The organism is Williamsia sp. M5A3_1d, assembly GCF_053345315.1.
Window position 1 is genome coordinate 115,343 of record NZ_JBKEZX010000003.1, and the last position, 230,686, is coordinate 346,028.

Annotated in this window: 162 protein-coding genes and 2 pseudogenes (2 of these 164 cut by a window edge); 100 read left to right on the forward strand and 64 right to left on the reverse strand. The window is 69.6% G+C overall.

Annotation, left to right across the window (positions count from 1 at the left end):
• The 6 genes from ACLBW1_RS12990 to ACLBW1_RS13015 all read left to right on the forward strand — a co-directional run.
• Nucleotides 1-976, forward strand: the 3' portion of a protein-coding gene (locus ACLBW1_RS12990) for an MCE family protein (protein ID WP_447812958.1). Its footprint begins 293 nt before the window's first position; 976 of the gene's 1,269 nt are visible here — the last part of the coding sequence; its start codon lies beyond the left edge, outside the window; it ends in the stop codon at nucleotides 974-976.
• The gene (locus ACLBW1_RS12995; RefSeq protein ID WP_447812264.1) at nucleotides 973-2,214 is read left to right on the forward strand and encodes an MCE family protein; all 1,242 of its coding nucleotides are present in this window, start codon (nucleotides 973-975) and stop codon (nucleotides 2,212-2,214) included. Before ACLBW1_RS12990 ends, ACLBW1_RS12995 begins: the two co-directional genes overlap by 4 nt.
• A 68-nt stretch (nucleotides 2,215-2,282) precedes the next feature.
• The gene (locus tag ACLBW1_RS13000; RefSeq protein ID WP_447812265.1) at nucleotides 2,283-2,990 is read left to right on the forward strand and encodes a hypothetical protein; all 708 of its coding nucleotides are present in this window, start codon (nucleotides 2,283-2,285) and stop codon (nucleotides 2,988-2,990) included.
• On the forward strand, nucleotides 2,990-3,964 hold the full coding sequence (locus ACLBW1_RS13005) for a hypothetical protein (protein WP_447812266.1): 975 nt from the start codon (nucleotides 2,990-2,992) through the stop codon (nucleotides 3,962-3,964). The genes ACLBW1_RS13000 and ACLBW1_RS13005 overlap by 1 nt, the downstream gene beginning before the upstream one ends.
• Nucleotides 3,965-4,318: 354 nt before the next feature.
• On the forward strand, nucleotides 4,319-7,825 hold the full coding sequence (gene rpoB, locus ACLBW1_RS13010; protein ID WP_434214467.1) for a DNA-directed RNA polymerase subunit beta: 3,507 nt from the start codon (nucleotides 4,319-4,321) through the stop codon (nucleotides 7,823-7,825).
• A gap of 31 nt (nucleotides 7,826-7,856) precedes the next feature.
• A complete protein-coding gene (locus tag ACLBW1_RS13015) occupies nucleotides 7,857-11,813 on the forward strand; it encodes a DNA-directed RNA polymerase subunit beta' (protein WP_447812267.1) in 3,957 nt (1,318 codons plus the stop codon).
• 232 nt (nucleotides 11,814-12,045) lie between these two features.
• Here the strand turns inward: ACLBW1_RS13015 and ACLBW1_RS13020 are convergent, their stop codons facing one another.
• From ACLBW1_RS13020 to ACLBW1_RS13040, 5 genes are all read right to left on the reverse strand, one after another.
• Nucleotides 12,046-12,870, reverse strand: a complete 825-nt coding sequence (locus ACLBW1_RS13020; RefSeq protein ID WP_447812268.1) for a hypothetical protein — start codon at nucleotides 12,868-12,870, stop codon at nucleotides 12,046-12,048.
• Nucleotides 12,871-13,078: 208 nt separating this feature from the next.
• The gene (locus ACLBW1_RS13025) at nucleotides 13,079-14,200 is read right to left on the reverse strand and encodes an amidohydrolase family protein (protein ID WP_447812269.1); all 1,122 of its coding nucleotides are present in this window, start codon (nucleotides 14,198-14,200) and stop codon (nucleotides 13,079-13,081) included.
• Nucleotides 14,200-15,561 (reverse strand): glutamine synthetase family protein, encoded by a 1,362-nt coding sequence (locus ACLBW1_RS13030; protein ID WP_447812270.1) that lies wholly within the window; start codon nucleotides 15,559-15,561, stop codon nucleotides 14,200-14,202. The genes ACLBW1_RS13025 and ACLBW1_RS13030 overlap by 1 nt, the downstream gene beginning before the upstream one ends.
• A gap of 18 nt (nucleotides 15,562-15,579) precedes the next feature.
• Nucleotides 15,580-16,026 (reverse strand): VOC family protein, encoded by a 447-nt coding sequence (locus tag ACLBW1_RS13035; protein ID WP_447812271.1) that lies wholly within the window; start codon nucleotides 16,024-16,026, stop codon nucleotides 15,580-15,582.
• A gap of 100 nt (nucleotides 16,027-16,126) precedes the next feature.
• Nucleotides 16,127-17,095, reverse strand: a complete 969-nt coding sequence (locus ACLBW1_RS13040; RefSeq protein WP_447812959.1) for an alpha/beta hydrolase — start codon at nucleotides 17,093-17,095, stop codon at nucleotides 16,127-16,129.
• Between the two features lie 145 nt (nucleotides 17,096-17,240).
• On the opposite strand from ACLBW1_RS13040, the gene ACLBW1_RS13045 reads away from it, so the two are divergent.
• From ACLBW1_RS13045 to ACLBW1_RS13070, 6 genes are all read left to right on the forward strand, one after another.
• Entirely contained in the window at nucleotides 17,241-18,356 is a 1,116-nt protein-coding gene (locus ACLBW1_RS13045) for a DNA polymerase IV (protein ID WP_447812272.1), read from the forward strand.
• A gap of 69 nt (nucleotides 18,357-18,425) precedes the next feature.
• Nucleotides 18,426-19,328 carry an undecaprenyl-diphosphate phosphatase gene (locus tag ACLBW1_RS13050; protein WP_447812273.1) on the forward strand — a complete coding sequence of 301 codons (903 nt, stop codon included), beginning with the start codon at nucleotides 18,426-18,428 and terminating at the stop codon, nucleotides 19,326-19,328.
• 50 nt (nucleotides 19,329-19,378) lie between these two features.
• A complete protein-coding gene (locus tag ACLBW1_RS13055; RefSeq protein WP_447812274.1) occupies nucleotides 19,379-20,371 on the forward strand; it encodes an ABC transporter permease in 993 nt (330 codons plus the stop codon).
• Nucleotides 20,368-21,219: an ABC transporter permease gene (locus ACLBW1_RS13060; RefSeq protein WP_447812275.1), complete on the forward strand. Its 852-nt coding sequence runs from the start codon at nucleotides 20,368-20,370 to the stop codon at nucleotides 21,217-21,219. The genes ACLBW1_RS13055 and ACLBW1_RS13060 overlap by 4 nt, the downstream gene beginning before the upstream one ends.
• Nucleotides 21,212-22,825, forward strand: coding sequence for an ATP-binding cassette domain-containing protein (locus ACLBW1_RS13065; RefSeq protein ID WP_447812276.1), 1,614 nt, complete (start codon nucleotides 21,212-21,214; stop codon nucleotides 22,823-22,825). The genes ACLBW1_RS13060 and ACLBW1_RS13065 overlap by 8 nt, the downstream gene beginning before the upstream one ends.
• Nucleotides 22,826-22,851: 26 nt before the next feature.
• A complete protein-coding gene (locus ACLBW1_RS13070; RefSeq protein ID WP_447812277.1) occupies nucleotides 22,852-24,402 on the forward strand; it encodes an ABC transporter substrate-binding protein in 1,551 nt (516 codons plus the stop codon).
• A gap of 11 nt (nucleotides 24,403-24,413) precedes the next feature.
• Here ACLBW1_RS13070 and ACLBW1_RS13075 read toward each other — a convergent pair whose 3' ends face one another.
• Together ACLBW1_RS13075 and ACLBW1_RS13080 are read right to left on the reverse strand one after the other, a co-directional pair.
• Nucleotides 24,414-25,094, reverse strand: a complete 681-nt coding sequence (locus ACLBW1_RS13075) for a type 1 glutamine amidotransferase (protein WP_447812278.1) — start codon at nucleotides 25,092-25,094, stop codon at nucleotides 24,414-24,416.
• 69 nt (nucleotides 25,095-25,163) lie between these two features.
• The gene (locus ACLBW1_RS13080; protein ID WP_447812279.1) at nucleotides 25,164-25,604 is read right to left on the reverse strand and encodes a hypothetical protein; all 441 of its coding nucleotides are present in this window, start codon (nucleotides 25,602-25,604) and stop codon (nucleotides 25,164-25,166) included.
• Nucleotides 25,605-25,656: 52 nt separating this feature from the next.
• On the opposite strand from ACLBW1_RS13080, the gene ACLBW1_RS13085 reads away from it, so the two are divergent.
• Nucleotides 25,657-26,550: an alpha/beta hydrolase family protein gene (locus ACLBW1_RS13085; protein ID WP_447812280.1), complete on the forward strand. Its 894-nt coding sequence runs from the start codon at nucleotides 25,657-25,659 to the stop codon at nucleotides 26,548-26,550.
• A gap of 4 nt (nucleotides 26,551-26,554) precedes the next feature.
• Entirely contained in the window at nucleotides 26,555-27,499 is a 945-nt protein-coding gene (locus tag ACLBW1_RS13090) for an NAD(P)/FAD-dependent oxidoreductase (protein WP_447812281.1), read from the forward strand.
• A gap of 10 nt (nucleotides 27,500-27,509) precedes the next feature.
• Here ACLBW1_RS13090 and ACLBW1_RS13095 read toward each other — a convergent pair whose 3' ends face one another.
• The gene (locus ACLBW1_RS13095) at nucleotides 27,510-27,992 is read right to left on the reverse strand and encodes a SixA phosphatase family protein (protein WP_447812282.1); all 483 of its coding nucleotides are present in this window, start codon (nucleotides 27,990-27,992) and stop codon (nucleotides 27,510-27,512) included.
• Entirely contained in the window at nucleotides 27,989-28,282 is a 294-nt protein-coding gene (locus ACLBW1_RS13100; protein ID WP_447812283.1) for a hypothetical protein, read from the reverse strand. The genes ACLBW1_RS13095 and ACLBW1_RS13100 overlap by 4 nt, the downstream gene beginning before the upstream one ends.
• A 113-nt stretch (nucleotides 28,283-28,395) precedes the next feature.
• Between ACLBW1_RS13100 and ACLBW1_RS13105 the strand changes: the two genes are divergently transcribed.
• From ACLBW1_RS13105 to ACLBW1_RS13120, 4 genes are all read left to right on the forward strand, one after another.
• A complete protein-coding gene (locus ACLBW1_RS13105; protein WP_447812284.1) occupies nucleotides 28,396-29,352 on the forward strand; it encodes an esterase/lipase family protein in 957 nt (318 codons plus the stop codon).
• Between the two features lie 106 nt (nucleotides 29,353-29,458).
• On the forward strand, nucleotides 29,459-30,352 hold the full coding sequence (locus ACLBW1_RS13110; RefSeq protein ID WP_447812285.1) for a DMT family transporter: 894 nt from the start codon (nucleotides 29,459-29,461) through the stop codon (nucleotides 30,350-30,352).
• 10 nt (nucleotides 30,353-30,362) lie between these two features.
• Nucleotides 30,363-31,223: a DMT family transporter gene (locus ACLBW1_RS13115; protein ID WP_447812286.1), complete on the forward strand. Its 861-nt coding sequence runs from the start codon at nucleotides 30,363-30,365 to the stop codon at nucleotides 31,221-31,223.
• Nucleotides 31,224-31,235: 12 nt separating this feature from the next.
• Nucleotides 31,236-32,636 (forward strand): dihydrolipoyl dehydrogenase family protein, encoded by a 1,401-nt coding sequence (locus tag ACLBW1_RS13120; RefSeq protein WP_447812287.1) that lies wholly within the window; start codon nucleotides 31,236-31,238, stop codon nucleotides 32,634-32,636.
• 6 nt (nucleotides 32,637-32,642) lie between these two features.
• Here the strand turns inward: ACLBW1_RS13120 and ACLBW1_RS13125 are convergent, their stop codons facing one another.
• Nucleotides 32,643-34,013: an FAD-binding oxidoreductase gene (locus ACLBW1_RS13125; RefSeq protein WP_447812288.1), complete on the reverse strand. Its 1,371-nt coding sequence runs from the start codon at nucleotides 34,011-34,013 to the stop codon at nucleotides 32,643-32,645.
• Nucleotides 34,010-35,755, reverse strand: a complete 1,746-nt coding sequence (locus tag ACLBW1_RS13130) for an AMP-binding protein (RefSeq protein ID WP_447812289.1) — start codon at nucleotides 35,753-35,755, stop codon at nucleotides 34,010-34,012. The genes ACLBW1_RS13125 and ACLBW1_RS13130 overlap by 4 nt, the downstream gene beginning before the upstream one ends.
• Nucleotides 35,756-35,881: 126 nt before the next feature.
• Here ACLBW1_RS13130 and ACLBW1_RS13135 point away from each other — a divergent pair, with 126 nt between their 5' ends.
• From ACLBW1_RS13135 to mmsB, 3 genes are read left to right on the forward strand one after another with little or no spacing between them, the layout of a single operon-like run.
• Nucleotides 35,882-37,402, forward strand: coding sequence for a CoA-acylating methylmalonate-semialdehyde dehydrogenase (locus tag ACLBW1_RS13135; protein WP_447812290.1), 1,521 nt, complete (start codon nucleotides 35,882-35,884; stop codon nucleotides 37,400-37,402).
• Nucleotides 37,399-38,562: an acyl-CoA dehydrogenase family protein gene (locus ACLBW1_RS13140; RefSeq protein WP_447812291.1), complete on the forward strand. Its 1,164-nt coding sequence runs from the start codon at nucleotides 37,399-37,401 to the stop codon at nucleotides 38,560-38,562. Before ACLBW1_RS13135 ends, ACLBW1_RS13140 begins: the two co-directional genes overlap by 4 nt.
• Nucleotides 38,559-39,428: a 3-hydroxyisobutyrate dehydrogenase gene (gene mmsB / locus ACLBW1_RS13145; protein ID WP_447812292.1), complete on the forward strand. Its 870-nt coding sequence runs from the start codon at nucleotides 38,559-38,561 to the stop codon at nucleotides 39,426-39,428. The genes ACLBW1_RS13140 and mmsB overlap by 4 nt, the downstream gene beginning before the upstream one ends.
• A gap of 96 nt (nucleotides 39,429-39,524) precedes the next feature.
• On the opposite strand, the gene ACLBW1_RS13150 is transcribed toward mmsB, so the two are convergent.
• From ACLBW1_RS13150 to ACLBW1_RS13170, 5 genes are all read right to left on the reverse strand, one after another.
• Nucleotides 39,525-40,799, reverse strand: coding sequence for a DUF222 domain-containing protein (locus tag ACLBW1_RS13150; protein WP_447812293.1), 1,275 nt, complete (start codon nucleotides 40,797-40,799; stop codon nucleotides 39,525-39,527).
• A 244-nt stretch (nucleotides 40,800-41,043) separates the two neighbouring features.
• Nucleotides 41,044-41,547: a MarR family winged helix-turn-helix transcriptional regulator gene (locus ACLBW1_RS13155; RefSeq protein ID WP_447812294.1), complete on the reverse strand. Its 504-nt coding sequence runs from the start codon at nucleotides 41,545-41,547 to the stop codon at nucleotides 41,044-41,046.
• Between the two features lie 35 nt (nucleotides 41,548-41,582).
• Entirely contained in the window at nucleotides 41,583-42,284 is a 702-nt protein-coding gene (locus tag ACLBW1_RS13160) for a uracil-DNA glycosylase (RefSeq protein ID WP_447812960.1), read from the reverse strand.
• 80 nt (nucleotides 42,285-42,364) lie between these two features.
• Nucleotides 42,365-43,027, reverse strand: coding sequence for an HAD family hydrolase (locus tag ACLBW1_RS13165; protein WP_447812295.1), 663 nt, complete (start codon nucleotides 43,025-43,027; stop codon nucleotides 42,365-42,367).
• Between the two features lie 22 nt (nucleotides 43,028-43,049).
• Entirely contained in the window at nucleotides 43,050-44,195 is a 1,146-nt protein-coding gene (locus ACLBW1_RS13170) for a citrate/2-methylcitrate synthase (protein WP_447812296.1), read from the reverse strand.
• A 107-nt stretch (nucleotides 44,196-44,302) separates the two neighbouring features.
• On the opposite strand from ACLBW1_RS13170, the gene ACLBW1_RS13175 reads away from it, so the two are divergent.
• The 3 genes from ACLBW1_RS13175 (at nucleotide 44,303) to ACLBW1_RS13185 (ending at nucleotide 47,508) form a co-directional block, all read left to right on the forward strand.
• Nucleotides 44,303-45,529 carry a citrate/2-methylcitrate synthase gene (locus ACLBW1_RS13175; RefSeq protein ID WP_447812297.1) on the forward strand — a complete coding sequence of 409 codons (1,227 nt, stop codon included), beginning with the start codon at nucleotides 44,303-44,305 and terminating at the stop codon, nucleotides 45,527-45,529.
• A 30-nt stretch (nucleotides 45,530-45,559) separates the two neighbouring features.
• Nucleotides 45,560-46,945, forward strand: a complete 1,386-nt coding sequence (locus ACLBW1_RS13180) for an amino acid permease (RefSeq protein WP_447812298.1) — start codon at nucleotides 45,560-45,562, stop codon at nucleotides 46,943-46,945.
• A gap of 71 nt (nucleotides 46,946-47,016) precedes the next feature.
• Nucleotides 47,017-47,508 carry a hypothetical protein gene (locus ACLBW1_RS13185; protein ID WP_447812299.1) on the forward strand — a complete coding sequence of 164 codons (492 nt, stop codon included), beginning with the start codon at nucleotides 47,017-47,019 and terminating at the stop codon, nucleotides 47,506-47,508.
• Between the two features lie 16 nt (nucleotides 47,509-47,524).
• On the opposite strand, the gene ACLBW1_RS13190 is transcribed toward ACLBW1_RS13185, so the two are convergent.
• Nucleotides 47,525-48,040 (reverse strand): hypothetical protein, encoded by a 516-nt coding sequence (locus ACLBW1_RS13190; RefSeq protein ID WP_447812300.1) that lies wholly within the window; start codon nucleotides 48,038-48,040, stop codon nucleotides 47,525-47,527.
• Nucleotides 48,041-48,118: 78 nt separating this feature from the next.
• Here ACLBW1_RS13190 and ACLBW1_RS13195 point away from each other — a divergent pair, with 78 nt between their 5' ends.
• The gene (locus ACLBW1_RS13195; RefSeq protein WP_447812301.1) at nucleotides 48,119-48,367 is read left to right on the forward strand and encodes an AbrB/MazE/SpoVT family DNA-binding domain-containing protein; all 249 of its coding nucleotides are present in this window, start codon (nucleotides 48,119-48,121) and stop codon (nucleotides 48,365-48,367) included.
• Nucleotides 48,364-48,744, forward strand: a complete 381-nt coding sequence (locus tag ACLBW1_RS13200; protein ID WP_447812302.1) for a type II toxin-antitoxin system VapC family toxin — start codon at nucleotides 48,364-48,366, stop codon at nucleotides 48,742-48,744. The genes ACLBW1_RS13195 and ACLBW1_RS13200 overlap by 4 nt, the downstream gene beginning before the upstream one ends.
• A gap of 8 nt (nucleotides 48,745-48,752) precedes the next feature.
• On the opposite strand, the gene ACLBW1_RS13205 is transcribed toward ACLBW1_RS13200, so the two are convergent.
• Genes ACLBW1_RS13205 through ACLBW1_RS13230 form a run of 6 tightly spaced genes read right to left on the reverse strand, consistent with a single transcriptional unit; the run spans nucleotide 48,753 to nucleotide 56,361 of the window.
• Entirely contained in the window at nucleotides 48,753-49,943 is a 1,191-nt protein-coding gene (locus ACLBW1_RS13205; protein ID WP_447812303.1) for an endonuclease/exonuclease/phosphatase family protein, read from the reverse strand.
• A gap of 35 nt (nucleotides 49,944-49,978) precedes the next feature.
• Nucleotides 49,979-51,991 carry a neutral/alkaline ceramidase gene (locus ACLBW1_RS13210; RefSeq protein WP_447812304.1) on the reverse strand — a complete coding sequence of 671 codons (2,013 nt, stop codon included), beginning with the start codon at nucleotides 51,989-51,991 and terminating at the stop codon, nucleotides 49,979-49,981.
• The gene (locus ACLBW1_RS13215; protein ID WP_447812305.1) at nucleotides 51,988-53,295 is read right to left on the reverse strand and encodes a D-arabinono-1,4-lactone oxidase; all 1,308 of its coding nucleotides are present in this window, start codon (nucleotides 53,293-53,295) and stop codon (nucleotides 51,988-51,990) included. The genes ACLBW1_RS13210 and ACLBW1_RS13215 overlap by 4 nt, the downstream gene beginning before the upstream one ends.
• Nucleotides 53,292-54,515: an alanine racemase gene (locus tag ACLBW1_RS13220; protein ID WP_447812306.1), complete on the reverse strand. Its 1,224-nt coding sequence runs from the start codon at nucleotides 54,513-54,515 to the stop codon at nucleotides 53,292-53,294. Before ACLBW1_RS13220 ends, ACLBW1_RS13215 begins: the two co-directional genes overlap by 4 nt.
• Complete coding sequence (locus ACLBW1_RS13225; protein WP_447812307.1) at nucleotides 54,512-55,774, reverse strand: MFS transporter; 1,263 nt, start codon at nucleotides 55,772-55,774, stop codon at nucleotides 54,512-54,514. The genes ACLBW1_RS13220 and ACLBW1_RS13225 overlap by 4 nt, the downstream gene beginning before the upstream one ends.
• Nucleotides 55,771-56,361 (reverse strand): TetR/AcrR family transcriptional regulator, encoded by a 591-nt coding sequence (locus tag ACLBW1_RS13230; RefSeq protein WP_447812308.1) that lies wholly within the window; start codon nucleotides 56,359-56,361, stop codon nucleotides 55,771-55,773. Before ACLBW1_RS13230 ends, ACLBW1_RS13225 begins: the two co-directional genes overlap by 4 nt.
• A gap of 135 nt (nucleotides 56,362-56,496) precedes the next feature.
• Here ACLBW1_RS13230 and ACLBW1_RS13235 point away from each other — a divergent pair, with 135 nt between their 5' ends.
• Genes ACLBW1_RS13235 through ACLBW1_RS13245 form a run of 3 tightly spaced genes read left to right on the forward strand, consistent with a single transcriptional unit; the run spans nucleotide 56,497 to nucleotide 58,069 of the window.
• Nucleotides 56,497-56,898 carry an RNA-binding S4 domain-containing protein gene (locus ACLBW1_RS13235; protein WP_447812309.1) on the forward strand — a complete coding sequence of 134 codons (402 nt, stop codon included), beginning with the start codon at nucleotides 56,497-56,499 and terminating at the stop codon, nucleotides 56,896-56,898.
• A 53-nt stretch (nucleotides 56,899-56,951) separates the two neighbouring features.
• Complete coding sequence (locus ACLBW1_RS13240) at nucleotides 56,952-57,515, forward strand: DUF3558 domain-containing protein (RefSeq protein ID WP_447812310.1); 564 nt, start codon at nucleotides 56,952-56,954, stop codon at nucleotides 57,513-57,515.
• 47 nt (nucleotides 57,516-57,562) lie between these two features.
• The gene (locus ACLBW1_RS13245; protein ID WP_447812961.1) at nucleotides 57,563-58,069 is read left to right on the forward strand and encodes a DUF3558 domain-containing protein; all 507 of its coding nucleotides are present in this window, start codon (nucleotides 57,563-57,565) and stop codon (nucleotides 58,067-58,069) included.
• Nucleotides 58,070-58,082: 13 nt separating this feature from the next.
• On the opposite strand, the gene ACLBW1_RS13250 is transcribed toward ACLBW1_RS13245, so the two are convergent.
• Nucleotides 58,083-58,880, reverse strand: a complete 798-nt coding sequence (locus ACLBW1_RS13250) for an acyl-[acyl-carrier-protein] thioesterase (protein WP_447812311.1) — start codon at nucleotides 58,878-58,880, stop codon at nucleotides 58,083-58,085.
• A 180-nt stretch (nucleotides 58,881-59,060) separates the two neighbouring features.
• Here ACLBW1_RS13250 and ACLBW1_RS13255 point away from each other — a divergent pair, with 180 nt between their 5' ends.
• The 5 genes from ACLBW1_RS13255 to ACLBW1_RS13275 are packed head-to-tail and all read left to right on the forward strand — an operon-like array spanning nucleotide 59,061 to nucleotide 64,775.
• Entirely contained in the window at nucleotides 59,061-60,746 is a 1,686-nt protein-coding gene (locus ACLBW1_RS13255; RefSeq protein ID WP_447812312.1) for an FAD-dependent oxidoreductase, read from the forward strand.
• Nucleotides 60,747-60,793: 47 nt separating this feature from the next.
• Nucleotides 60,794-62,059, forward strand: coding sequence for a glycosyltransferase family 4 protein (locus tag ACLBW1_RS13260; protein WP_447812313.1), 1,266 nt, complete (start codon nucleotides 60,794-60,796; stop codon nucleotides 62,057-62,059).
• Complete coding sequence (locus ACLBW1_RS13265) at nucleotides 62,046-62,759, forward strand: class I SAM-dependent methyltransferase (RefSeq protein WP_447812314.1); 714 nt, start codon at nucleotides 62,046-62,048, stop codon at nucleotides 62,757-62,759. Before ACLBW1_RS13260 ends, ACLBW1_RS13265 begins: the two co-directional genes overlap by 14 nt.
• 3 nt (nucleotides 62,760-62,762) lie before the next feature.
• Nucleotides 62,763-63,875 carry a prenyltransferase gene (locus ACLBW1_RS13270; protein WP_447812315.1) on the forward strand — a complete coding sequence of 371 codons (1,113 nt, stop codon included), beginning with the start codon at nucleotides 62,763-62,765 and terminating at the stop codon, nucleotides 63,873-63,875.
• A 51-nt stretch (nucleotides 63,876-63,926) separates the two neighbouring features.
• On the forward strand, nucleotides 63,927-64,775 hold the full coding sequence (locus tag ACLBW1_RS13275; RefSeq protein WP_447812316.1) for an LLM class F420-dependent oxidoreductase: 849 nt from the start codon (nucleotides 63,927-63,929) through the stop codon (nucleotides 64,773-64,775).
• 84 nt (nucleotides 64,776-64,859) lie between these two features.
• Here ACLBW1_RS13275 and ACLBW1_RS13280 read toward each other — a convergent pair whose 3' ends face one another.
• A complete protein-coding gene (locus ACLBW1_RS13280) occupies nucleotides 64,860-65,525 on the reverse strand; it encodes a class I SAM-dependent methyltransferase (protein ID WP_447812317.1) in 666 nt (221 codons plus the stop codon).
• Between the two features lie 40 nt (nucleotides 65,526-65,565).
• Here ACLBW1_RS13280 and ACLBW1_RS13285 point away from each other — a divergent pair, with 40 nt between their 5' ends.
• Together ACLBW1_RS13285 and ACLBW1_RS13290 are read left to right on the forward strand one after the other, a co-directional pair.
• Nucleotides 65,566-66,537, forward strand: coding sequence for an NADPH:quinone oxidoreductase family protein (locus tag ACLBW1_RS13285; RefSeq protein ID WP_447812318.1), 972 nt, complete (start codon nucleotides 65,566-65,568; stop codon nucleotides 66,535-66,537).
• A gap of 34 nt (nucleotides 66,538-66,571) precedes the next feature.
• The gene (locus ACLBW1_RS13290) at nucleotides 66,572-66,859 is read left to right on the forward strand and encodes a DUF2277 domain-containing protein (RefSeq protein ID WP_447812319.1); all 288 of its coding nucleotides are present in this window, start codon (nucleotides 66,572-66,574) and stop codon (nucleotides 66,857-66,859) included.
• Here the strand turns inward: ACLBW1_RS13290 and ACLBW1_RS13295 are convergent.
• From ACLBW1_RS13295 to ACLBW1_RS13315, 5 genes are read right to left on the reverse strand one after another with little or no spacing between them, the layout of a single operon-like run.
• Entirely contained in the window at nucleotides 66,847-68,091 is a 1,245-nt protein-coding gene (locus ACLBW1_RS13295; RefSeq protein ID WP_447812320.1) for a cytochrome P450, read from the reverse strand. The genes ACLBW1_RS13290 and ACLBW1_RS13295 overlap by 13 nt on opposite strands.
• Nucleotides 68,088-68,498, reverse strand: a complete 411-nt coding sequence (locus ACLBW1_RS13300) for a carboxymuconolactone decarboxylase family protein (RefSeq protein ID WP_447812321.1) — start codon at nucleotides 68,496-68,498, stop codon at nucleotides 68,088-68,090. The genes ACLBW1_RS13295 and ACLBW1_RS13300 overlap by 4 nt, the downstream gene beginning before the upstream one ends.
• A complete protein-coding gene (locus tag ACLBW1_RS13305) occupies nucleotides 68,495-69,403 on the reverse strand; it encodes an NAD(P)-dependent oxidoreductase (protein WP_447812322.1) in 909 nt (302 codons plus the stop codon). The genes ACLBW1_RS13300 and ACLBW1_RS13305 overlap by 4 nt, the downstream gene beginning before the upstream one ends.
• A complete protein-coding gene (locus tag ACLBW1_RS13310) occupies nucleotides 69,400-70,128 on the reverse strand; it encodes an SDR family oxidoreductase (RefSeq protein WP_447812323.1) in 729 nt (242 codons plus the stop codon). The genes ACLBW1_RS13305 and ACLBW1_RS13310 overlap by 4 nt, the downstream gene beginning before the upstream one ends.
• A 42-nt stretch (nucleotides 70,129-70,170) precedes the next feature.
• On the reverse strand, nucleotides 70,171-71,661 hold the full coding sequence (locus tag ACLBW1_RS13315; protein ID WP_447812324.1) for an aldehyde dehydrogenase: 1,491 nt from the start codon (nucleotides 71,659-71,661) through the stop codon (nucleotides 70,171-70,173).
• A gap of 64 nt (nucleotides 71,662-71,725) precedes the next feature.
• Between ACLBW1_RS13315 and ACLBW1_RS13320 the strand changes: the two genes are divergently transcribed.
• The 8 genes from ACLBW1_RS13320 to ACLBW1_RS13355 are packed head-to-tail and all read left to right on the forward strand — an operon-like array spanning nucleotide 71,726 to nucleotide 79,400.
• The gene (locus ACLBW1_RS13320) at nucleotides 71,726-72,334 is read left to right on the forward strand and encodes a TetR/AcrR family transcriptional regulator (RefSeq protein ID WP_447812325.1); all 609 of its coding nucleotides are present in this window, start codon (nucleotides 71,726-71,728) and stop codon (nucleotides 72,332-72,334) included.
• An 8-nt stretch (nucleotides 72,335-72,342) separates the two neighbouring features.
• Nucleotides 72,343-73,569, forward strand: coding sequence for a cytochrome P450 (locus ACLBW1_RS13325; RefSeq protein WP_447812962.1), 1,227 nt, complete (start codon nucleotides 72,343-72,345; stop codon nucleotides 73,567-73,569).
• The gene (locus tag ACLBW1_RS13330) at nucleotides 73,570-74,385 is read left to right on the forward strand and encodes an SDR family oxidoreductase (protein ID WP_447812326.1); all 816 of its coding nucleotides are present in this window, start codon (nucleotides 73,570-73,572) and stop codon (nucleotides 74,383-74,385) included.
• Nucleotides 74,382-75,728, forward strand: coding sequence for a cytochrome P450 (locus ACLBW1_RS13335; RefSeq protein WP_447812327.1), 1,347 nt, complete (start codon nucleotides 74,382-74,384; stop codon nucleotides 75,726-75,728). The genes ACLBW1_RS13330 and ACLBW1_RS13335 overlap by 4 nt, the downstream gene beginning before the upstream one ends.
• Nucleotides 75,725-75,925, forward strand: coding sequence for a ferredoxin (locus ACLBW1_RS13340; protein ID WP_447812328.1), 201 nt, complete (start codon nucleotides 75,725-75,727; stop codon nucleotides 75,923-75,925). The genes ACLBW1_RS13335 and ACLBW1_RS13340 overlap by 4 nt, the downstream gene beginning before the upstream one ends.
• Nucleotides 75,926-75,931: 6 nt before the next feature.
• A complete protein-coding gene (locus ACLBW1_RS13345) occupies nucleotides 75,932-76,483 on the forward strand; it encodes a nuclear transport factor 2 family protein (RefSeq protein ID WP_447812329.1) in 552 nt (183 codons plus the stop codon).
• Nucleotides 76,484-76,495: 12 nt separating this feature from the next.
• On the forward strand, nucleotides 76,496-77,755 hold the full coding sequence (locus ACLBW1_RS13350; RefSeq protein WP_447812330.1) for a hypothetical protein: 1,260 nt from the start codon (nucleotides 76,496-76,498) through the stop codon (nucleotides 77,753-77,755).
• A 10-nt stretch (nucleotides 77,756-77,765) separates the two neighbouring features.
• Nucleotides 77,766-79,400, forward strand: a complete 1,635-nt coding sequence (locus ACLBW1_RS13355) for an acyl-CoA synthetase (RefSeq protein WP_447812331.1) — start codon at nucleotides 77,766-77,768, stop codon at nucleotides 79,398-79,400.
• 29 nt (nucleotides 79,401-79,429) lie between these two features.
• On the opposite strand, the gene ACLBW1_RS13360 is transcribed toward ACLBW1_RS13355, so the two are convergent.
• From ACLBW1_RS13360 to ACLBW1_RS13375, 4 genes are all read right to left on the reverse strand, one after another.
• Entirely contained in the window at nucleotides 79,430-79,951 is a 522-nt protein-coding gene (locus ACLBW1_RS13360; RefSeq protein ID WP_447812332.1) for a hypothetical protein, read from the reverse strand.
• Between the two features lie 74 nt (nucleotides 79,952-80,025).
• Nucleotides 80,026-81,195 (reverse strand): DUF6297 family protein, encoded by a 1,170-nt coding sequence (locus tag ACLBW1_RS13365; RefSeq protein ID WP_447812333.1) that lies wholly within the window; start codon nucleotides 81,193-81,195, stop codon nucleotides 80,026-80,028.
• A complete protein-coding gene (locus ACLBW1_RS13370) occupies nucleotides 81,192-81,821 on the reverse strand; it encodes an ABC transporter ATP-binding protein (RefSeq protein ID WP_447812334.1) in 630 nt (209 codons plus the stop codon). The genes ACLBW1_RS13365 and ACLBW1_RS13370 overlap by 4 nt, the downstream gene beginning before the upstream one ends.
• Before the next feature lie 65 nt (nucleotides 81,822-81,886).
• Nucleotides 81,887-82,258 carry a hypothetical protein gene (locus ACLBW1_RS13375; RefSeq protein WP_447812335.1) on the reverse strand — a complete coding sequence of 124 codons (372 nt, stop codon included), beginning with the start codon at nucleotides 82,256-82,258 and terminating at the stop codon, nucleotides 81,887-81,889.
• 52 nt (nucleotides 82,259-82,310) lie between these two features.
• Here ACLBW1_RS13375 and ACLBW1_RS13380 point away from each other — a divergent pair, with 52 nt between their 5' ends.
• The 9 genes from ACLBW1_RS13380 (at nucleotide 82,311) to ACLBW1_RS13420 (ending at nucleotide 93,269) form a co-directional block, all read left to right on the forward strand.
• Nucleotides 82,311-83,234: a PaaI family thioesterase gene (locus ACLBW1_RS13380; protein WP_447812336.1), complete on the forward strand. Its 924-nt coding sequence runs from the start codon at nucleotides 82,311-82,313 to the stop codon at nucleotides 83,232-83,234.
• A gap of 70 nt (nucleotides 83,235-83,304) precedes the next feature.
• Nucleotides 83,305-84,114 (forward strand): TIGR03084 family metal-binding protein, encoded by an 810-nt coding sequence (locus ACLBW1_RS13385; protein WP_447812337.1) that lies wholly within the window; start codon nucleotides 83,305-83,307, stop codon nucleotides 84,112-84,114.
• Nucleotides 84,114-85,832 carry an acyclic terpene utilization AtuA family protein gene (locus ACLBW1_RS13390; protein ID WP_447812338.1) on the forward strand — a complete coding sequence of 573 codons (1,719 nt, stop codon included), beginning with the start codon at nucleotides 84,114-84,116 and terminating at the stop codon, nucleotides 85,830-85,832. Before ACLBW1_RS13385 ends, ACLBW1_RS13390 begins: the two co-directional genes overlap by 1 nt.
• Complete coding sequence (locus ACLBW1_RS13395; protein WP_447812339.1) at nucleotides 85,833-86,993, forward strand: acyl-CoA dehydrogenase family protein; 1,161 nt, start codon at nucleotides 85,833-85,835, stop codon at nucleotides 86,991-86,993.
• Between the two features lie 13 nt (nucleotides 86,994-87,006).
• Nucleotides 87,007-88,605 (forward strand): acyl-CoA carboxylase subunit beta, encoded by a 1,599-nt coding sequence (locus ACLBW1_RS13400; RefSeq protein WP_447812340.1) that lies wholly within the window; start codon nucleotides 87,007-87,009, stop codon nucleotides 88,603-88,605.
• 8 nt (nucleotides 88,606-88,613) lie between these two features.
• Entirely contained in the window at nucleotides 88,614-90,677 is a 2,064-nt protein-coding gene (locus ACLBW1_RS13405; protein WP_447812341.1) for an ATP-binding protein, read from the forward strand.
• Complete coding sequence (locus tag ACLBW1_RS13410; RefSeq protein WP_447812342.1) at nucleotides 90,674-91,873, forward strand: acyl-CoA dehydrogenase family protein; 1,200 nt, start codon at nucleotides 90,674-90,676, stop codon at nucleotides 91,871-91,873. Before ACLBW1_RS13405 ends, ACLBW1_RS13410 begins: the two co-directional genes overlap by 4 nt.
• A 5-nt stretch (nucleotides 91,874-91,878) precedes the next feature.
• Nucleotides 91,879-92,667, forward strand: coding sequence for an enoyl-CoA hydratase family protein (locus ACLBW1_RS13415; RefSeq protein WP_447812343.1), 789 nt, complete (start codon nucleotides 91,879-91,881; stop codon nucleotides 92,665-92,667).
• Nucleotides 92,664-93,269: a TetR/AcrR family transcriptional regulator gene (locus ACLBW1_RS13420; RefSeq protein ID WP_447812344.1), complete on the forward strand. Its 606-nt coding sequence runs from the start codon at nucleotides 92,664-92,666 to the stop codon at nucleotides 93,267-93,269. Before ACLBW1_RS13415 ends, ACLBW1_RS13420 begins: the two co-directional genes overlap by 4 nt.
• Here the strand turns inward: ACLBW1_RS13420 and ACLBW1_RS13425 are convergent.
• The 4 genes and pseudogenes from ACLBW1_RS13425 to ACLBW1_RS13440 form a co-directional block, all read right to left on the reverse strand.
• Nucleotides 93,232-94,443: a glycosyltransferase gene (locus tag ACLBW1_RS13425; protein ID WP_447812345.1), complete on the reverse strand. Its 1,212-nt coding sequence runs from the start codon at nucleotides 94,441-94,443 to the stop codon at nucleotides 93,232-93,234. The genes ACLBW1_RS13420 and ACLBW1_RS13425 overlap by 38 nt on opposite strands.
• A pseudogene (nadE, locus tag ACLBW1_RS13430) lies at nucleotides 94,434-95,257 on the reverse strand (ammonia-dependent NAD(+) synthetase). Before nadE ends, ACLBW1_RS13425 begins: the two are co-directional and overlap by 10 nt.
• On the reverse strand, nucleotides 95,254-95,784 hold the full coding sequence (locus ACLBW1_RS13435) for a CinA family protein (protein WP_447812346.1): 531 nt from the start codon (nucleotides 95,782-95,784) through the stop codon (nucleotides 95,254-95,256). Before ACLBW1_RS13435 ends, nadE begins: the two are co-directional and overlap by 4 nt.
• Nucleotides 95,785-95,793: 9 nt before the next feature.
• Complete coding sequence (locus ACLBW1_RS13440; RefSeq protein WP_447812347.1) at nucleotides 95,794-96,579, reverse strand: phytanoyl-CoA dioxygenase family protein; 786 nt, start codon at nucleotides 96,577-96,579, stop codon at nucleotides 95,794-95,796.
• A 67-nt stretch (nucleotides 96,580-96,646) separates the two neighbouring features.
• Between ACLBW1_RS13440 and ACLBW1_RS13445 the strand changes: the two genes are divergently transcribed.
• Nucleotides 96,647-98,026 (forward strand): outer membrane protein assembly factor BamB family protein, encoded by a 1,380-nt coding sequence (locus tag ACLBW1_RS13445; protein ID WP_447812348.1) that lies wholly within the window; start codon nucleotides 96,647-96,649, stop codon nucleotides 98,024-98,026.
• Between the two features lie 18 nt (nucleotides 98,027-98,044).
• Here the strand turns inward: ACLBW1_RS13445 and ACLBW1_RS13450 are convergent, their stop codons facing one another.
• The 4 genes from ACLBW1_RS13450 to ACLBW1_RS13465 all read right to left on the reverse strand — a co-directional run bounded on the left by ACLBW1_RS13450 (nucleotide 98,045) and on the right by ACLBW1_RS13465 (nucleotide 101,735).
• The gene (locus tag ACLBW1_RS13450; protein WP_447812349.1) at nucleotides 98,045-99,010 is read right to left on the reverse strand and encodes a DMT family transporter; all 966 of its coding nucleotides are present in this window, start codon (nucleotides 99,008-99,010) and stop codon (nucleotides 98,045-98,047) included.
• Nucleotides 99,007-99,312 (reverse strand): DUF427 domain-containing protein, encoded by a 306-nt coding sequence (locus ACLBW1_RS13455; RefSeq protein WP_447812350.1) that lies wholly within the window; start codon nucleotides 99,310-99,312, stop codon nucleotides 99,007-99,009. Before ACLBW1_RS13455 ends, ACLBW1_RS13450 begins: the two co-directional genes overlap by 4 nt.
• A gap of 175 nt (nucleotides 99,313-99,487) precedes the next feature.
• The gene (locus ACLBW1_RS13460) at nucleotides 99,488-100,600 is read right to left on the reverse strand and encodes an NDMA-dependent alcohol dehydrogenase (RefSeq protein ID WP_447812351.1); all 1,113 of its coding nucleotides are present in this window, start codon (nucleotides 100,598-100,600) and stop codon (nucleotides 99,488-99,490) included.
• A 127-nt stretch (nucleotides 100,601-100,727) separates the two neighbouring features.
• On the reverse strand, nucleotides 100,728-101,735 hold the full coding sequence (locus tag ACLBW1_RS13465) for a helix-turn-helix domain-containing protein (RefSeq protein WP_447812352.1): 1,008 nt from the start codon (nucleotides 101,733-101,735) through the stop codon (nucleotides 100,728-100,730).
• A gap of 375 nt (nucleotides 101,736-102,110) precedes the next feature.
• Between ACLBW1_RS13465 and rpsL the strand changes: the two genes are divergently transcribed.
• The 6 genes from rpsL (at nucleotide 102,111) to ACLBW1_RS13495 (ending at nucleotide 108,555) form a co-directional block, all read left to right on the forward strand.
• Entirely contained in the window at nucleotides 102,111-102,485 is a 375-nt protein-coding gene (gene rpsL / locus ACLBW1_RS13470) for a 30S ribosomal protein S12 (RefSeq protein ID WP_045823748.1), read from the forward strand.
• Complete coding sequence (rpsG, locus tag ACLBW1_RS13475; RefSeq protein WP_188489241.1) at nucleotides 102,485-102,955, forward strand: 30S ribosomal protein S7; 471 nt, start codon at nucleotides 102,485-102,487, stop codon at nucleotides 102,953-102,955. The genes rpsL and rpsG overlap by 1 nt, the downstream gene beginning before the upstream one ends.
• 44 nt (nucleotides 102,956-102,999) lie before the next feature.
• Entirely contained in the window at nucleotides 103,000-105,105 is a 2,106-nt protein-coding gene (gene fusA / locus ACLBW1_RS13480) for an elongation factor G (protein ID WP_447812353.1), read from the forward strand.
• Nucleotides 105,106-105,205: 100 nt separating this feature from the next.
• Nucleotides 105,206-106,396, forward strand: a complete 1,191-nt coding sequence (gene tuf / locus ACLBW1_RS13485; RefSeq protein WP_434214383.1) for an elongation factor Tu — start codon at nucleotides 105,206-105,208, stop codon at nucleotides 106,394-106,396.
• A 142-nt stretch (nucleotides 106,397-106,538) separates the two neighbouring features.
• Nucleotides 106,539-107,681: a HoxN/HupN/NixA family nickel/cobalt transporter gene (locus ACLBW1_RS13490; protein ID WP_447812354.1), complete on the forward strand. Its 1,143-nt coding sequence runs from the start codon at nucleotides 106,539-106,541 to the stop codon at nucleotides 107,679-107,681.
• A gap of 28 nt (nucleotides 107,682-107,709) precedes the next feature.
• Entirely contained in the window at nucleotides 107,710-108,555 is an 846-nt protein-coding gene (locus ACLBW1_RS13495; protein WP_447812355.1) for an SHOCT domain-containing protein, read from the forward strand.
• Between the two features lie 46 nt (nucleotides 108,556-108,601).
• Here the strand turns inward: ACLBW1_RS13495 and ACLBW1_RS13500 are convergent, their stop codons facing one another.
• Nucleotides 108,602-108,898, reverse strand: a complete 297-nt coding sequence (locus ACLBW1_RS13500; RefSeq protein ID WP_447812356.1) for an antibiotic biosynthesis monooxygenase family protein — start codon at nucleotides 108,896-108,898, stop codon at nucleotides 108,602-108,604.
• Between the two features lie 45 nt (nucleotides 108,899-108,943).
• Between ACLBW1_RS13500 and ACLBW1_RS13505 the strand changes: the two genes are divergently transcribed.
• The gene (locus tag ACLBW1_RS13505; protein ID WP_447812963.1) at nucleotides 108,944-110,449 is read left to right on the forward strand and encodes a carboxylesterase/lipase family protein; all 1,506 of its coding nucleotides are present in this window, start codon (nucleotides 108,944-108,946) and stop codon (nucleotides 110,447-110,449) included.
• Nucleotides 110,450-110,674: 225 nt separating this feature from the next.
• On the opposite strand, the gene ACLBW1_RS13510 is transcribed toward ACLBW1_RS13505, so the two are convergent.
• The gene (locus ACLBW1_RS13510) at nucleotides 110,675-111,619 is read right to left on the reverse strand and encodes an oxygenase MpaB family protein (RefSeq protein ID WP_447812357.1); all 945 of its coding nucleotides are present in this window, start codon (nucleotides 111,617-111,619) and stop codon (nucleotides 110,675-110,677) included.
• Between the two features lie 104 nt (nucleotides 111,620-111,723).
• On the opposite strand from ACLBW1_RS13510, the gene ACLBW1_RS13515 reads away from it, so the two are divergent.
• From ACLBW1_RS13515 to ACLBW1_RS13530, 4 genes are all read left to right on the forward strand, one after another.
• Nucleotides 111,724-112,701, forward strand: coding sequence for an o-succinylbenzoate synthase (locus ACLBW1_RS13515; RefSeq protein ID WP_447812964.1), 978 nt, complete (start codon nucleotides 111,724-111,726; stop codon nucleotides 112,699-112,701).
• Nucleotides 112,702-112,773: 72 nt separating this feature from the next.
• Nucleotides 112,774-114,111, forward strand: coding sequence for a cytochrome P450 (locus tag ACLBW1_RS13520; RefSeq protein ID WP_447812358.1), 1,338 nt, complete (start codon nucleotides 112,774-112,776; stop codon nucleotides 114,109-114,111).
• Nucleotides 114,108-114,716, forward strand: a complete 609-nt coding sequence (locus ACLBW1_RS13525) for a TetR/AcrR family transcriptional regulator (protein ID WP_447812359.1) — start codon at nucleotides 114,108-114,110, stop codon at nucleotides 114,714-114,716. Before ACLBW1_RS13520 ends, ACLBW1_RS13525 begins: the two co-directional genes overlap by 4 nt.
• Before the next feature lie 100 nt (nucleotides 114,717-114,816).
• Complete coding sequence (locus tag ACLBW1_RS13530; RefSeq protein ID WP_447812360.1) at nucleotides 114,817-115,674, forward strand: SDR family oxidoreductase; 858 nt, start codon at nucleotides 114,817-114,819, stop codon at nucleotides 115,672-115,674.
• A 104-nt stretch (nucleotides 115,675-115,778) separates the two neighbouring features.
• Here the strand turns inward: ACLBW1_RS13530 and ACLBW1_RS13535 are convergent, their stop codons facing one another.
• Nucleotides 115,779-116,096, reverse strand: coding sequence for a LuxR C-terminal-related transcriptional regulator (locus tag ACLBW1_RS13535; protein ID WP_447812361.1), 318 nt, complete (start codon nucleotides 116,094-116,096; stop codon nucleotides 115,779-115,781).
• A gap of 161 nt (nucleotides 116,097-116,257) precedes the next feature.
• On the opposite strand from ACLBW1_RS13535, the gene ACLBW1_RS13540 reads away from it, so the two are divergent.
• Entirely contained in the window at nucleotides 116,258-120,139 is a 3,882-nt protein-coding gene (locus tag ACLBW1_RS13540) for an nSTAND1 domain-containing NTPase (RefSeq protein WP_447812362.1), read from the forward strand.
• Nucleotides 120,140-120,148: 9 nt separating this feature from the next.
• Here ACLBW1_RS13540 and ACLBW1_RS13545 read toward each other — a convergent pair whose 3' ends face one another.
• Both ACLBW1_RS13545 and ACLBW1_RS13550 read right to left on the reverse strand, forming a co-directional pair.
• On the reverse strand, nucleotides 120,149-121,030 hold the full coding sequence (locus ACLBW1_RS13545) for a universal stress protein (RefSeq protein ID WP_447812363.1): 882 nt from the start codon (nucleotides 121,028-121,030) through the stop codon (nucleotides 120,149-120,151).
• A complete protein-coding gene (locus ACLBW1_RS13550) occupies nucleotides 121,027-122,487 on the reverse strand; it encodes an amino acid permease (protein ID WP_447812364.1) in 1,461 nt (486 codons plus the stop codon). Before ACLBW1_RS13550 ends, ACLBW1_RS13545 begins: the two co-directional genes overlap by 4 nt.
• A gap of 127 nt (nucleotides 122,488-122,614) precedes the next feature.
• Here ACLBW1_RS13550 and ACLBW1_RS13555 point away from each other — a divergent pair, with 127 nt between their 5' ends.
• The 7 genes from ACLBW1_RS13555 to ACLBW1_RS13585 all read left to right on the forward strand — a co-directional run bounded on the left by ACLBW1_RS13555 (nucleotide 122,615) and on the right by ACLBW1_RS13585 (nucleotide 127,882).
• Nucleotides 122,615-123,229 (forward strand): hypothetical protein, encoded by a 615-nt coding sequence (locus ACLBW1_RS13555; RefSeq protein ID WP_447812365.1) that lies wholly within the window; start codon nucleotides 122,615-122,617, stop codon nucleotides 123,227-123,229.
• Between the two features lie 5 nt (nucleotides 123,230-123,234).
• A complete protein-coding gene (locus tag ACLBW1_RS13560; protein WP_447812366.1) occupies nucleotides 123,235-123,861 on the forward strand; it encodes a hypothetical protein in 627 nt (208 codons plus the stop codon).
• The gene (locus tag ACLBW1_RS13565; RefSeq protein WP_447812367.1) at nucleotides 123,858-124,472 is read left to right on the forward strand and encodes a hypothetical protein; all 615 of its coding nucleotides are present in this window, start codon (nucleotides 123,858-123,860) and stop codon (nucleotides 124,470-124,472) included. Before ACLBW1_RS13560 ends, ACLBW1_RS13565 begins: the two co-directional genes overlap by 4 nt.
• Nucleotides 124,469-125,167 carry a hypothetical protein gene (locus ACLBW1_RS13570; protein ID WP_447812368.1) on the forward strand — a complete coding sequence of 233 codons (699 nt, stop codon included), beginning with the start codon at nucleotides 124,469-124,471 and terminating at the stop codon, nucleotides 125,165-125,167. The genes ACLBW1_RS13565 and ACLBW1_RS13570 overlap by 4 nt, the downstream gene beginning before the upstream one ends.
• Before the next feature lie 34 nt (nucleotides 125,168-125,201).
• Nucleotides 125,202-126,395 carry an NAD(P)/FAD-dependent oxidoreductase gene (locus ACLBW1_RS13575; protein WP_447812369.1) on the forward strand — a complete coding sequence of 398 codons (1,194 nt, stop codon included), beginning with the start codon at nucleotides 125,202-125,204 and terminating at the stop codon, nucleotides 126,393-126,395.
• 39 nt (nucleotides 126,396-126,434) lie between these two features.
• Complete coding sequence (locus ACLBW1_RS13580; RefSeq protein ID WP_447812965.1) at nucleotides 126,435-127,109, forward strand: DNA alkylation repair protein; 675 nt, start codon at nucleotides 126,435-126,437, stop codon at nucleotides 127,107-127,109.
• A gap of 125 nt (nucleotides 127,110-127,234) precedes the next feature.
• The gene (locus ACLBW1_RS13585) at nucleotides 127,235-127,882 is read left to right on the forward strand and encodes a hypothetical protein (RefSeq protein ID WP_447812370.1); all 648 of its coding nucleotides are present in this window, start codon (nucleotides 127,235-127,237) and stop codon (nucleotides 127,880-127,882) included.
• 62 nt (nucleotides 127,883-127,944) lie between these two features.
• Here the strand turns inward: ACLBW1_RS13585 and ACLBW1_RS13590 are convergent, their stop codons facing one another.
• Entirely contained in the window at nucleotides 127,945-128,997 is a 1,053-nt protein-coding gene (locus ACLBW1_RS13590) for a 2Fe-2S iron-sulfur cluster-binding protein (RefSeq protein ID WP_447812371.1), read from the reverse strand.
• 95 nt (nucleotides 128,998-129,092) lie between these two features.
• On the reverse strand, nucleotides 129,093-129,677 hold the full coding sequence (gene mftR / locus ACLBW1_RS13595; protein ID WP_447812966.1) for a mycofactocin system transcriptional regulator: 585 nt from the start codon (nucleotides 129,675-129,677) through the stop codon (nucleotides 129,093-129,095).
• A 117-nt stretch (nucleotides 129,678-129,794) separates the two neighbouring features.
• On the opposite strand from mftR, the gene mftA reads away from it, so the two are divergent.
• From mftA to ACLBW1_RS13620, 5 genes are read left to right on the forward strand one after another with little or no spacing between them, the layout of a single operon-like run.
• A complete protein-coding gene (gene mftA / locus ACLBW1_RS13600; RefSeq protein ID WP_447812372.1) occupies nucleotides 129,795-129,917 on the forward strand; it encodes a mycofactocin precursor MftA in 123 nt (40 codons plus the stop codon).
• Nucleotide 129,918: 1 nt separating this feature from the next.
• Nucleotides 129,919-130,224 (forward strand): mycofactocin biosynthesis chaperone MftB, encoded by a 306-nt coding sequence (mftB, locus tag ACLBW1_RS13605; protein WP_447812373.1) that lies wholly within the window; start codon nucleotides 129,919-129,921, stop codon nucleotides 130,222-130,224.
• Nucleotides 130,221-131,504, forward strand: a complete 1,284-nt coding sequence (gene mftC, locus ACLBW1_RS13610; RefSeq protein WP_447812374.1) for a mycofactocin radical SAM maturase — start codon at nucleotides 130,221-130,223, stop codon at nucleotides 131,502-131,504. Before mftB ends, mftC begins: the two co-directional genes overlap by 4 nt.
• Nucleotides 131,505-131,534: 30 nt before the next feature.
• A complete protein-coding gene (gene mftD / locus ACLBW1_RS13615; RefSeq protein ID WP_447812375.1) occupies nucleotides 131,535-132,755 on the forward strand; it encodes a pre-mycofactocin synthase MftD in 1,221 nt (406 codons plus the stop codon).
• Between the two features lie 31 nt (nucleotides 132,756-132,786).
• Nucleotides 132,787-133,599, forward strand: coding sequence for a mycofactocin-coupled SDR family oxidoreductase (locus ACLBW1_RS13620; RefSeq protein ID WP_447812376.1), 813 nt, complete (start codon nucleotides 132,787-132,789; stop codon nucleotides 133,597-133,599).
• Nucleotides 133,600-133,627: 28 nt separating this feature from the next.
• Here ACLBW1_RS13620 and ACLBW1_RS13625 read toward each other — a convergent pair whose 3' ends face one another.
• Nucleotides 133,628-134,746 (reverse strand): CaiB/BaiF CoA transferase family protein, encoded by a 1,119-nt coding sequence (locus ACLBW1_RS13625; RefSeq protein WP_447812377.1) that lies wholly within the window; start codon nucleotides 134,744-134,746, stop codon nucleotides 133,628-133,630.
• 203 nt (nucleotides 134,747-134,949) lie between these two features.
• Here ACLBW1_RS13625 and mftE point away from each other — a divergent pair, with 203 nt between their 5' ends.
• The 4 genes from mftE to ACLBW1_RS13645 are packed head-to-tail and all read left to right on the forward strand — an operon-like array spanning nucleotide 134,950 to nucleotide 139,059.
• Nucleotides 134,950-135,663 carry a mycofactocin biosynthesis peptidyl-dipeptidase MftE gene (gene mftE, locus ACLBW1_RS13630; protein ID WP_447812378.1) on the forward strand — a complete coding sequence of 238 codons (714 nt, stop codon included), beginning with the start codon at nucleotides 134,950-134,952 and terminating at the stop codon, nucleotides 135,661-135,663.
• Nucleotides 135,660-137,264, forward strand: coding sequence for a mycofactocin biosynthesis glycosyltransferase MftF (gene mftF / locus ACLBW1_RS13635; RefSeq protein ID WP_447812379.1), 1,605 nt, complete (start codon nucleotides 135,660-135,662; stop codon nucleotides 137,262-137,264). The genes mftE and mftF overlap by 4 nt, the downstream gene beginning before the upstream one ends.
• Nucleotides 137,261-138,610 (forward strand): mycofactocin system GMC family oxidoreductase MftG, encoded by a 1,350-nt coding sequence (gene mftG, locus ACLBW1_RS13640; RefSeq protein WP_447812380.1) that lies wholly within the window; start codon nucleotides 137,261-137,263, stop codon nucleotides 138,608-138,610. Before mftF ends, mftG begins: the two co-directional genes overlap by 4 nt.
• Nucleotides 138,607-139,059 carry a PPOX class F420-dependent oxidoreductase gene (locus ACLBW1_RS13645; protein ID WP_447812381.1) on the forward strand — a complete coding sequence of 151 codons (453 nt, stop codon included), beginning with the start codon at nucleotides 138,607-138,609 and terminating at the stop codon, nucleotides 139,057-139,059. Before mftG ends, ACLBW1_RS13645 begins: the two co-directional genes overlap by 4 nt.
• 42 nt (nucleotides 139,060-139,101) lie before the next feature.
• Here the strand turns inward: ACLBW1_RS13645 and ACLBW1_RS13650 are convergent, their stop codons facing one another.
• From ACLBW1_RS13650 to ACLBW1_RS13665, 4 genes are read right to left on the reverse strand one after another with little or no spacing between them, the layout of a single operon-like run.
• Entirely contained in the window at nucleotides 139,102-139,965 is an 864-nt protein-coding gene (locus tag ACLBW1_RS13650) for a glycosyltransferase (protein ID WP_447812382.1), read from the reverse strand.
• Nucleotides 139,966-140,005: 40 nt separating this feature from the next.
• Nucleotides 140,006-141,235: an ABC transporter permease gene (locus tag ACLBW1_RS13655; protein WP_447812383.1), complete on the reverse strand. Its 1,230-nt coding sequence runs from the start codon at nucleotides 141,233-141,235 to the stop codon at nucleotides 140,006-140,008.
• Entirely contained in the window at nucleotides 141,232-142,047 is an 816-nt protein-coding gene (locus ACLBW1_RS13660) for an ABC transporter permease (RefSeq protein ID WP_447812384.1), read from the reverse strand. The genes ACLBW1_RS13655 and ACLBW1_RS13660 overlap by 4 nt, the downstream gene beginning before the upstream one ends.
• Entirely contained in the window at nucleotides 142,044-143,093 is a 1,050-nt protein-coding gene (locus ACLBW1_RS13665; RefSeq protein WP_447812385.1) for an ATP-binding cassette domain-containing protein, read from the reverse strand. The genes ACLBW1_RS13660 and ACLBW1_RS13665 overlap by 4 nt, the downstream gene beginning before the upstream one ends.
• A gap of 199 nt (nucleotides 143,094-143,292) precedes the next feature.
• On the opposite strand from ACLBW1_RS13665, the gene ACLBW1_RS13670 reads away from it, so the two are divergent.
• The 4 genes from ACLBW1_RS13670 to ACLBW1_RS13685 all read left to right on the forward strand — a co-directional run bounded on the left by ACLBW1_RS13670 (nucleotide 143,293) and on the right by ACLBW1_RS13685 (nucleotide 179,203).
• Entirely contained in the window at nucleotides 143,293-143,760 is a 468-nt protein-coding gene (locus ACLBW1_RS13670) for a hypothetical protein (RefSeq protein WP_447812386.1), read from the forward strand.
• A 96-nt stretch (nucleotides 143,761-143,856) separates the two neighbouring features.
• The gene (locus ACLBW1_RS13675) at nucleotides 143,857-144,078 is read left to right on the forward strand and encodes an MbtH family protein (RefSeq protein ID WP_045823710.1); all 222 of its coding nucleotides are present in this window, start codon (nucleotides 143,857-143,859) and stop codon (nucleotides 144,076-144,078) included.
• A 264-nt stretch (nucleotides 144,079-144,342) separates the two neighbouring features.
• The gene (locus tag ACLBW1_RS13680) at nucleotides 144,343-144,783 is read left to right on the forward strand and encodes a hypothetical protein (protein WP_447812387.1); all 441 of its coding nucleotides are present in this window, start codon (nucleotides 144,343-144,345) and stop codon (nucleotides 144,781-144,783) included.
• Nucleotides 144,784-145,063: 280 nt separating this feature from the next.
• On the forward strand, nucleotides 145,064-179,203 hold the full coding sequence (locus tag ACLBW1_RS13685) for a non-ribosomal peptide synthase/polyketide synthase (RefSeq protein WP_447812388.1): 34,140 nt from the start codon (nucleotides 145,064-145,066) through the stop codon (nucleotides 179,201-179,203).
• 48 nt (nucleotides 179,204-179,251) lie between these two features.
• Here ACLBW1_RS13685 and ACLBW1_RS13690 read toward each other — a convergent pair whose 3' ends face one another.
• The 9 genes from ACLBW1_RS13690 to ACLBW1_RS13730 all read right to left on the reverse strand — a co-directional run bounded on the left by ACLBW1_RS13690 (nucleotide 179,252) and on the right by ACLBW1_RS13730 (nucleotide 188,493).
• A complete protein-coding gene (locus ACLBW1_RS13690; protein ID WP_447812389.1) occupies nucleotides 179,252-180,190 on the reverse strand; it encodes an esterase/lipase family protein in 939 nt (312 codons plus the stop codon).
• A 191-nt stretch (nucleotides 180,191-180,381) separates the two neighbouring features.
• Complete coding sequence (locus tag ACLBW1_RS13695; protein WP_447812390.1) at nucleotides 180,382-181,179, reverse strand: glycosyltransferase family 2 protein; 798 nt, start codon at nucleotides 181,177-181,179, stop codon at nucleotides 180,382-180,384.
• A 101-nt stretch (nucleotides 181,180-181,280) separates the two neighbouring features.
• Entirely contained in the window at nucleotides 181,281-182,021 is a 741-nt protein-coding gene (locus tag ACLBW1_RS13700) for an aspartate/glutamate racemase family protein (RefSeq protein ID WP_447812391.1), read from the reverse strand.
• Nucleotides 182,022-182,038: 17 nt separating this feature from the next.
• Nucleotides 182,039-183,604: an NCS1 family nucleobase:cation symporter-1 gene (locus ACLBW1_RS13705; protein ID WP_447812392.1), complete on the reverse strand. Its 1,566-nt coding sequence runs from the start codon at nucleotides 183,602-183,604 to the stop codon at nucleotides 182,039-182,041.
• Between the two features lie 99 nt (nucleotides 183,605-183,703).
• Complete coding sequence (locus ACLBW1_RS13710) at nucleotides 183,704-184,417, reverse strand: GntR family transcriptional regulator (RefSeq protein ID WP_447812393.1); 714 nt, start codon at nucleotides 184,415-184,417, stop codon at nucleotides 183,704-183,706.
• A gap of 170 nt (nucleotides 184,418-184,587) precedes the next feature.
• Complete coding sequence (locus tag ACLBW1_RS13715; protein WP_447812394.1) at nucleotides 184,588-185,094, reverse strand: hotdog fold domain-containing protein; 507 nt, start codon at nucleotides 185,092-185,094, stop codon at nucleotides 184,588-184,590.
• 17 nt (nucleotides 185,095-185,111) lie between these two features.
• On the reverse strand, nucleotides 185,112-186,656 hold the full coding sequence (locus ACLBW1_RS13720) for a DUF4153 domain-containing protein (protein WP_447812395.1): 1,545 nt from the start codon (nucleotides 186,654-186,656) through the stop codon (nucleotides 185,112-185,114).
• A gap of 71 nt (nucleotides 186,657-186,727) precedes the next feature.
• Nucleotides 186,728-187,705, reverse strand: coding sequence for a HAMP domain-containing sensor histidine kinase (locus ACLBW1_RS13725; protein WP_447812967.1), 978 nt, complete (start codon nucleotides 187,703-187,705; stop codon nucleotides 186,728-186,730).
• A 29-nt stretch (nucleotides 187,706-187,734) separates the two neighbouring features.
• A complete protein-coding gene (locus ACLBW1_RS13730; RefSeq protein WP_447812396.1) occupies nucleotides 187,735-188,493 on the reverse strand; it encodes a response regulator transcription factor in 759 nt (252 codons plus the stop codon).
• Nucleotides 188,494-189,072: 579 nt separating this feature from the next.
• Between ACLBW1_RS13730 and rpsJ the strand changes: the two genes are divergently transcribed.
• The 11 genes and pseudogenes from rpsJ to rpsQ all read left to right on the forward strand — a co-directional run.
• Nucleotides 189,073-189,378 carry a 30S ribosomal protein S10 gene (gene rpsJ, locus ACLBW1_RS13735; RefSeq protein ID WP_003938093.1) on the forward strand — a complete coding sequence of 102 codons (306 nt, stop codon included), beginning with the start codon at nucleotides 189,073-189,075 and terminating at the stop codon, nucleotides 189,376-189,378.
• A 35-nt stretch (nucleotides 189,379-189,413) separates the two neighbouring features.
• Nucleotides 189,414-190,070 carry a 50S ribosomal protein L3 gene (gene rplC / locus ACLBW1_RS13740; protein ID WP_447812398.1) on the forward strand — a complete coding sequence of 219 codons (657 nt, stop codon included), beginning with the start codon at nucleotides 189,414-189,416 and terminating at the stop codon, nucleotides 190,068-190,070.
• Nucleotides 190,067-190,756: a 50S ribosomal protein L4 gene (rplD, locus tag ACLBW1_RS13745; RefSeq protein WP_447812399.1), complete on the forward strand. Its 690-nt coding sequence runs from the start codon at nucleotides 190,067-190,069 to the stop codon at nucleotides 190,754-190,756. Before rplC ends, rplD begins: the two co-directional genes overlap by 4 nt.
• 1 nt (nucleotide 190,757) lies before the next feature.
• Nucleotides 190,758-191,063 (forward strand): 50S ribosomal protein L23, encoded by a 306-nt coding sequence (gene rplW, locus ACLBW1_RS13750; RefSeq protein ID WP_045823703.1) that lies wholly within the window; start codon nucleotides 190,758-190,760, stop codon nucleotides 191,061-191,063.
• A gap of 43 nt (nucleotides 191,064-191,106) precedes the next feature.
• Complete coding sequence (rplB, locus tag ACLBW1_RS13755; protein ID WP_045823702.1) at nucleotides 191,107-191,943, forward strand: 50S ribosomal protein L2; 837 nt, start codon at nucleotides 191,107-191,109, stop codon at nucleotides 191,941-191,943.
• Between the two features lie 17 nt (nucleotides 191,944-191,960).
• A complete protein-coding gene (gene rpsS, locus ACLBW1_RS13760) occupies nucleotides 191,961-192,242 on the forward strand; it encodes a 30S ribosomal protein S19 (RefSeq protein WP_045823701.1) in 282 nt (93 codons plus the stop codon).
• The gene (gene rplV, locus ACLBW1_RS13765) at nucleotides 192,239-192,697 is read left to right on the forward strand and encodes a 50S ribosomal protein L22 (RefSeq protein WP_328858608.1); all 459 of its coding nucleotides are present in this window, start codon (nucleotides 192,239-192,241) and stop codon (nucleotides 192,695-192,697) included. The genes rpsS and rplV overlap by 4 nt, the downstream gene beginning before the upstream one ends.
• Nucleotides 192,697-193,551, forward strand: a complete 855-nt coding sequence (gene rpsC / locus ACLBW1_RS13770; RefSeq protein ID WP_447812400.1) for a 30S ribosomal protein S3 — start codon at nucleotides 192,697-192,699, stop codon at nucleotides 193,549-193,551. The genes rplV and rpsC overlap by 1 nt, the downstream gene beginning before the upstream one ends.
• A 3-nt stretch (nucleotides 193,552-193,554) precedes the next feature.
• The gene (gene rplP / locus ACLBW1_RS13775) at nucleotides 193,555-193,971 is read left to right on the forward strand and encodes a 50S ribosomal protein L16 (RefSeq protein ID WP_045823698.1); all 417 of its coding nucleotides are present in this window, start codon (nucleotides 193,555-193,557) and stop codon (nucleotides 193,969-193,971) included.
• Nucleotides 193,971-194,219, forward strand: a complete 249-nt coding sequence (gene rpmC, locus ACLBW1_RS13780) for a 50S ribosomal protein L29 (RefSeq protein ID WP_045823697.1) — start codon at nucleotides 193,971-193,973, stop codon at nucleotides 194,217-194,219. Before rplP ends, rpmC begins: the two co-directional genes overlap by 1 nt.
• Before the next feature lie 23 nt (nucleotides 194,220-194,242).
• Nucleotides 194,243-194,509, forward strand: a pseudogene (gene rpsQ / locus ACLBW1_RS13785) (30S ribosomal protein S17); the annotation flags it as partial.
• 114 nt (nucleotides 194,510-194,623) lie between these two features.
• Here the strand turns inward: rpsQ and ACLBW1_RS13790 are convergent.
• Nucleotides 194,624-195,214 (reverse strand): DUF4190 domain-containing protein, encoded by a 591-nt coding sequence (locus ACLBW1_RS13790; protein ID WP_447812401.1) that lies wholly within the window; start codon nucleotides 195,212-195,214, stop codon nucleotides 194,624-194,626.
• Nucleotides 195,215-195,320: 106 nt separating this feature from the next.
• Between ACLBW1_RS13790 and ACLBW1_RS13795 the strand changes: the two genes are divergently transcribed.
• The 3 genes from ACLBW1_RS13795 to ACLBW1_RS13805 form a co-directional block, all read left to right on the forward strand.
• On the forward strand, nucleotides 195,321-196,706 hold the full coding sequence (locus ACLBW1_RS13795) for a condensation domain-containing protein (protein WP_447812402.1): 1,386 nt from the start codon (nucleotides 195,321-195,323) through the stop codon (nucleotides 196,704-196,706).
• A 334-nt stretch (nucleotides 196,707-197,040) separates the two neighbouring features.
• Nucleotides 197,041-205,212 carry an amino acid adenylation domain-containing protein gene (locus tag ACLBW1_RS13800; protein WP_447812403.1) on the forward strand — a complete coding sequence of 2,724 codons (8,172 nt, stop codon included), beginning with the start codon at nucleotides 197,041-197,043 and terminating at the stop codon, nucleotides 205,210-205,212.
• Between the two features lie 56 nt (nucleotides 205,213-205,268).
• On the forward strand, nucleotides 205,269-230,686 hold the 5' portion of the coding sequence (locus tag ACLBW1_RS13805; protein WP_447812404.1) for a non-ribosomal peptide synthase/polyketide synthase. It continues 14,575 nt past the right edge of the window; only the first 25,418 of its 39,993 coding nucleotides appear in the window; its start codon is at nucleotides 205,269-205,271; its stop codon lies off the right edge, out of view.

Here is a 230,686-nt window from a genome sequence, read left to right on the forward strand (position 1 = left end):
GGCCGAGGCCAACGTCGCGCAGACCAACCTGCTGGGCGAGAAGTTCATCTCGTTGGTCGATCCGAAGGACAACGCCTCGGCGCCGCGGCAACCTGCGCAGCAGGCCATCCCGGTGGCCCGCACCCGCACCGCCACCGACATCGAGCAGGTCCTCGGCGCGTTGTCGATGCTGCTCAACGGCGGTGGCATCGCGCAGATCAAGCCGATCGTCGACGAGCTGAACAACGCGTTCGACGGTCGAACCTCCACGGTGAAGTCGCTGCTCAACCAGACGTCGCGGTTGATCAAGACCCTCGACGATCAGAAGAACAACATCACCCGGGCGATCGACGGGTTGGCGACGTTGTCGACGCGGACCGAGGCGCAGACCGCGCAGATCAACCGCATCCTCGACCAGTTGCCCGCGGGCGTGAAGGTGCTCGAGGACCAGCGTCCGCAGTTCGTGAACCTGCTGCAGAAGCTCGACGGTCTCGGCCAGGTCGGTGTCGACATCCTCGGGCGGGCACGGCAGGAGATCATCACCGATCTCCGGTCGCTGCGGCCGACCCTGTCTGCGCTTGCCTCGGCGGCGCCCGACATCATCACCGCTCTGCCGCTGCTGCCGACGTACCCGTTCCCGGACGATCTCCTGCCCGGTGTGCGCGGCAACTCGACCAACCTGTTCCTCAGCGTCGACCTGCGGCTGCTCAACCAGCTCGAGGCCCTCGGCGTGGGACAGCCCGAACCGAAGTACACCCCGGTGCGATCGGGCCCGCAGCCGCGGATCGATCCGCGTAACCCGTACTACAACGGCAACGGCGCACGGTTGGGCTTCCCGACCATCACGCTGCTCCCGCTGTTGAACTCCCGGCCGGGACCGAACACGCCGCCGTCAGGTGGCCAGTACGCCCTGCTGCCCTCGCCGAAGCAGGGGCAGACGGCACTGACCGGACCCATGGCGATGCTGCAGGGTGCGAACGGGGGGACCGGCCGATGATGTCCAGGCTCGTCAGATGGCAGTTGATCGTCTTCACGCTCGTCGGCGTGCTGGCCATCATCTACGTCGGCGCCACCTACGCCCGTCTCGACAAGCTCGTCGGGGTGGGGCTGTACACGGTGCACGCGGATTTCAGGGACTCCGGTGGCATCTTCACCAACGCCGAGGTGACCTATCAGGGTGTCCCGGTCGGTCGTGTCGGATCACTGCAGCTGCGTCCCGACGGCGTCCGGGTGAACCTGGAACTCGACTCGGGTGGACCGAAGGTGCCGGCGACGGCGCAGGCGGTGGTGGCCAACCGGTCGGCGATCGGTGAGCAGTACGTCGATCTGCGTCCGTCGAGTGTGGGCTCGCCGTACCTGAAGGACGGCTCGGTCATCTCGAACACGACGATCCCGACCCCGGTGCAGGATGTGATCGCCTCGGCGGTCGACTTCACCGAGTCGGTCCCGCTGGGCGATCTGAACACGGTCATCACCGAGCTGGGCAAGGCGTTCAACGGCAACGGCGAGAACCTGCGGGTGCTGGTGGACTCGTTGGCGAACCTGTCGAAGTCGGGCAACGACAACCTGCCGCAGACGATCTCGCTGATCCGCAACAGCGACACCGTGCTGACCACACAGGCCGATCAGTCCGACGCGATCCTCGACTGGTCGAAGAACCTCGGCCTGGTGACCGCGCAGCTCGCCTCCAGCGATCCCGACCTCCGGCGTCTGCTGACCACGGGTCAGACCAGTGCCACGCAGATCTCCGCGCTCCTCGAACGCAGCGGCGGCGACCTCACCTCGGTCGTGCGCAACCTCGCGCTCGACGTCCGCAACGTGAAGGGCACCTATCAGGGTGTCGGTCCCGGGCTCGCGATGCTCTCGGCCCTGTCGAGCGGCAGCTACACCCCGGCGCCCGGCGACGGCACCATCCACTTCGGTGCGGTGCTCGAGACGAACAACCCGGCGTCGTGCACGGTCGGCTACGAGAGCACCGACGCGATCATCGCCGAGGAGAAGCGCAAGAACCCGGACTTCGACATCAACTACGACGACTTCCCGTTCAACAAGGACGCGAAGTGTGCCGTGGCACAGGGCAACCCGACCGCGGTGCGTGGTGCGGAGAACGCGAAGTACGCCGACCCGTACTACACGCAGCCCTGGGATCGGAATCCGAAGAAGGATCCCGACAAGCTCAACCTGAACCCGTTGGCCACGCAGCTGTCCTACCTGCTCGGCGTCGTCCCGCGCTGAGACGTCACCATCACCCGCGCACCCGCGGGTGATGGTGCACACAGGTTGACTGACTACAGTGGCGCCCGATGAAGTCGAAGAAGCGCGTGAACTCTCCTGAACCGAACGAGCCGGAAGCTGCCACGGAATCGGTGCGCCGCCGCCGCCTCGCCAGTGTGGGACTGCCGGTGGCCGGCGTGGTCGCCGTGGCCGCTCTCATCGCCGCCGTGGTGTTCACCGGGATCTTCGGATACCGCTGGTACGACGACGCGGTGAACAAGCAGCCGGTGCAGTCCGCCCGCGACGACGCCCTCGGCGGCGCCGAGCAGGCCATGCTCAACGTCCTCAACATCGACCTGAAGGACAGCAAGGCCTACCAGGCCCGGTTGCAGGACTCGGTCACCGGCAACGCCCGCACCCAGTTGCTCGGCAGCACCGGTCTCACCGAGCTGCAGAAGCAGGCCGGTGACCCGTCGAAGGCGGCGACGCTGAGTGCGAAGCTTCTGCGGAGTTCGGTCGTGGAGCTCAACACCGACGACAACAGCGCGAAGACCCTCGTGTTCATCGCGGTGACCTCGTCGCGTCCGAACGAGGCGTCCTCGAGCCAGACCATGGGATTCCAGGTGGAGGTGACCAAGGAGGGCGGTATCTGGAAGGCCAGCAACATCCAGCCGCTCGACGCCGTCGCCATCGACAGCACCGACCCCGCCGCCGGCGGTGCCGCTCCGGCTGCGTCGGGAGCCCCCGCGGCCCCGGCCGCGTCCGCACCCGCGACCCCCGCTCCCGGAGGAAACTGATGACCACCCCTCGTCCGCCACGTCGCGGAACCACCGGAAAACGCGTCCCCAAGGTCGCAGGCCACACCCCGGCGAAGTCCGTCCCCGAGAAGGCTCAGCCCATTCGGCCCGAATCGACGAAGCCCGAGCCGACGAAGCCCGAGCCGAAGAAGCCCGAACGCACGAAGCCCGAGCCGGTCGCGAAGACGACCGCGCCGCCCACGCCGGATGCGGCCACGGACGCGGAGCCCACCGTCGAGGCGACCGGGGCGGCGGAGTGGACATCGGCCGACGATGCGGGCACGACCCCGGCCGAGACCGCACCAGAATCGACCGACGCCGAGGCCGCGACGAGTCCGCGTGGCAAACGAGCCCCCGCGGCGAAGGTCTCGACCATCAAGCCGCAGCGCGCGGGCGCGTCGTCCGCCACCCGCCCTGCCGCGTCTACCGAGACCTCGCAGACGTCGGCGCGACGGATCCGGATCCGCATCGCAGCACCGGGTTGGCGCGCGGTGTCGATCGTCGCCGCACTCGCGGTGGTGTTCGGCATCATCGCCGCGGTGTCGGCGGCCAAGCCGGGCGTCTCGTTGAGCTCGAACCAGGCGTTCGTCGACTCGGGGATCACCAGCGAGGTCACCTCGCAGGCCAAGTCGCGCATCTGCTCGGTGTTCGCCGTCAACTACGCGAAGATGGACGAGTGGCAGGCGACCGCCGCGGCCAACGTGACCGGCGAGGCCGCCCAGCGTTTCTCGCAGTACAACACCGCGGTACGCGACGCGCTGGCGCAGACGGGTCTCACCGCGGGCGGTGTCGACTGCCGCGTCGACTCGGTCGGGGTGAAGTCGATCGAGAACGGCAACGCGCTGCTGATCGTGAACCTGATCATCAGCCAGACCCAGGACCAGCAGGCGGCGGGCAGCGGCACCAAGCGCTACCAGGTGTCGATGAAGCAGGTCAACGGTCGTTGGTTGATCAGCAATTTCTCCGACTTCTGAGCGCCTTTACGCAATTCGTCCACACCGACCTGCGCGTTCCTCTTGACTCACACGCGCCGTGGTTGCACGCTTGTCTGCAGCGACGGAGCACCGGCAGCCACTGGTAGAGCCGCAGAGCACGAGGTCATCTGACGACCTCCCCGCAGCTTGACATGCGGGCTTGTTTTTCTGATACAGTTGGACGTTGCGCTGGCTGCCTCCTGTCCACATCACGATTTCCTTTCTCGGCCACATCTGTGTGCTGCGTCCGGTGATCGCCGATGCCGACCAAGGTCGTTTCCGGCGCCGCCACCAACGCCCGCAGGCGCATTCCGCGTCGTACGGCACACAGAAGCTCGGCACCTAAAAGATTTCGTGTTGGAAGGACGCATCTTGGCAGTCTCCCGCCAGTCCACATCAACCATTCCCGGCGCTCCGCGCCGTGCATCGTTCGCAAAGCTCAGCGAGCCCCTCGAAGTTCCCGGTCTGCTCGACGTGCAGCTCGAGTCGTTCCAGTGGCTCGTCGGATCTCCGGAGTGGCACGCCCGCGCACTCGCGCGCGGCGAAGAGAACCCCAGTGGAGGCCTCGACGACATCCTCGCCGAGCTCTCCCCGATCGAGGACTTCTCCGGCTCCATGTCGCTGTCGTTCTCCGATCCCCGCTTCGACGAGGTCAAGGCCTCGGTCGAGGAGTGCAAAGACAAGGACATGACGTACGCGGCGCCGCTGTTCGTCACCGCCGAGTTCATCAACAACAACACCGGTGAGATCAAGTCGCAGACCGTCTTCATGGGCGACTTCCCGATCATGACCGACAAGGGCAGCTTCATCATCAACGGCACCGAGCGTGTCGTGGTGAGCCAGCTGGTCCGCAGCCCCGGCGTGTACTTCGACGCCAACATCGACAAGGCCACCGAGAAGACGCTGCACAGCGTCAAGGTGATCCCGGGTCGCGGCGCATGGCTCGAGTTCGACATCGACAAGCGCGACACCGTCGGCGTCCGCATCGACCGCAAGCGCCGCCAGTCGGTCACCGTGCTGCTCAAGGCGCTCGGCTGGACCACCGAGCAGATCACCGAGCGCTTCGGCTTCTCCGAGATCATGATGTCGACGCTGGAGAAGGACAACACCGCCGGCACCGACGAGGCGCTCCTCGAGGTCTACCGCAAGCTGCGTCCGGGCGAGCCGCCCACGAAGGAGTCGGCGCAGACCCTGCTGGAGAACCTGTTCTTCAAGGAGAAGCGCTACGACCTCGCCCGCGTGGGTCGCTACAAGTTCAACAAAAAGCTCGGCCTCACCGACAACCCGATGGTCGGGTCGTCGGTGTTGACCGAGGAGGACATCGTCGCGACGGTCGAGTACCTCGTCCGCCTGCACGAGTCCGAGCCAAACGTGCCCGCGATGATGACCGTCCCCGGCGGCGTCGAGGTGCCCGTCGAGGTCGACGACATCGACCACTTCGGCAACCGTCGTCTGCGCACCGTGGGTGAGCTGATCCAGAACCAGATCCGCGTGGGCCTGTCCCGCATGGAGCGTGTGGTCCGCGAGCGGATGACCACCCAGGACGTCGAGGCCATCACGCCGCAGACCCTGATCAACATCCGTCCCGTCGTGGCCGCGATCAAGGAGTTCTTCGGGACCTCCCAGCTGTCGCAGTTCATGGACCAGAACAACCCGCTGTCGGGTCTGACCCACAAGCGCCGCCTGTCGGCGCTGGGCCCCGGTGGTCTGTCGCGTGAGCGCGCCGGCCTCGAGGTCCGTGACGTCCACCCGTCGCACTACGGCCGCATGTGTCCGATCGAGACCCCCGAGGGCCCGAACATCGGCCTGATCGGGTCGCTGTCGGTATACGCGCGGGTCAACCCGTTCGGCTTCATCGAGACGCCGTACCGCAAGGTCGTCGACGGACAGGTGACCGACCAGATCGACTACCTGACCGCCGACGAGGAGGACCGGTACGTCAAGGCCCAGGCCAACGCCGTCCTCGACAACGACAACCGCTTCACCGAGTCGCGGATCCTCGTGCGCAAGAAGGGTGGCGACGTCGAGTTCGTCGGACCCGACGGCGTCGACTACATGGACGTCTCGCCGCGCCAGATGGTGTCGGTGGCCACGGCCATGATCCCGTTCCTCGAGCACGACGACGCCAACCGTGCCCTGATGGGTGCGAACATGCAGCGTCAGGCGGTGCCGCTGGTGCGCAGCGAGTCGCCGCTGGTCGGTACCGGCATGGAGTTGCGTGCCGCGATCGACGCCGGCGACGTCATCACCACCGAGAAGGCCGGCGTGATCGAGGAGGTCTCCGCCGACTACATCACCGTGATGGCCGACGACGGCACCCGCGACACGTTCCGGATGCGCAAGTTCGCGCGCTCGAACCACGGCACCTGCGCCAACCAGCGTCCGATCGTGGACGAGGGCCAGCGTGTCGAGGTCGGGCAGGTCCTGGCCGACGGCCCCTGCACCGACGACGGTGAGATGGCCCTGGGCAAGAACCTGCTCGTGGCGATCATGCCGTGGGAGGGCCACAACTACGAGGACGCGATCATCCTGTCGCAGCGCCTCGTGGAGGAGGACGTCCTCACCTCGATCCACATCGAGGAGCACGAGATCGACGCCCGCGACACCAAGCTCGGTGCCGAGGAGATCACCCGGGACATCCCGAACGTCTCCGACGAGGTGCTCGCCGATCTCGACGAGCGCGGCATCATCCGCATCGGTGCCGAGGTCCGTGACGGCGACGTGCTGGTCGGCAAGGTCACGCCGAAGGGCGAGACCGAGCTGACCCCCGAGGAGCGCCTGCTGCGCGCCATCTTCGGTGAGAAGGCGCGCGAGGTGCGCGACACCTCGCTCAAGGTGCCCCACGGTGAGACCGGCAAGGTCATCGGCATCCGCGTGTTCTCGCGCGATGACGACGACGATCTGCCCCCCGGTGTCAACGAGCTCGTCCGCGTGTACGTGGCGCAGAAGCGCAAGATCCAGGACGGCGACAAGCTCGCCGGCCGTCACGGCAACAAGGGCGTCATCGGCAAGATCCTGCCCGCCGAAGACATGCCCTTCCTACCCGACGGCACCCCGGTCGACATCATCCTCAACACCCACGGTGTGCCGCGTCGTATGAACATCGGTCAGATCCTCGAGACCCACCTGGGGTGGATCTCGAAGACCGGCTGGAACATCGACGTCGCACAGGGGACACCGGAATGGGCGCAGGGACTCCCCGAGGACATGCTGTCCAACGGCCCCGACACCCGCACCGCCACCCCGGTGTTCGACGGTGCTCGCGACGAGGAGCTGACCGGACTGCTGTCCTCGACGCTGCCCAACCGCGACGGTGAGGTGATGGTCAACGGCGACGGCAAGGCGACGCTGTTCGACGGTCGTTCCGGCGAACCGTTCCCGTTCCCGGTGGCCGTGGGCTACATGTACATCATCAAGCTGCACCACCTGGTCGACGACAAGATCCACGCCCGTTCGACCGGTCCGTACTCGATGATCACCCAGCAGCCCCTCGGCGGTAAGGCCCAGTTCGGTGGCCAGCGCTTCGGCGAGATGGAGTGTTGGGCCATGCAGGCCTACGGCGCGGCGTACACGCTGCAGGAACTGCTGACCATCAAGTCCGACGACGTGGTGGGCCGCGTGAAGGTCTACGAGGCGATCGTCAAGGGCGAGAACATCCCCGAGCCGGGTATCCCGGAGTCGTTCAAGGTGCTTCTCAAGGAGCTGCAGTCGCTGTGTCTGAACGTCGAGGTGCTGTCCTCGGACGGTGCCGCGATCGAGATGCGTGACGGAGACGACGAGGACCTGGAGCGTGCAGCGGCCAACCTCGGCATCAACCTGTCCCGCAACGAGTCCGCCACAGTCGACGATCTCGCCAACTGATTTCCCTGATAAGAGCTAGGAAGGTTACAACTTGCTCGACGTCAACTTTTTCGACGAACTGAAGATCGGTCTGGCCACCGCGGACGACATCCACAAGTGGTCATTCGGCGAGGTCAAGAAGCCCGAGACGATCAACTACCGCACGCTCAAGCCCGAGAAGGACGGCCTGTTCTGCGAGAAGATCTTCGGACCCACTCGCGACTGGGAGTGCTACTGCGGCAAGTACAAGCGTGTGCGCTTCAAGGGCATCATCTGCGAGCGCTGCGGCGTCGAGGTCACTCGCGCCAAGGTGCGTCGTGAGCGCATGGGCCACATCGAGCTCGCCGCGCCGGTCACCCACATCTGGTACTTCAAGGGTGTCCCGTCGCGTCTGGGCTACCTGCTCGACCTGGCGCCGAAGGATCTCGAGAAGATCATCTACTTCGCCGCCTACGTCATCACCGCGGTCGACGACGAGCTCCGTCACAACGAGCTGTCGACGCTGCAGGCCGAGATGGAGGTCGAGAAGAAGGGTGTCGCCGACACCCGTGACTCCGATCTCGAGGAGCGCGCCAAGAAGCTCGAAGAGGATCTGGCCGAGCTCGAGCGCGAGGGCGCGAAGGCCGATGCCCGCCGCAAGGTGAAGGACGGCGGCGAGCGCGAGATGCGCAAGATCCGCGACACCGCGCAGCGTGCCCTCGACGACCTCGAGGAGATCTGGGACAAGTTCACCAAGCTCGCTCCCAAGGACATGATCATCGACGAGCGGCTCTACCGTGAGCTGCAGGATCGCTACGGTGAGTACTTCACCGGCGCGATGGGTGCCGAGGCGATCAAGAAGCTCCTCGAGACCTTCGACATCGAGGCCGAGGGCGAGATCCTCCGCGACACCATCCGCAACGGCAAGGGCCAGAAGAAGCTGCGCGCGCTCAAGCGACTCAAGGTCGTCGCGGCGTTCCAGCAGTCGGGCAACTCGCCGCTGGGCATGGTCCTCGACGCGGTGCCGGTGATCCCCCCGGAGCTGCGCCCGATGGTGCAGCTCGACGGTGGTCGTTTCGCGACCTCGGATCTCAACGACCTGTACCGCCGCGTCATCAACCGTAACAACCGCCTCAAGCGACTGATCGACCTCGGCGCGCCCGAGATCATCGTCAACAACGAGAAGCGGATGCTGCAGGAGTCGGTCGACGCCCTGTTCGACAACGGTCGTCGTGGCCGGCCCGTCACCGGGCCGGGCAACCGCCCGCTCAAGTCGTTGAGCGATCTGCTCAAGGGCAAGCAGGGTCGTTTCCGTCAGAATCTCCTCGGCAAGCGCGTCGACTACTCGGGCCGTTCGGTCATCGTCGTCGGCCCGCAGCTCAAGCTGCACCAGTGCGGTCTGCCGAAGCTGATGGCGCTCGAGCTGTTCAAGCCGTTCGTGATGAAGCGACTGGTCGATCTCAACCAGGCGCAGAACATCAAGTCGGCCAAGCGGATGGTCGAGCGTCAGCGCCCGGCCGTGTGGGACGTCCTCGAAGAGGTCATCGCCGAGCACCCGGTTCTGCTGAACCGTGCGCCGACGCTGCACCGCCTCGGTATCCAGGCGTTCGAGCCGCAGCTCGTGGAGGGCAAGGCCATCCAGCTGCACCCGCTCGTCTGTGAGGCGTTCAACGCCGACTTCGACGGTGACCAGATGGCGGTGCACCTGCCGCTGTCGGCCGAGGCGCAGGCCGAGGCCCGCATCCTGATGCTGTCCTCGAACAACATCCTGTCGCCGGCATCGGGTCGTCCGCTGGCCATGCCGCGTCTGGACATGGTCACGGGTCTGTACTTCCTGACCGCGCTCAAGGACGACAAGGTGGGCGCGTACACGGCGTCGTCGAACGACGATGTCGAGCGCGGTGTCTACTCGACCCCGGCCGAGGCCATCATGGCGATGGATCGCGGCGCGCTCAGCGTGCAGGCTCCGATCAAGGTCCGTCTGACCGATCAGCGCCCGCCCGCCGACATCGAGGCCGAGCAGTTCCCCGACGGCTGGAAGTTCGGTCAGCCGTGGACGATCGCGACCACGCTGGGCCGTGTGCTCTTCAACGAGCTGCTCCCGGTCCAGTACCCGTTCGTCAACGAGCAGATGCCGAAGAAGCGTCAGGCCGTGATCATCAACGATCTCGCCGAGCGTTACCCGATGATCGTGGTCGCCCAGACCGTCGACAAGCTCAAGGACGTCGGCTTCTACTGGGCCACCCGTTCGGGTGTCACCGTCTCGATGGCCGACGTGCTGGTGCCCCCGACCAAGGGCGCGATCCTCGACAAGTACGAGGAGCGGGCCGACGGTCTGGAGCGCAAGTTCCAGCGTGGTGCGCTCACGCCGGAAGAGCGTCGTGACGCCCTCGTCGAGGTCTGGAAGCAGGCCACCGAAGAGGTCGGTGCCGCGATGGAGGCGTACTACCCCGAGGACAACCCGATCGCGATGATCCCGAAGTCGGGTGCGACGGGCAACATGACCCAGGTTCGTAACCTGTCGGGCATGAAGGGTCTGGTGACGAACCCGAAGGGTGAGTTCATCCCGCGCCCGATCAAGTCCTCGTTCCGTGAGGGTCTGACCGTCGCGGAGTACTTCATCAACACGCACGGCGCCCGTAAGGGTCTGGCCGACACGGCGCTTCGTACCGCCGACTCGGGCTACCTGACCCGTCGACTCGTCGACGTCAGCCAGGACGTCATCGTGCGCGAGACCGACTGTGGCACCGAGCGCGGCATCATCACCACGCTCGCCGAGAAGCAGGCCGACGGCACGCTGATCCGGGACGCCCACGTCGAGACCTCGTCGTATGCGCGCACCCTGGCGACCGACGCGGTCGACGCGAACGGCACCGTCGTGGTCGAGCGTGGCCAGGATCTCGGTGACCCCGCGATCGAGGCCCTGCTGGCCGCCGGCATCACCGAGGTGAAGGTCCGCTCCGTGCTGACCTGCACCACCGGTACCGGTGTCTGCGCGTCCTGCTACGGCCGCTCGATGGCCACCGGCAAGCTCGTCGACATCGGCGAGGCGGTCGGCATCATCGCCGCCCAGTCGATCGGTGAGCCCGGTACCCAGCTGACCATGCGTACGTTCCACCAGGGTGGTGTCGGCGACGACATCACCGGTGGTCTGCCGCGTGTCCAGGAGCTGTTCGAGGCCCGTGTCCCCAAGGGCAAGGCCCCGATCGCCGAGGTCACCGGACGTATCCGCCTCGAGGACGACGATCGTTTCTACAAGATCACCATCGTTCCCGACGACGGTTCGGAGGAGGTCGTCTACGACAAGATCTCCAAGCGTCAGCGTCTGCGTGTGTTCAAGCACGAGGACGGCAGCGAGCGTCTGCTGACCGACGGCGACCACGTGGAGGTGGGACAGCAGCTCATGGAAGGTGCTGCCGACCCGCACGAGGTGCTGCGGATCATGGGTCCCCGTCAGGTGCAGGTGCACCTGGTCAACGAGGTCCAGGAGGTCTACCGGAGCCAGGGTGTGTCGATCCACGACAAGCACATCGAGACGATCGTCCGTCAGATGCTGCGTCGCGTGACGATCATCGACTCCGGTGCCACCGAGTTCCTGCCCGGATCGCTCACCGAGCGCGCCGAGTTCGAGGCGGCCAACCGTCGCGTCGTGTCCGAGGGCAACGAGCCCGCGGCGGGACGTCCGGTGCTCATGGGCATCACGAAGGCGTCGCTGGCCACCGAGTCGTGGCTGTCGGCGGCGTCGTTCCAGGAGACCACCCGCGTGCTGACCGATGCGGCCATCAACAGCCGCAGCGACAAGCTGGTGGGCCTCAAGGAGAACGTGATCATCGGCAAGCTGATCCCGGCCGGTACCGGTATCAACCGCTACCGCAACATCACGGTGCAGCCGACCGAGGAAGCGCGTGCCGCGGCCTACGCGGTGCCGTCGTACGACGACACCTACTACAGCCCGGACGGCACCTTCGGTGCTCCGGCCGGCGCTGCGGTGCCGCTCGACGACTACGGTTTCTCGAGTGACTACCGCTAGTCGGTAGAGATCTGACCAGAACGGCCCCCACCTACGGGTGGGGGTCGTTCTGCATTCCCCGACCGTGCCAAAGCTCCCCGCCGAGCGTGCGGAAGCTCCCCGCCGAGCGTGCGGAAGCTCCCCGCCGAGCGTGCGGAAGCTCCCCGCCGAGCGTGCCGAAGCTCCCCGCCGAGCGTGCCGAAGCTCCCCGCCGACCGTGCCGAAACTCGCCGCCGACCGTGCCGATGTCGCGTCACCTGCGGCGGGGTGCACGTTCGGCGAGCAATCGGTCGAGTCGGGTGAGGAATCCGATCGGGTCGAGCGAGAGTTGTGCGCTGTTGCGCCGCATCGTGACCCAGCCCAACCGAGCCGTCTCTGCGTCCCGCGCCGCGTCGGCGACCCGTTGTTCGTCGCTGTAGTGGTGGTCGAAGCCGTCGAACTCGACGCCGATCTTCTCCTCGCGATAGGCATGATCGAACCTCGCGACCTTGAACCCGTGCTCGTTGCGCACGACGACCTGCGTCTCCGGACGAGGCAGACCGTCGGCGAGGATGAGGTGTCGCATCCAACTCTCACCCGAGGATTCGGCGCCGGTGTCGACCCAGGGGATCAGGCCGCGAATCTGTCGGATGCCCCGCATCGCCGGATGATCGACGATGTAGCGCCATAACTCGCCGAGATCGAGATCGGTCGCCGCGGTCAGATCGTCGAGGAATGCCAGGCCGAGCCAGGCGGGCCCGCGACGGCCGAGATCGAACGCGGTACGGACCGCCGAGGTGACCGGCATGCCGTCGATGTGCACGACGTCGGCGGGATCGACATCAGCACGCACCACACGCACGTGACGTGTCCGGCGCCCCTGCCCTGTCGGGTGGCGGAGCAGTTCGACGTGGTCGCGATAGTCGAAGAATTGCGCACCGTGGAGAACCGACGCGCTCACGCCACCCACCACGGCCCCGGGGCCCGATCGCAGCCAACCCGCCCGGATCGTCTCGACGGGACCGAGATCGACTGCGGGATCGGCGTAGACACCCCGATGCACACGTCGGAAGTCTCGGGCGATGTCGCGTGGACTCATCGACGGCGGTAAGCCGGTGTCAGATATGTGGAAGGGGCGGTTCGCGTCGATGGTCATGGTCATTGGACGCGGAGCGGCCTCGCGTGGATCCATCGGGAATCAACGGCACGTTCGGCGAAAAGTTTTGGCACGGTCGACGGGCACTAACGGCACGGTCGGCGTGGAACTTCGGCACGGTCGGCGGAGAGTTGTGGCACGGTCGGCGGGGTCAGAGGCGGTAGACGCGCCGCGCGTTCTCGTGGGCGATCATGTCGATCACGCGTATCGCGTCGGCGGTCGACCATTCTCCGGCGTCGACGAAACCCTGTACGGCGCGGGAGATCCCGGACCGCCAGAGCGTGGCACCGAGGTGGTGGAACTCGGCCGGGCCGCAGCCGTCGGAGGAGTACAGCAGTTTCGAGAACGGCGCCATCTCGAACAGGCGCGCGATGAACGCACCCGACCGCGCACCGAGATGATGGATCGCGAGGCCGCCGTCGAGGAAGACGTTGCCGAACGCCTGCGCCAGGTACCCCGCCTCGCGTTCGAACGGGTAGCAGTGCAGCAGCATGATCGGGGTGTCGCCGCTGCCGCGCAGGAAGTCGGTCAGCAGCAACGGATTCGAGGTGGCGAGATCGGCGTCGCGGTCACCGAAACCGACGTGGAACTGTAGCGGTACACCGAGTTCGAGCGCGCGATGCAGCCCGAAACGCAGCAGGATCCGGTCGGTGAGGCGCACACCGCCGGCGTCACGCCAGCGCTGTGCGGCCAACTCCACCAGCGCCGACGGAGGGTCGGACAGGTCGCCGCCGAACCCGCCGCGGTAGGCGAGGATGGACTTCAGCGCCACGGCACCCGCTGCCCGCCGGGTCAGCGCCTCGACGAAGGCGTCGGCGTATGCGCCGGGCGCGGCGGCGGCCTCCTCGGCGACCTGCTCGATCCGCACCACCTCGTGGGCGACACCGCCACCCACCCGCGCCAGGTCGTCGACACCGACGAGGCCTGCGTCGAAACCGCTGTCCACCAACCATTCCGACACCCCCGCCGCGGGCAGCAACTCCCGCGCGACACCCTCTTCGCCCAGCTCCCGGCGGCGGCGCAGGTAGTCGGCGGGGCTGCAATGACGCTCGAGCCCCAGCAATGGCGCACAGTGTGCGCGCACGGCGAAACCGGCCTGGGTGTCGAACCCGGCGTCGAGTGACCGCGCCGGCGTGGTGTCGGCTTCGAGAAGGGCGGAGGCGAACCGGGTGTCGGTGGCCCGGGGATCACCGGGTGCGTCGGCGGCGAAGAAGCCGTGCACGTGGTGGTCGATCAACGACACCGCTGAGGCGTGTTCGGCGATCGCACCCATCAGACGCTCCAGGTCATCCGGAACGTCTCGGCGATCTCCGTGGGCTGCAGGTGCCCGAAGTTCGCGGCCTCGTAGCGCCGTACCGCGACCGTGGCGTCGACGACGTCGTCGCCGAGCACCGCCCGTGCCACACCCGAGGCGTCGAGGGCGTCGATGATGGCGCCCTGATCGACCGGCAGCAGCACCGTGCCGGCCGCGTCGCGTTGCGTGTCGGTCTGCGACGCCGGGTCGGCGAGGGTCTCCGGCGGCAGGGCGACCTCGCGATCGATGCCGTCGAGCGCCGTCCCGAGGATCGCCGCCGACGCGAGGTACGGGTTGGCCGAGGGGTCGACGATCTTCACCTCGACGTTCGCGCCGTGAGGGTTCGCGGGGCGGGCCTCGACGAAACGTACGGCGGCCTCACGGTTCTCGGTGCCCCAACACGCATACGCCCCGGCCCAGTAGCCGGGCAGCATCCGCAACACCGAGACGATGGACCCGCACAGGACGGCCTGGATGTCGGGCAGCCCGGCCACGACACCGCCGATCGCTGCGGCGCCGCGGCCGGTGAGACCGTGCGGGCCGTCACCGCCGGAGAACAGCGGACCCTCGGCGCCGGTCAACGAGAAGTGTTGGTGTGCACCGTTGCCGACACCGTCGGCGACCGGCTTGGGCGAGAAGCACGCCCGCAGTCCGTGACGTCGGGCGACGCGACCGATGACGAGGCGCGCAGCCACGAGCTGATCGGCCGCGGCGACCGGCGGCAGCGGACCGAGCGACACCTCGAATTGGTTACCGCCGTATTCGGGGTGCAGTTGCGCGATGTCGATGTCGGCGTCACGGGCCGCGGCGAGCACATCGCGCACGAATCCCTCGTGTTCGAGGACCCCGGCCAACCCGTACTGCGCCCACAGGGTCGCGGGAATCGGCTCGGCGTCGGCACCGAACAACGCGAACTCGAGTTCGTGACCCACCAGTGCCGTCAGCCCTCGCTCGGCGAGGCGCTCTTCGATCCGCCGCAGCGTGGTCCGCGAGCAGGCCGCCACCGGCTCGAGGTCCTGATCCACGAAATCGGCCGGTGCCCAGGCCATCCCGTCGCCGATCACGCGTGCGGCGTCGAGATCGACGCGGATGCGTTCGTCGCCGACGGCGCCGAAACGCTCGGTGTAGGCGATACCGACGCGGTCGATGGTGAACACGTGCCACACCGGGCTCACCCCGAGACCGGTCTCGGCGAAACCCGCGGCGCGGTCGATGTCCACGGTCTTGGCGTGGATGAGTCCGGCCGGGTTCACCACCGTCCCGACGAGGAACTGCGTTCCCGCGCTACGCAGTCCGTCGATGGGGAGTCGGCCCGGGGCGTCGTTCGAGGTGGATGCCATGGACCACAGTCTGCCCGGTCAGCCGTGGCGGTAGGGGAGATACTGCACCGACCACGCGTTGCCGTCGGGATCGGCGAAGTAGACGAAGTGGCCCCACGGCTCGATCGCGACCTCACTGACGTCGATGCCGGCGCCGAGGAGGTGGGAGCGGACGGCCTCGATGTCGGTCACGCACAGCATCAGGCCCTTGACCGATCCCGGCTCGCCCTCGACGAGACCGACGCCGAACGTGATCGAGCAGCCCGAGCCGGGCGGCGTCATCTGCACGAAGCGGATGTCGGTGTCGCCGGGGTTGCCGGGCGAGCCCGCGGGCACCACATGATCGTGGTCGGCGGTGAAGCCGACACGCGTGTAGAAGTCCTTGGTGCGGTCGACGTCGGACACCGGGAGGGTGATCACCTCGAGCGTCCAGGGACCACCCGGGACGGTCACGGCATCGCCGGTGCTGTCAGCAACTGTGGTCATGGTCGAATCCTGTCGTCGATGAACTGGTGTGGGACCAGTCTCTCGAGCATCGAGGACGAGTACGGTCCTCGATCATTGTCGATCAGGAAACGATGTCGGCTCAGCCGTTGCGGAACCAGCCGGCGCGCTCGATGCGGCCGATCTCGGTCTGCCAGAACTGCCAGGCGTGGATGCCCACGGGCCAGAAGCTGCTGCGCACGTTCGCGCCGGCAGCGCGTGCGGCGACGGAGAAGGTCTGCGACTGCTCCATCGAGACCACCTCGAGCGCCGACCCCGACAGGCCGGTGCCGAAGGTGGCGACGCTGGTGGGCGGCCCGTTCCACACGCCGGCGGCGGCGTAGACCCACAGGTGCTTGCCGCGCATCGCGCCCACGTTGAGGAGCGGGTCGTTCTGGAAGGCGCGCACGTTGGGGAAGATGCCCCACATGTTGTTCAGGTCGAAGTTGCCCGAGTCGATCGCGGCTGCGCGCAGCATCGTCTGCATGCCCGGCGCGGTGAGGTGCGGGAACCCGGAGATCGACGCCGCGCGGGTGTAGAGGTCGGGGCGGGTGGTGGCCAGCATGATCGCCGGGCTCGCGGCCATCGACAGCCCCACCAGTGTGCGGTTGCGCGAGAAGCCCAGCGAGTTCAGGTACGCGGGCAGGCTGCCGGTGAGCACGCTGTTCCAGCGGTACGGGCGGGTCTGGCCCGCGCTGGGGCTCGGGTTGTCCCAGTCGGCGTAGAAGCTGGACTGGCCGCCGACGGGCATGACGACGTTGTAGCCGCGCTGGCTCAGGAAGGCGACGTTGGTCTCCTTCTCCCAGCCGTTCACGTCGTTCCGGGCGCGCAGTCCGTCGAGGAAGATGATGGTGGGCGCCGCCGACGGCTTCGTGGTGGTCGAGGCCCAGGTGCGGATGACCGGGTCGCCCATGCCGTAGCCGTTGATCTTCGCGGCGCGAAAGGTGGGGGCGGGGTTGGGGCCCCACGCCGAGGCGGTACCCGTCCCGACGACCAGCATGCCGACGGCCAGCAGCAGCGACACGATCACGCCGACGAGCGGCCGCGTTCGGGAGGTCGCACCGGTTCGCATCGTCACCAGGTCACCGTCTGACGTCTTCACACACACCACTCCTCATCGATTCGGGGGCCTATTTTTCCACGACTCATCGGGCTTCGTGCACCCCCGCCCGGTCGGACTCCCCCGGGAAGGGTCGCACACGGGGGACAATCGGGTGGTGCAGGTATCCGATGTCACAGGTGCTGAGTCGCCTCCCGCCGCGGTCGAGTCGCCGCGTCACCGGTGGATCCTGCACGTCGATCTCGACCAGTTCCAGGTGTCGGTGGAACGCATCCGCGACCCCGATCTCGTCGGTGTCGCGGTGATCGTGGGCGGCTCGGGCGATCCGGAACAGCCCCGCACGGTGGTGACATGCGCGTCGTACGAGGCCCGTGAGCAGGGGGTGCGGGCGGGGATGCCGATGCGTGCGGCGCTGCGGAAGTCGCCCGACGCGGTGTTCCTGCCGACCGACCACGCCACCTACGACGCCGCGTCGGCGAGGGTGATGGACGCGATCGCGTCCCTCGGGCACCCGGTGGAGGTGTGGGGATGGGATGAGGCCTACGTCGGTGTCGACGCCGACGATCCCGTGCCGGTGGCCGAACAGGTGCGGGAGACGGTCGCCGCGGTCACCGGTCTGCGCAGCGCCGTCGGCATCAGCGACAACAAGCAGCGCGCGAAGATGGCCACCAACATCGCGAAGACGCGGCCCGCCGACGGCGATCCCTCGGCGCGGGTGTTCGTGTTGACCGACGACAACTGGATGACCGAGATGGGCCCTCGTCCCACCCGCGATCTCCACAGCGTCGGACCGAAGACCGCGGCCAAGCTCGCCGCCGCGGGGGTGGAGACCGTCGGCGACCTCGTCGCCACACCACGGCAGGAACTCGTCGACATGTTCGGTCCGCACCAGGGCACCTGGCTGTACGTGCTGGCCCGCGGTGGCGGTGACGCGACGATCGCCGCCGAACCGGCACTCGCGCGGTCGCACTCGAAGGTGCAGACCTTCCCGACCGATCTGACCGATGTCGCGCAGATGCACGACCGACTCGCCGAGCTCACCGACGCCCTGCTCGCCCAGATCGTCGGCGAGGGCCGTGTCGTGTCCCGGGTCGCGGTCACGGTGCGCACCACGACCTTCTTCACCCGCACGAAGTCACGCAAGCTGCCCGCACCGACGACGTCGCTCGCCGACATCGAGCCCGCCGTCCACGTCCTGCTCGACAAGTTCGACCTCGACCGTCCCGTCCGATTGCTCGGTGTCCGACTCGAACTGACCGAACCGGACACCTGATCGCGACCTTCGCGACAAGTCGCCCGCGCGACATGACATCGGCGCGCGAGCACGGCCACGATGGCTGCCGTGAGCACGCTGACCTACACCCAGTCCGTCGTCATGGGCCTGCTGCAGGGCGTCACCGAGTTGTTCCCGGTGTCGAGCCTGGGGCATTCGCTGATCGTCCCGGCCTGGATCGGGGGCAGCTGGGAGAAGCTGGTCACCGAGTCGAACAGCCCGGGCCACACGCCGTTCCTCGCGTTCCTCGTCGCGCTGCACGTCGCGACCGCCCTGGCGCTGATCGTGTTCTACCGCCGCGACTGGGTGGCCATCATCGGCGGGCTCGTCGGATCGGTGCGCACCCGATCGGTGCAGACCGCCGAGGCGAAGCTCGGCTGGCTGATCGTGATCGCGACCATCCCCGTGGGGATCGTGGGTCTCGTCGCCGAGAAGCCGTTGCGCGAGGCGTTCGCGACGCCGCTGGTGGCCGCGGTGTTCCTCTTCCTCAACGGGCTGGTGCTGCTGGCCGCCGAGCAACTGCGGCGTCGCTCCTCGGATGCGGGCGGGAGGCACGCGGCGGCCGATGCGGGTGGGTCCGTCGACAAGGGCGACGTGACCGACCTGACGTACACCGACGGCGCGCTGATCGGCGCGTTCCAGATCCTCGCGCTGCTGCCCGGGATCTCGCGGTCGGGCGCCACCATCTCCGGCGGCATCCTGCGCGGACTCGACCACGAGAACGCCGCGCGCTTCGCCTTCCTGCTCGCGACGCCGGTCATCCTCGCCGCCGGTGTCCTGAAGGTCCCGGAGCTGTTCGGGCCGGCCGGTGACGGCATCGGTGGGCAGGTGATCGTCGGATCGGTGTGCGCGTTCGTCGCCGCCCTCGCCGCGGTCGCATTCCTCGACCGTTTCTTCCGCACCCGCACGCTCTACCCGTTCGTCGCCTACTGCCTCGTCGCCGGAGGGATCAGCATCGGGTTGTTCGCCTAGGGGTGGGCACAACCGTTGTGCCGCCTGCGCCCATCTGATCTCATGCACCGATGGTCACGACAGCGCAGGTGGTGCGTCCCGCCTCGCCGTTGGTGCGCAGGGTGGTCCCGCGCATCGTCATCGCGCTGATCACGTTGCTGATCGCATCGATGCTGATCTTCGGCGTGCTGCGCCTGATCCCCGGCGATCCGGCGGGTGTGTTGGCCGGCGCCGACGCCGACGACTCGGTCCGACAGGCGATCCGGCAGCAACTGGGGCTCGACCGGCCCGCGGTCGTCGACTACTTCCACTGGCTCGGCGGGATCCTGACCGGAGACCTCGGACGGTCGTATGTGATCGGCGGTGGCGTCGGCGATCTCGTCGCCTCGGCGGCCGGGAACACCCTCGTCCTCGCGACCACGGCGACCGTGCTCGCCGTGGTCATCGCGCTGGTGCTGTCGCTCGCGGCGGTGCTCACCACCCACCGCGTCGTCGGCGCGGTGGTGACCGGGGTCGGCGCGCTGTCGATCGCGGTCCCGACCTTCGTCACCGGTGTGGTGCTCGTGCAGGTGTTCGCCGTCGTGATCCCGGTGCTGCCGGCCGGCGGCACACCGCGCGACGGGTTGCTGTCCGACCCGTGGGTGTCGCTGCAGTTCCTGTTCCTGCCCGCGCTGTGTCTCGCGCTGCCGGTCTCGTCGGCGCTGAGCCGGTTCCTGGTCGAGAGTCTCCGGACCGAGTTGGCCAAGCCGTACACGCTGGCCGCCCGCGCCGCGGGTGTCGGGCTGACCCGGGCGGTCGTGTTCGGCGCGCTGCGCAACGCCCTGCCCGACACGGTCGCCGTGCTGGGCATCCAGGTCGGCCAGCTGATCGGGTCATCGATCCTCGTCGAGGCGATCTTCGCCTGGCCGGGCCTCGGGCAGCTGCTGGCCCAGGGGATCAGCGCGCGCGACTACCCCGTGGTGCAGGCGGCCCTGCTGGTGTCCGTCGCGGCGTTCATCCTCGCCCAGACCCTCGCCGAGATCGTCCGACTGCTGCTCGACCCGACCCTCCGGAACCGTTCATGACCGCCACGACCGGCCCCGACTCGCCCGCCATGCAGGTGACCACCACGCGCCGGCGCCCGATCCCGGCGACGCTGATCGCGGGCGCGCTCATCGTCGGGGTCATCGCGGCCGCTGGGCTGCTGGCCCCGCTCATCGCTCCGTTCGATCCGCAGCAGCAGATCGCCGGCGCCCACCTGGTGGGTCCGAGCGGATCGCACCTCCTGGGGACCGACGAACTCAACCGCGACGTGTTCTCCCGGGTGCTGTACGGCATCCGGACGAGCCTCGTCGTGATGGCGGTCGCGGTGCCGATCGGCGGTGCCATCGGTGTGGCCCTGGCGATGGTCGCGACGGCCGGACGGTTCGCCGACACCGTGGTGCAGCGCGCCTTCGACGTCCTGCTCGCGTTCCCCGCCATCGTGCTGGCCATCACCGTCACCGCGATCCGGGGTCCCGGGCTGGCGACGGTGATCATCGCCGTCGTCTTCGCCGAACTGCCCGTCTTCGGCCGGATCGCGACGGGTGCGGCGCAGAAGATCCTGGCCGGACCGTTCGTCGAGAGCGCGCGCCTCTCGGGTGCGTCGCACCGATGGATCGTGACCCGCCACGTGCTGCCGAACATCGCTCCGCAGTTGGTGGTCCAGCTGTCACTGGCCCTGTCGCTGGCGGTGTTCGTGGAGAGCGGTATGAGTTTCATCGGTGCCGGTGTGCGTCCACCGGCGCCGTCGCTCGGGTCGATCCTGTCCGAGGCGAGCTACAACTGGGACGTCAACGTCGGCTATGCGATCGGGCCTCTCGTCGCGGTCTCCGCGCTGTCGATCGGCCTGCTGCTCGTCGCGCAGGGCTACGGACGGCGAGCGCGTGTCTGACCCGACCGCGGCGCTGGAGATCCGCGACCTGACCATCGACGCCGGCGGAGTCGTCCTCGTCGGCACCGGCGGTGCGGGGATCGATCTGTCGGTACGACGCGGCGAGACACTCGCGCTGGTCGGGGAGTCGGGGTCGGGCAAGTCGCTGACCGCGACGGCCACGCTCGGTCTGCTGCCGCCGGGACTGACCGCCCGCGGCTCGATCGTCGTCGACGGCGAGGAGATCATCGGCCGGCCCGAACGGGAGCTGTCGCGGCTGCGGGGTCGCTCGGTGTCGTCGGTGTTCCAGGACCCGCTGACCGCGCTGAACCCGTCGCGGGTCATCTGGCGGCAGTTCCGGGAGGTGCTGCGCGCGCAGGGATCGACGTCGAGGACGGTGGCCCGGGCCCGGGCGGTGGAGCTCCTCGAGTCGGTCGGCATCGACGAGCCGACCGAACGCATCGGCTGGTATCCACACCAGTTCTCCGGTGGTCAGCGCCAACGCATCGTGATCGCCCTGGCGCTCGCGGGCAAACCTCGACTGCTCGTCGCCGACGAACCGACGACCGCGCTCGACGTCACCGTGCAGGCGGCGATCCTCGACCTGCTGCGCGGGTTGGTGCGGTCCCGCGACATGGCGCTGCTGATCATCACCCACGACATGGGTGTCGCGGCCGATCTCGCGGACCACATCGTGGTGCTGCGCGACGGTGCGGTGGTCGAGTCCGGCGACATCGTCGAGGTGTTCGCCGCACCGCAGGCCGACTACACGCGGCACCTGCTCGCGGCCGTCCCGAGGATCGACGCCGACCGCGAAACCCACAGCGACACGACCGACAGCGACACGACCGACAGCGACGACCCCGACTCGCCGCGACACCGGATCGCGGCGAGTCTGGACGCGGTGTCGGTGACCCATCCCGGTGCTCAGGCGCCGGCGTTGACGGGCGTCGACCTCGAGGTCCGTGCGGGTGAGGTGCTCGCCGTGGTCGGCGAATCCGGTTCGGGCAAGACCACTCTCGGCCGAACGCTGCTCGGGCTGACGTCGATCACCGCCGGGACCCGTCGGGTCGAGGGCGCCCGGCTCGCCGCCATCCCGCAGGACCCGTTCTCCTCCCTCGACCCACGGTGGACCATCGGCCGGAGCATCGCCGAACCGATCGACCTACGCCGCGAGGGTCGCCTGAGCCGCGCGCAGCGCTCCGAGCGGATCGCCGAACTCCTCGAGGCGGTACGTCTGCCCGCCGACCTCGCCACCCGACGACCCGCGGCGCTGTCGGGCGGTCAACGCCAGCGCGTGGCCATCGCGCGGGCGCTGGCCGCCGAGCCTGACGTCATCGTCGCCGACGAGCCGACCAGCGCCCTGGACGTGTCGGTGCAGGCCGACGTCCTCGCGACGATCGAACGTCTCCAGCGGGAGCGGGGGTTCGCCATGGTCCTGATCACCCACGACCTCGCCGTCGTGGGCGAGATCGCCGACCGCGTCGTCGTGGTGCACCGCGGCCGCGTGGTCGAGACCGGCGATGTCGCGACGGTGCTGACCGATCCGCAGCACCCGCACACCCGAGCCCTCGTCGACGCGGTTCTCGTCGCCGACCCGGCACTCGCCCGGGAGCGTCGCCGGTGACCGGGACAGGGGTGACGGGGACAGGGATGACCGGGGCCGTGTCACGACGGCAGCTGCTCGCGGGTGCCGCGGGGTTGGCGGGTGTCGCACTGCTCGGGGCGTGCACCGCGCGCGACTCCGAACGCGCCTCGGCCACTGGTCGCCCCGGTGGGCGGCTGGTGTTCGGTTCGCTCAGCGACATCGACCCCAAGGCCCTGTTCTCGCAGTCGATCTCGACGATGGCGATCGGACTGCTCGTCTTCGACACCCTCATCCGCTACGACGAGAACCTGACCCCGCAACCGTCCGTGGCGACGGAGTGGGACACCTCGCCCGACGGGTTGACGGTGCGCCTGCGCCTGCGCGACGACGTGTATTTCCACACCGGTCGGCGACTGGACTCGATCGACGTCGCCTACGCGATCGAGACGTACGCGGCGACGGCGTCGGCCTCGCAGCTGCAGTCGACCGCCGCCACGGTGACCGCCGTCGACACCACCGACCCGAGGGTGGCGGTACTGCGGCTGGCCCACCCGCTGGTGAACCTGTTCGACCTGTTCGAGTTCATGCTGCTCGTCGACCGCGAGACGGCTGACGGTCTGCGGGCGGGGACGACGTTCGTGGGGACGGGACCGTTCCGATTCGACGGCCGTGAGATCGGGGTGCGGGCCGAACTGTCACGCGCGCCGCGGTACTGGGCCGGGCCGGCGGCGCTCGACGGGATCACCTTCCGGGTGGTGCGCGATTCCGGTGCGCTGTTGACGTCGGTGCGGGTGGGGCAGACCGACCTCGTGGTCGACGCCGCGCCGAGTCAGTTGCGGCGATTCTCCGACCGCGACCGGTTCTCCGTCGTCTCCGAGGACGTCTACGACGTCGCGTACTACGTCGGGGCGAACGTCGCCGACCCGGCGCTGTCGGATCCACGGGTGCGGCAGGCGATCTCGTACGCGGTCGACCGGGACCGCATCGTCGACGAGGTCCTCGAGGGGCGCGGCTACGCGTCGTCGATCCCGTGGTCGCAGGGCTCGCCCGCCTACGACGAGGACGCCGCGCGGCGCTACTCCCGCGACCTCGACGCCGCGCGCCGGCTGCTGCGCGAGGCCGGGGGAGTGCCGTCACGACCACTGCTGCTCAGCTACGGCACCGGACTCGCAGCGGCGCCGCTGATCGCGGGGATCGTAGAGAACAACCTCGCCGAGATCGGCCTACGGGTGCAGCTCGACCCACGCGAACAGGCCTCGTTCTCCCCGTTCCTGGCGAGCGGCGAGCACCAGTTGTGGATCAACCCCCACGGGTTCGGCCAGTCGAGCCCGGCCACCCTCGCGAAGGGTGCCGCACCGTTCAAACCGGCGAAGAACCTGTCGCAGTTCACCTCCGCGGAGTACAGCGATGTCGTCTCGCGGTTCGACGGGTTGAGCGATCCCCGAGGGGCCGCGGCGCGCGACCTGTACCGGCGTTACACCGACATCCTGCTCGACGAGCAGTTCGTCATCGAGCTGGCCATCACGACGTCGACCAATGTGTCCACCGCGGCACTGCGCGGGCTCACCTGGAACCGCTACAAGTACCTCGACGCCCACCGGGCCACCATCAACTGACGCGGTCGTCCCTACAGCGCGAGGAAACCGTCGAGGAGACGGCCGCAGCGGGTGCTCAGATCCGCCGCGTCGCGGGCGATGCGGTCGGCGAGGTCGTCGACGTCGATGCCGAAGTCGCGGCCCACCTCGAGTTCGGAGTCACGGGTCCAGCCGAGCCGCCACGCGGCGAACGACGCCGCGGAGATCTCGGGGTGGAACTGCAGGCCCAGGTTGCGGCCGGCGACGAACGCCTGTGCGCCGGAACGGTTGTGGGCGATCAGCTCGGCCCCGGGTGGGACGGTGAAGTGATCGAAGTGCCACTGCATCCACGGGCCGGAGTCGATGAAGTCGCGCGTCGATTCCACCGACACGAACCCGACCTCCGGGTGCGGGGAGCGGGTCACGACCCCGCCGAGCACGCGGCTGAGCAGCTGGCCTCCGAAACACACCCCGAGCACCGGGGTGCCTGCGTCGAGGACGGCGGCCACGTAGGCGCGTTCGGGCGCCAGCCACGGCAGCGTGTCGTCGTCGGCGGCGTGGGCCGACCCGAGCACCGTCACGAAGTCGACGCTCGTCGGGTCGGGCAGCGCGTCGCCGGGCTGGGCCACGACGACGTCGAACCCGCGGGCACGGGTGTTCTCGGCGAGCGACCCGGCCTCGACGCGCCCGCGTTCCCGGTCGTCTTCGTGGGCGAGGAACAGTGCGGTGGTCACCGCACCATCCTCGCAGCACCGCGCCCGGCGGGCAGGGGTCGGCCGTGGCAGGGGTCGGTCGCGGGAGGGTCAGTCCTCGAGCACCAGCAGCGTGTAGATCCCGAGTGCGGCGTAACCGAGGGCGACGGTGGTGGTGAGCAGGCGCGTCGTCAGCGGCACACCCTTGGTGACCGCGAACGACACCGCGTCGACGGTGTCGAGCGCGACGCCGGCCTCGATGGTGGAGGTGAGAGCAGCCGGGCTCGCCGACCTCGCCGCCAGCACGCCACCACCGACGAAGACCTCGCGCGCCGCGAAGAGGCGGGTGGTCACCTTCATCATCGGCAGTTTCGCGTCGGCACCGGCGAGCAGTGCGTTGGTCTTGGCCGGGGCCAGCAGCAGCGACAGGCCCAGCGCGATGCGACCACCGCCGAGGACGAGTGGGAGCGCGGTCTTGGCGCGGTCGGTGGAGCGGGGTTTCCGGGACAGCTTCTTCGTCACGGTGTCGATCGCGGAGGGGGTGATGGTCATGCCGCGATCCTAGGGAGCCGGGGGTGACATCGGCCGCGGATACGCTGAATCGGTGAGCGGCGTCCCCATCGAGATCACCTGCGCCGACGGGTTCGTGGTGCGCGGTCATCACTGGCCCGCATCCGACACCGACGGGGCACACCCGGGGGTCGCGATCATCACCGCCGCGACGGGGGTGCTCGCTCGCTACTACCACCGGTACGCGGCGTTCCTCGCCGACAACGGGTTCGAGGTCATCACGTTCGACTACCGCGGCATCGGCGATTCCCGGCCGACGCGGTTGCGCGGCATGCGATGTCGCTGGCAGGACTGGGGCCGCAGAGACCTCGACGCGGTGCTCGGCGACGCCCGGCGCCGGTGGCCCGATGCGCCGATCTCCGTCGTCGGGCACAGCGTCGGTGGCGTGGTCCCGCTGTGGGCTCGGCGCAACACCGAGATCGCGCGGGTGCTCAGCGTCGGTGGCCAATACGCGTGGCGCGGCGATTTCGCGCCGTGGGCCCGGCGACGGCTGATCTGGCGCTGGCGGGTGGTGGGCCCGGTGCTCACCACCGTGTGCGGGTACTTCCCGGCCCGGCGCCTCGGGTGGATGGAGGACCTCCCGCGGGGCGTGGCGATGGAGTGCGCGCGCCGTCGCCCACGGATGGAGGACAACTACCCCCGCGCCGAACGCGCCGACGTCGTGGCCGTCGCCGCGGCGATGACCGCATCGGTCCTCGCCGTCGCGACCACCGACGACGAGTACGCGACGCCCGCTGCCGTACGACGGGTGCTGGGCTACCTGCCCGACGCGCCCCGCGAGTTCGTCCTGCTGCCACCGGATGCGCTCGGCTACAGCACCATCGGGCATTTCGGGCTGTTCCACAGCCGCCACCGTGACGACTTCTGGGCCGATTCGTTGCGGTGGCTGGTCGAGGGGGAGAACCCGTGGCCCCGACACGTACGGTGAATCGATGAGCACCGAACACACCGTGGGCACGCCGGTGACCGTCGTCGGGGCGGGCATGTCGGGGGCGGCGTGTGCTGCCGCGCTGGTCGCCGCGGGGGTGCAGGTCCGGGTGCTCGATCGCGGACGCGCCCCCGGGGGCCGGATGGCCTCGCCTGAGCTGCACGGCCGCCGCGTCGACGTCGGGGCCGGGTACTTCACGGTGCGCGACAACGGTTTCGAGACCGTGGTCGACGGCTGGCGCGACCGCGGTCTGGCGCGCGAGTGGACCGACACCTTCGGCGTGCTCGCGCGCGGTGGGGACGCGTCGACCTCGACCGGCCCGATGCGCTGGGCCACGCCCGGCGGCCTGCGGTCACTCGTGCGCGACATCCTCGGCGACATCGAGGTCACCTCCGTCGACCTCGACGCGCTGCCCGACGGCGCCGTCGTGATCGCCATGCCCGACCCGCAGGCCGCACGGCTGATCGAGATCGACGAGCCGGTCGGGTACGAGCCGGTGATCGCGGTAGCCATCGGGTTCGAGCCAGAATCGGTGCGCGACCTGCCGTTCACCCACGCCGCGTTCGTGAACGACCACCCGTCGATCTCGTTCCTCGCCGACGACGGCTCCCGCCGTGGTGACGGTGCCGCGGTTCTCGTCGCCCACACCACGCCTGATCTGGCCGGCGCGCATCTCGACGATCCGGCCGAGGTGATCGGTGAGGTCGAGGCATCGGTCACCGAGCTGCTCGGGATCGACCGGTCGGCGATCGACTGGACCCACGCACACCGCTGGACCTTCGCCAAACCGACCGGCAGTCACCCGGCGAGTCACTCCCTGCGCGAGATGGACGGTCGGCTCGTCGGATTCGCCGGTGACCAGTGGTGCCCGGAGGGGTCGCCGCGCGTGGAGAGTGCGTGGCGGTCGGGTATCGACCTGGCCGCCGCGATCGTCGACGCGCGGCGATAGCGCCGAGGCGTCAGCGCGGGATGTTCATCGACACCAGCGTCGCGGTGTCGGCGTCGAGGCCGATCCGCTCCCACGGGGCCGAGATCCGCAGCACCGCGTAGGCCGACGTCGGGAACCCGTCGATGTCGGCCGACGGGTCGAGGGCCACGGCGGTGGCGGGCATCCCGGGTTCGTGGCCCACCACCAACACCGTCTCGGCGTCGGCGGGCACGTGATCGCGGATCGCGGCGAGAACGTGCTCGGGCATGCCGCCGTAGACGTCGTCGACGAAATCGACCGAGGCGGCGTCGACCCCGGTGCACTGCAGGGTCTGCCGCGTGCGGGTCGCGGTCGAGCAGACGACGGCGTCGACGTGCAGCCCGTCGCGGGAGAACCATTCACCGGCCAGCGTCGCCTGCGCGATGCCCCGCTCGGCCAACGGACGTTCGTGGTCGCCGACGCCCTCGGGGTATCCCGACTTGCCGTGCCGCATGAGGATCAGGGTGCGCGTCATGCGGTGCGCGATCGCGAGGGCCGGGCGACGACAGGTGCCTCGCGCAGCAGCCGCGCGGTGTGGCGCCACGCCGACGCCTCCTGCTCACACGCCCGGGCGTGCTCCTCGTCGCCGCGATCGTGCGCGGCCGCTGCGGCCTCGCGCAGTTCCAGGTCCTCGTCGAGGCTGAGTTCGACCAGCTCCTCGCGGGCGCGGGCGTCGGTGCACGCCCGCTCGATCTGCGCACGCGACAGTGTCAGGAGCTGTTCCAGCTCGCGTTCGATGTCGCTCGTCGTCTCCGGTGATGACACCACTCGACGGTAGATCCGATGACCGACATCGACGCGGCACCGGAGGCGGCGTGGCGCGAAGAAGTACCGACGAAGACGGTGATGCGCTGGTGGCGAGGTGTTACGTTCCGCAAATGAGAACACGTTCTAGCTCAGTTGTCGTGCGCATCGTCGTCGGCCTGATGGTCGCGGCCGGAGTGCTGGCCACCACGGCGGCGCCGGCCGCCGCCGCACCACTGCCCGTGTCGTACAACTTCTTCTCCGGCATCCCCTACGCGCTGACCGATCCCGGGGGTTCGCTACCCGGGTCGAACGACTTCCGGTGCCGCCCGACCGCCGACCACCCGAACCCGGTGGTGCTCGTCCACGGGACGGGTGGCGGCAGCATGACCAACTGGGGCACCTATGTCCCGCTGCTGCGCAACGAGGGCTACTGCGTGTTCGCCCTCACCTACGGCGCCGTCACGTCGATCCCACCCTTCGACCAGGTCGGCGGGATGGGACGGATCGAGACCAGCGCCGCGCAACTGCGCACCTTCGTCGACCGTGTGCGACAGGCCACTGGGGCGGCCAAGGTCGACCTCGTCGGACACTCCCAGGGCACCCTCATGCCGACCTGGTTCGTGAAGTACCTCGGCGGTGCATCGTCGGTGGCCCGCTACGTCTCGATCGCGCCGCTGTGGAACGGGACGGGCGGATCGGCGGCCGCACAATCGGGTGCCTTCATGCGCCGTCTGGGCCTCACCGAGACCGGCTTGCCGGTGTGCGCCGCATGCGGTCAGATGCAGTCCGGCTCGCCGCTGCTCGGGAAGATCGACGCCGGCGGCGGACCCTACGTGCCGGGTATCGCCTACACGAACATCTCCACGAGATACGACGAGGCCGTCATCCCCTACACCTCCGGACAGGTCGCCGGCCGGCCCGGTGACGACGTCACCAACATCGTTGTGCAGAACGGTTGTTCGATCGATCACAGCGACCATGTCGCGGTCGCCGCGTCGCGTCGGGCGGCGACCTACGTGCTCAACGCACTCGATCCCGCACACCCGAGACCGGTGCCGTGCCTGCCCGTCGCGCCCATCGTCGGGTGATCGGCAACACACCCGTCGAGGGCGCTCGATAAGACTTCGTTGAGAATCCGCGCCCGGGGCGCCGAGGAGGCCGCGGCAACCCGTAGCGGCCAGTAGCGTGGGCGCGATGCACCTGTTCCTGCCCGCGACGCTCGCCGTGTTGTCGGCGCTGCTGGTCGCGTCGGGAACCCTGGTGCGGCAGCGGTCGTCGACACCGACCGGCGGCATCACCCGACGCTGGTGGCTGGGCGTGGTGATCGCCGCGGGCGGGTTCGCGCTGCAGGCCGTCGCCCTGGGACTGGGGACGCTGCTCCTGGTACAGCCGCTCATCGTGTTGTCGGTGCTGTTCGCGCTGCCGATGGAGGCCTACCTCGACCACCGGCGGCTCACCTTCCAGGAGTGGAAGTGGGGCATCGTCCTCACCCTCTGCATCGCCGCGTTCGTGTTGATCGCGATGCCCACCCCGTCGGAGTCCTCACCCGGCCCGTGGGTGTTCGTCGGCACCGTCGTGGCGGTCCTCGTCGTGCTCGCCGGGCTGGTGGTGGGCGCGAAATTCGTGTCGCTGCACTACCGGGCGTTGCTGTTCGGATCGGCGTCGGGTCTGCTCACCGGTGTGCAGTCGTTCCTCGTCAAGGGTGTGGTGACCCAGATGGGCGACGGGCTCCTCACCATCTTCGCCCACCCCGAGCTGTACCTGATCATCGTCGTCGCAGGCGGCTCGGTGTGGGCGCAGCAGCTGGCCTTCGCCGCTCACGACCTGCAGACCTCGTTCCCCGCGATGACCGTGATGGAACCCGCGGTGGCGATGGCGCTCGGCGTCCTGCTGCTCGGGGAGCGCGCCGATGTCGACGTCGTCGAGGGCGTCTTCGCCGGTGGTGTGTTGATCCTCATGTTCTATGCGGTGGTGGTGCTGGCCAAGCACGCCGCAGCTCGGGAAACGGAGTTCGAATCGCCTCCGGAACTGGTGTCCGCGGGTCCCACCGGCGTTTCCCTGGGTGGCACATCCCGGGCCGGCCACTAACCTCGAAGACGTGCACACCTGGCTCCCGGCGCTGCTGGCGGTCGGCGCGGCAGCGCTGATCGCGGCGGGAACCGTGCTGCGCCAGCGCGCCTCGTGTGAGGGTGGCGCCATCTCCGTCCTGTGGTGTCTGGGCGCGGGCATCGCGCTCGGCGGGTTCGCCCTGCAGGCGGCGGCGCTGGGCCTCGGATCGATCCTGCTGGTGCAGCCGCTCGTGGTCCTCGCGGTGCTGTTCGCGCTACCCCTCGAGGCGTGGCTCGACCACCGGCATCCCAGCCGCTACGAGTGGGCGTGGGGTGGCGTGCTCGTCGCGTGCGTCGGCATCTTCCTGCTCGTCGCCGACCCCCGCGAGGTCGACCGCCGGCCCGACCACGCGCTCATCGTCGCCACGATCGCCGCCATCATCGCGCTGCTGATCGTGCTGGTCGTGGTGGCCGAGCGGTCCAGCGACCACAATCGTGCGCTGTGCTACGGCCTCGTCGCCGGCGCCCTGTTCGGCATCGGCGCCCTGCTCATCAAGACCGTCGTCTACGTGGCGCTGCACGACCCGCTCAACCTCTATGCGCGCCCCGAGGTCTACCTCTTCGTCGTCGTCGCGATCGGCGGTGTCGTCGCCCAGCAGCGCAGCTTCGTCGCGGGTGAACTGCAGACCTCGTTCCCGGCGATGACGGTGATGGAGCCCGCGGTCTCGATGGCGCTGGGCGTCACGCTCCTCGGCGAGGCCGTGGCCGTCGGCTGGTGGCAGACCACCGTTATGGTCCTCGTGCTCGCGATCATGGTCCGCGCGGTCATCACCCTCGCCACCCTCTCGGCGGTCCGCGGTGTCGACACGCCCGCGCCGACGACCCCCCGTGACAGCGAGCTCATCGCGTAGCAGGCTGGGTCGATGACCGACACCTACGACGTCATCGTCATCGGCGGCGGACCCGCCGGTGAGGTGGCCGCCCAGTTCGCCATCGCCGGATCCGACCGCACCGCCGCCATCGTGGAGGCCGACCTCCTCGGCGGCGAGTGCTCCTACTGGGCGTGCATGCCGAGCAAGGCACTGCTGCGGCCCGTCGAGGTGACCACCGCCGGCCGGCACCTCGACGGCGTCACGGTCGGCGAACTCGACACCGCCGCGCTGCTCGCCCGCCGAGACACCTGGGTGAGCGGCTACGACGACTCCGGGCAGCGGTCCTGGGCGCAGGGCATCGGCATCGACGTCATCTCCGGTCGCGGCGCGCTGGCCGGTGACCGCACCGTGCGGGTCACGACCGCCGACGGCGAACGCACCCTCACCGCACGCCAGGCCGTGGTGCTGGCGACGGGGAGCACCGCGAGCATCCCCGGCGTGTTCGCCGACCTGCACCCCTGGACCTCGAGGGACGCGACAGGCGTCCGCGAGGTGCCCGAGTCGCTGATCGTGATCGGCGGCGGTGTCGTGGCCTGCGAGGCGGCGACGTGGATGAACGCGCTGGGCACCTCGGTGACGATGCTTGTGCGCGGACAGGTGCTCGGCGCCCTCGACGACGTCGTCGGTGAGGCGGTGATCGAGGGTCTGCGCGCGGCGGGTGTCGAGGTGCGTGCCGGTGTCGCGATCTCCGATCCGCGTCGCGACGGCGTGACCCCCGACGCCGGGGTGGGGGTGTCCCATGGCGGTCCGGTCACCGTCGCCGTCGACGGTGAGGATCTCACCGCCGCGGAGATCCTCGTCGCCGCGGGTCGGCGGCCCGCCACCGTCGGACTCGGCCTCGACTCCGTCGGCATCGACGACCCGTCGGTCCTGTCCGGGGTCCATCCCGGTGGACACGACTGGCTGTACGCGGTCGGTGACGTGTCGTTCGGACCGATGCTGACCCACTGGGGCAAGTACCAGGCCCGGGTCGTCGGTGCGCGCATCGCCGCCCGCGCGGAGGGCCGCACGCCACCGCCGGTCCGCGACGACGTGCCGGTGCCGCAGGCGGTTTTCACCGATCCGCAGGTCGGCAGCACCGGGCTCACCGCCCGCGACGCGCGCGAGCGTGGACGGTCGGTGACCGTGGTGGGTCAGCCCATCACGGCGGCGTCGGGCATCGGGTTGATGCGCGACGACGCGACCGGTATCGCGCAGATCGTCGTCGACGACGAGACCCGCACGCTCGTGGGCGCCACCTTCGTGGGTCCCGAGGCCGGTGAGCTCATCCACGCGGCGACGGTGGCCATCGTCGGCAAGGTGACCGTCGACGATCTCTGGCACGCCGTCCCGTCGTATCCGACGGGCAGCGAGATCTGGCTTCGACTGTTGGAGAAGTACTTCGGGTTTTAGGGCCCGTCAGAACATGGTGCCCGGGTTCATGAGGTGGTCGGGGTCGAGGGCGTCCTTGATGCGGCGGCTGATGTCCATCACGTCGTCGCCGACCTGATCGGGCAACCACGGCTTCTTCAACCGGCCGACGCCGTGCTCGCCGGTGATGGTGCCGCCGAGCCCGATCGCGAGGTCCATGACCTCCCCGAAGGCGACCTGCGCGCGGGCGGCCTGGTCGGTGTCGGCGGGGTCGAACACGATGAGCGGGTGGGTGTTCCCGTCGCCGGCGTGGGCGATCACCGAGATCATCACCTCACGTTGCTCGGCGATGGCCGCGATGCCGTCGACGAGGTCGGGCAGCTTCGGTAGCGGCACGCCGACGTCCTCGAGCAGAAGTGATCCGAGTTTCTCCACCGCGGGGATGGCCATCCGCCGGGCCACGGTGAACGCCTCACCCTCCTCGGCGTCATCGGTCGCGAACACCTCAGAGGCGTTGTTGGCCTCGAATGCTGCTGTGATGACCGCGATCTCCTCGGCGGCCGCGGCGCCGGGGGAGTCGCTCTGGGCGACGAGCATCGCGCCCGCCGACCGGTCGAGACCCATCTTGAGGTGGTCTTCCACGGCGTTGATGGCGACCGAGTCCATGAACTCGAGCATCGCCGGACGGATCCGGTCGGTGATCGCCAGCACCGCCTCGGTCGCGTCGTGGACGCTGGCGAAGCTGCCGACCACCGTCGAGGCCGCCGGTTGTGGCGGCAGCAGTCGCAGGGTGACCTCGGTGATGATGCCGAGGGTGCCCTCGCTGCCGACGAACAGCTTCGTCAACGACAGGCCCGCAGAGTCCTTGAGGCGTGGGCCGCCGAGCCGTACGGCACGGCCGTCGGCCAGGACCACCTGCATGCCGAGCACGTAGTCGGTCGTGACGCCGTACTTCACGCAGCACAGCCCGCCGGCGTTCGTGGCCGCGTTGCCGCCGATCGAGCAGATCTCGAACGACGACGGATCCGGCGGATACCACAGTCCGTGTTGTGCGGCAGCGGCTTTGACCTCGGCGTTGAGGAGTCCGGGCTGCACCACGGCCACCCGCATCACGGGGTCGATCTCGATGGCGCGCATCCGTTCGGTGGAGATCGTGATCGCTCCGTTGACACCGCCCGACCCGCCCGACAACCCGGTCCCCGCGCCGCGCGGCACGATGGCGACACGATTCGCCGCGCACCAGCGCACCGCCGCGACGACGTGGTCGGTCGACTCCGCGCGCACCACTGCCAGCGGGATCGAGGCGTCGGGGTCGAGCGCGCGGTCCTGCCGGTACCCGCCGCAGATGTCGGGATCGGTGACGACCATCCCGTCGGGGAGCTCCGCGATGAGGTCGTCGAGGGCGAGTGTGCGCGTCATGAGCCCACGCTATCGACCCGCGAGGACGCGGGTTCGCGGAATTCGACGAGCGATCCGTCGCCGCCCCCGCTCGATTCGAGCCCCCCGCTCTCGAGCTTTCGCAGTTCCACGCGACGGATCTTGCCGCTGATGGTCTTCGGCAGATCGGCGAAGGTGATGCGGCGAATCCGCTTGTAGCCGGCGAGCTGGGCACGGCTGTGGTCGAAGATCGCGTTGGCCGTCTCCTCGGTCGGTTCGTGGCCCGGTGCCAGCACGATGTAGGCCTTCGGCACCGACAGGCGTAGCTCGTCGGGGGCGGGGACCACCGCGGCCTCGGCGACGGCATCGTGTTCGAGCAGAACCGATTCCAGCTCGAACGGGCTGATCCGGTAGTCGCTGGACTTGAAGACGTCGTCGGTGCGGCCGACGTAGGTGATGTAGCCGTCGGAGTCGCGGCTCCCGACGTCGCCGGAGTGGTAGTAGCCGCCGGCCATCGCCGTGGCGGTGCGTTCCGGGTCGCCGTGGTAGCCGACCATGAGACCGAGCGGCCGGTGTGCGAGGTCGATGCAGATCTCGCCCTCGTCGACGTCCGGTGTCCCGGTCGCGGGGTCGACGAGGGTGATGCGGTAGCCCGGACAGGGTCGACCCATCGACCCGTCCTTGAGTGGCTGTCCCGGCGAGTTCGCGATCTGCACCGTGGTCTCGGTCTGCCCGAAGCCGTCGCGGATCGTGACTCCCCACGCGCGGCGCACACGGTCGATGACCTCGGGGTTGAGCGGTTCGCCGGCGCCGACCGCCACGCGCGGCGGGGTGGTGAGGTGTGCGAGATCGGACTGGATCAGCATGCGCCACACCGTCGGCGGCGCGCAGAAACTCGTGACCGCGCAGCGCTGCATCTGATCCATCAGCGCTTTCGCGTCGAATCGCGCGTAGTTGTAGATGAACACGCACGCCTGGGCGTTCCAGGGCGCGAACACGTTCGACCATGCATGCTTCGCCCAGCCGGGGGAACTGACGTTGAGGTGGATGTCGCCGGGGCGCAGACCGATCCAGTACATCGTCGACAGGTGGCCCACCGGATACGAGACGTGGGTGTGCTCCACCAGCTTCGGCTTCGAGGTGGTGCCGGAGGTGAAGTAGAGCAGCAGTGTGTCGTCGGCGTGGGTGGTGTGGCTCGGCGTGAACTCGGCGGGCGCGTCGGCGGCGTCGGCGTAGGAGATCCAGCCGTCGACGGGGTCACCGACCGCGATCCGGGTGTGCCGTGCGCCGACGGCGTCGAAGGTGGCGGCCAGTTCGCTGCGCGCGATCACGTGGGCGACGCCGCCCCGGTCGATGCGGTCGGCGATGTCGGACTCGGAGAGCAACGTGGTCGCGGGGATCACGACGGCGCCGATCTTCATCGCCGCCAGCATCACCTCCCACAGCTCGACCTGGTTGGCCAGCATCAGCAGGATGCGGTCGCCGGCCGCGACGCCGAGACCATCGAGCCATCCCGCCACCCGTGTTGATCGGGTGCTCATGTCGGCGAAGCTGTGGATCGACTCGCTGCCGTCCTCCTCGACGATCCACAGCGCCGGCGCCTCGTTCGGCGACCCGTCGGCGTTCCGGGCGATCGCGTCGAACCAGTCGATCGCCCAGTTCCATTCGTCGAACTGCGGCCACCGGAATTCCGCGACCGCGGTCTCGTAGTCGTCGGCGTGGCGCACCAAAAGGTCGCGCGCGGATCGGAACGTCTCGGTTCTGGACTCCTGCGGACGGGACACGGGCCACCTCTCAGCCGGACTCCCCGCCGGGTTGGACACCTGGCGGGCAAACACTAGGATATGCAAGTATACCGTGATCGGGGACACACCCCGGGCACTCTCACCACATCGAGTCGGAGACACACCATGACCTCAGAGATCCCGCACTTCGTCGACGGTGCGCGCCGACCGGGCACGTCCGGCCGGAGTGCCGATGTGATGAACCCGTCGACCGGTGCCGTGCAGGCCACGGTCCCGCTCGCCTCGGTCGACGAGGTGAACGAGGTCGTCGCGTCGTCGGTGGCCGCGCAGCGGGTGTGGGCGGCGTGGAACCCGCAGAAGCGCGCGCGGGTCATGATGCGTTTCGTCGACCTGGTGAACCAGAACGCCGACGAGCTCGCCGAGCTGCTGTCGATCGAGCATGGCAAGACCATCGCCGATGCGCACGGTGACATCCAGCGTGGTGTCGAGGTCATCGAGTTCGCCATCGGCATCCCGCATCTGCTCAAGGGCGAGTTCACCGAGGGTGCGGGCACCGGCATCGACGTGCACTCGGTGCGCCAGCCGCTCGGTGTCGTCGCGGGCATCACGCCGTTCAACTTCCCGGCGATGATCCCGCTGTGGAAGGCCGGCCCGGCGCTCGCGTGCGGCAACGCGTTCATCCTCAAGCCGAGCGAACGTGACCCCTCGGTGCCGCTGCGGCTGGCCGAGTTGTTCCTCGAAGCGGGTCTCCCGGCCGGCGTGTTCCAGGTGGTGCACGGTGACAAGGTCGCGGTGGATGCACTGCTCACTCACCCGGATGTCCAGGCGCTGGGCTTCGTCGGATCGTCGGACATCGCGCAGTACATCTACTCCACCGCCGCGGCGAACGGTAAGCGGTCGCAGTGCTTCGGTGGCGCCAAGAACCACATGATCATCCTTCCCGACGCCGACCTCGACCAGGCTGTCGACGCGTTGATCGGCGCCGGTTACGGCAGCGCGGGCGAGCGCTGCATGGCGATCAGCGTCGCGGTCCCGGTCGGCGAGGAGACCGCGAACCGTCTGCGGGACAGGCTCGTCGAGCGTGTGACGGCCCTGCGCGTCGGACACAGCCATGACCCCAAGGCCGACTACGGACCACTGGTGAGTGCCGCGGCGCTCGAGCGGGTGCGCGACTACATCGGTCAGGGTGTCGATGCCGGCGCCGACCTCGTCGTCGACGGCCGTGATCGCGCCAGCGACGATCTCACCTACGGTGATGCGGCGCTCGAGGGCGGCTACTTCATCGGACCCACCCTGTTCGACCACGTGTCGAAGGAGATGTCGATCTACACCGACGAGATCTTCGGCCCGGTGCTCTGCATCGTTCGCGCGGGCGACTACGAGGAGGCGCTGGCGTTGGCGTCGGATCACCAATACGGCAACGGTGTTGCGATCTTCACCCAGGACGGCGACGCCGCGCGGGACTTCTGTGCGCGGGTCCAGGTCGGCATGGTCGGTGTGAACGTGCCGATCCCGGTTCCCGTGGCCTACCACACCTTCGGAGGCTGGAAGCGATCCGGTTTCGGTGACCTCAACCAGCACGGGCCCGCGGCGATCCAGTTCTACACCAAGGTGAAGACGATCACGACGCGGTGGCCGTCGGGTATCAAGGACGGGGCCGAGTTCGTCATCCCCACGATGCAGTGAGTGTCCTCGACTCGGCGCTGTCGGCCGACGACCGCGTCATCACCGACACCGCCGCGGCCTTCGCCGCCAAACGGATCGCCCCGCACGCACTCGACTGGGACACCGAGAAGCACTTCCCGGCAGACGAACTGCGTGAGGCAGCGGCGTTGGGGATGGCGGCGATCTACTGTTCCGAGGAGTTCGGCGGCAGCGGGCTCACCCGCCTCGACGGAGTGCGCATCTTCACCGAGCTCGCCGCCGCCGACCCGACGACCGCAGCGTTCCTGTCGATCCACAACATGGCGACCTGGATGGTCGACAGTTACGGGACGGCCGAGCAGCGGGCGCACTGGGTTCCGCGGATGGCGAGCATGGAGGCCATCGCGAGCTACTGCCTCACCGAGCCCTCCGCGGGGTCCGATGCGGCGGCGCTGCGGACCCGTGCCGACCGTGACGGCGACGACTTCGTGCTCAACGGGGTCAAGCAGTTCATCTCCGGCGCCGGCACATCCGATGTGTACATCGTGATGGCGCGTACCGGAGGCGACGGGCCGAAAGGCATCTCCACCTTCCTCGTCGAGAACGGCACGCCCGGGCTGTCGTTCGGCGCGCAGGAGAAGAAAATGGGGTGGCACGCCCAGCCGACCGCCGCGGTCGTGTTCGACGATGTCCGTATCCCCGCGACGAACATGGTCGGTGGCGAGGCCGGTGAGGGAACGGGCTTCGGTATCGCGATGAACGGACTCAACGGCGGGCGCATCAACATCGCGGCCTGCTCGCTCGGCGGAGCACAGGATGCGATGGCCCGCACGCGGCGGTACCTGCGGGAGCGGGAGGCCTTCGGTGGCAGTCTCATCGACGAACCCACCATCCGTTTCGCCCTGGCCGACATGGCGATCGACCTCGAGGCGTCGCGACTGATGCTGTGGAACGCGGCGGCCGCCCTCGACGCCGATCACCCCGACAAGGTGACGATCTGCGCGATGGCCAAGCGTTTCGTCACCGAACGGTGTTTCGCCGTCGCCGACCAGGCCCTGCAGCTACACGGCGGGTACGGGTACCTGCACGACTACGGGCTGGAGAAGATCGTCCGCGACCTGCGGGTGAACCGAATCCTCGAGGGCACCAACGAGATCATGCGCATGGTCGTCGGCCGTGCCATCGCCAAGGAGACATCATGACCACCATCGCGTTTCTGGGCCTGGGCAACATGGGCGGACCCATGGCCGCCAATCTCGTTGCCGCCGGGCACACCGTCGCGGGGTTCGATCCGGTGCCCGCCGCCGCGGCCGCTGCCGCCGAGAACGGGGTCCTCGTCGCCGAGACCGCCGTCCAGGCCGTCGAACGGGCCGCGGTCGTCATCACGATGCTGCCGAGCGGCGCACTGGTCCGGTCGGCGTATGCCGAGGTACTCCCCGTCGCCCAGGACGGAGCGGTCTTCATCGACAGCTCCACCATCTCCGTCGATGACGCACGCGACATGCACACCCTCGCTGCGGAATTCGGCTTCGCCCAGGTCGACGCCCCGGTCTCCGGCGGGGTGAAGGGTGCGACCGCCGGGACCCTGGCCTTCATGGTCGGCGGGAACGACGACGCCTACGCCGCCGCCGCACCCGTTCTCGAACCCATGGCGGGCAAGGTCATCCACTGCGGTGGACCGGGAAGCGGCCAGGCGGCGAAGGTGTGCAACAACATGGTGCTCGCAGTGCAACAGATCGTCGTCGGCGAGGCCTTCGTTCTCGCCGAGAAACTCGGCCTGTCGGCGGACTCGCTGTTCGACGTCATCACCGGCGCCACCGGCAACTGCTGGTCGGTGCACACCAACTGTCCCGTTCCCGGCCCGGTACCGACATCGCCCGCCAACAACGACTTCCGACCGGGCTTCGCGACCGCGCTCATGCACAAAGACCTCGGCCTGGCCATGGACGCGGTCACCTCGACCGGCGCCACCGCACCCCTGGGAACCCACGCCGCCGAGATCTACGCCGCGTTCGCGGAGAGCAACGGCGCCAAGGACTTCAGCGCCATCATCGAGACCCTGCGCTGACCCACCGGAGAGCGACCTGATCGTCGGGTTTCACACTGTGGAGTTGTCAAGGTTCGTGCCGCTCCCGATACCGGGGGCGTTGGTTCTATGACGGCGCTATGCGGCGATCGGTTCCGCGAGTGCCAATGTTCTTCTGTTGTAGGCCGGTAGAGGTACGCGGCGTGGGTCGATGGTTGCTGGTGGGATGAGCCAGGGGTGTCGGTCGTGGCCCATGACGATGTCCCAGCCGGTGGTGTGGACCGCGACGTGACAGGACCGGCAGAGGAGGCATCCGTTGTCGACGGTGGTCGGTCCGCCGTTGGCGAAGTGGATGATGTGGTGGACGTCGCACCACGACGCCGGGGCACCGCACTTGATGCAGCCCTGGTCGCGGGTGAGGACGACTTTCCTAGCGTTGCCGGTGAACAACCGTTTCTGCGCGGCGACGGAGATGGGTGCTCCGTTGAGGTCAACGCCGATCCCGAGGACTTTCGCATCGCAGGCCAGGAGCTCGGTGGTGAGGTCGGAGATCGGTCCGAGCCAACTCAACCGCGCCGGTTCTGCGTGACCGGCTCCTTCGAGGGGGATGGTCACGATGAGTTCGGTGGATGGTGGTCCCGACAGGGCGTCGGGCGACAGTCCGCGGGTGCCGGCTTCGAGGAGTTGAGCGAAGGCATCAGCTCGTCGGCGCGCGGCGGTCCGTGGGTCGGGGGTGCCGTCAGGTTCAGGTCGAGGTCGGGATGCGGTGTCGAGGGCGGTGTTGAGTCGTTCGCCGGTGGCGACGTCGAGGTCGAATTCGCCCCGTAACCGGCCGTCGTCGGCTTGATTCCACGCCAGCTCATTCAGTGCGGCGTCTTCGGCCACGGGCACGTCCGGCGTTTCGTCGGGGGTGTGGGCGATCGCGGCAGCGCGGGCGTCGTCGAGCAGTTCAGCGGGAGGTGCGCCGGCGACAGCTTTCGCTACCAACCGCCGCTCCAGGCTCGACACCAGATCGGAGTCGAGGGGTTCCCCGGTACGGCGAGCGACGTGATCAACACCACGCGCGACGGCGTCAAGGTGTTCAGCCGACACCGAACCATCGCGGGAATGACGCGCCACCCCCGGCAAAACTTCGCGGGCACGCCCGAGGCGGATCAATCGTGACGCCACCGCAGGCGCGACTCCATTGGCACACAACACTTCCCGCAGCGACATCCCCGACCGCCGGGCGACGCCGACACGGTCGGCCTGGGCGGTCAATCGTGCGAGCAGGTCGTCGGCCACCGCCCGCAAGGCCACGACGCCGCGGATGGCGGCGACAATCTCGGCGTCATCGTCGGCGACAACGGTGTCTTGTGTGCGGTGGTCGTCGATGAGTGAGTCGGCCAATGCTGTGAATGATCCCCCGGTCATCCCTCAATCGTACATGCGTTCGGAGAACCGCGCAAGGGCCAATCGGTCGAATCCTGTTGACTCGTAATCGAATAACGCACGGGCGACGCCCCCGATCACCACTCTAGCGTGCGGGTCCGACAGAACATGGCGTCAAAGACGCCGCCATCCACAAGCACGACAGCGGGGCCCGGCCACTCGATGCAGATGACTGCCCGCCCGGCGGAGCGCGAGGCACGACGGTTGACTCGAAGACGCAACTGGATCAGAAGTCGCCGGCGGAGCGGCGGAGGGTCTCGATCGCGTCGACGAGGGCGCGCGACTGATCCTCGGGGAGACCGATGTCGGCGAAGACGTCGGTGTTGAGGGTGTTCGTGGCCTCTTCGACCGTGGAGCGGCCGATGTCGGTGATCCGCACCAGGGTGGTCCGACCATCGGTGGGGTGGGGGATGCGCTCCACCAGGCCGGCCGATTCGAGGCGGCGGATCGCGTGGGTGACGCTGGTGACGTGAACCTGCAGCCGCACACTGGCTTTGGTGATGGGTAGCGCACCGTTGCGGCTGAAGGCCAGCAGGCGCAACAGTTCGAAACGGGAGAAGCTCAGGTCGAACGGACGCAGGGCGGCTTCGACGCGGGCGAGGAGGATCTGGTGGGCCCGCATCACCGACGTGACGGCGACCATGCCGTCGGCGACGTCACCCCACCCGGCGTTCGACCAGTTGTCGCGGGCCTTCGCGATCGGGTCGAAGGTGGGGCCGTCGGGGGACATGAGAGTCATTGTCCTCCCGCCGGCGGTCGTCGGTGTCACAACCCCGCATGAGCGGCCGCCTCGCTCAGCACCGCCTCGAGCATCGCCGGGGTGAGTCGACCGGTGAAGGTGTTCTGCTGGCTCACGTGATAGCTGCCGAACAGACGGATGGGGGGCAGGCCGTCGCCGGCGAGGTCGACCCACACGCCGTGACCGAACGTGGGACGCGGCACGGGTATCGCGTACCCGTGTTCACTCAACGCGGTGAGAGCGGCCCGCCATCCGAAGGCGCCGAGCGACATCACCGATCGCACCGTCGGGGCGAGCAGTGTCAGCTCCGACTGCAGCCAGTGCGAACACTCGTCGCGTTCGGCGGGTGTCGGCTTGTTCGCGGGGGGAGCGCAGTGCACCGGTGCGGTGATCCTGGTGCCGCGCAGCGTCAACCCGTCGTCTGCCGACACCGAGGTCGGTTGGTTGGCCAGGCCCACCGCGTGCATCGCCGCAAACAGGACGTCGCCGCTGCGGTCGCCGGTGAACATCCGCCCGGTCCGATTCGCGCCGTGCGCCGCAGGCGCGAGTCCGATGATGAGGAACGCGGCGTCAGCCGGGCCGATGCCCGGCACCGGGCGGCCCCAGTACTCCTCGTCGGCGAACGCGCGTCGCTTCTCGCGGGCGACACGTTCGCGCCACTCGACCAGCCGCGGACACGCCCGGCACTGCGTGATGGCGGCGTCGAGATCGTCGAGATCGAGGAACACGGGCACGCCCTCGACGCTACCGCCGCCGGCGGTGACCGGACCGAACCCGCAGCAAGGTCCTCACGTCGACTGTCGAGACGTCAGCTGACCTCCACGGTCGACGCCCAATCCAGGATCGCGGGATCGTCCAGCGTCGCGAGCACCAGATCGCCGTCCAGGTCCTTTCCGGGCTGCGACGGAACGGTGACCACGAACGCCCGGGCCGCTCTGGCGGCAGCGACTCCCGTCGAGGAATCCTCGAGGGCGACACCCTCGGTGGGGTCGGCCCCCAACCCGTCGAATGCCCTCAGATACAGCTCGGGATGTGGTTTGGGATGTCTCACTTCGTCGGCGGCCACCGAGACCTCGAAGAAGACGTCGAGGCGCGACGCGCGGAGAGCGGCGGTCAGCAGGGAACGAGGACTGTTGGTGGCGACGGCGATCGGGACACGGTCCGCCAGGGTGTCGAGCAGCGTTCGAGCCCCGGGCATCGGTGCGACTCCCTGGGCCAGCTCGGCTTCCACCCGGGCCAGCAGGTCCGCCTCGATGCGGGGACCGTGGTCGGGACGGCCGAAGAAGTGCGCCAGCTCCGCACAAACGGCGGGTACGGACCGCCCGATGAGCATGTCCTTCTCGGCGGGACCGAACCCGTGGCCGTGGTCGGCGAACAACGCCGCCTCGGCCCGTGACCAACAGGTCTCGGTGTCCAGAAGCAGGCCATCGCAGTCGAACACGATCGCACTGACCCGCGGTGGCAATGTCATGGCCGCATCGTAGCGAGACCGATCAGCTGACGAGCTCGACCGCCTCCGGTCCGACGTATGTCGCGCGGGGTCGGATGATCTTGCGGCTCTGTGCCTGCTCGACGACATTGGCGCACCAGCCGACCACCCGGCTCACCGTGAAGGTGGGGGTGAACATGGTCCGTGAAATCCCGCAGCGATCCATCACCACGCCCGCGTAGAACTCGACATTGGCGTACAGCGGCCGGTCGGGGTGCACCCGGGCCAACTCCGACACCACCGCCCGCTCCACCTGGACGGCCAGGTCGACCATGTCGCCACCGAGATCGATCGCGATGTCCCGCAACAACTCCGATCGAGGATCGACCGTTCGGTACACCGCGTGACCGAACCCCATGATCCGGGCGCCCTGCGCGATCTGCGCGCGGGTCCATTCCACGGCCGCATCGGCCCCACCGGCAGCGACGATCTCGTCGAGAGCATCGAGCGCCCGGTCGGGCGCTCCGCCGTGCAGCGGTCCCGAGAACGCGCCGATGGCGCCGCAGACCGCCGATGCGAGATCGGCGCCGGTCGAGGCGATCACCCGCGCGGTGAAGGTCGATGCGTTGAAGCCGTGGTCGACGGTCGCGATCAGATACTGCTCGACAGCCCGTGCGTGTTCGGGGGAGGGCACGTCGCCGGTGACGGCGTACAGCCAGTGGGCGGCGGTGTCGAGATCGGAACGGTCGGACACCGGTTCGTCACCGCTCGAGATGCGGTGCAGAGCAGCGAGAATCGTCGGTGTGACCGCGCAGACCCGTAACGCGTGACGGATGCGGGTGTCGGGATCGGCATCCCACATCGGTGCCATCCCCTCGAGCTGTGCGAGCGACGACAACACGGTGCGAAGACCGATCAGGGGTCGCTGTCCGCCACCGACTGCTGCGACCACCCGGACCACCGACATCAGGTCGTCGCCGATCGCCCGCAGAGATCGCACCTCGTCGACGAAACCGTCGAGTTCCCGCGGCTCCGGCAGGCGCCCGTGGACGAACAGGAACCACACCTCCTCGAAAGTCCGATACCGGGCGAGCGACACGGCGTCGAACTGTCGGTACTGATAGAAACCCTCCTCGCCGTGGACGTCCCCGATCTCGGTGTGTGCCACCGACACATTGGACAGACCCGGCTCGGCGACGATGACGCCCATGACTCCTCGTTTCTCCTCGACTTCCCGACCGTTCTGCCCATACATTCGGCTCAGGACGGCGTCCGGTCAATGTTGATCGGATCAACATCGGGCGAGGAGGTGCGAGCGTGGTCCGACGGCATCCACACCGGTGGCCCACGGCGATGCGACACGACGGCCGTGACTACCTCACCACCGCACAGGTGGCCCGCGCGTTGGGGATCAAACCCGCGTCGGTGTACGCCTACGTCAGTCGCGGGCAGCTCGAGAGCGTGCGCATCGCGGGTATCCGAGGCAGCCTGTTCGCCGTCGGTGAGGTCGAGGCTCTACGCCGCCGCACCCAGAAGCGGCCGCCGGCCGGGGTGGTGGAACGTATCCGCACCGAGATCACCCTGCTCGACGACGACCACCTCTACTACCGGGGGCGCGACGTCACAGAACTCGCGTTCGCCGCCGACTTCGAAGGTGTCGTCGACATGCTGTGGGGTCGCGACGGCGGCGACCGTCGCGGGCCGCGTCGGGGCATCGCCGCACCGACCCTGCCCGGCGCGGGTCGACGGCTCGACGGGATCCGGGTGACGGTCGACCTCATGGGCGCCGCCGACGTTTCCCGCGGCAGCATCGCCGCCGACGACGTGATCGACAAGGCGAGCCATGTCGTGGACGCGGTCGTGGACGCGATGCCGGTGGTGGGTGACGCCGGCACGGGTTCAACGGTGGCGCAACGATTGTGGTGCCGACTGTCTCCGATGGCCCCGACGGCGCCGCGAGTACGGCTGCTCAATGCGGCGCTGATCCTGCTCGCCGATCACGACCTCGCCGCGGGCACCATCGCGGCGCGTGTCGCGGCCAGCGCACGCGGCAGCATCTACGCGGTCATCTCGGCCGGACTGGGTGCGTTCGACGGGCCCCTGCACGGCGGAGCGACCACCCTGGCCTACGAGTTCCTCGTATCGGTTCTCGCCGATCGACAGGGGCCCGAACACGCGGTGGCGGAGTACCTGCGAGGTCATGAGCTCCCGCCCGGGTGCGGTCACGTCGTCTACCGACACCGCGATCCACGAGCCGAGGCGCTGCTGGACGGACTGGGTGCCGATGCCGGTTCGGCTCGCGTCTTGGCGGCGGTGGACGCCATCCGCGCGGGTGTCGCCGGGCGGCCCCGCGGCTTCGTGAACTCCGATCTCGCGCTGGCCGCGTTCACGGTGCGGTACCGGATGGTGCCCGACGCCGCCGAGACGATCTTCGCGATCGCGCGCATCGCGGGCTGGGTCGCCCACGCCATCGAGGAGTACCGCGAACCGCGTCTGCGATTCCGGCCCGAGGGCGTCTACACAGGCGTCCGACCCGCGACGTGACAGGCGTCACCGCGGCGTTAGTCTCGCGTGATGAGCACCGACACCACCGACATCGACGACGGCTATCAGCGCGGCCTCTCGGCCCGCACCGTGCAGATGATCGCCCTCGGCGGCGCCATCGGGACGGGCCTGTTCTACGGCGCCGGCGGCGCGATCGAGGACGCCGGTCCGGCCCTCATCCTGGCCTACCTCGTGGCCGGACTCGCGATCTTCGTCGTCATGCGGGCGCTCGGCGAACTCCTCATCTACCGTCCGGTCGCCGGGTCGATCTCGGAGTACGCCCACGAATTCCTCGGCCGCTACCTGGGTTTCACCAACGGGTGGACCTACTGGGCGGTGTGGACCACCACCTGCATGGCCGAGATCACCGTCGCCGGAAAGTACGTCAACTACTGGTTCCCGTCGATCCCCGTGTGGGTCACCGCGCTCGTCGTCCTCATCGCCCTGTTCGCGGCGAACCTGATCTCGGTCAAGGTGTTCGGTGAGGCCGAGTTCTGGTTCTCGATGATCAAGGTCGCCGCGATCATCGCGATGATCGGCATCGGCACCCTGGTACTGCTGCCCATCGCCGGCGTCGGCCCCGAGACCGGACCCTCGCTCACCAACCTCTACAACGACGGCGGCTTCTTCGCGACCGGTTTCGGATCGGCCCTGTTGAGCCTGCAGATCGTCGTGTTCGCCTACGTGGGAGTCGAACTCGTCGGCGTCACCGCCGGCGAGGCGGCCAACCCGAAGGTGACCCTGCGCAAGGCGATCAACACCCTGCCGTTCCGCATCGGCCTGTTCTACGTCGGTGCGCTCGTGGTCATCCTGTCGGTGCGCGGCTGGCGTGAGTTCTCCGACGGCAACAGCCCGTTCGTCGAGGTGTTCGGCTACATCGGTATCCCCGGTGCCGCGGGCATCGTGAACTTCATCCTGCTCACCGCGGCGTTGTCGTCGTGCAACTCCGGTATCTACTCGACCGGACGCATGCTGCGCAGCCTGTCCCAACGTGGCGAGGCGCCGACGAAGCTGTCGGTGATGTCGAGCCGCCAGGTACCGATCGGCGGCATCGTCCTCTCGGCCGGGGTGATGGTGATCGGCGTGATCGTGAACATCATCAGCCCCGACCGCGCGTTCGCCTACATCACGTCGGTCTCCACCGTCGGCATCATCTTCGTGTGGAGCTCGATCCTGATCAGCCACATGGTCTATCGCTCGAGGGTGGCCGCGGGAACGGTCGAGGCGTCGGACTATCGCCTGCCCTGGGCGCCGATCAGCACCGTGATCGCGTTGGCGTTCTTCGCCATGGTGGTCGTGCTGCTGTTCTTCAGCGACTCCGGTCGCATCGCGGTCGTCGTCGGCGCCATCTGGTTCGCCGGGGTCACCGTGGGATACGTGATCTCCACGCGTCGAAGCGCTCGCACCGCGGCGTGAACGTTCTGCGGGCGGAGGGCCGTATGTGGCGGTCGTTGTTCGGTTGGGCGCGCACGGATCGACCGGATGGCGTGCGCACGTTCGGATACGGACGGCAGGTGCGGCCGCTGCTTCTCGCCGTCGCCGCCCTGGCGATCGTCGAGGGTGTCGTCATCGACGTCCTGATCGGCCTGTTCACCTCGTCGGCGACAGCGGCGATCATGGCCGCGGCCATCCATGTGTACGCACTCTGCTGGTTGCTCGGCATCCTCGCCTCGCTGCGCACAAGACCCCACGTGATCGGCGAGGGTCGACTCGTGTTGCGCAACAGCGTCTTCGCTGGTCTCGACGTCCCGGCATCGGCTATCGAGACGGTCGACGTGTGCCGTGTCGACGGTTCCGGGTTCTCCGGTGTCGAGGTCGATGAGGCGTCGCGGAGCGCGACCCTTCGCCAGGGCGACGCGACGGTGCGTCTACACCTGCGGTGCTTCGAGATAATCGGTGTGGCAGTCGATCACCTGGACGTGACCGCCGACGACCCCGCGGCCTTCGTGCGGGCTGTGCGGCGCGAGCTCACGCGGTGACCTGACGCCCGCCCCATCAGGCCGGGTGCGTCGCGCGTGTCTCCGACGATCGGGCCCGGGTCATCGTTCCGATGTCGTCGAGAAGCGTCGTCATCATCTCGACGTACCCGGAGTGCTCGGGTCCGAGGCCGGTCAGCGCACCGGCGCGCGCCCGCGCGGCGTCGAGGTGATCGGCTGCGGCATCGAACGATCCGAGCCGACGGAGATTGTCGGCGATGTTCAGGTGCAGCGACGGATAGAACGCCGCCACCTGCAGGCTCATGTGATGCTCCTGCGCCCGTGAGTCGTCGAGGACGTCGGCGGCGTCGAGGGCGCGCACATCCCACATGAGCGCCTGCGCCGGATCGTCGACCATGTCGGCGAGGTGGTGGGCGAGTACGCAGCGGTGGAACGGGTCCCCGCCCGGGGTGATCTCCGACCAGAGCTCGACGAGGGTGTAGCGGTGGCGGGTGTCGCCGTCGAGGCGATGCGCCCCGACCGCGGCGATGATCCGGTCCATGATCGGGTCGTTCTGCGCTGTAGGTGTGGTCATCGCGCCATCCTGGCAGTCGGGTCGGACGCAGTCGCCGGAGCGGGTGGCACGGATCCTGTTTCGTGGCACAATCGAGAGATGAGTGACACGGTTACCGTGGGGAAGCAGGGCAGGATCGTCATCCCCGCCGGTCTGCGGAACGAGGTGGGCCTGGCCGAGGGGGACGTGGTGAGCGTGGCTCGCGAGGGGACAAGGATCATCATCGAACGACCCGCCGACGCCGCCCGGCAGCTGCGCGGCGTCCTGACCGAGCTGACGCAGGGTCGTTCACTCGTCGATGAACTCCTCGCCGAGCGGCGTGTCGAAGCGACCGACGACCAGCGGTGATAGTCCTGGATGCATCGGCGGTTCTGGCGCTCCTCAACGATGAACCCGGTGCCGACATGGTCGCGGAGTTGCTCGACGGCTCGGTTCTGTCGACGGTGAATCTCGCGGAGATCGCGACCAAGGTCGTCGATGTGGGTGGCGATCCGCGCAGCGTTCGCGCGCAACTCGTCGCCGCGGGCGTGACCCTGACCGCCATCACCGCCGACGACGCGATGATGGCGGCCGCCCTGCGGGCCGTCGACGGTGCGCAGGGGTTGTCGCTCGGGGATCGTTGTTGTCTCGCCGTCGGATTGCGATCCCGCGGCTCTGATGTCGTCACGGCAGATCGAGCGTGGTCGGGCATCGACATCCCCGCGACGATCATCCAGATCCGCTGACGGCGTCGCTAGAGCTTCAGGTCGACCCACACGAGCCGGTGATCGCTGCTGACGGTCGGCGGCATGAGTTCCGCGCCGGGTTGCCCGGGCGCGGGCCAGAAGACCGCGGCGCCGGCCACCGGGAGATCCTTCGACGGCAGGACGTAGTCCACGCGCAGGTTACCGGGAACGGGGTCGGCGAAGTCCGCGGTTCGCAGCTGGGGCGGGGTGCGGTGACCCGTCTCGCCGACCGAGGCGACCACGGCACCCGCCGATGCGGGCAGGGGGTCATGGACCTGCGGCAGCGACAACACCTGACCGATCGCGCCGACACCGGGCCCGGGCGGCCCGCCGTCGAGAGGATCACTGTTCTGGTCGCCGACCATCACGAACGACGCGCCGGGCTCGAGACCCCCGCGGCGACCGGCGTCGTCGCGGATGTACTGCGCGCGTGCGCCTCCGGCGATGTAGTCGGCCGAGAACCGCACCTCGTCGTGGTTGCGCCGCCCGTTGCGGTCCTCGGGTCCGTCGAAGCTCGGGGGAGTGGGATGCGACGCCAGCAGGTGGATCCGGCGGCCGTGGACGTCGACGGGCAGATCCCAGTGCGACTTGCTCGACAGGCGCAGGATGTCGGCGTTGCGACCGTAGTAGTCGCGGGGGATCAGGTTGCCCGGCTGGTCTTTCCACAGGAAGTTCGCGAATGTCCGCACCCTCGCGGTGTCGATCGGGAACTTCGAGAGCACGAGCATCCCGTACTGGCCGGGGAACGCACCGAAACCGTAGGCGTCGTCTGGGCCGTCGGTGCGACCGTCGCCGTTGAGATCGCGACCGGTCGGCACGCCGGTGTTGACCGGAGCGGTGTACATGAAGGGATAGTCGATCGGGGCGTGCCCGTTCTGCGACCGTTGCAGGTAGTTGCCGGTGAACGCCTTCGCCGCCGCGAGTCCCGGGTAGTAGTCGAACTCGTTGAGCAGCAGGATGTCCGGATGGTTGATCTGGACGATCTGCGCGATCACCTTGGCCTGGGCGTTCGGTCCCGACCGCAGGTCCGACAGCAGCGCGCCGGCCGAACCGCGGTTGAGGCTGGCGTTGAAGGTCGCGACCCGCACCGTCGACGGATCCCCGGACGATCCGAAGCCGGGAGCGGCCGCGGCGGGAATCGCCGTCACCGCGCCGACACCGACGACGAGCGCGGCCAGGAGGGCAGTACGGATCCGCATCCGGCGAACATTAGCGTCGGCCGGCGAACGGGAGGTCACGCAACGGTGAACTCCGCGCTCGTCCCGCTGATCGGCGTGACCGTGCCGTCGGCGGTCCTACGGTCCCCGAGGTAGCGGATGCGGAACCGACCGCGCGTGCCGTCGGGAACCGTCCACCGCACCGACACCACCGAGGCGGTCGCCGAACCGGTCGGTCGCCGCCAATGGAACTCGGTGCACCAGTCGTCGTCATCGAACACCCGCACCCATCGCCCGCCCGCGGCCCCGGCTTCCCGACGCTCGACCGCGAGGTAGGTGTCGCCGGTGCGGAAGTCGTTCGTCGGGTGTGCGCCCACGAAGTCGACGACCACCGTCGATCCGGGGGAGTAGGTCGCGCGCGGCGCCGTCAGCACATCGCCGAACCGGCGACCCCCGAAGGCGGTGTCGGGCGGGACTGCGGGCAGCAGATCGGGCTGGATCGAGGACTTGTCCAGAGGCGCCGGACCCCGTCCGATCGCCGCCCCCGAGGCCATCGATCGCGCCAGGCGGTCGAACTCCTGCAGATACGCCGACAGCGTCCAGCGACCGAACTGGGTCTCACCGCCCTCGTACTGTTGGGCGTCGTACTCCTCGGGGGTCGTCACGTACTGGCTGTAGCCGTTGGCGTATCCCTGCATGAGCACGTCGTCGATGTCGATGCCCAGTGCCGCCGCCACGGTCCGCCGCACCCGGAGTCCGGCGACGATCGTGAACTCCGCTGCGGCAGAGGCCAACACGAGATCACCGATCCGCATGAGCTGGATGGGGAGGACTTGCGGGATCCACGGCCACGGCGGCAGCAGGCCCAACGGCGCCACGATGAGCTTCGGGGCCTGGATGTCGCGCAGCGACGCCGGGATCGGTGTCTTCTGCCCCTCGTCGAACAGGGGGACCGGCAAATTCCAGTTGTCCTCACGGCTCGTCCCGAACGCCGCCGCACCCATGCACGCCGCGCCGGTCCGCGCCGATCGGCCGTCGGGTGTGTAGCGGCCGTCGATCGCGACGGCGGCGAAGTCGACGTAGGTGATCGCCGACGCGACGCCGCTGCGCGATATGGGCCGGGCACCACCGAGAGCCGTTGCGCCGGCGCGGTGTTGCCGATCGCCGATGATGAGGCAGTTCGTGCGGTTGTCGGCGGTCGGTCCGCCCGGTCGCAACGGACGCACCCACAGGTTCGGTGTCATGTCGCCGGCGTTGGTCTGCGGGAACGACGCGATCACACCGGGGTTCTCGGTCTCGGCGCGGTAGCTCGCGTACCCCTTGTTGTCCCCGGAGATGAGGGTGTTGCGGTCGGTCAGCGACGTGCCGTGGGTGGCGAACCAGGTGATGTGCCCGATGTCGGTGCCGTCGTCGCGGCGCAGGCGCAACGAGGTGACGGCCGGGTCGATGGCGCGGGGGAACGCGCGCCGATCGGAGGCAGGATTGCGATCGAACGCGATCCGTGACCGGTTGGCACTCGCGTCACCGAGCTCGGTGCGGCCCAGCGTGATCGAACCCGGCGCGAGGTCGGCGTGGGCCCGTTCGATCGCCGCGACGATACCGTCGACCTCGGCCCGATACGACCGCTTCTTGAAGCCGTATGCGGCCAGGGTGTAGGCGTAGTCCCAGGCCGTCCCGCCGCACGAGTTGTGGTTGTGCGTGGCGTTGAGGTTCACGTTGCGCTCGGTGTAGACGCCGCCGAGACGCGTTCGCAGCGCGGCGATCACACCCATGTGCACCGACTGGAACAGACACGCGATGTCGACATTGACGAACGCGACCCGCTCGCCGGTGGCGCGGTCGACGACGATGTGGGCCCGCGCCCAGCACCGCGACAGCAGACCGGTCGACACCTGCTCCTGCTCGGAGTAGCCCATCATCCCCTGGCCGGCGACGGCTCCGGTGACATCGGCCTTGCCCGCCCCGACCAGCAGTCCCGTACCGGCGGGTTCGGCGACAGCCCGTGCGGCGCCGGTGGCGGCGACACCGATCGTCGCGGCGCCGACGGCGAGGCCACCGAGGACGGTGCGGCGTGAGAACTCGGCGGTCATCGGCCCAGCACCGAGGTCAGGTGATCGTTCGCGAACACGCGGTCGGGATCGAAGTCCTCGCGCACGGCGAGGAATTCGTCGAAACGCGGGTACACCGCGCGCAGGTCGTCGGCGGTCCGCGTGTGCATCTTGCCCCAGTGCGGACGCCCGTCGCGGGCGAGCAGGATCTTCTCGATCTCGGTGAAGTAGTCGTCGGGTCGATCGCCGTGGAATCGGTGCACCGCGATGTATCCGCTGGTGCGCCCCGACGCCGTCGAGAGCATGAGCTCGTCGGCCGCGGCGGCCCGTACCTCGATCGGGAACGACACCCGCCACCCCCGCGTCTCGATGAGGTGGCGGATCTCGGTGACCGCGTCGGGGATCTCCGCGAGCGGTATGGCGTACTCCATCTCACGGAACCGCACGCGCCGGTCGGAGACGAACACCTGGTGGGAGGCGTCGACGAACCGTCGTGCCGACAGGGCCGCACCGGCGATCCGCGCCAGACGTGGTGTGAGCGCGGGTATGCGGGCCCCGGCCGAGCACATCACCCCGAACACCGAGTTGCTGAGGACCTCGTCGTCGAGGTGGCGCCGGAATTTCCCGGGTCCCTCGGCGGGGGTGTCGGCGGGCAGTCGCCGGTTGGTCTTGGACAGCGCGACATCGGTGTGCGGGAACCAGTAGAACTCGTGGTGGTCGGTGGTCGCGACGGTGTCGAGGAACCCGGCGATGGCGTCGTCGACGGGCATCGGGCGCTCGACGGCCTCGAGCGCGAACGCCGGGACACATGCGAGGGTGATGTCGGTGATGATGCCCAGGGCGCCGAGACCCAATGCGGCGGCCTGCAACGTGGTCCGGTCGTCGTCGGTGACGGTGACCGTGTCACCGGTACCGGTGACCATCGTCAGCCCGACGATCTGTGTGGCCAGGCCACCGAAGTTGCGCCCGGTGCCGTGTGTTCCGGTCGACGTCGCACCGGAGATGCTCTGGGCGTCGATGTCTCCGAGGTTCGGCATGGCCAGCCCCAGCGGTTCGAGCATCGCCGGCAGGTCGTGCAGCCGCGTGCCCGCGCGCACGGTGACCCGTCGGGTGGCGGGGTCGGCGTGGACGATCCCGCTCATCGCGGTCGTGTCGATCTGGATGCCCGGCGCCAGCGCGAGTCCGCTGAAACTGTGGCCGGAGCCGACCGCCTTGACCGTGACCCCCTCCGAGCGGGCACGGTGCACCACCGCACGAACCTCGTCGGCGTCGGCCACGGCGACCACCTCCCGTGGTGTCACCGCCTGCGTTCGGCCCCAGTTGGTCCACGGCACTGTCGTCGTCACAGGAAACACTTCCCTTCACCTCGGTAGGTCGGCACGGTGTCGACGACCTCGTCGCCGTCGACGACGACGATCGACGCGCTGTGTTCGGCGGGTTCGCCGGACTTGGTGTGGCGGAACCAGACCCGGTCCCCGATGGCGAGGGCGTCGGCGGCCTCGCCGCGCAACGGGGTCTGCACCTCGCCCGCCGCCTCCCGGTCGATGTAGGTCAACCCCGGGGGCCACACGGGGAGGGGCAGTCGATCGGGGGCCGGGGGCCCCGACGCGATCCATCCGCCGCCGTGACAGGTGACGATGCCCGGGCGTGGCCGCCGCACCACCTGCAGCCCGAATCCGAGCGCGGGTGCGGGACGGAAACGGGAGTAGGTGTCGAACAGGTGCCCGCCGAAGAACCCACTGCCCGCGGCGATGTCGGTGACCGACGGATCCGCCGCGGTCACCTCCAGCGATCCCGTGCCACCGGCGTTGACGAACTCGAGATCACACAGATCGCGGATCGCGCTGACGGCGGCGCCCCGGCGCCGTCGCAACTCGGCCATCGACGCGGCCTGCATCGCGCGGATCATCCGGTTGCGCAGGGGCGCTCCGCCGGCCAGCGTCCCCGGTGCGGAGTCGCCGACCCCGGCGACCTGCGCCTCGTACGACATCACCCCGACCAGCGTGACCCCGGGCCGGGCCACGATCGCTCGGGTCAATGCGACGGCGTCGTCGACGCTGTGGACCGGGGAGCGGTGCACACCGACATGCCCCAGGACGGGGGCGTCCAGGGAGGCGTCGAGATCTATCGCGACCCGGATCGGTTGTGCGCGTGCGGGTAGCGCGGCGTCGATGAGGTCGAGGTGATCGGTCGAGTCGACGAGCAGGGTCACCCGTCCTGCTGCGACGTCGTCGGCGGCCAGCGCCGCGATCGAGGCTCTGCGCGCCGTCGGATACCCCATCAGGACGTCGGTGATGCCCGATCGTGTCGCGAGCCAGACGGCCTCGTCGATGTCGTAGGCCAACACGCCGGCGAAGCCGTCGCGGGAGAGGACGTCGTCGATCACCGATCGCACCCGCAGCGATTTCGACGCGACCCGGATCGGTACACCGCCGGCGCGGCGACGGAGGTCGGCGACGTTGGCCTCGAAGGCCGCGCGGTCGAGCGCGACCACCGGGCCGTCGAGATGTGCCGTGGCGCGGTCGATCCGGCTCCACTGGTCCATCGCGGTCGTGGAGGTGGTCATCGGACCGACCGGACGCGCAGTACCGACAGTCCGCCCGCGACGCCGAGGACCGCCGACACCACGAACAAGGCGACGAAACCACCTGTTGCGGCCACGATCCCGGCGCCGAGCAGTGGTCCGAGGGCTTGGGGTACGGCCATGGCGATGTTCATGATGCCCAGGTCCTTTCCGGTGTGTTCGTGCGAGGGGAGCACCTGGGTGGCCAGCGCCTGGTCGACACCGAGGAAGCTGCCGAAGCCCGCCCCGAGCAGGGCGGCGGCAACCATCGTGGTCGAGACCCCCGCCGAGATCGCGATGCTCGCCGCGGCGAGGCCCTGCAGCGCACCGGCGGCCAGCACGAAGGGTTTCCGGCGCCCGACGCGGTCGCTGAGGATGCCCGACCCGATGGCGGCCGAGATCACGAACACCATGTAGATCGCGGTGAGCAGCAACAGCGAACCCTCGGCGTCGTCGACGCGGAGTCCGAACTGCAGGTAATAGAGGAGCAGTGAGGTGCCCAACGCGTTGCCGAGGTTGACGAGGATCCGCCCGAGCAGTGTCCATCCGAAGTCGGGGTGCTCGGGCGGCGACACCCACAGCTCGCCCACGACACCGCCCACGGTGAGGCGTCGGTGCTCGTGGACCCGGTGCGGAGGATCGGTGACGGTGACCACGAACGGCAGCACGCACACGACGAGCAGGGCCGCGACCACGAGATAACCCCCACCCGTGGACAATCCGAGCGCGGAGAGGAGCGCGACACCGACGATGACGCCGATCGCCTGGGGTGCCGACACCCAGCTCGACACCACGCCGCGCTGGTCGGTAGGTACGCGGTCTCCGATCAACGCGGTCAACGCCGCCGAGGCGGCACCGAAACCGCCGATGGCCACGCACCACCAGACGGTGATGCCCACCAGGCCGTGTCGGGTCCCGAGGATGGCCAGGGCGGCGGCGAACACGAGCACGCCGCCCGCGATCCAGGGGCGGCGTCGACCGAACCGGCTCGTGGTGCGATCCGAGAGCGCCCCGGTCAACGGGAACGCGACCAGGGCGACCACCGCCGAGATCCCCGACACGACACCGAACGTGGTGACACTGTGCCGCCAGGTGTCGTCGGTGATCGTGCCGCCGATCCCGAGCCGGTCGTTGATCTGCTCGGGCAGGCTGAGCTGGAACGGAGTCAGCTGCGCCATCCAGATGCCCACCCAGGCGACGGCGAACAACCCGATCCACCGCGCGTCGACGCGGGTCGGAGTCGCGGTGAGGGGCCCGCTCATGCCGACTCCAGATGGGTCAGCAGCACCGTCACGCAGGCCTCGACGATCCGGCGGGCGTTGCGTAGGTCGCCGGTGGTGAGGTACGCGGCGGTGAGGCCGTCGGTGGCCGCGACCACCACGGGGGCGAGTTCGGACGGAGGGGTGCGCCATCGACGCCCCGATGCCTCGGTCGCCGCGGTCAGCGCCCGCGCGGCGAGCTGGTAATACCGCTCGTAGGTCCGCGCGGCCAACGCCTCGAGTCCCGGTGTGCGTCGCGCGTACTGGGTCAGCGCCATCATGGCCTGCTCGCGGCCGGGGTCGGCGACGACGCTGTCGAGGTACCCGGTGAGGCCACCGCGCAGCAGGTCGTCGATGTCGGGGCGGTCGGTGCCGTCGCGGCCCCCGTCACCGTCGACGGCGGTGAGAACCGCGTGGACCGCGGAGTCCTCACTCGCCAGACCGGCGACCACCAGCGCCTCGAGCAGTGCCGCCCGCGAGTCGAACGCGTAGTGGAAGCTCGCCAGTGACATCCCGGCCTCGGCGCAGATGCGGCGCGTCGTCGCGGCGTCGACACCGTGGTCGGCGACCACCCGGAACGCCGCCTCCACGAGGCGGTCGCGACGTTGGTCGACGGGTATGCGGGGAATGGTCGGCTCCTCGACGGACTCGAGTGGGTCAAGTGACCCAGTTGGCGAGAACCGTAACCGACGGCGACCGACCGCGCGAGCATTATCGTGGGCGTCATGTCCGGCCCGGTCCCGAGCTCCGCGCTCCCGAGTACCCGCGTGGACAGCTGGATCTGGGCGGTGCGGCTCACCAAGACGCGATCGCAGGCCGCATCGGCCTGTCGCGGCGGGCACGTGAAGGTCAACGGCTCGCCCGCCAAACCCGCCCAACACGTGGCCCCCGGCGACGAGGTACGGCTACGCGTCGGTGGTCGTGACCGCATCGTCGAGGTGGTGACCGTGCTGTCCAAACGGGTGGGGCCGCCGGTGGCCGCCGCCGCGATGATCGACCGCAGCCCGCCACCACCACCCCGCGAGGTCCTGGCGTCGATCCCGGTCCGCGAACGCGGTGCGGGACGGCCCACCAAACGCGAACGCCGCGACACCGACCGACTGCGCGGACGCGAGAACTCGCCGTGACCGCGCGGCGCGAACCCGCCGTCTCCGCGGCCGGCGGCCCTACACTCGGCGGTGTGCACCGACCCCCAGCAGCCCCGCGGTCGCTCGCCGCGCTCGTGGCCGTGGTGATCGCCGCGGTGGCCCTGCTGGCCGGGTGTTCGGATTCCGGCGACGAAGGTTCTGCGCCCGCGTCGGCGAGTGCGGCGTCGGCCGCGGGCTCGGGTCCGTTCTTCGGCGAATGCGGCGGGGTCACCACCGCCGAGGTGTCGCAGATCGTTGGCATCGCGGGACTCACGAACACCACGAACAACTCGTCGGGATGTGAATGGGTCACCAGCGCCGACCAACTCGGTCCGCAGTTCTCCTTCAACTGGTACCGCGGTAGCCCGATCGGCCGCGAACGCGCCACCGAACAACTCTCCCGAGAGTCCGTCTCCGACCTGACCATCAACGGCGCCAAGGGTTTCATCGCCTCCGACGTCGGGATCTGCGAGATCGGCATGGAGTTCGGCGGCGACTTCTTCGAGTGGTCGGTCAGCTACGGCCTCCCCGCCCCCGGGGTGACCCAGCGGTCCACCGACCAGGTGTGCGGGGCGGCCAAGCAGCTGTCCACCATGTCGATCGAGCGTGCGAAGTGACGCGCCGGAGACTCGCGGCGATCGTGGCCGTGCTCGCCGTGTGCCTGATGGTGTTCACCGGGTGCAGCCGCTCGGTCGACGGCACCGCGGTGCCTCTGGGCGGCGGGTCCAGTGGCGATCCCGGATCGGTCGACACCGACAAGTACGACGGTCTGACCCTCGAGTGCACCCGGCTGTTGAGCCTCGACCAGATCGCGACCACCGTCGGCGGCACCACCGCCGAGTCGACCTTCAACGGCGCGATCTGCCGGTGGGTCGTCACCGGTGCCGTCGTCACCGGTGTCACGTTCAACTGGTTCGAGACCGGCACCGTCTCGGTCGAGAAGGACACCGCGAAGAAGCTCGGGTACGAGACCGAGAACGTCCGGATCGCGAGCACCGCGGCCTTCACCCAGCGCGACCCCCGACGCCCGGCGGCGTGCGGTGTCACGGCGAACTCGCCGGCGCGTGGGGTCTACACGTGGTGGGTCGAGCCACGCACGACCGCCGCGGCCGCCGACCCCTGTGCGGCGCCGACCAAGCTCATGGAACTGGTGCTCACCGGCGGCCAGTAGTAACCCGCCGCCCTCACGCGGCTGCGGTGACACTCACCGTCGCGGCGACCTGGCCGTCGACGATCAGCCACATCAGCAACTCGTCGCCCACCCGACGACGACGCAGCGTCATCTGCGCTCCGGGCGTCACCGGACGCAGGTACTCGATGGTCGCGCGGTGGCGACGCCCCACGAGGTCGGGGTGATCGATGAGTTCGTCCTCCACCGCCTCCCAGTAGGCCGCGTTGTTCAGATGGCGGAACGGATCGAAGTCGGTGCTGCGCAGCACGTGGACGCGGTCGGTGCCGTCGTCGTCGGGCAGCGGGGTCGGGTGCATCGTCTTCCACCGCAGGCGGTGTTCGTCGGTCATCTCGGCCAGCATCTCGAACGCCTCGTCGGTGATGCGCGACGGCATCCCCTGGTCGTTGACGTTGATCCAGAACGCCTGTGTCTCGATCAGACCGGGCGGACGCATCTCGGGGTTGAAGCGGTTCGTCTCGTGCTCGGCGGTGATCCGTACCCGCATGTTCGTCCACCGGGTCGACAGCGCGCCGCACCAGCGCTGCAACGTGACCGTGGCGGGCCAGGTGATGGGTTCGATCACGTCGATGACCGTGCGACGCACGATCCAGAACGGATCGGAGTCGTGAAAGTCGGTGGCCTCGATATTGTCGTTGGCGATGTCCTGCAGATACCGCGCGGCGCCGTCGAGACGGACCCGCATCTGTTGATCGACGTCGCCGGTGCGGACCCGATAGGACGCCTCGAAGAACTGCGCCTTCGCCAGGCGATCGTCGAGCGCAGGCACGAAAGGGTACGACTCCGGCGTCACGCGAATCCTCTCTGCAGTGTGCGGTGACCCTCGGCACACCCGTCACAACCAACGAAGCATAGGCTCGCTTCGTACACCGGACATCGCGGACGCGACCCGGTGGCTAGAGTGACGTACATCAACAACTAGAACACGTTCCACTTTGTGGGCGCGTCCGAGCGAGCCGAGGTCGAGACTCTCATGGCGCATGTGATCACACAGCCGTGCTGCAACGATGCGAGTTGCATCTCCGTGTGTCCGGTGAACTGCATCCATCCCACACCTGACGAGCCGGAGTTCGTCACCGCCGAGATGCTCTACATCGACCCCGACACCTGCATCGACTGCGGCGCCTGCATCGACGAGTGCCCGGTGGAGGCGATCTTCCCCGACGACCAGCTCGACGACAAAGGTGAGCGGTACCTGCAGATCAACGCCGACTACTACACCGACCACGACGTCTCCGGCGGCCTGGTGCCCCCGCGCAAACAGCCGCCGCTGCCGCAGGGCAAGGAACTCCACGTCGCGATCATCGGCGCCGGCCCGGCCGCGTTCTACGCCGCCGAGGAACTGGTGCGTCACTCCGCGGTACGCGTCGACATGTTCGACCGCCTGCCCACCCCCTACGGACTGGTGCGCGCCGGTGTCGCGCCCGATCACCCGTCGACGAAGGGTGTCGAGAAGACCTTCGCCGCGACCGCGAACAAGAAGACGTTCGAGTACTTCCTCAACGTCGAGGTCGGCACCCACGTCACCCACGACGAGTTGCTCGCGCACTACTCGGCGGTGATCTACGCCGTCGGCGCGTCGACCGACAAGCGCCTGGGCATCACCGGTGAGGACCTGCCCGGTTCGATCCCCGCGACGGAGTTCGTCGCCTGGTACAACGGCCACCCCGACTACGCCGACCTCGACTTCGACCTGTCGAGCGAACGTGCCGTGGTCGTCGGCAACGGCAACGTCGCCCTCGACGTCGCGCGCATCCTCCTCACCGACCCCGACACCCTCGCCGCGACCGACATCGCCGACCACGCGATCGAGCGGATACGGACCAGCAACGTCAAGGAGGTGGTGCTGCTCGGTCGCCGCGGCATCGCCCAGGCGGCGTACACCAACGCCGAGTTCCTCGCGATGGGCGACCTGCCCGGTGTCGACGTCGTCATCGATCCGGCCGAGCTCACGCTCGACGCCGCCTCGCAGGAGGGCCTGGACAACGGGTCCATCGACTCCACCATCGCGACCAAGATCCGCATCGCCCGGGAGTTCGCCGACCGTGGCGAGACCGGCGCCGCCAAGCGGGTGGTGTTCCGTTTCCTCGTGTCACCGGTGGAGCTCAGTGCCGACGGCGCCGAGGGTGAGGCCGGCGCGGTCTCGAAGCTGGTGTGTGTGCGCAACGCGCTGGTGGACGGTGAGCGGGTGGCCGTCACACCGACCGAGGAGACGTTCGAGATCGAGACCTCGATCGTGATGCGCGCCATCGGCTATCGCGGTGTCCCGGTCACCGACCTGCCGTTCGACCCCGCCCACGGCGTGGTCCCCAACGCCGAGGGACGAGTGCTCGCCGAGGTCGACGGAGACGTACTGCCCGGGGTGTACGTCACCGGGTGGATCAAGCGGGGCGCGACCGGCGGTATCGGGATGAACCGCCTCGACGGTCAGCAGACCGCGCTCGCGGTGCTCGCCGATTTCACCGAGGGTGTGTTGGGCGAGCCGTCGTCGCCACGTGAGAAGATCGCCGAGCTGGTCTCCGGTCGCGGTGCCAACCGCATCGACGGCACCGGTTGGAAGAGCATCGACGCCGCAGAGAAGTCCGCGGGTCGCGAGGCGGGCCGCCGCAGGGTGAAACTGGTCCGGATCCACGAGCTCGAGAGTGCCGCGGCACGCTGACCCCACCGCCCGTCCGAGGAAGCCATCCACCAGAAAGAGGGTCGTGCGTGCGCATCGCTCTGCTGTCCTACCGGAGCAAACCCCACTGCGGTGGCCAGGGCGTCTATGTCCGCCATCTCGCGCGTGAACTCGCCGTTCTCGGCCACAGCGTGGAGGTGTTCTCCGGTCAGCCGTACCCCGACCTCGACGACGTCGCCCTGAATCACGGTGTGCGCCTGACGAAGGTGCCCAGTCTCGACCTCTATGGCGAGCCGGACCCGTTCCGGACGCCGCGTCCGAGCGAGATCCGCGACTGGATCGACCTGCTCGAGGTCGCGACCATGTGGACCGCGGGATTCCCCGAGCCGTTGACATTCAGTCTGCGGATGGCGCGAATCCTCAAGGCCCGTAAAGACGATTTCGACGTCGTGCACGACAACCAGTGTCTCGGTTGGGGTCTGCTCGACATCCAGCGCCGCGGGCTGCCGGTGGTCGCGACCATCCACCACCCGATCACCCGCGACCGCACCCTGGCCGTGAAGGCCGCGAAGGGCTGGCGCAAACTCACCGCCATGCGGTGGCACGCCTTCGCCCGCATGCAGGGGAGTGTGTCGCGGAGGATCCCCGCGCTTCTCACCGTGTCGAAGAGCAGCGAGGTCGACATCCGAAAGGCGTTCGACATCGAACCCGGTGTCATCGAGACGATCCCGCTCGGGGTCGACACCGAGATCTTCCGGCCGCGCGGGGAACGCGCGCCCGGTCGCGTGGTGTGCGTGGCGAGCGCCGATGCGCCACTCAAAGGTGTCTCGTACCTGCTCGAGGCGGTCGCCAAGCTCGGGGCCGAGCGCGCGATCGAACTGGTGCTGGTGTCCAAACTCGATCCCGAAGGTCCCAGCGCGCGCATGATCAGCGATCTCGCGATCGCCGACCGCGTCTCGGTGGTGTCGGGACTGACCGACACCGAACTCGGAGAACTGATCTCGTCAGCCGAGGTCGCCTGCGTGCCGTCGCTCTACGAGGGGTTCTCACTGCCGGTCATCGAGGCGATGAGCTGCGGCACGCCGCTGGTGGCCACCACCGCCGGGGCGATCCCCGAGGTGGCGGGCGCCGACGGCGAGGCCTCACTGCACGTGCCCCCCATGGACTCCGGCGCCCTGGCGTCGGCGATCGGACGACTGCTCGACGACCCCGCACTGCGGACGCGGCTCGGTGCCGGCGGCCGCGCGCGGGTGCAGTCGCGCTACAGCTGGTCGGCCGTCGCCGCGCGGACCGCTGCCCACTACACGCGTGCGATTGCCGCGAAGACCACAGGAGATGCCCGTGCTGACAGTTGATTTCGACCGCCTCGGCGTGACGTCGGGAACCACGGCGATCGACATCGGGGCCGGCCAGGGGCGGCACTCCTACGAGATGTTCCGGCGCGGTGCCGACGTCATCGCCTTCGATCAGTCCGAGTCGGACATGGGTGAGGTGTCGGAGATGTTCGACGCCATGATCGCCGAGAAGCAGGTGCCCGCCTCGGCCAAGGCGCGCACCGAGGTCGGCGACGCGCTGCATCTTCCCTACGCGGACAACAGTTTCGACGTCGTCCTGATGTCGGAGATCCTCGAACACGTACCCGCCGACACCGAGGCCATGGCCGAGATGGTGCGCATCCTCAAGCCCGGTGGGCGCGCCGCGGTCACCGTGCCCCGCCACTGGCCCGAACGCGTCTGCTGGGCGTTCTCCGACCAGTATCACGCCAACGAGGGTGGCCACGTGCGCATCTACCGCGCGTCGGAACTCGCTGCAAAGCTCACCGCCGCCGGCCTCGAGGTCACCGGCTCCGATCATCGCCACGCGCTGCACGCGCCGTACTGGTGGCTCAAGTGCGCCGTCGGGGTCGAGAACAACGACAACCCGCTGGTCAAGGGATATCACCGGATGCTGGTGTGGGACATGATGAGCGCCCCGGCCCTCACCCGGGTCGCCGAGCGCGCCCTGAACCCGCTGTTCGGCAAGTCCGTCGTCCTGTACCTGACGAAACCCGCCTGAGGTATGGCCCGGACACCTTCCGTACCGGGCGTCCTGACCTCCGAGCAGTGCCGCGAGACCGGCGCCGCGATCGCGGCCATGCAGGAGCCGTCGGGTGCGCTGCCGTGGTTCCCCGGCGGCCAGACCGATCCGTGGGATCACATCGAGTCGGCGATGGCGTTGTCGGTGACGGGGATGCTCGCCGAGGCCGAAAAGGCCTACGAGTGGTCGCGACGCACCCAGCGCCCCGACGGGTCGTGGCCCATCAAGTTCGTGAACGGCCGTGTCGCCGACGCCAACACCGACGCCAACTTCTGCGCCTACATCGCCGTCGGGGTGTGGCACCACCACCTCATCACCGGCGATCGTGCGTTCCTCGAGCACATGTGGCCCACGGTGTGGGCGGCGATCGACCTCGTCCTGCGTTTTCAGGCGCCGAGCGGTCAGATGTACTGGGGTGGCGGACATCCGTTGCCGCACACCGGCGGCCAGTTCGGACTGGCCGACGGGGTGTTCGAGTCGGCGATGCTCACCGGCAGCGCCAGCATCCACCAGTCGCTGGGCTGTGCTGCGCTCATCGCCGAGGCGATCGGTCAGCCGGCGCCGGCCTGGCGTGACGCGCAGATGCGACTCGGGCACGCGCTGCGTCGACACACCGGACACTTCCTGCCCCCGTCGGATCACTCGATGGACTGGTACTACCCCGTGCTCGGCGGTGCGGTCCGCGGGCGGGCGGGTCAGGAACTGATCGCGCAGCGGTGGGACGAGTTCGTCGTCGATGGACTCGGCATCCGGTGCGTCGATCACCGGCCGTGGGTGACCGGGGCGGAGACGTGCGAGCTGGTGTTGGCGATGGACTGCCTGGGCGACGACGCCGACGCCTGCCGCTTGTTCGCCGACATGCAGCACCTGCGCGACCCCGACGGCTCCTACTGGACGGGCCTGGTGTTCTCCGACGGCAAACGGTGGCCGGTGGAGAAGAGTTGCTGGACGTCGGCGGCGGTGGTGCTCGCCGCCGATGCGCTCAGTCGTACCTCGAACGCCAACGGCATCTTCCGTGACGCCGATCCGCTGGGCGATGTCACCGTCCCGGCCGCGGAGGTGCCCGGCCTTTCCTGCGACTGCACAATTGCCTAGACTGGTGTCCAGACGCGCGTCGAGCTGACGGGCGCGGACTCCGGAGGACCGATGGAATACGGAATCGTGCAGTTCACGAGCGATCGCGGTCTCCGGCCCGCGGTCCTGGCCCCGCTCGTGGAGGAAGCGGGTTTCGCCGCGTACTTCGTGCCCGAACACAGCCACATCCCCACCCGCCGCGACGCGGCGCACCCGCAGACCGGTGATGCCTCGCTGCCCGACGACCGCTACATGCGGACCCTCGACCCGTGGGTGTCGCTGGGCGCGGCCGCCGCGGTCACCACACGGATCCGCCTGGGGACCGCGGTCGCGCTGCCCGTGCAGTCCGACCCGCTGACCCTGGCCAAGCAGATCGCCACCCTCGACCACCTGTCCGACGGTCGGGTCACGCTCGGCGTCGGATTCGGCTGGAATCTGGACGAGCTCGGTGACCACCACGTGCCCGCCGGGCGGCGTCGCACCATGCTGCGCGAATACCTCGAGGCGATGCGTGCGCTGTGGTCGCAGGAGGAGGCCGAGTACTCCGGGGAGTTCGTGCAGTTCGGGCCGAGCTGGGCGTGGCCCAAGACCGCCCAGCAGCCCGGGGTGCCGGTGATCGTCGGGGCCGGTGCCACCGAGAAGAACTTCACCTGGATCGCCAAGAACGCCGACGGCTGGCTCACCACCCCCACCGACACCGACATCGACGACTCGGTGCGCCTGCTCCAGAAGATCTGGGCCGACCACGGTAGGACCGGGACGCCGCAGATCGTCGCACTCGACGGCAGGCCCGACCCCGAGAAGCTCTCGCGCTGGGACGATCTCGGTGTCACCCTCGCGCTCTACGGCGTCCCCGACCAGGACGTCGAGACCGCCCGCGGCTACCTCGCGAAGCGCGCCGGCCAGCTCGGTCTCGCCTAGAACCGACCGAGATCGTCCGAGTAGAGGGCCGCCTCCGGCACCATGCCGGAGGCGACTTTCACCACGGACGATGTCGGTGGCGTGTCAGCGGATCCGCTCGAGTACGCGCAACGAGCCGTGGACGCCGACCTCGGTGAAATCGCCGGAGGCCAGCGCCTTCTCGTAGATCTCGAACGGGGGCCGACCGCCGTCGGCGGGATCGGGGAACACGTCGTGGATGAGCAGGGCGCCACCGACCCGCACCCAGGGTGACCAGGCGGCGAGGTCGCCCTGCGCGGCCTCGCTGCTGTGTCCACCGTCGATGAACACGAAGTCGGCGGGCTTGCCCCACACCCGGGCGGCGGTCGTCGATCGGGTCAGCATCCCGATCACGGTCTCCTCGAGCCCGGCGTCGAACATGGTGCGCCGGAACCGCGCCGAGGTGTCGAGGGTTCCGGTGTGCGGGTCGACCAGCGCGGTGTCGTGGTACTCCCATCCGGGCTGGTGCTCCTCCGATCCGCGATGGTGATCGATGGTGACCACAGTGGCGTTCGACGGCTGCGCCGCGGCGCCGAGGTACACCGTCGACTTTCCGCAGTAGGTACCGATCTCGACGCCGATGCCGACCGCGTCGTCTTTCGACAGATACTGGCGCGCAACGCTGTACAGGGCCAAAGCCTCATCGGCAGGCATGAAGCCGGGGGCAGCGTCGGCGGCGGCGATCTGGGCGTCGGTGGGTGCGACACCGGCGTCGGCACGAGGTGTGGTCATGCGCCGATCCTATTCCGCCCGCCCGCGTAGGGTTACCCGCATGAAGGCACAGGTGCTCACCTCCGAGACCGGCCCGGGCGGGCTGGCACTGACCGACGTCGACGACCCCACCCCCGCCGAAGGGCAGGTCCTCGTCGACATCAAATCGTGCGGGGTGTGTTTCCCCGACCTGCTGATGTCGCAGGGCAAGTACCAGCTCCGCCTGCCCACACCGTTCACGCCCGGCACCGAGGTGGCAGGCGTGGTCGCCGAGGCACCCGATGGGTCGGGGTACTCGGTGGGGGACCGTGTGCTGGTGATGTCGGTCGTCGGGGGCTTCGCCGAGAAGGTCGCCGCGGCGCCCGCGCAGTTGCTCCCGATCCCCGAGGGCCTCACCTTCGACGAGGGTGCCGCGCTCGGCATCAACTTCCAGACCGCCCTGTTCGCGCTGCAGACCCGCGCGCACCTGCAGCCCGGCGAGACCGTCGGCGTGCTCGGCAGCGCGGGCGGCGTGGGCGTGGCCACCATCGCCGTGGCCAAGGCGCTCGGCGCGCGCGTCATCGCGATCGTGCACCGCAACGGAGCCGAGGAGATGTTGCGCGCCACCGGGGCCGACGAGGTCGTGTCGCTCACCGACGGCTGGGGTGACCGGGTGAAGGAGCTCACCGGCGGCGCCGGCGTCGACGTCCTCATCGACCCGGTGGGTGGCGAGGTGTTCGACGAGGCGCTGCGTCAGGTCGCCACCGACGGCCGGTTCGTGGTCATCGGGTTCGCCGCCGGCGGCATCCCGCAGGTGAAGTTGAACCGCGTGCTGTTCCGCAACATCGCTGTCGTCGGTGCGGCGTGGGGCGAGTACCTTCGTACCCACCCCGACCTGCCGAGCGAGCTGCACGAGCAGTTGACCACCATGATCGCCGACGGGATGCGCCCGCCGGTCAACCGGACCTATCCGCTCGCCGAACTGCCGCAGGCTCTCTCGGACCTCGAGAACGGGCAGATCCTCGGCAAGGCGGTCATCCACATCGCCGACTAGTCCCACCCACCGCCACCTCGATCGGGGAGACATCATGTGTCGCAACATCACCGAACTACGCGGACTGGAACCGCCTGCGACCGCGGTCGAGATAGAGGCCGCCGCGCGCCAGTACGTCCGCAAGGTGAGTGGGATCGCGAAGACCTCCCCGGCGAACGTCGAGGCGTTCGAGGCCGCGGTGGCGACCGTGACCGCGGCGACCACCACGCTGCTCGACGCCCTCCCGGCGCGGCGCCAACCGCCCCGCACCGTTCCGCCGCTGCGTCGGCCCGAGGTGGCGGCCCGCATCGCCGCGCGTGCGGCCGCCGGTCAGCCGCGGTAGGCGACGGGTAGGTCCTTGACGCCGTTGATCCAGCCCGACCGCAGTCGGGTGGGATCGGCCAGCTTGGTGATGTCCGGTGCGAGGTCGGCGAGGGCGTTGAACATGATGTCGACCTCCATGCGGGCCAGGTTCGCCCCGACGCAGTAGTGCGCGCCGCTACCACCGAAGGCCAGGTGCGGGTTGGGATTCCGCGTGATGTCGAATGTCCTCGGGTTCGCGAACACGTCGTCGTCGAAGTTGGCGGAGCTGTAGAACATCCCGACGCGCTCGCCGGCGCCGACGGTGACGTCGCCGAGCGTCACGTCGTTGATCGCGGTCCGCTGGAAACAGTGCACGGGCGTCGCCCAGCGGATCACCTCGTCGGCGGCGGTGGCGGGACGATCGCGCTTGAACAGCTCCCACTGGACCGGGTGGTCGAGAAACGCGTTCATGCCGTGCGTGATCGCGTTGCGAGTGGTCTCGTTGCCGGCCACGGCGATCAGGATGACGAAGAAGCCGAACTCGGCCTCGTCGAGGGCCTCACCGTCGACGTCGGCGTTCACCAGGGTGGTGATGATGTCGGAGGCCGGGTTCCTGCGCCTGTCCTCGGCCATCGCGTACGCGTAGCCGAGCAGTTGCGCGTTCGCATCGGCGGCATCGATGTCGCCGTAGTCGGGGTCGTCGGTGTTCATCACCGCATTGGTCCACGCGAACAACTTCTCCCGGTCCTCGGCGGGCACGCCGATGAGGTCGGCGATCGCCGTCAGCGGCAGGTCCACCGCGACGTCGTCGACGAAGTTCCCGGTGCCGCCTGCGATCGCGGCGGTGACGATCTCGCGGGCTCGGGCGTCGAGGATGTCGTGGAGCGCGTTGACCGCGCGCGGGGTGAACAGCCGCGACACCACCTTGCGCAGCCGGGTGTGTTCCGGCGGATCGTGGTTGATCAGCATGGCCTTGGTGTACTCGAGCAGTTCCGGGGTCATCATGTCGGGCAGACGCATCACGGCGCCCTGGGTGTTGCTCGACCAATCCGTCGAGTTCTTCGAGATGGCCCGGATGTCGGCGTGACGGGTCGCGACCCAGTAGCCGTTGTCGCGGAACGGCCCGACCGCGGGATCCTGATCGATCCAGAAGATGCGTTTGGTCTCGCGCATCTGCGCGAACTCGGTGTGGGGCATGCCGTTCTCGAGCAGAGCGGGATCGGTGAGATCCCAGCCGGCCCCGAACGGACATCGCGTGGGCAGGTCCGTCATCTGTCTTCTCTCGCAGACCGTGCGTGGTTGTCGATGACCCTGCCGAAGGTGAAGTTGAGCTTGGTGCCGAGTGGCCAGCCGATGTAGTAGCAGAGGAACAGGGCGATCTCGCGGAGCTGGTCGGGTTCGAGTTCCCCGTTGCCCAGTGCGGCCCCGGCCTGGATCTCGGCGACGTCGTCGAGGCCGGATGCGGCGAGAGCACCGAGCAGCAACAGACGCCGGTCGCGGACGGTGAGCCCCTCCCGGGTCCACACCTCGCCGAACAGGTGGTCGGCGGTGTGGGCGAAGTAGTCGCCGGGCCCGTCGGAGAGATCGAAACCGTAGACCTCGGCCATCTTGGCCAGGCCTTTGCGGCGCCGCTCGGACTGGGGCTGCTCTGATTGGGGCTGCTCGTTCGTCTCGGTCATCGGGTGACTCCGTTCCGGTGATGGGTGGCGATCTCGCCCGGTCCGACGCCGAGTCCGTCGCCGATCCGGTCCAACGTGATTCGGCCCAGAGGCAGGTCCACACCGAGTTGGTCGGCGAGATCCAATGCGAGCGCGACGTCCTTCTCACCCAGGCCGCGCACATGGGTGAACACCGAGTGCCAGAAGTCGTCGTCCGCGATCGGCGCGGTGGTGTCGCGCAGCATGATCGCGCCCGCGCCGCCGGTGATCGCGTCGGTGTGACGGACCACCTTGCCGAGCTTCACCAGGTCGATACCCGCGGCCTCGGCCAGGCGGGCGGCCTCGGTGGTCGCGGTGAACGAGATGAAGTGGAGGAGGTTGCGTGCCAACTTCATCCGGGTGCCCGCGCCCACCTCGCCTGCGTGGATGGTCATGTCCGAGACGAGTGCGAACACCGGCTTGACCGTCTCGTAGGCGGGACGCGGACCGCCGACCATGATGGCCAGCCGGCCCTGTTCGGCGCCGGGGGCGCCACCGGAGACCGGTGCGTCGACGAGGTCGACACCGTGCGCGGCGCAGACCTCGGCGAGATCGATCGCCGTGGCCGGCGCGATCGTGGAGTGCACGGCGATCACGGTTCCCGGCGTCGCGGTCTCGAGAATGCCGCCCGGACCGGTGATCACCGAGCGCACCTGAGCGTCGTCGAGCACGGTGACGGAGATGACGCGTGCGGTCGCTGCGACCTCGGCGGCGGTGGCGACCGCGGTGGCACCCGCCGCGACCACCTTCTCGGTCGCCTCGGGGCGGGCGTCGCAGACGGTGAGGCCGCCGGGCCACGCGACGAACCGCTGCGCGATGGGGGCACCCATGTTGCCCAGGCCGATGAACCCGATCCCGAACGCCGTGTCGGTACCTGCGGCCGTCATGATCGGATGATCTGTCCGCCATCGACATTGAATATCTGTCCGGTGATCCAGGAGGCCTCGTCGGACAGTAGGAACAGGCACGTGCCCTCGAGATCCTTCGGGGTGCCCATCCGCGACAGCGGCAGCTTCTTCACGATGTCGGCGACCATCTTGCCCGGCGTGGTGGATCGGGTGGCCTCGGTGTCGATGGGGCCGGGCGCGATCGCGTTGACGCGGATCCCGGAACCGCCGAGCTCGGTCGCGAGCTGCTGGGTGAGGCCGTTGATCCCGACCTTGGCCAGACCGTAGAAGCCGCTGTAGAGCCATGCGGCGGTGGAGGACTGGTTGACGATGGCGCTGCCCGGCTTCATGTGGCCATAGACCGCGCGGGTCACGTTGAGCGCTCCGTCGAGGTTCACGCTCATGAATTTCTTGTAGTAGTCCCACGGCACGGTGATGAGGAAGTCGAGTTGCATGCCGCCGTAGATGGCGGCGTTGTTGATGAGGTGATCGATCTGGCCGTACGCGTCGAGGGTGGCCTGTGCCAGCGCTTTGGCGGAGTCCTCGTCGGCGACGTCGGTGTGGACGTAGAGCCCGCCGATGTCGGCCGCGACCTTCTCGCCCGCCTCGTCGGACAGGTCGGCGATCACCACGTTGGCCCCCTCCGCGGCGAGTGCTCGTGCGTAGCCCTCACCGATGCCACCCGCGGCTCCGGTGACGATGGCGGTCTTTCCTTCGAACCTCATGTGTTGCTCTTCTCTGCAGGGGTGTTCGTGGGATGGGATCGATCAGGCCGGGGTGGCGACGGCCTTGGTCTCGAGGTATTCCTCGAAACCGAGTGCGCCCATCTCGCGTCCGATCCCGGACTGTTTGTATCCGCCGAAGGGGACGTCGGCGCCGTACCAGATGCCGCCGTTGACGCTCATGGTCCCGGTGCGTACACCGTCGACGACGTGGGCGATGCGGTCGGGATCGGTACCCCACACCGCGCCGGACAATCCGTAGGGCGAGTCGTTGGCGATGCGGATCGCGTCGTCGTCGCCGTCGTGCGGGATGATCACGAGCACCGGACCGAAGATCTCCTCCTGCGCCGCGCGCGCGGAGTTGTCGAGACCGGAGATGAGGGTGGGCTCGACGAAGAAGCCCCTCGGGTGGTTCTCCGGTCGGCCGCCACCGATCTCGACGGTGCCGCCCTCCTCTCTGGCGAGCGCGATGTAGGACTCCACCCGATCGCGCTGGACGGCCGAGATGACCGGGCCGCAGATGGTGCCCGGGTCGGTCGGGTCGCCGGCCTCGAGGCCCGCCATCGCCTTCCGGGTATAGCGGATGGCGTCGTCGTACCGCTCGCGGGGCACCAGCAGTCGGGTGGTGATGGCACAGCCCTGCCCGGCGTGGGTGACCACGCTGAACCCGGCCATCGAGCACGCGGCCTTCAGATCGGCGTCGTCGAGCACGATGAACGCCGACTTGCCGCCGAGTTCGAGGAACACCCTCTTGAGAGTGCCTGCGGCGGCGGTCATCACGGCTTTGCCGGTGGCGGTGGAGCCGGTGAACGAGACGATGTCGACCCGCGGGTCGGTGGAGAGCTGGGCGCCGACGGCGTGATCGCTGGAGGTGACGATGTTGATGACACCGGCCGGGATGTCGGTCTCGGTGGCGATCACCGTGCCGATCAGTGCTGCACACCAGGGGGTGTCGGGGGCGGGCTTGAGCACGACAGTGCACCCCGCGGCGAGTGCCGGGCCGATCTTCGCGAAGTTGATCTGGTGGGGGAAGTTCCACGGGGTGATCGCCCCGACGACGCCGGCCGCCTCGCGCTTGAGCCTCCGGTTGTTCGGGATGCCCATCGGTTCGGCACGCCCCAGATCGGTCTCCCAGGCGAAGGTCTCGGCGAGATCGGCGCAGTAACCGAGATCGGCGATCGGGCCCTCCAGCTGCGGGCCGGAGGTGAGGAACGCCGGCGCCCCCACCTCGGCGATGGTGATCTCGCGCAGCTCCTCGATGTGGCCCTGCAACGCATCTCGCAGTTGACGCAGGCACCGGGCGCGGAACGCGTGATCGCGCGACCAGGAGGTCGTGTCGAAGGCGTTGCGGGCGGATGCGATCGCGGCGTCCATGTCGGCGGCGGTGCCGTCCGCGGCGAGGCCGATGACCTCTTCGGTGGCCGGGTTGACGATCTCGAACGTTCCGCCGGAACCGGGGCGGAGTTCCCCGTCGATGAGGAGGTCCGAGCTCACCGCCGGGCGTAGCGTCCGTACGGCGACGTCGGGCTGCACCATGGGCCGAACTCCTATCTGGACACGTGTCTGGACTCGCGTTCAAAGCTAATGTAGCGTGACGGTCATGTCCACCCCCGTATTCGGTGAATCCGGCCCCAGTTCGCACGAGTCCACGCGTCGGCGGCTGACGAACCAGCAGGCCGAGACCGTCGCGAAGCTCACCGAGGCAGCACGGGAGGTGTTGGGCGAGGACGGTTTCGAGGGGATGACGATCCGCTCGGTCGCCAAGCGCGCCGGGGTCGCCCCGGCCACGGCGTACACCTACTTCAGCTCGAAGAACCACATCGTGGCGGAGCTGTTCTGGCGCATGCTGGTCACCTCCGTTCCCGAACCCGACTCGTCGTCGCCGCCTGCGGCACGCGCGGCCGACGTCCTGCGGCACGTCGCGCTCGTGGTGGCCGGCGAGGACCAGCTCGCCGGCGCGGTGACGGTCGCGCTGCTCGGCAGCGACCCCGACGTCGAGCACCTACGCCTCCGGGTGGGCGGCTTCATCCGCGAACGCCTCGCCGCCGCACTCGGCGTGCCCATGGACTCCGACGACCGCCGGATCGAGCTGCTCGAGATGCTGTATTCCGGCGCGCTGGTTCGCGCGGGCATGGGGTACGGGTCGTACTCCGACATCGCCGACCGGTTGGCCGACGCCGCCAAGCTCCTGCTGGAGGAACTGTCGTGACCACCGGCATGGAGACGACCGTGCCGTTCGATCCGTACGACTACGCGTTCCACGACGACCCGTACCCGACCTATGCGCGACTGAGGGCGGAGGCACCCGTCTACTACAACGCCGACAAGGACTTCTGGGCGCTCTCCAGGCACGCCGATGTGCGGACGGCCTTCCGCGATGCGCCGCGGCTGTCCAACAGCTGGGGCGTGTCGCTCGACCCGGCCGCCTACGGCCCCGACGCACACATGGCGATGTCGTTTCTGGCGCTGGACGATCCGAAACACATGCGCATCCGCAAGCTGGTGTCGAAGGGGTTCACACCGAACCGCGTCCATCAGCAGACCGAGCGCATCACCGAACTCGCGCGTCAGCACTGGGACCGGTGTCTGGAGATGGGGGAGTTCGATTACGTCTCGGACTTCGCCGGCCTGCTCCCCATGGACGTGGTGTCGGAACTGCTCGTGGTGCCGGAGGCCGACCGTGCACGACTGCGTCAGCTCTCCGACGATCTGATCCACCGCGACGAGGGTGTCTTCGACGTACCTCCCGCCGCCGTCGATGCCTACTTCGCTCTGGCGCAGTACTATTCGGATCTCATCGACGACCGCCGCGCGAATCCCGGGTCGGACATGGTCTCGGTCCTGATCGATGCCGAGGTCGCCGGTGACGAACTGGCGGGGGAGCAGGCCGGGGAACCGACGCGGCTGACCACCGACGAGATCATCGGCTTCCTGATCCTGATGATCGTCGCGGGTAACGAGACGACCACGAAACTGCTCGCCAACGCGATCTATTGGGCCTCGGTGAACCCCGACGAGCTCGCCAAGCCGCTGAACGATCCTCAGGCGGTCCCGGCGTGGACCGAGGAGACACTGCGCTACGACAACTCGACACAGATGGTGTTGCGCCGCGTCCTCGAGGATGTCGAGTACGGCGGCTACACCATCCCGGCGGGTCAACGCGTGCTGCTGCTCCTGGGATCGGCCAACCGCGACGACGACGTGTTCGACGACCCTGACGTCTATCAGATCGGCAGGGACAGTTCGCAGGCGCTCACCAGCTTCGGTCTCGGGACCCACTTCTGCCTCGGTGCGCATCTCGCTCGCCTCGAGGCGAACGTGGCCCTGACCGAGATCGTGAAGTCGGTGTCGACGATCGAGCTCGACCTCGACAACGCGGTCCGCGTGCACTCGGTGAACGTGCGAGGATTTGCGAGCCTCCCGATGACCGTGACGGCGCGATAGATGCCGCGCTATCCCGGGCACCCCGAGCGGCGACCGGTCCTCATCGCCGGTGGATCATCGGGTATCGGTGCGGCCACCGGTGTGATGCTCGCCGCCGCAGGACATCCCGTCGCCCTCGGCGCCCGCCGGGTCGAGAGGTCGCAGGAGTTCGTCGAGAAGATCGTCGCGGCCGGCGGCGAGGCCATCGCGGTTCCGCTCGACATCACCGACGTCGCCTCGATCGACGAGTGCATCACGAAGGCCGAGGCCGAACTGGGCCCGCTCGAGGTCGTCGTGTCCGGTGCGGGTGATCTCTGGCCCGGGCGCACCTTCGAGATGTCCGACGAGGAGTTCGCGAACCAGGTCACCATCCATCTGTTGGGCGCGCAGCGGCTGTATCGCCGGATCGTCCCGGAGATGATCGACCGTCGCCGTGGCGATGTCGTGTTCATCAGTTCCGACGTGGCCGCCGACCCGCGACCGCACATGGGGGCCTACGCGGCGGCCAAGGCCGGTGTCGAGGCACTGGCCCTGGTGGCCCGTCAGGAACTCGAGGGCACCGGCGTGCGCGCCAGCCTCGTCCGCCCCGGTCAGACCATGACCGGAATGGGCACCAACTTCGACGCCGACACCGCCGCGGCGATGTTGAACGACTGGGTGACCTTCGGGTTCGCGCGCCACGGCTTCTTCCTCAAACCGGTCCACCTCGCGACCGCCATCACCACCGTCGTGACGATGCCCCGCGGTGCGCACATGCGCCTCGTCGAGGTCGAGGCAGAAGCGCCGATCCGCGACTCCTCCCAGCCCGAGAAGCCCCAGCAAGGAGACACCGCATGACCCTGACCAGACCAGCCCGCGTGTCCGGTGGAGAGGGCGAACACGGTCACCTCGACGAGCTGGCGTCGGATCCCATCGGCCTGTTCTGGCGTATCCGCGACGAGTGCGGCGATGTGGGGCAGTTCCAGCTCGCCGACCGCGAGATCGTGCTGGTGACCGGGGCCACGGCCAACGAGGAGTTCTTCCGGGCGCCCGAGGAGGATCTCGACCAGGCCGCCGCCTACCCGTTCATGACACCGATCTTCGGTGAGGGCGTCGTGTTCGATGCGAGTCCCGAGGAACGGTCGCAGGCCATCCACAACTCGGCGCTCAAGGCCCAACACATGAAGCAGCACGCGATCACGATCCCGAACGAGGTCGAACGCATCATCGCCGACTGGGGTGACAAGGGCGAGATCGACCTGCTGGAATTCTTCGCCGAGCTGACGCTGTACACGTCGTCGGCCTGCCTGATCGGGCGAAAGTTCCGGGAGCAGTTGACCGGTCACATCGCCCACCTGTTCCACGACCTGGAGAAGGGCACCGACCCGATCGCCTACGTCGATTACCACGCCGACATCGAGAGCTTCCGCAAGCGCGACGAATCCCGCACCGAGTTGCAGGAGTTCATCCAGGGCGTGATGAACGACCGCATCGCCAATCCTCCGGTGGACAAGGAGGATCGCGATCTGATGGACGTGCTGGTGTCGGTGGGTTTCGACTCCAACACCATCACCGGCATGTTCATCTCGATGATGTTCGCCGGGCACCACACCACCTCGGGCACCGCCGCCTGGACACTCATCGAACTGCTCCGGCACCCCGAGTACATGGCGCAGGTGTACGACGAGCTCGACGAGATCTACGGCGACACCCCCGCCGGCGAGCGTCCGGAGTACACCTTCGCCCACACCCGGCAGATGCCGAAGGTGGAGGCCGCGCTGAAAGAGGCCTTGCGCCTGCACCCTCCGCTGATCATCCTCATGCGCGTGGTGCAGAACGACATCCACATCTCCGATGTCGAGATCGCCGCCGGTCAGTCCATTGCGGTGTCGCCCGCGATCTCGAACAGGCTGCCCGAGGACTTCCCCGATCCCGACGCCTTCGACCCCGCCCGCTACCAGAAGCCACGTCAGGAAGATCTCGCGAACCGGTGGACCTGGATCCCGTTCGGTGCCGGTCGACACCGTTGTGTCGGAGCGCAATTCGCGATCATGCAGCTCAAGGCGATCTTCTCGGTGCTGCTGCAGAACTATGAGTTCGAGATGGCCCAGCCGTCGGACTCGTATCGCAACGACCACTCGAAGATGGTGGTGCAGCTGCAGCAGCCGTGTCGGGTGTCCTATCGCAGGCGCGTCCGATGAGGATCGAGATCGACCGCGACCTCTGTCAGGGACACGGCATGTGCGAGATGGAGGCGCCGGAGGTGTTCGAGGCGTTCCGCGATCACGTCGAGTTGCGACAGGACCGCCCCGACGACAGCGACCGGGACGACGTCGAACGCGCCGTCCAGTACTGCCCCACACAGGCCCTGCGACTCGTGGCCGACCAGGAAGGCTAGATCCACATGGCTTTTGACCGATCCGAACTCGACGAGATGGTCGAGCGCTGGCTGCAGGCGAACCGAGAGGGCGAGGAGGCGGGCAACTGGCGCAATCTCGCCGAGTTCTACACCGCCGACGCCACCTACGGCTGGAACTACGGACCCAAGGACGACTTCATGGCCGTCGGCCGCGACGAGATCCGTGACATCGCGATCGGGTACGAGATGGACGGACTCGACGGCTGGACCTACCCGTACCAGTCCTGGGTGATCGACGAGAAGACCGGAGACATGCTCGGCCTGTGGAAGCAGGTGTTCGACGGGACACGCGCCGACGGCACGCGGTATGCGCTGGAGGGCATCCAGGGCAGTTGGTTCAAGTACGGCGGCGACTTCCAGTTCCGTTGGCAACGGGACTTCTTCGACTACGGCAACGTGGTCGCCCTGTTCATGGAGATGATCACCGACGGCGTCCTCACCGAGGGCATGAGCGCGCGGATGAACCGTGTGGCGAACGCGACCGAGCGGTTGCCGGGTTGGTATCCGCTCAACCAGACCCCCGTCCCGATGTGGTGAGGATCGCCTGAGGTGTCGTATTCCGAACTGTCCCAGCACGAGTTGGCCATCCTGGTCCCCGAACTGTTGCTCGCCGGCCAGCTGATCGACCGCAGTGCGATGGCCCATGTCATCGGCGACTTCGGGCGGGACGTGATGGCGCAGGTGGCCATCGAGGAGTGGATGGCCGCGAGTCCGGTCTACACCGCGCGCATGCGCAGGGCCATGGGCGTCGACGGGGACGGTGTGGTGGACATGTTCAAGTGCCTGCAGCTCGACATCGGCGCGCCCCCGCAGTTCATGGACTTCCGCTACTCGGTGATCGACGAACACCACGGCAGCTTCGTGCTCGACCACTGCGGCGCACTGATGGACGTGGAGCCGATGGGTGAGGACTACGTGACCGCGATGTGTCACGACATCGAGGACCCGACCTTCGACGCGACCGCCATCGCGACCAACAGGCGGGCGCGTATCCGCCCGGTGCATCGGCCGCCGCGCCGACCGGAGAACCGCACCCCGCACTGCGAATGGCTGGTGACCATCGAACCGGATCGCGACGAGCTCGAGTTGCCGGACTACACGCACACGATGTTCGCCACCCGTGCAGCCGAACTCGAGCTCTCGGCGATCGACCACTCCGAGAAGGGCTGGAACGACTACTCGCGTGATCTCCTCGACGACCTGCAGTTCCGCGACTGGGCCCACAGCACACTCGTGCGGACCGCCGAGGAGGTGGCGGTGCAGCATCAGCTGCTCATCATGGGGTTCATCGGTGCGGTGTCGCGTCGCACGTCGGCCGCCCACGCACGGGAACTGGTCGTCAAAGCGGTCACCGGGATCGCCGGTCTGACCGCCGAGCGGATTCGTTCCGCTCTCGGGATCAGCGGCGACGCAGCAGGTCTGGCCAGAGTGCTGTCGCTCCATCCGGCGCTGGGCCCGGAACAGTACGTCGGTCTGGGCGTCGTCACCACCGGCGCGGGCGCCGATGCGGGCGTGTCGGTGCGCATCCCGCAGGGCAGCGCCGCCGTCGCCGACCACAGCTGGCTGGTCCACCTCGATCCCGACAACCTGCTCCCGCTGCAGGCGATCGCCACCGCGGTCGATCCGCACTGGATCGTGCAGGGGGCCCGGATCGAGGAGGGGTTCCTCACCGTCGACATCGGCTGGGGCACCGAGCAACGCGAACGCAAGGAGGTCGCCGTCGTCCGTTTCAGCGGCGGCGCCGACTTCCGATTCGACGATCGCGGCGCCCCCCGATCGATCACGCCCCTCTCGATCACCCCGGTGTAGGAGTCCTGTCGTGGCGCAGAACCTGGCCGACCTCTTCGAGCACGCCGTCGACGCGGTTCCCGATCGGGTGGCGGTGATCGACGGCGACGAGCACCACACCTACTCCGACCTCGAGGGCAGGGCCAACCGGTGGGCGCGCCTGCTCGCCGACCGTGGTGTCGGCCGGGGCGATCACGTGGGCGTGCACATGCACAACGACGCCGACGCGCTCGCGGTGTTCCTGGCCGCGTACAAGATCCGCGCCGTCCCGGTGAACGTCAACTACCGATACCGGCCCGACGAGGCGGCCCACATCTACACCGACGCCGCGGTCGTCGCGGTGGTGACCCAGCGCGAGTGGGCCGAGGTCGCCGACGACGCCGCCGCGCTCACCGGTGGCATCCGGCCGACGGTGCTGGTCACCGGTCCCGACCTCGACGAGCAGCTGGCCGGTGTGTCGGCCGACCGGGAGGCGGTGGAGCGCAGCGGCGACGACCTGTTCCTGCTCTACACCGGAGGCACCACCGGGGCACCGAAGGGTGTGATGTGGCGCCAGTCGGACATGTGGCGAGTCCTGGGCGGCGGCATCGACTCCTATTCCGGTGAGCCGTTGCCCGACGAGTGGGCGCAATCGGCCCGTGCGGCGCAAAGTGCCGACGGCATGCGGTTCCTCATGCTGCCGCCACTGATCCACGTCTCGGGTCTCATGCCGACGCTCGGCGCGCTGTTCTCCGGCAACACCGTGATCCTGCAGGCCCGTTTCGACGCGACGCGGGTGTGGCGTGTCGTCGACCGGTGTCGGCCGAACATCATGGTCATCACCGGTGACGCGATGGGTCGCCCGCTGATCGACGAACTCGTGGCACGCGATGCCGCCGGTGAGCCCGTCGACACGTCGAGTCTGTTGGCGGTCAGCTCTGGTGCGGCGCTGTTCTCGCCGGCGCTCAAGGCGCGACTGCTGGAGTTGGTGCCGACGGTGGCGATCAGTGACTCCATCGGGTCGTCGGAGACGGGTTTCGGCGGGATACGGGTCTATTCGGCGGCCGACACCGCCTTCGTCACCGCCGACCATGCCGGTGGGCCGCGCGTGCCCGCGGGTCGAGGCGCCACGGTGATCGACGATGACGGCGTCCCGCTGACCGGGCCGGGGGAGGGCTGGTTCGCCAAGACCGGTCACCTGCCCATCGGGTACCACGGCGACGCGGCACAAACGGCCGCCATCTTCCGCGAACACGAGGGCGTGCGCATGGTGGTCAGCGGCGACCGTGCTCGCCTCGAGTCCGACGGCGCGATAACCCTTCTCGGGCGCGGTTCGCAGGTGGTGAACACCGGTGGCGAGAAGGTGTTCGTCGAGGAGGTCGAGGGCGTGTTGAAATCGCATCCCGCGGTCGGCGACGCCACGGTTCTCGGCGTCCCCGACGATCGCTACGGCCATCGGGTGGCCGCGGTGATCGCCGCGAGGGGACCCATCGACCTCGACGACGTCGACGCCCACCTGCGCACGACACTCGCCGGGTACAAGGTCCCACGCGTGTGGTGGCTCGTCGACGCCATCCGCCGGATGCCCAGCGGCAAGCCCGATTACCGCTGGGCGCAATCGGTCTCGACGTCGCAGAACCCGGCCCGGGACGACCGCGGCGAGCTCGCCCCCGGCCCACCGGCGTAGCAGAACGTCCCGCTGAGCGGGACGAACTGCTACCGATCCGCCGACACGAATGCGGTGGGGTCGATGCTGATCTTCAGGATGCCGGTGTCGACACGAATGCTGGGGAGTCTGATTGTGCGCACCGCCGGATCCGATGCCGGATCGGCAGGTAGGCCCCGCCCGACGAACAGGCAGTGACCGGCGACCCCGGCGTCCACCGTGCGATGGGTCACGGGGTCGGTGACGGTCAGCTCGACACCACCGGCCGCGTCGAGCGCGGTGTGGGAGGGCACGGGCACCGCACGGTGGAACCAGTCGGCGAAGAACGGGTACGACCGGTAGAACGTCCGGTCACCGTCGTCGGTGACCGTCGGGGTCGGCAACTGGATCGGCGAGCCGGGTGGTGTCAGCAGCGGACCTCGCGGGTATCCGGGCGCAGCGATCCCGTTCGGCGGGACCGCGGGGTCGATGACCAGTGGTGCCGCCCCCGCGAGTCCGCCACCACCCCACGCGAGCGCCGCCGCGGCGGCACCCACGACGCCTGTCGTCAGACCGATGACGTGTCTCCTCATGACGACATCGTCGTGGCCGGCACCATCGCGGAACAGGTTCCCGGTCGGGCTGATCGCAACGTCCCCGTCGTCCGTCACGCGACGAGCGCGGCGAGCAGGCCGGTGATCACCACGGCGACCGGGCCACGGACCATGGCGAGCAGCAGCAGCGGCTGCGTGGCTCCTCCTTGACCGGTGATGTAGACCGGCGCGTCGAAGGGAAGGTCGGGTCGCGTGGAGCGACGCACTGTCGCGATCGCCGATCCGACGGCGACGACGAGCACCACGGACAGCGACAGATGCCAGGTGAGGGCGACGACCGTGCAGCAGATGAGCACACCGGACACCGGGACCACCGAGTGGATCGCGGTCACCTCGAGATCTGATCCGCCGAATGCCCGCCGCAGCGCCGGGGTCTCGGCCAATCGCCGCAAACCCGAGGCCCACGCACATCCCGCGCGATACGCCAGCACCGTCGCCACGGCCGGTCCGACCGAGGTGAGGTACAGCGTCTGGGGGAGTGCGACGACGACAACCAGGACGACGGCGACGAGCACGAGATCGCCGCGGCGACGGATCAATCGGAGCACATCGGCGAGGATCATCGCGCGGATACGGTTGCCGTCGAGACGGCGACTGCGTGTCGACGAGCGGGCCGACTGCCACCGGACGATCCGCGCGGTGTCGATCCACCCGAGGTCGAGGGTCACCGCGGCCAGGCGCACCGCCGCGATGAATCCGTCGTCGGGAGCGAAGGCATCGCGGTGGAGATGTTCCACCGACCAGCGGTGACGTCCCCGTCGCGGGCGCCCCGAGAAACGCTCACTCGCGCGGTGCTGGTGCCACGTGCACACCGACAAGATGGTCACCGCGGCAACGACACCCGCGCCGAGGACGGGCGGGATCGCAGACCAGTCCAGCACGGCGACGACGGTCGCGGTGGCGAGGCATCCGACGAGAGTGACCCCCGCGGCTCGTCGTCGGCGGCGCGCCAGGACGGGTCCACGGCCGCTGGGACCGGACAGGCGCCACACCGCCTCGGCGCGAGAGACCCGCACCGGCCCCCACCACCACACCATGGTCCCGACCGCCAGCGCGCAGAGCGCGATCGCCCATCCGACGAGCACCATCGTCGGATGCGCCACGTCGTGGGCCACGCCGACGACCGTCGCGACGCGTTGTGGCTGCAGGAGATACCACCCGAGACCGGCGACGATCGCGCCCGTCATGACGATCCCGGGCGCGTCGTCGCGGGTGACACTCATCGGCCCACCGCCACCGTCGTGTGGGCGCAGCGCGTCACGAGTTCCGCGCTGTGGGTGGCGACCACCACCGACCGGCCGTCGGCGACAACCTGTTCGATCCGTTGTGCCACCCAGTCCCGTCCGGCCGCGTCGAGGCCGGCCTCGGGTTCGTCGAGCACGATCAGTCGCGCGGGACGAATCCAGACCGCGCACAGTGCGAACCGCTGCCGCTGGCCGGTCGAGAGGGTGTGCGGGAAGCGGTCGGCCAGATCGGCGATGCCTGCATCGGCGAGGGTGTCGGCTACCCGGGAGCCGTCGTCGACCCCGTGGGCCGCGCCGACGAGATCGAGATGTTCGGCGACGGTCAGCTCGGCGAAGGTGGCGTCGTCGCCGAGTTCGACCGCCACCAGCGCCCGGAACCGACCGTCGGTGTCGTCGGCGACCACGTCGTCGCCGGCGGAGGCGCGAAGGGTGACCGAACCCGAATCGGGATGGCGTAGACCGGCGATGGCCCGCAGGAGGGTCGATTTCCCGGAGCCGTTGGCCCCGGTGACGGCGAGGCATCGGCCCGCGTCGAGATCGAGGGTGAGATCGGTGAACAGGGTGGTGTCGCCTGCGGACAGGCAGAGACGATCGATGTGCAGCACGGCAGAGACTTTCGGTGCGTGGGGTCAGGGGATGGTGAGACCACCTGACGCAGCGACAGTCGCGGTCAGGCGGTGACGAACCCCTGGCCGGGCGCACGTGGACGGGCCGCGCGTGTGAGAGCGCGCTGGTGGGATGCGGGTGTACGCGGGGCGCGGTGTGCGCTCGTCCACCGATGGCCCGTGCCCGGTGGGACGACACCGCGACCGGCGGTCACGCATCGGAACACCCAGCGCGACAGGGTCGAACGCGCCTGCGGGTGCGACGCGAGGGCGATGACGGTGGCACCGATGGCGGCCGAGGTGAGCGCGACACCGACGTGTGGTGGCGATGGAGTCGTGAGCCCGATCATGGTCAGCCACCAGGCGATGGTCAGCACGGCGGTCGCGAGCGCCGAGGTCGAGGGCAGGAAGGCGACCGAGTGTGTTCTCGACCTCATTCGCCACCTCCCTGATCGTCGGACGTACACGCCGTGGGATACGAGTGTAGACATGACAACCCCCGTCGACGCCCTGGCCGCTTTCGGAGTGGGAGGGGACTCCCCGTCGGGCACCGTGGCGACGATGCGCCAACGTCTGGGACCGGCTCTCGTCGATCATCGCGGACGGATCGAACTCGCCGCGTATGCCGTCCTCGTCGACACCGTCGGCGGCGGCCCCTTCGTGGTGGCCACCGGTCCCGACCGCGGCGTTGTGCAGGCTCGACTTGCGTTCGCCACCGCCGGTGACGCCATCGAGCCGGAGGGGGTGCTCAGCGCGCAGGCGACGCTGCGCGACGACGGAGGCCAGTTCGGCCTCACCACGGTCGAGGTGACCGATTCGACGGGTCGGCTGCGTGGATCGGTCCTCGTCCGCAACGCCCGCACGGGTCGGGTGTTCGATCCGGAACTGCTCGCACGGGGGCGCAGCCCGTACGAGGCCGACGGCGGGCGAGCAGTCCCCGACACCCTGGGCACTGCCACGGACGTGCCGCCGCGTATCGATCCCGCGCTCACCGGCGCGCAGGTCGTCGAGGCCGTCGCGGCCGGTCGGCTCGCCGCGGGCCCCCTCGCGGAACTCCTGTCGCTGTCGGTCATAGCGGGTGATCCCGCACGCGGCACGGGGCCCGGCCTCGTGTGCACGCCCGCTGCGTGGATGGCCAACCCGCTGGGGACCATGCACGGCGGGGTGATCGCGGCCATCGCCGCGCAGGGCTGCTCGCTGACCGGTCAAGCCCACACCGCGCCCGGCCAGACGCACACCATCAGCGACTTCGCGATCGACTTCTTCCGATCGCCGCCTCTCGATGCGGGTGATCTGCTGGTCACGACCCGACCGGAACGGATCGGTCGTCGCCTCGGTGCCGTCTCCGCGACCTTCACCCAGGCCGACGGCACCCTTCTCGCGAGCGCCACCGCGAACGTCCGATTCGGCTGAGAAGGCGTTCTGGCCCGAAAAACAAGCAAGCGTGCTTGCTTTTTATTCCGACAGCTGTGACCCTCGACGCATGAGCGTTGTGCACGACCTCGTGGCCGACATGACCGCGGAGGCCGCGTCGCTGGACGATCTGGTCGCCGGCCTCGACGCCGCCGACTGGGCGACTCCGACCCCGGCCGAGGGCTGGACCATCGCCCATCAGATCGGCCACCTCTGGTGGACCGACCGGATGGCGACGCTGTCGGCGACCGATCCGGACGGCTTCGGCGACATGCTCGTCGTCGCCGCGAACAACCCGGCGAACTTCGTCGACGACGCCGCCGTCGAGGCCGCGCAGATCCCGCCGGCCGAACTGCTCGCGCGGTGGCGCGAGGGCCGCGCCGCGGTGGGCGAGGCGCTCGTGTCGGTCCCTGACGGCACGAAGCTCGCATGGTTCGGGCCGCCGATGTCCGCGGCGTCGATGGCCACCGCCCGGATCATGGAGACCTGGGCCCACGGACTCGATGTCGCCGACACCCTCGGCGTGGCCCGCCCGGCGACGTCGCGGCTGCGCAACGTCGCCCACATCGGGGTCCGCACCAGGGATTTCGCCTACATCCTCCACGGGCGCACCCCACCGACCACGCCGCTGCGCGTCGAACTCACCGCACCCGACGGCGGCGACACCTGGGAGTGGGGCCCGCCCGATGCCGACAACCGCGTGACCGGGACCGCCGAGGACTTCTGTCGCCTGGTCACCCAACGCCGGGCCGCAGCCGATCTCGACCTGGTCGTCACCGGCCCTGATGCAGCCGAATGGGCCCAGATCGCACAGTGTTTCGCCGGCGCGCCCGGTACCGGCCGCGCACCGCTCGGCTCCACCCCGACGGCAGGACAGTGATGACCACCCACGACGGCGCCGTCGCACCGGTACGGATCGGTAACGCCTCGGGCTTCTACGGCGACCGCTTCTCGGCGATGCGCGAGATGCTCGACGGCGGTGGCCTCGACTTCCTCACCGGTGACTACCTCGCCGAACTGACGATGCTCATCCTGGGCCGCGACCGGCTGCGCGACCCCTCCCGCGGCTACGCCTCGACGTTCCTGCGACAGATGCGGGAGTGCCTCGCCCTCGCGCAGGAACGCGGAGTCCGGATCGTCGCCAACGCCGGCGGACTCAACCCGAAGGGATTGGCCGCCGACCTCGGCGAACTCGCCGCCGACCTCGGTGTGACGGTGGCGATCGCCCACGTCGACGGCGACGACCTCGTCGACCGCGCCGACGAACTCGGCCTCGGTACACCGCTGACCGCCAACGCCTACCTCGGGGCCTTCGGCATCGCCGCGGCACTCGACGCCGGCGCCGACATCGTCGTCACCGGACGCATCACCGACGCATCGCTGGCGGTCGGTCCCGCCGCGAGCCACTTCGGTTGGCGCCACGACGATCTCGACGCCCTCGCCGGCGCAGTCGCCGCCGGGCACGTCATCGAGTGCGGCACGCAGGCCACCGGCGGCAACTACGCCTTCTTCACCGAGATCGACGACCTGTCGCGACCGGGGTTCCCCATCGCCGAGATCGCCGCCGACGGGAGTTCGGTGATCACCAAGCACCCCGGAACCGGGGGAGCGGTCACCGTCGGGACCGTCACCGCGCAGCTGCTCTACGAGATCACCGGTCCCCGGTACCTCGGGCCGGATGTCACCACGCGTATGGACTCGATCTCGCTCGAACAGGTCGGCACCGACCGCGTCCGTATCAGCGGCGTGCGCGGCGAGGCCCCGCCCGACACGCTGAAGGTGTCGCTGAACATGCTCGCCGGCTTCCGCAACGAGGTCACGATGGTGCTCACCGGCCTCGACATCGACGCCAAGGCGCGCCTCGTCACCGAACAGTTCGAATCGTCGTTGGCGACGAAACCCGAGACCCTCACCTGGGAGCTGTCGCGCACCGATCGCGCCGACGGTGCCACCGAGGCGCAGTCGAGCGCGCTGCTGCGGGTCATCGGCAAGAGCCGCGACGCCGACGTCGTCGGGCGCCACTTCTCGGCCGCCGCGGTCGAACTCGCGTTGGCGAGTTACCCCGGGTTCACCATGACCACCCCGCCCGGCAAGGGCAGCCCTTACGGCGTGTTCGAGCCGGGGTACGTCCCCGCCGACGCCGTCACCCACCGGGTGACGCTGCCCGACGGCTCGGTGACGGTGATCGAGCCGAGTCCGCTGCGCGGCCCGTCGATCCCGGATGCACCTGAGACGCCGTCACCGGTCGGCGACTGGGGTCCCACCACCCCGGCGCCCCTCGGCCTGATCGCCGGCGCACGCAGTGGCGACAAGGGTGGCAGCGCCAACATCGGTGTGTGGGTGCGCGATCCGGAGCACTACGCGTGGCTCGAGCAGACCCTCACCGTCGAGGAACTACGCCGGCTGCTCCCCGAGACCGAGCACCTGCGGATCGCCCGGTACCGCCTGCCGAACCTGCTCGCGGTGAACTTCGTGATCGAGGAGATCCTCGGTCGCGGCGTCGCCGACAACGTCCGCTTCGACCCGCAGGGCAAGGGTCTCGGCGAATGGCTGCGCGCCCGCGTGGTCGACATCCCCGATCGATTCGAGGTCATCTGAATGAGTCTTGCGACACCCGCCTGGGAGACCCCGGAACGCCGCGAGTTGCGTAGCACGGTTGCCGGATTCGTCGAACGTCACATCCTGCCGTTCCAGAACGACTGGGAGCGTGAGGGACTCATCCCGCGCGAATTGCATCTCGAGGCGGCCAAGCTCGGTCTGCTGGGTGTCGGCTTCCCCGAGTCCGTGGGTGGATCGGGCGGTGACCTCGTCGACGCGACCATCGCCGGCGAGGTGTTGCACGAACGCGGTGCGGCCGGCGGCATCTACGCCTCGCTGTTCACCCACGGCATCGCTCTGCCCCACCTGATCGCCGCCGGTGATCCCGACCAGATCGACCGCTGGGTGCGACCGACGTTGGCGGGGGAGAAGATCGGCAGCCTGGCCATCACCGAGCCCGGCGGTGGCAGCGACGTCGGGCACCTGACGACGAAGGCCGTGCGCGACGGCGATCACTTCGTGGTCAACGGAGCGAAGACCTACATCACCTCTGCGGTCCGCGCCGACTTCATCGTGACCGCGGTCCGCACCGGTGGTCCCGGTGCCGGTGGTGTCTCCCTGCTGGTGATCGACACCGACACACCGGGATTCTCCGTCAGCCGCAAGCTCGACAAGATGGGCTGGCGCTGCTCGGACACCGCCGAACTCAGCTTCGTCGACGCCCGCGTGCCGGTGGCCAACCTGGTGGGCGTCGAGAACAGCGGGTTCACCCAGATCGCCGCCGCGTTCGTCACCGAACGCGCAGGGCTCGCCACGCAGGCCTACGCCAGCGCCCAACGGTGCCTCGACATCACCCTCGAGTGGGTCCGCACCCGCGAGACCTTCGGCAAACCGCTCATCGCCCGACAGTCGGTGCAGGACAGCGTCACCGAGATGGCACGCCGCATCGACATCGCCCGCACCTACACCCGCGCGGTGGTCGACCGGAAAGTGAATAGCACCGACGACCTCATCGCCGAGGTGTGCTTCGCCAAGAACACCGCCGTCGAGGCCGGCGAGTGGGTCGCCAACAAGGCGATGCAGCTGTTCGGTGGCCTCGGTTACATGGCCGAATCGGAGATCGAGCGGCAGTACCGCGACATGCGCATCATCGGCATCGGCGGCGGTACCACCGAGATCCTCACCGGCCTCGCCGCGAAACGACTCGGATACCAGGCATGAAGGGCAGCAAGGCATGACCGCACTGCGTACCGCGCTCGATCCCGCCGACCCCGGGTACGTCGACGCCGCGGCGACGATGGAGACCAAACTCGCCGAGCTGGAGGCGGAGTTCGCGACCGCGCTGGAGGGTGGGGGCGCCAAGAAGGTCGCCCGCCATCACGAGCGCGGCAAGATGCTCGCCCGCGAACGCATCGAGATGCTCATCGACGAGGACAGCGCGTTCCTCGAGCTGTGCCCGCTCGCCGCGTACGGGTCGGAGTTCCAGGTCGGTGCCTCGATCATCACCGGTATCGGCGTGGTCGCGGGTGTCGAGTGCATGATCGTCGCCAACGACCCGACCGTGCGCGGCGGCACCTCCAACCCGTGGACCCTGCGCAAGGGGTTCCGCGCCAACGAGATCGCCATGGAGAACCGTCTGCCGTGCATCTCGCTGGTCGAATCCGGTGGCGCCGACCTGCCGACGCAGAAGGACGTGTTCATCCCCGGCGGGCGCATGTTCCGTGACCTCACCCAGCTGTCGGCGGCGGGCATCCCCACCATCGCGCTGGTGTTCGGCAACTCCACCGCCGGCGGCGCCTACGTGCCGGGTATGTCCGACCACGTCGTCATGATCGAGAACCAGTCGAAGGTGTTCCTCGGTGGGCCGCCGTTGGTGAAGATGGCCACCGGTGAGGACAGCGACGACGAGTCGCTCGGCGGTGCGGGCATGCATGCCCGTCAGTCCGGGCTGGCCGACTACTTCGCTCGCGACGAACAGGACGCCATCCGTATCGGTCGGCGCATCGTGGGGCGGCTCAACTGGCGCAAGGCCGGCCCGGGGCCGGTCGCCGCGCCGATCGAACCCCGTCACGACGCCTCCGAACTCGTCGGCATCGTGCCCGGCGATCTGAAGATCCCGTTCGATCCGCGCGAGGTGATCGCGCGGGTGGTCGACGACAGCGACTTCGACGAGTTCAAGGCCGAGTACGGCTCGTCGCTGTGCACCGGATGGGCCCGTGTGCACGGCTACCCTGTCGGCATCCTCGCCAACGCCCAGGGCGTGCTGTTCTCCGCCGAGGCGCAGAAGGCCACCCAGTTCATCCAGCTGGCGAATCGCTCGAACACGCCGTTGCTGTTCCTGCACAACACCACCGGCTACATGGTCGGCAAGGAGTACGAACAGGGCGGCATCATCAAACACGGCTCGATGATGATCAACGCCGTGTCGAACTCCACCGTGCCGCACATCTCGCTGTTGGTGGGTGCGAGCTACGGCGCCGGCCACTACGGCATGTGCGGGCGGGCGTTCAATCCCCGTTTCCTGTTCGCCTGGCCCAGTGCGAAATCGGCCGTGATGGGTGCCGCGCAGCTCTCCGGCGTCATCTCGATGGTGTCGCGGGCGGCGACGGAGGCTCGCGGCGGTGTCGTCGACGAGGAGGCCGACAAGGGGATGAGAGCGATGATCGAGGCACAGATCGAGGCGCAGTCGGTGCCCGCGTTCCTCTCGGGCATGCTCTACGACGACGGGGTCATCGATCCCCGCGACACCCGCACGATCCTGGGAATCGCGTTGTCGGCCATCGACTCCGCGCCGGTCGAGGGGACGTCGAACTTCGGCGTCTTCCGGATGTGAGCGCCGCCATGACCACTCCCACCGCACGCCCCATCACGTCGGTGCTCGTCGCCAACCGCGGCGAGATCGCCCGACGCGTGTTCGCCACATGCGCGCGTATGGGTCTGTCGACGGTCGCGGTCTTCTCCGACCCCGATGCCGACGCCCCTCACGTCGCTGCCGCCGATCGCGCGGTGCGGTTGCCGGGGGAGACCTCGGCGCAGACCTATCTCGACGGTTCGGCGATCATCGCCGCCGCCCTCGCGGCCGGCGCCGACGCCGTCCACCCCGGGTACGGATTCCTCTCCGAGAACGCGGCTTTCGCGAGCGCGGTGATCGACGCCGGACTCACCTGGATCGGGCCGCCGCCGGAATCGATCGCCGCCATGGGGTCGAAGGTGAACGCCAAGGAGATCATGGCGGGCTCGGGTGTCCCTGTTCTCGGTGATCTCGACCCCGAGACCCTCGGTCCGTCCGACCTCCCCGTGCTCATCAAGGCCTCGGCCGGTGGTGGCGGACGCGGCATGCGCATCGTTCGCGAGATCGATTCGTTGACAGGCGAACTCACCGCGGCCGCGCGCGAGGCCGCCTCGGCGTTCGGCGACGACACGGTGTTCTGCGAGCCCTACGTCGAACGCGGTCACCACATCGAGGTGCAGATCCTCGCCGACACGCACGGCCGGGTGTGGGCGGTCGGCGAACGCGAGTGTTCCATCCAGCGCCGGCACCAGAAGATCATCGAGGAGGCACCGGCGCCGCTCGTGGAACGGATCGGCGGCGATCTGCGGGCCCGGCTCTACGACGCCGCCCGTCAGGCGGCGACCGCCATCGGCTACGTCGGTGCCGGCACCGTCGAGTTCCTCGCCGACGGCACCGGACGGTTCTACTTCCTCGAGACCAACACCCGCCTGCAGGTCGAGCATCCGGTCACCGAGGCGACCACCGGGCTCGACCTCGTGGAGTGGCAGATCCGCATCGCCGACGGGGAACGGCTCGGCGACGCGCCCCCGCCCACCACCGGTCACGCCATCGAGGCGCGTCTCTACGCCGAGGACCCGGCCAACGGATGGGCGCCGCAGTCGGGCACCGTGTTCTCACTCGACCTCCCGGCCGACGTCCGGTTCGGTCCGCTGTCGCGCCCGGGTGTGCGTGTCGACTCCGGTATCGAGTCGGGCAGCGAGATCTCGGTGTTCTACGACCCCATGGTCGCCAAGGTGATCAGCTGGGCCCCGGATCGCCGCCGTGCGAGCGCCATGCTCGCCGGGGCGCTGGGACGCGCCCGCGTGCACGGTCCGGGGACGAACCGCGACCTGCTGGTGACGATCCTGCGGCATCCGCAGTTCCTCGGCGGAGACACCGACACCGGGTTCATCGACGCGATCGGTCTCGACGTACTGGCACGGCCCCGTGCCGACGGCACCGCGGTTCGCCACGCGGCGATCGCCGCCACGCTGGCCGCGGCACGGATCAACCGTGACGGGGCGTCGGTGCAACCCGCGGTCGCGGCGGGGTGGCGCAACCTCTTCTCCCAGCACGCGGTGAAGCGTTTCGTCGATCCCGCCGACGCAGCTGCCGACGCCGACATCGAGGTGCGACACCGGTTCACCCGAACCGGTGTCGACCTGCCCGACGACCCGACCGTGACGGTCGTCGGCGCCGACGCGACCACGGTGACCCTCGAGATCGACGGTGTGCGAACACGCTTCGCCATCGCCCGGTACATCGACCCGCAGCGGCGCACGGTGTGGTTCGTCGACTCCGACTCGTCGTCGGTCACACTCGTCGCCCGACCCCGCTTCGTCGACCCGTCGGCGGTGGGCGCACCGGGCTCCCTGCTCGCGCCCATGCCGGGATCGGTGATCCGCATCGCCGTGGCCGTCGGCGACGAGGTGACCCAGGGCCAGCCGCTGCTGTGGCTGGAGGCGATGAAGATGGAACACACCGTGGCAGCCCCGTCCGACGGGGTCGTCACCGAACTTGCCGTGGCCGCCGGGCAACAACTCGCCGTGGGCGATGTGCTGGCCGTGATCGGCGACCGCGCACACGACGCATCAGGCAGTATCGAACCGTCCGACCCGAAGGAGACCCCATGACCACATTCGCAGACGCACCCACCGATGCCGCGCCCGTCAACCCGTTCGTGGAGACCGCCGAGCGCGCCGCGCTGCGTGCCTCGGTGGCGGCGCTGGCCAAGCGGTACGGCCAGGAATACTTCATGGAGTGCGCCCGGACCGGCAAGAAAACCGACGAACTGTGGCGTGAGGCAGGTCAGCTCGGCTTCCTCGGCGTGAACCTGCCCGAGGAGTACGGCGGCGGTGGCGCGGGGATGTACGAGCTCGCCATCGTGATGGAGGAGATGTCGGCATCGGGCGTCGGGCTGCTGATGATGGTGGTCTCGCCGGCCATCTGCGGCAACATCATCGCCCGCTTCGGCACCGACGACCAGAGGCAGCGCTGGCTGCCCGGCCTGTCCGACGGGTCGATCACCATGGCGTTCGGCATCACCGAACCCGAGGCGGGATCGAACTCGCACCAGATCACCACCACCGCACGCCGTGACGGCTCCGACTGGCTGCTGACCGGCCGCAAGGTGTGGATCTCCGGGGTCGATCAGGCCGACGCGGTGCTCATCGTCGCGCGGACCGAGGACGCGAAGACCGGCAAGCTGAAGCCTGCCCTGTTCATCGTGCCGACCGACGCGCCGAACTTCGAGTACAAGCAGATCGCGATGGAACTGATCAACCCCGAGAAGCAGTTCCAGCTGTTCCTCGACGACGTGCGACTGCCGTCGGATGCGCTCGTCGGCTCGGAGGACGCCGCACTGGGGCAGCTCTTCGCCGGACTCAACCCTGAGCGCATCATGGCGGCGGCGTCGGCGATCGGTATGGCCCGGTTCGCCCTCGGCAAGGCCGTCGACTACGTCAACAACCGCACGGTGTGGAAGACCCCCATCGGCGCGCACCAGGCGATCGCACATCCGTTGGCGCAGGGCAAGATCGAGCTCGAGATGGCGAAGCTCATGATGCAGAAGGCCGCCACCATGTACGACGCAGGTGACGACTGGGGTGCCGCGGAGCCGGCCAACATGAGCAAGTACGCCGCCGCGGAGGCGTGCGTGAAGATCGTCGATCAGGCGGTGCAGTCGATGGGCGGCAACGGGTTGTCGACCGAGTACGGCATCGCGCCGCTGCTGAACCTGTGTCGTGTCGCCCGGGTGGCCCCGGTGAGTCGCGAGATGGTGCTCAACTTCGTGGCGCAGACCAGCCTCGGCCTGCCCAAGTCGTACTGATCACCGTGTCCGAGATCGTCGTCACGCGAGCCGATTCCGACGGCGTCGCGACCATCACCCTGGACTCGCCGGGCAACCGCAACGCGTTGTCGCCGGCGCTGACAGGGCAACTGCGCGATCATCTCGCGGCGGTCGACACCGATCCCTCGGTGCGTTCGGTGGTGCTCACCCACACCGGTGGGACCTTCTGTGCGGGAGCCGATCTCGCGGCGGCCATGTCGTCGGGGCTCTCGCCGCAGGAGGCGTCGGCGGCCGGCACCGAGGCGATGATCGCCATCCTCCGGGCGATCATCACCTCGACGAAACCCGTGATCGCGAGGATCGACGGTCACGTACGTGCCGGTGGACTCGGGATCGTGGGAGCCTGCGACATCGTGGTCGTCGGACCCGCGACCACGTTCGCGCTGACCGAGGCGCGGTTGGGGCTGGCGCCGTCGATGATCTCTCTGACCCTGCTGCCGAGGGTGGATTCGCGTGCCGCGAGTCGCTACTTCCTGACCGGGGAGAAGTTCGGGCCGCGCGAGGCCGCCGACATGGGTCTGGTGACCATCGCCGAGGCTGAATCCGACGCTGTGACAGCGACGGTCGAACGGTTGACCGCCGACATCGCGAAGGCATCGCCGCAGGGACTTCGGGAGTCGAAGAAGGTCGTCAACAGCGTGGTGACCGAACTGTTCGAGCGTTACGCCGATCAGCGACGCACCGAATCTGCGGACCTGTTCGCCTCCGACGAGGCGCGCGAGGGCATGTCGGCGTTCCTCGGCAAGCGTGCACCGTCGTGGGTGTCGGGGTGACCGAGGCCGTTGTCGTCCGGACGCCACAGCAGAGCCGGTCACGGGCGACGCGGCAGCGACTGCTCGACGCGACGATCGACATGTTGGCGGCCGAGGGGTGGGCGACGACCACGGTCGCCGCGGTGGCCGAGCGTGCCGGGGTGTCGAGAGGGGCTGCGCAGCACCACTTCCCGACGCGGGAGAGCCTCATCACCGCTGCCCTGGACGCGACGTTCGCGGAGTTGACCACGCGTGCGTCGGCGGTCGACGACACCCTCCCCGACGGACCGGGACGAGTCGAGGCCCTCGTGACCCGCGCCGTCGACATCTACACCGGTCTCCATTTCAAGGCGGCACTGCAGGTCTGGAGTGCGGCGGCGTCCGATGATGCGCTGCGCGAGTTGATCCTGCCGTTGGAGCAGCGGTTCGGCAGTGCGGCACACCGCATGACCGTCGAGGCGTTGGCCGGTGTCGACGCGCCGCCGCACGTGCATCGACTGGTCCAGGCCACCCTCGACATGGCCCGTGGCCTCGGCCTGGCCGACACCCTCTCCGACGACTCGGCCCGCCGTAAACAGGTCGTCGCTACCTGGTCGGAAGTCCTTGCCGCGGCATTGAACTGATCTCCAGGCCTCGTGTCGCGAGACCGTCCAGGTCGGCCACGATCGTGTCCGGCGACGGCATCGACGTGATCTCGTCCACCACGGCACGGCGTCGCTGCGCCGTGGCACTCGCCGGTGCCAGCAGATCGCCGACGGCGGTACGGATCGATGCCGGGTGGGCGCGCGATCCGACCAGTCGGGTTCCGAGGCCCGCGGCGACGAGTGCGGCCGCGTTGTCGAACTGATCGGCGCCCTGCGGTAGGAGCAGCTGGGGGAGTCCCGCGGCCAGAGCCGCCAGTGTGGTGCCCGACCCCCCGTGGTGCACGATGGCCGACGCGTGCGGGAGCACCGCGGCCTGTGGCACCCACGACTCCACGGCGATCCCCTCGGGCAGCGGGCCCAGCGCGTCGACGGGCACCGACGGACCGAGGGCGACGAGGACACGCGCCCCCAGCGACGCGATCCCCGAGGCGACCTCGGCGAGCACGCGGGCATCGCCGAACTCGGTGCCCAGGGTGACATAGACGAGCGGCCGGTGATCGTCGGCGTCGGTGACGATCGAGGGCAGCGGACCGTCGGCGGCAAAGGCGATGGGACGCAACGGTACCCGTCCGGGACGGGACAGCACCTCGGGTTCCTGCAGCGATGGCGGGCAGATGTCGAGCAGGGTCACCTCGGGGGTGTCGTGATCGAAGGGGAACCCGCGGCCGAAACCGTGCGCGATCACCCCGATGCCCGCGGATCGCGCAGCGGTCACGGCACCGATGCACGCCGACTCGGCGACGATCAACTCTGGCGCGAACCGGTCGATCACCGGCGCGAGATCCGCTTCGAACGCCCGCGGGATGATCTCGGTGAACGCCCGTCGCACCAGTTCACGGTGGGCTGCGGTGTCGGCCTTGACCGCTTCGGTGGAGTCCACCGACGCGTCCTCGGAGACCACCTGTTCGAACGCGGCACGGATCGACATCCCCGCCGTCCACGGCGTGAACCCCTGCTCGGCCAACACCGGATGCATGCGTTCCCCGACCGCCCAGTGCACGGTGTGGCCCGCGCGTTGCGCGGCGAGCGCCAACGGGATGAGCGGAAAGGTGTGGCCGTAGGCCTCGAGCGACGAGAACAGGATCCGCATGAGGTCGAAGCTTAGCCGTACTAAATTGGGGCCGCCGCGGCGTCGCGGGGCGGTCAGCGCCACCAGTCATCAGCGGGCGCCACCGGGGGGTGGCGTTTGTGTCGTGTGCGCAGGTAGGCCGCCTCGATCGTCTCCGCCGCTGCGGCCGGCACCTCACGACCCTCCAGGTACGCGTCGATGTCGCGGTAGCCGACTCCCAGCGCCTCCTCGTCTGGCAACGCCGGGCGGTCGTCCTCGAGGTCCGCGGTCGGCACCTTGCTCCAGGTGCTCTCCGGGGCGCCCAGAGTTCGTAGCAGATCGGCACCCTGTCCCTTGGTGAGCCCGGTCAGCGGGGTCACGTCGGCGGCGCCGTCGCCGTGTTTGGTGAAGAACCCTGTGACCGCCTCGGCGGCGTGGTCGGTCCCGACCACCAGCAGACCACGCTCCCCGGCGATGGCGTACTGGGCGATCATCCGTTCGCGGGCCTTGACGTTGCCACGCACCAGATCCGAGAGGCGGTCCACACCGAGACCTCCCGCGACGGCACCGGAACCGGCGTCGACGGCGGGGGGATGTCGACCCCCGTCACCGTGGTGGGTGCGATGAAGTCGAGCGCGATGTCGACATCCGAGGCGTCGGACTGCTCGCGATAGGGCAGGCGCACCCCGACGAACTCCGCGTCGATCCCGTCGGCGGCGAGCAGATCGACGGCGAGTCGACAGAGCCGACCCGCGAGGGTGCTGTCCTGGCCGCCGCTGATGCCGAGCGTGAACCCACGGGTGCCGGAGGCACGGACGTAGTCGACGAGAAAGGCCACGCGCCGCTCCACCTCGGATCCCGGGTCGATCGTCGTTCTCACATGCAGCTCATCGATGATGGACTCCCGGAGGCCGGTCACGGTCGACTCCCGGCGTCGGTGGTGCTCGTGGCATCGCGCAGATGGTCGAGCAGGAAGTGCAGGCCTGCGTCGACGGTCGCGGCGAGCACGTCGGGTGGGTCACCCTCGAAGACGCGTTGCGCAGTGTGAACCGAACCCCGGTCGAACAGTCCGAAACAGACGGTGCCCGCGGGCACGTCCTCCTGCGTCTGCGGGCCGCCCTCACCGGTGACCGCGACGGCGATGTCGGCGCCGAACAGTTCGGCGGTCGTGCGGGCCATCGCGCGGGCCGCCGGCTCGGTGACCACCGGGCCGTCGGGCACCTTCAGCAGCGAGTGTTTGACCTCGGCGCGGTAGGCAATCACGCCACCGCGGTACCAGTCACCCGACGACGTCGCCCGGCCCAGATGTGTGGCGATGTTGCCTGCGGTGAGCGACTCCGCCGTGGCGATCGTCATGCGACCCTCGTCGGCCAGGGAGGCGATCTCCTCGCAGAGGTCGCCGATGTCGTCGTCGGTGGGCAGTCGGTCATCGGGGTCAACGGTCATGCCCGTCGACTACCCGGCGGTCGAGGGGCCCAATCCTGCGCAGATCGCGTGCTCCACCGGTGATCGCGGATGGTCGAGGTCGAACTGTTCGGTGAGCATCAAACCCGGTTGCGACATGAACCGTGGCCGGGTTCCCCGGTGCACCTGCGCGGCGTGCACGAGGAACGGGTGGCAGAGGAAGACGTCGCCCGCAGCGCCGGTGGCCAGGACCTCGGGACGTCCGGGTGCATCGCGGGAACCGATGTCGTCGAGGACGCCGACGAGATCGAACATGTCGACGCCGGTGTCGCCGTAGGGGAGGAGGTGGCGCGGGACGTCGAGATGCGACCCGGCCCGGATCCGTGTGGGTGCGTCGTCGTCGCCCACATCGGAGAGCAGGAACAGCATCAGCAGACCGCGGTCGCGGGAGGACACGTTGATGAAATACCGGCTCGCTCCGGGCGGCAGGTAGCTCGCGTCGATGTGCCACCCGGTGTCGTTCGCGTCGGTGTCGGAGGGGAAGCGGATCGCGACGTTGCCGAGTTCGATCCGCTGTGTCCAGCGCCCCGGGCCGACGAGCTGGTCGTACGCCACGGTCAGCGCCGACGCGCGCGCCGCGGTCGCGAACGGCGGTGTCATCGGACTGTTGACGCGGCGCACCGGCTCGGTCCAGGTCCGTGGATCGCCGGGGGACTCGTCGAGCAGATCCCACAGCTGAGCCCGACAGTCGTCGATCGTCGCGCGGTCGATCGCGCCGCGGATCGCGACGTAGCCGTCGCGGGCGAAGGTCACGAGGTCGTCGTCGGTGAGTGTCATCGCCGATCAGTCTGGACACGCCGAACCCGGTCGGGCAACTCGTTTTCCACCGACTAGGTTCTCCGACATGCCGACTCTGTCCGTACGGACGACCAGGATCCTGGTGATCACGATGGTGACGCTGGCGACGATCGCCTCGGGTGTCGCCAGCTACGTGGTCGGCCGTCACTACGACGAGCGCCGTGAGGCTGATGCGTTGCGGTCGCTCGGACTCGGTGTCCGACCCACCCCGCTCTGGACGCTCGACGCGACCCGTGTGGCGACCCGACCAGGTGACGTCCTGCTGTCCGTGCCGAACCCGGGCACCGACACGAACGGGTACGGACTCCTGGTCGACGCGGCCGAGAACCTGATCGCGGCGGTGGGTCGGCCGCGGGCGTTCAACGAGATCGCCGACGTGACCCTGGTCGGGATCGATCGCGCCGACGGGACGCCCATCTGGAGGCGCTCCGTCGGACCGGTGGCGAACTGCACCGACGGGCCGATCGCCGATGCGATCGCCTGCTGGTCGCCGACACGGGTGATCGTGGTCGACACCGCGACCGGCCGTGTACGCGGCGCGGCGACACCGGATTTCACGATCGCCGGTGTGGAGGTGGCGGGCCGGTCGACCTATGTGAGCGGTACCCGCGGAACCGGTTCGACGACCTCGGTCGTCCTGGCCACAGGCACCGTGGAGTCCCCGACCGCGACGACGCGGTCCGTCGCCGATGCCGGGCTCGGGGCGTCGATCAGCGATGTAGTGCCCGAGCGGAACGTGTTCATCGTCGGAGCTCCGGCGCAGGGCGACATCGGGTCCCGATCCGCGGTGTACTCCCTCGACACCGCATCGAGACGTTTCGCGTCCGACGGCGCCGTCACCGCGATCGGCGACCTCCTGTTCCGATCGGAGACCTACCCCCAGGGGATCGAGCGACTGCTCGACGACACCGGGGCAGCGGTTGTGACCCAGCGCCTGAGCCTTCCCGGCGGCTCTTTTCCACCACAGGTGACGTCAACACCTTTCGCTCCCGTGGTGATGGGGAACGGTGTGTTCGACCCACGCACCGGGGCACTCCTGTGGCGTGATCCGGTCCTCGACTGGGGGAGGCCGGACGGTGGTGTCACGCCTGCCATCGTCGGATCCACGCTGATCGCGGCGTCTTTGGACGGTCGGCTGATCGGCATGGACACCCGCACGGGCCGTCGGATGTGGACGACTCCATCGGCCGGCGCCTTCTACGTTCGTTCCGGTGTCACCGACGGACGCCTCTTCGTGTTCGGCGACGACACCGGCATGCATTCGATCGACGCCGTCACCGGTCGAATCGTGTGGTCGGTGGTGTCGCGGTCACCGTCTCCGGGTGTGATCGCGCTGACCGCGGTCTCCGGCTCCGGCCGCGACATCGTTCGCGCGGAGGGGAACTCGATCTCGGTGTGGCGTGCACGGAAGGGCGAGGACGGGTGAGCCGGCCGCGGCGGTGATTCAGTGGGGAGCGCGGGCCTCGCGTACGCCCATCGCGGTGACCGTGAGGGCGACGATCGCCAGTCCCGCCCACTGCGACCAGGCCAGGGTGGTGCCCAGCACGAGCACCCCGACGACGGCGGCGGTGGCCGGGAAGGCGAGTTCGCCCAGCGTGGCCCGCGAGGCCGGGGTCGACTGCAGGGCGCGGTAGTACAGCGCCAGCGCGAGCAGTCCCGGGATAAGCGCCAGCAGAACGAGACCGACCGCGTCGCCCCAGGTCGGCAGCACGGGCGCACCCGTCGCACCGACGACGCCGAACGCCCCGATGGTGCCGAAACCGAGTCGTAGGGTGGTGAGGTTGCGTGGTGTCAGCGACGGCGACACCCACCGTCCGAGGACGGTGCCCACCGCCCACAGGGCGGCGGCGCCGAGCGCGAGCAGCGCCGGTTCGAGTTCGGACACACTCAGGTGCAGGGGGTCGGCGAAGGCGAGCAACCAGGCGCCGATGAGGGCGGGGACCGCGTACAGCGCGAAGCGAGGGCGTAGCCGTTCGCCGAGCAGTACCACCGCCAGCGCGATCGCGAGAACTGGCTGCAGCTTCTGCAGCACGAGGGGTGTGATGAAGTCGCCGCTGCTCCCGGCGATCGTGAACGCCCGCGTGAACAGCGCCGTCGCCACGGCCGACGACCCGACCCCGATGACCACGACCGCGGCCTTGTCCCGCAGACCGAGGCGGCCGAAGGCGCGGATCGCCGACGGCAGGAAGGGAGCGAGCAGAACGATCGGGATGATGTGCTCCCACAGCACGATCGTGCCCGCGGCGAGATCAGACGCCAGAGGTTTGCGGAGCAGACCGTCGAGACCCCACAGCGACGCCGACACCGCGATCAACCAGGTGGCGTCCCGCCGGCCGTGAGAGCCCGACAACGGGTTGTCACCGGCGACGACGACCGACGGACTCCCGGAAGTCCCCCCGGCGACGGTCACCCGCCGACGGTGATGTCGACCCGGTCCGCGTAGAACGCGACGTGATCGGCCACCTCGGCGACGGCGTCGTGCGGGTGCGGATAGAACCACACCGTGTCGGGCAACTCGCGGCCCTCGACCACGAGATCGCGGTATGACGCCTCGCCCTTGTACGGGCACCAGGTGTGTGTGTCGGACTCCCGCAGGACCGAGGAGTCGACATCGCCGACCGGGACGTACTGCACCGCCGGATATCCCGCCTCCCGCAGGGTGAGCGCGGAGTCGGTGCGGGCGACGACGGTGTCGCCGACACGAACGGTCACGGGCGCGTTCGTGGGCTCCACCGTGATGGGGTGATCCGGGCCGGGGACGAGCGTCGTGCGAGACATGTGGGGACCAACGCGGCGCGCGTCCGCGCTGTTCCCTCCGCGGCGCCCCGCCGGACCGAGGCGTGCCCCGGAGCCGTGGGGACTCCGGGGCACATCGGTCCGCGGGCCGTCAGCTGTCGTGCAGGATGACGCCGCGGATGTTCTTGCCGTCGCGCAGGTCCTGGTAGCCCTCGTTGACCTGTTCGAGCGTGTAGGTCGAGGTCACCAACTCATCGAGTTTCAGCTGACCGGCGTCGTAGAGACGCAGCAGCCGCACGATGTCGTACTGCGGGTTGGCCGACCCGAACAGCGACCCCTTGATCGTCTTCTCGTTGAGCGTCAGATCGATACCGGGCCAGTGCACCGTGAACTTCTCCGGACTCGACAACCCGGTCAGGACGACCGTGCCGCCCTTGCCGACCGCGCCGATGGCCGCCGACACGACATCCTCCTCGACGGTGCCGACGGTGACGATCGCGCAGTCCGCGCCCTGACCCCACGTGAGCTCGGTGATCTTCTCCTGCGCCTCGGCGGGATCGGCGAAGGTGTGTGTCGCACCGAATTTCGTGGCCGTGTCGCGCTTGAAGGCGATGGGGTCGACGACCACCACGTACTTGGCGCCCGCGTGCACCGCACCCTGCACCGAGTTGATGCCGATGCCGCCGATGCCGTAGATGACCACGGTGTCGCCGGCGCGCACGTTGCCCGCGTACACCACCGAACCCCAGCCGGTGGGCACACCGCAGCCGACGAGCACCGCCTTGTCCAGCGGCAGCCAGTCGTCGACCTTCACCACCGAGTACTGCGAGATCACCGCGCGTTCGGAGAACGTGCCGAGCATGCACATGCCGCCGAAATCGTCACCGCCGGCGTGGAATCGGTACGTGCCGTCGGGCAGGCAGCCGTCGAGGATGGTGGCGCCGACATCGCACAGCGACTGCCGTCCGGTCGAGCAGTAGCGACATGTCCCGCAGTTCGGGATGAAGCTGCACACCACGTGGTCGCCGGGCTTCACCTTCGTCACACCCGCGCCGACCTCCTCGATGATCCCGGCGCCCTCGTGGCCGCCGACCATCGGGAAGCGGGGTGGCAGGTCGCCGTCGGTGAGGTGCAGATCGGAGTGGCACAGCCCGGCGGCGGTGAACTTGATCAGCACCTCGCCGTCCTTGGGCTTGTCGAGGTCGAGTTCGAGGATCTCGAACGGCTTCCCGGCGTCGAACAGAACTGCTGCCTTGGTCTTCATCGTCGAAGTCCCTCCTCATCGGCGCACCTGTCGGTCGTGTGCGCGCTCTCCTGCCATGGTGACGCGCGTCACTGTCGAGGGGTGTCCAACTTCTGGACAGATCAGCCGACGATGCGGCCGGGACGGCTCAGCCGTCGATGCCGAGTTCGCGCATCCGCTTGTAGAGGGTGGTTCGACTCATGCCCAGGGCCTGGGCGGTCCCGCGTTTGTTGCCGCCGTGGTGATCGAGTTCGGAGACGATGGCGTCGCGGGTCGCGCGGTCGAGGGCGTTGAGCACCGCGGTCCCGTCGTCGATGAGGTCGATCTCGATGACGAAGCCGCCGCCCTCGGGTCGCTCCCACCGCAACGACGCCGCGTGACCGGAACTCAGCATCACCCGCGGTACGTGTCCGCGGCGGTTCATCGCACCGTCGGTCAGTGCCCGCAGCGCGGTGTGGTCGGCCGGACCCACCAGCTGACCGGCCGAGGCGTTCTCGAGGACGATCTCGTCGGCGATGGCGACCACCGGTGCTCCGCGTCGGCGTGCCCCCGCACGTTGGAAATGGCGCAGCAGCAGATGCTCGCCGGTCCGGGTCTGCTCGAGCAGTCGCTCGGTGATGTCGTGTGCGGCCTGGGCGAGCAGGGGAGCCAACAGCGGGTTGTCCTCGGACTGCAGGAAGGTGATGTCGAGGATCCCCTCGATACGACGGCTCACCGGGTGATGCAGCGGGTGGCCGTAACAGCTGAAGCGCTTGAGCTCGTCGATGTAGTGCTCCGCGCCGCGAACCGCGATGGGCGACCGCAACGCGTGCACCGTCGCGATCGAGTTGGTTCCGGAGGTCTCCTCGGTGAACGACCGGCCGATCTGGGCGCCGACCTCGGAGACCACGTCGTGCACCTGGTGCGAGCCGAACCGCATGTCGACCAGGCGGGCGTCACGGTCGGCGAGGAGAACACAGAACCCGGTGCCGGCGAGGACGTTCTCCATCCGGTCGAGCACCGGTGCCGCCGCCGCGAGGAGTCGACTGCGCCGGTCGACCTCGGACACACTGAACAGGGTCGCCGAGTCTGCGGGCTGCAGCCCCGCCCGGCGCGCCCGTTGCCACGACCTGGCGATCTCGGCCCTGACCAACTCGCCTCCGTCGATCTCGGACATGTGCGAAACATACGTCCAACAGCGCATACGCCGAGGTGGAATCGGTCGCGGGAGGGCTCGGGGATCGTTTTTGACCTGACCTGATGCGGTCGGTACAGTTGACCGCTGGTGCCTGGCAACAGCCGGGCTGATCCGTATGCCATCGATCGCCGGTCTGTTCCCGCCCGGCGAGGGCAGTGTGCGGGTGACACGACCACCACCTGTCGGCAGATTCGACACGCCCGACAGTGGGGTGAACAAACTAGTACTGACCAGCGCTTTCGAGCCTGGTGGGGCGAACTGTGGAGTTGCGCCGGAGTTCATCTCCGGTTCACCTGCCCGGAGCACCAACCACAGTGGACAACGAACACCGCCGAACCTAAGGACGAACAACCAGTGCCAACAATCAACCAGTTGGTCCGCAAGGGCCGCCACGACAAGCCTGCCAAGCAGAAGACGGCAGCGCTGAAGGGCAGCCCGCAGCGGCGTGGCGTGTGCACCCGCGTGTACACCACCACCCCCAAGAAGCCGAACTCCGCGCTCCGCAAGGTCGCCCGCGTGCGCCTGACGAGTTCGGTCGAGGTCACCGCCTACATCCCCGGTGAGGGTCACAACCTGCAGGAGCACTCGATGGTGCTCGTCCGCGGTGGTCGTGTGAAGGACCTCCCGGGTGTGCGGTACAAGGTCATCCGCGGCTCGCTCGACACCCAGGGTGTCAAGGGCCGCAAGCAGGGACGCAGCAAGTACGGCGCGAAGAAGGAGAAGGGCTGATGCCACGTAAAGGACCCGCCCCGAAGCGCCCCCTCGTCAACGACCCGGTCTACAGCTCGCCGCTGGTCACCCAGCTGGTGAACAAGATCCTCCTCGACGGCAAGAAGTCGACCGCCGAGCGGATCGTCTATCAGGCCCTCGAGCAGGCTCGCGAGAAGACCGGCACCGATCCGGTCATCACCCTCAAGCGCGCGCTGGACAACGTAAAGCCCGCGCTCGAGGTCAAGAGCCGCCGCGTCGGTGGTGCCACCTACCAGGTGCCCATCGAGGTCAAGCCCAACCGTGCGAACACCCTCGCCCTGCGCTGGCTGGTCACCTTCAGCCGGCAGCGCCGCGAGAAGACCATGGTCGAGCGCCTCGCCAACGAGCTGCTCGACGCCAGCAACGGTCTCGGCGCAGCGGTCAAGCGTCGCGAGGACACCCACAAGATGGCCGAGGCCAACCGGGCCTTCGCGCACTACCGCTGGTGACAACCCCAATCAACATCTTCTACGCGAAAGAGCGAGGCAGATAAGTGGCACAGGACGTGCTGACCGACCTGAACAAGGTCCGCAACATCGGCATCATGGCCCACATCGATGCCGGCAAGACCACCACCACCGAGCGCATCCTCTTCTACACCGGTATCTCGTACAAGATCGGTGAGGTCCACGACGGCGCAGCCACCATGGACTGGATGGAGCAGGAGCAGGAGCGTGGCATCACGATCACCTCTGCTGCCACCACCTGCTTCTGGAACAACAACCAGATCAACATCATCGACACCCCGGGCCACGTCGACTTCACCGTCGAGGTCGAGCGCTCCTTGCGCGTCCTCGACGGCGCGGTCGCGGTGTTCGACGGCAAGGAGGGTGTCGAGCCGCAGTCCGAGCAGGTGTGGCGTCAGGCCGACAAGTACGACGTGCCGCGCATCTGCTTCGTCAACAAGATGGACAAGCTCGGCGCCGACTTCTACTTCACGGTGCAGACCATCAAGGACCGCCTCGGAGCCAAGCCGCTGGTCATCCAGCTGCCCATCGGTGCCGAGAACGACTTCGAGGGCATCGTCGACCTGGTCGAGATGAAGGCGAAGGTCTGGCGCGGGGAGACCAAGCTCGGTGAGTCCTACGAGACCATCGACATCCCGGCCGAGCTCGTCGAGCGGGCCGAGCAGTACCGCGAGGAGCTGCTCGAGACGGTCGCCGAGTCCGACGAGGAGCTTCTCGAGAAGCACTTCGGCGGCGAGCCGCTGACGATCGACGAGATCAAGACCGCCATCCGCAAGATGACGGTGAACTCCGAGATCTACCCGGTGCTGTGTGGTTCGGCGTTCAAGAACAAGGGTGTCCAGCCCATGCTCGACGCGGTCATCGACTACCTCCCGTCGCCTCTCGACGTCGAGTCGGTCACCGGCCACGCCGTGGGCGACGAGGAGAAGCTCCTCACCCGCAAGCCGTCGTCGGACGAGCCGTTCGCGGCGCTCGCGTTCAAGATCGCGACGCACCCCTTCTTCGGCAAGCTGACCTACGTCCGGGTGTACTCGGGCAAGGTCGACTCCGGCGCCCAGGTCATCAACTCGACCAAGGGCAAGAAGGAGCGTCTGGGCAAGCTCTTCCAGATGCACTCCAACAAGGAGAACGCGGTCCCGACCGCGTCCGCCGGACACATCTACGCCGTGATCGGACTGAAGGACACCACCACCGGTGACACCCTGTGCGATCCGCAGGATCAGGTGATCCTGGAGTCGATGAGCTTCCCGGACCCGGTCATCCAGGTCTCGATCGAGCCCAAGACCAAGTCCGACCAGGAGAAGCTGGGCACCGCGATCCAGAAGCTCGCCGAAGAGGACCCGACCTTCTCGGTCAAGCTCGACGAGGACACCGGCCAGACCGTCATCGGCGGCATGGGCGAGCTCCACCTCGACATCCTGGTCGACCGCATGAAGCGGGAGTTCAAGGTCGAGGCCAACGTCGGCAAGCCGCAGGTGGCCTACCGCGAGACGATCCGCAAGACCGTCGAGAAGCACGACTTCACCCACAAGAAGCAGACGGGTGGATCGGGCCAGTTCGCGAAGGTCATCGTCAAGCTCGAGCCGCTGGTCGACGCCGAGGACGGCGCGACCTACGAGTTCGTCAACGCCGTCACCGGTGGTCGCGTGCCCCGCGAGTACATCCCGTCGGTGGACGCCGGAGCCCAGGACGCCATGCAGTACGGCGTGCTGGCCGGCTACCCGCTGGTCAACCTGAAGTTCACGCTTCTCGACGGCCAGTACCACGACGTCGACTCCTCGGAGATGGCGTTCAAGATCGCCGGTTCGCAGGCACTCAAGGAGGCCGCCCGTATGGCCGGCCCCGTGATCCTCGAACCGCTGATGGCCGTCGAGGTCATCACGCCCGAGGACTACATGGGTGACGTGATCGGCGACCTCAACTCGCGCCGTGGCCAGATCCAGGCCATGGAGGAGCGCAGCGGTGCCCGTGTCGTCAAGGCGCAGGTCCCTCTGTCGGAGATGTTCGGCTACATCGGAGACCTCCGGTCGAAGACCCAGGGCCGTGCGAACTACTCCATGGTGTTCGATTCGTACGCGGAGGTTCCCGCGAACGTCTCGAAGGAGATCATCGCGAAGGCGACAGGCGAGTAGTAACCACCTTCGTCGGGACACACGTCCCGACGGAACAAGCAACATCTAAACTTTGCGGCTGAGAAAGCCTCAGGCGCATGACAGTCCAGGAGGACATCAAGTGGGTAAGGCGAAGTTCGAGCGGACCAAGCCGCACGTCAACATCGGCACCATCGGTCACGTCGACCACGGCAAGACCACGCTGACCGCGGCCATCACCAAGGTTCTGCACGACAAGTACCCGGACCTCAACGCCGCGTTCGCGTTCGACCAGATCGACAAGGCGCCGGAGGAGAAGGCTCGTGGTATCACGATCAACATCTCCCACGTCGAGTACCAGACCGAGAAGCGTCACTACGCGCACGTCGACGCCCCCGGTCACGCCGACTACATCAAGAACATGATCACCGGTGCCGCCCAGATGGACGGCGCGATCCTGGTCGTGGCGGCCACCGACGGCCCGATGCCCCAGACGCGTGAGCACGTGCTGCTCGCCCGCCAGGTCGGCGTGCCGTACATCCTGGTCGCGCTGAACAAGGCCGACATGGTCGACGACGAGGAGATCATCGAGCTCGTCGAGATGGAGGTCCGCGAGCTGCTGGCCGCCCAGGACTTCGACGAGGACGCGCCGGTCGTCAAGGTGTCCGCTCTCAAGGCCCTCGAGGGTGACGAGAAGTGGGGCGAGTCGATCGCCGAGCTGATGGCCGCCGTCGACGAGTCGGTGCCGGACCCGGTCCGCGAGACCGAGAAGCCCTTCCTCATGCCCGTCGAGGACGTCTTCACCATCACCGGTCGTGGCACCGTCGTCACCGGTCGTGTCGAGCGTGGTTCGGTCAACGTGAACGAGGACGTCGAGATCGTCGGCATCCGCGAGAAGTCGACCAAGACCACCGTCACCGGCATCGAGATGTTCCACAAGCTGCTCGACTCGGCAGAGGCGGGCGACAATGCCGGTCTGCTGCTGCGTGGCCTCAAGCGCGAGGACGTCGAGCGTGGCCAGGTCATCATCAAGCCGGGTACCACCACCCCGCACACCGAGTTCGAGGGCCAGGCGTACATCCTGTCGAAGGACGAGGGTGGTCGCCACACCCCGTTCTTCAACAACTACCGTCCCCAGTTCTACTTCCGTACGACTGACGTGACGGGCGTCGTGACCCTGCCCGAGGGCACCGAGATGGTCATGCCCGGTGACAACACCGAGATGAGCGTCAAGCTGATCCAGCCGGTCGCCATGGACGAGGGCCTGCGCTTCGCGATCCGTGAGGGTGGCCGCACCGTCGGTGCCGGCCGCGTCACCAAGATCAACAAGTGACACTGATCGACAAGTGACACCCTCCCGCGTCTGACGCGGGAACGCATCACCGAGAACGCCCGATCCCGTCAGGGGTCGGGCGTTCTTGTGCGTGGGACCTTCGACGCGCCGACGGACGTGACCTCGAATAGTGTCGACAGCTGTGACCGCCACCGACATCGACAGCCGCGACGCCGGCGCGCAGATGGGTCGTTTCACGCGAGACGAGCTCCCGCGTCTGGCGATGATCGTCGGATTCCTCGTGGCGCTCCACCTGATCGGCTGGGGCCTGTTCGTCCACTACAACTCCATCCCTCGCATCCACGAGCTCACCGGTTCGGACGGGACCCTCGTCTACGCGGGCGCCGGACTGCTCGCGTACACGTTGGGGATGCGGCATGCCTTCGACGCCGACCACATCGCCGCCATCGACGACACCACGCGCTTCCTGCTGCAGAAGGGTCGGCGGCCCCTGGCCGTCGGGCTGTTCTTCTCGCTCGGCCACTCGACGGTGGTGCTGGTGTTCGTCGGCGCGATCGCCGTCGTCGCCGCCAAGGCCACGGCCTTCCAGGAGGCGTTCTCCGGGCCGGGAGGCATCGTCGGCACCCTCGTCTCGGGGACCTTCCTGTACCTGATCGCCGCACTGAACATCGTGGTCCTGTTCGGCATCGTGAAGGTGTGGCGGCGGGCCCGACGTGGCGAGTTCTCCGCCGACACCCTCGACGAGTTGTTGGCCAGGCGTGGCCTGATGAACAGGCTGTTCCGCGGACGCTACGACAGGCTGATCAACCACTCGTGGCAGATGTACCCGCTCGGCCTGCTGTTCGGGCTCGGATTCGACACCGCCACCCAGGTCGGCCTGCTCGCCATCGCGGGCACCACCGCGATCGCCGGCGGACTGCCGCCGCTGGCGATCATCGCGCTGCCGGTGTTGTTCGCCGCCGGGATGACCACGATGGACACCATCGACGGCGTGTTCATGTCGAAGGCGTACGGCTGGGCGTTCGTGACGCCGGCCCGCAAGATCTACTACAACATCACGATGACCGGGCTGACGGTGTTCCTGGCCGTCGTCGTCGGAACACTGCAGATCCTCACCCTGCTCGCCGACGAACTCGGTCTCGCCGGTGGCGTCTTCGACGTGGTCGCCGCGTTCGATCTCGAGCGGATCGGACAGCTCGTCGTCGCGACCTTCGTCGTGGTGTGGATCGGCGCCCTCGTCTACTACAAGTTCGCCGGGGTGGACGCACGATTCGACACCGACAGCGCCGAGGGGGTCGCGGTCCCGCGCACCTCTGGTCGGTGACCGGATCAGGCGCTATCTTCTGTAGTCCATGACCGTTTCAGGCGATTCCGCCGCGCCTGCACGGCGCCGCGGATTCCCTCGCGTGTTCCTGACGACGCTCGCCCAGATGATGCTCTTCGGCATCGTCGGGCCGATCTTCCTGGTCATGTACGTCGTCATCGACGAACCGGGAATCGGCTGGATGCTCTACTGGGGTGTCGCGGTGACCGCGATCGATGTCGCTGCGGCGGTGGTGATCTCGTTCGCGCGGGTGCGGACGGCGGACACGATGGCGCGTCTGGAGGTGTCGGGCGTACTCGCTGCGGCCGACATCACCGCCGTGGAGCAGACCGGCGTGCAGATCAACGATCAGCCGGTCATGAGACTGTCGCTGCGTGTCCATGGCGACGGCATCGCGACCTTCGACGCGTCGAACAAGACAGTGGTGCCGCTGATCCATCTACCCGTGGTGAACGCCCGGCGCCTCGCCGTGCTCGTCGTGCCCGGAACCGAGCACCTCGTCATCGACTGGCCGCGCAGCGCCCTGCTCTCGGGTGTGGTGCCAGCGGTCCTCACCGATCCCGCGGACGGTACGACCTACGATCTGTGCGGACGATCTGGGCCGTTGTTGCAGGTCCTGCGGATCCTGAAGGCGCACGGCATCAAGGGCGACGGCCTGACCATCGGGGATGACCCCGCGGCGCGCGCGGAGGTGATGGGCGTGGTGCGCGGGGTGGTCCCGCAGTCCGCGACCGGGGCCTCGGCCGACACCCCTGTCGCGTCGGAACAGACCGTGGGTCAGCGCCTGGCCGAACTCGAGAACCTCCGGGTCACGAAGGCCATCACGGAGTCCGAGTATGCGACGGCACGCTCGCGAATCCTCGAGTCGCTCTGATCGCCGACCTCCGGTCGGACGACCGTTCTGCGGTCGCCGCGGGATGTCATGCGGCGTCGACCGGGTCGAAATGCTCGACGACGGGGAACGGGTCGTAGAAGTGGTGCAACAACTCCCGCCACCGCTGGTACTCGGGTGAGCCGCGAAAACCCTCGGTGTGGTCGGCGAGGGTGCGCCATTCGACGAGGAGCAGGTAGACGTCGGGGCGCTCGATGCCGCGCGACAGACGGAGGTTCGAGAAACCGGGCATCGCGGCGATGATGGACTTCGCCTCGGCAAACGCGGCGCGGAACTCCTCGCCCCGTCCCGGTGTCACCTGCAGGAGTGCGTGTTCGACGATCACGTCGATCAGCGTGGCACAGTGGGGGCGGTGAGTGGCGACGAGAACATGAGCGGTGTCCGGGTGTCGACGAGTGCCGGTGTGGTGCGGGGCCGGCGGGTCCCGGTCGGCGATTCCATCGTGCATGCCTTCCTCGGCATCCCCTACGCTGCGCCCCTCGTCGGTGCCGCCCGCTTCGCGGCACCGGGTGCGGTCGAGCCCTGGGAGGGCGAGCGGCCTGCGAGCGAACACGGACCGACCCCACCGCAGGGCCCGTACCCGGCGCCCACCTCCGAGCTGTTGCCGAGTGTCATCGTCGACGGGGATGACGCGTTGAACCTGTCGGTGTGGACACCCGAACCGGGCACCGGGCGACTCCCGGTCATGGTGTGGATCCACGGCGGTGCGTTCACCCGGGGGACACATCGACTGCCGACCTACGACGGCGCTGCGTTCGCACGGGACGGTGTCGTGGTCGTCGGCATCAACTACCGCCTCGGCGCCCTGGGTTTCCTCAGCCTCCCGGGTGCCCCCGACAACCGTGGACTGCGTGATCAGATCGCGGCGCTGGAATGGGTACGCGACAACGTCGCCGGCTTCGGCGGCGATCCCGACCAGGTGACGGTGTTCGGTGAATCGGCCGGCGCGATGAGCATCGCGGCGCTGCTGGCGTCACCCCACGCCGAGGGGCTCTTCCGGCGCGCGATCGTGCAGAGCGGCAACGCGGTGTCGGCCTCGGATCTCGCCGACGCCCGGCTCGTCGCGAGCGAGTTCACCGAGACGTTGGGTCTGCCGCCGACGGTCGTCGGTGTCGCCGACCTGCCCACCCAGGAACTGCAGAGGGCCCAGGACGCGTTGGGTCTGGCGCTGGTCACCGATCCCGACCCGAACCGATGGGGCGCGACCACCATCGCCCGCGGACTCGGCGTGATGAGCCTGTTCCCGACCATCGACGGCGATGTCCTGCCCTCGCTGCCGATCGACGCCATCCGGGCCGGCGCCGGTCGCGGCGTCGAGGTGCTGGCGGGTACGACCCGAGACGAGATGCGGTTCTTCCTCGTCCCGAGCGGACTCGCCGGCGTCGTCACCGCCGAGATGTTGCCCGGGATCGTGGGCCGCCTCGGTGTCGGCGCCGACGCAGTGGACGTCTACACCCGCAACCGACCCGCCGAGACCCCTGGCGACGTGATGTGTGCGATGTTCACCGACTACTCGTTCCGTTCCGGCACAGCCGATCTCGTCGATGCGCTCGCCGGACGGGATCAGTCGGCGTGGCAGTACGAATTCGCCTGGCCGACACCCGTGCGCGACCTGCGTGCCTGTCACGCACTGGAACTGGCGTTCGTGTTCGACACCCTGCGTGGTTCCTCGCAGTTGACCGGACCCACGCCGCCGCAGGAGCTGGCCGACGAGATGCACTCCACCTGGCTCCGATTCGCCACCACCGGCGATCCCGGATGGGATCGGGTCGGCGCGAGTCGTCCGGTGCGTACCTTCGGCGACGCAGCGCTCGACGCGGGCGCCGTGGTCGTCGACCCGCGCGCCGACGAACTGGCCGTCTTCCGGCAGAGCTGACCGCCGCCGAGCGTGCCGATAACGCCCGCCGAGCGTGCCGAAACCTCTCCCCGAGCGTGCCGAAACCTTGTCCCGAGCGTGCCGATGATGTCCGCCGAGCGTGCCGAAACGTCGCCCCGAGCGTGCAGATGTCATCCGTTCGATGCGAACGCTCACGTCGTCGGCCCACTCGGTGGCGCTTTTCGGCACGCTCGGCGGGGTGTTGTGGCACGCTCGGCGCGTCGGTCAGTGATCGGCGCGGTTGTGCAGGGGGCGTGGGTCGATGCCGGCTGCGGTCCAGGCATCGTGGGCCCAGGGCGTGTAGAGCCACTTCTGCGGCAGTCGGTTCACGAGAGGGTTGATCGCGCGCATGAACGCGGCGAAGCGCTGGAACCGACGCTCCTGGCGCGGTGACCATTCCAGGCGGCACACCGTGCGCATCTGCTGCGGCAGCGTCCCGATGACGATGGTGCGCAGGGCCGCGTTCAGCGGCACCGACACCACGCGCCAGACCGGCGCCGGCACACGACGCGGTCGTGGAAGCCCCTGTCGCAGATAGCCGGTCGCATAGACGATCGTCTTGTGCGGGACGAACCGTTCGAGCATGCGATCCCAGTAGGCGCAGAACTCGTCGTAGGTCTGCGGTTGGTCACGCGCACTGATGCCGTAGAGCGCGTACCAGGTCTTGCTCTCCTCGAAGATCCGGCACTTCTCGGCGTACGACAGCCGACGGATGAAGGTGTCGGTCACGTAGAGCACCTGGTCGACGAATGTTGCGTGCGCCCAGTAGAACAACTCGGGGTTGAGCGCGTGGTAGCGCGACCCGTCGCTGATGGTGCCCTTGATGTCGCGGTGGAAGTCGCGCACCGTCGCACCCCAGTGTTGCGCGTCGGCCGCGTAGACCGTCCGCATGATGGGCGGTCCGGTGCGTCGCGCGCGGCCGAGGAAGTCGTCGAAGATCACCGAGTGGTCGGCGACACCCTGGCCGAGTTGCTCGATGCAGTTCTCGGTGCCCGCGAGACGCTGGAAACCCAGCAGTCCGCGCATGTCGCCGTAGAACTTCCAGATCAGGGTGTCGGGACCGAGTCGTGCCGCGGTGATCGGCTTCGCGCCCCGATCGGCGAGCACCGGCTCCGCCTCACGGATCCGTGCGTCGAAGTCGCCAGGGGCTGAGATCACGCCGTCGCTCATGAGACGAATACTAACATTCGTCTCACCGTCGGTCGCGTCGTCGCATCCGACGACGGGTGCGACCACGACTGCGCACCGCACATGGCAGCGTGAACGGTGTGTACATCCCACCGGTCACCGACATCCTCGACACCGCGGTCGTCGTCGCCCTCCCGATGCGACAGCGGTTCCGAGGCATCACCGTGCGGGAGGCCCTGATCTTCGAGGGCCCCGGCGGCTGGGGTGAGTTCGGCGCATTCGTCGAATACGACGACGCCGAGGCGGCATGGTGGCTCGCCGCCGGCATCGAGGCCGCCCACCAGGGTCCGCCCGCCGCGATCCGCGACGAAGTCGCCATCAACGCGACCGTGCCGGCGGTCGCGGCCGATGAGGTGGCGGCCATCCTGGCGCGCCACCCCGGAGCGACGACGGCCAAGGTGAAGGTGGCCGAACCCGGCGACACGCTCGACGACGAGGTGGCGCGGATCGAGGCGGTGCGCGCCCTGGTGCCCAATGTCCGGGTCGATGCGAACGGGAAATGGTCGGTGTCGCAGGCCATCACCGCGATCCGTGCCCTCGGCGAACTCGAGTACGTCGAGCAACCCTGTGTGTCGATCGAGGAACTGGCGGCGGTGCGCGCCGCGGTCTCGACACGCATCGCCGCCGACGAGAGCATCCGCCGCGCGGAGGACCCGCTGCGGGTGGTGCGTGCCGGCGCGGCCGACGTCGCGGTCCTCAAGGTGGGACCCCTCGGAGGGATGCGACGCGTGTTGAGTCTGGCCGAACAGATCAGGGCGGTCCGGGCCGACTTCGACGTCGTGATCTCCAGCGCCCTCGACACCGCCGTCGGGATCTCGGCGGGAATCGCGACCGCGGCCGCCCTCCCGTCCGCCCCGCCCGCATGCGGTCTCGGTACGGGGAGTCTGTTCGAGGTCGACGTCGCACCGACGCCGCCGTCGGTGCGGGGCGCACTCGCGCCCCGCACCGTCATCCCCGACGGGCACGCCCCGGCGGCGACGGCGGCGCGTCGCGACTGGTGGATCGACCGGTTGCGCAGGGTGCACGCACTGCTCGCCGACGGCCATCCGGCCGCACGCTCGTGATGTGACCCAGTAGACAATTCCTGAGCCCAAAGATACAGTTGCTGGCATCTGTTCCAATGGAGGTGCACAGCGATGACAACGGTTGACTCGGACATCCCGGCCGGTAGCGAACTGAAGAAGGTGCCGTTCTCGACCCAGAGCGGCATCGGGACGGTGCTCGGTATGCGCCGCGACCCGTTCGGTTTCCACGAGAAGCGCGTCGCCGAGTTCGGTGAGGTCTCCGGCATGAGCGCGTTCGGTCGCAAGTGGGTCGTCGCTTCGGGTCCCGAGGCGGCCGAAGAGGTGCTGATGAACAAGAAGCGCACCTTCGCCAACGCGCCGGCGTGGTCGTACCTCATCGGTCCGTTCTTCAACCGCGGCGTGATGCTGATGGACTTCGAGGAGCACCGCAGCCACCGGCTGATCCTGCAGCAGGGCTTCAGCCCCGTCGCCATCCGCCAGTACATGGACCTCATGCAGCCGATGATCGCCAAGCGGATGCAGGACTTCCCGACCGGGAAGATACTGCTGTTCAAGGAGTTCAAGGCCCTCACCCTCGACGTCGCGCTCGAGGTGTTCCTCGGACTCGAACTGCCCAAGGCCGAGGCCGACCGCATCAACAGCGCGTTCCTCGACACCGTGCAGGCCGGTGTCGCCGTGATCCGCAAGCCGGTCCCCGGGACGCGGTGGTGGAAGGGGATCCGGTCGCGCAAGATCCTCGAGGAGTTCTTCTACTCCCACATCCCCGCGAAGCGGGCCACCGCCACCCCCGATCTGTTCTCGGTGCTGTGTCACGCGGAGAGCGACGAGGGTGCGACGTTCTCCGACGAGGACATCGTCAACCACATGATCTTCATCCTCATGGCCGCACACGACACCTCGACCATCTCGATGACCCAGATGTGCTACCGCATGGCGAAATCGCCGCAGTGGCAACAGAAGGCGCACGAGCAGTCGATGACGCTGGACTCCGAACTCACCTACGACGACCTCGGTTCGCTGACCGTGCTCGACTCGGTGTTCAAGGAGTCGCTGCGCATGTGCACCCCGGTGCCCGCGCATCCGCGGATGGCCGTGGCCGACACCGAGATCCAGGGCTACTTCGTGCCCGAGGGGTCGATGGTGACCGTGCCGTCACTGTTCAATCACTACGACGAGCGCATCTACACCGATCCGTGGACCTTCGATCCGGAACGCTTCGGCCCGGATCGCGCGGAGGACAAGAAGTTCCGGATGGGCTGGAGTCCCTTCGGCGGTGGCGTGCACAAGTGCATCGGCCTCTACTTCGGGCAGATGGAGATCAAGACGATCATGCATCAGCTGGTCCGCAACTTCGAGTGGTCGGTCCCCGCCGACTACGAGATGCCGATGGACTACAGCTCGCTGCCGATCCCGAAGGACCGGCTCCCCGTCACCCTGCGCCGCCGGTGAGCTCGGACGTCTCGGCGTCGGGGCGCAAGACCCGCAACACCGACAGCCCCGGTGACCAGGAGGACGCGATCCTCTCCGCCGCGGCCGCGGAGTTCACCGACACCGGGGTGCGGCGCGCGTCGGTCGACGAGATCGCCAGACGCGCCGGGGTCAGCCGCAGCACGCTGTACCGGCGGTTCCCGAACAAGGAGTCGCTGCTGCTCGCGGTGGCCACGCGTCTCTATCAGGACGGCATGCGCGCACTCGAGCTGTCGATCACCGGGTTGTCCCCGAAAGAGGCCATCGCCGAGGCGTTCTCGGTCGGCGCGCAGCTGATTCAGAAGGATCCGCTGATGCATCGGCTCGTGATCGAGGACGCCGACATGAAGGGCATCACGTCGTCGTCGGTGACGTCGATGTTCATCGACGCGGTCACCGACCGCACCGTGCGCGCACTGCGCAGTGTCGGTGCGACACGGCCCGATCCCGACCTGCGCGACGCGGTCGAGATCGTGGTGCGACTGGTGATCTCGCAACTCGAGGTCCCGGCCTCGGACCCGATGAAGCAGGAGCCCGAGTGGGTCCGCGACTTCGCGGCCCGGCACCTCGCGCCCATGATCTGGTAGCCGACCGGCTCCCCGCCGCACGTCCACACGGGCCCGCAAGCCCACACCACGACCGCATCAAGGCGTGACGCATCGTCGCGCACCGAACAAGGAGTCACCCATGGCACGAAGGAACAAGAAGACGACCGACGTCCGCGGTCTTGTCATCGCCATCACCGGCGCCGCCCGCGGCATCGGGTTCGAGACGGCGACCCGGCTGCGCGATCTCGGCGCGACCGTCGTCATCGGCGACATCGACGACGAGGCGGTCGGCAAGGCCGCGGCCGATCTGGGCCACGACGGATTCTCGCTCGACGTCACCGACCCCGAGTCGTTCGCCGCGTTCCTCGACTCCGCCGAGGCCGCGGCGGGACCCATCGACGTCCTCATCAACAACGCGGGCATCATGCCGACCGGTCCGCTGCTCAGCTACGACCTCAACGTCGTCAAGCGGAACTTCGACATCGACCTCCTCGGCGTCGTCATCGGTACCCAGGAGGCGGCCAAGCGGATGATCGCGCGCGGAGGGGGCCAGATCATCAACATCGGCTCGGTGGCCGGCCGACTGCCCGTCCCGGGGCTCACCATCTACAACGCCGCGAAGGCGGGCGTCATCGTGTTCTCCGAGGCGTGCGACAACGAGCTGTCGCCGCAGGGCGTGCGCGTGAAGACCGTCAACCCGACGTTCACCCGCACCGCACTCATCTCCGGGATCACCACGAACCGTTTCGTGCAGACCGTCGGACCCGAGCAGGTCGCCGAGCAGGTCGTCAACAGCATCGAGGGCACCAAGACCCACCTGACCGTCCCGCGGTCGATGGCGTGGGTGCACGCGAACGCGGTGATGCCGCCGGCGATGAAGCGGTCGTCGAGCAAGCTCACCGGCATGGACCGCATGTTCCTCAGCTACGACGACGTCGAGCGCGCCGAGTACCTCAAGCGGGTCAACGGCGTCCCCGCCGCACCCGGCAAGCCCTGACCCCACTGTCGCCGGCCCCCACGGTCCCGCGCAGCGATGAGGCCCCCTCCCGCCAGACATCGGGAGGGGGCCTCATCGCTGTGTTCGGCGTCAGCGCCGATCGGTCACCACTGATCGAGGGTGGTGTACCCGTCCTGGATGGCGCGGGCGAACAGGTTGGCCTTCGACCGGGCCGGACGGCCCACCGCGGTGTACTTCGCGCGGATGCGCGTGAGGTGGGTGTTGACCGTCGAGGCGGTGATGTAGAGACGCTCGGCGGCCTCGGCCTTCGAGTCGGCGGCCAGCCAGCCGAGGAGCACCTCGACCTCCCGACGGGAGAGCGCGGGCCGGTCGTCGGCGACGACGCGCAGGGCGACGGTGCGACGGGGCTCGCGAGCGTCGTCTGTGGAATCCGAGTCGTCGAAGTAGTGGGCGACGGACATGGGTACGATCCTCCCGAATGGTTCAGCCGCACACATGTGCGATGCAACGATGATCGTTCGCGGTCGTTGGAGGCGCCAGCCGGACGGTCGTTTCTGGCAAAGTCCATACGGAAGTCCGGACGTGTCCTGCGCGAACGCTGCACGTCAGGGGAGGGTGGCCGGTGAGACCAGACGACGTCCATACACGCGAGGAGCTCGGTCGAGCCCTGTCGGAGATCCGGTCGGCGGCGGGTCTGTCGATCCGGGAGACGGCCGCGCGGGCGGGTGGTCTCACCCCGACCGTCGGCGGTTGGTTCTCCGGTCAACACGCCCCGACGGCGCAGAACGAGCCGACCCTGCGCAAGGTGCTGGCCGCATGCGGAGTCGAGAGTCCCGAGGACCAGGCACCGTGGATCGCCGCCGCCGAACGCGCCCGCCGGCCCGGCGGTCGGCGCACGGCGACGACCCCCACCCCGTACCGCGGGTTCTCCGCGTTCGGCGTGGAGGACCACGAATGGTTCTTCGGCCGCGACGACATCACCGACCTCCTGATCGGGACCGTCCTCGAGCAGGCCGACCACCCGACGGCGACGATGCCGGGCGCCGACCGGATGCCGCTCGTGACCCTCATCGGGCCGTCCGGCGCCGGCAAGTCGTCGGTGCTGCGTGCGGGACTGCTCGCCCAGATGGAGAACGAGAGCGGTTTCGAGGCCTGGCGGCACACCCTGATGACCCCCGGCGGCGACCCGATCGGTTCCCTCGAGGCCGCGCTCGCCGAGCTGCCGTCGGGCGACGGCCCGGTCCTGCTCGCCATCGACCAGGCCGAGGAGGTGTGGACGCTCTCCCACGCCGCCGATCGCCGCGACCGGTTCGAGGCGCGCCTGATCGAGTTCAGCACGCACTGCGAGGTCCTCGTGGTGGTCGCCACCGTGCGTGCCGACTTCTACGGCGTGCTGGCATCCCTGCCCCGGTTCACGCGACCGCTGCAGAACGCACACATCCTGGTGCCCGCCCTCGACGAGCGGCAGGTGCGCGAGGTCATCCTCGAGCCCGCGCGGGTGGCCGGGCTCCAGGTCGCCGACGATCTCGTCGACCTCCTGCTCGGCGACCTCCGTCCCGGTGCGGCCGGGATCGGAGCGGGGTCGTTGCCGCTGCTGTCGCACGCGCTGCTGTCGACCTGGGCGCGATCGGACAAACGCACCCTCACCGTCGGTGACTATCTCGCCACCGGGCGGATCAGCGGGGCGGTGGAGCAGACCGCCGAGCGGGTGTACGCCGAACTCGACTACGCCGAGAAGGGTGTGGCGCGCCGACAACTGCTCGCGATGGCCCACGTCGACGACGAGTCGGCCTCACGACGGCGGGCACCGCTCGCCGAACTCGGGTTCCCCCCGAACATCGATCTGGCCGAGACGAGTCGCGACGTCCGACAGCGTCGCGCGGCAGGCGTCCTCGACCGGTTCGCCGCCGCCCGACTGGTGACCGTCGGCGACACCTACGCCGAGGTGACCCACGAGGCGTTGCTGTCGGCATGGCCGCGACTGCGCCAGTGGATCTCCGAGGACCGCGAGAACCTGCTCGAACACCGCCGACTGCAGGCGGTGTTGGCGGTGTGGTCCGACGCCGACGAGGCCCCCGAACTCCTGCCTTTCGGAGGTCGGCTCGACCTGTTCAACGAGTTCGCGCAGTCGCCGGAGAACGGCGCCCGGATCAGCCCCGACGAGCAACGGTTCCTCGATCTCGCCAACGCCCGCAGCGTCCGCCTGCAGTCGGTCGATCGCCGCCGGCTGCGACAACTCCGCACCTTCGCCGGTGCCGCGACGGTGTTCGCGGTCGTCGCGCTGCTGGCCGCCGTGCTCGCCGTCGTCGCCCGCACCGACGCCGTGGATCAGAAGGAGACCGCCGAGACGCTGCGACGCGACGCGTTGTCGGCCCGCCTCGCGGTGCAGTCCGATCAACAGCGCCTGATCGACCCGGCGCTGTCGATGCAGCTCGCGATGGTCGCCTACCGCATCTCGCCGACGGTGGAGGCCCGTTCGGCCCTGATGGACAACACCGCCACCCCGGTTCCGGTGCGGTACTTCACCGCCGAGGGGCCGGGCAAGGTGACGCTGTCACCCGGCGGCACGATGCTCGCGGCGGTCGGATCGGATGATCGCGTGCGGCTGTACTCCACCGGTACGCGCGGGATCGAACGGCAGGTCGCGACCTTCGGTGCCGGAGGCACGGATCAGCCTCTGTTCGGAGCGGCCTTCGACGCCGACTCCCGCCACCTGTTCGTCGGCGGGGCGGGGCCACTCACCGAATGGGACGTGTCGGATCCAACCGCGCCGCGGCCGACCCCGGGTGTGCCGACGGTCACCGGCGTCATCCGCGACATCGCCGTCAACCGAACCGGAGACCTGCTGGCCGTGGCCGTAGACGGTGCGGGCGTGAAGATGTTCCGCCGCAGCGTCCCGTCGCCACCCTCGACGTCCGTCGCGTCGATCGCCGGGCCCCGCTGGCAGCCCGTGGCCATGCCGCCCGACGTGGCCGGCGACGGGACCTTCGTCCGCTTCTCCCCGGACGGCCGGATGCTGGCCGCCGCGAGTGGGAAGAACCGTGTCGACGTGTATTCGACCACCACGCCGGTGGTCACCACCCTGGCGTCGATCCCGCTGCAGGGCGCCTCCGACGTCACCGCGCGTGACGGCGCGTTCTCGCCCACAGGCGAGCTCGCGGTGGCGATCAACAGCCGCGACATCCGCACCTACTCGATGGCCGATCCGACCCGACCCACGCTCACCCGCGATTTCGCCGCATTCGAGAGCTTCGTCAACGGGGTGGACTACAGCGCCGACGGCCGCTACCTGCTGGGTGCGAGTGCCGACAACACCACACGGGTCTTCGACCTGACCGGCGGGTCCGACACCGCTGTCCTTCGCAGCGGCGGCGTCGTCTCGTCTGCGGTGTTCGTCGGCGATCATGTCGTGAGCGCATCGGAGGACGGAACCCTCAAGGTGTGGCCGCCGCAGCGGCCGTCGGTGCAGGCCGGTATCGCCAACCCGTTCCAGCAGTTCGCCTTCGACGCGCAGGGCACACAGTTCATCACCGCCAATGCCGACGATCGGGGATCGCTGGCTCAATGGTCGTTGGCTCCCGGGGCCCGAGTCGCCCGTCGGGGACCGGTGTTGTCTCCTCCGCCGGGTCAGAAGTTCGGATCGCTCGGGCTCAGTGACGACGGCCGCACCGCCGCGGTCGGGTCGTTCGACGGCCGGATGTACCTCGGGGACTACACCGATCCGGCACGACCCCGCCTCGCCGGGCCGCCGGTCGATCCGCTCGTCGGACCGGCGGAGACAGTGGACGTGAGCGTCCGGTCGAATGTGGCCGTCGTCGGCGGCGTCATGTCGAACTCGCTCGCCATCATCGACATCTCAGATCGGGCGCAACCGCGCAGGGTCGGTGGCGCCGACGTCGGTGACGGCATCGGCTGGGCCGCACTGACCGCCGACGGCAAGCGGGTCGTCGTCACCACGGTGCAGGGCTACGTGCTGCTCATCGATCTGCAGGTCCCGTCCCGCCCGCAGATCCTGTTCCGCCAGAAGGTGTTCAACGCGCTGGCGCTGGTCGCACGCTTCAGCCCGGACGAGCGACGGATCGTGGTCGCGTCGGCGAGCAAGGAGGCCAAGGTGATCGACATCGGTGACGCGCGTGCCCCGAGGGTCGTGAGCACGCTGACCGGTCCGAGCAGCACCATCTACGGCACCACCTTCTCGCGTGACGGCAACCGGGTGGCCGCGGGCGGAGCCGACGGCAAGGTGTGGATCTGGGATGTTCGAACGGCTGGACGCCCGCGTATCATCGCGCAGCTGCAGGCGTATCCGGGCCGCATCTACGACGTGATGTTCGGTCCCGACGATCGCTCGGTGGTGGCGATCGGCGCGCGCGGTCTTCTACAGACCTGGCAGGTCGATCCGGAGTCCATCGTCGCCCAGACGTGCGCGTCGAAAACCGCGCCCATCAGTCGAGCCGAGTGGTCGCGATTCCTCCCGAACGAGACCTACCGGCCGACCTGTACGTGACAGTCCGCCTCAGCCGGGCAGCACGATCGTGGGAACCTTTGCACCGCTGAGGATCCGGGTCGCCGTCGAGCCGAGGAAGACCCGTTTGACCCCGCTGCGAGGGGTGGTCCCCAACGCGAGGACCTCCCCGGCGGGCCAGCCCACAGAGTCGAGCGCGGCCGCATAGTCGACTCCGGTGCCGACGACGGTCTCGGTGTCGGGTCCGACGACGCCGGAGGACACCAGTCGCGTCAACGCCACCCGAGCCTGTTCGGTCCACGCCGTGAGCACGCCGCGTTCGGCGCCGAAACCGACTTCGGGCGGGTACATGTCGGCCGGCGCGACCCCGAAACTGGCCACCCGCAGGCGAACCCCGGCGTCGGTCGCGATCTCCGCGGCGCGCGCGACGGCCTGGTCTCCCTCGGCGGTCGCCGAGTACGCGCACGTGATGCCGGTGATCGACGGGCGATCGGTCGACACCTCGTACCCGGGCGGGGCGAGCGCGAGCGGGATCTCGCTGGAGTGCACCATCCGTCCCGTCGTGGAGCCGAGGGTGATGTGACCGTCGGTCTGGCGTCGGGTGCCCATCACGAGGATCGTCGCGCCGAGTCGGCGGGTGGCGGTGGTGAGCGCCGCGCTGACCGACCGTTCGGCGACGCGGTGCACCGTGACCGTGGTCGGCACCGGGTGTCGGTCCAGGGCGGCGCGTGCCGACGATTCGGCGTCGTCGCCGAGACGTTGTGCGTAGGCGGCGAACTCGGCGTCCACCTTCGCCATCGACGGCACCGACCAGGGCCGGGGGAGGGCGATCACTATGGCGAGGTCGCGATCCAGCGAGCGGCACAGCTCGGTCGCGAGCGCGAGACCGGCCTCGCCGCCGACCCCGGGCCGGTATCCGACGACGACCGTCACGGCGCAGCCTTCAGAGGGTCGGGATCGCCGGTGTTCAGTGCCGAGTGGTGGCGTCCCCACAGCAGGTAGAACGCGAGGACCGCCGACACCCACAGTCCGAAGAACACGAAGGTGTACCAGTGCAATCCGTAGAGGATGTAGCCGCAGGCGGCGATCGCCAGCACCGGGGTGACGGGGTAGAGGGGTACCCGGAACGGGCGCTCGAGGTCGGGTTCGCGGCGCCGCAGGATGATGACGCCGAGACTCACCACGATGAACGCGACGAGCGTTCCGATGGACACCATGTCGGCGAGGTAGTCCAACGGGATGAAGCCGGCGAGGATCGCCACGACGACGGCGACGACGATCGTGTTGTTGACCGGGGTCAGCGTCCGCGGGTTCACCCTGGTGAAGAACTTCGGGAGCATGCCGTCGCGGCCCATCGCGAACAGGATGCGGGTCTGGCCGTAGAGCGTCACCAGGGTGACCGAGAAGATCGAGATCACCGCGCCCGCCGACAACACCAGCGACGGCCAGGTCTGACCGGTCACGTTGTTGAGGATCTGGGCGAGACCGGCGTCCTGCTGTGCGGCGAAGTCGCTCGACGGCTGGGCCGCGACCGCGGCCAGCGACACCAGTACGTACACGAGCACGACGGTGATCAGCGCGGCGATCAGGGCCCGCGGCATCGTCCGCTGCGGATCCTTCACCTCTTCGCCGGCGGTCGAGATGGTGTCGAGGCCGATGAACGAGAAGAAGATGGTGCCCGCGGCGAGGGTCACCCCGTGCGCACCGTCGGCGAAGAACGGCGTCAGGTTGTCGTCGTTGAACGCGGTGAAGGCGATGACCGCGAACATCGTGAGGACGCCGATCTTGATGAACACCATGATCGCGTTGGCACGGGCCGATTCGCTGGCCCCTCGGATCAGCAGGATCGCGCACATCCCGACGAGGATCATCGCAGGCAGGTTGATCGCACCGGGATCGTCGTCGAACGGTGCGGCGGTCAGCGCATGCGGGATCTGCGGCAGGTGGAGGTCACCGAGGAGCTCGTTCAGATAGCCACTCCAGCCGACCGACACCGCCGCCGTCGACACCCCGTACTCGAGCAGCAGGCACCCGGCGACGGCCATCCCGGCGAACTCGCCGAGTGTCGCGTAGGCGTAGGAGTAGGTCGAGCCCGAGACCGGTACCGACGACGCCATCTCGGCGTAGCAGAGGGCGGCGAGCCCGGCGGCGATGCCCGCGAAGATGAACGAGATGATGACCGACGGCCCGGCCTCGGGTACCGCCTCGGCCATCACGAAGAAGATGCCGGTGCCGATGGTGGAGCCGATGCCGAAGCTCGCCAGCTGGACGGTGGTGATGTTCCGCTTCAGCCCGGTGTCGGCCTCGGCCTTCCATCCGGTGGGGATCGGTTTGCGGCGCAGTAGCGTCGCGCGCGTGAGGGGTGCGGGGCGGGGTGATCGTGTGGCCACTGCGACTCCTCCGACGAACGTGCGAGAACTCATCAAAGCATCGCGCGGGCGTACGCGCGCTGTGGATGGGCCGGTCGGGGCGCCCTGCGCCGCTACTGTTGACGCGGGGTCGGCACAGTGGGTGGGCGTGGAGGTGATCGTGGCGCGCTCGGCTCGTTCTGCCCGCCGTGAGGCGCGACGCGAACTCTCGGCGGCGCGACGTGACCTCGACCGCCTGCTCGGGACCCGCGACCCACGCGACCGCACCCCCCGATGGTTTCTCGCGGCGGCCGGCGTCGTGACTGCACTCGTGATCGCCACGGTCGTCGTCCTGGTGCTCCGTGGGACACAGACCCGGTTCAGCGACACCGACTTCACCTCCGTCGCACAGTCCACGGTGTCGGCGTTGCTGCTGCCCGACGCCCGGGACCCCGACCGCGCACGCGAGATCCTCGACGCCTCGACCGGGTCGTTCCGCGACGAGTTCGCCCAGTCGACCGGCGCGTACCGCACCCTGGTGACCCGTCTCGGCACGGTCGCGACCGGCAGCGTCGACGGCGTCGCCGTGGCCGGCCGTGACGCCGACGTCGCCGAGGTCCTCGTCACCGCCGTGGTTCTCACCCGCTCGGGGACAGGTGAATCGGGGACGCGCGAATCGGGGGCCGGCGTTTCGAAGAACGAGCCGAACCGCTTCCGTCTGATGGTGCGCATCGAGCCCGATGCCGGCGACCTGAAGTTGTCGCGTGTGGAGTTTCTGCCGTGAGGAAGATGCGGAACCATCTGGCGGCCCCCGGCGTGGTGATCGCGGCCGGCGCGGTGGCGGTGTGGCTCGGTGCGCTGGTCGGCTGGGCGTCGTGGTGGGTGTCGTCGGTGGTGACCGTCGTCGTGGTCGTGGCACTCGTCGGCAGCAGGGGGCCGCGATCGCGACGACGTCGGAACGTCCTCGCGGCAACGACTCTCGTGCTGGTGGTGACCCTCGGCGCGGTGATCGGTGTCAGCGCGACCCAGCTGATCGACCGGCGGGCGATCGATCACACCGCGGACATCGTGGCGCGTGACGCCGGGCCGCTGGTGTGTCGCATCGTCGACCGCGGGACCGCCGCCGCCCGCGCCGCGGCACTCGAGGCCGCCACCGCAGATCTGGCCGACCGACTGCGCTCGGGCGCCGGTGCCCTGGAGGGGTCGCAGACGTCCGGCGCCGACGTCGCCGCCGGGTGCGTGCCGGTCGAGACCGGCGTCACCACCGTGTCGGCGGGTGCCGCCGAGGTGGTCGTCGCGGTGAACGTCACCGAACGACAGGGGAGCGACAGCGCCACGGTGGGAAGGGTTCTCACCGCCCGACTACGTCGGGTGGACGATCGCTGGCGGGTCGCGACTCTGGAGGTGTTGCGGTGACCGCACCGGAATCGGCCCGGATCGCCGCCGCCCGCGAACGCGTGGAACGGGCCGCGGCCGACGTGGAGGCCACACGTAGCGAGGAGGAGTCGACGCGGGCCGGCGGCACCGGACACCGCAAGCGTCGGGTCATGTCCATCGTCGCGAGGGTCGCGGTCGTGGCGACACTGGTCGGGATCGCCGCCGGGATCGTCCTCACCGTGGTCTCGGTCCGCGCCGACGACGAACGCGAGCGGGCCGAGTCGGTGCTCACCGCGACGCGTACCGCGGTGGCCACCGTGCTCACCGCCGATCCCGGTGACCCCGAGGGGTATCTCGCATCGGTGCGCCGGGTGAGCAGCGGCGAGTTCCGTCGTCGGATCGACGGGTCGGCCACCGAGATCGCCGCGGCGGTTGCGGCGCAACGACTGCCGGGTACCGGTCAGGTCGTCGCGGCCGGCGTCGTCGGCGCACCATCGGGGTCGCATCCCGGTGTCGATCTCCTGGTCGTCGCCGAGGCCACCAATCCCGCACTGCTCGGCGGATCGGCAGCCGACGGCCGACTCGTGCTCGACGTCCGCATGATCCACGGCGACCGTGGGTGGACCATCGACCGGGCACGACTGCGATGACCGCTGCGACACCGGTGGCGACATCGACCATCGCCGCGCGGGGCGTGATCGCCGTCGCCGCGATCGCGGGGATCGGCGCGGCACTCATCGTCCTCGGTGCGCCGACCTGGATGTGGCCGCCCGCGGTCGCGGTGGCGCTCGGGGTGGCCGCACATCTGTGGACCGGCGTCGCGGGCCGGCGCCCGGTCGACCGGCGCGACGCGGTGGTCGCGGGCGTGGCCGTGGTGGCCGTCGCCGCCACCCTCGCGGGCGCATCGTTGCGCACCACGCACAGCGACGCCGGCCCCGACCCGACCCTGCTGGACACGACGCGGTCGACGATGACCGCCCTGTTCGACTTCACCCCGGCCGATTTCGCCGCCGACCCCGCCGCGCGCCGCGCCGGCCGGATCGTCCCGATGCTGACCGGACGGCTGCGCGACGACTACCGCAGCCAGGGGCCGAACGTGGCCCTGGCCTCGGCCGTCGAGACCGGCGCATCGTCCTCGCTCACGGTGACCGGCGTGGGTGTCGCGCCGACCGCCGGTGGCGGTGGGCCGGATCGGCGGCTGCTGGTGTTCGCCACCCAGACGATCGACATCCCCACGGCCACGCCGGCGCGCGCCACGGTGCCGATCGCGCGGTGGGTCGTGATGCGTAGAGTCGACGACAGCTGGCGCATGGCCGACCTGTACCCCGTGGGGGTCGACGGATGAGTGGTGCGCACGCGCTCGACTCGAGGAGATGTGCATGAGCGGTGGAGTGGTCGTTGTCGGCGCGGGACTCGCGGGTGCGCGGCTCGCGGAATACCTTCGGCAGGCGGGGTTCTCCGACGCCATCACGCTGATCGGGCGCGAAGAGCACATCCCCTACGACCGACCGCCGCTGTCGAAGGCCGTCCTTCGCGGCGACCGTGATCTCGTGGAACTCAAACCCGCGCAGTGGTACACCGACAACCACGTCACGCTCACCCTCGGTGTCGAGGTGACCGACGTCGACCCTGTTGCCCGCACGGTGTCGGTCGGGGACGGCGTCACCGTCGACTACGACTCCCTGGTGCTCGCAACGGGTCTCGATCCGCGCATGTTGCCGGGGACCGCGGATCTGAAGGGTGTGCATGTGCTGCGCACCTACGACGACGCGGTCGCCCTGCGCGCCGAGGCGACCGACGGGGCGCGCGTCGTCGTCGTCGGGGCCGGTTTCATCGGGTGCGAGGTCGCCGCGAGCCTGTCGACCGCCGGTGCCTCGGTGACCATCGTCGAACCCGCGGAGACGGCACTGAACGCGGCGTTGGGGCCGGTGATCGGCAAGCGGGTCGAGAAGCTGCACACCGACCGCGGTGTCACCGTCCGCACCGGCGTCGGTGTCGACGAGATCGTCGCCGAGTCCGGTGTCGTGACCGCGGTCGCCCTCGACGACGGCACCCGGATCGAGACCGACATCGTCGTCCTCGGGATCGGGTCGACACCGATGACGGGGCTCGCCGAGTCGATCGGCCTCGATCTCGCCGATCGCACCCACGGTGGTGGGATCGCCTGCGACGCAAAGGGGGCGACATCGATCGACGGGATCCACGCGTTGGGTGACGTCGCCATCTGGTCCGATGAGTCGGGTGTGTTCGGTCACCGTGTCGAGCACTGGAATCATGTGGTCGAGCAGGCGAAGGTGCTCGCCGACTCCCTCGCCGGGAACGAGTCGGCCTCGAAGGCCCCGGTGGTGCACTACTTCTGGACCGATCAGTTCGATCTGAAGATCCAGTGCCTCGGTACACCCGCCGCCGACGACGAGGTGCACATGGTCGACTCCGACGGCGACAAGTTCCTCGCCTACTTCAGTCGCGACGGCGTGCTGACCGGTGTCGTGGGCGCGGGCCGCGCGGGCGCGGTCATGAAGATGCGCGCCACCGTCGCCGCCCAGACCCCGATCGCCGATCTCCTGTCCTAGGCCCGGATCGTGGACGCCGATCGGGTGGACGCGACCGCGGTGAAGGCCGCGGTCGACGCCCTCGCCGATCCCGATCGTGCTGCCGGCTCACTCCGGTTCTTCAAGTCCGGTCCCGGCCAGTACGACGAGGGCGACCGTTTCGTCGGGGTGTCGGTCCCGCAGTTGCGGACGTTGGTGGCCACGTTCGCCGGCCTCGACGAGGCCGGTGTCACCGACCTGCTCGACAGCCCCGTGCACGAACACCGCCTCATCGGTCTGTTCCTGCTCCGCGACGCGTTCGAACGCAGCGACACCGAATCGGTGCGGTCGGCGTGGGTGGAGGTCTACCTCGACGCGGTGATGGGCGGCCGGGTGAACAACTGGGACCTCGTGGACAGCTCGGCCGACCCGATCCTCGGCGAGTGGCTCGTCGACCGCCCTCGGGACCTGCTGACGCGGCTCGCCTCCGACGACGACCTGTGGCGCAGACGGGTCGGTGTGGTCGCCACGTTCGCGATGATCAAGCGCGGCGACGCCTCGGCGCTGTACGAGATCGCCCCGCTCGTCGTCGCCGACCGCCGTGACCTCATCCAGAAGGCGTTCGCATGGATGCTGCGTGAGGCCGGGAAACGCTGCGACCGAGACGAACTCGTGCGGTATCTCGAAGCTCACGCCGCGGCCATGGGTCGCACGGCGCTGTCGTACGCGACCGCGCACCTCGATGCCGAGCATTGAGCCGCGCTGCGGGCCCTGAGGTAGTCGTCCGGCGGTGGTTGCCCGGCGTGCCCGCCGGCGTGGGTCGCGTCGGATAGCATCCGAGCCGACGGCAGTCGGAGGGGGAGATCATGCGGGGTGGACTGGTGCGTGTGACCGGGCGGGCGACGTCGATCGCTGCGCTCGTGGTCACCGCGACGGTGACGGTGGCCGGCGGCGGGACGGCGGTGGCCGACGCAGCCCCGGTTCCGAGCTACCGGGTGACGGTCGGCGCAGACGGCGCGATGACATCGACCCTGACCGGCGCGACCTTCACCCGGACGGGCGACGGTCTCGTCGTCACCGACGACCGCGGCCGCACGATCGACCTTGTGCCCGCGGCGATCCCCCTCGGCGGGGCCGATGTCCCGCTGCGCACCTCGGTCGCCGCGAACGCCCGCAGTGCCACCATCGCGCCGGATCTGACAGCGACGGTGGCCGCCGCGATCAAGCGTGGTGCACATCCGGTCTCGGCGAGGAAGGATCGGGCCTACTACGCGATGCTGTTCCACGTCGCGAACGGGCTGAACCGTGCGGGCACCGTCTCGGCCGCCGCCGGTGCCGGCGTGGGCACGGTCGTGGGTGCCGCGGTGGGGCTCGTCGTCGGCTGCTCGATCTTCGGTGTGTGTCTGCTCGCGATACCGGCGGCTGCCGCCGGTGCCGCCATCGGCGCGACCGTGGCCGGTGCGATCGGCACGCAGTACGGCGACCCGAAGGCCGCGCAGTCCGTGCTGACCTGGCTCACCACCCGCTGACGGCGGGCCGGCTCGGGATTCGCGCCGGCGGGGCGGCTCAGAATTCGCGCCGGCGGGTCGGCTCAGAACTCGATCGTGAGGTGGTCGGAGGTGGGTCGGGCCTGGCATCCGAGGATGTAGCCGTCGTCGATGTCCTCCTGGTCGAGGGCGCCCACATTGGCCATCTCGACGGTGCCGTCGACGACGGTGCATGCGCACGAGCCACATTCGCCTTCGCGGCATGAGTACGGCACGTCGAGTCCGGCGGCCATCATGATGTCGACCAGGGTCTGGCTGCGAGGCCAGGAGAGTTCGTGGACGGTGCCGTCGAGTTCCACCGACACCGATGCGGCGTCGGCGGATTCCTCGGCGCTGACGACCGCGGTGTCGGGGTCGTCGAACGGATCGCCGGACAGTGACGTGAACACCTCGGCGTGGACCTGTTTGTGGCCGAATCCGGCGTCGGCGAGTGCGGTGTGCACGGCGTCCATGAAGGGGCCGGGCCCGCACATGTAGGCATGATGGGCGGCATACGGCCGCAGCAGTGCGGTCAGCGCGGCCACGCCGGGCAGGCCCTGCACGGTCTCGAGCCAGTGGATGACCGTGAACCGTTCCGGGTGCGCGGTGTGCAGGTCGCGGATCTCCTCAGCGAAGATGACGTCGTCCTGGCTCCGGTTGGCGTAGAAGAGCACCACCGGTCCCGATCCGTTCGCGAGGGCGGCCTTGAGGATCGACATGATCGGCGTGATGCCGCTACCTGCGGCCAACAGCAGCAGAGGGGCGTCGAGGTCGGCAGGGGTGAACACGCCCGACGGCGGCAGGACCTCCACCTCGTCGCCGGGTGAGGCGTTGTCGCACAGCCAGTTCGACCCGTATCCGTCGGCCGTGCGCTTGACGGTCACCTTCGGTTTCGGGTCGGTCGACGGCGAGGAGGCCAACGAGTAGCAGCGCGCCACCGAACCGGTCTGCTCGCTCGGGATGCGCAGCGTGAGGAATTGTCCGGGCTTGTAGCCGAAGCGGTCGGCGTGTTCGGCCGGGACGTCGAAGACCAGTGACCGGGCGTCGGCGGTCTCCTCGATCACCTCGGCGATCGTGAGGACGACGCTCCGAGTGCTGTGGGGCGTGATCGCCGTCATCGGCCACCTCTCTCGCAAAATGAGAACACGTTCTAGTTTTGAGGATACCCACCGCGCGGAGTCCCCCGCCACATGTGGTGCGCGGGCCCGGTCGACTACAGCGCCCGCAGACCCCGATCGAGAATACGGCTGCCGTCGGTCAGCAGGGTTGCGAGGTCGGCCGCGGGGTCGCCCAGCCACTGCTCGTAGGCGGCGAGCGCGACACCGAGCATGAGCCACCCGGCGGTCTGCGGGAGGTGGTCTTCCCGCGACGCCCCGGTGCGGCGCGCGACGAACTCGGCGATCACGTCGCGCCAGCCGGTGTACATCAGCATCGAATGTGCCTGCAGGGCCGGTACTTCGAGGAGGAGTCGCATGCGACGCCGATGGCCGTCGAGGTGGCCGGCGTCGATGCGGTTGAAGTCGACCAGCGCTGTCTGCAGGGCCGCCGCGACCGAGAGGTCGTCGCCGAGAGCGTCGAGATGGGTGCGCATCGCGTCGAGGTGGACGTCGAAGTCGCCCCACGGGATGGCGTTCTTCGACGGGTAGTAGCGGAACAGGGTGCGACGGGCGATCCCTGCCGCCTCGGCGACGTCCTCGACGCTGGTCTCGTCGAACCCCTGTCGGGTGAACAGATCGATCGCGATCTCGCTGATGACGGCCCGCGTCGTACTGGGGCGGCGCCCGACCTGCGACGACATGGTCACGGCACCCTCCCCGACGACGAGCGGCCAAGCGAGTGTTCGCTCGGGGCTAGCTTTTCTGCACTCGGTGTCATTATAGTCCGACGTGACCCACATCACCATCGAGAGGACATCATGAGCGAGAACACCACCGCCCCGACCGCCGACGTCACCGCCCCGGTCGCCGATGATTCCGAGCTGGTGACCGAGAGCCTCGTCGAAGAGGTCTCGATCGACGGCATGTGCGGCGTCTACTGACATGACGGCTGCTGTGGCGGCCGAGTTCGATCCGGCCACCCGCTGGACGTTGAACCCCAGTGTGGCGCTGCGGCCGGAGCCGTTCGGGGCGTTGCTGTACCACTTCGGGACGCGCAAGCTGTCGTTCCTCAAGAACCTCACGGTCGTCGACCTGGTGCGTTCCCTCGCCGACCACCCGAGTGCGGAGTCCGCCCTGGCCGCGTCGGGTGTCGCCGACGCCGACCGCCCCCTGTACCTGCGGGCACTCACCTCCCTCGCGGCGTCGCAGACGATCGTGCCCGCCGACCATCCTCAGGAGTCCGCATGACCGCCACCCTCGATCGCCCCGCAGCCTCCGGTCGCCGGGAACGCAGTGAGCGGGACCAATCATCAGAGCCGGTCGGTCGTTTGGTCGATCAGTTCGAGAAGGGCCTCGACGCCCCGATCTGCCTGACGTGGGAGCTCACCTACGCCTGCAACCTGGCGTGCGTGCACTGCCTGTCGTCGTCGGGCAAGCGTGATCCACGCGAACTCGACACCGCACAGTGCAAGGCGATCATCGACGAGTTGCAACGGATGCAGGTGTTCTACGTCAACATCGGCGGCGGTGAGCCGACGGTGCGTCCGGACTTCTGGGAGCTCGTCGACTACGCCACCAGCCGCCAGGTGGGGGTGAAGTTCTCCACCAACGGTCTACGGATCGACAAGGCCGTCGCCGCCCGCCTGGCGGCGTCGGACTACGTCGACGTACAGATCTCGCTCGACGGTGCGACCGCGGAGGTCAACGACGCCGTACGCGGTCCGGGATCGTTCGACATGGCGATCCGTGCGCTGGAGAACCTCGCCGAGGCGGGGTTCGCCGACGCGAAGATCTCGGTGGTCGTCACCCGGCACAACGTGTCGCAGCTCGACGAGTTCAAGGACCTGGCCGACCGCTTCGGCGCGACGCTGCGTATCACCCGGCTGCGCCCCTCGGGGCGTGGCGCGGATGTGTGGGATGACCTGCACCCGTTGCCGTCCCAGCAGCGCGAGCTCTACGACTGGCTCGTCGCCCGCGGTGACGGGGTGCTGACCGGCGACTCGTTCTTCCATCTCGCCGCCTTCGCCGAACCCGGGTCGGGCGGCCTGCCCGGCCTCAATCTGTGTGGTGCGGGCCGCGTGGTCTGCCTGATCGATCCCATCGGCGACGTCTACGCCTGCCCGTTCGCGATCCACGAGAACTTCCTGGCCGGGAACATCCTGTCCGACGGCGGATTCCAGACCGTGTGGCAGCAGTCCGACCTCTTCCTCGAACTCCGTGAGCCGCAGAACGCCGGTGCCTGCACCAAGTGTGCGCATTTCGATGCCTGCCGCGGTGGGTGCATGGCCGCGAAGTTCTTCACCGGCCTTCCGCTCGCCGGCCCGGACCCCGAATGCGTGCAGGGCTTCGGCGAGACGCTCCTCGCCGGCGAGCGCACCGTGCCGACAGCGAACAAGGATCACTCCCGCGGGGTACCTCTGACGCTGATGACTCGACGGCCCGCTCACTCCGTTCCCGGCGCCGGGAAGACGCGTCCGCCGTCCCGCGACTGCGACGAGAACCCGCTCGCCGGTTTCGCGCCCGCCTGACCCTCATCTGACGAAAGTAGTTGCTCTCTCATGGTCAATCCCTGGTTCGAAACCGTTCTCGAGGCGCAACGTCGCGCGAAGAAGCGGCTGCCGAAGTCGGTGTACTCCTCGCTGGTGGCCGGGAGTGAGAAGGGCATCACGCTGCACGACAACGTCGAGGCGTTCGCCGAGATCGGCTTCGCGCCGCATGTGGTGGGTGCACACGCCGAACGTGAGCAGGCGACATCGATCATGGGCCAGGAGATCTCGATGCCCGTCCTGATCTCCCCGACCGGGGTGCAGGCGGTCGACAAGGAGGGCGAGGTCGCCGTCGCCCGGGCCGCCGCCGCCCGCGGCACCGCGATGGGCCTGTCGAGTTTCGCCTCCAAGCCGATCGAGGAGGTGACCGCGGTCAACGACAAGATCTTCTTCCAGGCCTACTGGCTGAACTCGCGCGAGGACATCCTCAAACGCGCCGAACGGGCCCGTGCGGCCGGCGCCAAGGGGTTGATCGTGACGACGGACTGGTCGTTCTCGATGGGCCGCGACTGGGGTTCGCCCGAGATCCCCGAGAAGGTCGACCTCAAGGCGTTGCTCAAGCTCGCACCCGAGATCGCGATGCGACCGCGCTACGCCTGGGACTGGTTCAACCGGGGCAAGCCGATCATCCCCGATCTCACCGCCCCCAACGTCGTCGACAAGGGCCAGACCGGACCGACGTTCTTCGGCGCCTACGGGCAGTGGATGGCCACCGCGCCGCCGTCGTGGGAAGACCTCGCCTGGCTGCGTGAGCAGTGGGGCGGACCGTTCATGGTCAAGGGCATCACCCGACTCGACGACGCCAAACGCGCCCGCGACATCGGCGCCACCGCACTGTCGGTGTCGAACCACGGTGGCAACAACCTCGACGGCACCCCGGCCACCATCCGCATGCTCGGACCCATCGCCGACGCCGTCGGAGGCGACATGGAGGTCCTGCTCGACGGCGGCATCCGCCGCGGCAGCGACGTCGTCAAAGCCCTCGCACTCGGCGCCGACGCGGTCATGATCGGCCGCGCCTACCTCTGGGGCCTGGCCGCCAACGGGCAGACCGGCGTCGAGAACGTCCTCGACATCCTGCGCGGCGGCATCGATTCCGCTCTGATGGGACTGGGCCGCAAAAGCATCCACGAACTCACCCGCGGCGACATCATCATCCCCGACGGTTTCGAGCGACGCTTCGGTGACACCACCGACCGCGAGACCGCCGCGGTCTCGGCGGAAACAAACTAGAACACGTTTCAGTTTGGGGTAGTCTGACCCGATGGGACGTTTCGACGGCAAGGTCGTCTACATCACCGGCATCGCCCGGGGGCAGGGTCGCAATCATGCGATCCGCTTCGCCGAGGAGGGTGCCGCGGTCATCGGCCTCGACATCGCCGGACCGGTGGCCGACCACACCACCTACCCGCACGCCACCGCCGACGACCTCGCCGAGACGATCGCCGCGGTGGAGGGTGTGGGCGGCAAGATGCTTGCGCGCCAGGGCGACACACGCGATCTCGCGTTCCAGGAACAACTGGTCGCCGACGGTGTGGAGCAGTTCGGCGCCATCGACCTCGTCATCGCGAACGCGGGGATCCTCACCTGGGGTCAGTCGTGGGAGCTCACCGAGGCGCAGTTCTCCGATGTCATCGACGTGAACGTCGGCGGTACGTGGAAGACGCTGCGGGCGACCCTGCCCACGATGATCGCCGCAGGCAACGGAGGCTCCATCGTGGTGGTCAGTTCGTCGGCGGGGCTCAAGGCCATGCCGTTGCAGGCCTCCTACACCGCCTCGAAGTTCGCACTCACCGGTATGGCGCAGACGGTGGCGAAAGAGGTGGGGGAGTACAGGATCCGGGTCAACACGATCCACCCCTACGCGGTCGACACCCCGATGGCCTTCGAGGACACCTCGGCCCAGCATGCGTTCACGATCAAGAAGTATCAGCCGCACTTCGCGCCGATCCTGAACGAACCCTTCTACAGCTCACGTGACGAGGTCACCTCACTCGTCATGTACCTGTGCAGCGACGACGCCCGCACCATCACCGCGTCGACCTTCTCGATGGACCAGGGGAGCGTGAAGGTCTAGACCCGCCCGGGCCCCGACGCCCGTCGGGTCAGTCGGCCCAGACCGTCGAGAGTCCGGTGGCCGAACGTGCCGGGGGCACCGGTGTGCCGGTCTGCGTGCGCGAGAAGCGTGGTGCGGGAGCGGCTTGCATCACGTCGTCGAGTTCGGCCAGGTTGGCGCGCGCGGCCATGTGCGGATCGGTCGGAGCCTCGGCGAAGGTGAGCACGGGGGTCGTGCAGGCGTCGGTGCCGGCGAAGACCTCGGCCCACTCATCGCGGGTGCGGGTCGCGAACGTCTCGGTGAACACCGCGCGCAGTTCGTCCCAGCGGGCGATGTCGTTCTGTTCCGGGATCTCGGCATCGGTAAGCCCGAGTCCGGCGATCAACTGCGCGTAGAACTGCGGCTCGATCGCACCGACGGCCATGTACTTCCCGTCGGAGGTCTCGTAGACCTCGTACCACGGTGCGCCGGTGTCGAGCATGTTCACGCCCCGCTCGTCACGCCACAGCCCGGTTCCGCGGAAGGCCCACATCATCTGTCCCAGAACCGAAGCGCCGTCGACCATGGCCGCGTCGACCACCTGTCCCGCACCCGACACCGACCGTTCGACGAGCGCGGCCAGCACGCCCTGCACGAGGAACATCGACCCGCCGCCGAAGTCACCGACGAGGTTGAGCGGCGGCACCGGACGCTCGCCCGCGCGACCGATCGCGTGCAGCATCCCGGTCATCGAGATGTAGTTGATGTCGTGGCCGGCGCGGTCGGCCATCGGGCCGTCCTGACCCCAACCGGTCATGCGGCCGTACACCAGTCGGGGGTTCACGGCGAGGAGGTCGTCGGGACCGAGGCCCAGCCGCTCCATCACACCGGGCCGGAATCCCTCGAGGAGGATGTCGGCTCGCTCGACGAGTCGGATGACCTCGGCCTTGTTGTCGGCCGACTTGAGATCGGCCTCCACCACCGCCGAGCGTCCGCGCAGGAGTTGATCGGCGTTGCGTCCCGGTGCGGGCAGGGTCCCGGCGCGCTGTACGCGCACCACATCGGCGCCGAGGTCGGCCAGCATCATCGCGGCGTGGGGGCCGGGCCCGATGCCGGCGAACTCCACGACCCGGATGCCTGTCAGAGGGCCCTGGCGTCGGTCGTTGCGGGGCTGCTCACTCGAACTCATCGAAGTACCTCGTCGTCGGTTGCCGGTGGAAAGACCGAGCGCTCGCTCTGTCGCTCTCAGCATCGCATGGGGCCGTGGTGATCGCTCTCGCCGGGTGGTTTGCCCGTCGACACGGCGCGCCGGAGGCGCGAAACGCCGGAACGGTGAAAAGCGTTCGCCGCTTCGTGTGTTCAGGAGCGCTTGCGGTGGCTAGCATTGTCCGAATGATCTGCTCCGGTGGGCTCGGCGCGGCGACCTGGACCGCGCTCGACGGCCGGCAGGTCACGCTGGTGGTCCCGGTGGGCTCGGTGGAGCAACACGGCCCACACCTCCCGCTCGACACCGACACGCGTATCGCCGGTGCCGTGGCGGACGGCGCCCGCGAGGCGCTCGGCGACGACACGCAGATGCTGATCGCCCCGGCGCTCGCCTACGGTGCCAGCGGCGAGCACGAGGACTTCCCCGGGACCGTCTCCATCGGACATGAGGCGCTGCGGCAGGTGCTCGTGGAGTACGGCCGCAGCGCGTGCCGGTGGGCCGCGCGCATCGTGTTCGTCAACGGACACGGTGGCAACGTCGCGACCCTGGTCGACGCGGTCGGCCTGCTGCGTGCCGAGGGGCGCGACGTGGTCTGGTTCCCCTGTACGGTCGTCGGCGCCGACGCGCACGCCGGTGCCACCGAAACCGCTCTGCTGCTGCACATCTCGCCCGAGACGGTCCGATCGGATGCGATCGCGGTCGGCAACACCGGTGCGGTCACCGACCTCATGCCCCGCCTGCGTGCGTCGGGCGTGCGGGCGGTCAGCCCGAACGGGGTGCTCGGCGACCCCGGTCGCGGCGACCCCGAGGACGGGCGCGCACATCTCGACGCGATGTCGACCCGGCTGGCCGACGCGATGCGTCGATGGTCCCCCGACGCCCACGGCATCATCCGATGACCCGCCGCCCCGACGCCACCGATCTCGACGCCACCGATCCTGATTCCCCTGATCCAGACTCCACGAGTCCTGATGCCGCCGGGCCGATGGATGCCGAGGCCGACGCCGGATCCGAGGCGACGGTGGACGACACGCCGGCACGTCCCGCGCAGGAGCTGCCCGACGGGTTCCAGGTGCAACTCGACATGGCCACCGTCGTCAACCCCGCCTCGCGCAGGCATCTGCTCGGCGGATCGCCGATGCGTCTGCTGACGCTGGCGCCCGCGGCGGTGGACATGATCGACGTCGATGGTCGACTGGTTGTCGCGGGCCGGTCGTCGGCTGCGCTGGGTCGTCGGCTGCTCGACGCCGGTGTCGCCCATCCGCGGCCGATGTTCGGACCCGGTGCCGAGGACGTGACGGTCGTGATCCCGGTGCGCGACAACCAATCCGGAATCGACAGGCTGCTCGGCGCACTCGTCGGTGTCCGCGTCGTCGTCGTCGACGACGGATCGACGACACCGGTCGTCGTGGACGATGTGCGGCGCGCGGCTGGTGTCGAGCTGATGCGACTCGACCGCAGCGTCGGTCCGGCGGCCGCCCGCAACCACGGTGCCCGTCGCGTCGAGACCGATCTGATCGCCTTCGTCGACTCCGACGTCGTACCCGAATCCGGTTGGCTGTTCAAGCTTCTCGCCCACTTCTCCGACGACCGGGTCGCGATGGTGGCACCACGCATCGTCGCGATGTCGCCCGAGGGTGGCCCCATGGCGCGCTACGAGGCGCTGTGCTCATCGCTCGACATGGGGCGCCGCGAGAGCGCGGTGACACCCGGATCGCGCGTCCCCTACGTGCCGAGTGCCGCGATCATCATGCGCCGCAGCGTGTTCGGCGAGGTCACCACCGGCGGTTTCGACGAGTCGCTGCACGTGGCCGAGGACGTCGACCTGTGCTGGCGCATCACGTCTGCGGGCTGGATCATCCGGTACGACCCCGTCGCCGTCGCGGCACACGATCACCGGGACCGGCTCGGCCCGGCGTTGCGCCGACGACGCTTCTACGGGACCGGGGCGGCGCTGCTCAGCGATCGCCACCCCACCCTCGCGGCCCCGGTCGTGATGACCGTCCCGATGGCGATCGCGGCCATCGGTGTGCTGACCCGGTCCCGATGGGGGCTGGGACTGCTGGTGGCCATGGTCGCGCTCATCGGGCGACGACTCCACGGCCGGGTCTCACACGTCCCCGACGCGCTCTCGGTGGCCGCGAAGCTCACCGCACAGTCGGTGGGATTCGGCTTCCTGCAGTTCGCCTCGGCGCTGTGTCGACACTACTGGCCGCTGTCGGTCGTTCTCGCGGTGTTCTCCGCCCGGTTCCGACAGGTGCTGCTCGTCGTAGCCCTCGCCGACGGCCTCGTCGAGTGGGTGCGCTCGGAGATGCTCAACCCCGACCCGGTCCAGCGACTGGGTATCGCCCGGTTCGTGATCCTCAAGCGACTCGACGACCTCGCGTACGGTGCGGGGCTCTGGGAAGGCGTGGCCACCGCCCGCGCGACGGGCGCGCTACGTCCGGTCATCGGATTGCCGGGCGGGTCCGTACGAACGGGTGGTCCGAGCCGCTCGTGACCACTCGGCGTCGCGTCGTGGTCGTCGGTGCCGGCAGTTGCGGATGTGTGGTGGCCGAACGCCTCTCGCGTGACGACGACGTTGTCGTGACCCTGATCGAGGCGGGCCGCGACGCCCCGACCGACCACGACGTCCGGCTCGCGCATCTCCCGGTGGGCAGCGATGCGACACGGGTGCGGCGGCACCGCACGGCCGACGGTCTCGAACTCGTCCGTGGCCTCGGGGTGGGCGGATCGTCGGTCGTCAACGGCGGTTACTTCCTGCGCGGTCATCGCACCGATCTCGAGGACTGGGACCGACGCTGGTGGGACGCCGACACCGTCGAACGGTTCCATCGCATCCTCGACGGCGGCGGCGCCGGCGGGATGATGTCGGTCCGGCCCGTGGACGACACCGATCTGCACCCGCGCGCCCATGCCTTCGAAAAATATTGGTGCACCCTGGGATACGACGTGATCACGGCGGAATGGCCCGCGGTCGGGATCAACCGGGTACGCGTCAACGCCGACGGTGTCGGGCGGGTGTCGGCCGACCGGGCGTTCCTCACCACCGCGGTCCGCGCCCGACCGTCGTTGCGGATCGTCGCCGACACGACGGTCGAGGAGGTCCTGATGTCGGGGGGTGTGGCGCTCGGTGTGCGCGCCGGTGGCCGGACGATCCCCGCGGACGAGGTGATCCTCTGCGCGGGCACCCTGGCGAGTGCGACGCTGCTCGCGAGGTCGGCGGGATGGGGGAGGTCGACCTACCCGCTGTCCGAACACCGCGAGATCCTCGTCCGATACCGCGAACGCCCGGGGGCGCCCCGGACGTCCGCCGACGTCCCCTTGCTCCCGACCGTCCTGCACACCGAGGACGCGCTCGAGATCCGCTGCTACAACGCCGATTTCGCCGACCACATCACCGGTGTCCCGCCCTCGGGCCCGGCTGTGGGGGTGGCGGGCATGGTCCCGGGCGCGACCGGTCACCTGGCCGTCGACGCGGGCGGTGGCGTCGCCATCGACGTCGGGGGTGCCCACGCGACCACCGAGGCCATGCGTCGGTGGTCGCACCGCGTGGTCGAGATGCTCGAGGGGCCCGACCACGCCGACCTCGTCGAGCCGGGCAGCGTGACGATCGATCCGGTGCTCGCCACGTCGCAGCATGCCTGGGGCACCATGCCGATGGGCACCGTGACCGATGCGCTCGGCGGCGTGACGGGCGTCGAGGGCCTGCGCGTCGTCGACGGATCGATCCTGCCGACCGCGCTGTCGAGCGGACCGCACGCGACCACGATGATGATGGCGGCGCGGATCGCCGCCGCCATCGCCGGACCGCGTGCGGTCGGCGGCGGTATCGTCGGGGCGTGACCACACTCGGCGACCCGGCGGTCCGGGAGTTCCTGTCCACCGGAACCCGTACCGGCATGCTCGGTTTCACCGCGTCCGACGGTCGTCCGCTCATCGCTCCGGTCTGGTTCGTGCTCGACGAACGCACCTCCGGAGATGGGGAGACCGATCTGCGCATCGCGTTCAACACCGGTGCCGACACCGCGAAAGGTCGAGCGCTGCACCGCGATCCGCGTGTGGTGCTCTGTGTCGACCTGCCCGAACCGCCGTACGCCTTCGTCCAGGTCCAGGGACGCGTGGAGATCAGCGACGATCTCGACGAGGTGCGACGCATCGCCACCGCGGCGGGCGGGCGTTACATGGGCACAGACCGCGCCGAGGAGTTCGGTGCCCGGAACGGGGTGCCCGGCGAGCTCGCGCTGTGGATCGAGCCGACGAAGGTGATCGCCTCCCTCGACGTCAGCGCCTGACCCCGCCACGCCGCCACTGCGCGTGCGGTGACCGGCGAGTGCTCAGGGAAGGACGCGCTGCTCCTCGCGACGCGGGCTGAGGGCGAAGGTGCGGTCGCGCGGATCCCAGAACGCCAGCACGGGCCACGCCAGGGCCTGAGCGAGTCGGGCGAACCCGATGCCGACGAGTGACCCCGCCCACTGCTTGCGCTTGCCGTGCATCCGGAACGTCCGCGGGGTTCGGGCGGTGTACTTCCAATAGCTGGCCGGGGTCGTGCAGAGGCGGCGTCCCGAGATCTGGGCGTCCATGCCCGGCACCCACGCGAGCTGCCATCCCCGATCCACCACGGTGAGGCCGATGTCGAGGTCGTCCTGGATGTCGTCACGGGTGCTGGTGTGGGGCGCGATGTCGGTCCAGGCCGCCGCCCGCATCACGCAGTTGGCGCCGAAGGTGTCGGCCATCTCGGTGATGTCACCCTTGCGCATCGCGGCTTCGAGTTTCGCGGTGAAGCGGGCCTGCGCGGAGCGGAACAGCCACTGGGCGGGCATGTCGTGCATCGAGCACAGGCCGCTGCCGCCGGCGACGGTGGGCGGCACCACCGCGAAGAATCGGCGGATCGCCGCGGTCCATCGCGGCGTGACGACGGTGTCGGCGTCGATCTTCGCGATCAGGTCCCCGGCGGCCTCCCGGACTCCCCGGGCCGCGGCGTGCAATGCACCCTGCTGGGTCTCGGTGACGAGGCGGACCGTCGGCGATCGCCGCGCGTACGACTCGGCGATGGCGGCGGTGCCGTCGGTCGAGTTGTTGTCGATGACGATGACCTCGTGGACGGGTTCGTCCTGGTCGAGGAGCGCATCGAGGCATGCCGCGATGTCCGCCTCCTCGTTGTAGGCGGGAATGATCACCGAGATCGTGGGACTGGACACTGCTGCATGCTTGCCCAGACGAACGGATAGGTCAATGTCGTCAATCGCGCGACACGGCCGCCCGGCGGTAGGCGCGCAGCGCCGGGTAACCGAACACGACGAGTCCACCGACGGCCCACAGCAACGTCTTGACGAGGCTGTCGGTCACCGGTCCACCGATCGCGAGGGCTCGCATGGTGTCGATCGCGCACGTCATCGGCTGGTTCGCGACGAGCGGCTGCAGGACTCCCGGGTAGGCGCTGACCGGGGAGAACCCGGAGTTGAAGAACATGAACAGGCTCGCGATCAGCGACAGGATCGGCACCAACGGGATGTTCGACGACGACAGTGCGAGAGCGAGCACGATCGTGAAGAACGCCGCCCCGTAGAGCAGGGCGACGGCGAAGATGCCGAGCGCGGGCACGAAACCCTGGTCGAAACGCCAACCGATGATCATCCCGAACAGCGTCAGGATCACCGTGCCGACCAGTATCCGCATCAGCTCGGCCGCGATTCGTGAGCTGAAATCGGCCGCGCGGTGGACGGGGAGTACGTAGAGCCGGGTGAGCAGACCCGTCTTGCGCTCGGTCGTCAGCCGTACGCCGCCGGCCATCGAACCGAACATGGCGCCGACGAGGACCACCAGCGGGACGGTGCCGAACGCGCTGTTCTGCCCGGTCGCCTGGCCGATGGCGTCGCCGAGCACGACCTTGAACATGATCATGCTCAGGGCCGGGAACAAGAGGGTCTGCAACAGGGTCACCCGGTCGCGCAGGACGACGAGGGTCTGCCGACCGGTGAGGATGCCGGTGTGGGTGAACCACGCGCGCAGTCCGCGCTCGCTGTGACGGCCCACCTCGGGGAATCGCGTCACCAGCAGGTCGCCGACGCCCGATGCCCGGGGCGCGACGGCGACGTCGACGGCGGCCTTATCGACCGCCGCGCTGCGCAGACGGGTCGTCGGCGCGTCGTCGACGGCGACGGCGCCACGATCGCGGATCGGGATCCGCGTGGTCGGCCGGTCCGCCGAATCGGGCGCGAGAACGGTCCAGGGTCCGACCACCGCTCGGATCGACCCGGTGCCCGGGAACAGCACCTGTCGTCCCGACGTCATGTCGGTGCGGCGGGTCTCGGTGTCGTCGGGGTCGACCGATCTGCGGGATACGGGCCGGTTCTCCGAACGCCACCAGTGTTCGTGGTCGGTCTGCCCCGGCGACCGATGTCGTGGCCGGCGCGGCAGTCGGGTGGTGGGCTCATCCCCCGACGGCGTCCCGGTGATCTCCCAGTTCACCGGCGAGCACCCCGCACGATGACGTACGCGCCGCCCGCGACGGCCAGGACTGCCACACTGCCGGCCCAGATGAGCGGCGCCTGTGCGACATCCCAGGTGACGCGACCGTTGTCGAACGCGCGCATCAGCTCGGTGAACTGCGAGATGGGCTGGTTCCGAGCGAACGGGCGGATCCACTCGGGGAACGACGCCTCGGGCACGAACCCGGTCGAGAGCATCCCGAGGATGAGCTGCGGCAGGGCCAGCGCCTGGCTCGTGGCCTCCGGGTTGCTGGCCACGACACCGATCGCGTCGGCCCCGAGCGCCAGCAGCAGTCCGACGACGAACGCGACGGCGAGGAAACCGGCCATGTAGAAGACGCCGTGTTCGGGTCGCCACCCGATGACGAGTCCGGAGACGACAGCCCAGAACAGCGAGATGACCAACAGGATCGCGTTGGCGACCAGGCGCGCGAACATCGGGATCACCGCGTTGACCGGCATGCTGCGCAGTCGGTCGGTGATCCCGGCGCTGCCGTCGGTGGCGGCGCGCATCGCCGCGGATGTCGCCACGAATCCCACCGATTGCAGCAGGATGACCGGCATCAGGAACTGCGCGTAGTTGACGCCGGGAAAGGCGTCGAAAATGCTGCGCAGCGGGACGTAGAAACAGATGGTCAACATCACCGGGGCGACGATTCCCAGCACGAACTCGCCCTGTCGGAGCATCCCGCGCAGTGATCTCTCGGTGAGTGCCAGCGTCTGGCCCCACGGGCTGATGTTCCCGGTGGCGAGTCCGCCGATCACCAGCGGCCGTGGGGCCGTGGTCGTCACCGAACCCCCTCGCGCTCCGACGCGGCCCCCGCGGGTGTCGGGGCCTCGGTGTTGGTCGGCGCGGTGAGTTTGAGGAAGACGTCGTCGAGGGAGGGGCGCCGCAGGCCGACATCCGACAGTTCGATCGCGGCATCGTCGAGACGTCGGACGATCTCGACGAGGGTCGCGGTCCCGCGGACGGCTGGCACGGTCAGCGCGGTCCCGCCCGAGGCGCTGCGGATCTGGTCGCGGCCGACGAGGTCGGCGAGCAGGTCGGTGATCTTCTCGATGTCGTCGGGATAGCTGGGGATGACCTCACAGAAGGTCCCGCTGACGCGTTCCTTCAGCTCGTCGGCCGTGCCCTCGGCGATGACCCGGCCCTTGTCGATCACCACGATGTTGTCGCTGAGGAGGTCGGCCTCCTCGAGGTACTGAGTGGTCAGCAACGTCGTGATGCCCAGTTCGCGGAGGTTCGTGACGATGTTCCACACATCCTGTCGGCTGCGCGGATCGAGTCCGGTCGTCGGTTCGTCGAGGAACACCACCTCGGGCCGGACGACGAGTCCGCAGGCGATGTCGATGCGCCGCCGCATGCCCCCGGAGAACTTGCCCACCCGGCGGCCGGCCGCCTCGGTGAGGTTGAACGCCTCGAGCAGTTCCGCCGCGCGCAACCGAGCCCCCTTCTTGTCGAGGCCCATCAGCCTGCCGAAGAGCACGAGGTTCTCCTGACCGGTCAGGGACTCGTCCAGAGCGGCGAACTGGCCGGTCAACATGATCGATCGACGTACCTGGGCGCGGTCGGCCACCACGTCGTGACCGGCGATGCGCGCCGACCCGGCGTCGGGGATCAGCAGCGTGGCCAGCATGTTCACCGTGGTGGTCTTGCCTGCCCCGTTGGGCCCGAGCAGTCCGAGCACCGTTCCCGGGGCGACCTCGAACGACACGCCGTCGACGGCCGTGAAGTCGCCGAACCGTTTCACCAGGCCGTCGGCGACGACACTCGGCGTCGTCCCCGCGGGATCCGTGCGGCCGGCCGCGATCCATCCGCCGGACTGGCTGCCCTGCATCTGTGGTCCTGTCGTCGGGGGAGTGAAGGGGAACGCGGGCTCGACGGCGTCCCGGCCGGGTCGACATCGACCGACCCGGTGGCGAGTGTATTCGTCCGGTGAACGTGTTCCGTGTGATCGGCGCGGTGTGTAACGCTCCGTGACATATCGCCGATATCGAAATCGGAAAAAGAAATCGATGACCGTTTAGTTTTGGGTCGTGGAATTACCGGTACTCTTTTATCGGCCCGCGCACCGAGATCGACGACCGCGAGGTGCGACCACCGACAAGCCGGTGTTCGCGTTCGCGGCGGGAGAATGGGAGAGCAACGTGGCGATGCAGCTTCGTTCGCAGAAGACGACCACCGCCGGTCGTGTGCGCGTGAGCCAGATCGACGACACACGCACCCTGGGCCAGCTCGTCGGCGCCGCCGCCGCGATCGCCCCCGGGCAGCCGGCGATCTGCAAACCCGGTCTCACCATCACCTTCGGTCAGCTGGCCTCCTCGGCGTTCGGCGCCGTCGGCGCGATGTCGGGTGGAGACGTCATCGACGACTCCGCACTCACCGTCGCGCTGATGATGAACGTCCCCGGCCTCGCCTTGTCCGGTCCGACCGGCCTGGCCGCTACATTGATCTCGTTGCGTGTACAGGCGTCGGTGGCCCTCGCGGGTGCCGATCGCGCCTGAGCCCAGCAGGGTCCGCGACACCGCCCGATCCACGAAACATCCACCGCGCCGCCCGGTGCGCCGGTGGACGACCAGACAGAGAGTGGGACCGCACCCATGAGCAATCCCTTCGATGACGAGAACGGTCGCTTCTTCGTGCTGGTGAACGCGGAGAACCAGCACTCCCTGTGGCCCACGTTCGTCGACATCCCCGCCGGCTGGGACAAGGTCTTCGGTGAGGCATCGCGTGCGGAGTGCCTCGACTACGTCAACGAGCACTGGACCGATCTGCGGCCCAAGAGCCTGATCGAGGCCATGGAGGCCGACTCCGCGCAGTGATCTGACGCGCGAACACCGGTCATCTCGGGGCCGACACGCCCGGTCAGGGACACGGTCAGCCATCGAATGTGACACGGATCACCTGTCGATGTAACGAGATCGACATCGCCTGAAGCCCCGAAAGTGCTGTTCACAGCATCTTTTGTGAAGAAGTACCAGGGTTTACCGTTCCACTCTGTAACGAAACGGATACCCAAACGACTCCTACCACCCGTTACTGTGTCCCTACACCACGCAGGGTGACCGGGAATCAGGGGTTCAGACATGGCATTCGCAGCAGTTCGGTCGGGGGGAACGACCGCGGAGCACGATCTCGACGAGGCACGCGGTGTCGCCTCCTCGGACCTGATCCGGACGGTCCATCGAATTGCGGAGTCCGCGCCCAACCGGGTCGCGTGCCGCTACCACTACCGCTCGCTCTCCTACCGGGAACTCGACGCCGCCATCGAGCTGATGGTGCCGGTCACGCGCAGCCAGCAGATGGACGACCGCGCCGCCATCGTGGCCGCCGTCTTCGCCGGGATGCCCGCCCTGTCGACCGAGCGGGATCCCGCCACCGTCGCCTCCGTCATCGACGGTACCTTCGCCCGCGTGATGCAGGATCTCTCCGAACTCGAGATCGCCGCCACCGCAGGCCCCGTCCGGACCATGCGGACGAGTGAGATCGACCTGCGGGGGATCGCCAGCAGGCTGACCGGCGCCTGAGTCGCACGGTCTTCTCTCGGCCCCGGTGCGGGGCCGCTGTACTACATCGCTCGTTCATGCTCGTGTAACATCGGAAGTCGTTTTGCCATCGTGAAATCTGGCATCACGACCCGCGATGACTGATCGAGAAGTCGGCGAATTCGCCCGTTCGCGTCAGGCGTGTCACCACGCCCGGCGAGGTTCGTTGGTGAAACCATCGTGAGGTGACGCGGATGACACTCCGCGGTCATCGTCGTTGGGTGTCACGACGGCCGTCGAACGGGATCGGAGCGCGAGAATCTTGGTTGCGGGTGGCTCCGACGGTCGGGCGCAGACGCCGACAGGCGCGTTCGAGCTCTCGGCGGCCCAGCGCGGGATCTGGTTCGCCCAGCAGGCGCTCGGCTCCATCCCCATCAACATCGCCGAATACGTCGATCTCGTGGGTCCCGTCGACGCCGAGGCCCTCACCGCGGCGTCCAATGCCGCCGGCCGCGAGGCCGGTTCGGGTTTCCTCCGTCTCGTCGACACCGGCGACGTCCCTCTGCAGGTCGTCGAGTCCGGCGCCGTCGACTCCATCTCCCGGCTCGACTTCTCCGACCACCCCGACGCCGTCGAGCGCGCGCTGGAGTGGATGCGCGCCGAGTACAGCCGCCCGATCGACGTCTTCACCGACCGCCTGACCGTCAGCGCGCTCATCCGTGTCGGACCCGAGCGGCACTTCTGGTACTGGCGCGCGCACCACATCGCCACCGACGGGTTCGGTGCGAACGCGATGCTCGCCAGGGTCGCCGCCATCTACTCCGCTCGGCTCGGCGGAGGCGAACCCCCGGCCTGGCGCGGTGCATCGTTGACCGAGCTGGTGGAGGGTGAACGCGCCTACCGCGACTCCTCACGTTTCGACAACGACCGCGCCTACTGGGCCGAGCGCAACGCGGGACTCCCCGGCGCGGTGTCGCTGGCGGCGCGACGTGAACCACCGGGCGCCTTCTCCCGCCTCGCGTCGGTGGAGCTGCGTGGACGGGTGGGGGAACTGGTGGACGCCGCGGCGGCGGAGTCCTCGGGCAGCGCGGCGCCGGCCGTCATCGCCGCGTTCGCGACCTACCTGTCGCGGATGACCGACACCGACGACGTGGTGCTGAGCCTGCCGGTCTCGGCCCGGAACACCGCCAAGCTGCGGTCGGCGGCGGGCATGGTCTCCAACGTGGTCCCGCTCCGCGTCGGGGTCTCCGGCGAGGTGTCGATCGGTCGATTGATCACCGACGCCCAGACCGCCCTGACCGGCGCACTGCGCCGACAGCTGTACCGGCACGAGGACATGCGCCGCGACATCGGCCAGGGCACCGGCGAACGCGGGCTCTTCGGACCATCGGTCAACCTCATGATGTTCCAGTCCGAGGTGAACCTCGGAGACACCGTCGGGCAGATGCACGTCCTCACGACCGGGCCGGTGGAGGACCTCGCGGTCAACATCTACCCCGGGGCCGACGGCAACGCGCTGCGCCTCGACCTCGAGGCCAACCCGCGTCTGTACTCCGCCGACGACCTACAGCGTCACCTCGACCGATTCGTCGATCTCGTGGAGCGGATGCTGGGCAGCGACCGCGCGACAGCGGTCGGCGAGATCACCGTCGGCTCGGCGGACGAGATCGCGATGATCACCGACGAGTGGAACGCGACCGATCACCCCGTCGAGGCGGAGTTGCTCGCCGACGTCTGGCGGCGTCAGGCGCAGGCGACCCCGGACGCGCCCGCCCTGCACTTCGGTGCGCGGACACGGTCGTACGCCGAGTTCGGTGCCGACGTCGCGCGTCTGGCGCGGCACCTGATCGCGCTCGGGATCGGTCCCGATCGCCACGTCGCGATCGCCATGCGGCGTTCGTTCGACCTCTTCGTCGCCGTCCACGCGGTGCTCGAGGCCGGCGGGGCCTACGTCCCCCTCGATCTCGACAGCCCGGTGCAACGACAGGCCGCGGTCCTGCGCGGGAGCGCCGCGCCCGTCGTGTTGACCACGCGCGCAGACGGGTTTGCGGTACCCGACGGGCTCGGCGCATCGCCGCTCGTCGTCGAGATCGACACCGTGGACCTCCACGGCCACGCCGACACCCCGGTGACGCCCGACGAACGTCTCGGCGTGCTGCACCCCGACAACACCGCCTACGTCATCTACACCTCCGGTTCCACCGGCGCACCGAAGGGCGTCGCGGTGAGCCACCGGGCGATCGTGAACCGGCTGCGCTGGATGCAGGGGGAGTACCCGCTCGCCGCCGACGACGTCGTCCTGCACAAGACGCCGGTGACCTTCGACGTGTCGGTCTGGGAACTGTTGTGGGCGTTGCAGGTCGGCGCCTCGGTGGCGATCGCGGTGCCCGACGGGCACCGCGACCCCGAGTATCTCGCCGGCCTCATCGCCTCCCGTGGCGTCACCGCGGTGCATTTCGTGCCGTCGATGTTGGCGCTGTTCGTCGAGTCGGCACCGGCGAGCTCGTTGACGTCTCTGCGCTCGGTGTTCGCCAGCGGTGAGGCCCTGACGCCGTCGGTCGCCGAGCGACTCGCGTCCATCACCGACGCCGCGCTGCACAATCTCTACGGCCCCACCGAGGCCGCCGTCGACGTCACCTACCACCGGTACGACCCCGACGACGTCGACTCGGTGCCCATCGGCCGACCCGTGTGGAACACCCGGGTGTGGGTGCTCGACCGTGCGCTGCGGCCGGTGCCCGTCGGTGCGGTCGGGGAGCTCTATCTCGGTGGTGTGCAACTGGCCCGGGGCTACGTGGGCGACCCGGTCCAGACTTCCGGACGATTCGTGGCGTGTCCGTTCGCCGCGGGTCCCGCGCGGATGTACCGCACCGGCGATCTGGTCCGGTGGACGCCGGACGGTTCGTTGGATTACGTGGGCCGCAGCGACTTCCAGGTGAAGGTCCGTGGCCTGCGGATCGAACTCGGCGAGATCGAGTCGGCCGTACTCGGCGCGCCCGGGGTCCGTGAGACGGTGGTGACGGTCCATCAGAGCGCCCAGGGTCAGCGGCTCGTGGCCTACGTGGTCCCCGCGGTGGTACAGACCGTCGACACCGCGGCCGTCGTGGGGGCCGTGCGAGGTCGTGTCCCCGCCTACATGGTCCCCGACGCCGTCGTCACCCTCGACGAGATGCCCCTGGGCTCCAGCGGCAAGGTCGACCGGAAAGCATTGCCCGAACCCGATTTCTCGGCGCACGCGGCGCCGTTCCGGGCACCGACCACCGACGTCGAGCGTGCGGTGGTCGGTCTCGTGGAGGATCTGCTGGGGCGTGATGGTGTCGGCCTCGACGATTCGTTCTTCGGGCTCGGCGGCGACAGCATCATGTCGATCCAGCTCGTGTCCCGGGCCCGGGCCGCCGGACTGCACTTCACCTCCCGACAGGTGTTCGAGCACAAGACGATCGGTGATCTCGCCGCGGTCGTCCGGACCGACGACGACGCCGTCGCGGCCGTCGAACTGCCCGGCGGGGCGGTCGGCGAGATCGACCTGACACCCATCGTTCGGTCGATGATCGAGATCCCGGAATCGGTCGGCCCGTTCGCGCAGTCGGTCGAGGTGCCCCTCCCCGAGCCGTACGACCTCGACACGCTGGCGGTGGCGGTGGCCGCGGTCATCGACCGGCACGACATCCTGCGGTCGCGGTTGTCGGTCGACGAGGACGGCCGATGGCATCACGTCGTCGACGAGGTGGCCGAACAGCCCGGTCCGCCCGAGATCACCACCGTCGACGTGGTGGCCGAGCCCGGCAGTGCCGCGTTCGCCGCAGGCGTCGACGCGGCCGTGCGCGCGGCCACCGACGCCCTCGACCCGGCGGCCGGACGGGTCGCGCAGTTCGTCGTCGTCCACTCTCTCCCCACAGCATCCGACGCCACGGGATCCGAGCCGGTGGGGTCCCCGGACGGTGCCCGACGTCTGGTGATCGTGCTGCACCACCTCGTGGTCGACGGCGTGTCGTGGCGCATCCTGCTGCCCGACCTCGCGACCGCGTGGGCCCAGCACAGCGCCGGCATGACGGTCGAGCTCGCGCCGGTGAAGACGTCCATGCGTCGATGGGCGCGTGGGATGACCGAACTCGCCGCGACGCGGGCGATCCGGTCCGAGCTCGCGCACTGGCGCACGGTCACCGAGGGACCCAACTCGGTGCAGCTGCCGCTCGATCGGGATCGGCACGTCGTCGCGACTCTGCAGCGCCGCGAACTCCACCTGACCCCGGAGCTCACCGAGACACTGTTGACCCGGGTTCCGCAGGCCTTCCACGCCGGTGTGAACGACGGTCTCCTCGCGGCGCTGGCGTTGGCCGTCTCCGCGTGGCGGACCCCCGATGCCGCCGCGCCGCGTCGATTCCTCGTCAGCATGGAGGCGCACGGCCGCGAGGAGGAGCTGCTGCCGGGCTCGGACCTGTCGCGGACCGTCGGCTGGTTCACCACGGTCTACCCCGTCGCGCTCGATCTCACGGGGGTCGACGTCGCGGCCGCGCTCTCCGGGGGACAGGCGGCCGGGGTCGCGATCAAGACGGTCAAGGAACAGCTCGCCGCGGTGCCGCGCCGCGGTGTCGGGTACGGGTTGCTCCGCCACCTCGACGCCGAGGGCGCACAGGTGCTCGCGGAGACACCGGAACCCTCGATCAGTGTCAACTACCTCGGTCGCCTCGCCGGGACGGGCGCCTCGGGCCCCTGGGTGCCCGAGGGTGATCAGGCGTTACGCGGATGCCGCGGAGCGAATGTCCCTGTGCGCCATGCGCTCGACATCAACGCCTCGGTCGTCGAGACCGCCGCCGGGCCCCAGCTGCGCGCCACGATCGACCACCCCGACGGTGTGCTGACCGACGAGGAGGCCGACGAGCTCGCCGACCTCTGGCACCGCGCGCTCGAGGCCGTCGCCCGCCACGCGGCGTCGGGTGACGCGGGCGGGCTCACACCGTCGGACCTCGATCTGGTCTCGCTCACCCAGGCCGACGTCGACGCCGTCGAGGCACGCTACGACGTCGTCGACGTGTGGCCGTTGGCGCCGTTGCAGAGCGGACTGCTGTTCCACTCGGAGCTGTCGGTCGGGTCGGTCGACCTGTACACCGCCCAGATGGTCCTCGACCTCTCCGGTGTCGACGTCGACCGGATGCGCCGCAGCGCACAGGCTCTCGTCGACCGCCATCCCACACTGCGCACCGCGTTCGTGACCGCGGCCGACGGGACCCCCGTCTCGGTGGTGGCCGCCGCGGCGCCGGTGCCGTTCGTGGTCCACGACCTGTCGGACACCGACGGGGACGTGTCGGCACGGGCGGCCGCCATCGCGCACACCGATCGGGTGACCGCGTTCGACATGGCCACACCGCCCCTGCTGCGTTTCGCGATGATCGCTCTCGGCGACAACCGATTCCGCATGATCGCGACGAACCACCACATCCTGCTCGACGGTTGGTCGATGCCGGTGTTCATGGGTGATCTGTTCGCGCTGTACGCCGCCGGCGGTGACGCGAAGACCCTTCCGGCGCCACCGGCCTACCGCACCTACCTGTCGTGGCTGGCGGCGCAGGACACCGGGGCCTCGGCGGCGGCGTGGGCGAACGCGATGGCCGGGCTCGACGAACCGACGCTGCTCGCCTCCGACATCGTGTCGACGGACGGGATCGCCGAGGTCCCCGGGCAGGTCGAGGTGACCGTCGCCGCCGAGGTGACCGACCGCCTCGGTTCCCACGCCCGCGAGACCGGCATCACCTTCAACACGATGCTCCAGGTGAGCTGGGCGATCGTCCTCGCCCGACTCACCGGGCGCGACGACATCGTGTTCGGCACCACGGTGTCGGGTCGCCCGCCCGAGGTCCCCGGCGTCGAGACCATGCTCGGGTTGTTCATCAACACCGTCCCCGTGCGGGTCACGATGCACGATTCCGACGACGTCGCCGCCCTGTGCAAACGCCTCGCCCACAGCCAGGCCGAACTCCTCGACCACCACACCACCGGGCTCGCCGACATCACCGCCGCCGGTGATCTCGACGTGCTGTTCGACACGATGCTGGTCTACGAGTCCTACCCCCTCGACCGAGAGGCGCTCGCCGCGGCGGCGTCGGTGGACGGGATGACCGTCACCGACGCCGATGTCGTCGACGCGACGCACTATCCGCTGACCGTCATCGCCATCACCGACCCGGATCTGCGGTTGTCGGTGAAGTACCTGCCGTCGATGGTCGACGCCGAACGGGCGACCGACATCCTCGCGATGCTGACCTCGGTGCTCGAGCAGATCGCCCGCGATCGGGAGATGCGGGTGGTCGACGTCGACGTCCTCGACGCCGCCACCCGCACCCGACTGCTGCACCAGGCCGGCAGCACCGACCGCCTCCCGACCCCCGCGCCGCTGCCCGACCTGTTGGCCGCCGCGGCCTCGGCCGGTGGGGATCGCGACGCCGTCGTGTCGCCGGCGGGTTCCATCTCCTACGCCGAACTCGACCGACGATCCGACGCGCTCGCGCGCCGCCTGATCACCCGCGGCATCGGCTCCGAGCAGATCGTCGCTCTCGGCATGAACCGCTCCGTCGAGTTCGTCCTCGGACTGTGGGCGGTCGCCAAGACCGGTGCCGCGTACCTGCCCGTCGACATGCGCTACCCGGCCGCGCGCATCGAACACATGCTCACCGATTCCGGTGCGGTGTACGGCCTGTCGACCTCGGCGTGGCGCGACGTGCGCCCGGCGACGGTGGAATGGCTCGACATCGACGGTCCCGACGTGACCGATGCGACGGACACCGCCCCGGTGCGCGACGCCGACCGCCTACGCCCGGTGTCGGTCGCGAACCTCGCGTACATGATCTACACCTCGGGGACCACCGGACTGCCGAAGGGCGTGGCGGTCACCCACGGTGGCCTCGCCGCACTGATGGCCGAACAGTCCGAGCGCTTCGTCCTCACGCCGGCCTCACGCACCCTGCACTTCGCGTCGCCGAGTTTCGACGCCTCGGTGCTGGAGATGCTGCTGGCCCTGGCCCACGGGTCGACGATGGTCATCGCGCCGTCGGAGATCTACGGCGGCGAGGAACTGCACGACCTGTTGGCCGAATACGGGGTCACCCACGGGTTCGTGACCCCCGCCGCGCTGGCGTCGGTCGACCCCGACGATCTCGACGCCTTCGAGACCGTCGTCGTCGGTGGCGAGGCCTGCCCGCCCGAGCTCGTGGCCCGGTGGGCTCCGGGCCGACGCATGTTCAACGGCTACGGCCCCACCGAGGCAACATGTTTCGCCGATATCGCCGGCCCGATGGAGCCGGGGCGCGACATCACCATCGGACGCCCCGTCCGCGGCCTCACCTCTCTCGTGCTCGACCGCCGACTGCAGCCGGTGGCCGAGGGGGTCGACGGCGAGCTCTACCTCTCGGGTCCCGCCGTCGCGCGGGGCTACCACCGACGGCCGGGGCTCACCGCCGACCGGTTCGTCGCGAACCCGCACGGCACACCGGGCGACCGCATGTATCGCACCGGCGACGTCGTGCGCTGGGTCCGCACCGACGACGGGCTCGAGGTGTTCTACGTCGGACGCCGCGACTTCCAGGTCAAGATCCGTGGCTTCCGTATCGAACTGGGTGAGATCGACGCCGCGCTGGCCGCGCACCCCGACATCACCTTCGCCACCACCGTCGGCACCGCACTCCCCTCGGGCGCGACCGCCCTCGTCGCCTACGTGGTCCCGACGGCGGGGAGTCACACCGACGGCGACCGCGTCACCGCGGCGTCGCTGAAGGACTTCGTGGCCGGCCGGCTCGCGCCGCACATGGTGCCGTCGATCATCATCACCCTCGACACCATCCCGCTCACCCGCACCGGCAAGCTCGACCGCGCGGCACTGCCCGCCCCCGACCTGACCGAGCTGGCGACCGAATCGGTCGAGCCGAGAACCGATCTCGAACGAACACTGGTCGAGATCGTCGCCGAGGTTGTCGGGTTGCCCGCGGTCGGTGTCACCGACTCCTTCTTCGACGTCGGCGGCAATTCGCTGCTGGCGACCAAGGCCGCCGCGCGGATCGGATCGGCGGTGGGGCGCCGGGTCGCGGTGCGTGAACTGTTCGACAATCCGACCGTCGCGTCGCTCGCCGAGCACCTCGCGCAGGAAGGTCTCGCCGCCCAGCCCGGGACGACGAGTCCTGCTGCGCCGGAGCATCTCCCGGCCCTGCGGCCCGGCCTCGCGGCGGCACGACCGGTCCTGTCGCCGACCCAGCAGCAGATGTGGCTGCTCAACCGGATCGACCCGGACAGCGCCGCCTACAACATCGCCATGGTCGTGCACCTCCGCGGACCGCTCGACCGCGCGGCGTTGGCCGCGGCCGCACGCGACGTCGTCGAACGGCACGCCACGCTGCGCACGATCTTCCCGGAGACCGCCACCGGGCCGTATCAGGACGTGCGGGACGCCGACGAGGTCGAGATCGACCTGACCCCCCGGCCGCTCACACCACAGCCGGTCACCGCCGACTCGGTCGAGGCCGCCGTGACCGACGCCGCGACCACCGGATTCGACCTCACACGCGAGTTCCCGGTGCGGTTCACGATGTTCGAGACCGCCGACGATGACGTCCACGTGGTCGTCGTCGTCCACCACATCAGCGCCGACGGTTCCTCGATGGCGCCGCTGGCGCGCGACGTGATGACCGCCTACGCCGCGCGGGCCGGCGGCGACGAGCCGGGCTGGGCGCGCCTACCGGTGCGCTACGTCGACTACGCGGCATGGTTCCGCGCGTCGCTCGGCGACGCGGACGACCCGACATCGACGGCGGCACGCTCGATCGAGTTCTGGCGCACCACGTTGCAGGGCAGCCCCGAGATCATCGACCTCCCGCTCGACCGCCCCCGGCCGCCGACACGCAGCCTGCGCGGCGAGATCGTCGGATTCGACATCGACGAGGCGACCCACGCCGCGGTCGCCGCGGTCGCCCGAGACACCGGCACGTCGGTGTTCATGATCGTCCATGCGGCGCTCGCGGCGATGCTGGCACGGACCACCGGCAGCGACGACGTCGTCATCGGCACCCCGGTCGCCGGTCGCGGTGTCCCCGAGATCGCCGACATCGTCGGTGTATTCGTCAACACGGTGCCGCTGCGCGTCGTCGTCGACGAGGCCGCCTCGGTGTGGGACTTCGTCACACGGGTCCGCGACGTCGACCTCGACGCCTTCGACCACGCCGACCTGCCCTTCGAAGCCGTCGTCGACGCACTCGGCCGCCCCCGCACCGCCGCGTACTCCCCGGTCTTCCAGGTGCTCCTGTCGTTCCAGAACACCGAGCCCGTGCGATTCTCGCTCGCGGGCCTCGACGCCGAGATCAACGCCGACAGCCTCACCGGCACAGCGCAGTTCGACCTCGCCGTCAACCTCTCCGAGGTCCACGCCGACGACGGTTCCGGGGTGGTCGGGCTGGCCGGTTCCCTGACCTTCGCGACCGACCTGTTCGACCCGTCGACCGCGCGGACCCTCGCCGACCGGTTCGTCTCGACCCTGCGATCGATGGTCGCCGACACCGCGGCGTCCGTCGCCGACATCGACATCTGGGGTGCGGACGCCCCCGTGATCGAGGCGCAGATGCCCGAGATCGTCACCCCGGCACCGCCGGCCGCGGTCGTACCCGACCGCGGCGACCTCCTCGACCTCGTGGATCGAGCGGCGGCGGCGCAACCGACCACCGTCGCGATCGACCACGAGTCGGGCCGGTTCACCTTCGCCGACATCGCCGAGCGCCTTGCACCGCTGGCACCGATGGCCGCAGGCGGCTTGAGCCCTGACGCCGTGCTCTCGGTGGCGCTGTCGACCATGATCCCGGCGGCCGCCGCGGCCGCCCCGGGATCCGGCGGCAGCCTCGTCGAACTGATCGAGGAGGTGCACACCGCAGCACGTCGGGTCGCCGGTGCGGACGGCGCCGCCCCCGCACACGAGCCCGCGTGGTCCCCGGACTCGTCGGACACGCTCGCCTCGATCTTCGCCGATCGCGTCCGGGAGGCGCCGGATGCGATCGCGCTGACGGTGGGCCCGCAGTCGCTCACCTACGCCGAGTTCGCGGCGCGGTCCAACCGACTGGCGCGACACCTGATCTCGATCGGCGTCGGCCCCGACGTCACCGTCGGACTCGCGATGGGCCGCAGCGTCGACCTGCTGGTCGGCATGTACGCCGTCGTCGCCGCCGGCGGCGCCTACGTCCCGATCGACCTCGAACACCCGGCGGCCCGGATCGCTCACGTCCTGTCCACCGCCCGCCCGGCGTGCGTGCTGACCGTGGCCGACGCGTCGCTGCCGTCCGACGCCCTCGCCGACACCGCGCCGGATCTCGACATCCCCCGGATCGCGCTCGACACACTGGATCTGCAATCGCTGTCGTCGGCGCCGATCACCGACGCCGAGCGCACGGTTCCGCTGCGCGCCGACAACGTCGCCTACGTCATCTTCACCTCCGGATCGACCGGGATGCCCAAGGGTGTCGCGGTCAGTCACCGGTCGATCGTCAACCGTCTGCGCTGGATGCAGGACCGCTACGGGCTGACCACCGACGACGTCGTGGTGCAGAAGACGCCCGCGACGTTCGACGTGTCGGTGTGGGAGTTCTTCTGGCCGTTGCAGATCGGTGCCCGACTCGTGGTCGCCGAACCCGGCGGCCACCGCGACGTGACCTACCTGACCGGTCTGATCGCCGCCGAGTCGATCACCACCATGCATTTCGTGCCCTCGATGCTCGGGGTCTTCGTCGCCGGGACCGACCCGGCCGCTCTCGGCTCGCTGCGACTGGTCTTCACCAGCGGTGAGGCGCTGGTGGCCGACGTCGCGCGGGCGATGAGCGAGGCCTCGCCCGCCGAGATCCACAACCTCTACGGCCCCACCGAGGCCGCGGTGGACGTGACCCATCACCGATGGGTCCCGGCCGACGAGGTCACCGTCCCGATCGGCGTACCCGTCGCCAACACCCGCGTCGCGGTGCTCGACCGCCGTCTGCGTCCGGTACCCGCAGGGGTCGCCGGCGAGCTGTACCTGCTCGGTGTGCAGTTGGCGCGAGGCTATCTCGGCCGCCCCGACCTCTCGGCCGACCGGTTCATCGCCGTCCCCGCCACGATCGCCGCCGCGCCCGGAGAACGGATGTACCGCACCGGCGACCTGGTGCGGATGCGCACCGACGGCGAGCTGGAGTACCTGGGACGCACCGACTTCCAGGTGAAGCTGCACGGCCTGCGCATCGAACTCGGCGAGATCGAGACGGCGTTGACGGCACTGCCCACCGTCGCCTCGGCCGCGGTGCTGGTGGCGCAGCGCCGCGTCGGCGCGCAGCTCGTCGGTTACGTCGTGCCCGCAACGGGTGCGGTTGTCGACGTCGAGGCGACCAGGAGCGCGCTGACGACGGTGCTGCCGGAGTACATGGTCCCCGCGGTGCTCGTGTCGATCCCGGAGATGCCGGTCAACGCCAACGGCAAGCTCGACCGGTCGGCGCTGGCACGGATCGAGGTCCCCGACACCGACGAGGGCGAGTACGTCGCGCCCGCCGACCCGGTCGAGGAGATCGTCGCCGGACTGTTCGGCGACATGCTCGGCGTCGACCGCGTCAGCACCGCCCGTTCCTTCTTCGAACTGGGTGGCAACTCGCTGATGGCGGCGCAGCTGTCGGTCCGCGTCCACGACACCCTCGGAGTCGCGATCGGCATCCGCGACCTGTTCGAGGCGCAGACCGTCGCGCAGCTGGCCCGCCTGATCACGCAGCGACGCGACTCGGGTGAGTCCGGCTCGGCGATGGTCGCCCGGTTCCGCCCGATCGTCCGCGACGAGTCCCTGCCCGTGCCACTGTCGTTGGCGCAGCAGCGGCTGTGGTTCATCAACACCTACGATCCGACGTCTGGTGCCTACAACATCCCGCTGACGTTCGTGTTCACCGGCGAGCTCGACATCGACGCGCTCAGTGCCGCACTCGTCGATCTCGTCGACCGTCAGCGCGTGCTGCGCACGATCTACCCCTCGACCGCCGACGGCCCGCACCAGGTCGTCGTCCCCACCATCGACGCCCTGCCGCCGGTGCGGCTCGACTCGATCCGTCGCGACGAGCTGTGGGGGCGCCTGCGCGAGTTCGCCGGGCCCGGTTTCGACGTGACGACCACCGTCCCCGTGCGGACCGCCCTATGGCGTCTCAACGAGGACCGACCCGACGAGACGCCCGAGCACATCCTGGTGTTCGTCCTCCATCACATCGCCGCCGACGGGCTGTCGATGCAACCGCTCGCGGCAGATCTGTTGGGCGCCTACGAGGCCCGGCTGCGCGGTGAACAACCCGCGCTCGCTCCGCTGGCCGCCCACTACACCGACTTCGCGATCTGGCAGTCCGCCACGTTCGGGGACGAGACCGACCCCGACTCGATCGCCGCACGGCAACTGGAGCACTGGCGCACGGTGCTGGCAGACGCCCCGGAGATCACCGGCATCCCCACCGATCGCCCGCGGGGTCAGAGCCGCAGCGGGATCGGGGCGACCGAGGTGTTCGAGCTGTCGCCGCAACTGCACCGGGCGATCGTCGCCACCGCCAACTCCCATGGCGTCTCGCGGTTCATGGTGTTCCACGCCGCCCTCGCGGCGTTGCTCGCGCGCCACAGCGGCGACACCGACATCGTGGTCGGCGCACCGATCGGTGGGCGCGGCAGTCCCGAGCTCGACGCGCTGGTCGGCATGTTCGTCAACACCCTGGCCCTACGGCTCGAGGTCGACCCGGCGATGACCGTCGCCGGCCTGCTGACCGCCGCGCGCGACACCGACCTCGACGCGTTCGGACACAGTGACGTCCCGTTCGAGCGTGTCGTCGACGCCCTCGCCCCGACGCGCACCGCGTCCCACACCCCGATCTTCCAGGTCGTGATCGGTGTGAACGGCGCCGCGGCAACCACTCTCGACATCGACGGACTCGGGGTGGCACTGGGGTCGATCGACACCGAGTACAGCAAGTTCGACCTGACGATCGATCTCGGCGAACAGTTCACCGACGACGGCGCACCCGCCGGCGTCACCGGCTTCGTGGGCTACGCGACCGACATCTTCGACGCCGCCACCGCCGCCGCGATGGGGTCACGTCTCACCGCCATCCTCTCCGGTTTCGTCGACGCGGATGCCGCCGACAGGCCGGTGGGAGAGATCCCCATCATGACCGCCGCCGAGCGCGCGGAGGTCACCCCGGTGCGCGGGCGGCCCGCGCCGCCGCTGCGTCTGCTCTCGGAGATCCTCGACGCCGCCGCGCACGTCGATCCCGACGCCACGGCGCTGGTGTGTGGCGACGAGTCGATGTCCTACCGCGAACTCGACGAACGCTCGAATCGGATCGCCCGCGAACTCATCGATCGCGGACTCGGCACCGAGGACGTGGTCGCCCTGGCCATCGGCCGCAGCATCTCCTCGGTGCTCGGGGTGTGGGGTGTGGTGCGCAGCGGCGCGGCGTTCGTCCCCGTCGACCCCCACTACCCGGCTGACCGTGTCGCGCACATGCTCACCGATTCCGGTGCACGCCTGGTGATCACTCGGACCGTCGACGGTGCGCTCGTACTGCCCGACGGTGTCGAGTCGATCGACATCGACGATCCCGCCTTCGATCGACACCATCCGGAACCCATAAGGCGCGAGGAGCTGGTGCGCGTCCCGCGGCCGGAGAACTGCGCGTACATCATCTACACCTCGGGGACCACCGGGAAGCCGAAGGGCGCCGAGCTGACGCACCGAGGGCTGGCGCCGTACGCCGCCGAGGTCGCCGACCGGTACCGCATCACGCCCGACTCGCGGACGCTGCACGTCGCGTCGCCGAGCTTCGACGCATCGATCCTCGAGCTCCTGCTCGCCACGTCGGTCGGCGCGACGATGATCATCGTCCCCACCACCGTCTACGGCGGCGAGGAACTGCACGACCTCCTGGCCCGCGAACGTGTGACGCACGCCTTCATCACCCCGGCCGCGCTGGCGTCGGTGAACCCCGAGGGGTTGGACGACTTCACCGAGATCGCCGTCGGCGGTGAGGCGGTGCCCGCAGAGTTGTTCGCGCGCTGGGCTCCCGGGCGCAACGTCTACAACGGCTACGGTCCGACCGAGGCCACCATCATGACCAACATCAGCGCACCGGTCGTGCCCGGCGAGCAGATCACCATCGGCGGTCCGATCACCGGTGTCAGCGCTCTCGTGCTCGATGCGCGGCTGCAGCCGGTGCCCGTCGGCGTCCCGGGCGAGCTCTACGTGAGCGGGCCGGGTGTCGCACGCGCCTACCACGACCGCCCCGGACTGACCGCCGAGCGTTTCGTCGCGAACCCGGCCGAGCCGGGGGAGCGGATGTATCGCACCGGCGACGTCGTGCGGTGGGTCCGCACCCCCGGACGCGGTCTGGAGATCGTCTACCTCTCGCGCTCGGATCACCAGGTGAAGGTCCGCGGCTTCCGCATCGAACTCGGCGAGATCGACTCCGTCCTCGCCGCGCACCCGGCGGTCGAGTTCGCCGCCACGCTCGGCGTCGACGGACCGGGCGGCGGCACGGCGCTGGCGAGTTACGTGACGCTGGTGGCGGGTTCGACGGTCGGGCCGAGTGACCTGACGGAGTACGCGGCGCGGTTCCTGCCGCAGTACATGGTGCCCAGCGCCGTGACCGTTCTCGACGAAGTCCCGCTGACGCCGACCGGCAAGCTGGATCGACGCGTGCTGCCGACGCCGGAGTTCATCGCGGCCGCCACCTCCGCCCGCGACCCCGAGACGCCACTGGAACGTGCGATCGCACACGCCTTCGCCGAGGTCCTCGACCTCGACCGCGTCGGCGCCGACGACTCGTTCTTCGACCTCGGCGGCAACTCCCTGGCCGCGACCCGCGTCATCGCGCGGATCAACGAGAACCTCAACGTGCGCCTCGGCGTGCGGGTGCTGTTCGAGTCGTCGACGGTCGCCGACCTCGCCGAGGCGGTCGCCGCACTCGACGCGGCCGACGGGATCACCACCCCGCCGCTGACCGCCGGCCCGCGCCCCGATCGGGTCCCGCTGTCGCTCGCACAGCAGCGGATGTGGTTCCTCAACCGCCTCAACCCCGATGTCGCCGACTACAACATCCCTCTCGGGCTGCGGCTGCGCGGTGCGCTCGACCTCGACGCGTTACACGCCGCGTTGGCCGATCTCCTGGCCCGTCAAGAGATCCTGCGGACGGTGTACCCCGATTCCGACGACGAACCGTTCCAGCGGGTCCTCGGGGTCGACGAGTACACCCCGGGCCTGCAGATCACCGAGGTCGACGGCGAGGACGGCCTGCTCGCCGCGGCCCTGGCGACCGCGTCGGCCGGATTCGACGTCACCGCGGCACCGCCGTTGCGGGCCAACCTGTTCCGCCTGGCCGACGACGATCACGTACTGCTCCTGGTGATCCACCACATCGCCGCCGACGGGTCGTCGCTGGTGCCGCTCGCGACCGACCTGATGGCGGCGTACACCGCGCGGGCCGCGGGCGACCGACCGCATCTGCGGCCGCTGTCGGTGCAGTACGCCGACTACGCCATCTGGCAGCGCGCGGTGATGGGGGACGAGAACGACCCGGAATCGCCGGCGAGCAGGCAGATCGCGTTCTGGCGCGAACACCTCGCCGGTCTGCCGGAGCTGCTGGCCATCCCCACCGACCGGCCCCGCACCGACCGCCGTTCCATCGAGGGCGGCGAGGTCACGTTCACCGTCGACGCCGAACTGCAGCAGCGGCTCGCGCAGCTCGCGCGTGAGCACGACGCCACCATGTTCATGGTGTTGCACGCCGCGTACGCGGCCCTGTTGTCGCGGATGTCGGGTACCGGCGACGTCGCCGTCGGCACACCCATCGCCGGCCGCACCGCCTCGGCGACCGAGGGACTCGTCGGCATGTTCGTCAACACCCTGGTGTTGCGCACCACGGTGCCGAGCTCGGCCACGTTCGTCGAATCCCTCGCCGCGACGAAGCAGTCCGACCTGGCCGCCTTCGGCAACGCCGATCTGCCGTTCGAACAGGTGGTGGAGGTCCTCGCGCCCGCCCGTTCGCGCAAATACGCACCGCTCGTGCAGGCGACCCTGACGATGCAGAACATCGAGGTCCCGACCGTCACCCTCCCCGGACTCGAGGTGAGCGCCCTCGACCTGCCGATCCGGGTCGCGAAATCCGATCTGGGCCTCACCATCTCGGAGAGTTTCGGCGCCGACGGCCGTGGTCGCGGCATCGACGCGGTGCTCGACTTCACCGTCGACATCTTCGACCACGCGACCGTGGAGGCCATGGCCCAGCGGTTCGTGACCATCCTGTCCGCCGTCGCCGACGACGAGAACGTCGTCATCGGCGACATCGACATCCTCACCGAGACCGAGCGTGATCAACTGGCCGACTCCAGCACGGGTGACCCTGTGGCGGCCGACGTCGGACCCGTCGACACCGACGCCCGCTCCCTCGATCAGCTGCTGGCGACGGCCGCGCGTATCAACCCCGACGGGATCGCGCTGTCGCACAACGGTGTCGACGTCACCTACGGCGCCCTGCAGGCCAAGTCGGCGGAGATGGCGGCCACCTTGGGGTCGGTCGGCATCGGTCCCGAGGCCGCGGTGACGGTGGCGTTGTCGACACTGCTGCCCGGTCTGCTCGACGACGGCTCGGGTGGCGCCTTCGCCCAACGGTTCTCGGGGATGCTCGCCGCGGTCATCGCCGAGTCGGGGCACGCGCCGGCCGAGGACAACCTGACCCTCGTCGACCTCTTCGACGAGCAGGTCGGCCGCACCCCCGATGCCCCCGCCCTGCGGTTCGCCCCGGTCAGCACCACGCCGGTCGAGGTGACGTACGCCGAGTTCGCCGACCGCGTGCACCGGTTGACCCGCCATCTCGTCGACGTCGGGGTCGGCCCCGAGGTCCACGTCGCACTCGCCATGCGCCGATCGATCGACCTCCTGGTGGGGATGTACGCGATCGTCGGTGCGGGTGGCGCCTACGTGCCGGTCGATCTCGACCATCCGGCCGATCGCATCGCCTACATCCTCGACAGCGCCGATCCGCTGCTGGTGCTCACCACCACCGCCGACGACATCGACCAGGCGTTCGGCGCAACGCCCGATCGCGGCGGGGTGCCGGTTCTCGCGATCGACACCCTCGACCTGTCCGGTGTGTCGGGTGGCCCGGTCACCGACACCGACCGACGCGGTCCGCTGCACGCCGACAACACCGCGTACGTGATCTACACCAGCGGTTCCACAGGGCGTCCCAAGGGCGTCGCGATCACCCACCGCGCCATCGTGAACCGGCTCCGCTGGATGCAGGCCGAGTACCCGATGGACGCCACCGACGCCGTCCTGCAGAAGACACCGGCCACGTTCGACGTATCGGTGTGGGAGTTCTTCTGGCCGCTGCAGGTCGGTGCACGACTCGTCATCGCCGCGCCCGACGCCCATCGTGACCCCGCCGAGGTCGCCCGCGTGATCGCCGAGAACGACGTCACCGTCGCCCATTTCGTGCCCTCGATGCTGTCGGCGTTCACCGCGGCGCTGGCCGACCGTGATCGCAGTGACCGCCGACTCGCGTCGATGCGCCGGGTGTTCGCCAGCGGCGAGGCACTGCCCCCGACCGTCGCCGCACGTCTCGCCGCACTCACGACGATCGCGGTCGACAACCTGTACGGACCGACCGAGGCTGCGGTCGACGTCACTTATCACCACTACACCGCGGCCGACACCGAGACCGTCCCCATCGGCCGTCCGGTCGCCAACACCGGCGTGCATGTCCTCGACGAACGTCTGCGCCCGGTGCCGCCCGGCGTCGCCGGCGAGCTCTACATCACCGGTGTCCAGCTCGCCCGCGCGTACGTCGGCCGCCCCGACCTGACCGCCGATCGCTTCGTCGCCGACATCACCTCGGTGACCGGTGAACGCATGTACCGCACCGGCGATCTCGTGCGCCGACGCACCGACGGCGAGATCGAGTACATCGGACGCACCGACTTCCAGGTGAAGCTGCGCGGACTGCGGATCGAGCTCACCGAGATCGAGGCCGCCCTCCTCGACGAACCGGAGATCTCCGACGCCGTCGCCGTGGTCGTCGGTGATCAGCAGGCGCAGACCGACGGTGACCAGCAACTCGTCGCCTACGTCGTCGGGGCCGGGGGAGCGCAACCGGATGTCGCCGCGGTCACCACGGCCCTGCGGAGGCGTCTGCCCGCCTACATGGTGCCCGCGGCGATCATCGTGCTGCCGTCGTTCCCGCTGACCCCCAACGGCAAACTCGACCGCCGCGCACTCCCGGTCCCCGACTTCGCCTCCACCGAGGTCGAGTTCGTCGAGCCGGGCACCGACGCCGAGCGCGCCGTGGCCCGGGTGTTCGCCGACATCGCCCGCCGCGACCGCGTCGGGGCGAACGATTCCTTCTTCGACATCGGCGGCACGTCGCTCGGCGCCACCCGGGTGGCCGCCCGCGTGCAGGCCGCGCTCGGTGTGTCGGTCGGTGTCCGTGATGTCTTCGATCACCCGACCGTCGCCGAACTCGCCGCCGCGATCGGTGACCGGGACTCCGACAACCGGCGTCCGGTGTTGGTCGCCCGCCGCCGACCGGAGCGCATCCCGCTCTCGCCGGCGCAGGCCCGTATGTGGTTCATCAACCAGTTCGACACCTCGTCGCCTGCCTACAACCTCCCGCTGCCGCTGCGATTGACCGGCACCCTCGATCGCGTCGCGCTGCGCGCCGCGGTGGCCGACGTGCTCGAGCGACACGAGTCGCTGCGCACCACCCACCCCGACTCCGTCGACGGTCCGCATCAGGTCATCCACCCGACCGATTCCGCGTGGGCGCAGATCTACTCCGAGACCACCGTCGAACCCGACTCGGTCACCGACGAGGTCACCCGCCGGGCGATCGCCGGTTTCGACGTCACCACCGGCTTCCCGGTGCGCATCGTGCTGATGACGATCGGACACGGCTCCGGGACACCTACGCCCTCCGACGACGAACACCTGCTGATGGTGGTCGCCCACCACATCAGCGCCGACGGTTCGTCACTCGCACCCCTCTTCCGGGATCTGGTGGTGGCGTACGAGTCCCGACGGTCCGGCTCGGTCGCCCCGCGGCCACCGTTGCCGGTGCAGTACGCCGACTTCTCGCTGTGGCAGCGCGACCTGCTCGGCGACGAATCCGATCCGACATCACTGGCCGCGCAACAGATCGAGCACTGGCGCACCACGCTGGTCGGGGTGGGGGAGTCACTCGACCTGCCGACCGACCGACCACGTCCGGCGGTGCAGTCGCTGCGCGGCGACATGGTCCGGTTCGCGATCGACGCCGATCTCCGAACCCGACTCGCGGCCGTCGCCCGCACGCACGACGTCAGCCTCTTCATGGTCCTGCACGCCGCGCTGGCGATCCTCCTCGAACGCCTGTCCGGGTCGCGCGACATCGTGATCGGCACACCGGTCGCCGGTCGCGGCGAGGAGGCCCTCGACGACCTCGTCGGCATGTTCGTCAACACCGTCGTGCTGCGTACCGAGGTCGACCCCGAGGCCGACACCGCCGACCTGCTCGCCGCAGTGCGTGCGGTCGACGTCGACGCGATGGCGCACGCCGACATCCCGTTCGAGCGCCTGGTCGAGGTCCTCGACGTCCCCCGCTCCACCGCACACCACCCGCTGTTCACCGTGGCACTGTCGTTCGACAACAACGAGGCGCCCGACCTGACGCTGCCGGATCTGCGCGTGCAGGTCGTCGAGGCGGAGTTCGAGGTCGCCAAGTTCGACCTACAGCTGTCCGTCGGCGACTCCGCCCCGCCCGACGAGGCGGCGCCGGCGATGTTCACCTACGCCACCGACCTGTTCGACCAGTCGACGGTCGCGACCTTCGCCGACCGGTTCCTGCGGATCCTCGCCGCGATCGCCGATGACACCGCGACCACCGTCGGCGCCATCGACATCCTCGGTCCGTCGGAGCGTCGTGACCTCCTCGCCGTCACCGGCGGCGAACCCGTCGCCGACACCCTGCTGCCCGACCTGCTGACCCGCGGCGTGACGATCGACCCCGACCGCGTCGCGATCACCTTCGAGGGCCGGTCGCTGACCCATCGCGAGCTCGACGACCTGACGAATCGGGTTGCCCGCGACCTGATCTCGCGCGGTGCGGGACCCGAGACCGTGGTGGCGCTGGGAATGCGGCGCAGCCTGTCGTCGGTGACGGGCACCATCGCGATCGCCAAGACCGGTGCGGCCTACCTGCCGATCAACCCCGAGTACCCCGCCGAGCGGATCGCGGGCATGCTCACCGACTCTCGAGCCCTGTTCGGCATCACCATCGCCGCCGACGTCGTCGATCTCCCCGACACCGTCACGTGGCTCGACATCGACGAGATCGCCACGGCCACAGCGGATCGTGACGCCGCGCCGGTCACCGATGTCGATCGCACCGCGACGCTGCGACCCGACCATCCCGCCTATCTGATCTACACCTCGGGCTCGACGGGGACACCCAAGGCCGTCGTCGTCACGCATACGGGCCTCGCGAACCTCGCCGCCGACGTCCGCGAGCACTACGACACCACCGAACGGTCGCGGGTGCTCCACGTCGCCTCGCCGAGTTTCGACACCTCCGTGGGCGAACTGCTCGCCGCGTTCTCCGCAGGCGCCACCCTGGTCGTCGCTCCGCAGGACGTGTTCGGCGGCGACGAACTCGCGGCCCTCATCGCCGCGGAGTCGGTCACGAACGTCGTCATGACCCCGACCGCGCTGATGACGGTCGACCCCGACGGCCTCGACACGGTCACCTCGGTCGTCGTCGGCGGCGACGTGTGCCCGCCCGAGCTCGCCGCCCGGTGGACCGGTCGGCTGCGCAACGCCTACGGACCCACCGAGACCACCGTCATCGACACCATCACCCCCGGCCTCGAACCCGGTGTGCGGGTGACCATCGGGTCGCCGCTGCGTGGGGTGAGCGCGCGCGTCCTCGATGCCCGGATGCGCCTGGTGCCCAAGGGGGTCGTCGGCGACCTCTACCTCGCCGGTGCGGGCCTGGCGCGGGCCTACCACGACCGGCCCGGGACCACCGCGGAGCGCTTCGTCGCCGATCCCTTCGGCGCGCCGGGCGCTCGGATGTACCGGACCGGCGACCTCGTGCGGGTCAGCATCGATCCCGCACTGCCGACCAACTCGTTGGAGTACGTGGGGCGCGGTGACTTCCAGGTGAAGGTGCGCGGATTCCGCGTCGAGCTCGGCGAGATCGACCGCGCGCTCACCGCCTCCGCCGACGTCGAGTACGCCGTCACCATCGGCGCGACCGGACCCGACGGACAGACCGCGTTGGCCTCCTACGTCCTCGGATCGCCCGGTGCCACACCCGATCCCGACGCGCTGCGCGAGGCGGTCGCGTCACGTCTGCCGGGTCACATGGTGCCCGCGGTGATCACGGTGCTCGACGAGATCCCGCTGACGCCGATCGGCAAACTCGACCGGCGCGCCCTGCCCGCCCCGGAGTTCGTCGTCGCCGAACGCGAGTACCGCGCACCGCGCACCGCGGTCGAGCAGACCCTGGTCGACGTGTTCGCCGAGGTCCTCGGGGTCGATCCCCTCGGTGAGCACCCGGTGGGTGTCGACGACAGCTTCTTCGATCTCGGCGGTAACTCGCTGAGCGCGACGAAGGTGGTCGGCCGCGCGTCGGCCGCCCTGGGCACCGCCATCGGGGTCCGTGAGCTGTTCGCGGCGCCCACCGTCGCCGGGCTCGCCGAACGTCTCGCCGCCGGGGAGGTCGGCCGCCCCGCACGTCCGCCGCTGGTCGCCCGGCCCCGTCCGGACCGGATCCCGTTGTCGCTGGCGCAGACCCGCATGTGGTTCCTCAACCAGTTCGACCCCGGGTCGGCGGCCTACAACATCCCGGCCGCGGTGACGCTGCGCGGGAACCTCGACCTCGACGCGCTGCGGGCGGCGATCGCCGATGTCATCGCACGCCACGAGTCGCTCCGGACGGTGTACCCCGACTCCGCCGCAGGCCCGCACCAGGTGATCCTGCCCGCTGAGCAGGCGGTACCCGACGTGTCCGTCACCGAGGTGCCCGCCTCCGACGTGCCGGAGAGATTGCGGGAGTTCCTCTCGGCCGGGTTCACCGTCACCGACTCGGTCCCCGTGCGGATCACCGTGCTGCGGGTCGCCGAGGACCAGCATGTGCTGGCCATGGCGGTGCACCACGTCGTCGCCGACGGCGAGTCGATGGTGCCGTTCGTGACCGACCTCGCCCTGGCCTACGCCGCCCGCGTGGAGGCCACCGAACCCGCCTGGCATCGACTGCCGGTGCAGTACGCCGACTTCGCGATCTGGCAGCGCGAACTCCTCGGCGACGAGGACGACCCGACCAGCCTGCTCAGCGCGCAGATCGCCTTCTGGAAGACGACCCTCGCAGCGTTGCCCGATCAGCTCGAGCTGCCCCTCGACCGCCCCCGCCCACCGGTGCAGTCGCTGCGCGGGAGTCAGCACGCGTTCACCGTCCCCGCGGACGTGCACCGCCGGATGGCCGACCTCGCCCGATCGCACAACGCGAGCACGTTCATGGCGTTCCACGCCGCGTTCGCGGTGCTCCTCGGTCGGCTCTCGCGCAGCCGCGACATCATCGTCGGGACGCCGATGGCCGGGCGTACCGAACGCGAACTCGACGGCGTGATCGGCATGTTCGTCAACACCCTCGCGCTGCGCGTCGACGTCGACCCCGCCACGCCGTTCGACCGGCTGCTCGAGACGACCCGCGATGGTGACGCCGAGGCGTTCAGCCACTCCGACGTCCCCTTCGAGCGGCTCGTCGAGGTGCTCAACCCGGTGCGCTCCACCGCGCGCCACCCGATCTTCCAGGTGGGTCTGTCGTTCCAGAACATCGACCGCGCCGCACTCGATCTCGCCGGTCTGCGCATCGAGCCCGTCGAGTTGCCCGACGGTGTGGCGCAGTTCGACCTGCACCTCATCCTGTCGCCGGAGTACGACGAGCACGGCGCCCCGGCCGCGATCGAGGCGGTGTTCACCTTCGCCGACGACCTCTTCGACCGCGACACGGTGCACAGCGTGGCGCAGCGGTTCACGACACTGCTGGACTCGCTCCTCGCCGCACCGGGTACGCCGGTCGGCGACCTGCCGGTGATGTCGCCGTCGGAGATCGCCGATGTCGTCGACGGCCGCAACAACACCGCGGTCGTGTTGGCCCCCACCACCCTCGCCGACATCCTGGCGTCGTCGTTCGCGGCCTACCCGACGCGCGTGGCGCTCGACTCCGAGAACGGCTCGCTCGATTTCGCCGCGCTGGCCGCCCGCGTCAACCGCCTCGCCCGCGCGCTCATCGATCGTGGTGTCGGGCCCGAGGTCGTCGTCGGTCTGGCCATGCACCGCTCGATCGACCTGGTCGTCGCGATGTACGCCGTCACCGTCGCCGGTGGCGCGTACCTGCCGATCGATCCCGACCATCCCGCCGACCGCGTCGCCTACATCCTCGACCATGCGGCACCGAGCGTCGTGCTGGTCTCCGACGGCACCCCCGCGGTGGTCGCGGGGGGCACCGACGTCATCGACCTCGCGGAGGTCGATCTCGGTGGCTACGCCGCGACCGAGGTCGACGACTCCGAGAGACGAGAGACGTTGCGGCCGTGGAACACCGCCTACGTCATCTACACGTCGGGATCGACCGGGCGGCCCAAGGGTGTGGCCGTGCCGCACTCGGCCATCGTCAACCAGCTGAACTGGCTCTCGGTGGAGTTCCGTCTCGCCTCCGACGACGCGTTGCTCCTTCGGACCCAGGCCACCTTCGACCTCTCGGTGTGGGAGTTCTGGTGGGCCGTGACCGCGGGTGTCCGCCTCGTGGTCGCCGGGCCGACCGCGCATCGCGATCCCGCGGTACTCGCCGACCTCATCGAGCGCCGCCGGGTCACCGTGACCACGTTCGTGCCGTCGCTGCTGGCGGCGTTCCTCGCCGACGTGGCGCCCGAACAGGTCGCCGGTCTCCGTCAGATCCTGTGCATCGGTGAGGCGTTGACCGCCGACGTCGTCCACCGACTCCGCGCGGTGTCGTCGGCGTCGGTGCACAACCTCTACGGTCCTACCGAGGCGGCGGTCAGCGTCACCCATCAGCCGGTTCCCGCACACGTCGAGGCCGTGGTGGGAATCGGTCGGCCCGAATGGAACACCCGCGTACACGTCCTCGACGATCGACTGCACCCGGTCCCCGACGGGGTGACCGGTGAGCTGTACATCGCCGGTGACCAGCTGGCCCGCGGGTACCTCGCACGCCCGGACCTGACCGCCGACCGCTTCGTCGCCGACCCGTTCGGACCGGCCGGCACACGGATGTACCGCACCGGCGACCTCGTGCGGTGGACCCGCGTCGGCGACGACCCGATCCCGACCCTGGTCTACATGGGGCGCAGCGACTTCCAGGTGAAGGTGCGCGGCCTGCGCATCGAGCTCGAGGAGATCGAGCGCGTGCTCGGGGCCGCTGCGTCGGTGCAGACCGCCGTCGTCACCGTGCACCGCGACCCGCGATCGGGTGAACACCTCGTGGCCCACCTCGTGCCCGCGCCCGGGGCGACGATCGACGAACGCGCGGTCCTCGACGCCGCCGCCGCCGACCTGCCGTCGTACATGGTCCCGACCGTCACGATGGTCCTGGAGACGTTGCCGCTCAACATCAACGGCAAACTCGACCGCCGTGCGCTCCCCGAACCCGACCTGCGCGGGGGCGCCGACCACACGCCGCCGAGCGGACCGGTCGAGGAGATCGTCGCCGGGCTGTTCGCCGACCTCACCGGCGTCGAGACGGTGGGCGCCCACGACAGCTTCTTCGCCATCGGCGGCAACTCGTTGTCGGCGACGCGGGCGATCGCGCGCATCAACGCGGCGTTGGGCACCGACCTCACGGTGCGGGACCTGTTCACCGACCCGACCGTCGCGGGGGTCGCCGCGGCCGCCGAACACAGTGCGTCGTCGGATCGTCCGCTTCTGTCCGCCGGACCGCGCCCGGCGCAGATCCCGTTGTCCCCGGCGCAGAGTCGTATGTGGTTCATCAATCAGTTCGACACCTCGTCGCCCGCATACAACATCCCGTCGGTCATCCGACTCGTCGGCGAACTCGACGTCGAGGCGCTGCGGGCGGCCGTGGCCGACGTCGTCGCCCGCCACGAGATCCTGCGCACGCACTACCCCGCGGACGCACAGATCGGCGGCAACGACCGCGCCCCGCGTCAGTCGATCGCCGAGCACGAGGATGCCGCCGCACGCGCCCTGCTGTCGGTGGGCGAGGTCGCCGACCACGAGGCGCTGCACGCCGAGCTGATCCGTCTGGTCTCCACCGGTTTCGACGTCGCCGCGCAGGTGCCGCTGCGGATGGCGTTGCTGTCGGTCGTATCCGGGACCGATGCACCGTCGGACACGGGCGTGAATGCCGACGCCGGGCGTCGCGACGAACACGTCCTCGTGGTCGTCGTGCACCACATCAGCGGCGACGGATCGTCGGTGACCCCGCTCGCGCGCGACGTGATGACCGCGTACAGCGCGCGGCGCGGTGGCGAGGCCCCGGGGTGGCCGCCACTGCCCGTCCAGTACGCCGACTACGCGTTGTGGCAGCGGGAACTGCTGGGCTCGGAGGACGATCCCGATTCCCTCGCCTCGCGTCAGATCGACTACTGGAGCACGCGTCTCGACGGTCTGCCCGACGTGATCGACCTGCCGGCCGACCATCCGCGTCCCGCTGTCGCGTCGACCGCGGGTGCGAACCTCGAGTTCTCGGTGGGCCCCGAGATCCACGCCGGGCTGCAACGTCTGGCCGGAGCCCACGGCGCGACGTTGTTCATGGTGGTCCACGCGGCGTTGGCGGTGCTGCTCGCCCGGTCGGGCACCACCGACGACATCGCCATCGGTACCGCGGTCGCCGGTCGCGGCGACGCCGATCTCGACGACCTCGTCGGCATGTTCGTCAACACCCTGGTGCTGCGCAGCGAGATCGACCCGGCGGAGCCCTTCGGGGACCTCCTCGACCGCGTCCGCAGCACCGACATCGCGGCGTTCACCCACACCGAGATCCCGTTCGAGCGACTGGTGGAGAAGCTCGCGCCCGTTCGCACCACCGCGTACTCACCGCTGTTCCAGGTGGTCCTGGCCTTCGGCAACACCGCGGGCGACGCGGAGTTCGAACTGCCCGGGCTGACGGTGTCGGGACTCGAGACCGACATCACGACCACCAAGTTCGATCTGCAGCTGACCGTCGCGCCGAAGGCCGCCGGTGCCGGCGACGACGGCGCGGTCGGTGGTCTCGACGCGGTGTTCACCTACGCCACAGCGCTGTTCGAGCGCGAGACCATCGAGGCGATGGCGGAGCGGTTCGTCGCCGTCCTGCGTGCGGTGGTGACCGATCCGACGACGCCGGTGGGAGACATCGCGCTGCTGTCGCCCGCGCAGACCGCGCAGCTGTCGTCGATGACCGGGACCTCCGCCGCGCCGTCGCGCACGCTCGGAGAGATCCTCGACGCCGCGATCGCCGCGAACCCCGACGGCACCGCCGTCATCGCCGGCGGCCGGTCGCTCACCTATTCCGACCTCGATCGGCGCGTCGCCGATCTGGCCGCCGTCCTGCGCGACCGCGGGGTCGGTACGGGCACCCCGGTGGGACTGGCGATCGGTCGGTCGATCGAGTCGGTCGTCGGGTTCTGGTCGATCGTCCGCGCCGGCGGCGCCGTGGTGCCGATCGACCCGAACTATCCGGCCGACCGGATCGGGTTCATGGTCACCGACGCCGCCATCCGGATAGGCCTGACCGTCGACGCGTTGCGGGACCGTCTGCCGACCGCCGCGCAGTGGCTCGCCGTCGACCTCGGTGAGTCCGTCACCGCCGACTCCGGCGAGCGCTTCACGGCGGTCGCCCCACATCTCGACGCGACCGCGTACGTCATCTTCACCTCCGGGTCCACCGGTCGTCCCAAGGGCGTCGCGGTGCCCCACCGCGGGTTGGCCGATGTGGTCGCAGAGATGACGAACACCTTCGACGTCGACCCGGACTCGACCGTTCTGCACTTCGCCTCACCGAGCTTCGACGCGTCGATCTTCGAGATGCTGCTGGCCGTCGCGGCGGGATCGACCCAGGTGATCGCGCCCGCCGACATGTTCGGCGGTGACGAACTGGCCCGGCTGCTCGTCGAGCGCCGCGTCACCCACGCGTTCGTCACCCCGGCGGCGCTCGCCACGGTGCCCGGCGACGGCCTCGACGCACTGCGGGTCATCTGTGTCGGCGGCGACACCTGCCCGCCGGACCTGGTGCGGCGCTGGGCCGTCGGCCGCTCGATGTACAACCTGTACGGGCCGTCGGAGGCGACGATCTGGTCGACGCGCAGTGCCCCGATGGACCCTGCGCTGCCCCTCACCATCGGCGGTCCCATCAGCGGCCTGCGGGCCACCGTGCTCGACGAACGACTGCAGCTGATACCGCCCGGCGTCCCCGGCGAGCTGTACGTGTCGGGTCCCACGCTTGCCCTGGGCTACCTGACCCGCACCGCGCAGACCTCGGCGTCGTTCGTCGCCGACCCGTTCGGACCGCCCGGCTCGCGCATGTACCGCACCGGCGACCTCGTGCGGTGGCGCGCCGGTACCGACGGCCGGTGGGAGTTGGAGTTCAACGGCCGCAACGACTTCCAGGTCAAGGTCCGCGGATTCCGGATCGAACTCGGTGAGATCGACGCCGTCATCGGCCGCGAACCCGACATCGGGTTCACGACGACGCTCGGTGTGCCGCACCCCGTGTCGGGCCAGACGATGCTCGTCTCCTACGTGCGCGGCCACGACGGCCGTGAGGTCGACACCGCCGACCTCACCGCGAGGATCGCCCAGCGCCTCCCGTCGCACATGGTGCCGACGGCGATCGTGGTCCTCGAGACCGTGCCGCTGACCCCGGCGGGCAAACTCGACCGCAAAGCGTTGCCCGCACCGACGTTCGTCGCGGCCGACCGCCCGTCGCGGGCCCCGATGTCGGAGATCGAGGAACGCCTGTGCGCGTTGTTCGCCGAGACCCTCGGGGTGCCCGAGGTCGGCGTCGACGATTCCTTCTTCGCGCTCGGCGGCGACTCGATCATGGCCATCGGTCTGGTCTCGCGCGCCCGAGACGCCGGCCTCACCTTCGCCCCGCGGGACGTGTTCGACCGCCGCACCGTCGCCGAACTCGCGCCGATCGTCGACACCGAGGGCGGGGCCGCCGACGCGGTGCTGCCCGAACTCGACGGCGGCGGTGTCGGCTCCCTGCCGCTCACGCCGATCATGCGGTGGCTCGTCGACACCCGCGGCGAGTACCGCACCTTCTCGCAGGCGACCTTCCTCACGCTGCCCGCCGACCCCGGTCACGCCCGACTCCTCTCGGCGCTCGACGCGGTGCTCGACCGCCACGACGCGCTGCGGGCCCGTCTGGTCCTCGACGGTGACGATGTCGAGAACCCGCTCGCGGGGCGTCTCGAGATCCCCTCTACGGGAACGGTTGTCGCCTCAGACGTCCTCACCCGCGTCGTGGTCGACAGCCTGCCCGGCACCCAGGCGTTCACCGCGACGGTGCAGGCCGCGGCGGCGCAGGCGATCGACCGCCTCGATCCGTCGGCCGGCCGCATGATCTCCGTGGTCTGGTTCGACCCCGCCGAGGAGCTCGGCCCCGACGTCCGCGGACGTCTCTACGTCGTGATCCACCACCTCGTGGTCGACGGCGTCTCCTGGCGGATCCTGCTGCCCGACCTCGCCGTGGCGTGGGGACTGACCGGACGCGACGGCATCACACCCGCCGACGCCGTCCGGCCGATCGGGACGTCGTTGCGTACCTGGGCCCACGCCCTGCCCGACGCCGTGCGCTCCCGCCACGACGAGCTGGGGCACTGGACCGCGGTGGTCGCCGCCACCGACCCCGACCTCGGCGCCCGGCCGATGGATCCCGCGCGCGACGTCACGGCCACGCTGCGCCGCGTCGAGGTCACGTTCGACGTCGACGTGACGCAGTCGCTGCTGCGCGGGGTCACCGCGATCTACCGCGCCGGCACCGACGACGCGCTGCTCACCGCGCTGGCGTTGGCGGTACGGCGGTGGCGTCACCTGCGCGGCGTCGACGCGCCGTCGCTGCTGATCGAGCTCGAGGGCCACGGCCGCGAGGAGGACGTCGTCGCCGACGCGGCCGACGGCGCACGGGCCGACCTGTTCCGCACCGTCGGATGGTTCACCTCGAAGTACCCGGTGCGGATCGATCTCGACGGGATCGACGTCGACGACGCCCTCGCCGGTGGTCCGGCCGCGGGTACCGCGTTCAAGGCGGTGAAGGAGCAGCTGGCGTCGGTCCCCGACAACGGCATCGGTTTCGGGTTGCTCACCACCTTCGGCGGACCCGAGGCGGACGTGCTCCGCACCCGCTCGGAACCGCAGATCGCGTTCAACTACCTGGGCCGCAACGAATCGGGTGCCACGGAGGTCCCCGACAGCGGGGCCACCGCGGGCGCCGACACCGACTTCGGCTGGCAAGCCGCCGACGACGGCGGACCCCTCGGCGGGGCGATGGACGACGCCATGGTGGTGCCCGCCGTGCTGACGATCAACGCCGTCACCGACGAGACCCCCGACGGTCCGCGGCTGTCGGCGGTGTTCGCCTACGCCGGTGAACTCCTCGATCACGACGACGTCGTGGCGCTGGCACACGAGTGGCAGCGTGCGGCAGCGGGTCTCGCGGCGCACGGTGACGGTGCCGACGCGGGCGGGTTGACCCCGTCCGACGTCCCGCTGGTGCCGGTGTCGCAGCACGACATCGACGTCATCGAGGCCGCCCACGGTGGTGTCGAGGACATCTGGCCGCTCGCCCCGCTGCAGGCCGGTCTGCTCTACCACGCCCAACTCGCCGGCGACGACGCCGTCGACATCTACACCGCACAGGTGGTGTTGGAGCTGCGAGGCCCCGTCGACGCCGACCGGATGCGGGCCGCGGTCAGCGCGCTCGTCGCCCACAACCCGGTGTTGCGCAGCGCCTTCCACACCGCCGGTGACGGCACCCCGGTGACCGCGATCGCCGGTGTGGTCGAGGTGCCCTGGCAGGTCGTCGATCTCACCGATCACCCCGAGGCCGACGCCGAGGCCGATCGGCTGCTCCGCGCGCATCGCCTCGACCGGTTCGACATGTCGGCGCCGCCGCTCATGCGGTTCCTGCTGCTGCAGGTCCCGGCCGGCGACGACAGCGCGCCGCTGGCGCGGTTGTCGATGACCAACCACCACATCCTCCTCGACGGATGGTCGGGCCCGATCCTGCTGCAACAGCTGTTCGCGCTCTACGCGATGGGTGGCGTCGACCACCTGCCGCCCGCCGACACCGACTACCGAGACTTCCTGCGGTGGTTGAGTCGTCGCGACCCCGAGGCCGCGATGACCTCGTGGCGGCACGCGTTGGCCGACCTCGAGAGCCCGACTTTGCTCGTCGACCGCCCGACCGACCCGGGGCAGCTCCAGGCGAGTGACATCGTGCCGGTGGAGTATCCGCTCGCGATCGACCCCGAGACCGCGGCCGGTCTCGCGGAGCTGTCGCGTGAGCGCGGACTCACCATGAACACGATGGTGCAGACGGCATGGGGTCTGGTGCTGGCCCGCTCCACCGGCGCCGACGACGTCGTGTTCGGTGTCACCGTCTCGGGCCGTCCGCCCGAACTGCCGGGCGTCGGCGGGATGCTCGGCCTGTTCATCAACACCATCCCGGCGCGGGTGCGGCTCGACCAGCGCGAGACGGTGATCGGATTGCTCGAGCGTGTGCAGTCCGAGCAGGCCGGGTTGCTCGAGGCCCACCACATCGGTCTGCCGGCGATCCAGCGCGATCTCGGGGTGCCCGCGCTGTTCGACAGTCTCGTGGTGTTCGAGTCGTACCCGGTGGACCGTGAGGCGTTGGAGAGCGGCGCGCAGATCGACGGCATGTCGGTCGACGGCGCGCAGATCAACGACGCCTCGCACTACCCGATGACCGTTCTGGCGCAGTCGGATCCGCACCTGGCGATCTCGCTGAAGTACGTGCCCGCGCTGATCGGCCACGACCGCGCCGACGATCTGGGCCAGCGTGTGCTGCGGGTGCTGCGCGCTTTCGCACGGGCGGGCGCGACACCCGTGCGGGATCTGCACCTGCTCGATGCCGACGAGGTCGCCGGGCAACTCGAGTCGTGGAACGACACCTCCGTCGCGGTCGGCGACGCGACGGTGACGGAGATGTTCGCCCGGCGTGTGCGCGAGACCCCCGACGACGTCGCGTTCGCCGACGGCGAGCGGACGGTCACCTTCGCCGAGTTCGACGCGATGGCCAATCGCCGTGCCCGCGTACTGATCGCCTACGGCGTCGGTCCCGACGACCTCGTCGCCGTGGCGATGCCCCGGTCGCTGGAGCAGGTCGCCACCGTCTACGGCGTGGGCAAGGCCGGAGCGGCGTACCTGCCCATCGACGTCGATGCCCCCGCCGACCGGATGACCACCCTCGTCGCCGAGGCCGGGGTGCGCTGCGTCGTCACCGACGCCGGTCGTCTGGCCGCCATCCGCACGCTCGTGGCACCGATCGCCTGCCTCGACCTCGCGGCCCCGGGGCTTCGACACATCTCCGACGCGCCGATCGGGTCGACCGAGACCCGCGGCCGGGTGCGCGCGGCGTCGCTGGCCTACGTCCTGTTCACCTCGGGGTCGACCGGTCGTCCGAAGGGTGTCGCGATCACGCAGCGCGCCCTGGCCAACCAGGTGCGGTGGATCGCCGAGGAGTACGGCCTCGGCCGCGACGACGTCGTGCTGCTCAAGACGCCGTTCACCTTCGACGCCTCGGTGTGGGAGATGTTCGCCCCGGCGCTGGCCGGTGCCCGCACCGTCATCGCCGGTCCGCGTGCGCACACCGACGCCACCGAACTCGTGTCACTCGTCGCCGAGCACGGCGTCACAGTCGTGCAGTTCGTCCCGTCGGTGCTCGCGGTGTTCGCCGAGTCCGCCGGACCCGACGCCCTCGACTCGTTGCGCACCGTCTTCTCCGGCGGTGAGGCACTGCCGATCTCGCTGGCCCAGCAGGTGGCGTCGACCTCGGGTGCGCAGGTCGTGAACCTCTACGGGCCCACCGAGGTCACCGTCGACGCGACGTCGGCGGTGGTCGTCGCGGCCGCGGGTTCCACCACGCCGGCTGCCGCGACATCCGGGGCGACCGACGTGGTGCCGATCGGGCGACCGGTGTGGAACACCCGGGGCTGGGTCCTCGACCGGTGGCTGCGGCCATGTGTGCTCGGCGCCGTCGGCGAGCTGTACCTCTCCGGTGACCAGCTGGCCCGCGGGTACCTCGGCCGCGCCGACCTCACCGCGGAGCGGTTCGTGCCCAGTGTGTTCGGGCCGGCCGGCGCGCAGATGTACCGCACCGGCGACCTCGTGCGGCGTCTGGCCGACGGGACGCTCGACTACGTCGGACGTGTCGACTTCCAGGTGAAGGTGCGCGGGTTGCGGATCGAGCTCGAGGAGATCGAGACCGTTCTCGCGCAGCATGACTCGGTGGCACAGTCGGCGGTCATCGCCCACGAGACCGGGGGGCGCACCCGACTCATCGGATACGTGATCGGCCACGGCGACGCCGAGGTCGACGCCGTCGGTGTCCGCGACCACGCGGGTCGGGTGCTCCCGCCGTACATGGTCCCCGACGTGATCGTGGTGCTCGACGAGTTCCCCCGTAGCCGCTCGGGCAAGATCGCGCGGCGCGAACTGCCGCTGCCGCAGATCGAACACGCGCAGCGGCGCGAGCCGGCCACCGAGTCCGAGGCCGTCCTGTGCGGCATCGTCGCCGACCTGCTCGGCGGCGACGTCGGGGCCGACGACTCGTTCTTCGACATCGGTGGCGACAGCATCGGTGCCATGCAGTTGGTCACGAGGGCGCGCTCGGCCGGCATCCGGTTCACCGCCCGCGACGTGCTCGAGAAGCGGACGATCGCCGCGCTCGCGGCCGTCGCGTCCACAGATGTCGCGCCCGCGACCTCCGATCTCGCCGACGCGCACGCCGGTTCGGCGCCGCTGACACCGGTGATCGAGAAACTCCTCGAACGCGGCGGGGACATCAGCCGGTTCGTCATGCCGATGGTGTTCACCGTCCCCGCCGACGTCACCGCCGAGCAGATCGTCACGGCGATGACCGCGGTCGTCGATCGACACGACGTGATGCGTTCACGGCTCGACATCGCCTCCCGGACACTGGAGATCGGCGCCCCGGGCACCGTCGACCTGTCCGCCGCGCTCAGCCGGATCGACCTCGACCCCGACGAGGTGCCCGGTACCGACGCGCACACCGCGCGCCTGCGCGCCGCCGTCGCCGACGCGATCGACGACCTCGATCCCGAGGCCGGGATGATGCTGCGTCTGGTGTGGCTGGTCGCGCCGTCGGGTGGGGCCACCGGGCGGCTGGCCGTGGTCGCCCACCACCTCGTCGTCGACGCGGTGTCGTGGCGGATCCTGCAGTCCGACATCGCGGTCGCGGGCAGCCAGACCTCGGCCGGTCACGCCGTCGACCTTCCCGATGCGGGTACGAGCTGGATCGCGTGGAGTGCCGGTCAGGTCGGCGCGGCAGCCGGACGCCGTGGCGAACTCGACCACTGGGTCGCCGTCCTCGACGGACCCGACCCGGCGCTGGGCACCCGGCGACTCGACCTCACGACCGACCGGGTCGACCGCCTCGCGCGTGCCGAACTGGTGTTGCCCGCGGAGATCGTGGCGCCGTTGGCCACGAGCCTCTCGGCCGCTCGGAAGGGGACCGGCCAGGAGGGCGCCACGATGGCCGACCTGCTCGTCGCCGGTCTCGCCACCGCGGTCGTGGGATGGCGTCGCGACCGCGGATACGACGTCACCTCGACGCTGTTGACCCTTGAGGGCCACGGCCGGGAGGAGGCCGTGGTCGACGGCGCCGACCTGTCGCGCACCGTCGGCTGGTTCACGTCGATGTTCCCGACGCGTGTCGACCTCGAGGGGCTGGAATTGTCGGAGATCTTCGATCGACCCGAGGTGGCCGGCGAGGTCGTCGCGCGCACCCGCGCCGCGATGACCGCGCATCCCGACCGCGGTATCGGTTACGGGATGCTGCGCCACCTCGATCCCGAGGGGCGCGAGCGTCTCGGCGGGTTCGCCGACCCGCAGATCGTCTTCAACTACATCGGCTCGGTCCCGGGATCCGATGTGGCCGGTGCGCTCGACGAGGTGCCGTGGTTCCCCGACATGCGCGGGCCGGAACTGCTCGACGTGAATGATCCCGAGGCTCTCGCGCGGGGCAATCGCATGCCCGCGCAGGCCGAGATCGACATCCAGTCGATGTCGACCGTCACCCCTGACGGTCCGATCGTGCGGGCGCTGATCACCTACCTCGACGACGCCATCGACCCCGGTGACCTCGACGAGCTGTTCGAGCACTGGATGCTGGCACTGCGGGCCATCGCCGACCGGACCTGACCGACCCCCCGACAGCCGAGCGGCGTCGCCGTCGCGTGGCGGCGTACGTCAGCGGCAGGGCGCGGGGTGCGTCGCCCGATAGGCCGGGTCGAGTGCGTCGAGCACGATCCACACCGCGCGGGGGTCGCTCGTCATCTGCATGTGGTCGACCTGTCGCGTCCCGCAGCCGTCCTGTACCCACGTGTTGCGGACCGTCGCGCCGGGGCCGGCCCGCAGGAAGGTGCGCTCGGGTGGGGTGACGACCGAGTCGTCGCGGGTCCCCACCACCACGTAGCGGACGCCGGGCCGGGTGTCACCGCCGGCGTTGAGCCGATCGAGGAACGGTGAGCCCACCATCTGCTCGACGTAGGACGGGCCGACGGTGGTGGCGGCGAGGCGTACCACCGGGATGCCGAGCATCTCGCCGATGGCGCCGATGGTCTGGTTCAGGTCGAAGGTGGTGCCGTGGTTGGTTCCCGCCAGCGTGACGACCGTGTTGACGGCGTTGCGGGCGGGGTCGCCCGGTGCGCCGCCGTCGAACTTCAGGTACTGCCGGATGACGAGGGCGCCCTGGGAGTGACCGACCATGTCGACCTTCGCGCTGCCGGTCTCGCGGCGTACGCGGTCGACGAAGCGCGCCAGCGTGGTGGCCGACCGGGTGATGGTGTCGCCACCCACGAGGTCCATCAGGTTCTCGGTGCTGCCCGCCGCCCGTCGCCCGTAGTCGATCGCGAACACGCAGTAGCCCTGGTCGGCGAGTGCCGGAGCGAGGGTCTGCCAGGTCTGTGCCGAATCGGTCCACGTGCCGTGGACCAGGATCACCGGGCGCGGATGGGCCGGTGCAGGCCGACACGACGCGGAGTTGTAGCCGCCTGCGGCAGGTGTCGCCGGGGTCGGGGCTGCGCCGGCGGAACCGACGGCGCCGAGCGGGCCCGCGATCGCCAGCAGGGCGATCAGGAAGAGTCGGGCGACGAGCCCACGCGCGACCTCGAGGCTCATATGCCTCATCAGTACCTCCAGCAACATCAGCCCCAACCGAGGTCGAGCCTACCGACGCGCGAGAAGACCGCCCACCGCGAGCAGGGTGGTGCATCGATTCGCTATCGGATGGTTGCCGTCGTGTGATGTGGCGGTGAAGACCCTCACACGGGACACGCCACGGTGGGCGCGCCATGTGGACGCGCGACGACGCCCGGGGTTCAGTGGGCGCCGGCGGGTACCGGGTCGGCCTTGAACACCATGCGGGGGGTCTCGGTGCGCAACACCGATCCGTCGGCGAGGCTGCGGACCTCGAACCGCTGCGTGACGACGTCGTTGCGCCACTTGTTGCCGTAGAGCTTCTTGAGGCCGCGGGCCATCTCCTTGCCACCGAAGAACTGGTAGCGGCGACGACCGGCGACGGCGTCGGCGGTTTTGCGGCCGAAGTGGTTGAGGAAGCTGCGCTCGGTCGCGCAGATACCGAAGCCTGCGGCACGCAGACGCATGCAGAGGTCGAGGTCGGCGCCCCAGCCGAAGCGTCCGAAGCTCCGCTCGTCGAGTCCGCCGGTCGCCACGAACGCGTCGCGGGTGAGCATCAGGGCGGTGCCGTCGACGGCCGGAAGTTCGCGGTAGGCATCGCGGGGCGTGTAGCCGGCGGCAGGCCCCTCGTAGTCGGCGAGCAGGGCCGGGTGGGCGCCGGCGTCGTCGTAGAGACCCACGACCGCCCCGGCGTGGGAGGGGAGCCGGTCGTCGAGAAGGCCCTCGAAGTAGCCGTGCGACAGCCTGACGTCGTTGTTGAGGGTCATCGCGGCGTCGTAGCCCTCGACGAACGCCGTGCGCAGGCCGAGGTTCGAGCCCCCGGCCCATCCCGTGTTCTGGCCCGGGGTCACCACGCGCTCGTCGCCGAGCGGTTCGTAGTCACCCTTGTTGTCGACGATCAGATAATCGGCCTTCTCACGCTCGAGGTCTCCCACCAGCGCGTGGGTGTACTCGATCTGGCCGTATACGGGAACGGTCACAAGGAGAGACTTCGACATATTGCACATTGTTTCGTACACCCGCACCGTAAGTCTTGCGAATTAGCGATGTTCATCTGAACACGCGAAGAAGCGTTGATGTCTCACAGTCGTCCGAACCCCGCGAGCATTCCGGTGTAATGCTTCGCGGGCGGTGACGAGTACTCGTCACTGGCCGGTCCGGGGAAACCGGCGACCGGGACGAGGGCCTCGGACAGGCGCACCGCGGCCGCCACGCCGTCGATCACCGGCGCCCCGATCTTCGCCGAGATCCGTGCGGCGAGTTCGGCCATCCCGCCGCACCCGAGGACGATCGACTCCGCCCCGTCGTCGGCGAGAGCGCGCGCGCAGGCGTCGGTCAGGACGGCCTCGGTGTCGGGGTCGGTCTCGAGTTCGAGCACCGGGATGTCGCAGGCGTGCAGGCCGCGGCACAGACCTGCGACCCCGTAGCGGTGGGTCAGTTCGTCGGCGCGGCCGATGGTCCGCGACAGCGTGGTCACCACCGAGAAACCGCCACCGACCAGGCCCGCCAGGGTCATGGCGGCCTGCGCGACGCCCACCACCGGCGCGCCCGCGATCTCGCGGGCCGCGTCGAGGCCGGGGTCGCCGAAACACGCCAGCACGTAGGCGTCGCACGGGGTGTCGCCGGCGCGGTCGGCGGTGATCGCCGCGAGCACGCCCGGGACGGCGAGGGCCTCGTCGTAGTGACTCTCGATCGACGCCGGGCCCATCGACGAGGTGACCCCGACGATCTCCGTGCCCGCCCCGGCGGCCGCCTGCGCCGCGCGGACCATGAGGTCGGTCATCGACGTGGTGGTGTTCGGGTTGATCAGGCAGATCCGCATGAACCCAGTCTGGACTCTCAGGCCGACACGTCGGCGGCCGGTGCTGTGGTCGCGACCGGCGCAGGCGGGTTGTCGTGGATGAACGTCGGCGGCAGCAGGCGCATCCCGAGCGAGTAGATCGCGAAGCCGAGTCCGGCGCCCACGAACCAGGTGTAGCTGGCCATGTAGGTGGTGCCCTCGACGACGACCGCGATGCCCGCGGCTCCGGCCACGACGGTGGCGATCACGGCCACCGGGTTGACGCCGCTGCGGAACCAGTAGCGTCCGGTCGGCGACATGCTGAACAGGTCGTCGACCACGATCTGCTTCTTCTTGACCAGGTAGAAGTCGGCGATGAGCACACCGAACAGCGGTCCGATGACCGCGCCGAGGGTGTCGAGTGTGTAGTGGATCGCCGAGGGGTTGTTGAACAGGTTCCACGGTGTGATGAGCACAGAACCGATCGCGGCGATCATGCCGCCCATCCGCCAGGTGATCTTCGTCGGCGCCACGTTGGAGAAGTCGAAGGCGGGGGAGACGAAGTTCGCGACGATGTTGATGCCGATGGTCGCGATGGCGAAGGTGAGCACACCGAGGATCGCGGCGGTGGTGTTGTCGATGCGATCGACGATGTGCACGGGGTCGGTGATGATGTTGCCGTCGGCGTCACGGCCGATGACGGTGGCGCCGGCGGAGACCGTGCAGACCACGAGGATCGAGAAGAACAGGAAGTTGACCGGCAGGCCGAGGAAGTTGCCCTTCTTCACGTCGCCGAAGGTGCGGCCGTATCGCGAGAAGTCGCCGAAGTTGAGCATCGGTCCGGAGAAGTACGACACCACCAGGGCGATCGCGCTGATCAGCGCCGTGATCGACGCCCACCCGCTCTTGTTCGGACCCGACGAGAGATCGAAGTGCACGTTGCTCCAGCCCGCCTTGTAGATCAGGTAGCCGGCGAGGATCACCATCACCACGTAGACCGCGGGCCCGCAGAAGTCGATGAACTTGCGGATGGTCTCCATGCCGTTCCAGAACACGATCGCCTGCAGCACCCACATCAGGATGAACCCACCCCATCCCAGCAGCGACAGGCCGAGGAAGCCGTAGTCGTCGACCGAGTCGAACTTCGCCAGGGACGGCCAGAATTTCAGGGCCAGCAGGCCGAAGGCGACCGACGCGAGGTAGGTCTGGATGCCGTACCAGGCGACGGCGATGAGGCCGCGCAGGATGGCGGGCAGGTTGGCGCCACGTACGCCGAACGCGATGCGGGTGGTCACCGGGTAGGGCACTCCGGCCTGCTGGGAGGGTCGCGCCACGAGGTTGCACAGGAAATACACCATGAAGATGCCGACGAGCAGCGCGATGAGCACCTGCCACGCCGAGATGCCCAGGGCGAATAGGCTTCCCGCGAACACGTACCCACCGACGCTGTGCACGTCCGACATCCAGAACGCGAAGATGTTGTAGGAGGTCCAGCTCTGCTTCTTCAGCGGCGCGAGATCCTCGTTGGTGAGGTTCTGGTGGTATCCGACCTTGATGACGCTCTCCCCGGCCGCGCTGACACGCGTCGGTTCGACCACGGCATCGGTTGTCTTGATGTCGGTCATGGCATCTCCTGGATTCGTTGAATTCCACTGAGATTAGGACCGGCTGATTTCTGATGCGTTACTTCGAGAGTATATTTTCGCCGGTCACCGACGTCGGCGTCAGCGTCGGTCGGTGATGTCCGATCCTGCTGCGGTGCCGACGATCATGGTCTCGAGCCGCGCGTGGTGGTCGCCGGCTGCGGCGATCAACGAGTCGATGTCGCGCTCGGTCATCGCCGCCATCATGGCCTCGTGGTCGGAGTGGAGGCGGGTCTGCATCTGCGGGGTCGCGGTCCGCATGAGTTGGAACGGCTCGGTGATGTTCCAGGTCGACTCGAACATGTTGATGAGCCGGTGCATCCCGCAGGGTGCGATCAACGCCTGGTGGAATCGTCGCGAATTGATCTGGTAGGCACGCGGATTCGCGGTCGCAGTCGCCTCCAACAGTGCGTCGTTGGCCGCGCGGGCCATCGCGATGTCGTCGGCGGTCGCCCGCTCGATGGCCTGACCGAGCGCAGCACGTTCGAGAACGCCTCGTACGTAATAGATCTCGCGGAGCTCGTCGCCGGTGAGCTGGGCGACGAAGTAGCCACCGTTGGTCTCGTGTCCCACGAGGCCCTCACTGATCAGCGTCTTGAGCGCCTCACGGACCGGGATGGGGCTGACGCCGAAGACCCCGGCGACCTCGCCCACCGGGATCGGCGAACCCGGCACCGCGACACCGTCGAGGATGACCCTGCGCAACCCGTCGAGGACGCTCGCCTGAGACGGGCCGGTCGGGATGTCCGACAGTGCCGCGAGCAGTGCGCTGCTGCGTACCCGACCCGGCACCATCTGCGCTCCTCGCCCTCGCGACGACCAGCCGCCGCGCACCCGACGATTGTCGCAACTCCCGCCCCCTGATGCCGGGTGAAGCGACGTCTGTCCCGGCGACTACTTCGGCGTGACCCAGCAGGTGATCTCCGCTGGGGATGCCGTCGGAGGCCGGGGTGATCGGGCGAACGCTACTTCGGCGTCACCCAGCAGGTGATCTCACAGTGCACGACCTCGAGGCCCGCCTTGTCGGTGATGGCGATGGTCACCACGACGTCGGCTCCGCTGCCGATGGACGCGGGGTCGATGGGCTCGTCGAGGGTGGCCACGGCGCGCAGTCCGGTGGTCGCCTTCGCGAGGTACTGCGTGTGCATCCCCTTGGGCAGCCAGCGCAGGCCGTCGGGCACGGTCGCCTCCATCAACATGCCCATGGCGCATTCGGCGAGGTTGCAGGCGGCGATGGCGTGGAAGGTCCCGATGTGGTTGTGCACGCCGAACCACTTGGGTGCGGTGACGACGCAACGTCCCGGTGCGAGTTCCTTCACCGACGGGACGATGGTGCCGAAGTAGGGGACGCGGGCGACCATGCCGAGCGAGAACACGGCGGCACCGATCGCGTTCTGCGGCAGCCGACGCCACAGCGCGTAGGTCGGGTTGGAGGTCGCGGGTCGGACGGGGGTGGTGGAGGCCTCGGTCATGGCCGACACCGTACCGCTCACCGCGGCGGGCACGTCGGCGTCGAGGTGATGCCCGCCCTCTCGAGGGCGTCGCGTGCGTGCACCCGTCCGAGGTCGAGATCGGTCCACCGTCCGTGGTCGAGCACGTCGGCCGCGATGGCGGCGATCGCGCAGTCGCGGACCGGTCGCGGCAGGTCGAGCAGTGCCTCGGTCGCGTCGGGGGACAGTCCGGCCAGATAGTCGATGTCGATGCGGCCGGTGTCGACGAATCGGTCGACGTTCGTCGCGGCGATGCGGGCATCGGGGTTCGACACCGCGAAGGCCAGCGCGGCGCCGATCGTCACCACGGCGAGCACTCGAGGCAGGTGCCGCGTCCCGAGTCCGGCGCCCGCGGCCATGAGCACCACGACGACCGCGGCGAACCACCACTCGACGGCGCTCGCGCCGAACCGCAGCCGGGTCGCGCCGAACGCCTCGGTGTAGAGGTCCATGCGGTGCAGCGCCGAGGCCACGACGGCCAGCGCCGCGAGACACAGTCCGCCGAGGATCCCCCGGGCGAGAACCCGTTCGGTGCGGGTGTCGCGGGCGCTGCGGCGCCACGCCACCGAGACCACTCCGATGGTGAGGCCGGTGACGACGAACAGCTGCCAGAAGCCCGACCGCGCGTAGTCGGCGTAGGTGAGGCCGGCCGTGCTCTGCACGTAGTCGTCACCCCCGAACAGCGCCGGGGCCTGGGTGAGTCCGAAGGCGACGCAGATCGCGAGGACGGTGCCCGCGGGAACCGCCCACATCCAGGTGTCGCCGAGCGGTCGGGGTGCCCTCGGTTCATGCGGTGAGCGCGGTCGCATCCAGCGCAGGTGGGCGCCGACCGCGACGACGACCGCCACGGCGAACCCCACCACGATCTGGGGGCCGACTCTCACCGGGCCGAGGTCGGGGGTGATGTGGTCGAGGAGGTCGGCGAACCTCGCGTCGGCGGTCGCGAACAGGGCACCGAAGACCACGGCGAGCGCGACCGTCAGTGCGGCGACCGCCGCGACACCCCGGACGTTGTCGATGCGTCGGCCCGCGCGGACGTGGGCGACGGTTCGCGACACCCACGCCACCGCCTGCGGCAGGAACACGATCGACAGCACCGCGCCGAGCGCCGTCTCCCGGAAAGATCGGGCATCGAGAAGAACCGCGAGCGCGGTGACGACCGCGAGCGCGAGGCACACCGCTCCGACCCACCCGGCGCTGCGCCACGCGGTCACCGACAGCAGGGCGAGCACGGCTGTCGCGGCGAGGAGACCGCCGGTCGACGGTCGGTGTGGCGAGCCCACGAGCACCGCGGCGATCACGCCGAGCCCGATGAGCGGCACCCCGATCCCCGAGGCCTGTGAGGGCATCGCCACCGCGGCCGCGATCGCGGCGAGCACCACGACGGCGAGCACCCGGGTCGGGGCGGCGGACGGTGTGTCGGGATCGGTGTCGACCCACCACCATTGCGAGTCCCCGGCGTCGGGGGTGACGTCCCAGGGGAGGTCGGGCGGGGGAAGGGCTGATCCGGGTGGGGCTGTTTCGGGCGGACCTGTTTCAGACATGGGGGTATCGCCTCTCGTCGAACGGGTGTGATGGGCGCCGGCTCAGGGACGGCGACGTCGGAGCGGGATCTTCAGCGGGAGGCCGGGAGCCGTACCCGGATCCGGCAGCCGTCGGGGTCGTCGACGACCTCGATCTCGCCGTCGTGGAGGGCGATCGCCCAGTGCGCTATCGCCAGTCCCAGGCCGGTCTGACCGTCTCGTGAACCGCCGCGGGTGAACCGCTCGAAGATCCGGGCCCGCTCGGCGGGGGCGATGCCGGGGCCCTGATCGGCCACCTCGATGACCGTCGCCGTCGGTTCGGCCCGCGCGGCGATCTCGACGGTGCCGCCCGGGGGTGAGTGGCGGGTCGCGTTGTCGAGGAGGTTGGCGAACACCTGGTGCAGCCGCGCCGCGTCGGCCTCGACCGTCAGGTCGGCGGGCACCGCGTTGCGGAGCGTGACGTCGGTGCGCGATCCGCCGCTGCCGCGGTTGCGCAGGCTGCATTCGGCGACGGCGTCGGAGGCGAGACGGTGCAGTGCGACCGGATCCCGATGGAGGGCGACGGCGCCGCCCTCGACCCGCGACAGGTCGAGCAGGTCGGTGATGAGCCGACCGAGCCGTTCGGTCTGGTTGAGGGCCAGTTCGAGGGTGTCGCGGTCGGGGGTCGCCACGCCGTCGACGAGGTTCTCGAGCACGGCATGCAATGCCGCGACCGGGGTGCGCAGCTCGTGGGCGACGTTGCCGACGATCTCGCGACGGTAGGTGTCGGTCTCGGCCAGGTCGGCGGCCATCTGGTTGAAGGCTGTCGCCAGGGTGCCGATCTCGTCGCGGGAGGTGGCCCGCACCCGACCGGAGTAGTCGCCCTGCGACATCCGTCGCACCGCGCCGGTCATCTCGCGCAGCGGCGAGGTCATGCCGTGGGCGAGCACCCACGTCACCACGAACGCGACCGCCAGGGCCATCAGCAGTGCGTAGCGGAACTGCCACTGCGCGGTCACCCAGAACGACACGCTCGAGGTGAACAGTGCGGTGCCGACCACGACGGCGGTCTTGAACTTGAACGACCGCATCGCGTCGAGCGGCCGTGGCAGACCCGGCGTCACGTCCGGTCGGTCGCGTCGGGACGGGCGTCGAGCGCGTAACCGACCCCGTGCACGGTCCGGATGCGGTGCGCACCCACCTTCTGTCGCAACGACCGGATGTGGGAGTCGACGGTGCGGGTCTCCCCGGCCTCGGCCCACCCCCACACCGTCTCGAGGAGTTGTCCGCGGCTCAGGACGGCGCCGGGATGGCGTGCGAGGGTGGCGAGCAGGTCGAACTCGGTGCGGGTGAGGTGTACGGCCCCGTCGGCGACGGCGACCTGTCGGGCGCTGTGATCGATGCGCAGGTCCCCGAACGCCGTGACGTCCGCCCCGGCCGGGGTGACGTCGGGGGAGGGGTAGCGCTCGGCGCGACGCAGCAGTGCACGGGTGCGGGCGACGAGTTCGCGCATCGAGAACGGCTTGGCCAGGTAGTCGTCGGCACCCACCCCCAGGCCGATGACGAGGTCGGTCTCCTCCGACCGCGCGGTCAGCATCAACACCGGGGTCGGGGTGTGCGCCTGCATCTGCCGGCACACCTCGAGACCGTCGATCCCGGGGAGCATGAGGTCGAGGATCACCACGTCGGGCACCGCCTCGCGGTGGCGATCGAGGGCCTGCGGGCCGGTGTCGGCGGTGCGGACGACGAATCCCTCCGCGCGCATCCGTTCGGCGATGGACGTGCGGATCACCGGTTCGTCGTCGACGACGAGCACCGACGGCCCCGCCGCGGTCGCCCCTGCCGCGAACTCGCCCGTCACGATCTCCTGTGGCCTCATGGCTGAGACGGTAACGACCGGTTGTCGACATGCCGCGCAGATCATGTGCAGAGACCGTGAAGATCCCGCCGTCGAGCTCGGCCTGCGCCGGGGGTTCGGACCACGGCCGGCAATTTGGCCTCGACCCGCATCTGTTGCATACTGTTCGGGTTGCCCTGATCGGGTACGCGCTCTCGTGCGGCCTCGATCGGGTTCGAGTGTGGCTGACGGAGCAAGCGGAGACGAACTGCTTCGGGCACCGGTGCGCACCCGTTCGACAAGCAAGGATTTCCGATCTCGGCGCCGTCATGCGGCCGGTTCGGTGAGGTCACCGGGTAGATGACGCAATCGCACAGATGTGTTCTGAGCGAACGACACGCCCGACCTCGGGTGTCGGAGAGATCCGCACCCGGCCAGCTCGACCAGGCCCGCAGCGACGCACGTCGTGGCGGGTCGAACGCACAACGACAGATGAACAGTGTCGATCACCACCGGCGAGGGTTCGCCGGCAGCGCGCAGGACGACTGCGCGCGGTGGTCATCTGTGGCCGCCCTCGCGCGGCGATCTGCCGACTAGACACCAGACGGAAGAGGACACAGCGTGGCGGGACAAAAGATCCGCATCAGGCTCAAGGCCTATGACCATGAGGCGATCGACGCTTCGGCGCGCAAGATCGTGGAGACCGTGACCCGTACCGGGGCTCGCGTGGTCGGCCCGGTGCCGTTGCCGACAGAGAAGAACGTGTACTGCGTGATTCGTTCGCCGCACAAGTACAAGGACTCTCGCGAGCACTTCGAGATGCGGACGCACAAGCGTCTGATCGACATCCTCGACCCCACGCCCAAGACCGTTGACGCCCTGATGCGCATCGATCTGCCGGCCAGCGTCGACGTCAACATCCAGTAGACGAGCCAGAGCGCCGAAGAGGGACTGACACAGATATGACACAGAAGAACGGAAAGGGAATCCTGGGCACGAAGCTCGGGATGACCCAGGTCTTCGACGAGAACAACCGGGTTGTCCCGGTCACCGTCGTCAAGGCCGGACCGAACGTGATCACGCAGATCCGCACGAAGGAGACCGACGGCTACGTCGCCGTCCAGCTCGCCTACGGTGCGATCGATCCGCGGAAGGTGACCAAGCCGGTCGCAGGCCAGTTCGCGAAGGCCGGCGTCACGCCGCGTCGCCACCTGACCGAACTCCGCGTCGACGACGCGTCCTCCTTCACCGTGGGCCAGGAGCTCACCGCCGAGATCTTCGCCGACGGCGCCGTCGTCGACGTGACCGGCACCTCGAAGGGCAAGGGCTTCGCCGGCGTCATGAAGCGTCACGGCTTCAAGGGCCTGGGCGCGAGCCACGGCGCCCACCGCGTGCACCGCGCACCCGGCTCGATCGGTGGCTGCGCCACCCCGGGTCGCGTGTTCAAGGGCATGCGGATGGCCGGACGCATGGGCAACGAGCGCGTCACCACCCAGAACCTGACCGTGCACAAGGTCGATGCCGAGGCCGGCCTCCTGCTGATCAAGGGAGCGATCCCGGGTCGCAAGGGCGGCGTCGTGATCGTCCGCGACGCAGTGAAAGGCGGTGTGACCGTATGAGCGTCAACACCACGAAGTCGACCGGTGACGCAGCCACCAAGCTGACCCTCGACGTCAAGACCGCCGACGGCAAGACCGACGGCACCGTCGACCTGCCCGCCGAGATCTTCGACGCGCCGGCCAACATCGCGCTGATGCACCAGGTGGTCATCGCGCAGCAGGCCGCCGCACGGCAGGGCACCCACTCGGCGAAGACCCGCGCAGAGGTCTCCGGCGGTGGCGCGAAGCCGTACCGCCAGAAGGGAACCGGTCGCGCCCGTCAGGGTTCGACCCGTGCCCCGCAGTTCACCGGTGGTGGCGTCGTGCACGGCCCGAAGCCGCGTGACTACGGCCAGCGCACCCCCAAGAAGATGAAGGCCGCCGCCCTGCGTGGAGCCCTCTCGGACCGGGCGCGCAACGAGCGCATCCACGTGATCACCGAACTCGTCGCCGGGCAGGCCCCGTCGACGAAGGCCGCGCGGACGTTCCTCGAGGCGCTGTCGGACCGCCGCAAGTTCCTGGTCGTCATCGGCCGCGAGGACACCGCGGCGTGGAAGTCGGTCGCGAACCTGCAGTACGTGCTGCCGATCACGCCCGATCAGCTCAACACCTACGACGTGCTCGATTCCGACGAGGTCGTGTTCAGCGTCGAGGCGCTCAACGCGTTCGTCTCGCGCGCGGTGAAGACAGACGAGAAGGAGGCCTGAGATGACTGTTGAGGCAGATCCGCGCGACATCATCCTCGCGCCGGTGATCTCGGAGAAGTCCTACGGACTGATCGAGGACAACGTGTACACGTTCATCGTGCACCCGGAGTCCAACAAGACCCAGATCAAGATCGCCATCGAGAAGATCTTCGATGTCTCGGTCGTGAGCGTGAACACCGCCAACCGTCAGGGCAAGCGCAAGCGCACCCGTTCGGGCTACGGCAAGCGCAAGGACACCAAGCGCGCCATCGTCACGCTGACCGCAGACAGCAAGCCCATCGAGATCTTCGGAGGGCCGGTCGGCTGACGCCGCCGGTACCCCTGGGAAGAAGTAGAGGACAAGAAGACTCATGGCCATTCGTAAGTACAAGCCGACGACACCGGGCCGCCGCGGCGCCAGTGGCGCCGACTTCGCCGAGGTCACCCGTGACCACCCGGAGAAGTCGCTCGTCCGCCCGCTGCACGGTCGCGGCGGTCGTAACGCGCACGGACGCATCACCACCCGGCACAAGGGTGGCGGGCACAAGCGCGCCTACCGACTGATCGACTTCCGTCGCAACGACAAGGACGGCGTCAACGCCAAGGTCGCTCACATCGAGTACGACCCCAACCGCACCGCGCGCATCGCGCTCCTGCACTACCTCGACGGCGAGAAGCGCTACATCATCGCGCCGAAGGGGCTCAACCAGGGCGACGTCGTGGAGTCGGGGGCAACCGCCGACATCAAGCCCGGCAACAACCTGCCGCTGCGCAACATCCCGACCGGTACCCAGATCCACGCCGTGGAGTTGCGTCCCGGTGGCGGCGCGAAGATGGCCCGTAGTGCCGGCGCCTCGATCCAGTTGCTGGGCAAGGAGGGTGCACACGCCACCCTGCGTATGCCCTCGGGTGAGATCCGCCGCGTCGACGTGCGCTGCCGCGCCACCGTCGGCGAGGTCGGCAACGCCGAGCAGAGCAACATCAACTGGGGCAAGGCCGGCCGTATGCGCTGGAAGGGCAAGCGCCCCACCGTCCGTGGTGTCGTCATGAACCCGGTCGACCACCCGCACGGTGGTGGTGAGGGCAAGACCTCCGGTGGTCGCCACCCGGTCAGCCCGTGGGGACAGCCGGAAGGCCGTACCCGCCGCAACAAGCCCAGTGATCAGTTGATCGTCCGCCGCCGCCGTACCGGCAAGAACAAGCGATAAGCAGGAGGGAGTAGCAGATGCCACGCAGTCTGAAGAAAGGCCCGTTCGTCGACGACCACCTCCTGAAGAAGGTGGACGTCCAGAACGAGAAGGGCACCAAGCAGGTCATCAAGACCTGGTCGCGCCGCTCGACGATCATCCCCGACTTCATCGGTCACACCTTCGCGGTCCACGACGGTCGCAAGCACGTGCCGGTGTTCGTCTCGGATTCGATGGTCGGACACAAGCTCGGTGAGTTCGCGCCGACGCGCACGTTCAAGGGACACATCAAGGACGACCGGAAGGCGAAGAGGCGATGAGTGCAGCCAAGAGCCCGGAGACTCTGAACCCGACGGCCAAGGCCACCGCGAAGTTCGTTCGCGTCACGCCGATGAAGGCCCGCCGCGTCATCGATCTCGTCCGCGGCAAGAACGTGGACGAGGCTCTCGACATCCTGCTGTTCGCGCCGCAGGCCGCGAGCGAGCCCGTCGCCAAGGTCGTCGCGAGTGCCGCGGCCAACGCGGAGAACAACCTGGGACTCGACCGGCGCACGCTGGTCGTCTCGCAGGCGTTCGCCGACGAGGGCCCCACGATGAAGCGTTTCCGTCCGCGTGCCCAGGGGCGTGCGTTCCGGATCCGCAAGCGCACCAGCCACATCACCGTGGTCGTCGAGAGTGTCACCGCCTCGGCCCCGTCGGGTCGCAGCCGGTCGAAGACACCCAAGAAGGCCGTGTCACAGAAGGCCGCCGCGAAGACAAGCAAGGGAGCTCAGTAGTGGGCCAGAAGATCAACCCGCACGGCTTCCGTCTGGGTATCACCACCGACTGGAAGTCGCGGTGGTACGCCGACAAGCAGTACGCGGACTACGTGAAAGAGGATGTCGCCATCCGCAAGCTCCTGGCCACCGGCCTCGAGCGTGCCGGCATCGCCAAGGTGGAGATCGAGCGCACGCGTGACCGCGTCCGCGTCGACATCCACACCGCCCGTCCGGGCATCGTCATCGGTCGCCGCGGCGCCGAGGCCGACCGGATCCGTGGCGACCTGGAGAAGCTGACCGGCAAGCAGGTGCAGCTCAACATCCTCGAGGTCAAGAACGCCGAGTCCGAGGCGCAGCTCGTGGCACAGGGTGTCGCCGAGCAGCTCAGCAACCGTGTCGCGTTCCGTCGCGCCATGCGCAAGGCGATCCAGTCGGCCATGCGTCAGCCCAACGTCAAGGGGATCCGGGTGCAGTGCTCGGGTCGTCTCGGCGGTGCCGAGATGAGCCGCAGCGAGTTCTACCGCGAGGGCCGCGTGCCCCTGCACACGCTGCGTGCCGACATCGACTACGGGCTGTACGAGGCCAAGACCACCTTCGGCCGCATCGGCGTGAAGGTCTGGATCTACAAGGGCGACATCGTCGGCGGCAAGCGCGAGCTCACCGCCGCGTCGGCCCCGGCCGGCGACCGTCCCCGCCGTGAGCGTCCGGCCCGTCCGCGCCGCAGTGGTGCTTCGGGCACCACCGCGACCAGCACCGAGGCCGGCCGCGCAGCAGCCGACACCGCGTCGGTCGCACCGGTCACCGAGGCCCCGGTCTCGGCGCCCGCCGGCGCCGACGTCCCGGCGACCCCGACAGAGAACCAGGAGGGCTGACCCATGCTGATCCCACGCCGGGTCAAGCACCGCAAGCAGCACCACCCCAGCCTCAAGGGGCAGGCCAAGGGCGGCACCAAGGTGACGTTCGGTGACTACGGCATCCAGGCACTGGAGAGCGCGTACATCACCAACCGTCAGATCGAGTCCGCGCGTATCGCGATCAACCGGCACATCAAGCGTGGCGGCAAGGTGTGGATCAACATCTTCCCCGACCGCCCGCTGACCAAGAAGCCCGCCGAGACCCGCATGGGTTCCGGTAAGGGTTCGCCCGAGTGGTGGGTCGCGCCGGTCAAGCCCGGTCGCGTGCTGTTCGAGATGAGCTACCCCGATGAGCACACCGCTCGCGAGGCCCTGCGCCGCGCGCAGCACAAGTTGCCCATCAAGACCCGCATCGTGACACGAGAGGAGTCGTTCTGATGGCACTCGGTATCGCTGCCGCCGAGCTCCGTGAGCTCGGTGACACAGAACTCCTCGAGCGTCTCCGCGAGTCGAAGGAGGAGCTGTTCAACCTGCGCTTCCAGATGGCGACCGGACAGCTCGACAACAACCGCCGTCTGCGGCTGGTCCGTCGTGAGATCGCACGCGTCTACACCGTGATGCGTGAGCGCGAGCTCGGACTCGCCGGCGGCCCCGACTCCGACGCGACGGTCGGTGACGACGCATGAGCGAGAAGGACACCACTGTGAGCACTCCCGAAACGAAGCCGCGCGCACAGCGCAAGGTGCGCGTCGGTTATGTCGTGAGCGACAAGATGCAGAAGACGATCGTGGTCGAGCTCGAGGACCGCGTGAAGCATCCCCTCTACGGCAAGATCATCCGCACCACCTCGAAGGTGAAGGCCCATGACGAGCAGGAGATCGCCGGCATCGGCGACCGCGTGCGCCTCATGGAGACCCGCCCGCTGAGCGCCACCAAGCGCTGGCGCCTCGTCGAGGTCCTCGAGAAGGCCAAGTAGGCCCTCTCGCATCACGACCCACGTAGAGCGGAACGACCCGCCACCGGAGTTCTCGGTGGCGGGTCGTTCTGTTTCCGAGGAGTCTTTCCCGCGGGGTCGAACCCGCGGCGGTGCTCAGAAGTCGGTGGGCGAGCTGAACCCGATCGCGGCGATGAGCACGATCAGCAGGACGAGCAGTACGAGACTGATGGCGCCGCAGATGATCCCGGCCGTCGCCTGACCGGTCCCGCGGAACCGGGCGGGCTCCCGATTGATCTGGCCGCGGGCGATGAAGCCGGTGATCAGTGCCGCGATCGCCAACGGCACGCCGAGGTAGCACAGCAGCAGTGCCGGGATCGACAGGATGCCGGTGACCAGCGAGACCACGGCGAGCGTGTTGTTCTCCGGCGCACCGAAAGCCGGTGCACCGAACGGGGCCTGGCCGTAGGGGCCCTGCCCATACGGCGGTTGCTGACCGTACTGGGGCTCACCGTACGGCGCCTGCTGTCCGTACTGGGGTTGGCCATACGGCGACTGCTGTCCGTACTGGGGTTGCTCGTACGGGGGTTGGCCATAGGAGGAGTCGCCGTATCCCGCACCCGGATACGGGGTCTGACCGGGTGGCGGATAGCTCGATCCCGAGGCGCCCGGGTACGGCGGCGGGGTGGATTTCTGGAGGTCGGGTTTCTCGTCGTCGTTCGACCAGGGTTCGTTCGGTGTGCTCATCGGAGCGTTGTATCACAGGACGTATGACCGACACCGGATTCGCGAGGCTGGGTCGGTTACCATCGTTCGTCGTGTCGGCGGGGGAGCCGACCGGGGAGGGATGGCCGTGACCGAGGTCGTGGGGACACCGGAGGGTTCCGTCCTGTTCGGGCCCGACACATTCGGGTTGACGGCCGCGCAGGAGGAGATGTGGGCCGCCGAGCTCTTGCAGGACGACTACTCGGTGACCGTCGCGCACTACCTCGACATCGTCGACGACGTGGGGGACGGGGGACACCCTTTCGATCCGGAGGTGTTCCGCCGCGGTGTCATCGAGGGTGCGCGTCTGCTCGAGACGGCGTACTCCCGGTTCGTGCTCGTCGACGGTGTGCCGGGACAGTTCGTCGACCCGGGCGTCGCGTTCGACGTCGCGACGGTGGACCTTCGCTCGGAGCCCGATCCCCTGGCCGCCGCGCAGGAGTGGATGCGGGCGGATCACACCGCTCCGATGGACCTCACGGCCGATCCGATGGCGGTGTCGGCCTTCATCCGCGTGGCCGACGACCGGACCTTCTGGTATCTGCGCGGTCACCACATCGCCTTCGACGGGTTCGCGGCGCTGAGCTGCCTGCACGAGGGCGTCGACCGGTACAACGCGGCGATGGCGGGCGAGGAGTACGAGGTGGCCCCGCGGGCGACCCTGGCCGAGGTGACCGCCGACGACGAGCGCTACCGGACAGGGTCGCGCCGCGACGCCGACGCCGCGTACTGGGCGCAGAAGGTGGTCGATCTCCCGGCGCCGGTGTCGTTGGCGCGCGAGCAGACCGGTCGCCTCCACCCGGATCACGCGATCGCCGGCCGCGAGCTGTCGGCCGACACCCGTGCGGCCCTCGACGCGCGTGCCGAGCAGTTCGGCGGGTCCGCCGCGGCGCTGCTCGCCTCGGCGTTCGGTGCGTACCTCGCGGTGGTGACGGGCCGCGACGACGTCGTCCTGACGCTTCCGATCACCGGTCGGGTCACGGCGAAGATCAAACGTGCCGGAGGGATGCTGGCGAACATGCTGCCGGTGCGTGTCGACGCCGTCGGGCAGCACTCGCCCGAATCCCTGGTGGCCGCGGTCGGTGCGGAGCTGACCGGATGTCTTCGCCACCAGCGGTACCGGTTCGCCGACATCGCCAGGACCGCCGGCCTCGACGAGCGGCGCGTGACCTTCGGTCCGATCGTGAACCTGGTGTTCTTCGAGCGCCCATTGGCGCTGCACGGTGCGCGGGTGAGCTACCACATCGTGTCCTCCGGCATCCTCGAGGACCTGCGCATCAACCTCTATCAGGCGGGTGCGGGACTGCCCATCCGCGTGGACCTGCACGGCAACTCGACCATGTACACCCGCGCCGAGATCGCAGGCCACCTCGACGGTTTCCTGGCGTTCCTCGACGAGTTCCTCGCCCGGCCCGGCGAGTCGATCGCGGCGATCGGCGCATCGGGGAGACGCGGTGGGCTGCCCGTTCGCTGAGAGTCGCCTGTCGATCGGGGTGGCCCGGATTGTCGGAGAACACCCATGTGCACAGATCCCGCGCCGGTGCGTGTGAGGGTGCTGAGCCTGGTGATACGCATGGTGCGCAGCGTGTTTCGCCTGGCGAACGGCTAGGAGCTCGTGACACCACCACCACCGTGAACTCGTCCTGCGAACGGGCGAACTTTGGACAACTGCACAGTCGCGCTCGGTATGCTGACCGAGCCGGAAAGCGCAGGCGGGGGCATGCGTGGAGAAATCGACCCGAGCAATCGGTCACGTAGGTCCCGACAGAAACGATGAACCAACCATGTGCGCGTACAGCGACGGGGGTGTGAGCCCCGACGAGAGCGGTCGAGATGACCGCATCCCCGAGGGCATCCCGCTGACCGCGGCGCAGCGGGGGATGTGGTTCGCCGAGAGTCTGCAGCGGGACTACTCGGTCACCGTCGCCCACTACCTCGACATCACCGACGTCGACCGCCCGCTCGATCGTGACCTGTTCCGTCGCGCCGTGCGCGAGGCCGCACGCTCGCTGGAATCGGCGTACACCCGGATCGAACTCGTCGACGACGTCCCGATGGTCGTCGTCGATCCCGACATCGACTTCGACGTGACCGAGTTGGATCTGCGCACCGAGCCCGACCCCATGGCCGCCGCGCAGGCGTGGATGACCGCCGACCACCGCCGCCCGATGGATCTCACCCGCGATCCGATCGCGATCTCCCGCCTCATCCGCGTCGCCGACGACCGGGCGCTCTGGTACCTGCGCGGACACCACATCGCGTTCGACGGATACTCCGCGCTGAACAGCCTCCACGAGGCGGTGCACCGCTACAACGCCATGTCGCGCGGCGACGAGTACGTCCACCCACCCCGCGCATCGTTGGCCGAGGTCGCCGCCGACGACGCCGCCTACACGCAGAGCACCCGTCGGGCCGGTGACCGCGAGCACTGGGTCGAGCGGGTCGCGGACCTGCCCGAGCGGGCCACACTGGCCCGTCGTGCGACCTCGGCGCGACTCTCCCCGGCGAACGTGGTGGCCAGCACGCGCCTGGATCGCAGGACGCAGGAGGCGATCGAGGCCGCGGCCGCCGCGACATCGAGTTCCGTCGCCACTGTGCTCACCGCCGCGTTCGCCGCGTACCTCGCCGCGATGACGGGCACCGACGACGTCGTGCTGAGCCTTCCCGTCACCGGTCGTGCCGCGGCGAAGATGAAGCGTGCCAGCGGCATGGTGTCGAACATGCTGCCCGTGCGGGCCCGTGACCTCGACACCATCTCCGGGCGTGCGCTGATCCGCGACGTGCAGACCGAACTGACCGGCGTCCTGCGCCACCAGCGTTACCGGTACGAGGACATCCGCGGCCACGCCGGCCTCACCGACGCCAGCGCGGCCTCCTTCGGCCCGATCGTGAACCTCGTGTTCTTCGACCGACCGATCACCATCGTCGGTGCGCGCACCGACTACCAGATCCTGTCCTCGGGGATCCTCGACGACCTCCGGGTCAACCTCTACTCTGCGGGCCCCGGTGAACGGCTCGTCGTCGACCTGCACGGCAACCCGAACCTGTACTCCCGCAGCGAACTCGACGAACACCTCACGCGCCTCCTGGTGTACGTCGGACGACTGCTCGCCGATCTCGACCGGCCGGTGCGCACACTCGAGCTGCTGCTGCCCGGTGAACACGACACGGTTCTGGCGCTCGGACGCAACAACGCCGTGTCCCAGTCCGATCCATCCGCCGACGCCGACGCCGACACCCACCTGCTGGCGCCCTTTCTCCGCCAGGTGGAGCGCACCCCGGACGCGCCGGCGCTGGTGACCGACGACACCGTGCTCACCTACCGCGGATTCGACGACAGGCGACGAAGACTGGCCGCACTGCTCGCCGACGCCGGTGTCGTCCCGGGCGACCGTGTGATCATCGCGCTCGATCGCGGCATCGACGCGGTGTGCGCGGTGTACGCAGTGCTCGGCCTGGGTGCTGTGTACGTCCCGGTGGACCCCGACGACGCCGAGGACCGCCGCGCGGCGATCGCCGACGCGGTACAGCCGAGGGTCACGATCGACCGTGCGTGGATGGAGGATCGCCCGGCCGCTGATCGGGTGCGGCACGGGGACGATCGCCTCGTGGGTGCCGGCCCCGCCTACGTCATCTTCACCTCGGGATCGACGGGCACGCCCAAGGGCGTGGTGGTCGACCACGCCGCGGTGCTCACGCGGCTACGGTGGATGCAGTCCGACCACCCGGTGTCGGCGACGGACGCGATCCTGCACAAGACGCCGACCACGTTCGACGTCTCGGTCTGGGAACTGTTCTGGCCGTTGATGACCGGTGCCCGCATGGTCATCGCACGACCCGGGGGCCACCGCGACCCGCGGTACCTGCACGAGACCATCACCCGCCACGGTGTCACCACCGTCCACTTCGTCCCCGCCATGCTGGATGTGTACCTCGACGCCGATCCGGTCCTGCCCGCGTCGGTGCGACAGGTCTTCACCTCCGGTGAGGCCCTGTCGGTCACGGCGGCGCGGCGCCTGCTCGCGGGGTCGTCGGCGACGCTGGTGAATCTGTACGGCCCCACCGAGACCGCCGTCGACGTCACCGCCCACACCGTCGACCCACGCGCCGAGACCGTGCCCATCGGTCGGCCCGTCGCCGGAACCGACGTCCACGTCCTCGACCCCGCGCTGCGGGTGGTGCCGGTCGGCGTCGTCGGTGAACTGCACATCGCCGGTCGCCAGCTGGCCCTCGGCTACCTCGGCGTGCCCGACCGGACCGCCGAACGGTTCGTCGCCGACCCCTACGGCGCACCCGGTGACCGCATGTACCGGACCGGTGATCTGGTGCGCTGGAACGACTCCGGCGAGCTGGAATACCTCGGCCGCAGCGACCACCAGGTCAAGATCCGTGGGCAACGTGTCGAGCTCGGCGAGATCGAGTCGGTGTTCGAGTCCGTCGACGGGGTCGATGCGGCGACGGTCATCGCCCGCACCGATCTCGGGCCCGCGCCCCTGCTGGTCGCCTACCTGCGCGGCGACGCCGCCGCGCACGACGAACACCGGGTGATGGCGCTGGCCCGGCGCAGGCTGCCTGCGCACATGGTGCCCGGCGCCGTGGTCGTGGTCGACGAGTTCCCGATCACGCAGTCGGGCAAGGTCGACCGCCGCGCGCTGCCCGAACCGACGGTCCGTTCCGGGGTCGAGCACGCCCAGGCCCAGACGCAGATCGAGGTCGCGCTCGCCGAGACGATCGCCGAACTCCTCGGCCGCGAGCGGGTGGGCATGCGCGACAACCTGTTCACGCTCGGCGCCGACTCGCTCGTCGCCGCCCGGCTGGTCTCGACGCTGCGGACCCGCCACGGCCTCGACCTCGCCCTCACCGACGTCTTCGACGCCGCGACCATCGGTGAACTCGCCGACCGGACGTTGCACGTGTCCGAGGTCCCCGAGATCGATGCGGTGTTCATGACACGGCCCGCGGTCCTGCCGCTGTCGCCGGCGCAGACCCGCCTGTGGTTCATCAACCGGATGGCACCGCACGAACCGACCTACAACATGCCCATCGCCCTGCGGCTGCCCGGCGACACCGACGCCGACGCCGACGCCATTATCGCCGCCGTCGGTGACGTGGTGGCGCGTCACGAGATCCTGCGCACCCGCTTCCCGTCGGTCGACGGCGAACCGGCACAGGAGATCGCCGACGTGTCCGACGCGGTCGCTGTCGTCACCGCCGACATCGGTGACGTGGTCACCGTCGCGTCCGCCCGGCTCGACCACGCGATCGGCGAGATCGTCGGCCGTGGCTTCGACCTCACCCGTGAGCTGCCCGTCCGTGCGCGGCTGCTGCGCGTCCCCACCGCGGCCGAGGACGACCACCCCGGCGTCGCCGACCCCGAGCCCGCACCCGATCGGGGCGACGACAGTGACACGGGCGCAGCCGATCTCGTCGTCGTCCTCGTGGTGCACCACATCGCCGCCGACGGTCAGTCGCTGCCGCCGCTGCTCGCCGATCTGATGACGGCGTACACGGCGCGACGTGCACACCGGGCACCGGATTTCGCGCCGCCGGCCCTGCAGTACGCCGACGTCACGCTGCGCAGCCGCGCACGCCTCGGTGACGCCGACGAACCGACCCCGGCCGCCCGCGCCGAACTGGACTTCTGGCGCGCCGAACTCGATGGCGCACCCGAGATCCTGACCCTGCCGACCGACCGTCCGCGGCCGCAGATCCCCAGCGGCGCCGGCGATCACGTCGACGCCGTCATCCCCGCCGAACTCGCGACCGGTGTCCGCGACCTCGCCGGTGACCTCGCGGTGACGCCGTTCGCCGTGGTGCACAGCGCGCTGGCCGTCGTCCTCGGTCGTCTCGCCGGCACCGACGACGTCTGCATCGGCACCGCCGTCGCCGGGCGCGACGACCCGGCCACCGCCGGACTGGTCGGGATGTTCGTCAACACCGTCGTGCTGCGCACCCACGTCGACCCGACGGTGACGATTGCCGACCACATCGCCTCCTCGCACCGCACCGCCGCACGGGCGATCGCCCACGGCGACATCCCGTTCGAGCGGGTCGTCGACGCCGTCGCGCAACGCCGCTCATCACATCTGCCTCTCGTCGGGGTCGCGCTGACGATGCAGGTCGACCCGCTGGCCGCCCTCGAGGAGGTCGGCGCGATCCCGCTGGTCGAACAGTCGCGTGTCCGTGCCGCGAAATACGATCTGACGCTGACCCTCACCGAGTCGGCGGACCGAGGGGCCGACGCCACCTACCGGCTCGAGATCACCTACGCCACCGACCTGTTCGACCGCGCAACCGCCATCGACCTGGGCCATCGACTGCAGCGGGTGCTGCAGACCATGGTCGATGCGCCCACCCGGCCGGTCGGACGGATCGATCTCCTGACGCCGGACCGCATCGCCGCGCTGGCCGCGCCGCCACTGATGTCACCGTCAACGCAGCCTCTGCGACAACTCCTCGCGACCGGCGCACGCGTCGCCGACCCCGACGCGCCCGCGGTGTCGGGCGATATCACCATGGCCTGGTCGGTGTTCGAGGCCTGGACCAACCAGATGGCCCGCGAACTCATCGCGCGTGGAATCGGGCCCGGGGACGTCGTCGCCATCGGCATCGGTCGTTCGGCACACTCGGTCGCCGCACTGGTCGCCGTGGCCAAGACCGGCGCCGCGTTCGTCACCATCGACCCCGCCAACCCGCCCGCCCGGCGGGCGCAACTCGTCGCCGACAGCGCCGCCGTCCTCGGGCTGACGGTGCGAGACGCCCTCGGCGAGAACGCCGGTGAGGGCTCCGCCTCATCGGTGTCGTGGGTCGCGATCGACGACGTCGCCTTCGAGTTGGCGTTGGCCGGATACAGCGGTGCACCCGTCACCGACGACGAGATCCGCCGACCGGTACGCATCGACGACCTCGCATACCTCCTCTACACCTCAGGCTCTACCGGGCGACCCAAGGCCGCCGCGATCACCCACGCCGGACTCACCGCGATGGTCGACGGCCAGCGCTCCATCATGGGCGCCCACCCGGGTGGCCGATACCTGCACGTGGCGTCGCCGAGCTTCGACGTCTCGGTCTACGAGATCCTCATGGCACTCTGTGCCGGAGGCGAACTCGTGATCAGTCCGCCCGAGGTGTTCGCCGGCGACGAGCTGACCGCGCTGCTCGTCCGCCACCGGGTGACCCACGCCGTGGTGACACCGCTGGTCGCCGCGACCCTCGACACGACCGCACTCACCGAGCTGACGCTGCTGGGTCTCGCGGGCGAGAAGGTCCCGCCGGAACTGGTGGAGCAGCTCGACGCCCCGCACCGGTCGCTGTTCAACATGTACGGGCCCAGCGAGGCCACCATCTGGACCACGGTGGCACGGCTGCGTGCGGGCGCCCTCGTCACCATCGGTCGTCCCGTCCCCGGGTTCGCCGCCCTCGTCCTCGACGACTGGCTGCGCCCGGTGGCCACCGGGGTGATCGGCGAGCTGTACCTCGCCGGCGCCGGTGTGGGCCGCGGCTACCACGAACGCCCTGCGCTCTCCGCGACACGCTTCGTCGCACACCCGTTCCTGCCCGGGGAGCGCATGTACCGCACCGGCGACCTCGTCTCCCACAACCGCGACGGTGCGCTGGTCTATCACGGCCGCAACGATTTCCAGATCAAACTGCGCGGCATCCGCATCGAACCCGGTGAGATCGACGGCGTCCTGCGTCGCCACCCGGCCATCGACCGCGCGGTGAGTGTCGGGGCCACGTCGGGAGCGGGCGAGACGGTGCTCGTCACCTACGTCACGCCGCATGCCGGGGCGGTGGTCATCCCCGAACAGATCATCGACCACGCCCGTCGGCACCTGCCCGCGCACCTGGTGCCGCACACCGTGATGGTGATCGACGACCTGCCGCGCAACCGCTCCGGCAAGGTCGACCGCTCGGCACTGCCCCCGGTCGAGTTGCGCTCCGGACACGACTTCGTCGCCCCGCGCAGCGAACTCGAGACCATCGTGGCCGGTGTCGTGGAGTCGGTCGTCGGGGTCGAACGGGTGGGTGTCCACGACGACTTCTTCGCGATCGGCGGCAACTCGTTGTCGGCGACCAAGGTCGTCTCCCGACTCGAGCGGCTGCTCGATCGCCGTGTCCCCCTGCGGATCCTGTTCGAGAACCCCAGTGTCGCAACCCTCGTCGGCGCACTCGGGGCCGGTGCCTTCGGGATAGGGGCGGCGGCCGCGGGCGACGACGCGCCGCCGCTGACCACCCGTCGTCGTTCCGAGGTGGTGCCGGTGTCGGGTGCCCAGCGCGGCATGTGGCTCGTCAACCGCGCCGATCCGACCTCCGGGTCGCACAACATCTCGCTGTCGCTGCACCTCGCCGGCGCACTCGACGTCGACGCACTGCGCCTGGCGGTCGTCGACCTCGTGGCGCGGCACGAGACGCTGCGCACGATCTATCCGCTCGTGGGATCAGAACCGGCCCAGGTGATCCTGCCCGCCGAACTCGTCGCCTCCCACGTCGAGGTCCCGGTGATCCTCGTGGACCCGGACACCGAGAACACCGACGCCGAGGCCGTCGCGATCGGCGAGCTGTGTGACCGCGGCTTCGACCTCACCACCGAGCTGCCTGTGCGGGCGGCGGTCGTGCGCCGGGGTCCCGAGGATCACGAACTGATCTTCGTGGTGCAGCACATCAGTGCCGACGGGGTGTCGTTGCACCCGCTCGGACGGGATCTGGTGCGCGCCTATCTCGCCCGCCGTGACGCGACACCGCCGAGCTGGCCTGCGCTGCCGCTGCACTACGCCGACTACGCGTCGTGGCATCGCGAGCGACTCGCCGCACCTGTCGGCGACGGGGTGTCGCGGTCGCAGCGCCAACTCGAGCACTGGGCACGACGGCTGCGCGGCGCCCCCGGCCCGGTCGCGGTGCCGACCGACCGTCCCCGACCCGCCGCGCTGTCCGACGCCGCTGCGGCCGTCGAACTCACGATCCCGGCCGACGTCGTCGCCAATCTGACGGCCGTCGCGCGTTCGACGGGCACCACCCTGTTCATGGTGGTCCACGCCGCCTACGCGGCGCTGCTGTCGCGGTTGAGCGGTCGTGGCGACATCGTCATCGGCACACCGTTCTCCGGCCGTTCCGACGAGGCGCTCGACGACCTCGTCGGGATGTTCGTCAACACCCTCGCCCTGCGCACCGCCGTGGAGCCGGGGGAGCGGTTCACCGATCTGCTCGACCGTGTCCGCGCCGACGATCTCACCGACATGGCCCACGCCGATGTCGCGTTCGACGACATCGTCGCCGAGGTGTCGGGGAATGCAGGTGCGGGACAGGCGGGGGGCACGCACAACCCGCTGTTCTCGGTCATGCTCGCCTTCCAGAACCTGGAGTTCCCGGTGGTGGAGGTCGAGGGGCTGCGCATCACACCGCGCATGACCGAGACCGTCTCGGCGAAGGTCGATCTCGAGCTGATCCTGTTCCCGACCGACCCCACCGGACGTGCGGTCGGCGGGGAGATGACCGGCCGCATGATCTATGCGACCGACCTCTTCGACGACGCGACCGTGCGGCGACTCGTCGACCGCTGGATGTGTCTGCTCGCCGACGTCGGCGCCCATCCCGACCGCGTGGTCGGAGACCTCCAACTCGAGAGCGCGCCCACGCCGCAGCCCGTCACCGAGGTCGAGGAGCTGCCCGACCTGGTGGCCGTCGCCTCGTCGGTCGACCCCGACGCCGTCGCCGTCGATCTGCACGGCACCACGGTCAGTTTCGGGGAGATCGACTCGATGGCGGCGGCGATGCAGATCACGCTGCCCGACGGCGACGCCTACACCGCGCTCACCGTCGCGCTGACCACGGTGGTGCCGGTCCTCGGTGGCGGCGACATCCACATCCTCGACGAGGCCCTCGATCAGTTGCAGTCCAACGCCCGCCGCGTCGCCGGTGTCGCGGGCACCCACGCCTCGCCTCCCCACGGGTCGTCGTCGGACGGAACCGGCCGGGAGTGACGACCACCGGAACAGGCGTGCCCGGCGCGCCGGAACCTCGTCGTGCCACCCACCGCATGACGCGCAGCCCGACGAAGCTGCGCCCGTCCACCTCTCATCTGGTGACGCTCGCGGCCGATCTCGCACCCGACCGGGTGGTGTTCGACGGCGCCACCGGACCGGTGACGCTCGCCGCCCTGCGCGCCAAGCTCACCGCCACGGTTCCGATGTTGACCGCGCGGGGGATCGGCGTCGAGGCGGCCGTGAGCGCCACCGTCACCGGACTGCTCCCGCGACAGGGCCTGTCCCCGGCACAGATCGGTTCCGCGACCGCCGAAGCGCTCACGCGCATCACCGACATCGCCGACGAGGTCGCAGGCACCACGGACTGGGGCTCGGTCCCCGGTCGCTTCCGGGCCGCGATGCGCCGCGCCGCGATGCGCGCGAGCACCGGGCGTGTGGCGGTGTCGGATGTACACGGCGCCGCGCTGACCCACGCCGAACTCGACGAACGCTCCGACCGACTGGCCCGCGGGCTGATCCGGGCGGGCGCGGGACCCGAGACGCTGATCGGGGTGGCCCTGCCGCGCGACGTCGAGCTCATCGTCGCGCTGCTCGGCGTCCTGAAATCCGGTGCCGCGTACCTCCCCCTCGACCGCACCCACCCGGTACGCCGCTCGCAGACCATCGTCACCGCGGCCCGACCGTTGATCATCCTCACCGCCGATGACACCGCTCCCGGCTGGCGCGACGAGATCGGCGCACCCACCGCCACGATCGACGAGATCGTCCACCGGGTGGACGCTGCGGCAGGCGACGATTCGTCGCCCGTGCTCCCCGAGCACATCGACAGCCGACAGGCCGCCTACGTCATCTTCACCTCGGGATCGACCGGTGTGCCCAAGGGCGTCGTGATCACCCACGAGCAGATCGTCGCGATGCTCGACGCCCTCGACGAGCTGTACGAGACCTCCGCCGACGACGTCTGGACCATGTTCGCGTCGTACGCCTTCGACGTGTCGGTGGGGGAGATCTGGCCGGCGCTGGCCGCGGGCGGCCGCCTCGTCGTCCTCGACCATCTGACCACCCGCTCACCCGACGACATGGTCGCGGTCCTGACCCACGAGCAGGTCAGCATCCTCAACCTCACCCCGTCGGCGTTCTACCAGCTCGCCGCCGCACTGCGCGGTGGGGGCGACGACGCGGACGCACCGCGACTGTCGCCGTCGGTACGCGAGATCATGTTCGCCGGAGAACGACTGGACTTCGAACAGGTGCGGCGTTGGTATCGCGACCGCATCGCGATCGACGGCCACACGGGGCCCGCGTTGAACAACATGTACGGACCCACCGAGACCACCGTGTACATGACCCGTCGGGCCGCGACACCCGAATTCGCAACGGCAACAACGGTGTCCGACATCGGCAGCCCGTTCCCCGGCACCCGTACGGTGGTGCTCGACGCGCGCCTCGCCCCGGTCGGCGAGGGCGTGCCGGGCGAACTCTATGTCTCCGGCCCGCAGGTCGCCCGCGGCTACCTCGGGCGGGGGGACCTCACCGCGGGCCGGTTCGTCGCCGACCCGTTCGGTCCACCCGGGTCGCGGATGTACCGCACGGGCGATCTCGTGCTCGAGCGCAACGGGTCGCTGGAATTCCTCGGTCGCGGTGACGATCAGGTCAAACTGCGCGGGTTCCGCATCGAACTAGGTGAGATCGAGGCCGCTCTCACCGCCGTCGACGGTGTCGATGCCGCCGCGGCCGCCGTCCGCACCCGCGACGACCAGCCTGAACAACTCGTGGGGTACGTCGTCGCCGACCCCGGGGCGGGTGCTGCGGCCGAACAGGATTCGCGAGACGCCGGGTTGGCCGCAGCCGTACGCACCGCGGTGGCCGCTGCGGTCCCGGAGTACATGGTGCCGTCGGTCGTCATGGTCGTCGATGCCCTCCCGCTGACCGTCAACGGCAAGGTCGACCGCGACGCCCTGCCCACCCCGGCCGCACCCGTCGAGGTCGGGCACACAGAACCGCCGGTGACCGACACCGAACGCGTGATCGCCGACATCGTGGCCGATGTCCTCGGACTCGACCGGATCGGCGTCACCACATCGTTGTTCGATCTCGGGGGTACGTCGCTGGCGGTCGCGCGGGTCGCCGCCCAGGTCGCACGACAGCTCGATGTCGACGTGACCGTCCGCGACGTCTTCGCAGAGCCGACCGTGCGCGGTCTCGCAGGCACGGTGACCGATCGCGGCGCCGCCGACCGGCCCCTGCTGCTACCGGTGGACCGGCACGACACGATCGGACTGTCCGACGCCCAGCGCCGGATCTGGTTCCTGTCCCGTCTCGATCCCGACAGCGCCGCCTACGCGATCCCGCTGGTGCTGCGCTTCTCCGGTGCGCTGCGTCCGTCGGCGCTCGCCGCCGCCGTCGACGACGTGGTCGCCCGCCACGAGTCGTTGCGGACGCGGTTCGTGGCCACCGACGGCGTTCCCGCACAGGTGATCATCCCGGCCGCGGGACACCGCACCGACGCGGTCATCGACCCACCGCGTGATCTCACCGCGGCCGATGCGCAGGCGGTCGAGCACGCGGTCACCGAGATCATCACCGCGCCCTTCGATCTCGAGGCCCACCCACCGGTGCGGGCACGGCTGCTCCGTGTTCGCGCCGAGAACACCCCGGCCGGTTCCCGCGACGCCACGGAGTTCGTGTTCGTCCTCGTCGCGCATCACGTGATCGCCGATGCGGCGTCGCTGGCGCCACTCGCCCGAGACTTGATGGCCGCGTACACCGCCCGGGCCGCGGGCATCGAGCCCGACCTCCCGCCGCTACCGGTGCAGTACGCCGACTACACCGTGTGGCAGCGTGCGGTGCTCGGTGACATCGACGATCCGACGTCGACCGCCGCGCGGCAGTGGCACCACTGGCGTGAGCAGCTCGCCGACCTCCCCGAGGTGATCGACCTCCCCGTCGACCGGCCCCGGCCCGCGGTGGCGTCGGGACGCGGCGCGCAGTACCAGCTCGACCCCGGGCCGGACGTCTTCGACGGCCTGATGGAGCTGGCGCAGGCCCACGGTGCCACCCGGTTCATGGCCGTACACGCGGTGTTCGCGGCGCTTCTCGCCCGATCGGGCACCGCCGACGACATCGCGATCGGTACCGCCGTCGCCGGGCGCGGCGCCGCCGAACTCGACGACCTCATCGGGATGTTCGTCAACACCCTCGTGCTGCGCACCCGCGTCGACCGGGCCGCGGACTTCGCCACCCTGCTCGACGACGTGCGGGCCACCGACGTCGCGGCCCTCACCCACACCGACCTGCCGTTCGAACGGCTCGTGGAGGAACTCTCCCCGGACCGCAGCACCGCGCACTCGCCGCTGTTCCAGGTCGCCCTCAACCTGGTCGACGCCGACCGCTCCGCCTTCGCCCTGCCGGGCGTCGAGGTCCGCGCCGTCGACCCGCCAGTCACCACCACGCAATTCGACCTCTCGCTCACCGTGTCGACGGGTGGGGACACCGACGCGGGCACCCCCGGGATGGTGTTCACCTACGCCGCCGACCTGTTCGACGATGCCACCATCGCCGACCTCGCCGACCGATTCGTCACCCTGGCCGCCGCCGTCGTGGCCGACCCCACGCGAGCGGTGGGCGACATCGACCTCACCGGATCCGACACGGGCGTCTCGCGCTCGCTCGACCCCGGCGGCGACAGCGAGCCACGCACCTTCGCCGACATCCTCGCCCACGCCGTCGCGTCGAATCCCGACGGCGTCGCGGTCGTCGACGCCACGACCCGCTGGACATACCGCGAACTCGCCGAGCGGTCCGATCACGTTGCCGCGCAGCTACATCGTCGCGGTGTACGCCCGGGCGACGTGGTCGCGTGTGCGATACCGCGATCACCCGCCGCGACACTCGCACTGTGGGCAGTCGTCCGTGCCGGCGGCGCGGTGCTGCCGATCGACCGCGACCATCCCGCCGAACGCATCGCTCAGATGCTCGCCGACAGCGACGCACGCATCGGGGTGACGGAGTCCGGTGCCGATGCACTGCCGTCGGACGTCGAGTGGCTCGATCTCGAGCGTCTCGCGCGGTCCGCCCCACGCGGCGCCGGCACGCCGTCGACCGCGCGGATCGACGACACCGCCTACGTCATCTTCACCTCGGGATCGACCGGCCGACCCAAGGGCGTCGCGGTCACCCACCGCGGGCTCGCGAACGTGGTGGCCGAGATGCGCGCTCGGTTCGCGCTCACCCCGAACGCACGGGTCCTCGCGTTCGCCTCGCCGAGCTTCGACGCCTCGATCTTCGAGTCGCTGCTCGCGGTCACCGCCGCCTCTGCCCAGGTGATCGCGCCGACCGACATCGTCGGTGGCGACGAGCTGGCACGGTTCCTCGCGACCGAACGCATCACCCACGCCTTCGTCACACCCGCCGCGCTCGCGACCGTCCCCGCCGACGACCTCGACGCGCTGCAGGTCGTCTGCGTCGCGGGCGACACCTGCCCACCCGAGCTGGTCGAGCGCTGGGCGCGGGGGCGCGCGATGTTCAACCTCTACGGGCCGTCGGAGGCGACGATCTGGTCGACGTCGACCGACGCGCTGCGTCCGTCGCACGACGGCGATCAGCTCGCGGACGCGCTGCGCACCGTCCCCATCGGTGTCCCCGTCGCGGGGGTCCGCGCGCACGTCCTCGACGACCGCCTGCGCCCGGTCCCGCTCGGGGTCACCGGTGAGCTCTACCTGGCGGGCCCCGCGCTGGCCCGCGGCTACCTCGGTCGAGCCGGGCAGACCTCCGAACGTTTCGTCGCCGATCCCTTCGGTCCGCCCGGCGGTCGCCTGTATCGCACCGGCGACCTCGTCCGCCTGCGCCGCGGCGCCCCCGATCTCGACACCGGCGCATCGCAGCACGAACTGGAGTTCCGGGGCCGCAACGATTTCCAGGTGAAGATCCGCGGCTTCCGCATCGAACCCGGCGAGGTCGACACCGTCCTCGGCGCCCACCCCGACGTCGCTTTCGCGACGACACTCGCCCGCACCGATCCGCGATCCGGCCAGACCATGTTGGTGTCGTATGTCCACCCGCGGCCCGGACGCGCGCTCGACACCGCCGACCTCGGTGCCCGTGTCGCGGCTCGGCTGCCGCGTCACCTGGTGCCGACATCGATCATGGTGCTCGAATCGGTACCGCTCACCCCCACCGGCAAACTCGACCGCCGCGCCCTGCCCGACCCGGTACTCGGCGCCGCCGAGGTCGTGGCTCCGGCCACCGACACCGAACGTCTCGTCGCCGAGGTGTACGCCGAGGTCCTCGGTCTCGACGAGGTGTCGGTGACGGCCGACTTCTTCGGTCTCGGTGGGAACTCGCTCGCGGCGACCCGCGTGGTCGCACGGGTCGGGCAGGGGCTGGGCCGCGAACTACGTGTCCGCGACCTGTTCGACGAACCGACCCCGCGCGGATGGTCGAAGGTGATCGATTCCGGTACAGGTGATCCCGCGAGCCCCGTGACGCCCACGGGTGACGCGTCGGTCCTCGCGGCACCCCCGACGCCCCGCACGCGCCCGACCGAGATCCCGCTGTCCTACGCACAGCGCCGCATGTGGTTCATCAACCAGTTCGACCCGACCTCGGCCGCCTACAACATCCCGGTCGTCGTCACCCTGCGCGGACCCCTCGACACCGATGCGCTCCGCGACGCCATCGGCGACGTGATCGATCGGCACGAGGTGCTGCGCACCACCTACCCGACCGGCGGCGACGGTGCCCCGATCCAGTTCATCGACACGCCCGGACACGCTCGGACACTGCTCGACTGGGCGGTGGTGGCCACCGACGGTGAGGCCCGGGCGGTCATCGGCCAGGGGTTCGACGTCGTGACCGATCTCCCGCTGCGGGCGCGGTTGCACAGCACCGACGCCACACACCTGCTGGTGATCGTCGTCCACCACATCGCCGCCGACGGTCAGTCCGCCCCCGTCCTCGCCCACGACATCACCCGGGCCTACACCGCGCGGACGGGTGGCGAGGCGCCGGCCTGGGCGCCACCAGCCGTCCAGTACGCCGATTACGCCCTGTGGCAACGTGATCGGCTGGGTTCGGCCGAGGATCCCGGGTCGCCGATGGCGCAGGACCTCACCTGGTGGCGCTCCACCCTCGCCGGAGTACCCGAGGTCCTCGGGTTGCCGACCGATCGGCCGCGTCCCCCCACGCCCGACGGACGCAGCGGCACCGTCGAGATCACCCTCGACGCCGAGACCACCGCCGCGCTGCGACGACTCGCGACCGACGCCGGGGTCACCACCTTCATGGTGGTGCACGCCGCGCTGGCGGCACTGCTCGCGCGTCTGTCGTCGTCGACCGACATCGCCGTCGCCATCCCGGTGGCCGGCCGCGGACACGCCGAACTCGACCCGCTGGTCGGCATGTTCGTCAACACCCTGGTGCTGCGGACCGAGATCGACACGGCCGCCGCCGTCACCGACCTGCTCGCCGACGTACGCCGGGTCGACCTCGACGCGTTCGCCCACGCCGAGGTGCCCTTCGAACGCGTCGTCGACGCCGTCGATCCCGTGCGATCGGAATCCTTCGAACCGCTGGCCTCGGTGATGCTCGTCCACGACACCGACCGCCCGGTGTCGGCGGACCTCGGCGACGTCGTGATGGCACTTCAACGGGTCGGCGACGACGTCGCGAAGTTCGACCTGACGGTCGGTGTGACCGACAACGCCGCCGAGCTGTCGGGCGTGTTCATCTATGCCGCAGCCCTGTTCGACCACGACACCGTCGTCCGGTTCGCCGACGGCTTCCGTCGAATGCTGACCGCGTTCGCCGGCCACCCCGCGACCCCGGTGGGCGACATCGCCATCCTCGATGACGCCGAGATCGCCGCGCAGGTGGCGGCGTCGAACGGCCCGGCGGTGACGCTGCCCGCAGCCACCCTCGTCGAGGAGGGCCGCCGCCACGGCGACGACCACCCCGACGCGATCGCGCTGGTGACCACCGACGGTTCCGGACGCACGCTGACCCACGGCGAGTTCTGGGCGCGGGTGTCGGTGCTGGCCCGGGATCTCATCGACGCCGGTGTCGGACCCGACGACGCCGTCGCGCTGTGTCTTCCGCGCTCGGTGGAACTCGTCGTCGCCGTCCACGCCGTGCTCGCCGCCGGCGGGCAGTACGTGCCGCTCGACCCCGCCACCCCCGCCGAGCGTGCCCAGTACATGGTCGACACGTCCGGGGCGGTGGTCGTCCTCATCGGCCGCGATCGTCGCCCCGACTGGATGTCGCACGCCGGTGACCGTCTCTCGGTCGTCACGGTCGACACAACCATCGACGTCGCCACCCGCGGGGGAGATCGCGCCGCGCCGATCACCGACGCCGATCGACGCGGGCCGTTGCGGCCCGACCACGCGGCGTACACCTTGTTCACCTCCGGCTCGACCGGCCGTCCCAAGGGCGTCACGGTGACACACCGGGCCGTCCTCAACCGGCTGCGATGGGGACTCGACACCTTCCCGCTCGACACCGACGACGCCGTCCTGCTCAAGACGCCGTACACCTTCGACGTCTCCGTGCCGGAACTGTTCGCGCCGTTGATGTCCGGGGCCCGCATGGTGATCGCCGTCGACGGCGGGCACACCGATCCCGAGCACCTCGCCGAGGTGGTCGAGACCCACGCCGTGACCTCCGTGCACTTCGTGCCGTCGATGTTGTCGGTGTTCCTCGATGTCGTCGACGCGGCGACCCTCACGCGGTTGACGTCCCTGCGGTACCTGTTCTGTTCGGGTGAGGCACTGTCGCCGGGGCTCGCGCGTACGGCCCGCGCCGCGCTGCCACACGCCGCCCTCCATGATCTGTTCGGTCCCACCGAGGCTGCGGTCGAGGTCGCCCACCACCGGCTCGACATCGTCGGCGAGGTGGTGCCGATCGGTCGGCCGGTGTGGAACACACGCACGGTGGTCCTCGACACGCGCCTGCAGGTGGTCGGTCCGGGTGTCACCGGGGAGCTCTACCTCGGCGGTCCCCAACTCGCGCGCGGGTACGCCGCCCGAGCCGATCTGACCGCGGAACGGTTCATCGCCGACCCCACCGGCGGCGGCGAACGGCTCTACCGGACCGGTGATCTCGTCCGCCGCAACCGCGCCGGTGAACTCGAATACCTGGGACGCAGCGACTTCCAGGTCAAGCTGCGGGGGCAGCGCATCGAACTCGGCGAGATCGAGGCCGTGTTGACCGGTGCGCCGGGCGTCGTGCACGCCGCCGCGTCGGTCGTGACCGCCCCCGGTGGGGCGCAGCATCTCGTCGCCCATCTCGCCGGCCGCGACGCCGAGACGATGGTCGCCGCGGCGCGGGCGGCGGCGGAGACCTCGCTCGCCGAGTACATGCGGCCCGGCATCTGGATCACCCTCGACGACATCCCGCGCAACGCCGCGGGAAAGCTCGACCGTCGCGCCCTTCCCGCCCCCGACTTCGGTGGGGCCGGTGCCGACCACGTCGCACCCGCGACCGATGACGAACGCGCCATGGCCGACATCGTCGCCACGGTGCTCGGCGTCGGCGGTGTCTCGGTCACCGACTCGTTCTTCGCCCTCGGCGGCGATTCGATCCTGTCCATCCGACTGACGTCACTGCTCCGTGGCGCCGGTTACGCGATCAGCCCGCGCGACATCTTCACCCATCGCACCGTCCGCGCTCTGGCGCACGCCGCGGTCCGCGACGTCGTCGACACTCTCATCGAATACCCCGGCGGCGCAGTCGGACCGGTCGCGTTGACGCCGGGGATCGGGTGGATGCTCGACCTCGTCGACGACCCCGCGCAGTTCGCCGACTTCTCCCAGTCCGCGGTGCTGGTGCTGCCGCCCGACGCCGAGGTCGCCGACCTGCGCGCGGTGCTCGGCGCCGTCGCGATCGCCCACCCGATGCTCACCGCGTCGGTCACCGTCGACGACGGGGTGCCGACGATGATCGCCGGGGCCGGACACATCGACGACATCCACGTCGAGATCGTCGACCTCGGCGGACTCACCGACACGGCGATCCGCGAGGCGCACCGCCGTGCCTGCGCCGGGCTCGACCCGTCCACCGGGCGTCTCGTCGCGGCGGTGGGCGTCCGGGACGCCACCGGGTCCGGTCGTCTCGTCGTCGTCGTCCACCACATCGGCGTCGACGCCGTGTCGTGGCCGACCATCGTCGCCGGGATCGGCGCGGCGTGGTGGCATCTGCGCGCCGACCGGCCACCGATCGTGTCCGCCACCGGCACCTCGTTCCGCCGGTGGGCCGGGGTGCTCGCAAACCTGGCCGAGCGTGAATCGGAACTGGCGCTGTGGGATCGGCACCTCCCCGCGCACGGATCGCCGTCGTCGATCACGGTCGATCGGGGCCGTGACCGCCTCGCGACGGTCGAGACCATCGGCGTCACCGTGCCCGCCGCGATCGCCGACCCGATCCTCACCACGGTCCCCGAGGCCCTGCGCGCCCGCGTCGACACCACCCTCGTCGCCGCCCTCATGCAGGCGCTCGCCGATGTGCTCTCGCCCGGCACCCCGTCGTCGTCCGCCACCGCAGATGCAGGCGTGTCGGTGCTCATCGAGAACCATGGCCGCGAGGAACATCTCGCGCCCGGCGCGGACCTGTCGGAGACCGTCGGGTGGTTCACCAGTTTCGTCCCGCTGACACTGCCGGTGTCACCCATCGACCCCGACACCGAGCAGGCCGACGCGTCGGTGGTGGCGACGGTGAAGGCGGTGAAGGACGCCGTCGCGCGGATGCCCGACGGAGGCATCGCCTTCGGTCCACTGCGCTACCTGCACCCCGACTCGCCGCTGCGCGACCGCCCCCTGCCGTCGGTGACCGTCAACTACCTGGGCGCACAGTCCTCCCCGGCGGGGGACGCCGCGGGCGTCGACGCGCCCTTCGCGCCGGTCGCCGGCGCACCGACCCTGCCGCCGTCGGTGCGCGGCGACATGTCGGCACTCGCGGCCCTCACCGTCACCATCGGTGCGGTCAGCCCGAACGGCGAGAAGTCGGCGGGTGGCGGGCGAGAACTGCGGGCCGAGTTCGCGTTCGCGCCGGGTGCGATCGACCGCTCGCGTGTCGACGCGATCGCCGACCGATGGGCCGTCCACCTCGAGACGGTCGTCGATCGCGTCGGGGAGGGCCCGGTCGGACCCAGCGAGACCGACCTCGAATCCACGGGACTCACCCAGTCCGAGATCGACACCCTGCTCACCGCACATCCCGGCGCCGATCTGTGGCCACTCACCCCGTTGCAGCAGGGCCTGTACTTCGAATCCGAGTTCGCCGGTGGCGCGGATGTCTACATCACACAGTCGACGATCACGGTCACCGACGCCTTCGACGTCGACACCGCCCGCCACGCCGCGCACACGCTCGTCGCCCGGCATCGCGTGCTGCGAACGGCATTCGTGCGCAGCGCCTCCGGCCGGCCGGTCGCCGTCGTCGCGTCCGCCGACACATCCGGCTGGCGAGCGGTGGATCTGGGAACCTCCACGCCCGACGACGCGACCCGGCGTCTCGAGCAGATCGCCCACGACGAGCGTGCAGCCGGTTTCGATCTCGCCGTCGGGGGGCTCATCCGGTTCGTCCACGTCCGACATCTCGACGCCGACGCGCAGCCCGTCGTGTCGGTCGTCGTCACCGCCCACCACCTCGTCATCGACGGCTGGTCGGCGCCGATCCTGCTGGGCGAGTTGCTCTCCCCGCTGCTCGGCGGCGCCCACATCCCATGCGACACCGACACCGTCGAACCGGTCCGGCCCGACTTCGGTGACCACCTCGACTGGCTCGCGACCCGCGATCGCACCGCCGCGCTCGATGTCTGGCGCGACGCCCTCGCCGGGGTCGACGGTCCGACCCTGGTGGCACCGGGTCACACGCCGAGCGCCGACGCCCCGCCGCGGGATCTGCGCGTGCGTCTCGACGGCGAATGGACGTCGTCGTTGACCGGTCGGGTCCGCGATCTCGACGCCACCATGGCGACGGTGCTGCAGGCCGCCTGGTCGATCCTGCTGAGCCGCATCACCGGACGGACGTCGGTGGTGTTCGGTGAGACGGTGTCGGGTCGACCGCCCGACGAGCCCGGGGTCTCCCGGATGATCGGGCTGTTCATCAACACCCTTCCCGTCGTCGCGCGCGTCGATCCCGGCGCCTCGCTCGCCGAACTCGTCGAATCGCTGCACCGATCGAAGGCGGCGGTCCTCGACCACCAGTACGTCGGTCTCAGCGACATCGCTGACGCGATCGGGCAACCGGTCCTCTTCGACACCCTGACGGTCTACGAGTCGTACCCGATCGACGCGGCGGTCGCCGCGGCGGCAGACGGGGGAGCGGCAGACGGGGGAGCGGGCCCGGTACGGGCCGTGTCGTCCACCGACGCAACGCACTACCCGCTGAACCTCGTCGCCGCCCCCGATGAGGCCGACGGCCTCGCCCTGACACTGAAATACCTGCCGTCGGCGTTCGACGAGGACATGGTGGCGGTGTTCGGCGACGCCATGGTGACTCTGCTGACCGCCATCGCGCGCGACCCGCACACCCGCCTCGGGGACCTCGACCCGCGGTCGCAGAAGCTGGCCGACCGGATGCGCGGATGGTCGACCGGCGCCCCGTTGTCGGCGGGAAGCGATGCCTCCGCCTCGCTCGGAGATCTCGTCGCGGCGCAGGTGGCGCGCACCCCGGACGCCGTCGCGCTGCGTGTCCAGGGCACGGCGGTCACCTACGGCGAGTTCGGTGCGCAGGTCGATCGCGTCGCCGCCGACCTCATCGACCGCGGAGTCGGACCCGATGTGGCGGTCGCCGTGGCCATCGACCGGTCGACCGAACTGCTCGTCGCGATCCATGCGATCGTCGCGGCGGGCGGGCAGTACGTCCCCCTCGATCCCGACGCCCCCGCCGACCGCATCGCCCACATGCTCACCACCGCCGGAGCGCAGATCGTGCTCGTGGCGCCCGGGGGCCCGCCGACCGGTCTCGCAGGCCGCGAGCTCGTCGAGATCGACTGCGCCACAGCACCGAGGCCGAGCCCGGCGGTGACCGCGGCCGTGACCGAGCACCGTCGCGGCCTCCGCCCCGGCCACGCCGCCTACACGCTGTACACCTCGGGATCGACAGGCCGCCCCAAGGGCGTGACCGTCTCCCACGCCGCCATCGTCAACCGGCTGCTGTGGATGCAGGAACAGTTCGCCCTCACCGACGCCGACGTCGCCGTGCAGAAGACCCCGGTCACCTTCGACGTGTCGGTGTGGGAACTGTTCTGGCCGTTGATGACCGGCGCCACGCTTGTCGTGGTCGCTCCCGACGGCCACCGTGACCCACGACATCTCGCCGACCTGATGGTCGCCGAGCGGATCACCGTGGCGCACTTCGTGCCGTCCATGCTGTCGGTGTTCGTCGATCAGCTCGACACCACCGACGGCAGGGTGCTCGCCGGTCTGCGTGCGGTGTTCACCTCCGGTGAGGCGCTGCCGCCGGCCGTGGCCGCGTCGGCGCTCGCGGCGCTGCCGAACGCGCGTCTGCACAACCTCTACGGTCCGACCGAGGCCGCGGTCGACGTCACCTGGCACGAGGTGCACCGCGGCGACGCCAGCGTGCCCATCGGCCGGCCGATCGCAGGCACCGTCACCCGGATCCTCGACGACCGACTACGACCCGTGGCCCCCGGGGTGATCGGCGAACTACATCTCGGCGGTGTGCAACTCGCCCGCGGATACGCCGACCGCCCGGATCTGACCGCAGAACGGTTCGTCGCCGACCCCTACGGTCCTCCCGGGTCGCGGCTCTACCGCACCGGAGATCTCGCGCGCTGGACCGCGCACGGCGACATCGACTACCTCGGACGCGCCGACACCCAGATCAAACTGCGGGGCCAGCGGATCGAACTCGGTGAGATCGAAGCCGTTCTCGCCGATGCGCCCGGTGTCGTGACCGCCGCGGTCACCGTGGCCACCGGCCCCGACGGCGGCGACCACCTCGTGGCCCATCTCGCCGGTCCGGTCGACCTCGACACGGTCACCACGTTCGTCGCCCGGGCGCTCCCGGAGTTCATGCGGCCCAGCCTGTTCACCCACTCCGAGACCCTGCCGACCACCCCGTCGGGCAAGATCGACCGCCGCGCACTGCCCGCGCCGGTCTTCCCGGGCGCCGATCACGAGATCGTCGCGCCCGCCGATGATCTCGAGGTGACGGTGGCCGAGGTGTTCGCCGACGTCCTCGGCGTCGACGCGGTGTCGGTCACCGACAGCTTCTTCGACATCGGCGGGAACTCTCTGTCGGCGACACGCGTGTCGGCACGGGTGTCCGACGCCGTCGCCACACGGATCGGGGTCCGGGACGTGTTCTCCGCGAACACCGTCCGGGCACTGGCGGCGCTCGTCCGGGAGAGGTCGGAGGGCGCCGTCCCGCAGAACGTCGAACCCCTCGTCCCGCAGGCGCGACCGGACCGCATCCCGCTGTCGCCCCCACAGCAGCGGATGTGGTTCATCAACCGGTTCGACCCGACCTCACCCGCCTACAACATCGCCTTCGCGCTACGGCTGCGTGGTGCCCTCGACACCGACGCCCTGCGTTCCGCGGTACGCGACGTCATCGGGCGCCACGAGACCCTGCGCACCACCTTCGCCCAGGACGTCGACGGCACCGTCCACCAGGTGATCGGCGACCCCGCATCGATCGACGACGCCCGCTGGTGGTGCGCCACCGACGCCGCCGCCCTGCCCTCGCGCCCCTTCGATCTCGCCTCCGAACTGCCCATCCGCGTGGGGCTCGTCCCGGCGGACCCGGCGAGCAACATGACCGACGGCGCCGACGCACGCGACGAGAACCTGCTGTACGTGGTGATCCACCACATCGCCTCCGACGGTGAGTCCATCGGACCGCTCGTCGCCGACCTCGTCGCCGCCTACGCGGCGCGCGTGGCCGGTGTGGCGCCGGCGTGGGAACCGCCGGCCGTGCAGTACGCCGACGTGACCCTCTGGCAGCAGCGCGTTCTCGGCGCGGTCGACGACCCGACCTCGCCGCTGGGCACCCAGGTGCATCACTGGACGTCACGACTCGCCGGACTACCCGACGTCATCGATCTACCGACCGACTCCCCGCGCCCGCCGGTGGCGTCGATGCGGGGCGCCGCGGTCGACATCGTCCTCGGGGCCGAGATCCTCACCGAACTCGAGGCGCTCGCCACGCGGCACCGCGTCACGCTGTTCATGGTGCTGCACGCCGCCCTGGCGGTGGTCCTCGCGCGGTCGTCGGCGAGCACCGACATCGCCGTCGGGACACCGGTCGCCGGTCGTGGCCGGGCCGAACTCGATCCGCTCGTCGGGATGTTCGTCAACACCCTGGTGCTGCGGACCGAGGTCGATCCCGCGACCCCGTTCGCCGGTCTCCTCGACACCGTCCGCGACATCGACCTCGACGCGTTCGCCCACGCCGACGTCCCCTTCGAACACCTGGTGGACGTCCTCGCGCCCACCCGGTCGGAGGCCTTCGCACCGCTCACCCAGGTGTTGCTCACCCTCGAGCAGCCGGCGCCCGCTGCCATCGACCTCACTGCCATCGACGTCACCGCCGTCGACGCCGCGGGCATCGAGATCACGCCCGTCGACCCCGGCGATCCACCCGCGCGCTACGACCTCACCGTCGGTTTCACCGCGACCCGCGACGACCACGGCGCCCTGGTGTCGTTGAGCGGGAGGATCATCTACGCGACCGACCTGTTCACCGCCGACACCGCCGCGCGTCTCGCCGACCGACTCCGGGCGGTCCTCGTCGCCGGCGTCGCGGCGCCGCAGACGCCGATCGGCGACATCGACATCGTCGACGCCGCCGAGACCCACCAGATCGCGGCGTTCTCCGACGGAGGGCCCGCGCCCCGGATCGATCCCGACGCCACCGATCTCGCGGCGGCGGTGGCCCGGCAGGTCGCGGCGACGCCGTCGGCCACCGCGATCGTCGACGGTGACCGCGAGATCTCCTACGCCGAATTCGCCACCCGCACCCACTCTCTCGCACGCTCGCTCATCGCGCGGGGGATCGGTGCCGACGACGCCGTCGCGATCTGTCTCCCGCGGTCGGCGGAGCTGCTCGTCGCCGTCCACGCAGTCGTCGCCGCGGGCGCACACTACGTCCCCGTCGATCCCGACGCCCCCGCGGGCCGCACGGCGTCGATGCTCGCCACCGCCCGCGTCGCGCACGTCCTCGTCGCCCCCGGGCCGACGCCCGCGGCCCTCGCCGATCATCCCGTCGAGCGTCTCGTGGTCGATTGTTCCGAACCGCTCGATCCCGACACCCACCCCGTCCGCGACCCCGACACCCACCCCGTCCGCGACCCCGGTCGACGCGCACCCCTCCACCCCGACGCCGCCGCCTACGCCCTGTTCACGTCGGGATCGACCGGAGAGCCGAAGGGGGTCACCGTCTCCCACCGTGCGATCGTGACGCGGTTGGCGTGGATGCAGGACCGGTTCGCCCTCACCGCCGACGACACCGTCATCCAGAAGACGCCCGCCACCTTCGACGTGTCGGTGTGGGAACTGTTCTGGCCGTTGATGACCGGCGCGCGGTTGGTTCTCGCCGAGCCGGGTCGGCACGGAGATCCCGTTCATCTGTGCGCGCTCGCCGAGCGGTGGTCGGTCAGCGTCGTCCACTTCGTGCCGTCGATGCTCTCGGCGTTCCTCGACGTCCTGGTCGCCTCCGGCACCGCAGCGCCGGCGAGCCTGCGTCTGGTGGTCACCTCCGGTGAGGCGCTCACGGCGTCCACCGCGAGGGCGGCGCTCGCCGCCCTGCCCGCGACCCTGCACAACCTGTACGGGCCCACCGAGGCCGCCGTCGACGTCACCCACCACCCGGTGTCGGGCCGCGAGGCCGTCGTGCCGATCGGTGCCCCGGTGCCCGGCACCACGACGACGGTCCTCGACGACCGTCTGCGCGTGGTGCCCGTCGGTGTCGCCGGCGAGTTGTACCTCGGTGGTGTGCAGCTCGCCCGTGGCTACGCGTCGCGGCCCGACCTCACCGCCGATCGTTTCGTCGCCGATCCGACCGGGACCGGCGGCCGGCTCTACCGCACCGGCGATCGCGTGCGCTGGAATCGCTCCGGTGAGCTGGAATACCTGGGCCGCAGCGATTTCCAGGTGAAGCTGCGCGGCCAACGTATCGAGCCGGGGGAGATCGAGGCGGTGCTCGCCGCCGTGCCCGGTGTCCGCGGCGCGGTGGTGTCGGTGGTCACCGACGCCACCGGCGACGATCATCTCGTCGCCCATGTAGCAGGCGCGTTCGACTCCCCGGTGCCGACCCCGGTGGTCGACGCGGTGCAGGCGCTGCCCGCGCACATGCGGCCGACGCGGTGGGTCGTCCTCGACACCCTGCCGCTGACGTCGAGCGGCAAGGTCGACCGGCGGGCACTGCCTGCGCCGGACCTGGCCTCCGACGCGAACGCGTACACACCGCCGGCCGACGTGACCGAGGAGATCATCGCGGCGGTCGTGGCCACCGTGCTGGGCCTCGAGGCGGTCTCGGTGACCGAGGACTTCTTCGACCTCGGAGGCACCTCGCTGTCGGCGACACGGGTCGCCGCCCGCACGGCCGACGCACTCGATGTCGACCTCGGCGTCCGCGACGTCTTCGAGGCCCCGTCGGTGCGGGCGCTGGCGCGGCGCGTCGCCGACTCGTCCCGTCCTGCCGATCGGTCTGCGTCGCCGCTGCGACCGATGCCCCGGCCGGACCGGATCCCGCTCTCGGCGGCCCAGCAGCGGATGTGGTTCATCAACTCCTGGGACCCGGCGGAGCCGACGTACACGATCCCGCTGGCCCTGCGGCTGCGCGGCGACGTCGACATCGACGCCCTCCGTGTGGCGTTCACCGATCTGGTGACCCGCCACGAGGTGCTGCGCACCGTCTACCCGCTCGGCGCCGACGGGGTCGTGCACCAGCAGATCCTCGCCCCCGACCCGGTCGTCGACGGGCCGCGCGCCCTCGACGTGGCGGTCGTCGACTCGCCCGACGAGGCGATGGCCATCGTGCGCCGCGGATTCGACCTCACCGCCGACCTGCCGCTGCGTGCACGCATCTCCGGGACGAGGGAGCAGTTCGCCGGGGACGAGACACTGCTGGTGATCGCGCTGCACCACATCGCCGCCGACGGTGAGTCGATGCCCGTGGTGGCCCGCGACCTGTTGACCGCCTACGCCGCCCGCCGTGCGGGGATGGCCCCCGACTGGCCGCCGCTGGCTGTGCAGTACGCCGACCTCACCCTGTGGCAGCACGACCGGGACATGCGCGAACTCGACCACGTCGACGGGGCGGGCGACGGCGCACGCCTCGACCACTGGGCGCAGGTACTGGCCGGTGTGCCCGCCGTCATCGACCTCCCCACCGACCGACCACGGCCCGCGGTGGCCTCCACCGATGGCGCGACCGTCGCCTTCGACATCCCGGCCGACATCGCCGACGCCGCAGCACGACTCGCACGTGAGCACGGGGCGACGGTGTTCATGCTGCTCCACGCGACGCTCGCCGCGGTGCTGGCGCGACTGGCCGCCACCGACGACGTCGTGATCGGCACCCCGGTGGCCGGGCGGGGACGCGCCGAGCTCGACGACCTCATCGGGATGTTCGTCACCACCGTCGTGCTGCGCACCCCGGTCGACCCGACAGCGTCGTTCACCGAACTCCTTACGCGGGTGCGCCGCGTCGACCTCGACGCCCTCGCGCACGCCGACACCGATTTCGACGAGCTCGTCGACCGGCTCGACGTGGTGCGCTCCGAGGCCTTCGCGCCTCTCGTGCAGATCCTGTTCACCGTCGGAGACGGCGCCGCGCGGGGCGACACCGACGCGCTCGACCTCGGCGACGGGTTCGTGGTGGAACCCGTCGACCTGGAGTTCACCACGGCCAAGGTCGATCTCACCATCGGCGTGCAGGCGCCGGTCGCCGGACCCGACGGTGCGCGCCCGTGGCGGGGGACCATCACCTACGCCACCGCCTTGTTCGACCAGAACACGGTGCATGCCCTCGCCGACCGGTGGATGCGGGTGCTCGAGGCGGTGCTCGCCTCGCCCGACATCGAGATCGGCGGCATCGACATCCTCACTGAGCGCGAACATCTCGCGGTGGACACGCTCGACCCGGTGCCTGCGCCCATGCTGTTGCCCGACATCCTCGCCCGGGCCGCCGCCCGGAACCCGGACGCGATCGCCGTCGTCGACGACCGGATGTCGCTGACCTACGCCGACCTCGACCGTCTGAGTTCGGCGGTGGCCCGCGACCTCATCGCCGCCGGCGTCGGCCCCGACGACGTCGTCGTCAGCGCCATCCGCCGATCGGCCCCGGTGCAGATCGCGCTGTGGGCGATCGCGAAAGCCGGCGCGGTGTACTGCCCCATCGATCCCCGGTACCCCGCCGACCGCATCCGACAGGTCGTCGCCGACAGCTCCGCGAGCATCGGTTTCATCGGCGTCGACGTCGCGGCGGGGGCAGCATCCATGCCCGCGGGTCCGCGCTGGATCACCCTCGACGACACGATGATCGACACGATGATCGACGCGCTCACCGAACGGATCGACGCGGGCCGGGTCTCGGGCGCACCTGTCGCCGACACCGAGCGGACCGCGCCACTGCGACCCGACAACGGCGCCTACATGATCTTCACGTCCGGATCCACCGGTGTCCCCAAGGGTGTGCTGGTCACCCACACCGGACTCGCGGGTGTCGCCCAGACCCTGCGCGACCACCACCGCTCGGAACCGTCGTCGCGATGGCTGGGCATCAGTTCCCCGGCATTCGACGCCGCGATGCTCGAGGTGCTCGGCACCTACATCGCCGGCGCGACCATGGTGGTGACCCCGCCCGACATCGTCGGCGGCGAGGAACTCGCCGAGTGGATCACCGCGCACGGCGCGACGCACGCGTTCCTCGTCCCGTCGGTCGCCGCGTCGCTCCCGGACCCCGCGCGGGTGTCGTTGACCCACCTGCTCGCCGGCGGCGAGGCGGTGACCGACGCCGAGATGGCCCGCTGGGCCGGCACACGGGAGTTCTTCGACGCCTACGGCCCGACCGAGGCGACGATCATCTGTGTCACCTCGGCGCCCCTGACGCCGGGATCGCCGGTGCCGCTGGGTCTCCCGATGCCCGGCACACATGCGGTCGTGCTCGACGACCGCCTACGACCCGTCCCGACCGGAGTCCTCGGCGAGCTGTACCTGATGGGACCGTCGTTGGCGCGGGGCTACCACCGTCGCCCGGGTCTGTCGGCGCAACGGTTCGTCGCCGCGCCGTTCGGGACACCGGGCAGTCGGATGTATCGCACCGGGGACCTGGTGCGCCGCAGCACGACCGGCGAGCTGACCTACGCCGGTCGATCGGATTTCCAGGTGAAACTGCGGGGTCAGCGGATCGAACTCGGCGAGATCGAATCGGTCCTGCTGACGCACCCGCAGGTCCGTCGTGCCGTCGTCGTCGGCACCACCGACGGTGTCGGTATCTCGACTGGGAGCGGCCCGATCACGGCACTCGCGGGCTACGTCGACCACGACGGCCCGGCACCCGATGTCGACGACCTGCGCGCACATCTCGTCCGGTCGCTGCCCGCGCACATGGTGCCGAGCACGATCACCGTTCTCGACGCGATGCCCTTGACGCCGGTGGGCAAGATCGATCGGACCGCGCTGCCCGCCCCTGACCCCCGCAGCACCGGCGACGACGTCATCGAATCGCCCCGCGGCGACGACGAGATCGCCGTCCGCGGCATCGTGGCCGAGGTCCTCGGTGTGGAACCCGACGCCGTGGGCGTGACCGCCGACTTCTTCGCCCTCGGCGGCAACTCGTTGTCGGCCACACGGGTCACCGCACGCGTCGCGGACGCACTGGGTGTTCCCGTCGGTGTCCGCGATCTGTTCGAGGCGCCGACGGTGCGCGGACTCGTCGCGCGGCTGCGCGCATCGGCGGGGGACCCCGGGGCGAGCCCGAACACCCCACTGCTGCAGCCCATGCCGCGCCCCGCACACATCCCGCTGTCGATCGCCCAGCAGCGGATCTGGTTCCTCAACCGGTTCGAACCGACGTCGAACGCCTACAACATCCCGGTGCTCGCCCACCTCCACGGCCCGCTCGACACCGACGCACTGCGACAGGCGCTGCTCGATGTCCTCGACCGCCACGAGGTCCTGCGCACCACCTACCCGGAGACCCGCGGCCGTGCCGGTCAGCTCGTCCACGAGCTCGACACCGCCGCGACCATGCTCGACTGGGTTGAGACCGGTGCGGCCGACGAGATGCAGGGCTTCCTCGAGGCCGGTTTCGACGTCACCACCGACCTGCCGGTCCGGGCGCGGCTCGTGGCCCGCACGAGCGACCATCACCTGTTGGCGCTGTCGCTGCACCACATCGCCGTCGACGGTGAATCGCTGGCACCCCTGGTCGCCGATCTCGCCGCCGCCTACGCCGCGCGGGCGGCCGGACATCGCCCCGACATGCCGCCGTTGTCGGTGCAGTTCGCCGACGTCGCCCTCTGGCAGCAGTCGGTGCTCGGTGCCGCCGACGACCCGACGTCGCCTCTGGGGCAGCAGGTCGGATACTGGCTCGACCATCTCGCCGACCTCCCCGACGTGCTCACCCTGCCCACGGATCGGCCACGACCGACGGTCGCATCGCACGTCGGCGGTCGCATCACGTTCTCGATCCCCGCCGACACCGCCGATGCCGTCCGGGCCTGGGCCCGCAGTCGGGGTGCCACCGACTTCATGGCCGTGCACGCCGCGCTCGCGACGCTCCTCGCGCGGATGTCGGCGACCGACGACATCGTCGTCTCCACCCCGGTCGCCGGGCGCGGCCACGCCGCCCTCGACCCCATGGTCGGGATGTTCGTCAACACCCTGGTGCTGCGCAACCGGGTTCGCGGCGACACCACACTCGGCGCGGTCCTCGACGACATCCGCGCGACCGATCTCGATGCCTTCGCGCGCTCGGACGTCTCGTTCGAGTACCTCGTCGAGCGCCTCGCCCCCACCCGCTCGGAGGCGTTCGCCCCCCTGAGTCAGGTGATGCTCTCGGTCGGGGCGTCGGATCAGCCGTCGAGGGGTATCGAGGCCGGAGGTCTGCGTATCGACCTCGCCGACCCCGGAACACCGCCCGCCCGCCTCGATCTCGCGGTCAGCGTCGGCACCGCCCCGGCCGGCTCGGACTGGCAGGGCGAGATCGTCTACGCCGCCGACCTGTTCGATTCGACGACCGTGCAGGTCCTCGCCGGCCGGCTCGTGCGGATCCTCGACGCCGCCGGTCGTAGCGACACCGTGGTCGGCGACATCGACCTGCTCACCGACGCCGAACGCCTCGCCGTCGCACGGCACAGCGCGGGTCCCGATGTGGTGTTCGCGCCCGAGACCCTGGCCGAGGTCGTGTCGCGCCAGATCGCCGCGACACCGGATGCGACCGCCCTCATCCCCGACATCGAATCCCCTGCGGATGTCGGGGACTCCGTCGCGACACTGGACTACGCGACCTTCGGCGGCCACGTGTACCGATTGGCCCGCCGCCTCATCGCCGCCGGGGTCGCACCCGAGACGGCCGTGGGCATCCGGATGGACCGTTCCGTCGCCATGGTCGTCGCGGTCCACGCGGTGATCGCGTCCGGCGGGCAGTACGTGCCGATCGATCCCGACACCCCTGCCGACCGTGTCGCGTACATGATCGACACCGCCGCAGTACGTCTCGTCCTCACCGACACACCCCAGGCGTCGATCGCCGACGTGTCGACCATGGTGGTCGACCTCGACGACACCGTCGATCACCCCGACGCCCCGCAGGACGGACCGGTCACCGACGCCGAGCGTGTCTGCGCCCTACGCCCCGATCACGCGGCCTACACGCTGTTCACCTCGGGATCGACCGGGCGCCCCAAGGGCGTCACGGTGTCGCACCGGGCCGTGCTCAACCGTCTCCGGTGGGGACTCGCGACCTTCCCGCTCGACGCCGACGACACCGTGATCCTGAAGACCCCCACCACCTTCGACGTCTCGGTGCCGGAGCTGTTCGCGCCGTTGATGGCCGGTGCGCGTCTGCTGGTCACCCGTCCCGGCGGTCACACCGACCCCGATCACCTCGCCGACGTCCTCGCCCGCCATCGGGTGTCGTCGGTGCACTTCGTGCCCTCGATGCTCTCGGTGTTCCTCGACGTCGTCGACGCCGACCGGCTCACCCACCTGACCGCGTTGCGCTTCGTGTTCGCCTCGGGTGAGGCGCTGTCGCCGGGGGTGGCCGCTCTCGTGCGCGACCGTCTTCCGTGGGCGGGCCTGCACGACCTGTTCGGTCCCACCGAGGCGGCCGTCGAGGTCGCCCACCAGGCCATCGACACCGTCGGGGCGGTCGTCCCCATCGGCCGACCCATCGCCAACACCGTCACCCGGGTGCTCGACGACCGACTGCGTCCGCTGCCGGTCGGCGTCCCCGGCGAGCTCTACCTCGGAGGTGTGCAGGTGGCCCGCGGGTACGCCGCGCGCCCCGACCTCACCTCCGAACGGTTCGTACCCGACCCGCAGGGGCCGCCCGGCACCCGCCTCTACCGCACCGGCGACCTCGTCCGGTGGCGACCCGACGGGGCGTTGGAGTACCTCGGGCGCACCGATTTCCAGGTGAAGCTACGCGGACAGCGCATCGAACTCGGCGAGATCGAGGCGGTCATGACCTCGGTGCCCGGGGTGGTCCACGCCGCCGCATCGGTCGTCACCGGTGACACCCCCGGATCGGCAGCCATGACGGGGGATAACGCGACGCAGCATCTGGTGGCCCACGTCGCGGGCACTCCCGGGACACCGGCCGACCTCGACGCCGTCCGCGCGGCCGTCGAATCGGCCCTCCCGGAATACATGTGGCCGTCGATCTGGATGGCGCTCGACGACGTGGTGCTGGGCAGTACGGGCAAACTCGACCGCCGCGCGCTCCCGCGTCCGCAGTTCACCGCCACCGACGCCGACCATGAGCCGCCGGCGACCCCCGAGGAACGGGTGATCGGCGAGATCGTCGCCGCCACCCTGGGTGTCGAGAGGGTGTCGGTCACCGCATCGTTCTTCGCCCTCGGCGGCGACTCGATCATGTCGATCCGCCTCTCGTCGCTGCTGCGCGCGGCCGGTTTCGCCATCGGTCCCCGCATGATCTTCGAACACCGCACCGTCCGTGCGCTCGCCGCGGCGACCGGCGCCGCGGCCGTTCTCGACGAGCTCCCCGGCGGCGCAGTCGGTCCGATGCCGATCGGACCGTCGATCGCATGGATGCTCGACCTCGTCGACGGTCCCCGCGATCACCTCGACTTCTCGCAGTCGGCGGTTCTGTCGCTGCCCACCGAGGCAACCGAGGCCGACGTACGTGCGATCGTCACCGCGCTCGTGCAGACGCACGCCATGCTGTCGGCGACGCTGCGCCACGTCGAGGGGGAGTGGGAACTCACCGCGGGCGCCGGATCGGCCGACGACGCGCTCGTGACGATCCTCGACCACGCGGACACCCGCGCTCCTCACCCGCATGCCGCTGTTCGTCGCGCCCACGAGATCGCGCTCACCGCAATCGATCCCGAGGCCGGGCGGCTCGTCGCCGCCGTGGGTGTGCGCGACGCCGATCCGTCGAGCCCGGGGCGACTGGTGCTGGCGATCCACCACATCGGTGTCGACGCCGTCTCGTGGACGACGGTGCTGACCGCCGTGGCGACGGCATGGTGGCAGCGCACGTCGGGCGCGGCGATCCGGTTGAGCCCGCCGGCCACGTCGATGCGTCGCTGGACAGGCGTGCTGACCGACCTGACGGAACGGGACGCCGAGATCCCCCTGTGGGCCGACCATCTCGCCGTCGCGGCCCGTTCGAACGGTCGCCTCACCCTCGACCGCGGTCGCGACCGGCAGTCGACCGTCACCTCGACCACCGTCGACATACCCGCCGACGTCAGCGACGCGATCCTCGGAGCGGTGCCCGACGCCTACCGCGCAGGGGTCGATGCCGTGCTCCTCGCCGCACTGATCGCGGCGCTGCACGAGTCGTTCCCCGACGACGCGGGCATCTCCGTGCTGCTGGAGAACCACGGCCGCGAGGAGCAGATCGCGCCCGGCGCCGATCTCGCGGGCACCGTCGGCTGGTTCACCGCGTTCGCGCCGCTGTCGGTGACGAACCACTCGGGCTCGGTGGATCTCACCGTGAAGGCGGTCAAGGACGCGCTGGCCCGGATGCCCGACCGCGGTATCGCCTTCGGGCCGCTGCGGTACCTACGACCCGACTCACCTCTGCGCGCCGCCTCCCTGCCCCCGGTGACGCTGAACTACTTCGGCAACACCGCCGGGACCCCCGCCTCCGTGAACCCCGACTCTGTTGCCGACACCGTGGGGAACGCGGTCGCCGCCGGCTTCGCGCCGGTGGCCGACGGCCCGTCACTGCCGCCGTCGATCACCGGCGCCATGGTGGCGACCTCGGCGCTCACCGTGTCGGTCAGCACGGTCGCCACCGATGACGCCCGCGTGCTGCACGCCGACTTCGCCCACCCGGCAGGGCTTCTCGATCGCGACGATGTCGCGACCCTCGCGGCGCGGTGGTCGTCGACGCTCGCGGCCATCGCCGACCACGTCCGCGCCGTCGGCGACCCCGGCCCCAGCGAGACCGATCTCGCCGCCACGTCGATGACACAGTCCGAGATCGAGACCCTGCGCGCGGCCGAACCCGGCGCGACGCTGTGGCCGCTCACACCGCTGCAGCAGGGCCTGTACTTCCAGGCCGAGATCGCCGCCGGCGCACACCTGTCCGACGGTGGTGACCCCGACAGTGATGACCCCGACCGGCGCGACGAGATCGACGTCTACGTCACGCAGTCGGTCATCACGTTCGGCGGGCCGGGCGCGACCGACGACGATGCGGCCGAGGCGATGCACCACGCCGCGCGACTCCTCCTGCGCCGCCACCGCGTACTGCGGTCGTCGTTCCGGCGAACCGCGGCGGGTCATGTCGTCGCCGTGGTCCCCGCCGTCGTCGAACCGGACTGGCGCGTGGTCGATCTCACCGGTCTCGACGCCGACGTCGCAGCCGCAGAGGTGGAGCGCATCGCCCGAGCAGAGCAGAGGACCCGCTTCGATCTGGCGGTGCCGGGACCGATGCGATTCGTGTGGGTGCGGCATCGCCTCGCCGGCCACGGCCGGGACGACGCCGCGCTGCCCGAGGTCGGTGCATCGCTGATCATCTCCGCTCACCACCTGCTGCTCGACGGATGGTCGGCGCCTCTGGTGCTCACCGAACTGCTCGCCGCGCGTCACGGCATCGACACCCCCGATCCCGACGGGCACGACTTCGGTGTCTATCTCGACTGGCTGTCCCGTCAAGACCGTGCCGCCGCGCTCACGGCGTGGCGCGACGCCCTCGCTGCGGTGGACGGACCCACCCTTGTCGCACCCGGAGTCCGACCCCGCACCGATACGGCGCCCGCCGAACGGTCCCTGCACCTGACCGCGGACACCGTGCGCGGTTT

Excerpts from the sequence above, each read along its gene's own strand:
- rplV (WP_328858608.1), top strand. The coding sequence starts at position 192,239 with ATGAGTGCAGCCAAGAGCCCGGAGACTCTGAACCCGACGGCCAAGGCC.
- ACLBW1_RS13270 (WP_447812315.1), top strand. The coding sequence starts at position 62,763 with ATGGCCCGGACACCTTCCGTACCGGGCGTCCTGACCTCCGAGCAGTGC.
- ACLBW1_RS13590 (WP_447812371.1), bottom strand. The coding sequence starts at position 128,997 with ATGACGGCGATCACGCCCCACAGCACTCGGAGCGTCGTCCTCACGATC.
- ACLBW1_RS13170 (WP_447812296.1), bottom strand. The coding sequence starts at position 44,195 with ATGGGCGTCATCGTCGCCGAGCCGGGTCTGTCCAATGTGTCGGTGGCA.
- ACLBW1_RS13135 (WP_447812290.1), top strand. The coding sequence starts at position 35,882 with ATGACCTCAGAGATCCCGCACTTCGTCGACGGTGCGCGCCGACCGGGC.
- rplB (WP_045823702.1), top strand. The coding sequence starts at position 191,107 with ATGGCCATTCGTAAGTACAAGCCGACGACACCGGGCCGCCGCGGCGCC.
- ACLBW1_RS13440 (WP_447812347.1), bottom strand. The coding sequence starts at position 96,579 with ATGACACTCACCGACGACGACCTCGTGACCTTCGCCCGCGACGGCTAC.
- ACLBW1_RS13110 (WP_447812285.1), top strand. The coding sequence starts at position 29,459 with ATGCACCTGTTCCTGCCCGCGACGCTCGCCGTGTTGTCGGCGCTGCTG.
- rplD (WP_447812399.1), top strand. The coding sequence starts at position 190,067 with ATGAGCGTCAACACCACGAAGTCGACCGGTGACGCAGCCACCAAGCTG.
- ACLBW1_RS13530 (WP_447812360.1), top strand. The coding sequence starts at position 114,817 with ATGGCACGAAGGAACAAGAAGACGACCGACGTCCGCGGTCTTGTCATC.
- ACLBW1_RS13705 (WP_447812392.1), bottom strand. The coding sequence starts at position 183,604 with ATGACCGACATCAAGACAACCGATGCCGTGGTCGAACCGACGCGTGTC.
- ACLBW1_RS13030 (WP_447812270.1), bottom strand. The coding sequence starts at position 15,561 with ATGGCATCCACCTCGAACGACGCCCCGGGCCGACTCCCCATCGACGGA.
- ACLBW1_RS13055 (WP_447812274.1), top strand. The coding sequence starts at position 19,379 with ATGGTCACGACAGCGCAGGTGGTGCGTCCCGCCTCGCCGTTGGTGCGC.
- ACLBW1_RS13535 (WP_447812361.1), bottom strand. The coding sequence starts at position 116,096 with ATGTCCGTCGCCCACTACTTCGACGACTCGGATTCCACAGACGACGCT.
- ACLBW1_RS13315 (WP_447812324.1), bottom strand. The coding sequence starts at position 71,661 with ATGGTGCAGCCCGACGTCGCCGTACGGACGCTACGCCCGGCGGTGAGC.
- ACLBW1_RS13120 (WP_447812287.1), top strand. The coding sequence starts at position 31,236 with ATGACCGACACCTACGACGTCATCGTCATCGGCGGCGGACCCGCCGGT.
- mftE (WP_447812378.1), top strand. The coding sequence starts at position 134,950 with ATGATCTGCTCCGGTGGGCTCGGCGCGGCGACCTGGACCGCGCTCGAC.
- ACLBW1_RS13080 (WP_447812279.1), bottom strand. The coding sequence starts at position 25,604 with ATGACCATCACCCCCTCCGCGATCGACACCGTGACGAAGAAGCTGTCC.
- ACLBW1_RS13125 (WP_447812288.1), bottom strand. The coding sequence starts at position 34,013 with ATGACGCGCACACTCGCCCTCGACGACCTCATCGCGGAGCTCCCCGAC.
- ACLBW1_RS13225 (WP_447812307.1), bottom strand. The coding sequence starts at position 55,774 with ATGAGCGGGCCCCTCACCGCGACTCCGACCCGCGTCGACGCGCGGTGG.
- ACLBW1_RS13155 (WP_447812294.1), bottom strand. The coding sequence starts at position 41,547 with ATGTCCCCCGACGGCCCCACCTTCGACCCGATCGCGAAGGCCCGCGAC.
- ACLBW1_RS13790 (WP_447812401.1), bottom strand. The coding sequence starts at position 195,214 with ATGAGCACACCGAACGAACCCTGGTCGAACGACGACGAGAAACCCGAC.
- ACLBW1_RS13675 (WP_045823710.1), top strand. The coding sequence starts at position 143,857 with ATGAGCAATCCCTTCGATGACGAGAACGGTCGCTTCTTCGTGCTGGTG.
- mftF (WP_447812379.1), top strand. The coding sequence starts at position 135,660 with ATGACCCGCCGCCCCGACGCCACCGATCTCGACGCCACCGATCCTGAT.
- ACLBW1_RS13190 (WP_447812300.1), bottom strand. The coding sequence starts at position 48,040 with ATGACCACACCTACAGCGCAGAACGACCCGATCATGGACCGGATCATC.
- ACLBW1_RS13235 (WP_447812309.1), top strand. The coding sequence starts at position 56,497 with ATGTCCGGCCCGGTCCCGAGCTCCGCGCTCCCGAGTACCCGCGTGGAC.
- ACLBW1_RS13460 (WP_447812351.1), bottom strand. The coding sequence starts at position 100,600 with ATGAAGACCAAGGCAGCAGTTCTGTTCGACGCCGGGAAGCCGTTCGAG.
- ACLBW1_RS13385 (WP_447812337.1), top strand. The coding sequence starts at position 83,305 with ATGAGCGTTGTGCACGACCTCGTGGCCGACATGACCGCGGAGGCCGCG.
- ACLBW1_RS13165 (WP_447812295.1), bottom strand. The coding sequence starts at position 43,027 with ATGACATTGCCACCGCGGGTCAGTGCGATCGTGTTCGACTGCGATGGC.
- mftR (WP_447812966.1), bottom strand. The coding sequence starts at position 129,677 with ATGTCGTCGCAGGTCGGGCGCCGCCCCAGTACGACGCGGGCCGTCATC.
- ACLBW1_RS13360 (WP_447812332.1), bottom strand. The coding sequence starts at position 79,951 with ATGAGGAGACACGTCATCGGTCTGACGACAGGCGTCGTGGGTGCCGCC.
- mftB (WP_447812373.1), top strand. The coding sequence starts at position 129,919 with ATGACGGCTGCTGTGGCGGCCGAGTTCGATCCGGCCACCCGCTGGACG.
- mftC (WP_447812374.1), top strand. The coding sequence starts at position 130,221 with ATGACCGCCACCCTCGATCGCCCCGCAGCCTCCGGTCGCCGGGAACGC.
- ACLBW1_RS13390 (WP_447812338.1), top strand. The coding sequence starts at position 84,114 with ATGACCACCCACGACGGCGCCGTCGCACCGGTACGGATCGGTAACGCC.
- ACLBW1_RS13005 (WP_447812266.1), top strand. The coding sequence starts at position 2,990 with ATGACCACCCCTCGTCCGCCACGTCGCGGAACCACCGGAAAACGCGTC.
- ACLBW1_RS13290 (WP_447812319.1), top strand. The coding sequence starts at position 66,572 with ATGTGTCGCAACATCACCGAACTACGCGGACTGGAACCGCCTGCGACC.
- mftD (WP_447812375.1), top strand. The coding sequence starts at position 131,535 with ATGGTCAATCCCTGGTTCGAAACCGTTCTCGAGGCGCAACGTCGCGCG.
- ACLBW1_RS13070 (WP_447812277.1), top strand. The coding sequence starts at position 22,852 with ATGACCGGGGCCGTGTCACGACGGCAGCTGCTCGCGGGTGCCGCGGGG.
- ACLBW1_RS13275 (WP_447812316.1), top strand. The coding sequence starts at position 63,927 with ATGGAATACGGAATCGTGCAGTTCACGAGCGATCGCGGTCTCCGGCCC.
- rplP (WP_045823698.1), top strand. The coding sequence starts at position 193,555 with ATGCTGATCCCACGCCGGGTCAAGCACCGCAAGCAGCACCACCCCAGC.
- ACLBW1_RS13380 (WP_447812336.1), top strand. The coding sequence starts at position 82,311 with ATGACAACCCCCGTCGACGCCCTGGCCGCTTTCGGAGTGGGAGGGGAC.
- ACLBW1_RS13365 (WP_447812333.1), bottom strand. The coding sequence starts at position 81,195 with ATGAGTGTCACCCGCGACGACGCGCCCGGGATCGTCATGACGGGCGCG.
- mftA (WP_447812372.1), top strand. The coding sequence starts at position 129,795 with ATGAGCGAGAACACCACCGCCCCGACCGCCGACGTCACCGCCCCGGTC.
- ACLBW1_RS13150 (WP_447812293.1), bottom strand. The coding sequence starts at position 40,799 with ATGACCGGGGGATCATTCACAGCATTGGCCGACTCACTCATCGACGAC.
- rplC (WP_447812398.1), top strand. The coding sequence starts at position 189,414 with ATGACACAGAAGAACGGAAAGGGAATCCTGGGCACGAAGCTCGGGATG.
- ACLBW1_RS13520 (WP_447812358.1), top strand. The coding sequence starts at position 112,774 with ATGACAACGGTTGACTCGGACATCCCGGCCGGTAGCGAACTGAAGAAG.
- ACLBW1_RS13220 (WP_447812306.1), bottom strand. The coding sequence starts at position 54,515 with ATGACCACCTCCACGACCGCGATGGACCAGTGGAGCCGGATCGACCGC.
- ACLBW1_RS13295 (WP_447812320.1), bottom strand. The coding sequence starts at position 68,091 with ATGACGGACCTGCCCACGCGATGTCCGTTCGGGGCCGGCTGGGATCTC.
- mmsB (WP_447812292.1), top strand. The coding sequence starts at position 38,559 with ATGACCACCATCGCGTTTCTGGGCCTGGGCAACATGGGCGGACCCATG.
- ACLBW1_RS13195 (WP_447812301.1), top strand. The coding sequence starts at position 48,119 with ATGAGTGACACGGTTACCGTGGGGAAGCAGGGCAGGATCGTCATCCCC.
- ACLBW1_RS13180 (WP_447812298.1), top strand. The coding sequence starts at position 45,560 with ATGAGCACCGACACCACCGACATCGACGACGGCTATCAGCGCGGCCTC.
- ACLBW1_RS13245 (WP_447812961.1), top strand. The coding sequence starts at position 57,563 with ATGGTGTTCACCGGGTGCAGCCGCTCGGTCGACGGCACCGCGGTGCCT.
- ACLBW1_RS13095 (WP_447812282.1), bottom strand. The coding sequence starts at position 27,992 with ATGACGCGCACCCTGATCCTCATGCGGCACGGCAAGTCGGGATACCCC.
- ACLBW1_RS13715 (WP_447812394.1), bottom strand. The coding sequence starts at position 185,094 with ATGACCGAGGCCTCCACCACCCCCGTCCGACCCGCGACCTCCAACCCG.
- ACLBW1_RS13680 (WP_447812387.1), top strand. The coding sequence starts at position 144,343 with ATGGCATTCGCAGCAGTTCGGTCGGGGGGAACGACCGCGGAGCACGAT.
- ACLBW1_RS13090 (WP_447812281.1), top strand. The coding sequence starts at position 26,555 with ATGAGCACCGAACACACCGTGGGCACGCCGGTGACCGTCGTCGGGGCG.
- ACLBW1_RS13405 (WP_447812341.1), top strand. The coding sequence starts at position 88,614 with ATGACCACTCCCACCGCACGCCCCATCACGTCGGTGCTCGTCGCCAAC.
- ACLBW1_RS13040 (WP_447812959.1), bottom strand. The coding sequence starts at position 17,095 with ATGCGAACCGGTGCGACCTCCCGAACGCGGCCGCTCGTCGGCGTGATC.
- ACLBW1_RS13335 (WP_447812327.1), top strand. The coding sequence starts at position 74,382 with ATGACCCTGACCAGACCAGCCCGCGTGTCCGGTGGAGAGGGCGAACAC.
- ACLBW1_RS13505 (WP_447812963.1), top strand. The coding sequence starts at position 108,944 with ATGAGCGGTGTCCGGGTGTCGACGAGTGCCGGTGTGGTGCGGGGCCGG.
- ACLBW1_RS13445 (WP_447812348.1), top strand. The coding sequence starts at position 96,647 with ATGCCGACTCTGTCCGTACGGACGACCAGGATCCTGGTGATCACGATG.
- ACLBW1_RS13665 (WP_447812385.1), bottom strand. The coding sequence starts at position 143,093 with ATGCAGGGCAGCCAGTCCGGCGGATGGATCGCGGCCGGCCGCACGGAT.
- ACLBW1_RS13285 (WP_447812318.1), top strand. The coding sequence starts at position 65,566 with ATGAAGGCACAGGTGCTCACCTCCGAGACCGGCCCGGGCGGGCTGGCA.
- ACLBW1_RS13435 (WP_447812346.1), bottom strand. The coding sequence starts at position 95,784 with ATGACCGTTGACCCCGATGACCGACTGCCCACCGACGACGACATCGGC.
- ACLBW1_RS13000 (WP_447812265.1), top strand. The coding sequence starts at position 2,283 with ATGAAGTCGAAGAAGCGCGTGAACTCTCCTGAACCGAACGAGCCGGAA.
- ACLBW1_RS13305 (WP_447812322.1), bottom strand. The coding sequence starts at position 69,403 with ATGACGGCCGCAGGTACCGACACGGCGTTCGGGATCGGGTTCATCGGC.
- ACLBW1_RS13495 (WP_447812355.1), top strand. The coding sequence starts at position 107,710 with ATGACCGTTTCAGGCGATTCCGCCGCGCCTGCACGGCGCCGCGGATTC.
- ACLBW1_RS13570 (WP_447812368.1), top strand. The coding sequence starts at position 124,469 with ATGACCGCTGCGACACCGGTGGCGACATCGACCATCGCCGCGCGGGGC.
- ACLBW1_RS13035 (WP_447812271.1), bottom strand. The coding sequence starts at position 16,026 with ATGACCACAGTTGCTGACAGCACCGGCGATGCCGTGACCGTCCCGGGT.
- ACLBW1_RS13205 (WP_447812303.1), bottom strand. The coding sequence starts at position 49,943 with ATGCGGATCCGTACTGCCCTCCTGGCCGCGCTCGTCGTCGGTGTCGGC.
- ACLBW1_RS13560 (WP_447812366.1), top strand. The coding sequence starts at position 123,235 with ATGCGGAACCATCTGGCGGCCCCCGGCGTGGTGATCGCGGCCGGCGCG.
- rplW (WP_045823703.1), top strand. The coding sequence starts at position 190,758 with ATGACTGTTGAGGCAGATCCGCGCGACATCATCCTCGCGCCGGTGATC.
- ACLBW1_RS13395 (WP_447812339.1), top strand. The coding sequence starts at position 85,833 with ATGAGTCTTGCGACACCCGCCTGGGAGACCCCGGAACGCCGCGAGTTG.
- ACLBW1_RS13400 (WP_447812340.1), top strand. The coding sequence starts at position 87,007 with ATGACCGCACTGCGTACCGCGCTCGATCCCGCCGACCCCGGGTACGTC.
- ACLBW1_RS13280 (WP_447812317.1), bottom strand. The coding sequence starts at position 65,525 with ATGACCACACCTCGTGCCGACGCCGGTGTCGCACCCACCGACGCCCAG.
- ACLBW1_RS12995 (WP_447812264.1), top strand. The coding sequence starts at position 973 with ATGATGTCCAGGCTCGTCAGATGGCAGTTGATCGTCTTCACGCTCGTC.
- ACLBW1_RS13060 (WP_447812275.1), top strand. The coding sequence starts at position 20,368 with ATGACCGCCACGACCGGCCCCGACTCGCCCGCCATGCAGGTGACCACC.
- ACLBW1_RS13320 (WP_447812325.1), top strand. The coding sequence starts at position 71,726 with ATGTCCACCCCCGTATTCGGTGAATCCGGCCCCAGTTCGCACGAGTCC.
- ACLBW1_RS13510 (WP_447812357.1), bottom strand. The coding sequence starts at position 111,619 with ATGAGCGACGGCGTGATCTCAGCCCCTGGCGACTTCGACGCACGGATC.
- rpsG (WP_188489241.1), top strand. The coding sequence starts at position 102,485 with ATGCCACGTAAAGGACCCGCCCCGAAGCGCCCCCTCGTCAACGACCCG.
- ACLBW1_RS13625 (WP_447812377.1), bottom strand. The coding sequence starts at position 134,746 with ATGAGTTCGAGTGAGCAGCCCCGCAACGACCGACGCCAGGGCCCTCTG.
- ACLBW1_RS13310 (WP_447812323.1), bottom strand. The coding sequence starts at position 70,128 with ATGAGGTTCGAAGGAAAGACCGCCATCGTCACCGGAGCCGCGGGTGGC.
- ACLBW1_RS13720 (WP_447812395.1), bottom strand. The coding sequence starts at position 186,656 with ATGTCTGAAACAGGTCCGCCCGAAACAGCCCCACCCGGATCAGCCCTT.
- ACLBW1_RS13255 (WP_447812312.1), top strand. The coding sequence starts at position 59,061 with ATGGCGCATGTGATCACACAGCCGTGCTGCAACGATGCGAGTTGCATC.
- ACLBW1_RS13465 (WP_447812352.1), bottom strand. The coding sequence starts at position 101,735 with ATGTCCGAGATCGACGGAGGCGAGTTGGTCAGGGCCGAGATCGCCAGG.
- ACLBW1_RS13730 (WP_447812396.1), bottom strand. The coding sequence starts at position 188,493 with ATGAGGCCACAGGAGATCGTGACGGGCGAGTTCGCGGCAGGGGCGACC.
- ACLBW1_RS13025 (WP_447812269.1), bottom strand. The coding sequence starts at position 14,200 with ATGGGTGCGATCGCCGAACACGCCTCAGCGGTGTCGTTGATCGACCAC.
- ACLBW1_RS13710 (WP_447812393.1), bottom strand. The coding sequence starts at position 184,417 with ATGGTGCCGGGTCGGGTACGCAGCAGCGCACTGCTCGCGGCACTGTCG.
- rpmC (WP_045823697.1), top strand. The coding sequence starts at position 193,971 with ATGGCACTCGGTATCGCTGCCGCCGAGCTCCGTGAGCTCGGTGACACA.
- ACLBW1_RS13210 (WP_447812304.1), bottom strand. The coding sequence starts at position 51,991 with ATGACCGCCGAGTTCTCACGCCGCACCGTCCTCGGTGGCCTCGCCGTC.
- ACLBW1_RS13375 (WP_447812335.1), bottom strand. The coding sequence starts at position 82,258 with ATGAGGTCGAGAACACACTCGGTCGCCTTCCTGCCCTCGACCTCGGCG.
- ACLBW1_RS13575 (WP_447812369.1), top strand. The coding sequence starts at position 125,202 with ATGAGCGGTGGAGTGGTCGTTGTCGGCGCGGGACTCGCGGGTGCGCGG.
- ACLBW1_RS13690 (WP_447812389.1), bottom strand. The coding sequence starts at position 180,190 with ATGAGGCATATGAGCCTCGAGGTCGCGCGTGGGCTCGTCGCCCGACTC.
- ACLBW1_RS13410 (WP_447812342.1), top strand. The coding sequence starts at position 90,674 with ATGACCACATTCGCAGACGCACCCACCGATGCCGCGCCCGTCAACCCG.
- ACLBW1_RS13300 (WP_447812321.1), bottom strand. The coding sequence starts at position 68,498 with ATGACCGAGACGAACGAGCAGCCCCAATCAGAGCAGCCCCAGTCCGAG.
- ACLBW1_RS13325 (WP_447812962.1), top strand. The coding sequence starts at position 72,343 with ATGGAGACGACCGTGCCGTTCGATCCGTACGACTACGCGTTCCACGAC.
- ACLBW1_RS13345 (WP_447812329.1), top strand. The coding sequence starts at position 75,932 with ATGGCTTTTGACCGATCCGAACTCGACGAGATGGTCGAGCGCTGGCTG.
- ACLBW1_RS13725 (WP_447812967.1), bottom strand. The coding sequence starts at position 187,705 with ATGCGGTCGTTCAAGTTCAAGACCGCCGTCGTGGTCGGCACCGCACTG.
- ACLBW1_RS13330 (WP_447812326.1), top strand. The coding sequence starts at position 73,570 with ATGCCGCGCTATCCCGGGCACCCCGAGCGGCGACCGGTCCTCATCGCC.
- ACLBW1_RS13620 (WP_447812376.1), top strand. The coding sequence starts at position 132,787 with ATGGGACGTTTCGACGGCAAGGTCGTCTACATCACCGGCATCGCCCGG.
- ACLBW1_RS13700 (WP_447812391.1), bottom strand. The coding sequence starts at position 182,021 with ATGCGGATCTGCCTGATCAACCCGAACACCACCACGTCGATGACCGAC.
- ACLBW1_RS13105 (WP_447812284.1), top strand. The coding sequence starts at position 28,396 with ATGAGAACACGTTCTAGCTCAGTTGTCGTGCGCATCGTCGTCGGCCTG.
- ACLBW1_RS13340 (WP_447812328.1), top strand. The coding sequence starts at position 75,725 with ATGAGGATCGAGATCGACCGCGACCTCTGTCAGGGACACGGCATGTGC.
- ACLBW1_RS13020 (WP_447812268.1), bottom strand. The coding sequence starts at position 12,870 with ATGAGTCCACGCGACATCGCCCGAGACTTCCGACGTGTGCATCGGGGT.
- rpsS (WP_045823701.1), top strand. The coding sequence starts at position 191,961 with ATGCCACGCAGTCTGAAGAAAGGCCCGTTCGTCGACGACCACCTCCTG.